The following is a 229,690-nucleotide window of genomic DNA, read 5'->3' as shown; positions in this document are numbered from 1 at the left end:
GTCTCATAACTCCAGGGAGTCGTTCGCCCTGAAAATACAAAATCCTGGTTACTGTTGATTTTAGGAGGATCATCATGGACGACCAGCTCGCACTGCGGATCCAGCTCTTTCGCGAAGGCGGTCAGGTCAAGCCCGAGGTGGCGGACTTCGTCACCACCGAGCTGGCCTCCCTGGAGGCCGAGGGCCGCACGGTCACCGAGGCGACGGCGGGCATGCTGACCAGCCATCTGATGATGGCGCTCGGCCGGCTGCTGGACGGCGAACCCATCGAACAGTTCCTCACCGACGAGCAGGTCGCCGCCGAGCTGGCGGGACATCCCGGCGCGGTCGCCCGCGCCCGCGCCGTCTCGGCCCGTGCCGAACGGGAGCTGGGGACCGCTCTTCCCGAGTCCGAGGTCAACTTTCTCGGCATGCACCTGGCCGTACTGGACCAGCAGTCCCCCGCCACGCCCACGTCCTGACCGGTCGCGGCGGGCGGCACAGCCCATCACGCCACCGAACTCGTACTCGTACCGACGAACCGACGAACCGAGACAGAGAGAAGAACAGCCATGACGAAGATCCTCACCGGTGGAGTCGGCAAGGCCGAGGTCACCGCGGCCATCGGAGGGCTCGGCATCGATTCGCTCGACGTCGTCGCCTCCAGCGACATGGACGCCGCGTTGAAGCTCCGCGCCGGCCAGGCCGACTACTACCTCGGCACCTGCCACACCGGCGCGGGCGCCTCGCTCGGCGTGCTCGTCGGTCTCATGGGCAGCGCCGTCTGCCACACCTTCGGGCGGAGCGTCCCGAGCGAGGAGACGGTCGCCCAGCTGCTCGCCGACGGCAAGAAGGTCTTCGGCTTCTCGATGGACCAGATCGATGTCATCGCCCCCCTCATGGCGCGCACCATCGCCGCCCGCGGCTGATCCCAGCCTCTTCTCATCATCCCGGGCACCAAGGAGTGACTCGTGAGCACCACACTCGCAGCCGGCGCCAACCTGGACTTCACGCTGGCCCAGCAACTCACCGTGATAGCCCTCTGTGCGCTGACGGCCTACATCTCGCACATGGCCCTGGCCGTCTTCAACGACGGGGTACGGCCCTTCATGCTGGACTTCATCCAGGGGCGCACCACCCGCAGCGCGACGACGGCTGTCTCCTTCGGTCTCTCCGCCGGATTCATCTTCGGACTCGGTGCCCCGATGGCCCTGTCCACCGGCGTCCTCAACCCGTGGCTGGTCTTCCTGCCCACGGACATCCTCGGGATGCTGGCGCCGAAGAAGTGGCTCGCACCGATTCTCGGCGGCGCCTGGGGGGCGGTGGTCGTCTTCGGTCTGAACGGGGCGAACAACGTCGCCCACGACCTGCCGGTCGACTTCCTGACCGCGATGCAGCAGATGTCGACGCCGATCCTCTTCCTCTTCTCGCTGTTCCCGGTGCTCGCCATCACCAAGCAGTTCGGGCGCAAGTGGGGCGGGATCGCGGGCGTTCTCGAACTGGCCCTCGTCGTCATGACCATGAAGCTGTGGCCGAACATGTTCGCCGGAGCGCTGGCCATGGCCGTCGGTGTGCTGATGCTCATCGGGCTCGCCGTCTCCAAGGACGTCCGGCAGCGCCGGGCCGACCGTGCGGCGGGCGTCGAGGAGATCGTCCTGGAGGACGATCCGATGGCGTCGCTGTTCAGCGCCAGCGCGGCCCGGCTGCGCAGGTATCTGCCGCTGTTCATGGTGCTCGGGGCCGGCGTCTGTGTGCTCGCCCAGATGCACATATTCGGCGGCGGTGAGGCGACCAGCTTCCTGATCGCGAAGGGACAGTACTCCGAGGCGGCCCAGGTCGACTTCTACCGGGTGTTCGGCTTCATCCCGCTGATCGCGACGACCGCGCTCGCCTCCGGCGCGTACGGCATCGCCGGATTCACGCTGGTGTACCCGATCGGCTACCTGATGCCGAACCCGTTCCTGGCGGCTGTCGTCGGTGCGCTCGTGTTCGCCGCCGAAGTGCTGGCCCTCTCCTGGATCGGCCGGGTCCTCGGCAAGCTGCCCAGCGTCCGGGACTCCTCCGAACATCTGCGCAGCGCCATCGGTGACACCCTCCAGCTGGCGATCCTCTTCGGTTCGCTGATGGCCGCCAACGCCATGGGCGGCGGACTCGGCATCCTCGTCGTCGGCGGGCTCTACCTGCTCAACGAGGCGATGGGCCGTCCTGTCGTGAAGATGGCCGCCGCGCCGGCGGCCGTGATCGTCGGCGGCATTCTGCTCAACATCCTGTACTGGCTCGACCTGTTCACCCCGATCAAGGGCTGACCGCCCAGTGACCGCACCGGGTCCGTACGCGAAGAAGGAACCCCCACGATGAACCACCCCGCCCCGCACACCCTGCGCACCGTCAGCGGCGATCTCGCGACCGCTTCGGTACGTGGCCCCGCTCTCGCCCACGAGCATCTGGTCCTCGACCTGGACCAGCGGGGCGACCGCGCGGCCGTACTCGACCCGCGACTCCACGCGGCGGCCGTGACCGCCGAGCTGGGGGCGCTGCGGGAGGAGTTCGGGCTCTCCCTCGTCGTCGAGCTGACCTGCCGGGGCATGGGGCGCGACGTCCCCGCCCTGGCCGCGATCGGCCGGGAGGCACAGGTCGCGGTGGTCGCAGCGACCGGCTGGTACTACGAACCGTTCCACACGCCGGAGATCGAGACCGCGGACGTGGAGCAGCTCACGGAGGTCCTCGTCCGCGAGAGCGAGGACGGCATCGGCGGTACGGGTGTCCGGCCGGGCGTCCTCGGTGAGATCGGCAGTCACGGGGATGTCCCGACGGCTGCCGAGGCCAAGGTCCTGCGGGCCGGCGCGCGGGCCGCGCGGGCCACCGGCCTCTCGCTCGCCACCCACGCGCAGTTGGGCCGGGGCGGCCTCGCCCAGCTGGAACTGCTCACCGGCGAGGGGCTGCCCGCCCACCGCGTCAGCATCGGCCACCAGGACCTGCTCGACGACCCGGGTGTCCACCGGGAGCTCGCGGCGAGCGGGGCGTACGTCGCGTTCGACACGGTGGGCAAGTCGTCCTACCAGAGCGACCGGACCAGGCTGCGGCTGCTGCTCGCCCTCGTGGAGGCCGGCCATGCCGACCGGGTACTGCTCAGCTGCGACATCTCACGCCACGGCTACCTCCGGGACGAGGGCGGCCAGGGCTACGGGCATCTCTTCCGGAGCTTCCTGCCCGAGCTCCGGGCGGCGGGCGCCGACGAGGAGCTGATCGACCTGCTGACCCGCCGCAATCCCCTGCGCTTCCTGACCGGCGCGAGTGCCGAGGAGAACTGACATGAGCCCCGTACCCCCCGTGCTTCCCGTCACCTTCCCGCTGGCGACCGTCGCTCTGGACGATGCCGTCACCAAGCAGTTCCGGCTGCTGGAGGCCACCGCGGCACACTTCGAGGGACAGCAGCTCTTCTCGTCCGACGCAGGGGTCGTCCCCGGCCTCGGCCGGCCCCGCACCACCGCCCGCGTCGAAGCCGTACTGGCCGACTTCTTCGGGGCCAGGGACGCCGCCTTCGTCCAGGGCGCTGGCACCGGTGCGATCCGGGCCGCCCTCAACGCGGCCGTCCGGGCGGGCGACCCGCTGCTCATCCACCGGGCCCCGGTCTACCGCACGACGGAGGTCACCCTGAGGGGCATCGGTGTGGAGAGTGAGGAGGCCGACTTCAACGACGCCGAGTCGCTCCACGCGGCGCTGGCGTCCGGGCGGTTCCGGTGGGCGTACATCCAGCACACCCGTCAACGGCTCGCCGACTCCTACGATCCGGCCGAGGTCATCGCCGCCTGCCGGGCTGCCGGGGTCCGCACGATCGTCGACGACAACTACGCCGTCATGCGCACGCCGGCCGCCGGTGTGGAACTGGGCGCCGACGCCTCCTGTTTCTCCCTCTTCAAGTTGCACGGCCCCGAGGGAGTCGGCCTCGTCGTCGGCGCCCGGGACCTCGTCGAACACATCCGCCGCGACAACTACTCCGGCGGCGGACAGGTCCAGGGCCATCAGGCACTCGACGCCCTGCGCGCCCTCACCCACGTTCCCGTCATGTGGTCCGTGCAGTCGCAGGTGGGCGCCGAGGTCGCGAAACGGCTGACGGCCGGTGAGGTGGAGGGCGTGGCCGAAGTCCGTATCGCCAACGCCCAGGACCGCTGCCTGCTCGTACGTCTGGACCGGCCCGTCGCCGCGGAACTGCCCGCCGTCGCCGCCCGTTTCGGAGCCGCCCCCTACCCCGTCGGCTCCAACTCCCGCTACGAGATCGCACCGCTCTTCTACCGGATGTCCAGCTCGGCTCTCGACGACTCCCCCGAACTCGCCGACTGGACCGTACGCATCAACCCGATGCGGGCGGGCGCGGATCTCGTCATCGACATCCTGCGCCGCGCGCTCGCCGCCCTGGACGACCCGAAGGACGACTGACCGTGTTTCTCGACACCGTGCTCACCCGCAACCCCGGGCTCGTCGACGCCGCGGCCGCGCTCCACCGGGACGGCGCCATCCCGCCCGACACCTACGTCGTGGACCTGGACGCCGTCGAGGCCAACGCCGCGCTGCTCGCGACCGAGGCCGAACGCCTCGGCATCAGCCTGTGGTTCGTCGTCAAGCAGCTCGGCCGCAACCCCGAACTGATCCGGGCCATCGCCCGGCACATCCCCCGCTCCGCCGCCATCGACCCGGCCGAGGCCCGCACCCTGCACGCGGCCGGCGCGCGGCCCGGCAACCTCGGCCACCTCGTGCAGATCCCCCGGCGCGCGCTGCCCGAGATGCTGGCCTGGCGTCCGGAGACCGTCACCGTCTTCGACCTGGCCAACGCCCGCGCCGTCTCCGACGCGGCACGCGAACTCGGCTTCGTCCAGGACGTCCTGATCCGGCTGGAAGGCGCCGGCGGAGCCGTCTACCCCGGCCAGGAGGGCGGCGTCCCGCTGGAGCGGCTGGACGCCTTCGCCAAGGACGCCGAAGCACTGGACGGGATCCGGATCGCGGGCGTCACCGCTTTCCCGTGTGTCCTGTGCGACCCCGCGACGGGGGTGCCGGCCGCCACTGCCAACTTCGGCCTGGCGCTCGAGGCCCGCGAACTCCTGTCCGCGCGCGGACACCGCGATCTCAAGCTCAGCGCCCCCAGCGCCACCTCGATGGCCTCCCTCCCGCTGCTCGCCGAGCTCGGGGCCACGCACGGCGAGCCGGGCCACGCCCTCACCGGGACGACCCCGTTGCACGCCATCGATCCGGCACAGCCGGAGAAACCCGCGTACGTGTACGTCAGCGAGGTCGCGCACACCCTGGACGACGGCCGCCCGGCGATATTCGGCGGCGGCTTCTACACCCGCTCGCACATCCGGAGCGCCCTGCTGCCGCGCACCGGAGCCCGCCTGGGCGTGCAGCCCGCACCCGCCGAGAACATCGACTACTACCGGCTGCTCGACGCGCCCTCCCGCGCGGCGGACGTCCGCGTCGGGGACACCGCGCTGCTGGCCTTCCGCACGCAGATCTTCGTCACCCGCTCGACCGTCGCCGTCGTCTCCGGACTGGACTCCGGCAGCCCTCGGCTGAATGGGCTGTACGACGCCCACGGCCGAGCCCTGTAAGGAGCACCTCATGGCCAAGACCGTCATCGTCGTCATCGACGGGTTCGGCGTCGGGGCGATGCCCGACGCGGGTGCCCTGCGCCCCGGCGACCTCGCCGCCGACACCTGCGGACACGTACTCGACCACTGCCGCGCCTCATTCGGGCGGCCCCTGCGCCTGCCGGTGCTCGGGGCGCTGGGGCTCGGGCTCGTCCACGCGCACCCGGACCTGGCACGCCGCACCCATCTGCCGGTGGCCGCGGGCCGGGCCGCGCTCGGCTATCCCGGCGCGGACACCTTCGCGGGCCACCAGACCATGATGGGCGCCGACTTCAGCCATGTGACGGTCGCCAGACTCGCCGACCACCTCGGCGAGGTGTCCGCTGCGCTCACGGCCGCCGGGCACCGGGTCGAACCGCTGGACGGAAAGCCACTGCTCGTCGTCGACGGGTCGGTCCTGGTCCACGACAACCTGGAGGCCGACCCCGGGATCAACTGGAACGCCTCCGGCCGCCTCGACGACCTCCCCTTCGAAGGGCCCGGTGGCATCCTCGCCATCGCCCGTACCGTGCGCGCCGTCGCTCCGGTCGCGCGCGTCATCGCGGTCGGCGGGCACGCGGACGGCCCGCTCCCCGGCTTCGTCCGCCCAGGAGACGGCGGGACGATCGGTCTGGACACCCCCGCCTCCGGTTTCTACCGCAACGGCGGCCTCCAGGTTCAGCACCTGGGCGCCCCGCTGGACCACACCCGCCAGCTTCCGGAGCTGGCGGCGCGGGCCGGCATCCCGGTCACCCTGGTGGGCAAGGCCGCCGACATCCTGGAGTGCGGGGCGGCGATCCGTCATCCGGCCGTCGACACCGCAGACGTCCTGTCGCACACCCTGGACGCGGTACGCGCGGAGGGCGACGCGCTCGTGGTCGCGAACGTCCAGGAGACGGATCTGGCGGGGCACCAGCAGGACACCGACCGGTACGGACACCTGCTGGAGCAGGTTGACGCGGGACTCGCGGGACTCGTGGCGCTTCTCGCGGATCCCGGCGACCGGCTGATCGTCACCGGCGACCACGGAAACGACCCCACCATCGGCCATGCGCTGCACACCCGGGAGTACGTGCCGGTGCTCATCCACCGGCCCGGCGCCGACGGGGTGGAACTCCTCCCCGACGCGCACAGCCTGGCGGACGTCGGTGCCACCGCCGCCCTGGCGCTGGCTCTGGACCCCGAGGACCTCGCGGGCGGGGCCCCGCTGCACACCGGTCGACGCGCGGCCTGACCGGCGACCGCCCCGCCGGTGGCCACCGCCGCCGGTGGAGGGAGAAAACTGCTTGTCCCGGCACCGGCCCGGCGCCTAGTGTCGCCTCCATCGGCGTGTAGCTCAGTAGCCAGAGCACCGGGCTCCGGACCCGGAGGGCGCAGGGGCGGAACCTGCCACGCCGGCTTATGAACGACGACGCTGAGCAGCAGCTTTCCGCACCGTCCGGTGATTCCGCGAACTATCCCCGCGCCATGCTGGCCCAGGCCTTCCTGACCTCGCTGACGCATGGCGAAGCCGATACGCGTGAGCGGGCGGCAGGCCGCGTCGACCGCTGGCGGGCCGTGCTCGCCAAAATGGCCGACGGCCGTCTGACCATCGGTTCACGCACCCCGGTGGCGGGGCTGCCCGCCTGGGTGACCCCCGAGGTCGTACGAGGAGGGTTCGCCACCTCCGAAGCGGCCGCCGAGGGCCCGCTCCAGCCGTACGAGTACGAGGCCGCCGCGTCGGCCGGGATACCCGCCGGGCGCCGTGCGCTGTTCGCGTACTGCCTCACCGAGCCGGGTCTCGACCGGCTCGGCAGGCTTCTCGACAGCGGCCGTTACGAGGTCCTGGTGCCCGAGGAAGCCGCGCTGCTGATGGTGGCGTGGCTGGTGCGGGCCGGTGATGTGCCCGCTGCGCTGGAACTCGTCGACATCCTGGAGCCGTGGGCCGACCGGCTGCGCTTCCTGCCTCGCCCTTCCGGCCTCCCCGCTCCGGACGTCGATGCGGTGCACCGGCGCACGGTCGGCGACGCCGGTGCGTCCCTCGCCGCCAGGCGGCCCAACTCCGCGGTGGAGACCCAGCGCGAGGCGCTCGCCGTCTGGCAGCCCTTCGGCGACGAACTGCTGGCCCATTGGCTGGAGACCGCCGGTGCCGGACGGGCCCTGGACCGCGTACCCGACGCCGACTGGCTGGAGCGCGGTGCCGTGCTCCTGCGCCGTTACCGGAAGCTCGCGGCCGTCCACACGCGCTGCACCAAGCACCGCAGGCCGAAGGAGAACCTGGGCATCCTGCGTGGCGCCCTGGAGGAGACCGTGGCCGGACGGCCGCTGGACGCGCGCCGGACGGGACTCCTGCGTCACGCGGTGGAATCCATGGTCCGCCGGCGTGGCCGTCCCGGCTCCGTGCGCCACGGTGAACTGCGCGCCGCGCAGGCGGCGCAGGCCGCCCGGCCCTCGCACCACGCAATCGCCCGACTGGTGTTCGACCGCCTGTCCGGACTTCCGCAGCAGACCGGCGCGGCTGATGTGGCACCGCTGGTCGCGGATGTCTCCGCCCGCGAGGCAGCGGAGAGCGGACTGCCCTCGGGAGCGGTGGTCCCGGCAGCTGTGCGGCGCGTGGTGGAGGCCGCGCTGAGCGCCCCGGTCACCACGCTCGTGGAGCGCGGTGTGGTGCCGTCGGCCGAGGTCCTGGCCGAACTGGTGCCGCAGCTGGTCGCCTCCACCCACGCGCAGGCATACCGGGACGAGGCGCTGCGCACCCTGATGGCCGCCGACTACCGGGCGTTCCGCAACCGGCGCTCGCTTCTGCTGCTCGACCTCGAACGGCAGGTGCGCGTCGAGGAACTGCCGTGGGTACGCGCGGCGGCCGGGCATCGCTGCGACAGCGACGGCCGCGGGCCCGCGCACACCGCGCTCCGGCAGCTCGGCGAACTGGCCGTGCAGGCGTTTCCCGGCACGATCCTTCCCAACCCGCTGGTCCGCGAACTCGGTGTGCTCGCCCGGCAGGCCGAGGCCGGGGCACCGCTGGTGGAGGAGTTGGCGTCGGACATCTTCATGGGCACCTTCACCCCGAAGTTCCTCGCCGCGGCGCGGGTCGCCGCCGAACTGCTCGGCGGCACACTGTACGAGCGCTACTACGGCATCGACTACGCGGCGGTCCGCAACCTCGCGATCAGCGAGGCGAGCGACTCGCTGAACCGTACGCACCGGGCGCGCACCTCTCCCGGTTTCGCGAAGCTGTGCGCCGAGCGAGCGGACGCCTCCGGCACCCGTGGCTGGTCGGTGGCGGCCAACGGCAAGGTCATCGAGCAGTCCCAGATCCTCACCACCCACAATCTGGCCACCCTGGTCAGCCGGGTCGGCATCAGACCGGAGCCGGGATGGGAGGTGCTGGCACTGCGCTGCTTCACCACCGTGTGCGCGATGACGGCCCGGATACACGGCAACCCGCGTCCGCTGTCCACCATCAAGGACGCGGCGTACGCGTGGCGGCAGATGGTGTTCCACCTGTCGCTCTGCGATCCCGCGGGCCGGGCCCGGGTGCTGAACCGGCTGGACGAGGAGGCGGCCCGCTTCCCCGGTCATGTCGCGGCCCGGCTCGCGCCGGCGCTGACCGGACTGCGACAGACCGCGTCGGGGGGCGTACCGGACGCCGGCGCGGGACGCCGCTTCCTCGGCTGGACGACCGAGGACCACTGGATGCGACCGGCCCCCGTGGCCTGACCATGGGTACGGGCCACCAGGCGGCTCCGCGTTCACCGGCTCCTGCCCGGGTTTGCCGTACGTGCTCGCCCGGTCTGTCCGTTCATCGGTTACCTCGGCCCCTGTGGGCTCGTCACAGGCATGACGGAACCCGCTCGAGGAAGGCAGCGACATGACCGCACCGGCTCCGGACGACCCAGCTCCGGCCGACGCCCTGGCGGAAGCCTTCGAGCAGCAGCGCGGCCGCCTCGTGGCGGTGGCCCACCGGATGCTCGGTTCGCGGGCGGACGCCGAGGACGCGGTGCAGGAGGCATGGCTGAGGCTGGCGCGCCAGGACGCGGCCTCGATAGGCAACCTCGCGGCCTGGCTGACCACCGTGGTCGGCCGGGTCTGCATCGACGTGCTGCGCTCGCGCAAGGCCAGGCCGGAGGCTTCGTTCGACGACAGGCTGCCCGAACTGCTGGTTGTCGAGGACTCTGACGGGGCACCCGAGGACGACGCACTGCTCGCCGAATCGGTCGGGACGGCACTGCTGGTGGTGCTCGATACGCTCCGCCCGGCGGAACGGCTGGCGTTCGTGCTGCACGACATGTTCGCGGTGCCGTTCGACGAGATCGGCCAGATCATCGGCAGGTCAGCGGACGCCGCCAAGATGCTCGCCAGCCGGGCCCGTCGGAAAGTACACGACACGCCCCGTCCGGCCGCTGAGCGGCAGCGGCAACGCGCGGTGGTCGACGCCTTCCTGGCGGCAGCACGGAGCGGAGACTTCGAAGGGCTGCTGCGCGTGCTGGACCCGGACGTGACGTGGCGTTCTCACTCCGCGCGTGGCGTGGTCGTCAGGACCGGGGCGGCCGAGGTGGCAACCCGGGCCCAGCGCGGTGCTCGCGCCGCGGTGACCGCGCGCCCCGCCCTGGTCGACGGTGAACCCGGGATCGTGGTGTGGAGTGCGAACGGCAGGCTGCTGGGCGTGATGGCGTGCTCGGTGGCCGACGGCCGGATCGTCGAGATCCTGTCGATCAGTGACCCGGAACGCCTTGCGGCCATTGTCCCGGGTCATCCGGCATGACGTTTTCACCGAATCATCAGGTGCGATGTCCGGAGGGACGTCATCCCTCACGTACGGTGTTCGCGGCGAGCCGCGTGCGCTGTCGAACGCGCCGCACACGTACCGCCCTTGGTCGAGATCGGAGCGAAGAATGAAGGCAGCCCGCTACAGCCGTTTCGGGGGCCCGGAGGTCCTCGAGATCGTGGAGCTCCCCGATCCCCACCCGGGTCCCGGGCAGGTCCGGATCGCGGTACGCGCGGCCGGGGTCAACCCGAGCGACTGGAAGAAGCGCCAGGGCCTCATGGACGAGGAACTCCCGCAGACGATGGGCCATGAGGCGTCGGGCGTCGTCGACGAGCTCGGCGAGGGCGTTACCGATGTGAGCGTCGGCGACCGCGTCTTCGGCTTCTCCACCGAGGGCGCCGCCCAGGCAGAGCTGGTGGTGCTGTCCCACTACGCGCCGGTCCCGCCGTCGCTCGACTTCGCGGGCGCCGCGGCGCTGCCCGCCGCCGTCGAGACGGCCACCCGGGCGCTCGACGGGCTCGGCGTCGTGAGCGGCGGCACGCTGGTGGTCAACGGTGCCTCCGGAAGTGTCGGGAGCGCCGCTGTGCAGCTCGCCGTGGTGCGCGGCGCGCGCGTGATCGGTATCGCGAGTCCGGCGAATCACGGCTACCTGCGCTCGCTGGGGGCCGAACCGGTCGCCTACGGCGAGGGCCTCACCGAGCGGGTCCGCGCGCTCGCTCCCGACGGCGTCGACCTCGCGCTCGACGTGGCAGGCAGTGGAGTGCTTCCCGAGCTCATCGCGCTCGCGGGCGGCGCCGAACACGTCATCACGGTCGCCGACTTCGCCGGCGCCCGGGAGCACGGGGTGGTGTTCAGCCGCGGCGACGCCGGTCGCGCGGTCCACGCGCTCGGGGAGATCGGCGAGCTCATCGGGTCCGGTCGCTTCTCGCTCCCGGTCGCGCGGACGTTCCCGCTCGCCGAGGTCGCGGAGGCGCACCGGGTGGGCGAGCAGGGCCATGTGCGCGGAAAGCTCGTACTGCTGGTCGGCTGACGCGGCATCGGCACGTGGAGGGGGCCATAGCTCAAGGCCCTCTGGTGTTCCCCGGCGGGGCCGGGGAACAGTTGGCCGGCGCGCCCTGCCCGCGGACACGCGCTCCCGCCGAGCACCGTCAGGCCCTCGCCGCCACCCACCGCAGGCCCCCATGCCGATGTGGGAACGGTTCTGCCGTGCCGGCGTGGCCGGATCGCGTCCTACCGCATGTGGCGGCCTGTCCGGACCCTGGGACAGATGGGGGACACCGAGAACAACACGCCCTGCCCGGACCGCCCCGACCCCGCGCTACTGGCCGCCCTCGAAGGCGCCACCGCGCCACCACCGCCCGCGCGGCCCGAGTGCCCGCACTGCGGCCTCCCGCAGGACCGCTACCCCACTTACTACACCGGGCACTGGGTGCTCCTCGAACCCCGCATCGTCGTGGCCGCGCACACCGTCCCCCCGCGCCGGCGGTGGATCCTCACCCAGGACGGCAGGGCGATGAACCTGTGGGACGCCGAACCCCTGCCCGGGGCTCGGTGCCGGATCGCGCACCGGACCGTCTGCCCGTACCTGCACCGCGAGGACGAGCCCCTGTGGGTCACTGCCGTCCGGCAGGAGAACGAACGCCGGGCGCAGCGCCTGTTCGAACTCCCCGGCACATGGGCGTTCCCGGACGCCGGCTGAGCGGTCCGGCCTCCGCCGAGGACCGCGGGCACGGGTACGGCTCGGTGGCGTGCTCAGTGTCGGAGCAGGCCACCGAGCTGTACGGGAGCAACGTGGCCCGTCGCCGGAGCGGTCTGCGCCAGGGCGAGGCCGATGTCGACCAGCGAGGACCGGCCGAGGCGAGCGACGTCGGGGACCGGTGTCCAGACCGACTCGGCAGTTTCGCCGTTCGGCTCGGGCCTGAGCCGGCCGCCCGTGATGCGGACCTCGTAGAAGATACCGATGTTCTGCAGTTCGGGACTGCCGGGCAGGCGGCGTTCCGCAGCGGGGATCACCCGTGAGTCCACGCCCAGCAGACGTTCGACCACGGCGTCCGATCCGGTCTCCTCGGCAACCTCCCGGATCACCGCGTCGAACGGATCCTCGGCATGCTCGACCCTGCCGCCCGGAAGCGTCCACGTCTTCCTGCCGCCCGGCTCCACCGCGTGCGCGAGCAGCACGCGCCCGTTCTCGATGCACACGGCGTACGCCGCCAGTCGCAAATCCATCTGCCGAGGCTACCGACGCGGACGGCGGCCGACGCTCTCGTACAGATCGTAGGACCGGTGCGGGTTCTCCGTGCCCGTGAAGAGCCGGACGGTGGTCGCGCCGGAGGCACCTGGCGGTGCGCCCTTCAGTCCTGCGGGTCTCCGAGCACGTACAACCGGGGGAGGTTGACGACGATCGCCTCCTGCGTGCTGCGCGCGATGACGACCACGGCCTCCTCCGCCGGGTCCGGGTTCTCCTCCCGGTGCGGGACGAAGGGCGGAACGAAGATGTAGTCGCCGGGTGAGGTGCGCAGCCGTACCTCCTCCGGTCGGCCGCCCGAGTCGTCCAGGAACACGAACTCGGGGTGTCCGCTGACCACATGGATGGCGGTCTCGGACTCGCCGTGGTGATGGTCGGAGGAGGAGGTCGCGGGGGCCACGTGGGTCTGACCCATCCACAACCTCTCCGCGCCGACGGTCTTTCCGCTGACGGCGGCGAACCTGCGCATGCCTCCGGTCTGGGCGGTGTCGCCGTCCAGAGCGTCCGCACGGATGTGGTGCACCCGGCTGCGCAACGGCGCGGCCGACCGGTCCGGGGCGTGGTGGAGGTGAGGATGGAAGCCTTCACCGGGGGTCGTCAGCGGCTCGCTCATGGCAGGGACGCTAGAGCGGCGGAGAAAAGGATGTCAAGAGGTGTCCATTGCCCTTCACCTGCGGCAATGTTCCCGCAATGTGGGGGCGGAGCTCCGCGAAGCCCTTGTCGCGCAACGGTCGTCGGGCATGATGTGAGCATGCATATCTCCGCGAAGGCGGACTACGCCACGCGGGCCCTCCTGGAGCTCGCCCGTGAGCCTGGCCGTCCTCTGACCTGTGAGGCCATCGCCTCCTCGCAGGAAATCCCGTTCCGGTTCCTGAAGTCCGTCGTGGGTGAGTTGCGCAGAGCCGGCCTGGTGCGCAGCCAGCGCGGCTGCGAGGGCGGTTACTGGCTGGGCAGACCGGCCGGCGAGATCGCCCTTCTGGACATCGTGCGTGCCGTCGACGGCGAAGTGATCACCCTGCGCGGCGAGCCCCTGGCCGCGCTCGACTACCCCGGCCCGGCCGTGGGCCTGCCCGGTGTGTGGCGGCAGGTCGAGGCGGAGGCGACGGCGGTCCTGGGCGGACGCACCCTGGCTTCACTGCTGCCCGCGGGCGTGCTGGAGCGGCCGTCGGGGGTCGGCGTCTCGTGACGGGCGCACCGCAACCGCCGCCCGTGGTGGAGGTGGTGGAGTACACCGATCCGATGTGCCCCTGGGCCTGGGGTTCGGAGCCCGTCTTCCGCCACCTGCGGGCGGCCCTGGCAGGCCGGGTCCGCTGGCGGCGGTCGTACGCCATCCTCTTCGACGCCGACGACGATCCACCGCCTGACCCGGCGGCCGAGACGGCCTGGTACGCGAGCTACGTGGAGGAGATCGGCTCGCACACCCGGGCACCCCGCGCGGTCCGGCTGAGCCGGGTCGCCGCAAGCTCCTGGCCCTCATCGCTCGTGGCCAAGGCCGCGGAGCTCCAAGGTCCCGGCGTGGCCGAACGGGTGCTGCGGCGGCTGCGGGAGACCGTGTTCGTGCTCGGGGAGCCGGCGGACACCATCGCACTCGCCCTGGCCGCGACGCGGGGCGTGCCGGGTCTGGACGCGGGCCGGCTGATGTCCGACGCGGCCTCGGCCGACGTACTCGAACGGGTACGGGCCGACCGGGCGGAAGCGCGCCGCCCCGTGCCCGAAGTGCTGTCCGTGCGCGACGGATCGCCACACCCCGGTGCGGCCAAGCCGACCCCCGACGACGGGTTCCGGTACGCGCTGCCGACCCTCCTGTTCCGCTCCCCCGCCGGGTACCGGGTGGTGCCCGGTTGGCGGCCCCTGGAGGCGTACGCCGGGGCCGTCGAGGAGCTCTGCCCCGGACTGCTGGAGACCCCCGCACCTCTCCCCCCGGCGCAGGCACTGGAACGTCACCGGAGCCTGAGCGGACCGGAGGCGGAGCTGCTCGCCGAAGGGGGCCGGCCGCCGTCGGACGCGGTCCGGGTGGATACCGGGAACGGGCCGTTGTGGCTCCACCCCGAGGAGGCCGCGGTGCACCCGGCTACCGGTCCCAGGCCCTCGGCAGGGCTCTGATCTGCGGTCAGAGACCGTTCCACCGAATGAGACACCAATTGGTGTCCATTGACAGACGCCGACGGCTGCCAGCAGGATGTGCACCATGTTCACGACGCACCCCGGTGTGGTGTGCCGATACGTGGATCTTCGGCGCACCTCCAGCGCACTCTGTCGCTGATCGGCCACCGCTCCGATCCACAGGCCCCGCCTGACGCCCGCCGGCAGCACTGACTGCCCGTTGCCGCGCCGAGCCGCGCCTGTCCCCCGCACTTCCGCCTTCGCGCTCCGCCGCGCACCGTCGCGCGCCGGAACCCGCACCCCGGCCCACCCCTGAGCCCAGGCGCTCCTTCCGGAGCGCCGTCCCACGCACGGCCGGGTCTCCACCCTCCTCCCCGCCCACCCCTGGCCGAGGGCCGGCCCGCCCGCGTGCCCGAAGGCCTGCCCCGCCTCCCCTGTCCGCACGCCCGTGTGCCGGCCAGCGGTCCGGCGCGGGGGCCGAGCCGCCTCCCCTCCCCCGACCTCCCGCGCCCCGATCCGGGCCGGAACAGAGCGGGGCTGTCACAGAGAGAATGAGATGTCCCCTCGACTCACGACGCTCCGCCCCGGACACCACGTCCGGCCGGCCCGACGGGCCGGTGGCCTCCGGTCCGCGGCCCTGGGAACAGCCTTCGTCGCTCTTCTCACGCCTGCCCTGAGCGCCTGCGGCGGCGACGTCTCGGCCTCGGCCGGCAGCGCCACACTGAAGTGGGCCTCCTCCTACTTCCCCGCCCACTGGGATCCGGTGGTCTCCGGGAGCGGAGCCCAGTTCCGCGAACTCTCCCTGGTGTACGCCTCGTTGACACGGACCGACGAGACCGGCAAGGCCGTTCCCGACCTCGCCGAGAGCTGGAAGTACAACGCCGCCGGCGACCGGATCACCTTTCACGTGCGCCCCGGTCTGAAGTTCAGTGACGGTGAACCGGTCGACGCCCGCGCGGTCAAGGCCGCCGTCGAACGGGCCAAGAAGCAGAAGAACTCCGCTCTCTTCGGCGACCTGACGTCGATCAAGTCCGTGGACGCCGACGGACTGGACGCGGTTCTCCACCTCAGCCAGGTCGACTACCAGATACCGCAGCTGCTCGGCGAGCGCGTCCTGCAGATCGCCAGCCCCAAGGCGGCGAAGAACCCGGCCGCGCTGGACCAGAACCCGGTCGGAGCGGGGCCGTTCGTCGTCAAGCAGCTGGTCCCCGGCACCAAGGCGGTCCTGACGAAGAACCCCGACTACTGGGACGCGAAGAACATCCACATCGATGACGTCGAGCTGAACTCCGCCCCCGATGCCTCGACGGTCGTCTCCGGCCTGCAGACCGGTGTCTACAACTTCGCGGACCTCGATCCGAGCCAGGCGGACGCCGCCAAGAAGGCCGGGCTGGACGTCTTCTCGCAGCCGGGCTTCAACGCCTCCAACATCAGCCTCAACGTCAACAAGGCGCCGTTCGACGACGACCGGGTCGTCGACGCCGTCCGCTACGCGGTCAACCGCAAGGAGTTCGTCGACAAGCTGACCTTCGGCTACGGCGAGGTGACCAACCAGCCCTTCCCGAAGGGATACGTCGCCTACGACCCGAAGTCGGAGAACGCCTACCCCTTCGACCCGGACAAGGCCAGGCAACTGCTGGCCGAAGCGGGGCACAAGGCCGGCGACATCAAGCTCAGCCTGGTCGTACCGGCGGAGGACCCGCAGGCAGAGATCGTGCAGTCGCAGCTGGCCGCGGTGGGCATCAAGGTGACCATCAAGATCGACAAGAACTGGGCCACCCCGTTCTTCGCGAAGAACCTGACGTTCTCGCTGTACTCGACCACGGGCCGCGATTCCGCCGTCCAGACCCTCACGGCCCACTTCGGCCCCAACGGCCCGCTCAACCTCAGCACTCCGTACGAGCCGGCCGGTTTCGAGGAGGCCGTGGCCAAGGTCCGCCGGACGCCGCTCGACTCGCCGAAGTACACCGAAACCCTTCAGAAGGCGACCCGGGCCGGCCTCGGGAGCAGGGCGCTCGTCTTCACGTACTCCGCGCCGAACCTCTTCGCCAAGAGCAAGCAGATCTCCGGGCTGCCGAAGAACCCGGCGCACATCGACTGGACCGGCGTGACCGTCAACGGCACCGACTGAGCCGTCGCACTAGGCAACTGACATGCATTCGATGAAGAGAGAGGGGCAAGCCCCATGACGACGAGCGCTCCACCGGTGGCTCCTGCCCGCCGTCGCGGGCTCGCCGCGGCCCGGGCCCGGCACGCTGCGGGCCGGGTCCTGGCCGCCCTCGGCCGGTCGGTCGCGATCTTCGTACCCGTCTTCCTGGTCGCGACGTTCGTGACGTTCGCCCTGCGCTCGCTGAGCGGACTCAGCCCGGCGCGTATCCAGCTGGGCGAGGAGGCGACCCCCGAGGCGATCCACCGGATCGAGGCACAGTGGGGCCTCGACAAGCCCTTCCTGTCCCAGTACTGGGACTGGTTCACCGGTGTTCTGCACGGACAGCTCGGCACCAGCTGGGTCAACGGGGCCGACATCTCCACCCTGATCGGCCTCGGTCTGGGGGTGAGCCTGTCGGTCGCCACGTTCGCACTCATCATCGGGGTGGTCGCCGGGTTCGGCCTCGGCACCCTGGCGGCCCTCCGGCGCACCACCGTCGTCGACCGCGCGATCACGGGGTTCGTCACCGTGATCTCGGTGATGCCGGCCTTCGTCGTCGGCATCGTGCTGGTCGCGGTCCTCGCGGTCGGACTCCATCTGTTCCCGTCGGCCGGCTACATCCCGGCGGAGCAGGGCTTCGGCCGCTGGCTCGCCCACATCACCCTCCCCGCGCTCGCGCTGAGCTTCGACGTCATCGCCGACGTCGCCCGCCAGCTCCGTACGAGCCTCATCTCGGCCTACGACGAGAACTACGTGACCGGAGCGGTGGTACGGGGGCTGAGCCCCCGGCGGATCTTCTTCGGGCATGTGCTGCGCAACGGTCTGGGGCCCGCGCTCGCCACGCTCGGCCAGAAGTTCCCCGCACTGGTCGGCGCTTCCGTCGTCACGGAGTGGATCTTCGGCCTCCAGGGCTTCGGCAGATTCGCCAACGACTCCGCCCAGGCCGGTGACGTGCCAGCGGTGCAGGGGGTCCTCGTGGTGTCGATCGTGCTGGTCGTCTCCTTCAACCTGATCATCAATCTGGTGCTGGCACGCGTGATGCCGGCATCGCAGCGGGGGGTGTGACCATGGTGCGCCGCGTGCTCGCCCTCGTGTCCGGCCGGATCGCCGTCGTCATCCTCGTGGTGATCGCACTGCTTGCGGTGCTCGGACCGTGGCTCGCTCCGCAGAATCCCCTGACCACCAGCGACAACCCGCTCGCCGATGTCTCGGGCGCCCACTGGCTGGGCACGGACTACCTCGGCCGTGACGTGCTCAGCCGTCTGCTGGACGGCTCGCGCGTCAGCGTGCTCGGCTCACTGGAGGTCGCTCTCACGGCCCTGGCCGTCGGCGCCGTGCCTGGCATCCTGTCGGTCTACCTCGGCCGGGCCTTCGAGTGGTTCACCCTCCGCCTGGCCGACACGCTCGTAGCCCTGCCCTTCCTGCTGTTCGCCATCGCCGTGATCGCCCTGCTGGGCAACGGCCTCACCCAGGCGATGCTCGTCACCGGAGCACTGGTCTCACCTCTCTTCTACCGGGTGTCCCGCGCGGCGACGCTGGCCGTCGCCCGCTCCCCGTATGTGGAGGCCGCGATCATCTCCGGTGCCTCGGTCGGCTGGGTCGTAAGGCGTCACGTCTGGGTCAAGGTGCTTCCGCCGATCGCGATCGCACTCGCGCAGACCATCGGTGTCGGATTCGTCATCGTGTCGAGCCTGACGTTCCTCGGGATCGGCGTGCAGCCTCCGGCGCCCACCTGGGGCGGACTGCTCGCCTCCGACCTCGGCTACCTCAGTCACCAGCCGTGGGCGCCGCTGGCGCCCGCCCTGCTGATCATGATCACCGTCTGGGCCTGCAACCTCCTCGCCGACGCCATCCGCGACGTCTCCGGCGAGGCCGGACGGGCCCTGGTCAACAACCGCAAGGCCCGTGCCAACCGCCTCGACCGGAGCAGCCCCGTCCCCACCGGAGGTTCCCTGTGACGACCGTGTCCCAGAACATCGCTCCCGGGCAGGCCGAGCCCGCCGTCACCGCGGGCCCGCCCGGTCCGACGGCCGCGCCGGTGCTCTCGCTCCGCGACGTGCGCATCAGTGACCGCGTCGCCGACCGGGAGATCGTCCACGGAGTCACCTTCGACCTCACTCCCGGCAAGGCGGTCGGCATCGTCGGCGAGTCCGGCAGCGGCAAGACGCTCACCTGCCGGGCCGCGCTCGGCATCCTGCCCACGCACTTCGAGGTCTCCGGCGGCTCGATCGAGATCGACGGTACCGACATCGCGAACCTCACGTCCCGGCAGTGGACGGAACTGCGCGGCGCCACGATCGGCGCGGTCTTCCAGGACCCTGCCTCCTACCTCAACCCGTCGATCCGCGTGGGCGCCCAGATCGCCGAGGTGCTGCGCGCCAAGCTGGGGCTGAAGCGGCGCGAGGCACGGCACCGTGCCGTCGAACTGCTCCGGGCCGTGCGCCTGCGCGACCCGGAGCTGGTGTACGGCCAGTACACCTACGAACTGTCGGGGGGCATGCTCCAGCGCGTGCTGATCGCGGCGGCCATCGCCGTCGAACCGCGCACCCTCATCGCCGACGAGGCCACCACGGCCCTCGACGTCACCGTCCAGGCCGAGATCCTCGATCTGCTCGCCGAGCTGCGGGAGCGGACCGGACTGGCGCTCGTGGTCGTCTCCCACGACCTGGCCGTCGTCGCCCAGCTGTGCGACGAGGTCCTCGTGATGAAGCAGGGCGACGTGGTGGAGCACGGCCCGACACGGGCGGTGCTCCACGATCCGCAGCACGAGTACACCCGGCTGCTCATCGCCGAGCACGACCAGTACGGCCTGGAGAAGTTCCTCGCCCCGAAGGAGGCGTCGTGACCACCGAGTTCACGGAAGCGGAAGCGGAAGCAGAAGCGGAGACGGCGTCGGCGTCGGCGTCGGCGGGTCGTGCTGGAGACGCCGGGCCGGTGCTCGACGTCAGCGGGCTGGAGGTGCGCTACGGGCGGGGCCGCCGGCGCCGCCGCGCCCTGCACGGAGTCTCGCTGAGCGTCGCACCCGGCGAGACCGTGGGTCTCATCGGCGAGACGGGATCGGGCAAGTCCACCCTCGCCCGCGCCGTTCTGGGCCTGGTGCCGGCCTCGGCCGGATCGGTGCTCATCGACGGCGAGGACGTGAGCGCCTTCGGCCGCCGTCAGTGGCGCACCCTGCGTCGCCGCGGTGTCGTCCAGTACGTCTTCCAGGATCCGCTGCGCAGCCTCGACCCGGATCTCACCGTCGAGGACTCCCTGACCGAACCCCTGCTCGTGCAGGGCGTCACGCGCAAGGAGGCGACCGCGCGGGCCCGGTCGTTCCTGGACCGCGTCCACCTCTCCGGAGAACTGTTCGAGCGGCTGCCCGGCGAGCTCTCCGGTGGTCAGCGCCAACGTGTCGCCGTGGCCAGGGCGTTGGTCACCGAGCCCCGGCTGGTCATCCTCGACGAACCGGTCAGCGCGCTGGACTCCGCCAACCGCGTCAAGGTCCTGGAGATCCTCAAGGAGCTACGAGCCACCGGTGTGGCCCTCGTCCTCATCTCCCACGACCTCGGGTCCGTGGCGGGGACCGCCGATCGCATCGCGGTGCTCTACCGGGGCGAACTCGTCGAGGTCGGTGCCTCCCCGGACGTCATCAACCACCCCCGGCACGCCTACACCCGGCTGCTCGTCAGCTCGGCGCCGACCCTGCGCACGGGCGCGGCAGACCGGTCCGAGCGCGAGGCCCTGCGCGCCCTGCTCAACGCCTGAGCACGGCGGTATCAGCTACGCCCCGGCCCCGAACAACTCCGCAAACCTCCCGAGAGGAACAGCCATGTCCCGAACCATCCATCTCGCACTGCACCCCTACGGCGTCGGAGGCCCCGGACAGCACGGTCTGTGGAAGGACCCGCGCGTCGCCAAGAACGCCAGCATCGACATCAACTACTACATCCAGCAGGCCCAGGCGGCCGAACACGCGCTCTTCGACGCGCTCTTCATCGTCGACAGCCAGTTCATCAACAGCACCTACCCGTCGCACTACCTCAACCGGCTGGAGCCCCTCACGCTCCTGTCCGCGGTGGCCACCCACACCAAGCACATAGGCCTGGTCGGCACGGCGAGCTCGACGTACAACTCGCCCTTCAACCTCGCCCGCCGCTTCGCCTCCCTGGACCACATCAGCGGCGGGCGCGCCGGATGGAACGTGGTGACCAGCTTCGACACCGGCACCTCCAAGAACTACGGGCTGGACGAGCACCTGGACTACGCGACGCGGTACGGCCGGGCGCTGGAGTTCGTCGAGGTCGCCCGGGGCCTGTGGGACTCCTACGAGGACGACGCCTTCCCGGCCGACGTGGAGCGCGACGTCTTCCTCGACCCGGCCCGGCTGCACGCGCTCGACCACGCCGGGGAGCACTTCAAGGTCGCCGGCCCCCTCAACCTCTCCCGTTCGCCGCAGGGCCAGCCGGTCATCTTCCAGGCCGGTGTCTCGCCCGAGGGGCGCGATCTCGCCGCGCGGGTGGCCGAGGGCATCTACGCCCCGGGCGGTTCCCTGGAACAGGCCCAGGAGTACTACGCCGACATCAAGCGGCGCACAGCGGCCTACGGCCGCGACCCCGAGCACATCAAGGTGTTCATCCACGGCGGCCCGATCGTCGGCGCGACCGACAAGGATGCCAGGGACCGCGAGCGGGAGATCTTCGAGGAGGACAACGACTTCGACAGCAACCTCGCGCTCCTGGGGCGCTCCTTCGGGGCGTACGACTTCGCGGGCCATGACCTGGACGCGCCCTTCCCGGACGTCTCCCACCTCGCGGAGAAGGGCGGCCGAACGGGCGCCGCGAAGATCATCGAGCGCGCCCGCGCGGAGAACCTGACGCTTCGCCAGGTCGCGGAGTCGGTCAACGCGTTCCGCCGCTCGCCGTTCGTCGGCGCCCCGGAGACGGTCGCCGACACCATCGAGCAGTGGTTCGACGCGGGCACCTTCGACGGCATCAACCTCGCCTTCCGGAACAACGACGACCTCGGTCTCTTCGTCGACGGCGTGGTTCCGCTCCTGCAGAAGCGCGGTCTGTTCCGCACGGAGTACGAGGCCGACACCCTGCGCGGCAATCTCGGCCTGCCCTTCGCCGCCAACCGGCACACGCTCCGGCGCGAGCTCGTACGCGACTGAGTCCGCCGAGCCCTGAGCTCCGGGCCGCCCCACGGCACTGCTGCGGACGGCTGTTGATCACCGCCCGATCGCTGAAAGGCATTCACCTCATGACCGACGGGACACCGCGCTTCAGACTCGGCTTCCTCACCCACGTCCAGGGCAGGGGCGACGACCTGGCCCGGACGTACCGCAACGCCCAGGAACTCTTCGTCGCCGCCGACGAACTCGGCTTCGACGTCGGCTGGGTCGCCCAGCACCACGTCACCCGGGGCGGAGGCGGCCTGTCCTCGCCGTGGCCCTTCCTGGCACACGCCGCTGCACGGACCAGCCGGATCCGGCTCGGCACCGCCATCACGATCCTCCCGCTGGAGGACCCGGTGCGTCTCGCCGAGGACGTCGCCACCGTCGATCTGCTCAGCGGCGGACGCGTCGAGATCGGTGTCGGCAGTGGAGCGGCCGCCCCCGAGTACGCCGCCCTCGGCAAGGACTTCGCCCGCAGGCGTGAGCTGACCACCGAGAACCTCCAGGTGCTGCGGGCGGCCCTGGCCAACGAGGAAGTGGGTGCGCCCGGCTTCCGTATCCAGCCGGCCGCCGACGACTTCGGCGACCGGATCTGGCAGGGCGTCTTCAGCGAAAGCGGTGCGGCGTACGCGGCGGCCGGGGGCTCGAACCTGCTCCTCAACCGGGCGGCCTACGGTTTCGAGGCGCCCACGGACGAGGTACAGCGCCCCTGGGCCGACGCCTTCCTCGCCGCCTGGGACCAGCCTCGCCGGCCTCGGATCGGCCTTTCCCGGTTCGTCTTCCCCGCCAAGGACAAGCGCACGGCACTCCGCCTGATCGGTGACGACGTCCACCGGGCCGCCCTGCGCATGGCCGAGAGTGGGTCCTTTCCCAAGGGGCTGGGCGTGGACGAGGCGCTGCGGCGCTTCCACGCCTTCCACGGCGCCCCCGAGGAGATCGTCGCCGCCCTCCGGCAGGAGAAGGTCCTGCCGGTCGCGACGGATCTGATCACCCAGTTCAACCCCGCGGTCCCCGACCACGACGCCGCCGTCCGGGCCCTCGAACTCATCGCCACCGAGGTGGCACCGGCCCTCGGCTGGAAGCCCGCGACCACCGTCACCCGGTCCGCGGCCGAACCAGCCACCGAACCCGCAGGAGTCTGAAATGCCCGAGTACAGCGACCACTTCGGCCCGGAGGGCCTCCGTGTCCGCGGCACCGTCCTCGTGGTGCCCGGCCGGGGCGAGACCCGGGCGGCCTATGCCCGGTTCGGTCGGCGTCTGGCCGCCGACGCCTACCGGGTCCGGGTCATCGAACCGCCGGAGATCGACGCCGACGACGTGAGCGGCTCGCTGACCGGATTCGGTGCCCGGCTCGTCGAGGCGCTCGAAGGGACGGCGGCACAGGACGGTGTCGTCCAGCCCGTCGTGTTCGTCGGCGCCGACACCGGCGCGGCCGCGGTGGCCGCGCTCCTCGGCCGGGAGGAGACTCCTGCCGCCCGGCGGCCGGACGCCGTCGTTCTCGCCGGGCTCCCGGGGCACACGGCCGGCGGGGCCGGCACCTGGGACGAGGAACTCGACGTACGCACCTTCTGTCCCGCGCACCGGGTCGCACTCACCGAGGATGCCGGGGTGCGGCGGGGCTCCCTCCAGGACGTGGTGCCCGACGCCCTGCTCACGGCCGCGTACGGCGGCGACGTGGGTGTCCCGGCGCTGGTCCTCGTGGGCGACGCCGATCCGCTCGCCGACCGGGATGCCGTGTCCCGTACCGCGAAGTCCCTTTCCCGGGCCCGCCTCTCGGTGGTCCGGGATGCCCATCACGATGTGCTCAACGACCTCCAGCACCGCTCGGTGGCGGCCGAGGTCATCACCTTCCTGGAGACACTGCGCAACGAGCTGACCCCCGTGATCGCGGTGGAGTCCAGTGCGTGGTGAGCGCCGCCGTCCGGCCGCACCGTCCCGAGCCGCGTCCCGCCAAAACCGTCGTCCGGCCCGTCCGAACCACCGACCCGAAAGGTGCCCGCATGGCCACCGTCCTGTCCGTCTCCGGAAGTCCCTCCTCGACCTCCCGTACCGCGCGGCTCCTGCGTGACCTGGACCAGCGGCTGAGGGACCAGGGGCACGAGGTGACCTCGCTGGAGGTCCGCACCCTGCCCGCGGACGCCCTCCTGGGCGCGCAGTTCGGCCATCCGGCGATCGTCGCGGCCACCGAACTGTTCGAGCGGGCGGACGGGGTGGTGATCGGCACCCCGGTCTACAAGGCCGCCTACTCCGGGCTCCTGAAGTCGCTGCTCGACCTGCTCCCCCAGTACGCGCTGACCGGCAAGACCGTGCTGCCGCTGGCCACCGGCGGCAGCCTGGCCCACGTCCTGGCGATCGACTACGCGCTGCGCCCGGTGCTGAGCTCCATGGGCGCCGCGCACATAGTGCCCGGGTGGTTCACGCTCGACAAGGACATCACCGTCGGCCATGACGGTGCGCTGACCGTCGCCCCGGGCTCCGCCGAGGCGCTGGCCGAGGTCACCGACCGCTTCTCCGCCGCGCTGGAAGCCCGTACGGCGCTCCTGGCAGCGGCGGAGTGAGCGGACGCGCGCCGCGATCAGCGGGCGGCAGGGACCGTGGCGGTCCCGACCGTCTCGCCCGCAGCGGCGGGCGGTGACCCGTCGCGGCGGGCCCGGAGGCCGAATGAGCCGATGACCGCCGCGGCGACGGCCGTCGCGAACGGGACGAGCAGGGCGGCCCGGTATCCGTCCAGCACGGCGGCGGGTGTGTCCCCCCGGGTGGCGGCGACGCAGGCGGCGGTGACGGCCGACAGCCCAACGGCCGCACCGAACTGGAAGGCGGTGTAGAGGAGACCGCCCGCGAGCCCCTGTTCCTCGTCGGCGACCCCGTCCGTGGCCACGATGGTGAGCGGGCCGTACGACAGGGCGAAGCAGAGCCCGAGGATGAGGAAGCTCGGGACCATCGCCGCGTAACTCCAGTCCGCTCCCAGCGGGAGGAACAGTCCGTAGGACAGCACACCGAGTACGAGACCGCCGAGGATCACCCTCGCGTTGCCGAAGCGGGCGACGAGCCGTGGGGTGAGGATCGGGGAGAGAACGGCGTCGATCCCCATGACCAGCATCGCGAAGCTCGTCCGGAGCGTTGTCCAGCCGCGCAGTTCCTGGAGGTAGAGCACCACCAGGAACTGGAATCCGAAGAATCCGGCCGCGAACAGGATCGCCACGAGATTGGCCCGCAGCAGGACGCCGCTGCGGAAGATGCCCAGGCGCACCAGGGGTTCGGCCGCACGGCGTTCGACGAGGAGGAAGATGCCGAGGAGTCCCAGGCCGGCGAGGATCGTGGCCAGGCTGAGGACGATCCCGGTGTGCGCCGCGCGTTCGACTCCCAGCACGATCAGTACGAGGGCGGCGGTGACGGTGAGCGCCCCGGCCGCGTCGAGGCGTTTGCCCGACCGGTCGGGACGCCCCGACCGGGGAACGAGGACGACAGCGGCGACCAGGATGGCGAAGGACAGCACCACCGGGGCGAAGAAGACCCACCGCCAGCCGATCCCGGTGAGGAGCCCGCCCGCCACCAGCCCGATCGTGAACCCACCGGCAGCAGTGCCCGAGTAGATCAGCAGCGCCTTGTTCCGCTGCGGTCCCTCGGCGAATCCGGTGGTGATGACGGACAGACCGGCCGGTGTCATGAAGGCGGCGGCGACGCCCGTGACGAACCTGGCCAGGATCAGCATCCACCCTTCGGTGGCGAGGCCGCCCAGCCCGGAGAAGAGCAGGAACACTGCGAGCCAGCCGAGGAACATCCGACGGCGGCCGAACAGGTCGGCCGCCCGTCCGCCCAGCAGCATGAAGCCGCCGTAGCCGAGGACGTAGGCGCTCATGACCCACTGCAACTCGCCTGTGGACAGGCCGAGATCGGCACGGATCGACGGCAGTGCCACATTGAGCATGGCCACGTCCACGCCTTCGAGGAAGATGGCGCCGCACAGGACGAGCAGGATGCCCCACTTTCGCGCGTCCATATCCTCTGCGGCGCTCAGGGAACTCATGACGATGGACTCCTTCCGGAGTACGAGGCGGTTTCGGTGCCTCCAGCCTTCGCCACGCCGTATCGGGGAACAACAGCGATGATCGCAACGGTTGTTCAGCCAGGCTTACCGATCCCCGGTCCCTCCCCACACCCTGGAGACGCACGTGGACCAGAACGAACTCCGTTCCTTTCTCGTCCTCGCCGAGGAGCTGCACTTCGGCCGTACGGCGGACCGAATGCACCTGTCCCGTGCCCGGGTGAGCCAGCTCATCCAGCGGCTGGAACGGCGGGTCGGAGCACCGCTGTTCACGCGTACCAGCCGTCGGGTGGCCCTCACCGAACTGGGCGTACGCCTCCGCGACGACCTCGAACCGCACTACGTGGGCCTTCAGGAGGCGCTGGCCCGGGCGGTCTCCGCGGGGCGCGCCATCGGGGGGACGCTGTTCGTCGGCTTCTCCACGCCCCTGGCGGGAGAGATGGTGATGCGGACGGCCGAGCGGCTGCGCGCCGGACATCCCGAACTCGCCGTGGAGGTGTGCGAGGTGCCGCTCTGCGACCCGTACGGGATGCTGCGCAGAGGGGAGTACGACCTCCAGCTGGCGGACTTCCCCGCACGCGAGGCCGATCTGACGCGGGGTCCCACGCTGCTCACCGAAAGCAGGGTGCTGGCCGTCGCGTCCGGGCATCCGCTGGCCGGGCGGGGGCCGGTGACGCTGGAGGAGCTGGCCGGTGTGCCGTTGCTGGCCGTCGAGGGAAGCGTTCCGGAGTACTGGAAGGAGCACCAGCGGCCGACGCACACGCCCGGCGGCCTTCCGATCGAGCGGGGGCCGGCCGTGACCAACATCCAGGAGGCGCTGGCGCTGGTCGCCGGTGGCCAGGGGGCGCTGTTGGCGGGAGCCCATATGCCGCTGTACCACGGTCGTCCTGGCGTCGCGTACGTACCGGTCGAGGGTGACGAACCCCTCGGATACGGCCTGATGTGGCGGTCCGGCGGCAGCAGCCGGGCGATCGAGTTGTTCGCGCGCCACGCGCACGAGGTGGCGCGGGCCATGGCACCGGCCGGGAGGGACTCCCAGCCGCTCGGAGCCGGCCTGCTCCCTTGACGGGAACTGCGCGTCGCTGTCACCGGTCCGTGGGCACGGTTCCCGGCCGCCGCCACCGCTTCGCACCGGTCGGCGGCCGGACCCGGACCATCGGCGGTCGGCCTCAGGCCGAGAGCGGCATCGCGACCGTCACAGCGGCCAGCAGTCCGATGTAGGCCCAGGCGTGGGTGCGGTCGGGGATGCGTGGCGGGCGCCGCCGCAGTACCGCGATCATCGGGAGCGCGCCGAGGAGCAGGGCCGACGCGGTACGCAGGTCGACGAGACCGACCAGGTGCACGTGCGTGTCCGCGGCGGCGGGCACCGAGCCGCCTGCCAGGGACACGGCGGTGGCCGGAAGGGCGATGGCGAGGGTGAGGGGGTTGGCCAGCGCGGTCGCCACCCGCATCGAGTGCCCGGCCCGCCGCATGGCGGGGACGGTCATGACGCTGCCACCCACGCCGAGGAAGGCGGCGACCGCCCCGACCGGTGCGCCGAGGAGGGCGGGCAGCGGACGCGGAGCGTCGGAGGCGGCATCGACCCGGGTGGGCGGCCGCAGGAATCCGGGGCGCAGGAGCAGGTCGGCGATGGTGAGTGCCACGTACGCGATGAAGGCCCAGCGGGCCGGTCCGGCCGGGGCCAGCCGGGTAGCGAGGGCTCCGGCCGAGGCGCCCGCCGCCAACAGGACGAGCAGGGTGCCGCTGCCGCGGAGCTCGTGCAGGACCCGCCTCGGTGTGACGGCGGTGGCGAAGCCCGCGTTCACCACCATCACCAGGGCCGAGGTGGCCGTCGCCACCCGCATCGCGTCCCCGCCGAGTGCGGCATCCGCCCACACCACGACCGGCACCGCCACGAATCCGCCGCCGAACCCGAACAACACCGTCGTCAGCCCGGTGAGGAGACCGATCCCGACCAATGCCACCACATCCATGGGCTCCACTCCACCAGCCCGGACGGCGTGCTCGCATGCGATGCCCGGCAGCATTCCTTCGCGTCTCGGCCAGTACGGTGGAGGGGTGAAGAACGTGCCCCTCGCCGATGTCGACCACGTCGACATCGCCGTCCTGCCGATCGGCACCGACTACCCTCCCGGCCACGTACTGGACTGGCACGAGCACCGGCGGGCGCAGTTCCTCTACGGCGCCACCGGCGTCATGATCGTCGACACCGCCGAGGGCAGCTGGACCGTGCCGCCGGAGCGGGCCGTGCTGATTCCGGCCGCCACCCGGCATCGGGTGCGCATGCTGGGGGTGAGCACCAGGAGTCTGTACATCGAGCCGGAGGCCGTCCCCTGGTGGCCCGTGGCCTGCACGGTCGTCGACGTCTCCGGGCTGCTGCGCGAGTTGCTCCTGACCGCTGTCGAGTTCGGGGCCGACTACAGCCTTTCCGGGCGGGAGGGAGCTGTGGCCGCGCTCCTGCTGTACGAGATCGCCGAGCGCGCCCCGCTCCCGTTCCACGTCGGGATTCCCGCCTCCGCCGAGCTCGCGAGCCTCTGCCGCGCGTATCTGGCCGCCCCGGACGCCCGTGTCACCAACGCCGAGTGGGCGGCCGGAACAGCCATGAGCGAACGGGCCTTCACTCGTCTCTTCCGCGCCGAGACCGGCGACAGCCCAGCCGTCTGGCGCGCCCGCGCCCGCCTGCTCGCGGCCGTCCCGATGCTGCGGACGGCGTCGGTGAGCGAGGTCGGCGGCCGTCTCGGGTACGCATCCCCCGCCTCGTTCACCGCCGCCTTCACGCGCACCTTCGGACTGCCCCCGTCCCGCTTCGCCGCGAACCGACGGGGTGCCGGCCGCGGCCACTGACAGGACCGGGTCACGCCCCGGTCAGCCGCCGGACGGCCGCGAGTACGTGCGCGGCTCCGTCCTCGGCCGCCATGTGCCGGGCCGCTCCCGCCGCGGCACGCGCGTACATCCGCTGCTCGACGACGCGACCGAGTGAGTCGGCGAGCCGCTCGGCGGTGAGGGAACGGAAGGGGATCGGTTCGGATGCCGCCCCCAGCGCGGCGAGCCGGGCCGCCCAGAACGGCTGGTCGGCGGTCACCGGCACGGTGACCGCGGGCACCCCCGCGCGCAGGGCGGCGGCCGACGTCCCGGCCCCGGCATGGTGGACCACCGCGGCCAGCCGGGGGAAGAGCAGGGCGTGCGGGACGTCCCCCACCGTGAGCACGTCGTCGTCATCGGCCACCAGCCCCGCGCTCCCGGCCTGGAGGATGCCGCGCAGCCCCGCGCGGCGCAGGGCGCGCACGGCGATCGCGCTCAGCCGCTCCCCGTCACCGCCCGCCATGCTTCCGAAACCGACGAGCACCGGCCTGGGGCCGGCTCGCAGGAAGTCCTCCAGGTCCTGGGGCAGCCGTTGGGCGGCATCGGAATGGGGCCACCAGTTACCCACGACCTCCAGGCCGGTACGCCAGTCGGCGGGGCGGGGCACCAGCGCCGTACTGAAGCCGTGCAGGACGGGCCAGCCGGCCCCGTCGCGCCGCCGGCGCGTCGCGGAGGCGGTGGCCGGGGGCAGTTGGAGGCGCTGTCGCAGATCCAGGACCGCCTGCGCGTAGACGCGGTCGGCCATCCGGAGGGCGAAGCGTCCGCCTGCCCGGTTGGCGAGGCGGCCCAGCGAGCGGGAGCCCGTGACGACGGCCGGGAAGTCGCCGGTCGGTGCGGTGGGCTGAAGGTACACCCCGAGGCTCGGTGTTCCCGTGGCCTCGGCAAGGTGCCAGCCGAGTGGGGCGGTGGTGGTCGACAGGAGGAGCAGATCCGTCCCACCGGCCACCGCGTCGGCGAAGCCCCGGCCCAGTTCGGTGACGAAGGCGGCGGCGGTGCGCATCAGTTCACGCCTGTCCGTGACACCGCCGCTCGTCCGTGTGCCCGCTGGGAGGCTACGGAACTCCAGCCCGGCCGCGCGCACGAGGGGAGCGAAGGTCTCGTTGGTGGCGAGGGCCACGTCGTACCCCGCCCGGCGCAGTTCGGCGCCCAGGCCCGTGTACGGGGCGACGTCTCCGCGCGATCCGGCCGCGGCGATCAGGATTCGCATCGCTCCTCCTCGGAGCCGGTGCGGCCGCCGGGGTGGCGGGCCGCGTTGGCGTGAACCGCCTTGCACACGTACGCGGCAAGTCCCTGACGCTGCTGCGAGGGCGGTACCACCAGGGCGAAGGCGCGGGGGTCGGCGACGAAGTCGTCGGCGATGCGCCGGTGCATGTCGGGCGGGCAGGAGGTGAACCAACGCGAGATGTGCAGACGGTGTTCCTCCGCGAGGTCCATGGCCCGCTCGCCGTCGCTCGGTTCCCCCTCGTCGAAGGCCTCGAACAGCTCCGCGCGCCACGCGCCGGCCTCGCCCATGAGCTGCCGCCAGTCCTCCTTGGTGTGGGCGGCGGCGCTCGACATCGCCTCGCGGCTCCCCCGCGAGTGCGTCCACTTCAGCTCGGCCTCGGTGGCGTAGCTGAGGTCGAAGGCGATCTCACCGAAGACCTCGAACCGCTCCTCGGGGGTCAGGGACACTCCGGTCTGCTGGACCTCGATGGCCCGCTCCGCCACCTCGGCGAGCTGCTGCAGCCTGGCGATCTCGGCGCCCAGCTGCCTTTGTCTGGACCTCAATTGCTCCAGGGCGTTCGCCTGGGGATCTGCGAGTATCGCGGCGATCTCTTCGAGGGAGAAGCCGAGCTCGCGGTAGAAGAGGATCTGCTGGAGGCGCGCCAGATCGGCATCGCTGTAGAACCTGTAGCCGGCGGGGCTGCGGCCGCTCGGCGAGAGCAGCCCCGCCTTGTCGTAGTGGTGCAGCGTTCGCACCGTCACCCCCGCGAGTGCCGCGACCTGTCCCACTGAGTAACTCATCCACCAGCCCTTTCGTCAGCACACAGCCTCGGGCCTGACGTAAGGGGAGGGTCAAGCCGGCTCCCGCCGGCGTGGGACCGTCAGCCCGGGGTGAACCGGTAGACCATCGATTCCCTTCGCCGGAATCCCGCTCGTTCGTAGAGCCGGTTGGCCGCCTCGCGCGAGGGACGCGACGTCAGGTCGACGGTGCGCGCTCCGGCGTCGGCCGCCAGACGCAGGGCCCTGTCGATCAGCACTCCGCCGACACCGTGCCCGCGGGCCCCGGCATCGACCACCACGTCCTCGATGTGGGCCCGTGAGCCGGAGGGCAGGGGCGACACGACCAACGTCAGTGTCCCGACGATCGTCCCTTCGATCCGGGCCACCAGCAGGGTGTTGGTGGCGCAGCCCGTCAGCCTTCCCACGGCCGCGCGGTCCAGGGGCTCGGCAGTGGACGACAGCTGCGGAAGGAGGCGGGCGAACGCCTCCACCAGCTCATCGGTCGCCTCGCGAACGATCTCGGTCTCCACGCTCATGCTCCGGAATCTATCGAACTCCACGAGCTGTCGGCCAAGGAACCGCTGACCGGGGCCGGAGGATCGATCCGGTGCCGCTCGACGCTGCCCGGGGCCTGTTCTCGATGTCGTCCGCCCGGCCGGGCGGACGACACCACTTTCAGGACGGGCCCCGGCTGTCGTGCGACAGCTCGGCGATGGTCCGCTCCAGCCAGTCGCGGTCGGCCTTGCTGGCCGCGTGGGCGAGTTGCAGCATGCCGCGGCGGAAGGGGTCCGTCACGTCGCGGACGCGCAGCGGGCGGCCGTCCTCGTAGAAGTAGCTGCCCGGCTCGTCCATGAAGGCGAGGCGGCGACGCAGTACGCGGGCCTGGTCGGCGGGGTCCGGCAGCCGGCCGAGGAAGGCGAGCAGGACGAAGAAGGAGTTGCGGTCGGTGATCTCGGTCTCGGCCGGCTCGCGCAGACGGCGCATGAGTTCGGCACGGCCCGATTCGGTGAGGGTGAGGACCTGGCGGGGCGTGGCCCGTTCGCCGGGCTCCGTGTGGCGGGTGAGGTGCCCGGCGGCTTCCAGTCGCTTGATGGCCGGGTAGAGGGCGCCGTCACTCACCGGGCGCACATGGCCGCTGAGTCCGGAGATGCGGGCACGCAGGTCGTACGCATGCAGAGGTTCCTCGTTGAGGAATCCGAGGATGCAGAGGGTGAGCACCGAGCCTCCGGGGTGCGTACTTCACGGTCGTCCTACCCGCCCAGGGTAGCCGCCCCATCGAGTTTTGACTCTAATAGAGATACCTCTGTTAGAGTCAAATATATGAAGACCGTGACCACGCAGCACTTCCGCACCCCGGACGGCATACGGCTCGCCTATCTCGACACGGGCGGCCCGGGCCGTCCCGTCCTGGCACTGCACGGCTCCTACGGGCGTGGCCGTTCCATGCTCGGGCTCGCCGGCCACCTCGGCCCCGAGTACCGGCTCATCGCGCTCGACCAGCGCGGACACGGCCTCTCCGACCATCCCGACGACTACGGGCGCGACGGCTTCGTCGCCGACGCGGCGGCGCTCGTCGGACACCTGGGACTGGGCCCCGTCGCGGTCGTCGGACACTCGCTGGGCGGCATCAACGCCTACCAACTGGCCGCGAGACGACCGGAACTGGTCTCGGCCGTGGTCGTGGTGGACTTTCCGGCGGAGTACCGGGTACCGACCGGCGAGGACCGGCTGGCCGCGTTGCCGACCCACTTCCCGAGCATGCGCGCGATGCTGGACGCGCTCGCGTTCGTGGACGAGCCCCGGCACTTCACGGAGAGCGCCGTGGAGGAGCCGGAGGGCTGGCGCTTCCTGTGGCGGGCGGACGAGGTCCACGCCGCCAAGGCCGCTCTCCGCGGCGACTGGTGGGGCGATTTCACGGCCGCCGAACAGCCACTGATGGTGGTACGGGGCGGGCGCAGCACGGTCGTCCCGCCCCGGCACGCGGAGGAGATGGTCCGGCTCCGGCCCGGCACGCGGGTCGTGACGATCGACGGCCACCACGACTTCTACATCACGCACCAGGCGGAACTGGGCGTGACGGTGAGGGCCTTCCTGGACCGTCCGTCCCCGTAGACGGCGCCACGGCTTTCCCCCGCCGCCGAGTGGCCGGGCGTGCGGGGCACAGGTCCGGTCAGCCGGGATCGCGCACGCGGGAGAGCCCGGCGCCCGTGTCGTCTCCGGCGTGCCGCGCCACCGCCGCGGGCTTCGGTGCGGTGGGTTCGGGCAGGGCGCGGAACAACAGCCAGCTCAGCGCGGGCATCACGATCAGGGGTGACAGGGCGGTGCGCAGGGAGGTCGCGTCGGCGACGCTGCCGATGAGGGGGCTGACCAGGCCGCCGATGCTGACGGTCAGCCCCAGGGTGATCCCGCTCGCCGTGCCGACGCGTGTGGGCAGGTAGTCCTGGCCGAGCGTGACCTGGAGCGAGAAGGGGATGTACAGGCCGACGGAGGTCAGCATCACGCATACGTAGATCGCCGGGCCGGGCACGAACACGATTCCCGCGACGGCGGCGACGGTGACGAGGTACGACCGGCGGGCGACCACGACCCGGTCCCAGCGGTTGGCCAGGCCGCCGCCCAGCACGGAGCCGACCGCGCCACCGAGATAGAGCACGAACAGCGCCGCCGTGCCCTCCGCCGTACCGCCTCCCAGCCGCTGCTGGACGTAGAGCGAGATGAAGGTGCTCAGGCCGACGAAGGCGACGGACCGGCAGACCACTGCCAGCGACAGCTTCACGAACGAGGCCCTGTCGTCGGCGCCCGCGCCGGCCGCCGCGCCCGGTCCGCCTAGTACGGTCTTCCGCATCGCACGCAGCACCGGCAGGCACAGCACACTGCCGACGAGAGCCGGCACGACGAACAGCGGGGCCAGGCGCAGCCCTCCGGACGCGACGACCGTGGTGACCATGAGAGGCGCCGCCGCGAAGCCGAGGTTGCCCCCGAGCGAGAACCAGCCCATCGCCGTGTGGCTTCCCCCGCTGACCAGCCGCGCTACACGGGCGGACTCGGGATGGTAGGCGGCGACACCGACGCCCGACACCGCCACGAACGTCAGCGTCAGGGCGTAGGAACCGCTCATGCAGCTCAGGGCGATGCCCACACCCCCGAGGATCGTGCTCACGGGCAGGAGCCAGGGCATCGCCCAGCGGTCGGTGAGCACGCCGAACAGTGGCTGGGCGACCGAGGAGAGCAGGGAGGCGGCGAGTACGACGCCCGATACCGCGGCATAGCCGTAGGCACGCTCGGCGACGAAGAACGGAACGAGGGAGGCGACGGCGCCCTGGTAGATGTCCACGCAGGCATGACCGACCGACAACATGATGATGGTCTTGTTCCTTGGCACATCGCCATGTTCATCGCCGGCCCCCGTGTCGTGCTTCCGATATGCTGCCAACCAATGACGGAAATCCGCCACGAGCCGGTAGCGCCGACCCGCACCCAGTGGATGGCGCCCGGAGCGGCCATCGACGCCCACCGTCACGACGACCACCAGATCGTCTACGCGGGCCGTGGAGTGCTGGCCGTGACGACGAGCACGGGTTCGTGGATCGCGCCGGGCACTCGTGCCATCTGGGTACCGGCCGGCACCGTCCACGCCCATCAGGCGCACGGCGAAATCGATCTGCACCTGGTCGGTCTCCCGGCGAGCGACAACCCACTCGGCCTGGACGGGCCGACCGTGCTGACGGTCGGCCCCCTCCTGCGTGAACTGATCCTCGCCCACACGCGCACCCCGTACGACGGGAGCCCCGAACGCGGGCGGCTGCGGGCCGTGTTGCTCGATCAGCTGCGGTCGTCGGACCAGGAGCCCCTGCACCTGCCCGCCCCGGTCGCCCCTCAGCTGAAGGCCGTCTGCGCGATCCTGCGTCAGGATCCCGCCGACGGGCGCACCCTGGCCGCCCTGGGCAGGGAGGTCGGGGCGAGCGCCCGCACCCTGTCCCGGCTCTTCAAGGCCGATCTCGGCATGACCTTTCCGCAGTGGCGCACCCAACTGCGCCTGCACCACGCCCTGGTGCTGCTGGCCGAGAACAACCAGGTGACCACCGTGGCCCATAGGTGCGGCTGGTCGTCCGCCAGTGCGTTCATCGATGTCTTCCGTCGCGCCTTCGGGCACACTCCGGGATCGCACCAGCCGCGCTGAGTACCGGCCCAACGGCCTCCGGGTTCGCCTACGAGGGCGACGGCGCGCGGCGGACGACGAGGGACAGCAGGGCGGCCACGGCGCAAAGGGCTCCGAGCGCCACCCAGACCGTGTCGTAGCTGCCGAGGGCGTCCCTGGCGACGCCGCCGAGGAAGGCGACGAGGGCCGCCCCGATCTGGTGGGCTGCGTTGAGCCAGCCGAAGACGATGGCGCTCTCGTCACCGTAGAACTCCCGGCACAGGGCGAGCACGGGAGGGATCGTCGCCAGGTCCAGCAGGCCGAAGAGCACGACGAAGGCGATCATCGACGGCCGGACGGTGGCGGCCATCGTCATCGGGAGGAGCAGCAGGAGCACACCCCGCAGGGCGAAGCAGCCCGCGAGGAGTCGGCGCGCGTCCCGGCGGTCGGTCAGCCACCCCGAGAGGACGGTGCCCGCGACGTTGCAGACGCCGATGGCCGCGAGCAGACCGGACGCGGTGGTGGCGGGCATGCCGTGGTCGTGCGCGGCGGGGGTGAAGTGCGTCCACATGATGCCGTTGGTGGAGGCTCCGCAGACGGCGAAGGCGGAAGCGAGCAGCCAGAACGGCCCGGTCGCGGCGCTGTCGCGCAGTACGCGCAGGGTTCGGCCCGCAGCACCCCGGGCCGGCGGCGGCTTGGGGACGAAGGTGTCGCAGCCGTAGGGTCTGCGGCCGATGTCCGCCGGGTGATCACGCAGGACGAACCGGACGAGGGGCACCGTCGCGAGGGCGGCGAGCGCCAGGGTGACCAGCGAGGGACGCCATTGGTAGCGCTCGATGATCCGCGAGAGTACGGGGAGGAACACCATCTGCCCGAAGACGCTGCCCGCGGCGAGGACGCCGGTGACCAGGCCCTTCCTGCTGGTGAACCAGCGGTTGGTGACGGTCGCCCCGAAGGCCATGGCTGTCGAGCCCGTACCGAGACCGACGAGCAGGCCCCAGTACAGGGTGAGTTGCCACGCGGCGGTCATGACCGTGGTGAGCAGGGCGCCGCCCGCGACGGTCGCGAGGGCGGCCAAGACGATCCGGCGGACACCGAAGCGGTCCATGAGCGCTGCGGCGAAGGGCGCGGTCAGGCCGTAGAGGACCATGTTCACCGAGGTCGCGAAGCCGATGGAGCCGCGCGACCAGTGGTATTCCTCGTGCAGGGGCGTGACCAGCAGCCCCGGCACGGTGGAGAAGGCACCGGTCACGACGATGGCGAGGCAGGCGACAGCCGCGACGTACCAGGCCCGACGGCCGGCCGGGGTACCGGTTGTCCGGGAGACGGTGTCGGTTGGGCTCATACGGAAGACCCTCCGCCCGGAGGCAGGGCCGAAACCACTGGCCATCCGGCCCCTCTGTGCAAGGATCTGGCCATGGACAAACGTGGCGGTGTTCGGGGACGACTCCATCGGGTGGCTGTCCTGGTGCGCCCCGGGCTGCTGCCGATGGAACTCGGCATCGTGCACCGCCTGTTCGGTCAGGCCTGCTCCAGCACGGGTGAACAGCTGTACGAGGTGGTGACGTGCACACCCGTCCCGGGCGAGGTGGTCACCGACACGGACTTCAGCATCAACGTGTCCCACGGCCCGGACGCGCTGGATTCGGCGGACACCGTCGTCGTGCCCGCGGCGCAGGAGGACTACGGTCCCCGGACGCGCGGCGAGCTGGATCCGCTGCTGAGACAGGCGCTGGACCGCATTCCGCCGCACTGCCGGATTGCGTCCATCTGCACCGGGTCCTTCGTCCTCGCGGCGGCAGGACTGCTCGCGGGCCGGCGGGCGACCACGCACTGGAAGTCCTGCGACGACTTCCGCGCGCTGTATCCGGACGTGGACCTGGATCCGGACGTCCTCTACACGGATGACGACGGGGTGCTCACATCGGCCGGAGTGGCCAGCGGCATCGACCTGTGCCTGCACATGATCCGTACGGATCACGGCGCGTCCGTGGCCAACGCGGTGGCCCGTTCCACCGTCGTGCCCCCGCATCGCGAGGGCGGCCAGGCCCAGTACATCCTGGGACCTGTAGCCGGCCCCACCGGTTCGTCCACCGCCGCCGCCCGGGCATACGCCCTTGAGCACCTCGGGCGCCCCCTGTCCTTGCGGGAACTGGCCGGCACCGCGTCGATGAGCGTGCGGTCCTTCAACCGCCGGTTCCGTCAGGAGTCCGGGACCACACCCGGCCGGTGGCTCGCCCAGCAACGCCTGCAACGGGCGATGCAGTTGCTGGAGGAGACGGACCTCGCGGTCGACCGGATCGCCGTGGAGGCAGGCTTCGGGACCGGCGCTTCCCTGCGCCAGCACTTCCAGAGCGCGCTGGGCGTCCCGCCGAGGGCCTACCGCAACACCTTCCGCGGTCCGCGGGTCCGCCGGCCTGCGGACCCGCGGACGAGTAACAGCCGTGACTCCTGCGCCCCTCACGGGCGCTCCAGCGCGGGGTAGTCGTTGTATCCCTCCGCACCGTGGACGTGCATCAGGAACTCCGGGCGGATGTCGTTGAGCGGCGCACCCGTTCGTATCCTCTCCACGAAGTCGGGGTTGGCCAGGAATCCCCTGCCGAGCGCGATCAGATCGGCGCCCTCGGCCAGCAGGCGTTCGCCCTGCCGTACGCCGCCGTCGGCCGCCACCTCCTCGCGCGAGAGCGCCGGGTTCGCGATCAGTGTGCCGGGCCAGGCCTTGCGGATCCGGGCGAAGAGGGGACTGTCCGGGTCGGCGTAGACCAGGTGCAGATAGACCGGATCGACGCGGGCGAGGGCCGGCAGGAGCGCCCGGTAGATGTCCTCGGTCTCACCCTCCTCGACACTGTTGACGCCCAGTCCGGGCGAGATGCGTACGCCGACCCGGTCCGGGCCGATGGCTTCGGCGACGGCACGGACGACCTCGGTGGTGAACCGGATCCGCCCCTGGACCGTTCCGCCCCACTCGTCGGTCCGGCGGTTGGTGTTCCGCGCCAGGAACTGGTGGAGCAGATGGCCGTTGGCGGAGTGCACCTCCACCCCGGCGAATCCGGCCTCGACGGCGTTGCGGGCGGCGGTGGCGAAGTCGGCGATGGTCGACCTGATGTCCTGGGCGGTCATCTCCCGGGGTGGCACGGTGTTCTGCGGCCCGGTCGGCGTGTGCAGCGTCTCGGGGAACGGCACGACGGACGGCGCGAGCGGGATGTGCCCACTGGTGTCGGGATGGCCGACCCGGCCGCCGTGCTGCAGCTGGAGGAACATCCGGCGGCCGGAAGCCGCGTGCACCGCGTCGGTGACCCGGCGCCAGCCGGCGATCTGCGCGGCGCTGTGGATGCCGGGGATGTGGGGGTAGGTCTGGCCGACGGCGTTCGGCGTCGTGGCCTCGGCGATGATCAGCCCCGCCGAGGCGCGCTGGGCGTAGTGGGTTGCCATCAGCTCGCCCGGAACTCCGTCGGCTCCGGCGCGGTTGCGGGTGAGCGGCGCCATCACCAGTCGGCTGGCCAGTTCGAGGCGGCCGAGACGGACGGGGTCGAAGAGCCCGGACGCGGCCGGTGCCTGCTGGGTGTTCGTCATGCCGATAACGTAGAACTTGACATTGATGTCAGATTCAAGTCACGAGGTGGGACATGCGCATCGGGGAACTGGCGTCACGCACGGGGGTCAGCGAGCGTTCGCTGCGCTACTACGAGGAGCAGGGGCTGCTGGTCTCCGACCGGACGCCCGGCGGTCACCGGGACTTCGCCGAGACCGCCGTCGACCGCGTCATCCGCATCCAGGAGCTGTACGCGGCCGGACTGCACAGCACGAGGATCGCGCGGATCCTGCCCTGCATGCGGGACGAGGACGGTGGCCCCTCGGCGCGCGCCACCCCGGAGCTGGTCGCGGAACTCACCACCGAGCGGGAACGGATCGACCGCACGGTCAACGACCTGCTCCGCTCCCGCGAGGTGCTGGAAGAGGTCATCGACACGGCGGCGGGCCACACCACCGCGCCCCCTGCGGACCAGCGGCGCCGGACGCGCTGAACCGGTCGGCGCAGAACCGGCGAGTACACCGTCGCGGCGGGGGCGGCGTGCGAGAGGGGGATCGGTTGTCCCTGGATGACTTGTGCCTTCATCCCAGGACCGGGCGGACCGATCGTTGGTGAAGGCGGGCCTCCCGTTCGTGCGCACCGCACGGCGGCCCTCCGCACAGCAAGGAGTCCGGCATGAGCTCGAACACGATCGCACTGATCACCGGCGGAAACCGCGGACTGGGCCGGGCCACCGCCCTCGCGCTCGCCGGGGCGGACACCGACGTCATCGTGACCTACCGGTCCAACAAGGACGAGGCCGCCGACGTCGTCGACGCGGTGACGGCCCTGGGACGCAAGGCCGTCGCCCTGGAGCTGGACACCACCGCGTTCGACACGTTCCCCGCCTTCGAGGCCGAGGTCCGGGCGGCGCTCGACACCACATGGGGGCGCGACAGCTTCGACTTCCTCGTGAACAACGCCGGCGTGGCCGCGTTCACCCCGCTCGGCGGGACCACGGTCGAGGCCTTCGACCTGCTGGTGAACGTGCACTTCAAGGGCGTGCTCTTCCTCACCCAGACGCTGCTGCCGCTGCTGGCCGACGGCGGCCGCATCGTGAACCTGTCGACCGGGCTGACCCGCTTCGTCGGGGACGGCTGGTCGGTGTACGCATCGGTCAAGAGCGCGATCGAGACCTGGAGCAAGTACCTGGCCAAGGAGCTGGGCGGGCGCGGCATCAGCGTGAACGCCATCGCGCCCGGTCCCGTCGCCACCGACTTCGGCGGCGGCGCGATCCGCGACGACGAGCAGATCCGCGAGCTCTTCGCCGGTCGGACCGCGCTGGGCCGGGTCGGCGATGCCGAGGACATCGGCGGCGCGATCGCGGCACTCCTGGCCCCGGGCACCCACTGGATCACCGGCCAGCGCATCGAGGCGTCTGGCGGGACCCTGCTCTGATCCCTTCGCTTCCCGACCGTCCGGCCCGGACACGGCCCGAGAGGCGGCCCCGTGCCACCGGCTCGCCCGGCTCCCGCCGCCGAGGAGACAATCACCGTCATGGACCGAACACAGCTGGCCGACTTCCTCCGTACCCGTCGCGAGGCCCTGCAGCCCGAGGACGTCGGCCTGCCGCGCGGCCCCCGCCGCCGCACCCGTGGCCTGCGCCGCGAGGAGGTCGCCGCCCTGTGCGGGATGTCCACCGACTACTACGCCCGCGTCGAGCAGCAGCGTGGTCCGATCCCCTCCGAGCCGATGCTCGCCGCCCTCGCCCGGGGCCTGCACCTGTCCCTGGACGAACGCGACCACCTGTTCCGCATGGCCGGACACAACACCCCCAGCCGCCACCCCCGTATCGACCACGTATCCCCCGGCATGATGCGCGTCCTGGACCGGCTGGCCGACACTCCCGCACAGGTCATCAACGCCATCGCCGAGACCTTGGTGCAGACGCGGCTCGCGGTGGCCCTGCTCGGGGACGAGACCGGGTTCACCGGTCTCGACCGCAGTCTGATCTACCGCTGGTTCACCCGCCCCGACGCCCGCCGGATCTACCCCGAGGCGGACCACGCGGCCCACAGCCGGATCTTCACCTCCGAACTGCGCACCGCGTACTCCCGCCACGGCGCCGACGCCCGCGTCGGCGAGGTCGTGGACGCCCTGCTCGACGAGAGCGAGGAGTTCGCCGCCCTGTGGAGCGCCCACGAGATCGGCGTGCGCCGGGAAGGGGACCACAAGCGCATTCACCACCCCGACCTGGGAATCCTGGAACTCCAGTGTCAGGTCCTCTACGACGCCAACCAGGCACAGGCCCTGCTCGTCTACACCGCCACCCCCGGCAGCGAGAGCCACGACAAGCTCCAGCTCCTGTCCGTCGTGGGGGACCGTTCGCCCGAGCGATGACCGGGCGGCGGGGACCGGTCGGCCAGATCCCCGATCGCGGAACCGCTGCCCAACAACGCACGGAAACCAGCAAGGCCCGGAACCGTATGGTTCCGGGCCCTGCTGTTGAAGTAGCGGGGACAGGATTTGAACCTGCGACCTCTGGGTTATGAGCCCAGCGAGCTACCGAGCTGCTCCACCCCGCGTCGTTGTGATCCCCACCGTACGCCATCGCGGCGGGCGCCCCGACCACGTTCCGCCCGCCCCGCCTCCAGGAACACCGCGGCACCGATTCCAGCAGGCTTCCCACGAAAGCGACGGGGTGACGGAGGCGGTCGTCGCAGTCGGTCACCGTTCGAGATGCAGGTGGGCCGGAGCGCTGATTCGCTGGTGGCGTCGGCTCTCCCCGAGATCCAGGAGTGATCATGAGCGTTGCGGATGAATCCGGAGGCCGCGCCGAGCGTATTCGCGCCAAGGCGCAGGAAATGCAGGAGGCCGCCGACCGGGCCTCCGATCCAGGAGAGCGGGAGCGCCTCCAGGACAAGGCGCGCCGCCTCCGCGAGCGGAGTGATCAGGTGAGCACCAAGGGCGACGGAGGCATGAACCCGCTCTGAGCGCGCCTCGCGAGGTCTGACCGGCGGTCCTCGACGCACGGCGGCCGGGGCGGGCGGCGGCCGGGGGCGGGCGGCGGGCGGGCCCGGCCGAGCTCCTCGGCCGGGGGCGGCCGCCCCGGCTCGCGGACGGCGGTGCTACTGCGTGAACCGCGGGAGCCACTTGACCTGGTAGTCGGGGTGCCCCGCGTGTTCCGCGGCCATCTGCCGGACCACGAAACCCAGCCCGAAGGCGCGCCCCGACGCGAAGTCCCGGTCCGGGCGGTCGGTGTCCAACTGGGCGACCTCCGCGTACTCGTCGAGGAGGACCCGGTTCGTCTCGATGCGCTGAAGAGTCCGTGCGGGGTCCTGCCGCGCGATGTGGTGGTCGTAGCCGTGCGTCCTCAGACTGAACGCGATCGCGCCGCCGCGGTCGTGGATCTCGCCCGGCACCTCGGCCGGGCACCGCCAGCCCTCGCCGCCGGCGGCTCGTGCGATGTCTTCTTCCTCGTCGAGACGCGCCCGGACGAACGCGACCAGGACGGAATTGTCTGCCATCAGGTTCTGGATCCTTCCCACTCGGCCCCACACTCAAGGGGCCGTGCAGGACAATATCCCGCCGCGCCCCCGCCCCCGGGCAGTTCGCTGCCCGCCGTGTGTCCGCCGTCGCGGGCGGGGCCGGTGGATGCGCGGGAAGGACGCCGCCGGCGGAACAGACGAGCCGCGTCTCCCACGTCGTGCCGATCGGTCCCGGACCCGTGCCCGGCCCCCGACCGGCTCCCGATCAGTAGTCGGTCTCCGCCGGTTCCAGGACGAGGACCGGGATCTGCCGGTCGGTCTTCTTCTGGTAGTCGGCGTAGTCGGGGAACGCCTCGACCGCCCGCTCCCACCAGAGCGCCTTCTCGTCCCCGGTCACCTCGCGGACGGTCATGTCCTGACGGACCGGTCCGTCCTGCAGTTCGGCGCGAGGGTCGGCGGTGAGGTTGTGGTACCAGACCGGGTGCTTCGGGGCGCCGCCCTGCGAGGCGACGACCGCGTAGGCGCCGTTGTGCTCCACGCGCATGAGCGGCGTCTTACGGATCTTCCCGCTCTTGGCTCCCCGGGTGGTCAGAATGATGACGGGCATGTCCCGCATCGTCGTACCTTCCGTCCCGCCCGAACCCTCGTACTGCTCGACCTGGTCCCGAACCCACTGGGCGGGGCTCGGCGCGTACTCACCCTGGAGAGGCATGACTTCTGTCCTATCGTCGACGATCCGTCCGTGACACATCTTCGGCCACGGCCCCTCATCATGGCTTCAACGACTCCGGCCGCCCGGAAATCCCGCCACGGCCGACGTGTCGTGGGCGAGGGAAGGTTCCCGAAGCGCCACTCCACGGCAGGAGCCCCCGCCCGGTACAGGACGGAGGCTCCCGGAGCACGCGCGTGCCGGTGAGGTCAGCTGACGTTCACGTCGATGCACGCGTAGAAGGCGTTGGCCGTGTCGGCGATGTTCCACACCGCGAGGACCTTCTGCTGACCCTTGAGGCTGCCGAAATCGACCTGGTGCGTGACGGTCGCACCCGGCTGGGCGCCGTTGTCGTTGAACTCGGCGATCTTCTGGCCACCTGCGAAGTACTGCCAGGTGCTGGTGGAGTGACGAGCAGTCAACTCCCACTGGAAGGAGGTGCTGGAGCTCACCGGAGTGACCGTCCAGCCCTTGGAGTCGTCGTCGAGTTCGGCGAACTGGCTGTTGCCGCCACTGCAACTGGTGAGGCCCTTGGGGCCCTCCACGCTCTGGGGCTCGTACGTGATGTCACCGCAGCTGACCGTCCCGGCGGCACACTGCGCCTGCCGGCTCGGGGGTGACGAGATATAGCCGTGGGCGCTGGCCGAGCCCGCCGGAAGGGTCAGGGCCAGTACCGGTGCGAGTACGGCGCCGACGGCTACGGCGGTCTTCCTTTTCGCGTGCATGCTTCTCCTTCACATGAGGCATCGCTGCACGCGGGCGGACTGTGGGGAGCCCGATAGCGGCAGTCCAGCCTCTCGAGTGTGGGGCCAAGAGGCGCGAAGGGATCGGCAGGATCCATGACCGGACAACCCCGAGAACGCGGGTGTCCGGCGCCGTCCCTGCACTTGGACTAGACCATACCTATCGAGGCGTAGCCGTCAAGGGTGTGGCACCGAAGGGGAGTTGCACGGGCTCGGCAGCCGCGCCGGCCTGCCGCCGCTACCTGCCGGCGTCACCGTAGTCGACCGTGACCTCGCGGAAGCCGAGTGAACCGAGGAGCCCCTGGAGCATGGCGGTGGTGTTCTTCTCGGCGCGCCGCGTCAACCCGCTCTCCTTGGCCGCCTCGCCGATGCGCTGGGCCGCCAGCTTGTTCACCGCCTGCTCACTGCCGGGGTTGTCGGAGAAGAAGTCCCCGATCCGGTCGAAGAGGCCGCGCTGTTTGGACACCGCGTAGGAGCGGTCCGGGTCGAGTGCGGGCTTCCCGAGCGTGGCGTGCGGCAGCCGCAACTCGGCCGTGGTCCGGTCCTTGTTGACGACGACCCCGTTGGTGGCCACGTCGCCGAGGTCGACGGACGCGCCGACCGTTCCCGCGCCGACGTACAGGGTGCGGGAGCCGCGGATGGCGTCCGGGACGAATTTCGTGTCCTTCTCCAGGTCGACGACGACCTGGAAGTTCCCGGCCGCCGCCTCGTACGTGCTCATGTCGCGGATCGACTTGAGCACCGCGGGGCCGGAACGGTCGTGGGTCTCCTCGCCGAAGATGTCGCCCAGCCCCGGGAGCAGGCTGAGGCGGGTGCCGAGGAGCAGCAGCGCGAGGGCGGCCGCGCACATCGCGGCCACCATTCCCCATCGGCGCGGGCGGCGGGGGCGGTGGGGGCCGTCTCCGCGACCGCTGGATTCTCCGGGCCTGTCCGGTACGTCTGCCGGTAAGTCGGTGGAAGTCATGTTCTCCGTGTGACCCGGCCGCCCGGATTCACTCCGTCGTCCACCCGGTTCCGCTCGACGGCCCGGCCGCGCGGGCCTGTTGCGCCGGCATCGACATGTCGGTGTCGTCGGACGAGGACCTGGTCACCGACGTCGTGACGGCGCTCAGCAGCCCGAGGACCAGGAAGAGGACCAGCAGCGCCTTGCCCGTGCTGCTCATGACCAGGGGCCGGGTGGCGGAGCGCCCCTGCCGTTCCGGGACGGAGAGCGCGTCCTCACCGAAGAGACCCTTGGGGTAGGCCGGGGTCAGCATCGACACGTAGGCGGACACCCGCATCTCGTAGCGCAGCGCGGCCGCCGTGGCCTCGAAGAGGGGGCGGGGCATACGGCCCAGAATCAGCGTGATCAGCCACCACAGGACGGCCAGTACGGACCAGCCGGACACGACGAGGCTCTGCACGATCGCGGCGGGGATCACCAGGATCAGCCGGAAGAAGACCGCCAGCCGGTTCAGCCTCGTCGGGCGGACGTCGATGTGGACCGGATAGTCCGGCGGCGGATTCAGTGCGAAGGGCGGATAGCGGTCGACGAGCAGCATGCCGCTCGCGCCGACCCGCGTCCGGTAGCCGAGCACCCCGGCAAGGAAGCGGAAGACGGGTTCGGGCAGCCGGCCCAGGACGAGGGCGGCGAACCAGCCGAACACGACCGTGAAGAAGGCGGCGATCTCCAGGAAGAACAGCACGATGTAGTGCGGAATCAGCAGAAGGAGCCGGAGAAGTACGGTGAGCCTGCGCTGGCGGAAGGGCTCGACGATGTCCAGCACGGGGAGGAATTCGTCCGCGTCCCCGGCCCTGCGCCCCGGGCTCCACTGGGCGTCGGCCATGTCTCTCCCTTTCGGAGGGTGATCCGTACGCCCTGTGCGCACTCGGCGTCCCCTCACGCTCGGGCCGGACGAGTCGGCCCGCAATCGGCCGCGGGCCGAACGGGTGCCCGCCGGTCCGGGCCCGGCGGGCAGACCTCGTGCGGACATGCCGCGGCAGGCGCAGGCTCTCGCCTCGCGAGTCGACGACATGGCTACATTGCGACACGGCGACAACCGTCCGGCGCGCTGCCCGACGCCCGGGTCTCCGGTCAGTGGTTCTCCGCGCCGTTCCAGGGGGTCATGCGGAACACCCACCGGGCGCTCCGACACCGCCGCTGCCCGGCCTCTCCCTGCTGTCCGGGCACGCCCGGGGAGAGGCTCGGGGGCACTCCCATCGGCCCGGAGGCCGTCATCGGCTGCGGAACCGGTCCAGCAACGTACGGAAGGAACCCGCGCGGGCCCCCTCACCGCGGGCGGTCCCACCGGTCGCGGCAGCGGACTTCGTCTTCGACGCGGCCCGGGGCTTCGGCACCGCCCCGGACTTGGGCACCGCCCGGGACTTCGCGCCGGCCGCGGCCGGTTTCGGCGTCTGCTTCGGTTTCTGCGTCTGCTTCGGTTTCGACGCCTGCTTCGGCGCCTGCTTCGGCGTCCGCTTGGGCCTCGTACCGGTCTTGGTCCCGGGCTCCTTCCTGGTGCCGGCCTTCGGCTCGGCCGCCGTCGCGGGTGTGCCCCGTGCCGCGAGCCTCGTCCACGCGCCCCGCCACGGCCGCCGCGCCGGCGCCCGCCCATCACGTACGGGCGGCTTCGCGGCGCTGGTCGGTTCGGGAGCCGGTTCGGGCTGCTCCCGGCCCGCCGCGAGCACGTGGTACCGGTGACTCAGACGCCGGCCGAGCAGCAGGTAGCCGAGGAGCGCTCCCGTCGTGTTGAGGATGACGTCATCGACGTCGAAGGCTCGGCCCGCGACCAGGGCTCCCTGCACGAGTTCGACCAGCGCTATGACCACGACGGTCAGCAGGATCATCCGGATCATCCGCATGCGGCGCGGCACGAGGATGGGCACGAGTACGCCGAACGGCATGCCCAGCACCAGGTTTCCGCCCGCCTGCTTGCAGGCCGCGAGGAATGTGTAGTCCTCCGCGTACTGACGCAGCGAGCGGCCCGGCCGCAGATTCGACTTCACCAGTTCCTCCGACGCGGGCGATGGCGTGAGCGTCACCTTCGCCAGCACAACCGAGAAACCGACCATGGCCAGCAAGGCCAGCACCAGAAAGACCACCTGTAGGAGAACGCTCGCCCATGTTCTGCGCCGCGTTTCCTGCTGTGTCCCACTCCCAACCTCTGCGTTCATGGGCGACGGGTGCCCCCGTCCGGTCGGACCACACCTCACGGGCCGGGGCGCGTCTCAGAGTTCGTGGAGCGTGGTGACCATCCTGATCGCCTCGCCGAGTCCCTGGGGGCGGTGGGTTCCGGGCAGCGGGGAGCCCGCCCAGCCCGGCCCCGCGATGAGCACGGCCGGACGGGAACGGGCACCCCGCACCCCCCATTCGATGGCGGCCACGTGCTGCGCCAGCGAACGCCCCGCCGTGTTCCGGGACTGGGACCACAGCACCACCGCGGACGGGCCGATCCGGCGAACGGCCTCGGTCAGCGCCTCCCCCGGTACCGACGCGCCGAACATCCTCACCCCCAGGCCCCGTTCGGCGAGACCCGCGGCGAGCGCCTCCAGGGGAAGCGTGTGTGTCTCCCCCGGCGTGCAGGCCAGCAGGGTGACCCCGGCACCGTCATGGACGACGGGCTGTGCGGCCACCCGCCGCAGGGCGCTGGAAACGTGCCAGGACAACAGGTGCTCGACCTCGACGTAGCGCTCGCCCGACGTCTGCCACTTGCGTCCCACCGCGTGCAGCGTCGGCATGATCACCTCGTCCCACGCGGCCAGCAGTCCGTGCCGGTCGATCGCCGCGGCCAGCCGCTCGTCGATGGTCCGTGCGTCCAGCCGTAGGGCCGCGCGGGCCAGCCCCCGGGCCTCCTGGCGCGCGACGTCCGGGGTGAGCGCCTCCGGTTCCGTGCCGGAAGGTGGTGGGAACGAACGGGCGGGAGCGCGAGCGACAGGAGGGTCCGGGGCCGCGTTCAGCGCCGTACGCGCGGCCTCGGCCGGGGGCACACCGGAGCTTGTCAGCCCGCACATGCGTTCCAGTACGGCGATGTCGTCGGGGGTCCACCGCCGGTGTCCGCCCCCGGGCCTTGCGGCCGGGCCGATGCCGTAGCGGCGGTCCCAGGTCCGGAGTGTCGTCGGTGCCACACCGAGGTGACGTGCCACTGTGCCGGTGGTCAGGCCGTGGCCGGTGGTCTCGGCCCGGCCCCGTTCCGCGGGGGACGGCATGCCTTGATCATACGACGCAGAACCGACGCATGTTGTCGCCCCATGTCCGCGATGGCAAAGCTGCCGGTGAGGGGTTGCCCATCGGAGGGCCCCCGGAGGCACACCGGACGACTCCGGCCGGACACCTCGGGGGCCACTCGGCTCCCGGGCCGGACCCGCCCGGAGGAAGGACAGCCATGACCGCGCTCGCCCCGCAGGACACACTGCCCGGCGGACCCGGCCGGCCGGGCGTTCCGTTCGCGCGACCGTGCGCCGCGCAGGACCTTCCCGACGAGGAGCTCGCCGCCGGACTGGTGCGCGGCAGCGAGGAGTGCTTCGCCGCCGTCTACCGGAGGTGGGGGTCACTCGTACAGTCCCTGGCGGCCCGGTCCCTGGGTGACAGCCGTGAGGCCGAGGACGTCACTCAGCAGGTCTTCATGGCCGTCTGGCGCGGCCGGCTCGGATACCGGCCGGAGCGCGGCCCGCTGCCCGGCTGGCTGGTCGGGATCACCCGTCGCAAGATCGCGGACGCGCTCGCCGCCCGCACCCGTCGCCGTGACCTGGCAGCGGCCACCGCCGCGCGGCTGCAGGTCAGCGAGACCGGGATGGCCGACTGTCCGGAATCGGCGCTGGACCGGGTCCTGGTGGGGACTGAGCTGGGGAAACTGCCCCAGGTGCAGCGCCGGATCCTGCACATGGCCTACTACGACGGTCTCCCCCAGACTCGCATCGCCGAGCTGACGGGGCTGCCGCTGGGGACGGTCAAGAGTCATGTGCGCCGCGCGCTGCGCCGTATCCGCAGTTCGGTCTCCGGCGGGCCGGGAGACGCCGAGCGGTGACCATCCGGACACTTCGAGGAGCGTGATGCGCGACGTCGAGGCACGGTGAACCGAGCAGTACCCCAGCCGATGTGGAGGTCCCATGAGGAGCAACAGCGCGGAGAAGCCCTTGCACTGCCTGGTGACCGGGGCCACCGGATACATCGGGGGCCGGCTGGTGCCCGAACTCCTTGAGGCCGGCCACCGGGTCCGCTGCATGGCCCGCAGCCCGGAGAAGCTGCGGGACTACCCGTGGGCCGGGGATGTGGAGGTCGTCCGCGGCGATGTCACCGACGCGGAGTCGGTCGCGTCGGCGATGGCGGACATCGACGTGGCCTACTACCTGGTGCACGCGCTGACGACCGGTGCGGACTTCGAGGACACCGACCGGAAGTCGGCCACGGTCTTCGCCGCTTCGGCCGCCCGGCGAGGTGTCGGCCGGATCGTGTACCTCGGTGGGCTCACACCGCCGGGCGTACCCGAGAAGGAACTCTCCCCGCATCTGCGCTCACGTGCCGAGGTCGGCAGGATTCTGCTGGATTCCGGGGTCCCGGCCACGGTCCTGCGGGCGGCGGTCATCATCGGATCGGGTTCGGCCTCCTTCGAGATGCTGCGCTACCTCACGGAACGGCTGCCGGTCATGGTGACGCCGAGCTGGGTGTCGACCCGGATCCAGCCGATCGCGGTCCGGGACGTGCTGCGCTACCTGGTGGGCAGTGCCCGGATGGCCCCGGAGGTCAGCCGCGCCTTCGACATCGGAGGGCCCGACGTCATCACGTACCGCGAGATGATGCAGCGGTACGCGGAGGTCGCGGCCCTGCCGCACCGGCTGATCGTGCCGGTGCCGATGCTGACACCGAGGCTGTCCAGCCACTGGATCGGGCTGGTCACACCGGTTCCCAGGTCGATCGCCAGGCCGCTCGCCGAATCGCTGCGCTACGAGGTCGTGTGCCAGGAACACGACATCGCCCGCCACGTGCCGGACGGGCCCGGGCAGCCGTTCACGTTCGCGAAGGCCCTGCGGCTGGCTCTCCAGCGGGTGCGCGAGGCCCGGGTCACCACGCGGTGGTCCTCCGCGTCGGTGCCCGGGGTGCCTTCCGACCCGCTGCCCACCGACCCCGACTGGGCCGGCGGCAGCCTGTACACGGATGTGCGGGAACTGGACGCCGACGCCTCTCCCGAGGCGCTCTGGAAGGTCATCGAGGGGATCGGCGGCGATCACGGCTGGTATTCGTTCCCGCTGGCCTGGGCCGTGCGCGGCTGGCTCGACCGGCTGGTGGGAGGGGTGGGCCTGCGCCGGGGCCGGCGGGACACCGACCGGCTGCGGGTGGGTGACTCCCTGGACTTCTGGCGGGTCGAGGCGATCGAACCGGGTCGCCTGCTGCGGCTCCGGGCGGAGATGCGGCTGCCCGGACTGGCGTGGCTGGAGATGTACGCCGAGCCGGACGGCCGGGGCGGGGCGCACTACCGGCAGCGGGCCCTGTTCCATCCGCGCGGGCTCCTCGGCCACGCGTACTGGTGGAGCGTCTCGCCGTTCCACGCGATCGTGTTCGGCGGGATGGCCCGCAATATCGCACGGGTCGCCGCCGGGCTGCCGTCCACCCCGGCGGAGCAGCGCGCATCCGCCAGGTGAGCACTGCATCCGTCGAGGCCCTCCGGACGGAACAGGGACACGTCCACGGCCCCGACCAGGAGTTGCGCCATGACCGTAGCGGTCGTCCTCTTCACCTCCGATCTCCGTCTGCACGACCATCCGCCGTTGCACGCCGCGCTCGCGTCCTCGGACGAGGTCGTACCCCTGTTCGTACGCGACACGGGGATCGGAGCGGCGGGGTTCGGTGCGCCGAACCGCCTCGCCTTCCTCGCGGACTGTCTGCGGGATCTCGACGCGGGACTGCGTGAGCGGGGCGGCAGGCTGGTGGTGCGCTCGGGCGACGTGGTCGCCGAGGTGTGCCGGATCGTCTCCGAGACCGGGGCGGGCGACGTCCACCTGTCCGCGGGGGTCAGCGCGTACGCCCGTCAGCGCGAGGAGCGTCTGCGTGCGGCGCTGGAGTCCGCCGGAGCGCGGCTGCACGTCCACGACGGGGTGATCACCGCCGTCGCGCCCGGGGCCGTGACCCCGGCCGGTTCGGATCACTTCGCCGTGTTCACCCCGTACTTCAGGCGCTGGTCCGTGGAGCGGGTGCGTGATGCCTTCGGCGCGCCGCGCACGGTGCCGGTGCCGGACGGTCCGGGATCCGAGGAGGTGCCGGTCCGCTCCGCCGTGGCGGGGGTCTCGGCGGGACTCGCCGAGGGCGGCGAGCAGGCGGGCCGCAAACGGATCGCCGCCTGGCGGCGCCACGGGCTCGCGGCGTACGAGGACCGTCACGACGACCTGCCGGGGGACGCCACCTCCCGGCTCTCGCCGCATCTGCATTTCGGCACCCTGTCCCCGGTCGAACTGATCCACCGGGCCCGCTCCGCCGGCGGTGAGGGGGCCGACGCGTTCGTCCGGCAGCTGTGCTGGCGCGAATTCCACCACCAGGTCCTCGCGGCCAGGCCCACCGCGGCCCGGCTGGACTACCGGACCCGGCACGACCACTGGCGCTCCGAGGAGGACGCGGCCGACGAGACCGAGGCGTGGCGGCAGGGACTGACCGGCTATCCTGTGGTCGATGCCGCGATGCGCCAGCTGCGTCATGAGGGCTGGATGCACAACCGCGGGCGGCTGCTCACGGCGGGCTTCCTGACCAAGACCCTCTACGTGGACTGGCGCGTCGGTGCCCGGCACTTCCTGGATCTGCTGGTGGACGGCGACCTCGCCAACAACCAGCTCAACTGGCAGTGGATGGCCGGGACGGGGACGGACAGCCGCCCGAACCGGGTGCTCAACCCGGTGCTGCAGGCGAAGCGCTACGACCCGGACGGCGACTACGTACGGCGGTGGGTTCCGGAGCTGGCGGCGCTCGCCGGGGCCGCCGTGCACGAGCCGTGGAAGCTGCGCGGCGCGGAGCGCGAGCGTCTCGGGTATCCGGATCCGGTGGTGGAACTGGCCGACGGGCTGGCGCGGTTCAAGCGGGCGCGCGGTCTGGAGTGAGTTCCGCGGGCGCGGCACGCCGCTCCGCCGCCAAGGCGCTCCGTCGCACCTGATCCCGGCGAGGATGCGGGAATGCCGACTTCCACCGCAGCCATCGAACCGGCCGGCCGGGACACAGCGGGCGAACGGCGCGGCCATGCGGCCCTGCTGCTCCTGTCGGCTGCCTCCGGCGCCGCGGACGCGTTCGTCTTCCTCTGTGTCGGCCAGGTCTTCGCCGGGGTGATGACGGGGAACCTGGTTCTGCTGGGTGCGTCGGCCGCCGGGGCCGGCGAGGACGGAGTGGCCCTGCGCGTGGTCACGGCGCTCGTCTCGTACGGCTGCGGGGTCGCCTGGGGCGCGGTGACGGGCGAGCGCGTGTGGTGGCGGCTGCCGGTCATGCTGACGATCGAGGTGGTGCTGCTCGCCGCCGGTGCCGTGCTGTGGGGGCTGAACGTGGTCACATCGGGCCACGACCGGCTGGGCCTGCTGGCTCTTCTCGGGCTCGCCATGGGGATCCAGGGGCGCGTCCGGGCCACGCCGACGAACTATTTCACCGGGACCCTGACGTCACTCGTCGGCCGGCTGGCCGCGGGCTCCTGGAATCGCGGCGACGGCTGGGTCCTCGGCAGGCTGGCCTCTCTGGTGACGGGCGCGGCGGTGGCCGCACTGGTGGTGCGCAACTGGCCGTCCGCGGGAGCCGTGGTTGCGGTCGCGCTCGCGGTGGCCGCGCTGCTGGTCGAGGTCACGTCGCGGCGGCGGTGAGACGGTGCGGTCCGGCGCCGGGCAGGTGTCGCGTCCCGGGCAAGGGGAAGCCCCGACCGGATCGGGGGAATCCAGCCGGGGCGGCTCTGGGGTGGGCGCTCAGCGCGTCATCCACATATAGGTGAACGATAAACCACAGGCCCGTGTTCCCGGGAATCCGTGCCCCGGACTGTGATCCAGGGCACGGGGCGCGGGCCCCTGAGAACGGCGGACCGTCAGCGCTCCTCGCGGAAGAGGACGTGCTGCCCGGCCTCGGGGTCGTACTTGCGCAGGACCAGTCGGTCGGGGTTGTTCCGACGACTCTTGCGCGTCACATAGCTCTGCCCCGTACCGGCGGTCGAGCGGAGCGTGACGACAGGACGGGTTTCACTTCGGGCCATGTGGACCTCCGGTCTAGAGAACCGAACCCGATTTTCAATGGAAACGGGATTCGTTTTCGTTCTGTCGTAGCAACGCCGGCACGTCCGGCCGCATTCCCGCCGGCGGAGGAACACCCCCGCACGGGCCCCGCCGTCAGCCTCGGGCCCACCGGCCCGCATATGCCCCGGCGCGTTCGGAGCGCACCCGCCGTGACCGGCGTGAGCCGGCGCACGAAGACTCTTCACACCCCGCATGACTTGCTTCAACACCCTTCAAAAGCAAGCCTGTTCGAAAATCCACGGCTACACTCAGCCGCTGACATATGCCAGAAGCAAGAACGCATCGAGTGTTGCCAAACCGGTTACGGGCCCCAGCCGGCTGTGCGACAGTCGTATTCGGTCCACCCTCAGACCTGGTTGTACCGCGCCTGTATCGGAGTACGTCATGCCGTCCCATCTGTCCGCGGACCGCCCCGCCCCACAGCCGCCCGAGCGCGATGTCGTCGACGCGCTGATCAACCGGACGCGTCGGCTGCGCGGGGATGTGGACGCGGTGCGGCGCGATGCCGTTCCGGTCGACGAGGACGACCCGCAGTCGCGCTGGCAGCGCGCGCTCTGCGACCTGGCGGTCCATCACCTGGACGATCTCGGTGCACACCTGGGGCAGCTCAAGGACGGACTGCCACCCGAGGCGGCGGAACAACTCGCGGCCGGGCTGTCGCTGGACCCGCTGACGGGCGGCACCGGCGCGGAGCCGACGGGTTCGCTGATGGGCCGGGTGGGCAGCGCCGAATGGAATCTGCTGACGGACGAGGTCAGCTGGTCCGACGAGCTGCTGGAGATCTTCGGCCGGACGGCCGAGGCGGGACCGCTCGCCCTCGACGACCTCCCGTCGGTGCTCTTCCCCGAGGACCAGCCCCTGCTCACCGCACTGGTGACGGACTGCCTCATCGACGGGAAGCCGATAGACGGCGAGTTCAGGATCACGCGTAGCGACGGGCACACGCGCACCTTGCACATGATGGGCGAGCCCGTCCTCGACGCGGACGGCTGCACCGCCTCCATGTGGGCGGTCCTGCGCGACGTCAGCGAACTGCGGCACAGCCAGCAGATGGTGCGCCGCACCCAGGACTCGCTCCGCCGCCAGCAGCACATCGACCGGACCGAACACCGGATCGCGGTCGAACTGCAGGAAGCGGTCCTGCCGCCCTGGCGTGGTTCGCTGAGCCTGCCCGACCGGGGCCCCGGAGCTCTGGACATCGCGGCCCACTATCTGCCCTCCGAGTCGAGCGCCCTGATCGGCGGCGGCTGGTACGACGCCATGGAACTGCCCGACGGCCGGACGCTGCTCACGGTCGGCGACCTGACCGGTCACGGCATCCAGGCCACCTCGGCCATGGCGATGATCCTCGGCGCGCTGCGCGGGATGGCGATGGCCGGCATCGATCCCGGCGCCCTGATGGGGCACCTGAACCAACTGCTCGAGACATCGGTCCAGCCCGCGCTGGGCAGCGCGGTGTGCTGCCGCTTCGACCCCGCGGCCCGCACCCTGCACTGGGCCCAGGCCGGGCACCCCGCACCGCTGCTGTTCCGCGACGGAACCGGGCGCCCGCTCCCCCGGCCCGACGGGGTGCTGCTCGGAGCGGCCTCCGGGGTCGCCTACGAGCAGGACGAAGCGCACCTGCTCCCCGGTGACGTGCTGGTACTGCACACCGAAGGGCTGGCCCGCGCCGACGACGGCCTGGGCGGTCTGCGCCCGGGCACGGAGAGACTGCTCGGACTTGCGCCGCGCTTCACCGAGGCACGTACGGCGCAGGACTGTGTGCGGGCCGTCGCCGAGGAGTTCGGCGGCACCCGTCGGCTGGACGACGCGTGTGTGCTGATCGCCCGCATCGGGGCATAGCGCACCGGCACATCGCGCGTCGGGGAACGGCGCCTCCTCCTTGCGGCGCCCCGGGTCAGATCTCGGAACTCCTGGTCCGCTGCTTGATGAGGGAACTCTGCGGCAGTGAGCGCTGGATCTCCTCGCGCAGGTCCTCGATCTTCGCGTAGCCCGCGAACTGGCCCGTCAGCCGGTACATCTCGCGCAGTCGGTCCCAGGTGCGGTGCGAGGAGGTCTCCCCCATCGTCACCAGGGCGAGCCGGGCGTAGCGGTCGGCCTGCTCGGGGTCGTCGGCGATGAAGCACGCCGAGGCGAGCGAGATGTAGTCGAAGATCTTGGACCGCTGGCGGCCGTTGACCCTCAGTTCCAGCGCCTGCTTCGCATGACGCTGGGCCATGGCGGCCGCCGCGGGCTCGTGCTCGGCCAGGGTGCGGAACGCCAGCGCCTGCATTCCGTGCAGGTCCGCCTCGTCGAACATCTGCATCCAGCTGGGCGGCGGCACATCGCTCTTGTCCGAGACGAAGAGTTCCTCCGCCCTGCCGAGGGTGCGCCGCATCGCCTGGCCCCGTCCCATGGAGGCCTGTGCCCAGGCCTCGATGGTGTGCAGCATCGCCTGGGTGCGTGGCAGGACCATGTCGCCCGAGCCGGACTTGGCGAGCTTCATCAGGTCGAGCGCGTCGTCCGGGCGGCCCAGGTGGACCATCTGGCGGGCGGCGCGGGACAGTGCCTCGCCGGCGCGCGGCCGGTCGCCGCCCTCCCGCGCCGCGTGCGCGGCGATGACGAAGTACTTCTGGGCGGTGGGTTCGAGGCCGATGTCGTGGGACATCCATCCCGCGAGTACGGCGAGGTTGGCGGCGACGCCCCAGAGGCGGCGCTGCAGATGGTCGGGGTGGCGGTAGGCGAGCATGCCGCCCACCTCGTTGAGCTGGCCCACCACGGCCTTGCGCTGGAGGCCGCCGCCACGGGAGGCGTCCCAGGCGCGGAACACCTCCACGGAGCGCTCCAGCGCCTCGATCTCCTCCGAACCGATGGGTGCGGCCTCGTACCGGTCGAATCCGGCTGGGTCCGCGTGCACGGGGTCGTCGATGCGTGGGGCGTCGGCCGCCAGAACGGGGTCGGTGTGCAGCCAGTCGTGCATGGGGCCGGCGATGGTGGAGCCGGCGGCGAGCGCGGCGCCCGCGCTCACCAAGCCGCGTCGGTTGAGCATGAGGTCCATTCCCGTGAATTCGGTGAGGACCGCTGCCGTCCGCTCGGGCGCCCAGGGGAGTTGGTCGGGATTCTCTTCCGTCCCGGTCTCTCGCCGTTTCCCCACACGCCCGCGCCGGCCGAACCCGAGGTCCTCGATGGTCACGACACGGCCGAGCCGCTCGGTGAACAGGGCTGCCAGCACTTTGGGCACGGGATCACGGGGGGACTCCCCCATGTCGATCCAGCGCCTCACCCGCGAGGTGTCGGTGGCGAGCTGGGGGTGGCCCATGGCCGCCGCCTGCCTGTTCACCATTCTCGCGAGTTCGCCCTTGGTCCAGCCGGCAAGGCCGAACAGGTCCGACAGGCGGGTGTTGGGTTCTCCGGTCACGTCAAGCCCCCAGGTTCTCGGCTGTGTTGACAGTAACCCCCTGTCAGATGCCCTGCGACTATTCGCCAGGGTTCGCCAGGGTCCGCCAGATGGTCTGCCACCCGCGCGCCGGTGTCAGGTAGGAAAGCGCCACCCCGCCCGGCAGCCCTAGGTACTCCCCAGGGTGCCGAACGGCCGTCGGCCGGGGCGGCGCACGCAAATTGTCGGCGCACGAAGGGATCTGTCTCGCCCATGTACACAGCATCGTCCTCCGTGTCCGCCCCGCCCCGGCCGCTCCGTCCCCTCGGGGCGGGCGGCGGGCCGTATCTCGACCCCCGCGCCGCCGTACCGGCGCCCGGCATGGGTCGGGCCCGGCGCGTGGCAGGGCCGGGCGCCCCATCGCTCAGCGGGAGGCTGGACCTCTCCGGCCCCCAGGGCGCGCAGCTGAGAATGGCGATCGCCTCGGTGCACCGGATCTGTCCGGAGTTCAATCCGGTCCAGGTGCTCCGGCGCAGCGGCCGTTCGGTACTGCTCGTCGGTTCCACCGGGCGCACGACCGCGGTCGCCAAGTGCTTACTGGACCACTCGCCCGCGTGGTCGGAGCGGTTCCGCCACGAAATAGCGGCATACCGGGCGTTCGTCCGCCACCGCCCGCCGGTACGGGCGCCCCGGCTGATCGCTGCGGACCCGGAGAACTGCACCCTGGTCATCGAACGGATGCCCGGCCGGGTGGCCGCGCTGACCCGGCATCCGTCGGAGGCTCCGCCGCGGGCCGATCTGCGCGCGGTGCTCGGAGCGGTCAGCCGGGTCAACGCCTGGCGTCCCCCGTCCGGTCTCTTCGAGGCTCCGCTCGACTACGCGGCGCGCATCAACCGCTATCACGAGCTGGGGCTGTTCACCGACCGTGATCTGGGTGACCTGCAGAAGTTGCTGCACGGTCTGGCCCATGCCGGCGGCCGCCAGGGGATGGGGCAGTTCTGTCACGGTGACGCACTGCTCTCCAACATCCTTCTGTCGCCCACCGGTCCGGTGCTGGTGGACTGGGAGCACGCGGGCTGGTACCTGCCGGGATACGACCTGGCGACCCTGTGGACGGTGCTGGGCGACGCACCGGTGGCCCGGCGTCAGATCAGCCAGCTCGCCCAGGTCAACGGCCCGGCGGCCAGGGACGCGTTCCTGGTCAACCTGATGCTCGTACTGACGCGGGAGATCCGTACGTACGAGACGGCCGTGCAGCGGGCCATGCGGGAGACCGCCTCCCCCAGGGCCGGCCAGGACCGGCCGGGCGCGCTCTCGTCGGGCGAGGAGCAGCGTCTGCTGCTGCGCCGGCTGCACGACGACTGCGCGATGGCGCGGCGGGCCGTACGAGCCGCGGTCGGCACTCGCTGACCGTTCCACGGGGATGCGCGCTGCGGGTCCGGTGCCGACACACCGGTCCCGCAGCGCGCTGTTATGCGTTCACCGTCGGCCGGGTGCGGCCTCAGTGCGCGCGGACGATGTCCACGTCGGCGGCCTTCACGAAGGCGATGCGGTGGCCGATCTGGACCGTCACGTACTTCTCCTTGCCCCGGAAGAACGAGTGGTCCAGCGGGTAGGAGGCATCGATCGTCGGGGCGTAGAAGAAGCCGGTGGGAGCCTCGCCGCCGCCGGGGTAGGACTGGCCCGCCTTGATCGTGTACTGGAGCGGTGTGCCGACCCGCTGGTCGGCGAATCCATCGGGGTACTCGGACTTCTCCGGGTAGGCCACGCCGTACACCGGCACCTCGGTCCGGCCCGCCTTGGGCTTCACGACGTAGCCCGCCGTGGGGGTGGTGGTGCCGGTGCGGGCCGGGGTTTCGAACCAGGCCTTCTGGCCGTACCACCAGATCGCCGTCCAGCCGGGCGCGTGGCCGGCGACGACCGCCTGCTGGGTGGCGCTGATCTTGCTGCCCCAGTCGGCGACGCAGTTGGTGCCGGGAGAACCGTCCGTGTGCAGTCCCGGGTCGGAGAAGAGGGGTGCTTCGGTGGAGGGTTCCGTGTGGAGCGGGACGGCGCTGGAGCCCTGGACGGGCAGGTCGACTCCCTTCTCGCAGTCCCGGAACGCCTGCTTGTTGTCCTTGAACCGCGGGCTGACGGTGATGAGTTCGCTGTCCTTGCGGGCCGTCGGCACGGTGGGCTTACCGAGCAGCGCCATGAATCGGTTCCAGTCCCAGTAGGTGCCCGGGTCCCAGTGCATGCCGGCCGTTCCGGCGGCGCTGGTGGGCGGCACCCCGTCGTGGCCGATGATGTGCTGGCGGTCGAGCGGGATGTCGTACTTGGCGGCGAGGTAGCGCACCAGCGCGGCCGTCGAGCGGTACATCTCGGGGGTGTACCAGGTGGCTCCGTCGACGGCGAAGCCCTCCTGCTCGATGCCGATGGAGTTGGAGTTGACGTACCAGTTCCCGGCCTGCCAGGCGACGTCCTTGTTCTTCACCATCTGGGTCACGTGGCCATCGCCGGAGCGCACCACGTAGTGGGCGGAGGTCTGCTTCAGCGGGTTCTTGAAGATGTCCAGGGTGGTGTCGAAGTCCTCCTCGGTGTCGTGGAGGACGATGAATTTGATCTTGTTGCTGTGCGGCCGGTCCGCGGTGTCGTAGTTGCCGTACGTCTCCTTGTCGGCCGGGTCGCCGGTCTGCTGGTAGGCGGCCGGGACCCAGTCGCACGCGAGAGAGCGCGGGCACTCCGGCCGTACCCCGCCCGCGCCCGCCTGCGCCGCGGGGCTGAGCAGCGCGAGACTCAGCGCGCCGACGGTGGTGAACGCGACCGCGAGTCCGGTCCTCTGCTTGGACGTCATGACGACCCTTCTTGGAGCTGTGCGTTTCCTGAGCTGCTCGTGCCGAGAGGTGTTCGTGTTCCGATCTCTGTGTTGCGTGGTGCGCGGTCACTCTGTGACCTGAGATGAGAGCCAGTCAAGAGCAGGACAGGGGCCATGAGTCGAGCCAGTGGACCAGACCACTGACAGGGCCGCTGACCTGCGAAGGTAAACGGGCAGCGGCAGTCTGGCGGTGCCGGGTTCTTATGTGACTAATTGCTGTTGTGCGTGCCCCGAACGGCCGAGGGGTAGTGCTCGCGCGGACACGACCGAACCGCGTGACACTCACGCGGAGGCTCTCGGAAAGGCCGGACGCACATGGCTCAGCCCTTCACCCTGCCGGATTTCTATGTTCCGTATCCGGCGCGGCTCAATCCTCATGTCGAGGAGGCCCGACAGCACACCAAGGTGTGGGCACGGGCCATAGGGATGCTGGAGGGGTCAGGTATCTGGGAGGAGAAGGACCTCGACTCCCACGACTACGCACTGCTGTGCGCGTACACCCACCCCGACTGCTCGGCCGAGGCGTTGTCGCTGGTGACCGACTGGTACGTGTGGGTCTTCTTCTTCGACGACCACTTCCTGGAACTGTTCAAGCGCACCCCGGACCGCGACGGCGGGAAGCGCTATCTGGACCGGCTGCCCGCGTTCATGCCGATGGAGCGTGACGCGCCGACGCCCGAGCCGACGAACCCGGTGGAGGCGGGGCTGGCCGATCTGTGGGCGCGGACGGTGCCGGCCATGTCCGACGCCTGGCGGGTGCGGTTCGCCGAAGCGACGAAGAACCTGCTCAACGAGTCCCTGTGGGAGCTCGCGAACATCAACGAGGGCCGCATCGCGAACCCCGTCGAGTACATCGAGATGCGCCGGAAGGTGGGCGGTGCCCCCTGGTCGGCCGGGCTGGTGGAGTACGCGGCGAACGCCGAGGTGCCCGACGCGGTGGCCGGCGAACGGGCGCTGCGGGTACTGCGTGACGCCTTCTCCGACGGTGTCCATCTGCGCAACGACCTCTTCTCCTACCAGCGGGAGGTGGAGGACGAGGGCGAGAACAGCAACGGCGTGCTGGTCCTCGAGCACTTCCTGGGCTGCTCGACGCAGGAGGCCGCCGACGCGGTGAACGATCTCCTGACGTCCCGGCTCCAGCAGTTCGAGAACACCGCGCTCACCGAACTCGGCCCGCTCTGCGCGGAGACGGGGCTGGACCCCGCGCAGACGGCGGCCGTCCTGGCCTACGTCAAGGGCCTCCAGGACTGGCAGTCCGGCGGCCATGAGTGGCACATGCGCTCCAGCCGCTACATGAACGACGGCGGTGCCGTGCAGGCGGCGCCCGGGTTCGGCATGGCGGCGGCCTCGATCCGGTTCACCCCCCGCTCGGAGTCGGCGAGGCTGCGCAGCCACACCCACGTGCCCTACCAGCACGTCGGCCCGTCGCTGCTGCCGGACTTCGACCTGCCGTTCGGCACGACGCTCAGTCCGCATCTGGAGGGCGCCCGGGAGCGGCTGGTCGGATGGGCGGACGGGGTGGGCATTCTGGAGGCGCAGCCGGGCGTCCCCGGCTCACACATCTGGGACGAGGAGCGGCTGCGGGCGATCGACCTGCCGCTCTGCGCGGCCGGTATCCATCCGGACGCCACCCCGGAAGGGCTCGATCTTTCCTCGCAGTGGCTGGCTTGGGGGACCTACGGCGACGACTGGTTCCCGGTGGTGCACGGGCGGGCGCGCGACCTCACGGGGGCGAAGGCGGCCAACGCGCGTCTGTCGCAGTTCATGCCACTGGACGGGGAGGCCGTGCCCGAGCCCGTCAACGCGCTGGAGCGCGGGCTGGCGGATCTCTGGGCGCGCACCTCGGCCCCGATGGACGACAGCGGCCGGCGTGCCTTCCGCACCTGCATCGAGGACATGACGGCGAGCTGGGTGTGGGAGCTGGCCAACCAGGCGCAGAACCGGATTCCCGACCCGGTGGACTACGTCGAGATGCGGCGCATGACCTTCGGTTCGGACCTGACGATGAGTCTGTGCCGGCTCGGGCACGGGAAGAAGGTCCCCGCCGAGATCTACGACAGCGGGCCGCTGCGCTCCCTGGAGAACGCGGCGGCGGACTACGCCGCGCTGCTCAACGACCTGTTCTCGTACCAGAAGGAGATCGAGTACGAGGGTGAGGTGCACAACGGTGTCCTGGTGGTGCAGAACTTCTTCGGGGTGGACTATCCCACCGGGATGAGGCTCGTGTACGACCTGATGAAGTCGCGGCTGCGTCAGTTCCTGCATGTGGCCGAGTACGAACTCCCGGTGCTGTACGACGACTTCGGGCTGGATGACGAGGCGCGGGAGATCCTCGCGGGCTATGTGCTGGAGCTGAAGCACTGGATCGCGGGCATCCTGATCTGGCACCGGGGGTGCCGGCGCTACCGCGAGGAGGATCTGCGGCGGGGCACGGCGGCCCCGTGGCACCTGAGTGGTCCCACGGGGCCGGGCACCTCGGCGGCCCGGGTGACCGCCCTGTTCGCTCAGCTCTCGGAGGTGAGTGTGTAGCTCCGTCCGGCACTCGCCCGGAACGTCTTCCCGCCGTCGGCGAAGAGGGTGCTGCGCACGGTCACCTCGCGGGTGCGGCTCGCCGTGATCACCACACGGCGGGCCTGCCCCGAGGCCCATTCGATGTCGACGGTGAATCCGCCCCGGGCACGCAGGCCGCGTACCGATCCGTCCGGCCAGCCCGCGGGGAGTGCGGGGAGGATCTCGACGGTGTCCTGCTGGCTCTGCAGCAGCATCTCCGCGACGCCCGAGGCCGCGCCGAAGTTCCCGTCGATCTGGAAGGGCGGGTGGGTGTCCCAGAGGTTGGGCAGGGTGGAGCTCTTCAGCTGCTCCGAGAGCATCTTGTGGGCGTGGTCGCCGTCGCGCAGCCGGGCCCAGAAGTTGATCTTCCAGGCCTTGGACCAGCCGGTGCCGCCGTCGCCCCGGGCGCCGAGGGAGACCTTGGCCGCCTCCGCCCAGTCGCTGCCGGCCTCGATCTGCCGGCCCGGGTGGAGGCCGAAGAGGTGGGAGACGTGGCGGTGGTCGTCGGCCGGATCGTCCCGGTCGGCCTTCCACTCCTGGAGCTGGCCCCAGGAACCGATCCGCAGGCCGGGGTCGAGCCCGTCCAGTGCCGTCTCCAGCCTGCCGCGGAATTCGGGGGCGTCACCGAGGGTGCGGGCGGCCTCCAGTGTGCTGGTCAGGAGGTCGTGGACGATCTGCTGGGACATGGCGGCGCCGGCGGTGAAGTCCCCGTGCTCGGGCGAGTAGCTCGGGGTGACGACGAGGAGGCCGTCGCGCGGGTCGGTCCGCAGATTCGCCAGCCAGAACTCGGCGGCCTCCTTCATGGCCGGGTAGGCGGTCGAGCGCAGGTAGTCGGTGGAACCGCTGAACCGGTAGTGCTCGTACATCTGCTGAGTGAGCCAGGCGGCGGCCTCGGGGAACCAGAACGCGGTGGAGTAGTCGTGGACACCGGTGAACCCGTACGGGTTGGTCTCGTTGTGCACGACCCAGCCGGCGGTGCCGAACATCTCCTCGGCCGTCCTGCGCCCCGGTTCGCGCATGGCTTCGATGTAGCGGTCGTAGGGGGCGGTGGTCTCGGCGAGGTTGGTGACCTCGGCGAGCCAGTAGTTCATCTGGAGGTTGATGTTGCTGTGGTAGTCGGCGGACCAGGGCGGGGTGGTGGAGTTGTTCCAGACGCCCTGGAGGTTGGCGGGCAGCGAACCCGCGCGGGAGGAGGCGATGAGCAGGTAGCGGCCGTACTGGAAGAAGAGCGCCTCCAGGGCCCGGTCGGCGGGGCTGCCGCCGCCCGTGTATTGGCTGAGCAGCTGGTCGGTGGGCAGATCGGGCAGTTGCTGGCCGATGTCGAGCGCCACTCGGTCGAAGAGGGCGCGGTGGTCGCTCACATGGGTGTCGCGGACCTCTTCGTACGTGGCGCCGGCCGCGGCGTCGACGGCTGCGGTGACCGCGTCGTGCGGGTCGTCGCCGCGGTAGCCCGGGTAGGTGCCCGCGGCGAGGAAGAACCAGGCGCTGTCGGCGCCGGTGACGGTGAGGCTGCCGTCGCCCCCGGCGGCGACCGTGCCGCCGCTGGTACGGACCCGGATCTGGGCCTCGAAGCGGAGCCCGTTGTCCTTCAGCGCTCCGCGTACGGTGAGCCGGTCGCCGTCGGCCGCCGCGGTGAAGTCGCTGCGCGGTGAAGCGTGGCGGAGGGTGAACGTCACCCGGCCCGGCCGGTCCGCGGTGAGCCTTCCGCCGATGACCCCGCCCGGGTGGGAGACGAAGAACTCCCTGCCGTGCACGGCCCCTTCCTGGGTGTACGTGACGGTAGCAAGCGCGGTGCGCAGGTCCAGGGCGCGTCGGTAGGAGGCGTCGGGGGCGGCCGGGGCCCCCGGTACGTCGAGCAGCAGGTCCCCGAAGACCTGGTAGGCGCCGTAGCCGCGGCGCGCCTGTCCGAGTTCGGCCGCCACCGCGTCGGGACCGAGGGCGTCCTCGCTGTCGAGGCGGTGCCGGACGTCGGCGAGCGCGTCGGGTCTCGGTGTGGTCCAGTTCCCGAAGTCGTATCCCTCGGCCGAGCCGGGGCCGCCGGACCAGAGGGTCTTCTCGTTGAAGGTGAGACGCTCGGTGGCGAGCGTTCCGTGAACGCTCGCGCCGAGGGCACCGCCCCCGATGGGCAGGGTCTCGCTCTCCCAGTCTGCGGCGGGGGCGAGGTAGTGGAGCACCGGGTTCGGTATCTCCTTCACCCCTTTCCCTCGGCTCTCCCGCCCCGATTCATCGGAGGTACCGGCGGCGGTCGCCGTGCCGGCGAGTTGCGGAACTCCCAGTGCCAGAGCACCAGTTGTTCCGATCGCTGTCTTCACTGTGGTGCGTCGCGTCATCCCGGATGTCATGCCGAACGACGGTAGAGGTCCGACGACTCACCCGACAAGACGCATGACAAAACGGCCCCTTGGACAGAGGCCGTGTGTACTTGGACGGAAGTGGTGGGCCGGACCGCCGGCGCCGGGCCGGGCTCAGCCCTGCTGGAAGAGCTCCGCGGGCAGTGGCTTCAGCAGGGTGTACAGATCGTCGGTGATCGGACGGTCCCAGCTGGCGATGGTGACGAGCACGCCGTCGCTGCGGTCGAACTGCACGCACGCGATCCGGCTCTCGGAGAGCTTGACGCGGCGGACGATCAGCAGGTTGTCGCCCTGCATCACGGGCATGTCATCGGTACCGGTGACCTCGACGGGCTCGTCGTTCTCCAGCGCCAGCAGCAGCTGGGCCACCTCGAAGGGCACCTGGCCCTCCTCGGTCTCGCGGGCGGGCGAGCCCTCCGGGAGATTACCGATGATCATCGCGGGGCCGCGCCCGCCGAAGAGGTCGTAGCGGAGGAAGACGCCCTGGCAGCTGCCGTCGGGGGCGGGCAGCAGACCGGCACCGAGGTTTCCGGGCCAGTCCCCCGGGTCCATGGCCAGGACGTCGAAGTCGGGGCCCGCGGGTGTGGCGGCGCTACGGCGGCGGAGGAAGGACATGCGGACATGTTACGTGGCCGGGCTCACCCCGCGGAGCCGGGCCCACGGCGGCACCGGCGGCCGCACGGCCGCGTCCCGGGGCGCGGCGCCCTCCCGGGAGCCTCTCACCCCGCGTCCGACTCCGCGGCCAGTGCCTCCAGTACGGCGACGGCCTCCGCGGCCCGCCCGTGCGGGACGAAGAGGTGGTCATGGTGGAATCCGGCCACGACGTTGCAGCTGATTCCGGCGTCGGTGAGGGCGAGGGAGACGGCGGCGGTCAGCCCGACGGCCTCCAGCGCGGAGTGGACACGGAGCGTGATCCAGCCCGCCGGGTAGGAGTGGCTCAGCCCTGCCGCCAGGGCCTCCGGTTCCGGGAGCACCAGCGTGAGCCCCTCGGCCTCACCGACCGTGACGACCGGTGTGGCCCCGGCGGGCACCACACCGTCGGGCACGGTCACGAAGACGTAGCGGCCGGGGTGCAGCTCCGGGCGCAGGTCGCTGAGCAGGGTTCGAAGATCACGTTCGGCGGTCACGCCCACCACGCTACCTAGGAGGTGCGGTGCCGCTCGTGATGGCGTGCGACGCGGGCACGGTTGCCGCAGGACGGTTTGCACCACTCCTGACGTGGGTGCTCCTTGACGAAATAGCGCACACAGCGGGGGGCGTGGCAGGCGCGCAGGGCCGTACGGTCGGGCCCGGCCAGGAATCCGATGACGGCGCGGGCCAGCACGGCGGGCAGCACGTCCGCCGCCGTGCCTCCGGCCGGGTGGTCGTGGGCGACGGGCTCCCCGTCCGGCGGCCATTCCAGGCGCGGTACGGCCGGCACGGCGGCGGCCACCTCGTTCAGCCGGGCGAGCGCCACCTCGACGGGGATCAGCCGTCCGGCGTCGGCGGGGCTCGGCTCACCCGGGCGTACGGCGTGGGCGAGGAGCGCCCGCGCGGCGGCTCGCAGGGACCGGACGGCGGCGAGGTCGGCGCCGTCGGCCGCCCAGGCGCCGTCCGTCGGGACCGGGCTCAGCAGGGCCGGCCGTTCCCGGACCCAGCGGGTGAGGCCGGCCGGGGAGTCGAGGTCGTCGGCGACGCCGCCGCGCCCGTCGTGGCGGACCGTGAGAGCGAGGTCGAGCGCGAGGCGGGTGTCGGGCGGGCGGCCGTCGGGCGCGGGGCTGGTGGACATACCTCTAATGCTAGATGTGCCCACTACCATTAGCCCATGAGTCTAGGTCCGCCCTTGCCGGCGCGGACAGGACGGCACCCACCGGGAGGACGGCATGACCGGATTGCGGAAGCTGCTGCGCGATATCGAGGTGTTCCAGGGGCAGTTGCCCGAATTCGACCCGCGGACGGCGCCGGAGGACCCGGCCGAGCTGTTCACCCAGTGGCTGCTGCACGCGCTGGAGGCCGGGGTGCGGGAGCCGCACGCGATGACGCTGTCCACCGCGGGCGCGGACGGGAATCCGAGCGCCCGCACGCTCATCCTGAAGGACGTCACCGCGCAGGGCTGGCAGTTCGCCTCGGACTCGGGCGGCGTCAAGGGCCGCGATCTCGCGGCGCGGCCCTATGCCGCGCTCACCTTCTACTGGTCGCCGCTGGCGCGGCAGGTCAGGGTGCGCGGACCCGTCGTCGCGGAGAGCGTCGAGCTGAGCGCCGCCGACTTCCGCGCCCGTGGGGCGGAAGCGAGGGCGGAGTCGCTGCTCGGCCTGCAGAGCAGCCCGCTGGGCGATCCGGCCGAACGCGACGCGGCGGTGCGGCGGTCGCTGGAACGACTGGAGCGGGAGCCGGATCTCGTACCGCCGGGCTGGACGCTGCACACCGTACGCCCACAGAACGTGGAGTTCTGGCAGGGCGATCCGCAGCGCAAGCACACCCGGCTCAACTACCGTTTCGAGCAGGATGGTTGGGTGCGCGAGCTGCTGTGGCCCTGACCGGCACCGCCGGCCGGGTCCGTCAGGTGAGGTCGAACTCCCCCGCCCGGGCCTTCACCACGAAGGCACGCCACTCGGCAGGGGTGAAGACCAGTGACGGGTTGCCGGGGCGGCCCGCGTTGCGCATCGCGATGAACCCTTAGACGAAGGCGATCTGCACATCACTGATGCCCTGACCGGCGGACTGCCGGCGGGCGTTGCTCAGGTCGAGTTCGGGTCTGTCCCAGCCGGCGGAGGTCTGCCGGCCGGTCGGGCTTTGCGCCACTTCGGCGCCTCCCACTCGTCAGTGCGGCCGGCACCGAGCCCAAGGGCTGTCCCGGACAGACCTCGGGCCGCGCCGGTGCGGCCTGTCCGGGAGGGCACGGTCAGCCGGTGGGCGGCTGGGACCCGACGAGCCACATCGAGAAGAACTGCGCCCCGCCACCGTAGGCGTGACCGAGCGCCCGGCGCGCGCCGTCCACCTGGTGCTCCCCCGCCCTCCCCCGCACCTGGAGGGCGGCCTCGGCGAAGCGGATCATTCCGGAGGCGCCGATGGGATTGGTGGAGAGCACCCCGCCCGAGGGGTTCACCGGCAGGTCCCCGTCGAGTTCGGTGACTCCGGCCTCGGTGAGCTTCCAGCCCTCGCCCTCGTCGGCGAAGCCGAGGTTCTCCAGCCACATGGGCTCGTACCAGGAGAACGGGACGTACATCTCGACGGCGTCGATCTCCCGGCGCGGGTCGCTGATCCCGGCCTGCCGGTAGACGTCGGCGGCGCAGTCCTTGCCGGCCTGCGGTGAGACGAAGTCCTTTCCGGCGAAGAGGGTCGGTTCGCTGCGCATCGCGCCCCCGTGCACCCAGGCGGGCGGGTGCGGTGAACGGTCCGCGCCGGTGCGGTCGGTGAGGATCATCGCGCAGGCACCGTCCGATGAGGGGCAGGTCTCGGAGTAGCGGATGGGGTCCCAGAGCATCGGGGCGGACTGGACCTTCTCCAGGGTGATGTCCGGGTCGTGGATGTGCGCGTACGGGTTCTTCAGCGCGTTGCGCCGGTCCTTGTAGGCGACCAGGGAGCCGACGGTGTCGGGCGCGCCGGTCCGGCGCATGTAGGCGCGCACATGCGGGGCGAAGAAGCCGCCCGCGCCGGCCAGCAGCGGCTGCTGGAACGGGATGGGCAGCGAGAGTCCCCACATCGCGTTGGACTCCGACTGCTTCTCGAAGGCGAGGGTGAGAACGGTGCGGTGCACGCGTGCCGCCACGAGGTTGGCGGCGACGAGCGCCGTCGAGCCGCCGACGGACCCGGCCGTGTGGACCCGCAGCATGGGTTTGCCGACCGCGCCGAGCGCGTCGGCGAGGTAGAGCTCCGGCATCATCACGCCCTCGAAGAAGTCGGGGGCCTTGCCGATGACGACGGCGTCGATGTCCGCCCAGGTCAGCCCGGCGTCCTGGAGGGCGGCCACGGCGGCTTCTCGGACGAGACCGGCGAGGGAGACGTCGCGGCGGGCGGAGACGTGTTTGGTCTGGCCGACGCCGACGACGGCCACGGGCTCCTTAGGCATGGGCACTCTCCCCTTCGAGAACGGCGACCAGGTTCTGCTGGAGGCACGGTCCGGACGTGGCGTGGGCGAGCGCCCGGTCGGACTCGCCGCGGTGGATGCGGGCGGCTGCCTCACCGAGACGGATCAGCCCGGCCGCCATCACCGGATTGGCGGCCAGCGCGCCGCCGGACGGGTTGACCCGGACGTCGTCGCCGAGGCCGAGCGCCTTGCGCAGTACCACCTCCTGCGAGGTGAACGGGGCGTGCAGTTCGGCGGTGTCGACGGGTCGTTCGAAGACCCCGGCCCGTTCGGCGGCGAGGCGGGTCGACGGTGACTCGGTGAGCTCGCGCACCCCGAGGCCGTGGGCCTCGATGCGGTGGTCGATGCCGCGGATCCAGGCGGGCCGTTCGCATAGGGTCCTCGCGGTGTCCCCGGCTGCCAGGATCACGGCTGCGGCGCCGTCGCCGACGGGCGGGCAGTCGCCGGTGCGCAGCGGCCGTACGAGGTAGTCGCCGCCCGGGACCGTGCCGCTGAGCTGGGCGTGCGGGTTGTCGGCCGCGTCCTGGCGGCTGCGGGTCGCGATGCCCGCGAGCGCGGTCTCGTCGGTGTCACCCGCGTCGATGAGCGCCTGGGCCTGGAGTGCGGCGAGCGCGACGGAGTCGGGCCACAGCGGGGCGGTGTAGTACGGGTCGAGCTGCCGGGTGAGGACGTCGCGCACCTGGCCCGGCGAGGACTTGCCGTACGCGTAGACCAGCGCGGTGTCGGCCTCGCCGGTCTGGATCTTCACCCACGCCTCGTAGAGGGCCCAGGCCCCGTCCATCTCCACATGGGACTCGGAGATCGGCGGGTGCGCGCCCACCCCGTCGAGCGCCATGGTGAAGGAGAAGGCGCGACCCGCGAGGTAGTCGCTGGAGCCGGAGCAGGTGAAGCCGATGTCGCTGGTCCTGAGGCCGGTCGCGTCGAGGACCTGGTGCAGGACGGGCATCAGGATCTCGACTTCGGAGAGTTCGTCGGTGCGCCGCAGATGGTCGGTCTGGGCGAAGGCGACGATCGCCACGTCCCGCATCTAGACCAGCTCCTTGTACTCGTCGTAGTCGGCGTCCGGTTCGCCCGTGGGCCGGTAGTGATCGGGGTGGCGGCTGCCATCGGCCCACACGGGTTCGACGCGCAGGCCCATCCGCACCTGGTCGTAGGGGATGCCGCCGATGCGGGCGTGCAGGGCGAGGTCGGCGCCGTCCAGGGCGATGTGCGCGTAGACGTAGGGGACCTCGATGTCGAGGTTCCTGGCCTTGATGTTGACGACGCAGAAGGTGGTGACCGTGCCGCGCGGTCCGACCTCGACCCGTTCGTCGGTGGCGACGCCGCACGTGGGGCAGGCGCCGCGGGGCGGTACGTACACCTTGCGGCAGGACGGGCAGCGCTCACCGACGACCCGTCGGTCCGCCAGCGCTTCCAGGTAGGCGCTCTGGGCGCGGCCGGGGGTGTAGGTGTAGTCGAGGCGGGCGGGCGTGACGATTCCGGTGACGGGGTCGGCGAACTCGCCGTCGTGCGGGGCGGACCGGCCGGGTTCGCTCTCGTAAGGCTCGAAGCAGGCGATGTCCGTGATGGCGCCGGTGCGAGCACCGGCCCAGCGGATCCGTACGCGCATGCCGGTGCGGACGGCTTCGGGTCCGGGTGCGTCCAGGACGTGCAGGAGTGCGGTGTCGGCGCCGTCGAGCCGTACGAGTACCCAGGCGAAGGGGGTGTCGAGCGGCTGGTAGCGGCGGGGCCGGGGGTTCCAGGCCCAGGTGGTGACCGTGCCGGTGGCGGCGACCTCGACCAGGTCGTGGATCTCCTCCGCGGTGACGGGATCGTACTCGACGGGCGGTACCAGGACCTTTCCGCCGGAGGTCCGTACGCCGAGCACGGTGCGTTCGCGCAGTCCGGTGAGGAAGGCGCTCTGGACCGGGCCGAGGGAGCGGGTGAAGGGGAACTCGACCACCAGCGGTGCGCTGAGGACGTCGGGCACGGGTGCCTCCAGTGGTTGGGGGTTTCTCGTCGGTCAGGGCCGGATCAGGACGCGGCGTCCGGTGCGGTGCGTCGCGAGGCGGGGCGTTGTGGCGCAGGAGCTGTCGGGGCGGTCCGGCAACGCGCCGAGAAAGGGGCCCTGCGTACCGGTGCGAAGCCGCGGGCGTGGGGAGGTGTCAGGCGCCACGGACCCGGCCCTGACCGGCGTGACACCTCCTAGGCCCGCCGGTAGACGGGCGGGCGTTTCTCGGCGAAGGCGCGGGCGCCCTCCTTGGCGTCGTCGGTGGCGAATACGGGCCAGCCGCGTTTCAGTTCGGCGGCGAGGCCGTCGGTCTCGGTCATCTCCGCGCACTCGTAGACCGATGCCTTGACCTCTTCGACGGCGAGCGGGCCGCAGGCGTTGATCCGCTCGGCGACGGCGAGGGCCGCCTCCAGCGCGGTGCCGTCCGGGACTACCCGGCCGATCAGCCCGATCCGCGCCGCCTCGTCGGCGGTGTAGGGGCGTCCGGTGAGCAGCATTTCGAGTGCGTGGGTCCGGGCGATCTGCCGGGGCAGCCGTACGGTCGAGCCGCCGATGGGGAAGAGACCGCGTCTGACCTCGAAGAGGCCGAAGGTGGCGCTCTGTCCTGCGACGCGGATGTCGGTGCCCTGCAGGATCTCGGTGCCGCCGGCCACGCAGTGGCCCTCTACGGCGGCGATGACCGGTTTGCGGGGGCGGTGGTGGCGCAGCATCGCCTTCCAGTGCAGATCGGGGTCGGCCGTCATCCGGTCCCGGTACTGCCCGTCCTCCATCCCGCCGCCCGCGAGGGCCTTGAGGTCCATTCCGGCGCAGAAGCAGCCGCCCGCGCCGGTGAGGATCACGGAGCGGATCTCCTCGTCCGCGTCCGCGGCCAGCCAGCCGTCGTACAGGCCGACCAGCATCGGCAGCGAGAGCGCGTTCCTGGCTTCCGGCCTGTTCAGGGTGAGCACCAGTGTGGCGCCTTCGCGCTGCACGGTGAGGTGTTCCGTACCGCCCATGGTCTGTCTCCCGTCATCAAGGCTAGAACAGGTTGCAGTAAGCGCGGAAGCAGTTCAATAGTTTCCTGACACTGAGTCAGATTTATTCGCCGGACCCTCTTCCCACTTGTGCCGGTCGGCGCTCTAATGACCGCCGGGCCACTCAGCAACCGGGGTCAGGAGGAACGGTGGAGTACAACCTTGCCGACCTGTTCGAATCGGTCGTCGACGCTGTCCCGGAACGCGAGGCGCTCGTCTACCTCGACCATCCCGGCACGGGTGCCGAGCGCAGGCTCACCTACGCGGAGCTCGACGCCGCCGCGAACCGCGTGGCCCACCACCTGATCGAGGCGGGGATCGGCCCCGGCGAACACCTCGGCCTGCACCTGTACAACGGCGTCGAGTACCTCCAGACGGTCCTGGCCTGCCTCAAGGCGCGCATCGTGCCCGTCAACGTCAACTACCGGTACGTGGAGGAGGAGCTGGTCTACCTCTACCGGGACGCGGACCTGGTGGCGCTCGTCTTCGACGCCGAGTTCGACGAGCGCGTCGGGGCGGCCGCGCCGCAGGCGCCGAAACTCCGCCATCTCGTCCGGGTGGGTGCCTCCGCAGAGGGGGCTTCCGGTCCGGACGCCGTCGCGTTCGCGGCGGCGGAGGCGGCCGGGGACCCGGGGCGCGGCTTCGCACCCCGCTCGCCCGACGACCAGTTCATCATCTACACGGGCGGCACCACCGGCATGCCCAAGGGTGTGATGTGGCGCCAGGAGGACCTCTTCTTCTCCGGCCTCGGCGGCGGGGCCCCGACAGGCGATCCGGTGAAGACCCCGCAGGAGCTGGCCGAACGGGTGGCCGCGGGCGGCGAGGGCATCAGCTTCTTCCCCACTCCCCCGCTGATGCACGGCACCTCCACGCTCACCGCGTTCATCGGCTTCAACTTCGGCCAACGGGTCGTCCTGCACCGAAAGTTCGTGCCGCACGAGGTGCTGCGCACCATAGCGAAGGAGAAGGTCACCAGCGTCTCGCTGGTCGGCGACGCGATGCTGCGGCCGCTGATCGACGCGTTGAGGGGCCCACTTAAAGGCACCGACTGTTCGTCGATGTTCTCCGTCTCCAGCTCGGGCGCGGTCATGTCCGACTCGGTGCGGGCCGAGTTCCAGGAGCTGGTGCCCACCGTGATGCTGCTGAACAACTTCGGCTCCTCCGAATCCGGCTTCAACGGCACCGCGACCGCCGACTCCGGGCCGAGGAACGGCTTCCGCCTGCGGGTCAACTCCCGTACGGCGGTGGTGGATCCGGCGACGTACGAACCGGTCGTTCCGGGCGAGCCGGGGCGGATCGCGCAGCGCGGCCACGTGCCGCTCGGCTACTACAACGACCCGCGAAAGACGGCGGAGACGTTCTTCCGCAAGGGCGAGGAGCGGTGGGTGCTGCTCGGCGACATGGCGACGGTCGACGCCGACGGCATCGTCACGGTGCTCGGCCGGGGTTCGCAGTGCATCAACACCGGGGGCGAGAAGGTGTATCCGGAGGAGGTCGAGCAGGCGCTCAAGGCCCACCCGGACGTGTACGACGCGCTGGTCGCGGGCGCGCCCGACGAGCGCTGGGGCAGCCAGGTCGCCGCGGTGGTGCAGCTGCGGGAGGGAGCCGACGCACCCTCGCTCGACGAGATCCAGGCCCACTGCAGGACCCGGCTGGCCGGCTACAAGATCCCCCGGCACCTGGTCATCGCTCCGCAGATCCGGCGCTCCCCCAGCGGGAAGGCGGACTACCGCTGGGCCCGCTCGGTCGTCGCGCCCGTCCGGCCGGCCGAGGCCTGAGAGGGCGCGGATCCCGGTACCGAATCACCCGAGTGCGCGGCCCCGCGTCCATGGCGGACGCGGGGCACGGGCAGCCGCGTAAGCCATTCGGGCACGTCCGGTACCCAACCGCTCACCGTGCGTGGCATCGGGGGGTGATCGCCCATAGCTTCGGCTCATGAGGAAACGACACTCCACCTGCCTCGTGAGCATCGCGGCCATCTCGGCGACCGGACTGGGCGCGGCCGTGCCGTCCGCCTCGGCCGCCGCGGCCGCCGGCCATGTGGTGCATCCGGGCCAGTCGATCCAGGCAGCGGTGGACGCCGCGCGCCCCGGTGACACCATCGTCGTCGAGCCCGGCACCTACCGCGAGAGCGTGCTGATCAGCACGCCTGGACTGACCCTGCGCGGCTACGGGGACCGTACGGTCATCGTGCCGGGCGCCGGGCGCACGCAGCCGGACAACGCGTGCGCGACGGCCGGCAACGGGATCTGCGTCCTGGGCACCGCCCGGCAGACCGTGGACCACGTGTCCGTCCGGTCCCTGACCGTCACCGGCTTCGCGGAGAACGGGGTCTGGGCCTCCTGGACGGACCGGCTGGACGTCCAGGACGTCACCGCCGAGTCCAACGGCACCTGGGGCATCGCGCAGCAGCGCTCCACCCGGTCCGACATCCGTGACAACACCGCCCGCGCCAACGGCGACGCGGGCATCTTCGTCGCCAACAGCGTCGACGAGGAGGGCGGGGCCACCGACACCGGGGGCACCCGGGTCCGGGGCAACACCCTGACCGACAACCGGATCGGGTTCACCGCACGGCGCGTACGGAACCTGTCGGTGCGGGACAACACCTTCACCGCCAACTGCAGCGGTGTGTTCGTCGTAGGCGACGAGGGAACGCCGAAGGCCGGTGCCATGACCATCCGGTCCAACCGGATCAACGGGAACAACAAGTTCTGCGCGGCCACCGACCGGCTGCCGGCGATCCAGGGCTCCGGGATCGTCCTCACCGGCACCGAGACCACCGAGGTGCGGTCCAACGAGATCCGGGACAACGTGGGTGCTACGCCGCTCTCGGGCGGCGTCGTGCTGTTCAAGAGCTTCGTCGGAGCGAAGAACACCGACAACACCATCAGCGGCAACGTGGTCACCGGCAACCAGCCGGCCGACCTGGCCAACGAGGACACCGGCACGGGCAACGACTTCACCGGCAACGTCTGCACGACGTCAGTACCGGCCGGAATGTGCTGACCGGTGCACCCCCGTACGAGGAGAAGCGAGACGGTATGACGACCGTGAGCACCAACCCGACCCCCGCCACCACTCCCGTCCAGCCCGTTCCCACCCCTCAGCCGGCCATGCGGCTGCGCGAGATCGTGTTCGGCGCGGCGTGCGCGGCGGCCATCCGTGCCGCCGCCCGGCTCGGTGTCGCCGACGCGCTGGGCGAGACACCCGCCACCGCCGCCGAGCTGGCCGCCGCGGTGAAGACCGAACCGCTGCCGCTGCAAAGGCTGCTGCGCGCCCTGTCCTGCTACGGCATCTTCACCGAGAGCCCGGACGGCGCGTTCTCCCACACCGACATGTCACGGCTGCTGCGCGAGGACGACCCGAACAGCCTCCGGTACATCTCGCTGTGGTGCACCGAGCCCTGGACGTGGGACGTCTGGCCGCGCCTCGACGACGCGGTCCGCACCGGCCGCAACGTCTTCGAGGACGTGCACGGCAAGGAGTTCTTCGACTACCTCCACCAGGACGCGCACGAGTCGGCCCAGGTGTTCAACCGGGCCATGACCACCTCCAGCGTGCAGTCGGCGCTGGACGTCGCCGCCCTCCTCGACCTCACCGGGGTGTCCGTGGTCGCCGACATCGGCGGCGGTCAGGGGCACGTGCTGGCGAGCCTGCTGGAGAAGCACCCGTCGGTGAGCGGCACCCTGATGGATCTGCCGGGTGTGGTGGCACGGGCCGACGAGCGGCTGCGGGACGGCGGCGCGCTCGCCGGCCGGGCGGCGATCGTGGCCGGGGACTGCCGCGAGGGCATCCCGGTGTCGGCCGACCTCTACATCATCAAGAACATCCTGGAGTGGGACGACGACAGCACCCGCCGGGCGCTGCGCAGCGTCGTCGCGGCCGCACGTCCGGGGGCCCGGGTCGTCGTCATCGAGAACCTCGTCGACGACTCGCCCTCGATGCGGTTCACCACGGCCATGGACCTGCTGCTGCTCCTGAACGTCGGCGGCGCCAAGCACACCCGGCAGAGTCTGGTGGAGCGGCTGTCGGAGGCCGGGCTGCTCATCGGCGAGGTCCGGCCGGTCAACCCGTACCTCCACGCGTTCGAATGCGTGGTCCCGGACTGACTCCCCGGCCCGGACAGCACGCGGATCGCCCCGGGTCCGGCCTTGCGGCCGGGCCCGGGGCGATCGTCGTCGTCAGGCGCTCGTGTCGCGCTCCCAGCGGTAGAACTCGTGGGCCATCGCGTCCTTCGGTCCCCGCCAGGTCTGCGGGTCGTACGGGCTGATGAAGGCGGTGAGCCGGTCGCTGAGGCCCCTGAACTCCGGGTGTTCGGTGACCTTGGCGATCTCCGGTCCCGGCGGGCGCTCGGACTCGATCATGTGCAGGTAGACGTCACCGAACTGGAAGAGCTTGCGCCGGGTGACGCCGACCAGGTGCGGCAGCTCGCTGCTGTCGGATGCGGCGAACAGTTCGGCGATGTCCGGCGCCGACTCCGGCGCCATCCGGGCGACGATCAGGGCGTGGTGCATCGGGTGGTGCCTTTCTGTACGCGGTCCGGGGCCCGGCCTGTCGGCCGGGCCCCGGACCGTCGGCGGAAGGTACGTCAGCCGGCCGTGACGGACGCCGAACGGCGCTCGCGGTCGCGCTGCTCGATCTTGTCCCGGATCAGCTCCATCTGGACCCGCGAGTTGCGGTTGATGTTCTCGGTCATCCAGGCGTCGTCGACCGGGGCGTCCGGACGCATCGCGAAGTCCTGCGCCCAGTGCATCCGCGTGCCGCCGGGGACCTCGGAGTACTCCCAGTGGATGTCCATGTGCTGGAAGGGACCGGGCTCGACCCGGCGGGCCCGGACCTTGCGCGCGCGCCGGTCCGTGGTCCGCTCGGAGACCCAGCTCCACACCTTGTCGTTCTCGTCCGGGTGCATCGTCAGGCGGAACGTGGTGCGCTCGCCGTCGCGCTCGATGACCTCGACCGCGGCGTACTCGCTGAACAGCGCGGGCCAGTTCTCCAGGTCGTTCGTCATGTCCCAGACGAGGTCCAGGGGTGCGGCGATGACGATCTCGTTCTCGGTGTGTCCGGACACGTCAGGCTCCTGTCATGAGGCTGTTGTTGACGAGGTCGAGGAACTCGCGGGGGGTCTTGCACCGGTCGGCGTCGGCAGGCAGGGGCCGGCCGTGCCGGTTCTCCAGCACGCCGACGATGCCGAGCAGGCCCAGCGAGTCGAGGCCGAACTCGTCGAAGGCGGTGGCGGACCGGTTCTCCATCTCCCGGGGGTCGACGGTGAGTCCGGCGCCCTTCTTCATCAGGGCGGCCAGTTCTTCGTACGTCAGTCGGTCGGTCATGAGGGACTTCTCCTTCTCACGAGGGGGTGTCGGTGGGACGGCGCAGCACCATCGCCGCGTTCGAGCCCATGAGGCCGCGGCTGAGCACCAGGGCCGTGCGCAGTTCGGCGGGGCGGGCCCGGCCGGTGACGACATCGAGGTCGTGGCACACCTCGAACACGTTGGGCGTGGGCGGGACCAGACCGTTCTCCATGGCGAGGACGGCGGCGGCCGCGTCGAGGACGGGGGCTCCGCAGTACGCCCGCCCGATCCCGGTCTTGGGCGCCGTCACCGGCACCCGCCGGCCGTGTGCGCCGAGCGCGTCGGCCAGGGCGAGCGCCTCGGCCCGGTCCGCAGCGGGCACGCCGAGTGCGTCCGCGAAGACCACGTCGATCTCCTCGGGCGCGCAGTCGGCCTCCCGCAGGGCGCCCTCGATGGCGTGGGCGAGCCCCTCGCGGGACTCCTCCCAGCGCATCGCGGTGGTGAAGGTCGCCGCGTGACCGGCGACTTCGGCCCTGATCCGGGCGCCGCGCTCCCGGGCGGGGCCCTCCGCCTCGACCACGAACATCGCGCCGCCCTCGGCGGGCACGAATCCGCAGGCGTCCGAGGTGAACGGGCGGTAGGCCCGGGTCGGCTCCTCGGTGGCGCTCAGGTCGCGGTAGCCGAGCTGGCAGACGACGGAGTAGGGCGCGAGCGGGGCCTCGGCCGCGCCGACGACCACCGCGTCGGTCCCGCGCCGGATGGACCGGGCGGCATGCGCCAGTGCGTCGAGGCCGCCGGCCTCGTCGCTGGCCACCACCGCGCACGGCCCCTTGAAACCGCCGCGGATGGAGATCTGGCCGGTGCTCGCGGCGTAGAACCAGGCGATCGACTGGTAGGGGCCGACGTACTTGGAGCCCTGTCCCCAGAGCCGTTGCAGCTCGCGCTGGCCGAACTCGCCGCCGCCGGAACCCGCGGCCGTCACCACTCCGACGCTGAACGGCTCGTCCTCGTAGTCGGCACGGCCCAGCCGGGCGTCGTCCAGGGCCATGTCGGCCGCGGCCATCGCGAAGTGGGTGAACCGGTCGGTCTGCACGAGGTAGCGTTCCTCGATCAGGCTGACCGGGTCGAAGCCCCTGACCTCGCCCGCCACGTGCAGCGGAAGCCGCTCGCACCCTTCCCGGGTGACGCGGTCCAGGACGCTCATGCCTTCCTGCGTCCGCTTCCAGAAGGCCTCGGTGGTCGTGCCGTTGGGGGCGACGACGCCGATGCCGGTGACGACCGTGCGCCGGTCCTCTCGGGTGCTCATGGTGTCCTCCCACCGGTTCTGGTCAGGGCCACCGCGGACTGGAAGCCGCCGAAGCCGCTGCCGACCGAGAGGACGCTGCGCAGCTTCAGCGGACGTGCGGTGCGCGGCACGTAGTCGAGGTCGCACTCGGGGTCGGGCGACTCGTAGTTCGCGGTCGGCGGGACCGTCTGGTGGACCAGAGCGAGCACGCAGGCCGCGATCTCTATCGCCCCGATCGCGCCGAGCGAGTGCCCGACCATCGACTTGATGGAGCTCATCGGTACGTCGTGGGCGTGCGCGCCGAGCGCCCGCTTCACGGCGGCGGTCTCGTGCCGGTCGTTCTGTTTGGTGCCCGAGCCGTGCGCGTTGACGTAGTCGATGTCCGTCGCGTCGATCCTGGCGTGTCCGAGTGCCCGGTTGATGGCCTCGGCCATCTCCAGGCCCTCCGGGGTCAGACCGGTCATGTGGTACGCGTTGCCGAAGGTCGCGTAGCCCGCGATCTCGCAGTACACCGTCGCACCGCGGGCCCGGGCGTGCTCCAGCTCCTCCAGGACGAGCACCGCGCCGCCCTCCCCCATCACGAAGCCGTCGCGGCGGGAGTCGAAGGGCCGGGAGGCGTGTTCCGGGTCCTCGTTGTTGGCCGAGGTCGCCTTGATCGCGTCGAAGCACGCCACCGTGATCGGGGTGATCGGGGAGTCGGACGCCCCCGCGATGCAGACGTCGACGCGGCCCTCCTCGATGGAGTGGAAGGCGTAGCCGATCGCGTCGAGTCCGGAGGTGCAGCCGGTCGACACGGTCTGCACCGGGCCGTGCGCGCCGACCTGCTCGGCGACGGCGGAGGCCAGCGAACTGGGCGAGAAGGCCCGTTCCAGATGGGGTCCGGCCGGGCGGTGGTCGACGTCCCAGCGCGCACCGCTGCCGCTGACCGCGACGTAGTCGTGCTCCAGCCGGGTGGTACCGCCGACCGCGGTGCCCAGCGAGACGCCCATGCGCCAGGGGTCGGTGCGCTCCTGGTCGAGGCCCGCGTCGGCGAGCGCCTCGCGGGCGGCCACCATGGCGAACTGGACGTAGCGGTCCGCGCGGGCGACCTCGTCCTCGTCCAGTCCGTACGCCGCCGGGTCGAAGTCGCACTCGGCCGCGATCCGGGACCGGAAGCCGGCCGGGTCGAAGAGCGTGATGCCGCGTGTCGCCGTGCGGCCGTTGGCGAGGAGGTCCCAGAAGGCCGGTGTGCCGATCCCGCCCGGGGCGACGACACCGACGCCCGTGACCGCCACCCGCCGGGTCATGAAGCCGCCTCGGTTCGTTCTGGCGGCGCGCTCCGCTCGGCCGTGTCCGTGTGCTCGGTGTCGACGTGTCCGAGCTCCGGACGTGGGGCGAGCGGCCCGAGGTGGAAGACCATGCGCGCCTCGGTGTCGCCGACGTTGCGGAAGCGGTGCCGGACGTGCGGGGGGATGAGCAGCCCCTGGTCGGGCCGCATCGCATGCGGCTCGCCGTCCAGGTCGACCTCCAGGAGCCCGTTCACGACGTACACGAACTCCTCCGAGTACGGGTGGTAGTGCTCGCCGATGCGGTCGCCGGGCTGGACAATGGCCAGCCCCATGAAGCCGCTGGTGGCTCCTACCGCCGTCGGGGTGAGAAGGGCGCGCAGGTCACCTCCGCGCCTGCGGTTGGGCTGGGTCTCGCTGAGGTCCACGATGCGTGGCCGGTGCATGGTCATGACTGCTTTCCTCCTGGCGCGTTGCGCGTTGTGTCGACGGGTTGAGCGAGAACCCCCCAGGGTGCTGGGGCGCGGCTCAGGACTCCGCAGCCCGCCGGTCGGTGATCAGGTGCATCTCGGACCGGGCGAGGAAGCGGGCGGCGTCCTGGTCGCTGGTGGGTACGGCGTTCGCCTCCCCGTCGAGGAGGCGTGCGAGCCTGGCCGCCTTGCCGGGGCCGTGGATGCCGAGCGCCTGTGCGGGGTGTGCGTCGAGCGGGCCGCTCACCTCCAGGAGGCGGACGACGACGTCGTCGCGCTGGAAGATCGTGCTGCTGTCGACGGGGCTGCCGGCTTCGTCGGCCTCCTCCTCGTCGTGCTCGGCCAGGAGCCGGGCCAGGGCCATGCCGCAGCCCTCCTTGGCCTGGTAGAACAGCGCGTGGCGCTTGAGCTCCCCTTCGGGGTGCCGGCCCGTCGTCACGTGGTGGACGGTGGGCAGCGCCGCCCGGGTGAAGAACATCCGCGCCGAGTCGGGGTCGGCCAGGTCGCGGTCCTGCTCCAGATACGGGTTGATCGCCTCTTCGACGGCCCGGATCTCCGGCTGCCGGGAGACGTGGCGCAGGGCCGCGAGGAGGTCTCCCTCGACCTCGACCGCCCGCACCACGCGGTTCCCGTGCATGAACAGCGAGGTGCGGCGCAGCCGGGTGTGCTCGTCGACCCGTGCCTTCGGGGAGTCGTAGTCGGCGAGGATCTTCGCGACGATCTCCTCGGTGCCAGGCTTGACGGTGAAGGTCAGCGCGTGGCGCACCACCCCGTCGCCGAGGCGGGGCGCGGCCTGGAGCCCGCCCTTGACGGGCTCGAAGCTCTCCTCGAACGCGGCGCCGGTCTCCCGCAGGACGCTGAAGCGCAGCGAGCGGGTGTCGCGTACGCAGCTGTGCAGGGGCTGGACCGTGGCGACGTGGTCCTCGCTGTTGACCCAGGCGAGGAAGGGCGGCGCGCTCTCCCACTCGCTGGTGATGAGCCACTGGGAGGGGTTCTCGATGGACTGGCACAGCTGGTCGCTGATGTGGCCGGGGATGGAGGCCACCTGGTTGCGCATGTGCTCGTAGGCCTCCAGGAACTGCTTCTGGGCGCCGTCGTGCAGGTCAAGCAGCAGGATGACCCGCAGCCTGGATCCGTCGAAGGCGGACTGGGAGGTCCGTTCCGAGAGGGTGGTGGTCATCTGTCGAACTCCTTCGAGACGGTTGGGCGGCCCGGCCTGCCGGTTCGCTGGGTAACCGGCGGCTGTCGAGTGGAAAGCGGAGCGGGGAGTCTCCCGGCGGATGCGCACGGTCCGCCCCGGACCGCGGGCGTCGTCTCCGTCACCGATCGTGAAACGCTGGTCCGCCTGACGCGAGATTTATGAACCGTTCAGGTGAGCGGGCGTCCGAACCGCTCCGACCAGGCTCCGACAAGGGCATGGACACTGCATCTGTACGGCGTCCGAGCTGGAGCAACTGATGAACGAGAACGTCGACCTCCACGTACCGGTCCTCATCGTGGGCGGCTCCCTGGTGGGCCTGTCCGCGTCCCTTTTCCTCGGCCGGCTCGGCGTCGAGCATCTGCTGGTCGAGAAGCACGCGGCCACCTCGACGCATCCGCGTGGCCGCGGCAACAACGTGCGGACGATGGAGGTCTTCCGCAGGGCCGGGGTGGAGCCGCAGATCCGGGCGGCCGCGTCGGTGCTGGCGGAGAACCACGGGATTCTGCAGGCCGGGTCGTTGACCGGTGACGATCAGGAGTGGCTGTTCAAGGAGATCGACCCGGGTGGCGCACTCGCCCGGTTCAGCCCGACCGGCTGGTGCCTGTGCAGCCAGAACGACCTGGAGCCGGTGCTGCTGGACCGGGCCCGGGAGCAGGGCGGCGATCTGCGGTTCTCCACCGAACTGCTGTCGTTCGACCAGGACGGGTCAGGGGTCGGGGCGGTCCTGAAGAACCGGGAGACCGGCGAGCACACCACCGTGCGGGCGGACTATCTCATCGCGGCCGACGGTCCGCGCAGCCCGGTGCGTGAGCAGTTGCGCATCGGCCGGTCGGGCGCCGGAGACCTGTTCCACAACGTGAGTATCACCTTCCGTTCCCGCGGGCTCGCCGATGTGCTCGGCGACCGGCGCTTCATCGTGTGCTACCTGACCGCCCCGGAGGCGGACGGAGCGCTGCTGCCGGTGGACAACGAGGAGCGCTGGGTCTTCCACGCACCGTGGAAGCCCGACGCGGGCGAGACGCTGGAGGACTTCACGGACGAGCGGTGCGCCGAGCACATCCGGCGGGCGGTCGGCGCTCCCGGCATCGACGTGGAGATCACCGGAAAGGCGCCGTGGCACGCGGCGGAGCGGGTGGCGGACCGCTACTCCCGGGGCCGGGTGTTCCTCGCCGGTGACTCGGCGCACGAGATGTCGCCGACGGGGGCGTTCGGCTCCAACACGGGTATCCAGGACGCGCACAACCTGGCGTGGAAGCTCGCCGCCGTGCTGCGCGGTGAGGCGGGGCCGGGGCTGCTGGAGACCTACGGTGCGGAGCGGGCGCCGGTGGCGCGGGCGACGAGCGAGCGTGCCTCGGCGCGTTCCGGCGAACACAGCCACCCGGGGTACGCCCCGCCGCCCACCGTGGGCGGCGGGAAGCGCGGCGGAATGCTGAACGTGGCACTGGGCTACCGCTATGTGGAGGGTGCGGTGCTGGGCGTCTCCCCGGATCAGCCGGTGGTGCCCCAGGGGATGCAGCTGACGGGTGAACCGGGCAGCCGGGCGCCGCACTTGTGGGTCCTGCGGGCGGGGACACGGATCTCCACCCTGGACCTCTACGAGCGGTCTTTCGTGCTGCTCGCCGATGGCGCGGACGTGGCGTGGCGGCGGGCGGCGGCGCGGGTCGGCGAACAACTCGCGGTACGGCTGGACGCGTTCGGCATCGGCTCCGGTCCCGGCGGCGATCTGGAGCCGGAGGCCGGTGCCGACTGGGCCGAGGCGCACGGGACGAGCAGCGAGGGCGCCGTGCTGGTACGCCCCGACGGCTTCGTCGCCTGGCGCTCGGAGACGGGGGTTCCGGACGCGGAGGCGACGCTGCGGGACGTCATGGTGTCGCTGCTGAGCCGGGGCTGACCGTTCGGGCGGCCGGGTGCCGCCCGTGATGTCCCGTCAGGCCACGCCGAACGACCGGAGTGCCGCGAGGAATTCCTCCGGTCGCTCGGTGTGGACGAGATGGCCGGCGTCGATGGTGACGAGCCGGCAGCCGGGGATCCGGTGGGCCATCCAGACGAGGTCGTCCTGGTCGATCTGGCTCGTCGGGCCGCCGCCGATGATGAGGGTGGGTGCGGTGATCTCGCCCAGGCGTTCCCGGATGGCCGGGTCCGGTTCATTGAGCTGGGCGTTGATGGAGGGCACGACGGGCCAGTCGAAGTCCAGCTCCCCGTCGGGGCGTTCGACGGGCCCGCGGGGCGGGTCGAGGGGGAAGGGCGGTGGGGCCTCCTCGATGACGAGCCGGCCGACGAGTCCCGGCTGCCGCTCGGCGAGCAGCAGGGCCGCGACGCCGCCCATGGAGTGTCCGACGACCGTCGCGCCGGAGAGGTTGCGGGCCTCCAGGAAGGCGTGCAGATCGTCGCGGAACAGCTCGAAGGAGTAGCGGCCGGTCCAGTCGCTGAGGCCGTGGCCGCGGAAGTCGAGTGCGTACACACGGTGTGCGGAGGCCAGGCCCTCGGCGATGCCGGTCCAGGTCCGGCTGTCGCCGCAGCGTCCGTGGACCAGCACGACCGGCGGTGCGAACGCGTCTCCCCACACCCGGTAGGCCAGCCGTATCCCGCCCGCCTGCACGCTCCGCACGTCCGGGTCCAGGAAGGCGGTGACGGTCCGCACGAAGGCCCCCTCGTCGTCGAGCCAGGGGAAGTGTCCGGCGCCGCGTTGCACGGCGAACTCGGCGTGCGGGAAGAGCGCGGCCAGTTCGGCGGCCCGGTCGGGGGTGGTCACTCCGTCGTACTCTCCGGCGAGGACGAGCACCGGCGCAGGCAGTTCGCGCAGAGCGGCCACCGTGGCGGGCGGGTCGAACGCTCCTTGCCCGTAGTAGGCCCCGGCCGCATCGGCGTTGATCTGCGCCGCGGACGAGGCGGCGTGCGCCCGCGCCGCCGCGTCCCAGCGGCCGTAGAGGAACGGGCGTGCGGTGGCGCGGAGTTCGTCGGTGAGGTGTCCGGCCCAGATCTGTTCCAGGGCCCCGAGCGCATCCTCGTACCAGGGTTCCGCGCGACGCAGCGCGGCGGCCTCGCGCGCCTCGCGTTCGGCGAAGCCGAGGCCGGTGGCCCGTGTTCCGGGGGCGATGAGAAGGAGGTTGCGCAACGCCTCCGGATACCGGGCGGCATAGAGCGCGGCGAGCTCTCCCGCGGCCGAGTGGGCGAGCAGATCGATGTGTTCCAGACCCAGGTGTTCGCGCAGTGCCTCGATGTCGTCGACCATCCGGTCGCAGCGGTAGGTGGCGGTGTCCTCCGGCACGGCGGAGTCCCCGGTACCGCGCAGGTCCAGCAGCACCAGTTGCCGGCCGGCGTCCAGCCCGCCCAGGTCTCCGAGGTAGGCGCTGGCCCGCATGGCCCCGCCCGGCAGGCAGATCAGGGGCTCGCCCTGCCCGGCGAGGTGATACGCGAGCTCGGTTCCGTCGTACGCGTGGAAAGTCGGCATGGAACCATCCAAACAGGGCCGACCGGGTGACGCAGCCCTGTTCGGTACGAGCGTATCCGTGGCACTGCCCGGCTCCTGTCGTGGGGCACGCGCGGTGTCGCGCCTCTTGCCATGGGGCGCAAGATCCTGAATTACTGCTCCCGGGAGGAACGACCGAATGATCGGTCGCCTGCACGGCGCACGGAAGAGGGAGATCCGCATGACGGCTCTGCTGGACGCGGCGGAACGGATGGACCGCGAGGAGCTACGGGCCCTCCAGCTCGAACGGCTGCGGGCGACACTGCACCACGCGTACAACCACGTCGCCCACTACAGGGAGGCGTTCGACCGGGCGGGACTGCGTCCGGACGACTGCCGCTCGCTCGCCGACCTCGCCCGCTTTCCCTTCACCACCAAGGCCGATCTGCGGGACAACTACCCGTTCGGGATGTTCGCGGTGCCCGAGGACCAGGTGCGCAGGATCCACGCCTCCAGCGGCACGACGGGCCGGCCCACCGTCGTCGGCTACACCCAGGGCGATCTGGACACCTGGGCCGATGTGGTGGCCCGCTCCATCCGGGCGGCCGGCGGCCGGCCCGGGCAGAAGGTCCACATCGCTTACGGGTACGGGCTGTTCACCGGCGGGCTCGGTGCGCACTACGGCGCGGAGCGGCTCGGCTGCACGGTCGTTCCCGCATCCGGCGGGATGACCGCCCGCCAGGTCCAGCTGATCCAGGACTTCCGGCCCGACATCATCATGGTGACGCCGTCGTACATGCTCACGCTCCTGGACGAGTTCGAGCGGCAGGGCGTCGACCCGCGGGCGACCTCGCTGAAGGTGGGCATCTTCGGCGCCGAGCCGTGGACGCAGGAGATGCGGCGCGAGATCGAGGAGCGGTTCGCGATCGACGCGGTCGACATCTACGGACTCTCCGAGGTGATGGGCCCGGGTGTCGCCCAGGAGTGCGTGGAGACGAAGGACGGGCTGCACATCTGGGAGGACCACTTCTATCCGGAGGTGGTCGACCCGTTCACCGGTGAGGTGCTGCCCGAGGGCGCGGAGGGTGAGCTGGTGTTCACCTCGCTCACCAAGGAGGCCATGCCGGTGATCCGTTACCGGACCCGGGATCTGACCCGGCTGCTGCCGGGGACCGCACGGGTCTTCCGGCGGATGGAGAAGGTGACCGGCCGCAGTGACGACCTGGTGATCCTTCGCGGGGTGAACCTCTTCCCGACCCAGATCGAGGAGATCGTGCTCCGTACGCCGGCTGTGTCGCCGCACTTCCAGCTGCGGCTGACGCGTGAGGGCCGGCTGGACGTACTGACGGTGCGCGCGGAGGCCCGTGCGGGGGCGACGCCGGAGCAGCGGGCGGCCGCCGCCGCGTCGGTCGCGGCCGCCGTCAAGGACGGGATCGGGGTCTCGGTCGGGGTGGAGATCCTCGACCCCGAGACGCTGGAGAGGTCGGTCGGCAAGTTCAGGAGGATCGTCGACGAGCGCGACCGGCCGGGCGGCTGAGGTCCACCGGCCCGGCCGATGCGGATCAACTCACCATGGGTCCGGCGTGGTTGCTGTGGCAGTATGCGTCGATGTGGTGAAGGCGCGCAGGGGAGACGTGCCGGAACCGCCACCCGTCCCGACTGTTCCGCGCACTTCGCACCAGCCGCGCGCCGAAGAACCCTGGAGCTCTCCATGACGTCAGGCACGGCCAACTCTCCGATCGACACCAGCAGGCCGCACCCGGCACGTGTCTACGACTATCTGCTGGGCGGCAAGGACAACTACCCGGTGGACCAGGAGCTCGGGGAGCAGATGCCGCCCGTAGCGAAGGCCGCGGTGGCGCAGAACCGTGCGTTCATGCACCGGGCGGTCGGCTGGGCCGCGCGCACGGGCATCGACCAGTTCCTCGACATCGGAACGGGCATTCCGACCCGGCCGAACCTCCACCAGATAGCGCAGGAGATCAACCCCGCGGCCAGGGTGGTCTACACGGACAACGATCCGATCGTCCTGCGCCATGCCGAGGCGCTGCTCGTCAGCACCCCCGAGGGCGCCACCGAGTACCTCGACGCCGATGTGCGCGAGCCGGGGAAGATCCTGGACCACGCCCGGAACCTGCTGGACTTCGAGCGGCCCGTCGCGCTGTCCCTCGTAGCGCTCATGCACTTCGTTCCCGACGAGGACGATCCCTACGGCATCACGCGCACCCTCCTGGACGCGCTGCCCGCCGGGAGTTGTCTGGTGCTCTCGCACTTCACCAGCGATTTCCTCTCCGCCGAGCAGGACAAGACCGAGGAGTACCGGTCGAGCGGCATCAGCCTGCGCCCCCGGACGCGCCCGGAGGTCGCCCGGTTCTTCGACGGACTCGACCTCGTCGAGCCGGGGCTGGTCACGGCTCCCCGGTGGCACCGGGACGCGCCGGTTCCGGAGGAGAGCACCGGCGCCACGGACAGCTTCTACGTCGGGGTCGCCCACGTACGGTGACGGCCGGCCCGCGCCGCCGCCGGTCGCGGGCGGGATCGTGGCCCCGCGTCGTGGCCCCTATCCGGTGAAACGGTCGCGCAGCTCGCGCTTGAGGATCTTTCCGCTGGCGTTGCGCGGGAGCCCGTCCACGAAGAGCACCCTCTTGGGGGCCTTGAAGTGGGCGAGCCTCTCGCGGGCGTGGGCGATCAGCTCGGTCTGTGTCGCGCTCGCCCCGTCGCGCAGTACGACGACGGCGGTGACGGCCTCGATCCAGCGTTCGTCGGGCAGTCCGACGACTGCGGCCTCGGCGACCGCGGGATGGGTGTAGAGGGCGTCCTCGACCTGGCGGGAGGCGACGAGGACACCACCGGAGTTGATGACGTCCTTCACCCGGTCGACGACGGTGAAGTAGCCCTCCGGGTCGCGCACGGCGAGGTCGCCGGAGTGGAACCAGCCGTCGCGGAACGCCTCGGCGCTCTCCTGCGGCTTGTCCCAGTAGCCGTTGCACAGCTGGGGCGAGCGGTACACCACTTCGCCGGCCGTCCCGTCGGGCACGTCCTTGCCGTTCTCGTCGACGACCCTGGCCTCGACGAAGAGGACCGGCCTGCCGCAGGAGTCCATCCGGCCCTCGTGCTCGTCGGGTCCAAGGACCGTGGCCAGCGGGCCGATCTCGCTCTGTCCGAAACAGTTGTAGAAGGCCAGTCCGGGCAGCCGGTCGCGGAGTCGTTCGAGCACCGGCACGGGCATGATCGACGCGCCGTAGTACGCCTTGCGCAGCCCGCCGAGGTCACGCCGTTCGAAGTCAGGGTGGTTGGCGAGGCCGATCCAGACGGTGGGCGGGGCGAAGAGGCTGTCGGCCTGTCCGGACTCGACGAGGTCGAAGATCCGGCCCGCGTCCGGGGCGTCCAGGACGGTGTTCTCGGCGCCGACCGCGAGGTAGGGCAGCAGGAACACGTGCATCTGCGCGGAATGATAGAGCGGCAGGGCGTGGACGGGCCGGTCGGCGGCGCGCAGGTCGAGGGCGGTGACGGCGCTGACGTACTCGTGCACGAGGGCGCCGTGCGTCATCATCGCTCCCTTGGGGAGCGCGGTGGTGCCCGAGGTGTAGAGCAGCTGGGCGAGATCGTCCGCGCCCGGTTCGTGGCCGGAGGCGAAGGCGCGCGGTGTGGCCAGTTCGGCCAGCAGGGAGTCCGGGGCGTCGCGCAGCGGCCGTACCGCGTAACGGTCCGGGACGCGGTCGACGAGATCCGGGTCGGTGAGGACCAGGGAGCTTCCTGACTGGCTCAGGATGTACGCGAGGTCCTCGCCCGTGAGGTTCTGGTTGACGGGGACGTGGACGAGCCCGGCCCGGGCGCAGGCGAGGAAGCCGATCAGGTACGCGTCGGAGTTGTGGGCGTAGGAGGCCACCCGGTCCCCCGGGCGCAGCCCGTGGCCGTCCATGAGGACGGCGGCGGCGGTGCCGACCGCCTCGTCGAGGCCTCGGTAGGTCCAGGTCCGGTCGGCGTACCGCAGAGCGGTGCGCTCGGGGGTGCGCCCCGCGCTGCGGGTCAGGACACCGTCGACTGTGCTGCTGCGTACACCTGTCATGGCGTGATCCTGTGCGGGCGGGGCCCGGCGGTCAAGGGCTGATCGCGAGGAAGACGAACGCGGCGGGGACCGAGGGCCGGACTCCGCCCCTCAGCAGGGTGGCGCGTCCCGCACGGCGACCGGCGCGCCCACCACACCATCAGCGCGAGCGGCACCAACGGGTGGCGCTCGGTCCGAGGTGGGCCGGTCAGGCGCGTCCCTCCCAGTAGGGCTCGCGCAGCCGGCGTTTGTAGAGCTTGCCGTTGGGGTCCCGGGGCATCGTCGTGATGAAGCCGAGGGTCTTGGGGCGTTTGTACCCGGCGAGCAGTTCCGCGCAGTGGCCGAGGATCGCCGCGGCGAGCGCGTCGCCCGCCTCGTGCCCCTCGGCCGGTTCGACGACCGCTCTGACCTCCTCGCCCCAGTCGGCGTGCGGAATGCCGAAGACGGCGGCGTCGGCGACGGCTGGGTGGGTGAGGAGGGCGCTCTCGATCTCGGCGGGGTAGATGTTGACCCCGCCGGAGATGATCATGTCGATCTTGCGGTCGCGGAGGAAGAGATAGCCGTCCTCGTCGAGGATGCCGAGATCGCCGACGGTGAAGAAGTCCCCGATGCGGTTCTTCCGCGTCTTGCCCTCGTCCTTGTGGTAGCTGAATCCGCCGGTGCTCATCTTCATGTAGACGGTGCCGAGTTCACCGGGTGCGAGGCGGTTTCCCTCGTCGTCGTGGACCGCGAGTTCGCTGATCGGCCAGGCCCGGCCGACGGTGCCCGGTTTGCGCAGCCAGTCCTCGGCGGTGGCGAAGGCGCCGCCGCCCTCGCTGGCCGCGTAGTACTCCTCGACGCACTGCCCCCACCAGTCGATCATGGCGCGTTTGACGTGGTCGGGGCAGGGCGCGGCCCCGTGGATGGCGTGGCGCATCGCCGTGACGTCGTACCTCCGCTTCACCTCGTCGGGCAGCGCGAGAAGGCGGTGGAACTGGGTCGGGACCATGTGCGTGTGCGTACAGCGGTGGGTGTCCATCGCCCGCAGCATCTCCTCGGGCGACCACTTGTCCATCAGGACCAGGGGGTGGCCGATGTGCAGGGCCGCTCCCGCGAACTGAAGGACCGCGGTGTGGTAGAGCGGTGAGCAGACGAGATGGACGTTGCCGTCGAAGGGTTTGATGCCGAAGATGCCGAGGAAGCCGCCGAGGTAGGTCTCCTCGGGCAGCTTTCCGGGCAGCGGGCGCCGGATGCCGCGCGGCCGGCCTGTGGTGCCGGAGGTGTAGTTCATGACCCAGCCGAGGGTGCGTCCCTCCGGGGGCGATACCGGCCGGTTCCGGAGCAGTTCGCCGTACGGGCGGAAGCCCTCGGCCGCGCCGACGCCGTAACGGTGGCTCGCCGGCAGCTTCGCCTCGTCGGCGGCGGCGGTCGCGGCGGCCGCGAAGCGTTCGTGGGCGATGAGCACCTTGGCGCCGGAGTCGGAGACGATCCAGGCGATCTCCGGGCCGACGAGGTGGTGGTTGACCGGGACGAGATAGAACCCGGCCTGCGAGGCGGCCAGGTAGGCGGTGAGGAACTCGACGCCGTTGGGCAGGACGACGGCGAAGGCGTCGCCCTCCTCCAGACCTGCTGCGCGCAGTCCGTGGACCATCCGGTTGGCGTCCGCGTGCAGCCGTCCGGCTGTCCAGCTCTCGCCGTCGGGTGCGATCAGGATCGTACGGTCGGGGTCGGCGGCGGCCTGGGCCCAGAAGCCGTTGGGCGGCTGGTTCATGCGGTGCTCCGTCCGGCGATGCGGTTGATCCGGTCCACTGCACGTTCGAACCCCCGGGTGAGGTCGTCGAAGACGGCCTGCACGCTGCGCTCGGTGTTCATCCGGCCGACGATCTGGCCGACGGGGGTGCCGAGCAGGGCGCCCGTCTCGTACTTCTGGATCCGCGAGACGGCCTCGGCGACCAGCAGCCCCTGGAGTGGCATGGGCAGGGTTCCGGGCCCCGACGGGTCGTCCCAGGCGTCGGTCCATTCGGTACGGAGCTGGCGTGCGGGTTTCCCGGTGAGGGCGCGGGATCGGACGGTGTCGCCGGATCCCGCGGCGAGGAGTTTGGCGGTGAGGGCGCGGGAGTGCATGTCGGCCTCCTCCGTGGTGAGCCAGAGGGAGCCGAGCCAGACGCCCTGGGCGCCGAGGGCGAGTCCGGCGGCGATCTGTTCGCCGCTGCCGATGCCGCCGGCGGCGAGGACGGGGAGCGGGCCCACGGCGTCCACGACGTCCGGGACCAGCACCATGGAGGCGATCTCCCCGGTGTGGCCTCCCGCTTCATAGCCCTGGGCGACGACGACGTCGATGCCCGCGTCCGCGTGGTGTCCCGCGTGCCGGGCGCTGCCGGCCAGAGCGGCGACGAGGACGTCGTGCTCGTGGGCGCGGGCGATGACGTCGGCGGGCGGTGAGCCCAGCGCGTTGGCGAGGAGCTTGATGGGGTAGTCGAACGCCACGTCGAGCTGGTTGCGTGCGACCTCCTCCATCCAGCCGGTGATGCGCCAGCCCGATGCCTCGCCCTCGGCGAGTTCGGGAACGCCGTGCTCGGCGAGGGTCTCCCGGACGAACTGCCGGTGTCCGGCCGGGATCATCGCCTCGACATCGGCCTCGCTCACGCCCTCCACCTTCTTCGCGGGCATGACGACATCGAGGCCGTACGGTTTCCGGTCGGTGTGCTCCTGCATCCAGTCGAGGTCGCGTGCGAGGTCGTCGGGGGCGGTGTAGCGGACCGCTCCGAGCACGCCGAATCCGCCGGCCCTGGTGATGGCCGCGGCCACCGCGGGGAACGGCGTGAAGCCGAAGATGGCGTGCTCGATCCCCAGTCTCTTGCTCAGCTCCGTCTCCATGGGCGGCAGGATGCCGCAGTCGTGCGGCCGAGGGAAGAGATTTTCTGATGCTGTGTCAGATTCTTTGTGGCTCCGGGGACTCCGGGACGACGGAGGGGGCCAGTACCCTCTGCCTCGGCAGGAAGTTTCACAGTCGGACGAGATTTCGAAAGTTACTTTCACGCAGTGGGAAGGGGTTCCGGATGACCGAGGACACGGCGGGCGGGGGCATCAGCCGGCGGAGGCTGGGCAGTGGGATGCTGGCCCTGGGCGGAGCACTCGCCCTGGCGCCGGTTCCGTTCGCGGAGCGGGCGTCTGCCACGGAGTCGGGGGCGGGGTCGTCGGGTATGCGCGCAGGAACCGCGGCGGGATCACCGTCCGGGCAGAGCAGGCCGACACTGCGGCGCGGATCCGCCGCCCGCGCCGGCCTGCTCCAGGAACCGCTCGACCAGCTCGTCGCCGAGGCGGAGAAGTACCTCGCCGACTCCCCCGCGCACCCCTGGTACGCGGGCGCGGTGCTGCTCGCCGGGCGGGGCGGGACGGTCGCGCTGCACCGCCCGATCGGCAAGGCGCTGCGCTACGCGGCGTACGACGAGAAGACCGACACCGGTGTGGAGTTCCCGCCTGAGCAGCAGATCCCCATGGCCCAGGACACGGTCTTCGACCTGGCGTCGGTGTCGAAGCTGTTCACCTCGATCCTGGCCGTGCAGCAGATCGAACGCGGCAGGCTGGAGCTGGAGGCGACCGTCGCCTCGTACCTGCCCGACTTCGCCGGCGGCGGCAAACAGGACGTCACGATCCGTCAGCTGCTCACGCACACCTCCGGCTTCCGCGCCTGGATCCCGCTCTACTCGGCGCCGACCCGGGAGGGGAAGCTGGAGCTGATCTGGAACGAGGTACCGGCGAGCCCGCCCGGCACGGCCTACCTCTACTCCGACCTCAATCTGATCTCGCTCCAACTGGTGCTGGAGAAGATCACCGGTCACACCGAGGACGTACTGCTCCGTGAGCAGATCACCGCTCCGCTCGGGATGCAGCGCACCCGCTACAACCCGCCGGCCTCCTGGAAGCCGAAGATCGCCGCGACCGAGGACGCCCGGCCGCCGTGGTCCGGGCTGGACCGCGGGCTGGTCTGGGGCGAGGTGCACGACGAGAACGCCTACAGTCTCGACGGCGTCGCCGGCCACGCGGGGGTCTTCTCGTGCGCCTGGGACCTGGCGATCCTCGCCCGCACGCTCCTGAACGGCGGGGTCTACGGGCGCGCGAGGATCCTCTCCGCCCACTCGGTGGACCTGCTGTTCACCGACTTCAACACGGCGTTCCCCGGTGATGCGCACGGCCTCGGCTTCGAGCTCTACCAGCACTGGTACATGGGGGCGATGGCCACCCCGCGCACGGCCGGCCACACCGGTTTCACCGGCACCAGCCTGGTACTGGACCCGACGACGGACTCGTTCCTGATCGTGCTGGGCAATTCGGTGCACCCGGTGCGCGACTGGCGCTCCGGCAGCGCGCCGCGCGTGGCGACCGCCAACCAGCTGGCTCGCGCCGTCGCCGTCCCGCCCGCCCGCGGCCGCACGGCCTGGTTCTCCGGTATGACCAGCGCCTCCTCGGCCACACTGGCCCTCCCGCCGCTGACCCTCGCCTCCTCGCGCGCCCGGCTGAGCTGTGCCCTGTGGTGGGACACCGAACCGGACTCCGACTTCCTGTTCCTGGAGGCCTCATCGGATGCGGGATCCACCTGGCGGCCGGTCCCGTTCACGACCGTCCCGACGCCACAGGAACAGCGACCGCGGCCCGAGGACCATCCGGCCGGTTCCGTCTCGGGCTGGTCGGGGCGCGTCTGGCACCGGCTGGACGCCGACCTGTCGACCTGGCGCGGCAGCGAGGCACGGCTGCGGTGGCGGTACGCCACGGACCAGTTGTACGTGGGCCGCGGGGTCTACGTCGACGCCATCCGGGTCGAGGACGGCGGCCGTACCGTCTTCGACGAGGGCAGGCCGGGCGATGCCCGTCGCATCGAGGCCGACGGCTGGTCCCCCTCGACGGACTGAGACGGACCCGCACTTACCGCGCGGGCGGACCGGCGGGGGTACGGGCCGGCCGGATCCGACGGCGGATGCCCGTCCGGCACGCGACAACGCAGTACGGCCTGCCCGCCGTCGGGCAGGCCGTACGCCGTGAGGCGCCGCACGGGCCTTGCTCGCGCACACCGGGCGGTGAGGACGGAGAGTGCCTCTCCACACCGGGGTCCGCGGCGGGCCGGTGGGCCTGGGACAGGCCTGCGTCTGCGTCTGCGTGGTCGGCCCCGAGCCTGCGCGGCGAGTCCGCCGTCACACGGACCGGCCAACGCCGTGGACTCCCCCGCTGATCGGGTCTTCCCCACCCGCAGGTGGACTCGGCGGCCGGTCACAACCGTGCCCCGGCGGCCTTGAGCGCCTTGTGGATGATCCGGACGGAGCCGTCGTGGTCACGCCGCCGGCCGCCGTATCCCACCGAATTTTTCCAGCTTCGAAATATTTCGATAGCCAACCCCTCCACTTTCGGGCAGCAAATCACCCAAAGCGACGCACCACTTGACGAACACCCAGGTCGGAAGTGCGACCGATGAACGCATTCTGCAATTGCGACGGGCCACGACCACCTGAACCAAGCACTCTTTCGGCGAGCTTTCGCAACTCTCGGATGCGAATGTCCCTATCCGTCCCATGATTCACCCCTGCCTTGAGCCCACGGCCGTACATATACGCAGGTCAAACCAATTGATCGAGATATCCGAGCGGTTCACGTTCTCGAAATATTTCGGAAATGTGGCGTTGACGAGCCTTTGTGGCGCGCGCATACTCTCCCTCGCTCCCCGCACCACCCGATCAACCGGAAGAAGGTGTTGGAAAGTGATCGTCCGTTCCCCGTCCGGCCCGGAGCCCGCCCGTCCACCGCTCCGCTCCCGGGCACGAAGAGCATTCACCCTCGTTACGGCGGGAGTCCTCACCGCTGCCGGTGTGCTGTCGCTGGCGGGGACCGCCGACGCGGCGACCACGCTCGGCGCCTCGGCCGCCGCCAAGGGCCGCTACTTCGGCGCCGCCGTCGCCGCCGGCCACCTCGGCGAGTCGGCGTACGCCTCCACGCTGGACACCGAGTTCAACATGGTGACGCCCGAGAACGAGATGAAGTGGGACGCCGTCGAAGGCACCCGCAACACGTTCAGCTTCGGGTCCGCGGACCAGATCGTCAGTCACGCGCAGGGACGGGGCATGAAGGTCCGCGGCCACACCCTGGTCTGGTACTCACAGCTGCCCGGCTGGGTCGGCGGGCTCGGCGCCGACGATCTGCGCTCGGCGATGAACAACCACATCACCAAGGTGATGGACCACTACAAGGGCAAGATCTACGCCTGGGACGTGGTCAACGAGGCGTTCCAGGACGGCGGCAGCGGAGCACGGCGCAGCTCACCCTTCGAGGACAAGCTCGGCAGCGGCTACATCGAGGAGGCGTTCCGCACCGCCCGCGCGGCCGATCCCGGCGCCAAGCTCTGCTACAACGACTACAACACCGACGGCCAGAACGCCAAGAGCAACGCGGTCTACGCCATGGTGAAGGACTTCAAGCAACGCGGTGTGCCCATCGACTGTGTCGGCTTCCAGTCGCACTTCAACAGCAACTCGCCCGTCCCCGGCGACTACCGGGCCAACCTCCAGCGCTTCGCCGATCTGGGTGTCGATGTCCAGATCACCGAACTGGACATCGAGGGCTCGGGCTCGGCGCAGGCCGCCGGTTACACCGAGGTCGTGAACGCCTGCCTGGCCGTGTCCCGCTGCGCGGGCATGACCGTCTGGGGTGTGACCGACAAGTACTCGTGGCGCAGCGGCGGCACACCGCTGCTGTTCGACGGCGACTACGCCAAGAAGCCGGCGTACACCGCGGTACTGACGGCGCTGGGCGGCTCCGGCGGGGGCGGGGGTGGTGACGGCGGCACCGGTGGCGCCACCTGCACCGCGACCTACGCCAGGACGGACACCTGGGGCGACCGGTTCAACGGCCAGGTGACGGTGACGGCGGGGAGTTCCGCGATCGGCGGCTGGACGGTCCCTGTCACCGTGACGTCCCCGCAGAAGGTCTCCACCACCTGGAACGGCACCCCGTCCTGGGACAGCAGTGGCAACGTGATGACCATGAGGCCCAACGGCAACGGGAATCTCGCCGCCGGGGCCTCGGTGTCCTTCGGGTTCACCGTGATGACGAACGGCAACACAGCGGCGCCCTCCGTCGGCGCCTGCACCGCCTCCTGACCCGCCCGGGGCCCGGGGCCCGGTCGGCCACCCGGCCGCCCCGCCCCGGGCTTCCGTCCGGGCACCGCGCGAGGGCAATCCCTCAGTGGCGATGCCTCAGCGGCGGTGCCCTCGCGCCTGCCGCACCCCGTTCACCGGAGCGCCGCCGTCGGGGCCGCCGGCTCGTCGGTGTGCGTACGGCCCGCCGGCACCTTGGCCCCGACCGGTGCGGGCGCGGTCGACTCCCGAACCACCAGCCGCGGCCTGATCAGGAGCGACCGTCCCGCCACCGGCGCCGAGTCGATCCGGGCCCGCAGTTGCTGGAAGGTCTCGGCCGCCATCTCCGGCAGTGGCTGGCGGACCGTGGTGAGCGGCGGCTCGAAGAGGTCGGCCAGCAGGATGTCGTCGAACCCGACGACCGAGATGTCCTGTCCCGCCGTGCGTCCGGCGTCCTTCGCACCCCGGCAGATCCCGATCGCGCACATGTCGTTGATGGCGACGAACGCGGTGGGCGGGCGCGGGCCACCGAGCAGTTCGCGGGCGGCGTTGCGCCCCAGCTCGGCGGCGTCCTTGTCGCCGAACTCGGCGGTGTCGGCGCCGGGCCAGACGATCGCGTCGGCCGGATCGAGACCGGCCGACTCCAGGGCCGCCCGGAAGCCGCGCAGCCGCTCACGGCGGTTGACACTGTTGACCGACCCCGAGACGAACGCCAGCCGCCGGTGGCCCAGCTCCAGCAGATGGCGGGTGGCGAGCTCGGCGCCCATCGCGTTGTCGACGCTGATGGATGCCAGCGACGCCGGGTCGCCGGCCTGGGCGGTGCGGTCGAAGGCGACCATCTTCAGCCCGCGGCCGAGCAGCGGCGCCACATGTTCGAGGGACGGCAGCGAGGAGCAGAGCACCACCCCGCTCACCCCGTCGGCCAGCAGTTCCTCGCCGTACTTGAGCTCGCGGGCCGGATCACGCTCGCTGTTGCACAGCAGTACGTGGTAGCCCTCGGCCAGCGCGATGGCCTCCAGCTCCCGGGCGAGCGCCCCCCAGAAGGGGTTGGCGACGGACGGCACGATCAGGCCGATGACCTTGATCCGGCCGGTGCGCAGCATCCTCGCCGCACGGTTGGGCCGGTAGCTGAGCTGCTCGATCACCCGCTCCACGCGGGCCAGGGTGGCCGCCTGCATACGGTCCGTACGACCGTTGAGGACGTTCGACACGGTGCTCGCGGATACTCCCGCGGCCTCCGCGACCTGATGGATCGTTACCCCGCTCATGCCACCTCCGGTTCGGAACGTGTTCAGCCAGACTAGTGTACCGATTTACTGAACTCTCTTCACCGGTACACCGGTTAACTTCCCCGAAAATTGTTGTGCATCAGCTGTTGACGCACCTCTTGGCGCGTTCTTAGTCTCAGTGCATCGATTTACCAGCGCTTCCCAGCCATACACGGGTTGCCATCGCTGGATCGATCCACTGCCTCCACCTCAAAAGGGGTGCCCATGGAACTCAAACGACGGTCGCTGCTCGCTGCCATCGGTGCCGGTACGGCCGCGGCCGCACTCTCCGGCTGCGGCACCGGCTCCTCGGCGGCCGGCTCCGCCGACGGTCCCGCCGAGGGCGAGATCACGCTGCTCACCCCGATCTACGAAGGCGCCGACGGCAAGACACTGTTGGAGAAGGAGATCCTCGGCGGCTTCCGGAAGAAGTATCCGGACGTCAAGGTGAACGTGGACTACACCACGTACGCCCAGCTCAACGAGAAGATCACCACTGGTCTCGCGGGCGGCCTGCTGCCCGATGTGCTGATGATGGGCGTCGGCTGGATCCCCCCGTTCGCGGCCAAGAAGGCGATCGCCCCACTGCCCGAGAAGTTCGCCACGGCGCACGACTACGAGAAGCGGGTGCTGGAGCCGTCCCGTTACGACGGCAAGCTGTACGCGCTGCCGGTGGTCCTGGACACCCGCATCGTCGTCTACCGCAAGGACCACTTCGCCGAGGCCGGGATCAAGAAGACTCCGGCCAACTGGGCGGAGCTGCGGGCCGTGGCCAAGCAGCTGACGACAGGTGGTCGGGTAGGTTTCGACCCGTTCTCCATTGATTTGCGACAGTGTTGGGAGACCTTCCTCTTCGCCAACGGCGGTCAGCTGTTCAGCGCGGACGGCAAGAAGGTGTTGTTCACCGACAAGCGGGGCGTCGAGGCGCTGCAGTTCTTCAAGGACCTCATGAAGGACGGCTCGGCCGACTACACGAAGAAGACGGACGCCGGTGCGCCCTCGAACGTCCAGACCGGCAAGGCGTCGATGATGATGACGACCAGCGCCCTGTGGGAGCAGGTCCGTGACCAGTCGCCCGACCTGATGAAGGACGACACGCTCGGCTGCTTCGTCCTGGCCAACCGCCGGCCGGCGATGCTCCAGGGCGGCACCCTGGTCACCCAGTCGGCGAGTTCCAAGCACCCGGCGGCGGCCCGTGCGCTGGTCGAGTACCTCGCTACCCCCGAGTCGATCCTGGGCGCGGCGAAGCAGCGCGGTTCGGTACCGGGGCTCAAGGACCTCAACGACACCGGGTACGTGAAGGAGAACAAGTTCGTCGACCTCTCGCTCCAGAACATGAGCGCCGCCCGCTCGGAGGGCGGAACCGCCGCCTGGATGGAGATCCGCGAGAAGATCAAGCCGACGCTCGAGCCCGCGATCGTGGGCGGTCAGTCCGCGAAGGACGCCATCGCGGAACTCGGCCGGCTCGCCGAGGCCGCCATCGGCCGGATGTGAGGCGTCACTGTGGGAGCGACATCCGTACTGAAGGCACGGCCCGCGCGGCCGCCTTCCCCGCCCGATAACAACGTGTCCGTCAAGCGGCGCACCGGCAGGGCCCCGACCGGCCCGGGACGCCGCAGGCAGCGGGCCGGCATGCTGCTGGTGGCGCCCGCCCTGCTGCACGCCACCCTCTGGATCGGTCTGCCGGTCGTGGCCTCGGTGGTGCTGGCCTTCACCAAGTACGACGTGCTGACGGCACCGCAGTTCGTGGGACTCGACAACTTCCGGGACATGCTGGACGACGCGGTGTTCCGCAAGTCCATCGTGAACACCGTCATCTACACCTTCTTCACCGTGCCGTTCGGCATGGCACTGGGGCTGCTGATGGCCCTGGCCCTGCACACGGGCCTCAAGGCGCGGGGCATCTTCCGCACCGCGATCTTCCTGCCGCAGGTCACCGCCACGGTCGCCATCGCACTGGTCTGGCTGTGGATCTACAACCCGGGCAACGGGCTGTTCAACACCCTGCTGTCGCTCGTCGGCATCAACGGGCCGGCCTGGCTCGCCTCGACCTCGTGGGCCATGCCCTCGGTGATCCTGGTCGGCATCTGGCAGGGCATCGGCATGAAGATGCTCATCTACTTGGCCGCGCTGCAGTCCCTGCCGAAGGAGCTGTACGAAGCGGCGTCGGTGGACGGCGCATCCAAGGTGCGGCAGTTCTTCTCGATCACGCTGCCGCTGCTGAAGCCCGCGACGTTCTTCGTGCTCATCACCTCGATGATCAGCGCGTTCCAGTCCTTCGACCAGATCTACATCCTCACCGACGGCGGCCCCGCCAACAGCACCACGATGATGACGTATGAGATCTACAAGTCCGCCTTCCGGGAGTTCCGCGTCGGCTACGCCTGCGCCCAGTCGCTGGTGCTGTTCGTCCTGCTGATGGGCTTCACCCTGGTCAACCGGCGGATCATGGGAGGCACCCGTGGCCACAGCTGAGCTGCACAAGCCGAAGGCCGGACGCGGGCCCCGCCCCTCGGCGCACGGCAAGCCGGTCACCGCCGGCCGGGTCGCGCTCTACGTGACGCTGTCCGTCATCTCGCTGCTGATGATGGTGCCGTTCATCTGGATGCTGCTGACCTCGCTCAAGACCCCGGTGGAGATCGCGTCGCAGGACGCCGGGCTCCTGCCGGAGCACTGGGAGTTCGGCAACTACGTCGACGCGCTCAAGGCCGCGCCCTTCGCCACGTACGCCCGGAACAGCTTCATCATCGCGTTCAGTCACACCCTCATCAACGTCCTGGTGGCGTCGATGGCGGGGTACGCACTGGCCCGGATCAGGTTCCGTGGCAGCGATGTCATCTTCTACCTGTTCATCGCGGCACTGATGATCCCGACGTACACGAAGGTGCTGCCGGAGTTCCTGATCGTCCGCTTCATGCCCCTGGCCGGCGGGAACGACCTCTTCGGCCAGGGCGGCAGCGGCTGGCTGGACTCCTGGTGGGCGCTCATCGTGCCCGGCGCGGTGACCCCGTTCGCCGTCTTCCTCTTCCGGCAGTTCTACCTGGATCTTCCGGTGGAGCTGGAGGAGGCTGCCCGCCTCGACGGGCTCGGGGAGTTCCGGATCTACTCCAGGATCATGTCACCGCAGGTCAAGCCGGCGTTCATCACGGTGGCGCTGCTGACCTTCGAGTCCTCGTGGAACAACTTCCTCTGGCCGCTGCTGGTGACCCATTCGGACAACCTCCGGGTGATCCAGGTGGGGCTCTCCGTCTTCAAGACGGAGAACGGCACGCAGTGGCACTTCCTGATGGCCGGCACCACGCTCGCCACCCTCCCCATGGTCGTTCTCTTCCTCATCGGCCAGCGCTATTTCGTGCAGGGCTTCGCAACCGCCGGTCTCAAGTGACCGGTCCCGGTCCCCAGAGACCGGCTATCGAAAGGGTTACCCCCCATGTCTGCTGATCTCCAAGGTTCCCGCGCGCTGGTGACCGGAGCGGGCCACGGCATCGGCCGGGCCATCGCCGTCGCCCTTGCCGAGGCCGGCGCCGACGTCGCCGTCCACTACCACTCCTCCGCCGACGAGGCCGCGAAGACGGTCTCGGAGATCGAGGCGCTGGGCCGGCGGGCCAAGGCGTTCCAGGCCGATGTGACGGTGACGGCCGAGGTGGACCGCTTCGTCGAGGAGGCGACGGGCTTCCTCGGCGGCCTGGACGTCCTGGTCTGCAACGCGGGGCACCTCATCGGCCGGGCGACGATCGCCGAGATGTCCGACGACCACTTCGACCAGGTCATCTCCACCAACCTGACCTCGACGTTCCGTACCGTGCGGGCCGCTCTTCCGCATCTGACGAAGTCGTCGGCAGGGCGCGTCATCACCATGGCCTCGCTGGCCGCGCACAACGGCGGCGGCCCCGGCTCGGTCGCCTACGCGGCGGCCAAGTCCGGAGTCGTGGGATTCACCAAGGGCCTGGCCAAGGAGCTCGGCGGCAGCGGCATCACGGTGAACGCCGTGGCACCGGGCTTCATCAAGGGCACCGCCTTCCACGACACCTTCACCGCGCCCCAGGCGCAGCAGGCCATGGAGGCGGGCATCCCGGTGGGCCGGGCCGGTACCCCGCAGGACGTCGCCTCGGCCGTCGTCCACCTGGCCTCACCCGCGTCCGGCTTCCTGACCGCCACCACGCTGGACATCGACGGTGGCGTGTGGCCGCGTTGAGGCGCATCGCCCGGGAGCGGGGCGGCTGGTGGCACGCCTACGTGTGCCCGGCGCACGGTGTCGAACTGGACCACGGCGATGTCCTCGCCGGGGTCTTCCCCGAGGGCGGAGCGCGCTGTGCGTACGGCTGCCGGGTGGACAACGAGGCGGTGCGCGGTGCCTGGCTGGTGCTGTCGCACCAGGCGTGGGCGCGGCATCTGCGGGTGCTCGCCCACCGCGGCGAGCGGGCCGAGGCGGTGGCGCGGCTCGTCGAGTACGCCGGTCTGTACGAGGAGTTGGCCACCGCGCAGCACGGCGAGGCGCAGGGCTGGATGCTTCGCGGCCGGCTCTTCCACCAGGCTCTGACCGACGCGATCTGGGCGGTGAACATAGGCCACGCCGTCAGCACGCTCGCCGGGAACGGCACGGATGACCTGGCCGGGGTGGTACCGCTCCTGGACGCGCTGGAGCGGGCGGCCCTGGACGCCCGCTCCGTGCTGACCGGCAAGGGGCAGCTCGCGTCCAACTACACCGCGTGGCTCAACGCCGCCGGGGTGGCCGCCGGTCGCGGCGCCGCCGCGGCTCGCGGGCAGGAGTGGGACGGCGGAAAGGAATGGCTGGAGGGCGAGCACGGCCTGTACGCCCATCTGCGGGTCGCGGTCGCCGAGGACGGCTGGGAGTGGGAGGGCAGCACCTACTACCACGGGTTCGTGCTGCGGGCGGCGCTGCTGGCGCTGCGGTCCACCGATCCGGCGGCCGTTCCGGCCGATGTGGTGGGTGTGCTGGCCGGGATGACGGACGTGCTGGCCACGATCGCGACGCCCGGCGGCATCCTGCCCGCGCTGCACGACGGCCCGTACCTGCGCGCCCCACTGGCTCTCGAGTGGCTCGAACTGATCGCGCTCGCACAACAGTTGGTGCCCTCCACCGCGCTGGAAGCGGTGGCGGCACGGGCCCGTGCCGAGCTCGGTGACGCGGACGACGGTCTCGACCGGGAGCTGGACGGCTGGTTCGCCGGCCCGCCGCTGCCGGAGCGCCCCGCACCCGGTGCGCTCACCGTGTTCGGCGCGGCGGGCTACGGAGTGCTGCGGGTCGCGGGCATCCACGCTGTGTTGGACTTCGGCCCGCACGGCGGTTCGCACGGCCACCGGGACAAACTGTCGCTCTATCTCTACGGCGACACAACCCCTTGGCAGCCCGACCCGGGCCAGGTCCCGTACGCGCACGCCGAGTTCCGTGATCTGTACGCATCGACCGAGGCGCATCCGGCGTTCCGGGTCGACGGCGGCGAACAGGCCGAGTGCACGGGACAGCTGCTGGGCTCGGACGACCGCTCGGTGACCGCCGAGGTCACCACCGCGTACGAGGGGGTGCGCGCGGTCCGCCGGATCGTGGCGGGCGACGGCTTCCTGGTGGACCTGCTGACCGTGACCGCCGACAGGGACCGGCGCATCACCTCGCAGCTGCGTCCGGGCACCGCGCTGGACGTCCAGGTGCAGGCCGCCGGCCCGGTGCGAACCACCTGGTACGGCGACGAGACCCTGCACGGCTGGCACACGCACAGCGCCGGGCCGCCGGTGCGCCCGGTGGCCGTACCGGGGCCCGGACCGGCCGACGACCCCCAGCGGATGCGGACCCGGGTCGACTTCACCGCCGTCACCGACCGGGTCACCTTCGCCTCGGTGTACCAGGCCGCCTCGGCCGGTCCCGCGGTGAGCGACGTACGGCTTGAGGGTGACGGGCTGACGGTCCGGCTCGCCGACGGCAGCACCACACGGTTCCGATCGGAGGACTGACCCTTGTTGCTCTCGGCGACACCGCCGCCAGGACCGCGCCCCGCGCAGGAGGCCCGGCTGTACGAGGAGGCCGCCCGGCACCGCGGGACGACCCCGCCCCGCACGCACCCGCTGGCCAGCATCACCTGGCTGGGCCCCGCGGCCTCCAACCCGGCACTGGCCTACCGGGCCGGCGGCGATCCGGCACATCTGGCGGAGAGCCGGCGTTGGATCGAGGCCGCGGTGCGGCTGCCCCACTGGGGCAAGGCCCATATGCCGGACCACGACCTGGACGCCGGCTGGCTGCTGCACCATCTGTCCCTCACGTACAAGTGGATCGGCGACGAACTGCCGGACGGGGTGCGTGCGCTGCTGCGGTACAAACTGCTGCTCCAGGGGCGGCGGATGTACGAGTTCGCGGTGGCGAGCGAGGGCCGCTGGTGGTCCTCGTCGTACTGGCAGAACCACAACTGGATCTGCTACGCGGGTCTGGCGACGGCCGGGTACGTGCTGGGCAAGGAGGAGTGGACCGAACGCGCCAAGGAGAATCTCGGGACCGTCCTCGACCTGATGCCCGAGGACGGATCGCACGCCGAGGGCGTCGTGTACTGGCGCTACGGTGTGCCCTTCCTCGCCGCCCACCTGGACCTCCTGAAGGAGGCGGAGGGCATCGACTGGTGGGGCCGCGGCGGTTTCATGTCCCGCACGTTCGGTTACCGGCTGCACCAGACGGCGCCCGGTTTCGCGTTCAACGTCGACCACGGCGACTGTCACGACCGGCGCAGCGGGCACAGCGCGGGTCTCTACTACCGCCTCGCCGCGCAGTACGGCATCCCGGAGGCCCAGTGGATGGGTGATCTCGCATCGGGCGAACTGCTGTGGCAGGAAGCGGCCGAGAGCGGGGTGCGGCCGGGCATCCTGCCGGAGGCCTACCTCGAGTACCTCTGGTACGACCCGGCCGTGAAGGCGGCCCGGCCCACCGAGACCCGGGCGTTCTTCCCGGATCTCGGGCTGCTGGCCGCGCGTACGGGGTGGGACGAGGACGCCACTCTGATCTCGTTCAAGGCCAGCCCCGGTGGTGGCCACCGCGCCTGGGAGACGGCCGAGAAGCACCGGGTGGAGAAGGGCTGGGACACCCTCAATCAGGGCCACCACCACCCCGATTCGGGCTCCTTCGTGCTGATCTCGCAGGGCGGGTTCCTCGCGGTGGACGAGGGGTACAGCAACCGCAAGCGGGCCGCCCACCACAATCTGCTGCTGGTGGACGGGCAGGGGTACGCGGACGAGGACCGTTACCACGTGTACCGGGACATCCCGTTCGAGCGGCAGGCCCGGCAGCGCGATGTGCTCCTCTCCCCCGACTGCGGATGGGCGCACGCCACTGCGGAGATCGCCGCGATGTACGACCCGGCGCTCGGCGTGCGGCGGCTGGACCGGACGCTGGTGTTCACCCCGTCGGGGCGGCTGGTGCTGCTGGACCTCGCAGAGGCGGACGCGGCACGTGAGTGGACGTTCCTGCTCCAGACCGACCGGCCCACGGAGGCACTGTCCGACGGCGGCCGGCTGATCCGGTCCGGGTCGGCGTCGGCACGGGTGCGGCAGTTCGCGCCCACCGACGGCCGCACCGTCTGCGAGATCACCGAGGTGGTGGCCAACCCCACGTCCAGTACACCGGAACTGAGCCTCACCCGGACCCTGCACACCCTGCGTTCGACGACCGCCAAGTCCACCGAGGGGCTGTTCCTCACGGCGATCGACCCGGGGACGGAAACGGACGCCGCGGCGATCCGCTGCACGCAGGGGCACGGGGTGACCTTCGGTGCGGAGACCGTGCTGCTCTCCCCCGTCGACCGCCGGATCCGCACCCAGGGCGTGCGGGCCGACGCCGCGGCCGTACTGCTCACCTCCGGCGGCAGCCCCTACGTGGTGGCCGCCACCCGGCTCGAACTGGACGGCGCGGTCCTGCTCGACGTGCCGGAACCGTACACAGGAAAGGTCGGCTGACCCATGCAGGCAACTCTCTCGTCCAGCTGGCCGACGCTGCTGCGCCGGCTGGAGTTCGTGGCCTATCCGGCGGCTGCCGGGGCCGCGTTCGTCGTGCTCTCGCTGGGGGTGGTGACCTGGCTGCCCGCGCTCGCCGCCATGGCGCACGGTATCCAGCGGTGGCGGGCCGAGGGAGACAGCCACTGCTTCACCCACACCTTCGAGGCCTTCCCCCGGTACTGGCGGGCCCTGTGGCGGCACGGGCTCGCCTCCACGGTGGCGGCGGCCGTCCTGACCGCCAACATCGTGTATCTGCTCGGCCGTTCGGAGCCGTGGACGTTTGTGCTGCTCGCCGCCCAGGCGGGTATCGCGGCCGCCTTGGTCATCCACCATGTGGCGCTCGCGGCCGAGGCCGGCCGGGCGCCCGGCGGCACCGTCCGGAGCTGGACCCGTGGCGCGCTGGCGCTCGGCTTCGGCTCGGCCGCCCGGGGCACCGCGCTGCTCGGTGCGGTGGTCTCCGCCGTACTGCTCTCTCTCGTCGTACCGCTGGGGCCCCTGCTCCTCGGCCCCAGCATCCCCGTACTGCTCGCTCTGTCCTTCGCTGATCCCAGGAGGCACACCCCATGAGCCACGTACTGCGCACCGTCCTCGTCGCCGCGCTCGCCGCCGGCACCCCGCTCGCCCTCGCCCCGCCGTCGGCAGCCGCTCCGGCCGCCACCGCCTACTACGTGTCGCCGTCCGGCAGCGACACCAACTCCGGTACGTCGGCCGGATCCCCGTTCGCCACGATCCAGAAGGCGCTCGATCTGGCTCCGGCGGGCTCGGTGGTGAACCTCGCCGCCGGTACCTACCAGCAGGACGTCGTGACCGAGCGCGCCGGGGTCACCCTCACCGGCCCGTCGAACGCCGTGGTGAAGGGGGCGGGCGACGCCCGGATCATCCAGGTGCGGCACGACTCGACGACGCTGAGCGGATTCACCGTGGACGGGCTGCACGGCTCGTCCACCGATGTGTCGGGGTACCGCCTCAAGCTCATTTATGTCATGAGCACGACTCCCGGCGACGGTGTGGGCGATCTGCACATCACCGGTATGACCCTGAAGAACGCGGCCGACGAATGTCTGCGGGTGCGCTACCTGGTGACCGGCGCCGACATCTCCGACAACACCATCACCGACTGCGGCGTCGCGGACTTCAAGTTCGGTGGCGGCGGCAAGAACGGCGAGGGCATCTACCTCGGCACGGCCCCCGAGCAGCAGGGCGCGAACGGCGCCCCGGACGCGGCCCCCGACGTCAGCCGGAACAACCGCATCCACCACAACACCATCGCCACCCGTGGCAACGAGTGCGTCGACGTGAAGGAGAACTCGACGAACAACTACGTCGAGTACAACGACTGCAGCCAGCAGAAGGACTCCAGCTCCGGCGGGCTCGACGCACGCGGCAGCGGCAACATCTTCCGCTACAACACCATTCACGACAACGTCGGCGCCGGCATCAGGCTCGGCGGTGACACGGCGACCGACGGCACCGCCACCAGCATCTACGGCAACACGATCACCGGGAACGCGGGCGGCGGCATCAAGTTCATGCGCACCCCGCAGGGGCCCGTCTGCACCAACACCATGAGCGGGAACACCGGCGGCGACGCGGTGGGCACCTACGGCAGCGAGTACGCGCCGACCGGCGCGTGCCCGCAGTGACCGGGCGGGGGCCCGCCAGACGCGGGGTACTGACGGCGGCGGCCGGAGCGGCCGCCGTCATGGTGGCGGCGCCGGGTGCGCATGCCGCCGATGGAACGGGCGGCACAGCGCGCCACTCACGCTGGACGACCTCCTGGGCGACGGCTCAGACCGCGCCGACCGACACCGACCCGGTGGCGAGCGCCGGACTGACCGATGCCGTGTGCACCGCGAACGTCCGGCTGTCGGCCGGCGGACAGGTCCGGCTGTGCTACGGGCACGCCTTCGGCACGGCGCCCGTGCTGATCGGCCCGGTGACCGCGGGCGGCAGGCCCGTGACGTTCGGCGGGCAGCGGCAGGCCTGGCTCGCCTCGGGCGCCTCACTGACCAGTGACGCGGTCGCGGGCCTACGGGCAGCGGAGGCCTCCCTGCTGACCGTACGGACCGAACTTCCTGGCCCCACGGGGCCGTTGTCCTTCCACCGCAACACCCACGCCTCGCACGACGTGAACGGGGAGCGCACCACATCGGTGTACCTGCTGACGGGCGTCGAGGTGACGGGCGCGCACGGGCCGGTGATCGCGGTACTCGGCGACTCCATCGCGGAGGGCGTCGGCACCCCGGACGACTCCGATCTGCGCTGGCCCGACCGGCTGGCGAGGCGGCTGCCCGGTGCGGCGGTCGCCGATCTCGGGATCAGCGGCAACCGGGTGCTGCTGGACGACGCCCGGTTCGGTCCCGGCGGACAGGCCCGCTTCGACCGCGACGTGCTGTCTCTTCCCGGGCTGCGGACCGTCCTGATCCATCTCGGGGTCAACGACCTCCAGCAGCCGCCGGGCCAGACCGACCCCGCACTCGTCCTGGCCGGCTACCGGCAACTGGTGCTGCGCTCGCGGGACGCCGGACTGCGGGCGGTCGGCGCGACCATCGCCCCGTTCGGCGGCTGGACCCGCTGGACGCCCGAACTGGAGAGGGCGCGGCTGCGGATCAACGCGTCGGTGCGGGCCGGGCGGGTCTTCGACGCCGTGGCCGACTTCGACACGGCCCTGCGCGACCCGGACCGTCCGGAGCGGATGCTGCCCGCGTTCGACAGCGGCGACGGGCTCCACCCCAACCCTTCCGGCCATGCGGCCCTCGCCGCGGCCGTCGACCGCCGACACCTTCTGTGAGGGCAGCCCCCATGAACCCAGGCACCACCCGAGGCACCACCGGCGGCGCCACCCGCCGCACCGTCCTCGCCGGTGCGGCGGCGCTCGGCGCGGCCGCCGCACTGCCGCTCGCACACGCGGGCACCGCACGGGCCGCCGCCGCGGACCCCGTCGCCGACGCCACCGCGCTCCGCGTCCGGTGGCACACCCTGCTGACCGGCGGCCCTGACCTCGACCTGACGGACGCGCAGATCGCGGCTGCCGTGGCCAGGATCGGCAAGGCCGCGACGACCTCCGCCAACGGCCTGGACCCGACCCGTGCCGACGGGCTGTTCCCGGACCTGACCAGCACCACGCTCTCCAACCACGTCACGACGTCGTTCAAGCGCCTCGCCACGGTCGCCACCGCGTGGGCCGTGCCCGGCACCCCGCAGTTCGGCGACACCGCACTGCGCGACCTGCTGCTGGCGGGCGTCGACTGGATGCTGACCAACCGCTACGGCCCCGGCCACACCCGCTTCGACAACGACTGGGACTGGGAGATCGGGTCCGCGCTCGCGCTCAACGACACGACCGTGCTGCTGTACGACGCGCTCGGCGCCGAGCGGCTCGACCGGATCGACGCGGCCGTCCGGCACTACACGCCCGACCCGAACCTGTGGCGGGCCGACCGGCAGATCGCGACGGGCGCCAACCGGGTGTGGATCTCCACCGTCGTCGCCGTGAACGCCGTGCTCCGAGGCAGCGGCGACGACCTCGCCCGGGTCCGTGACGCTCTTTCGGACGTCGAGGGTTCGGGCGCCAACAGCGTCCTCGCCTTCAACGACGTGAGCGCGGCGGCGGAGGGAACGGGCGAGGGCTTCTACTCCGACGGCTCCTTCCTCCAGCACTACAAGCACCCGTACAACGGCGGCTACGGCAAGGAGCTCCTCAACAACCTCTCCCGGCTGCTGAACCTCCTCGCGGGCACGGCGTGGACGGTCACCGACCCGGACCTGGACAACGTCCGCGGCTGGGTCGACGAGGGCTTCGACCCACTGCTCGCGCGGGGTGACGTGATGGCGTCGGTGTGCGGGCGCGAGATCGCCCGTCCCAGCAAGCAGGGCCACGTCTCGGCGCAGACGGTCATCGAAGCGGTGGTGCGGCTGATCCCGAGCTTCCCCGGGGAAACGGCCGAGCGGTTCACGGCCCTGGTCAAGCAGTGGATCGCCGAGGACACCTACCGGGACTTCCTGACCGTCACCGATCTCGCCTCGCTCGTCGCCGCCCGGCAGGTCATCGCGTCGTCCGTGCCGGCGCGCGGTCCACTGGTCGTCCACAAGCAGCACCCGCGGATGGACAAGGCGGCCCACCACCGGCCCTCCTTCGCGCTCGGCATCTCCGCGTACTCGTCCAGGATCTACAACTACGAGTCGATCCAGAACGAGAACCTGCACGCCTGGCACCTCTCCGACGGCATGGTGCTGCTCTACACGGACGACCTCGGCCACTACAGCGAGGACTACTGGCCGACGGTCGACCCGACACGGCTGCCCGGCACCACCGTCATCGCGGGCCGCCCCGCCGACGCCGCGGGGCAGCGCACCACCAGCACCTCCGACTGGGCGGGCGGCGCCGCGCTGCCGGGGACGACGCTCGGCGCGTACGGCATGGAACTGCGGGCGTTCGGCAGTTCGCTGGAGGGCCTGAAGAGCTGGTTCTGCCTGGACGACGTCATCGCCTGTGTCGGTTCGGGCATCACCGCCGACGCAGGTACGGCGGAGACGGTCGTGGAGAACCGGAAACTGCGGGACCCGGAGGCGGCGCTGCTCGTCAACGGTGAGGCCGCCCCGGCCGGCACCGGCTGGTCGGCGACGCTGGACGACGTGCGGTGGCTGCACGTCGCGGGGACCGGCGGCTACGTCTTCCCGGAGCCCGTCACGCTGCACGGGCTGCGCGAGGACCGGACCGCGACCTGGCGCGAGATCAACCTCAAGTACGGCACGGACACCTCCGTCACCCGCCCCTACCTGACGCTGTGGCAGGACCACGGCGCGGCACCGAGCGGCGCGGGCTACTTCTGGCTCCAGGCCCCGGCGGCTTCCCCCGAGCGCACGAAGCAATGGTCCTCCGCACCCCCGGTGAGGCTGATCGCGGACTCCACCGCCGTCCACGCGGTGCGCCGCGACGCCGACGGGCTGCTCGCCGCGAACTTCTGGAGTGCGGGAACCGCGCAGGAGCTCAGCGCCGACGGGCCGGCCTCGGTCCTCGTACGCCCGCAGGACGACACCGTGACCGTCGCCGTCTCCGACCCCACCCAGCTGAGGTCCGCCGTCGTCCTCGACCTGGCGCTGCGGGGACTGAGCGTCGTCTCCGCGGACCCGGGTGTCGGCGCCGCACCGGTGAGCGGCGGCATCCGGATCACCGCCGACACCGCCGACCGCCACGGCGCAACCCTCAACCTCACCCTGAAGAGGAGCTAGAGCCTTGCTGTTCGACATGCCACTGGACCGGCTGCGCGACTACCGGCCGGAGCCGGAGGAACCGGCCGACTTCGACGCCTTCTGGGAGAAGACGCTCGCCGAGACGGCCCGGCACGGCCTGGCCGCCGAGTTCGTCCCGTACGACGCCGGATTCGCCACCGTCGACGTCTACGACGTGACGTTCGCCGGCTGGGGCGGGCAGCCCGTGAAGGCCTGGCTCATGCTGCCGCGGGTCCGCTCGGGTCCGCTGCCCGCCGTCGTGCAGTACATCGGCTACAACGGCGGCCGGGGAATCCCGTACTCCTGGCTGACCTGGAGCGCCCTGGGTTACGCGCATCTGGTCATGGACAACCGCGGCCAGGGCGGCGGCGGCAAGAACACGGCGGACACCGTGGACATCGGCCCGGACGGGAACGGCTCCTCCTCCCCCGGCTTCCTGACCCGGGGCATCGAGGACCCGTACCGGCACTACTACCGCCGGCTGATCACGGATGCGGTGCGGGCCGTAGACGCGGTGAAGGAGTTCGACGGGGTGGACGCCTCACGCGTCGCGGTGCTCGGCGGCAGCCAGGGCGGCGGCCTCGCGCTCGCCGTCGCGGGGCTGCGCGACGACGTCGTGGCGGCCGTCGCCGATGTGCCGTTCCTCTGCCACTACCGGCGGGCCTCGCAGATCACCGACGCGGGCCCGTACGCGGAGATCGCCCGGTGGCTGTCCGGGCACCGGTTCCGGATCGACGAGGCGATGGAGACCCTGTCGTACTTCGACGGGGTCAACTTCGCGGCGCGGGCCACCGCTCCGGCGTGGTTCTCGGTGGGGCTGATGGACAAGATCTGCCCGTCCTCCACGGTGTTCGCCGCCTACCACCGCTACGCGGGTCCGGCGCAGATGGAGGTGTTCACGTACAACGGCCACGAGGGCGGCGCCGAGTACGACCTGCCGCGCAAGACAGCGGCCCTGCGCGGCGCGTTCGGACAGTAGCGGATTCCGGTGTTCCCGGTCACCGGCCCAGCGCCGCCATCGCGGCGTTGTGGCCGGGCACCCCGCTGACGCCACCGCCGCGCACCGCGCCGGCCCCGCACAGCAGGACGTTGGGGTGCGCGGTCTCCACGCCCCAGCGGCCGGTCGTCGCCGTGGCGTGCGGGAAGGCGAGGTCCCGGTGGAAGATGTGACCGCCGGGCAGCCGCAGGTCCCGCTCCAGGTCCAGGGGTGTCTTCGCCTCGATGCAGGGCTCGCCGTTCGCGTCGATGGCCAGGCAGTCGGCGAGCGGCTCCTCCAGGTGGGAGTCGAGTTCGGCGAGCGTGGCCTTGAGCAGGGCGGCGCGCGTCGCCCCGTTGTCCTCGGTGAAGAGCCGGGCGGGGGTGTGCAGGCCGAAGAGGGTGAGGGTCTGGTAGCCCCGGGCCGCGAGATCGGCGCCGAGGATCGAGGGATCCGTCAGCGAGTGGCAGTAGATCTCTGACGGTGGCGCGGTGGGCAGCCGGCCCGCCGCCGCGTCTCGGTAGGCGTCGGCCAGTTGTCCGTATCCCTCGGCGATGTGGAAGGTCCCGGCGAACGCCTCGCGCGGGTCCACCGACCGGTCGCGCAGCCGGGGCAACCGGGTGAGCAGCATGTTCACCTTCAGCTGGGCCCCCTCGGCGGGCTCCGGCGGTTGCTCTCCGAGGAGGGCGGCGAGCGCCTGGGGCGAGGCGTTGACCAGGACGCGGCGTGCGCCGACGGTCCGCTCGACGCCGTCCGCGCGTACGGTCACCTCGGCGTGCGTCCCGTCGGTGTCGATGCGGACCGCCTCGTGTCCGGTGCGGATCCGTGCGCCGGCCGCGCGGGCGGCTGCGGCGAGGGCGTCGGTGAGCGCGCCCATGCCGCCGACCGGCACGTCCCAGTCTCCGGTGCCGCCGCCGATGACGTGGTAGAGGAAGCAGCGGTTCTGGAGCAGTGCGGGGTCGTGCGCGTCGGCGAAGGTGCCGATCAGCGCGTCGGTGAGCACGACGCCGCGTACGAGGTCGTCCTCGAAGTTCCGCTCGACGGCGACGCCGATGGGCTCCTCGAACAGCATCCGCCAGGTCTCCGCGTCGCCGATCCGCTCACGCAGCGCGTCCCGGGTGGGCAGCGGTTCGGTGAGGGTGGGGAAGATCCGCTCGGCGGCCTGCCCGGTGAGTCCGTAGAAGCGCTGCCATGCCTCGTACTCCCGGTCCGATCCGGTGAGGGCGGCGAACGAGTCGCGGGTGCCGTCGCCTCCGACGAGCAGCCCGGTGGCGCGCCCGTCGCGGACGGCGGGGGTGTACGAGGAGACGGTCCGTTTGCGGACCGCGAAGTCGAGGCCGAGTTCCCGGACGATCTTCGACGGCAGCAGGGACACCAGGTACGAGTAGCGCGACAGCCGGGCTTCGACACCCGCGAAGGGCCGCGTCGAGACTGCCGCTCCCCCGGTGGTGTCCAGGCGTTCCAGGACCAGGACGGACCGGCCGGCGCGGGCGAGGTAGGCGGCGGCGACGAGACCGTTGTGGCCGCCGCCCACGATGACGGCGTCATAGCTGTCGGGTTCGGGCATGCCTCTTGGTAACACGGACGACGGGCCCTGGCCAGAGCGTCGGCAGGGGTGCGCGGGTCAGGAAGCCGGGATGCCCCGCTGCTGCCGCAGGGCCGCGACCTGCCGGTACAGCTCCACCGCTTCCCTCCCCCGGCCCAGCTGTTCGAGGCAGTGCGCCTCGTCGTTGCGGCTCGCGAGTGCGTCGGGGTGGTCGGCGCCCAGCAGCCGGGTCCGCACCTCGGCGACCCGCCGGTAGACGGTGAGCGCCTCGGCCCAGCGGCCGAGCCAGCCGAGGCCGACGGCGACCTCGCGGCGGCTGACGAGGGTGTCAACGTGGTCGGGGCCCAGGACGCGTTCGCGGGTCGCGCACACCTCGCGCGACTCGGCCAGCGCCTCCTCCCAGCGGGCCAGCCGGCCCAGGTTGACGCCCAGTCCGTGGCGGGCCCGGAGGGTCTCGGGGTCGTCGGGGCCGCTGACCCTGGTCCGGTCGCCCACGAGAACGCGGTACAGCTCGAGCGCCTCGGCGCTGCGGCCGAGCCGCCCGAGGCTGATACCTACCTCGTAGCGGGCGGCGAGGGTGTCGGGGTGGTCGGCGCCCAGCACCTGCGAGCGGAGCTGGACGACCTCCCGGTAGGTCTGCAGTGCCTCGCTCCACCGGCCGAGCCGGCCCAGCGTGTAGCCGACCTCGTAGCGGGTGACCAGGGTGTCGGGGTGGGTGGCGCCGAGCAGCCGGGCACGGGACCGGGCTACGTCGCTCGCCATGCGGTAGGAGTCCTCCAGGCGCCCGAGCCTGCTGAGGTTGAACGCGAGGTTGTGGCGGCAGCGCAGGGTGTCGGGGTGGTCGGGGCCCATCGAGCGCTCCCGGGAGGCGAGGACCTCTGCGTAGATCCGGTGGGCGTCGAGGTGGCGGCCGAGCTGGCCCAGTACGTACGCCATCTCCTGACGGGCCGCGAGGGTCTCGGCGTGGTCGGGGCCGAGCGTCCTCTCCCGGCCCTGGGCGACACGGTCGAACTCCCGCAGCGCGTCCGCGGCGCGCCCGGTGCGGCTGAGGGTGAACCCCACCTCGTAGCGGCTGAGGAGCGTGTCGGGGTGGTCGGGGCCGAGCGCGTGCTCCCGTTCGGCGGCGACCGCCCTGTGCACCTCGCCCGCCTCGTCCCAGTGGCCCAGACGGCCGAGGTTGAGACCGGCGCTGTGGCGGCTGGCGAGTATGGCGAGCAGTTCGGGCGAGGGCGTGGGCCGCTCGGTCCGGGCCGGTGGGGCCGATCCGGTGCGCGGGTCGGTACCCGTGGTCCACGCACCGGTCAGACCCGCCGAGTGGTCGGGCGGTGCGAGCCCCGGCGCCAGGGCGCCCGTCGCCTTGTGTCCGCCCGTCATGCCCAGGCTCCAGGCGGGCAGCCTCGGTGCCGCCCGTCCGCCGGGGTGTTCGACCGGGGCGGGCGGCGCGAGGAGTACCTGTCCGGTGGGCTCCAGATACGGCTGGCCGCCGGTGCGGCCGACGGCGATGCGGCGGCGCAGGTCGCCCGCGTCGGCGGGTCGCTGCTCAGGGGTCTTGGCGAGCAGTTCCAGGACGACACGGTCGAAGAAGCCGGGGAGTTCGGCCCGGTGGGAACGCAGTGGCTCCGGCTGGGTGTCGCGGTGTCCGACGAGGACACCCCAGGCGTCGTCGAGGTCGAACGGCGGCGCCCCGGTGGCGATCTCGTACAGCACGCACCCCAGCGAGTAGAGGTCGCTGCGGTGGTCGATCTGGCCGCCGCTGATCTGTTCCGGCGACATGTAGTGCGGGGTGCCCATGGCGATGCCGACCCCGGTGAGACGTGAGGTGACGCCGATGTCGTGGCCGAGCCTGGCGATGCCGAAGTCGCAGATCTTCACCGTGCCGTCGGCCAGCCGCATGATGTTGGCGGGCTTGAGGTCGCGGTGCACGATGCCCTGCTGGTGGGTGTAGCCGAGGGCGTCGGCGACCTGTTCGGCGATGTCGACGACGTCGTCGACCGGCAGCGGGTGCTGCTCGTTGTCCTCCAGGAGCTGGCTGAGGTTGCGGCCGTCCAGGAGCTCCATCACGAGATAGAGCACGCCCTCGTGCTCGCCGAAGTCATGGACGACGGTGACGCCCCGGTGCTGGAGCGCGGCCGCGACCCGGGCCTCCCTGCGGAAGCGCTCGCGCAGGATGCGGGTGAAGTCCTGGTCGTGCTGAGGGCCCATCGGTTTGAGGCATTTGACGGCGACCTGACGGCCCAGGGATTCGTCGCGGGCGCGCCACACCTCGCCCATACCGCCCCGCCCGATCAGATCGAGCAGCCGGTACCGGCTCTGGATCAGCCTGGTTTCCGCCATCCCTGCTGTCGCCCCCGTCGTTCCGCCTACTGTCGCTGCGCCCTCCCCGGCCCGTCCAGTATGGCTGCCTGCCTCTTCAGTGTGTACGGGGTGGGGCGGCTGCCGGGGCCGAGTCGTGCCACCGCCTTCAGAATATGACCCGGCGGCAGCTGCCAACGCAGCCGCGACGGGATGGCCCGAAGGAGCCTTCCGGCGGTGCGCAGGTGCCGGTCGGCGATGGCCGCCCGCGGCGCGGGTCTGCCGTACAGCTCATGGGCGTACGGGGGCAGCGACTGGTAGGCGAGGGTGGCGACCCGCCGCCACAGCAGGGCGCGCACGGGCACCAGCAGGGGGTGGACGGGCGGCTTCTGCAGGAAGTCGTCGACCTCCGACGCGTCGGGCGAGAAGGCCAGTCGGTGCCGCACCCGCTCGAAGTACGCGGCCAGCTGCTCGGTGTTCGCGGGGACACCGTCCGGGTCGAGTCCGACCAGCCGGGCACTGTGGCGGTGTTCGTCGATGTACCGGTCGGCCTGCGCATCGGTGAGCGGGAAGCCGGAGCGGCGTTCGACCTGGAGGTAGGAGTCGACCTCGGCGCAGTGGACCCACAGCAGCAGTTCGGGATCGTCGACACCGTACGTCTCGCCGGTGCGCGGGTCGGTGGCCTTGAGCAGCCGGTGGATCCTGCGGACCCGGGCGCCCGCCTTCTCGGCGGCCTCGGTGGTCCCGTAGGTGATGGTGCCTACGAAGCCTGCCGTACGCATCAGCCGGCCCCAGGCGTCCTTGCGGAAATCGGAGTTCTGCATGACGCCGCGCACCGCGCGCGGGTGCAGCGCCTGGAGGTACAGGGCGCGCACCCCGGCCACCCACATCATCGGGTCGCCGTGCATCTGCCAGGTGACCGATTCGGGCCCGAAGAGGCCGGGGTCGGGTTCCGTCATGTGCTGGTACCTCCCGTAGCTCCCGCTCGGCGGCGTCATCCCCTCGTCGGGAATGAGGACCACCGCGCGTCCGTGGCGGTCTTCACAGCTTCGCGCCGAAGTCCTGCGTCCACCACGGTCCGCCGGGCCCTTGGTGGATGCCGATGCCGATGTCCTTGAAGGCGCAGTTGAGGATGTTGGCGCGGTGGCCGGGGCTGTTCATCCAGGACTCCATCACCGATGCGGGCGTCTGCTGGCCACGGGCTATGTTCTCGCCGTACGTCGACCAGCGGTATCCGGCGTCGGTGACGCGCTGTCCGGGGTCGGCGCCGTCGGGGTTGGTGTGCTCGAAGAAGTCCCGGGCGGACATGTCGTCGGAGTGGCGTTGTGCCGCGTCCGTGAGCTGTGGGTCCTCCTTGAGCGGCTCGCATCCGGCGGCCCCCCGCTCCTTGTTGACCAGGGCGACGACCTGGGCCGCGGTACTCAAGGGGGCCGGCTGCGCCGCGGGGGTGCTCGGGACCCGCGGCGTGGCGGCCGTTGTCCTCGGCGCCGGGGAGTGGCTCTTCGCCGGCTTCCGGCCCGGGGTGGCCGGGGCACTCTTCCTCGCCGTCGGCGAGGGCGACGCGGACGGTGACACGGACGGCGACGGTGACGTGGTGGCCGAGGTCTCGGGTGCGGTGAGATCGGTGACGGGCTCGGCCGACGTACGCGACGCGGCGTCGTCCTCGCTTCCGGTGCCGGGCCCGAGGGACACGTACCACAGCCCCCCGCCGGCCATGCACGCCGCCAGTACGGCGGCGCCGGCCGCCCGCCGCCGTACGGTCCGCCGGCGCCGGCGCGCATCGGCGCGTGAGGCGCCCTGCCGGCCCGCGTGTCTGCCGCCACCGGAGCGGTGCCGCCCGGCTCCGGCGGGTACCGCTCCGTCGCCCGTCGTCGCGTCGAGGGCGTACGAGGCGGCGACGGGCGCCGTCGAATCCTTCGCGGGCCACCGCGCGAGCAGTGCCACGGGCACCGCGACCAGCGCCAGCCCCGCCAGCAGGCCCTCGGCGGGCATCAGGCCGCTCCGGAGCCCGGCGCACCGCAGGCAGTCACCGGCGTGCCGGGCTATCCGCTTGCGCCAGAGTGCCGAGGGCCGGCCGTCCCACGCTGCGAGGACCCCGCGCAGTTCCTCGCACGGCGGCTGCGCGTCGAGTGCCCGCACGACGATGCGGGCCGTGTCCAGCTGCGCCTTCATCCGCTGCACCCGGACCGCCGCGTACGACGGCGAGAGTTCCAGCGCCTCGGCGACCTCGGCGCGGGTCAGCTGCCCGGCGCACTCCAGCCACCACAGCGACAGCAGTCCCCGGTCCTCCGGCTCCAGCCACCGCGTCGCACGCGCCGTCTCCTGACGCTGCCCCGACAGTTGCAGACGCATCATCGTCAGATCGACGAAGTCGGCCCTGGGGTCGGCGACCTGCCCGGCCTCCTCCAGCGTGCCCGGCGCGCCGTTGCGGCCCTGCCAGTACGCGCGGATCTGGTTCATCGCGATCGCCACCAGCCAGGAGCGGAAACTCTCCGGCGCCCGCAGACCGCCGAGCCCGTCCAGCGCTCGGAGCATGGTGTCCTGCACCACGTCGTCCACGTCCGCCGAACCGTTCAACGCCCGGCCCACGATGTTGTAGACGAGCGGGAGGTACGCGCCGGCCAGCACGTCCCTGGCCTCCGCGTCCCCCTCGCGAGCGGCGGTAACCAGCGCCACCGGGTCCACCGTGTGCTGATGGCTCATGAAGAAGTTCCCTGTCCTGTAGACCGCTGATGATGCCCGATGGCTGGGAGACCGCCGAGGGCGGCTCGGATATCAGTTATCCACGAACGGGATTTCCGGCATCCCGTGCGGACGAACGCGGCCCGCGCCCAAAGTGGGGAGGCGCCGTCACTGGCTTGTTCCCTGCTCGCCGGCCTCCCGGCGCAGGGCGGTGCGCCGCCGGGCCCGTACGACTGCCGGGCGCGCGGGAGGCACCGCGCGAACCGCTCGCGAGCACGAGTTGCCGTTCCGGCGCGCCGGCGTAGCGGAAGTGTCCCCGCCGAGGGTGAGGTCACCGACGACGGAGTGGGGGACGCCTTCGCTGCCGGCGTCCTGATGGGGGACGCGGTGTCCGGCCCAACACGGAAAGCCCGGGCTCGCCGATGAGTTCTCCGATCGTGAACGGTCCAATCAGTGACGCGACCGTTCACGACAGGAGTGCAATGTCCACCATCCAGCCCGTGATCCTTACCGCCGATCAGGACGCCCTGCGCCGGTTCTATACGGACCTGTTCGGCGCCGAGGAGACCTTCCGGGTGCCGGCGGAAGGTCCGGCCTTCTATCTCGGCCTGCGCATCGGTGACACCGACCTCGGTCTGGTGACCGAGCCGGACCCGGGGGACGGGGCAGCGCCGCGGATCCTGCTCAGCATCGGTGTCGACGACGTCGACGAGACCCTCGGCCGGGTGGAGGCGCTGGGCGGCGCGGTCAGCGGCGGCCCCAAGGACATGCCGTGGGGGCAGAGGGTCGCCCACATCCGGGACCCCGACGGCAACGCGGTGAACGTCACGCAGGCGATCCCGGCGGGGTGACGCCACCTGCGACGCGCGTCCGGAGGTCGACCCCACGGCCCCCGCCATGACGCCCCGCCCTCACCACCCCGGCAGCCCCAGTTCCCCCGCCCGCAGCCCCGCCTGGAAGCGCGACGCGGCCTGCAGCGTCACCATCAGCTCGGCCACGCGGCGGCGGTACGTCCGCAGGGAGACGCCCAACCGGCGGGCGGCCGACGCGTCGGTGAGGCCCGTGCTCAGGGCCTCCAGGATGGCGCGGGACTCCGGGTTCAGGCGCGGGGTGTCCGTCGCCAGGTACGTCGTGTAGTCCGCCGACCGGTTCCACATCGCGTCGAACAGCGAGTGGACGCCGTCGATCATGTTCTTCGAGGTCGTCACGGAGTACTCGCGGCCGGCAGGCGCCTCGCGGCCGGCGAGGATCATGACGCGGCGGTCGATGATGATCGTCTCGTGCGGGAGCTCCGCGTCGGTGATGCGCACCTGGGCACCCGCGCCCAGCACCAGCCGCAGGTGGTCCCTGGTCGCCTCGTCCGTGAGGGCCGCCGGGGTGAGCAGCTTCCGGGTCGTGAAGTCGGGGCCCGGGGTCGTCCACGTCGCCGGCCGGGGCCACGTCGTCAGGGTGCGGGCGGCGCACAGGAACTCGGTGCGGGCCGATTCGAGGAGGTGTCCGGCGCGCGCCAGCAGCTCCGCGTCGCCGTGGACCGAGAAGATCTGTTCGTTCCGCATGCCGCCAGTCTCGCAGGATTCCGCATCCCGCATCCCGCAGGTCTGGCAGCAAGCTGCCACGCGCTGGGCCGCCCCAGCCTCCACGGAGAGCATGAAGCCATGACCACCACCACTTTCGCCCTCGGCGGCGACCTCCCCGTCAACCGCCTCGGTTTCGGCGCCATGCGGTTGCCCATGAGCACGTTCGACGGCCCCGCCCGCACCCCCGAGAACGGCATCGCGGTCCTCCGGCGGGCCGTCGAGCTGGGCGTGAACCACATCGACACCGCCGCCTTCTACGCCCGGGGCGACGTCCGCGCCAACGAACTGATCCGCGAGGCGCTCACCCCCTACCCCGAGGACCTGGTCATCGCGACCAAGGTCGGCCCGCTCCGCGGCGCCGACGGCATGCCCAGCGGCCAGGCCACCCCCGACCAGCTGCGCGGCCTCGTCGAGGCGGACCTGCACGCCCTCGGCGTCGACCGGCTCGACGTCGTCAACCTCCGCGTCGGCGGAATGAGCGGCCCCGGCGACGAGTCCGTCGCCGAGCGGTTCGCCGTGCTCGCCGGGCTCCAGCAGGAGGGCCTCATCCGGCACCTGGGCGTCAGCAACATCGACGCCGCGCAGCTCGCGGAGGCGCGGTCCGTCGCGCCCGTCGCCTGCGTGCAGAATCCGTACGCCGACGACCTGGCGCTCCTCGCGGAGTGCGAGGCGGCGGGCATCGCGTACGTGCCGTTCTTCCTGCTCGGCGGCGGACGCGAGCCGCTGGACACACGGCGCCTGGAGAAGGTCGCGGCCCGGCTGGAGGCGACCGTCGCGCAGGTACAGCTCGCCCTGCTGCTCGCCTCGTCGCCGGTCATGCTCGCGATCCCCGGCACCGGGAACCTCGCGCACCTGGAAGAGAACATGGCCGCCCGCGACCTCACACTCACGGACGACGACCTGGCCGAGCTACGCGGCTGACGCGGCCCGGTCGACCCACGACGGGTCCGCCATCAGGGCCTCCGGCTCGTCGACCGGGCGCGCCGTGTGGAAGCCGTCCGCCGCCGCGTGGTGGATCTGTACGGCGAGCGGGAGCAGGGCCCGGCCTTCGCGTTCCACGTAGCGCCCCAGCGTGAAGACCGGCGCCAAGTGGTCGTGGCGCACACCGGGAGCCGCAGTCCGGTCCGGCGGGTCGTCGCCGCGACCGCTCCGGACGCCCGTGCCGACCAGCAGCCCGCATGGGCGTCCGGGTACCGCGGCTATGCCCGCCGTTCCGCCTCCCACGAGGTATCCACGGGGACGTTCCAGCCCCGCAGCATGGCCAGGATCTCCGCACGTGTCCTGGGACCGGCGAACCGGAAGGCGCGATCGAGCACTTCCCTGCTCTCCAGGAGGGGTTCCACGAAGGTGAAGTACGCCGTCTCCACCAGTTCGCCCCCCGGACTCTCCTCCAGGCCCTCGATGAAATCGAAGCAGCGCGCGAGGAATTCCTCGTCCGCCACGTCCATCTCGGCGGACTCCATCCTGGGCTGGAACAGCGGATGGGCGAGGACTTCGGAAAGCAGCGTCCCGGGGTGGGTGTTGACCTGGTCCCAGTGGGTCACCTGGGATGCCCGCCTGCCGTGCCGCCGGGCCGCCGTCTCAAGGTACGGCTCCACTTCCGGCAGCAGCCGGACGAGCTGCCCGACCAGATCCCGGGAAGAAATTCCCTGCATGTGTCCGTACTCCTTCGTCTCGCGCAAAATACCGCACGGCCGGCCGGGAGGGATTCCCGGCCGGCCGTGCACGTTCCTCCGGTGTTCTTCGCGGGATCGGCCCGGTGTCAGATCACCGGCACGACCACGTAGCAGTCGCCGAAGAGCGCGCATCCCGCGCCCTGCCCGTCGGGGATCATGTCGAGCGGGTCCGTGAGCGATTCCGTGAGCTTCTTCGTGGCTTCCTCGAACCCGTAGTTGTAGACGTCCGTCGGATACTGCGCGGCGCTGGCGGCGCCGCCCACCACCCCGAACGCCTTGGCGAAGCCACGCCCCTGCACCCGTTCACCGGTGGGCGCGGCCCGCTGCGGGGCCTTCGGGTGCAGGTTCTCGGGGATCGCGAACTTCTGGCCGGTGACCTCGCTCATCGACTCCGACGAGATGACGGTCTTGATGAGTTTGGAAAGCGTCTTCGCGAAGGCCGGTGTCGCCTTCACGTTCTTCGTCACCTGACCGGCCACGTCGTTCGCGTTGATGGCCGTCCACAGTTCCTTCGACTCGTTGAGCGCGACCTTGCGGTCGGAATCGGAGAGAATCCCCTTCCCGGTGCTCTCCTTCGCCTTCCGGTCGTCCTCCAGCAGATCCCGCAGACCGCCCAGTTTCGCCGTGGCCTTCTCGATGTGCCACTTCGTCCCGTCGCCGCCGAACGCCTTTCCCTCGTTCAGCTCCTCGATCAGGGCGGTGGCCGTCTTGCCGTCGCCCACCACGTCCGAGTCCGCGACCTGCGGCCGGATGTACAGCTCCTTGATGATCCTTTCGAGGCGCTCGTTCTGGACGGCCGGCACGTGCGCGCGCTTCTTGTCCATCCCCGGGTTGGGGTTCTTCTTCGGCTTGGAAGGCTTGGGCTTGCTCCGGATGAGCTTTCCGCCCGAGCACTTCTCGGGGTTCTTGTTGCAGTAGTCCCTTTCGTCCGGGTCGTACTTCCCCGAGGGGTCGCTGCGCCGCAGCGGATTGCTGTGCGCGTACGCGTAGCCGTTCAGCTGTTGCGGGTCCGACGGGTCGACCACCGGGTCGGCGCTGATGAAGCGGCCCGTGCCCGGTTCGTACTCCCGGGCTCCGAGGTGGGTGAGGCCGGTGGAGTCCTGCGTGCCGCCGACGAAGCCCTTGGTCCCCGGCCAGCTCCCGGTGGGAGGCGTGGTGCCACGTGGTTCACCGAAGGGCATGTTCCGGCGCTGGACCATGGTCTGGGTGGTCGCGTCGACGGCGAGTTCACCGGTGCCGTGGTGGTCCGCGACGACGAAGGAGAGCGAGCCGTTGTCCTGCCGTACGGCGCTCGCCCCGCCGAGGTCGTAGTACCGCCGGGCCGTCGTTCTGCCGGTGGCCTTGGTCCAGGTGATCTCCGTGGCGCCCAGGTACAGCGTCGAGGTGTTGCCGGGGCCGTGGCTGATCAGCCGCTTGCCGTCGGCGTCGTACAGGTAGGAGGTGACCGACGAACCCTCGGTGACCGAGGCGAGGTTGCCCTCGGAGTCCCAGGCGAACGACTGCTTCGCCGCACCGCTCGGGGTACGGGACTCGGTGCCGCCGCCGGGCTCGTAGGTGTACGTGTCCTTGCCGGTGACGGCGCCGGCGGAGGTGACCGACGTCAGGGTGTTCGGCTGGCCCTTTCCGTTCTCGTCGTAGCGGTAGGTGCGCTTGGTGTCCCGGGAGGAGTTCAGGGCGGTGTCGTGCGCGGTGTCGGTGTCGCGGTTCCCGGCCGCCGTGTAGGTGTACGACTGCCAGTACGGCGCGGGTCCGCCGAGCGCGGTCGCGCCGGGCGCGGGCGCGCAGTCACCGGCCGGTGTCCACGCCTCGGTCAGCCGCTGGAGGTAGTCGTAGTGGAAGCACTGCCTGTCCGTGCCCTGCCGTGAGGCGTCGGTGACGGACGTGACGTTGCCCGAGTCGTCGTATGCGTAGGTGGCCGCCCGGTCGACACCCTCGACGCCTTCGCGTTCGGTGCGGCTGGTGGAGAGCCGCTGGGTGCCCGGCTCGTAGGTGTTGTTGATCCAGATCCGCTTGCCCGCGCTGCCCAGCTCCAGCTCCTCCAGCTTCCCGGTGAGGCTGTAGCGGGCGCCGCCGATGTAGGTGCTGAGCCCTTCGGACTTCACCACGCGCTGGAGCGCGTCGTAGGTCGGCGCCACCACCTCGGCGGGCAGGCTCCCGGCCGCCGGGTAGCTGGCGGACTTGACGGTCCCGTCCAGGTTGTAGCCGGTGGTGGTCTGGTAGCTGACGCCCGAGGTGCCGCCGAGGCCGGGCTCCGAGGCCGGGACCGACACGGTGGTGCGCAGCGGCCGGTACAGGTTGTCGTACGCGTCGATCGTCTGCGTGTACTTCGCGCCGTCGGCGCCGCCCACGTAGCGGGTGGAGCTGCTGAGGTAGCCCTTGCGCACGGTGTCGAAGGTCCAGGACGCGAGCAGCGGGCCCGTGGTGGAGTTCTCCCGGGTCTCGGTGTGCCGGCCGAGCCGGTCGTAGACGAAGGCGATCTTCTTCTGACGGCCGTCGGTCGCGGTGGTGACCCGGTCAGCGTCGTCGTACGTCGTCCGGATGGTGCCGGAATCCGGGTCGGTAGACGTGAGCTGGTGCCCGAGCAGGTCGTAGGTGTACGAGCGGACCGTCTTGTCCGGGGCGGTGACCTTCGTGAGGCGGCCGGCGCTGTCGTACTCGTACAGCGTCCTGTCGAAGGCGCCGGTCGGCGCCGATCCGTGGAACTCGTGCAGCTCCTTGACCCGTCCCGCCGCGTCGAGCACCGTCTCGGTCGCGGTGGTGCCGGTCGGCGGGTTGACGGTGACCAGGTCGGCGCTGTGGGTGGTCGTGGTGCGTGACAGTTCGGCACCCACCCCGTTGCCCTGGAGCGTCTTGGTCACGGTCGGGCGGCCCAGGCCGTCGTACTCGTTGACGGTCTGGGTGTCCACGGCACCCTGCGCGGTCACGCCGAAGAGCTTGGCCTCCGGTGCGCCGGTGGTGTAGTACGGCGCGTAGGTCCGCTCGACCAGGCCGCGCTCGTCGTAGAACGTGTCGTCGACCAGCCGGCCGCCGTCCGGGCCGACTGACTGCGACTGCCGGGGCCGCAGCCAGCCGTCGTAGAGGATGTACGACGCCGTCTGGCTGCCGTCGTTCTTCAGCTTCTTGGCGACGACCGCGGCGATGGACCCCTCCGCGATCAGGTAGCTGTACTCCAGACTGGGCGTCGGGCTGGACGCCTTGGGCCGGTTGGCGAGCCAGGCCTTGGTGAGCCGGCCCAGCGCGTCGAACTGCGCTTCGCTGCGCTTGCCGTTGGCGTCCACCGTGGTGGTGGGCTGCGAGCGGACGCCGTCGAACTCGGTCACCACGGACTGCGCGCTGGAGGCGGTGCCCGCGACCAGTTCGGTACCGGTCACGGTGAAGCTGCCGGGCTTGGTGGCCGTCGCCGGTGTGAAGACGGTCGTGCTGCTGGAACCGGTCGAGTCGGAGGTCGACTTCACCCGCCCGTAGCTGTCGTACGCCGTGTTCTTGGAACGGTAGGCGGGTGTCGTGCCGGTGTAGCCGGTCAGCTCCTCCTGCTTGGTGAGCAGGCCCCGGGTCGGAGTCGCGCCGAAGGCCAGATTGTCGTAGGTGTTGCGCTTGCGGGAGAGCAGGTGCGCGGGGTAGGTGACGCCGGTACCGCATGCCACGTCGAGGACCTCGACCTGCTTGGGCAGGGCCCGCAGCCAGGTGGTGGCGTTGTCGGCGTACGAGGTGATCGTGCACTCCTCGTCGCCTGTGGCCGCCTCACCGAGGTCGCTGTCCTCGACGACACGTCCCAGGTCGTCGTACTTCGTGGCGGTGGAGGTCTCCTGCCAACTGCCGTCGTGCTTGCGGTCCCAGGTGCGGGTGGCGGCGGTGCCGGTCAGGTTCGCGGTGACGGTGCCCCAGTCCCGTACCCTCTTGGCGGTCTCCTTGCGCCACGGGGTGCTCACGGTCCTGCTCTCCACCGTGCCGCCCGGCGCGGTGTAGTCGATCGTCTTGAACTCGGTGCCCTGAAAGGCCTCGTGGTCCTGGATGCTGCCGCCCTCGCCGTCGGACACGGTCACCGGCCTGGTCCCGCCCGCTGAGTTCTTGCGGTCGCCGTCCATGCCCCGCAGGAACCAGTGCTCGGACAGCGAGCGCATGCCGTCCCAGCCTCCGGACTGCACCTGGACCCGGCCGTAGCCGTTCCACTGGGACCAGGTCTTGTACTTCTCCTTGGTCAGCCCGTCGTCGTCCGCGTAGTGCCAGGCGGCGCCGCCGAGATAGGCGTACTTGGTGACCATGTCGTCACTGCCGCCGGTGCGGTCGGTCGCGGTGACCTGGGTGACGACGTACTTGTTGAACCACTCCTGAACGGGGTCGGGCGCACCGGCGGGCTGCCAGTACTGCGGGAAGCAGCGCGTGGTGTTGGTCTCCGGCACCGGCAGCGCGGTGAAGTCGCAGTCGGGTTCCGAGTAGGCGACGTCGATCGAACCGCCCGACTCGTCCGAGACGTTGGCGAGCCGGTACTTGATGAAGGGTGCTATGCCGTCACCGAGCCGGTCGAGGCGGTTGGGCCCCTGTTTGTAGCCGAAGGTCACCTTGGGCAGGGTGATCGAGGGGGTGGCGGCCAGGCCGGTGTGCTGAATCGACTCCAGGAGCAGGGAGCGGTCGATGTCGGCGTCGCCCCACTTCTGGGTGAACGCCCAGGCATCGGCGTCCGCGTAGCCGCCCGAGGGCTGGAGCACCTGGGTGGTGACCTTGGTGAGCCGCTTGCGGGACCAGAAGGACGGGGCGAAACGCCCCTTGTCGCAGTCGGTGCCCGCCTTGCAGTTCAGATACCAGGGTGTGTCCTCCCAGCGCGTGGCGTTCTTCTCGATCTCCGCGGGGGCGCAGGCGGCGGCGGTGGGCTGGATGCACCGTTCGGTGTTGGTGAAGACGACCTTGCCCGCGGCCTTGGCGGTGAAGAGCGTGTCGCTGCGCTGGCCGTACTCGATGTGATCGAGGACGCCGCCGCGCTCGTACGAGGTGTCGTCGGCGGCCACCCGGTTGCGGCCGTAGGAGTTGGTCTCCGGGGTGTACCAGTACGACATGGCGTTGCCGTTGGGGTCGACGACGTAGTCGAGGTTCCAGCGCCAGGCCTGCTGGCACCACGACGCGGCGAACGTGGCCTGGTGGCAGGGCTCGTCGGCGTTGTTTCCGAAGACCGGCACGTTCCAGGTGGACTTCGTCTCCGGCTTGCCGGTGTTCCAGCTCGGGAGGCGGTTGTAGCCGAAGAAGTACTGGAGGCCGTCGGTGGTCGTCACCTTCCAGTACTCACCGTCGTTGTCGCCGTTGGCCCGCTCGGTGGCGTTCCTGAGCTTCTCGACGCGGGTGCCGTCGTCGTTGCGGATGCGCCAGACGTCCTTGCCCGCCGGGATCAGCTCGCCCGCACGGCCGTTGAAGCTGATGGTGGCGTTGTCGTACCCCCAGCACTGGTCGCCGGGGGCGTCGTCCCTGCTCCAGTCTCCGTCCTCGCCGCACGGCTTGAAGTGCCGCTCGATGAAGCCGGTGTTCATGTCGAAGCCCGAACCGAGCCAGGAGGACTGGTTGTTGCTGTTGGAGGTCTGGCCGTCGATGGAGCCCGAGGAGTAGCCGATGGACAGCTTGGGCAGCAGCCCGCCCGGCACGGTCGGCGCCGTCAGGGGGTACGACCAGGAGAAGTCGCCCGTCTGCAGGCTGGTCTGCCAGGCCGCCGATGACGACAGCGGTGTCGCCGTGTAGTCACCGGCGCCCGCGGTGCCGCCGGCGGGGTCCGCCACGGCGGCGAGCAGGACCGCGGACGCGGCGGGGCGCAGCGCTACTGAGTCGGCGGAGACCGTGTGCTTCTCGCCGTCGTTGCGGCCCGCGACGGGGGTGGTCGTACGACAGCGGGTCAGCTCCGGGGTGGTCAGCGCGCACGCCGGGAGGGTGGCCAGGCGCAGCCGGGCGCCGTAGTCACCGCCGTACGCCTCGTCGAACGCGGAGTAGTCCAGGCTGACGCCGACACGGCGGCCATCGACGGAGGCGTCTGCCGGGCCGGTGCCGGAGACGGAGAGCAGGACACCGTCGAGGCCGAGGCCGCGGGCGGTGTCCTGGGAGAGGACGCGTACCCGGGCCCGCACGGCATCGGCGGACACGGGTGCGTTCGCGGCGGAACCGGTGGGCTCCGCCGGGACGGCCAGCAGCCGGACGGGCAGGCCCGGTACCGGTGTTGGCGCGGGGGCCGCGGCCCTGGCCTTCGTACCGGAACCGTGGCCCGGCTCGGGCACGGCGGGCAGGGTGACCTGAGCCGTGCCGGCCTTCGGCCAGGTGGCGTGAGGTGCGCGGCGGGGGCCGGCGGCCAGCCCGTCCCTCTTGCGCGGCGCGGCCTTGAGGGCCTTGCCGGGGACGGGGTGGTCGGCCTCGACGGTGTGTGGGCGCGTGGCGCCGATACCGGTTCCTGGGGCGGCGAGCGCGGGCGCGGCCTGGAACAGCGAGCCGGCCATCAGGACGGCCACCATGAGGGCGGCACTGCGATAGATGCCGGCCGCGCGACGCGGCGGTATGGGTCTGGACAACCCGGTGATTCCTTTCGGTGCGGGGTGTGCGGGGCGGGAGGCGAGGAGCGGGGTGCGGGGTGCGGGAGGGAAAGGCCCGGTCCGACCCGGACGGTTCGGGCCGTCGGGACCCGTCCCGCGGCGACCGGATGCGCGCCGCGAGCGGCTGATGCCCCTGCGGGGGCCGAGACCTGCGGACCGGCGGGCCCGCGGACCGGTGGCCGTGAAGCGGGCGCGGGGCCGTGTTCAGGCTCTCTCCGTTGCCGAGTTTGATGATCTGGGCGTCACTTGCGACGCCGGAGAACATCCACACGTCGTCGATCACGCCAGGCCAGTACTCGCCGGTCGTCCCGTTCTCCTTGTTGCGGCCGAACTGGAGCTGCTTGGTCGCCTGGAAGGGCAGCACGTTGGCCCGCCACGACATGGCGTCCATGACCTGCTCCAGATGGCCGTTGACGTACAGCCTCGCCTCGTCGGAGAAGGCGTCGTACACGACCGCTATGTGGTCCCACTCGAAGTCCGTCTGGAAGCTCGAATGGTGGACCGCGGGCCGGGCAGCGCCCGACGTGTCCGTGGTGGGCAGCTCCAGCTCGTAGCCCCCCTGGTTCGCCGGGTCCGCGGGGTCCGGGGCGTAGCGCACGGTGAAGGCGCTGTTGACCGCACCTTCCGCCGACAGGACGGTGACTTTCTTCTGCGGGCGGCTCGCGGTGCTCACCCAGGCGGTCGCGGTGAAGCTCTCCTTGGTGTTCACCGGGACGGACGCGGCGGCGGCGTAGTCGTCCACCCCGTCCAAGACCAGGCCTCCGGCGCCGACCCAGCCCGCGCCCGGAATGACGGCCGCCTGGCCGCCCAGGACCGCGGGCCGCTCGCCGGCGCTGTCGTCGGGGCTGGAGGCCGGGGTAGCGGCCGTCGTGGCGTCGAACTTCCAGCGCCCCTTCACCTGCGGGTGCTGTTTGAACAGGTCACCGACCTCGTCCTTGGAGACCACCCGGTCGTACAGGTGCACATCGTCGATCTGCCCCTTGAAGAACGAGCCCGGCAGCGCTCCGTAGGAACCCGCGCCGATCTGCACCGGGCCCGTGGCGTCCCAGGGAGCGGGCTCGAACGGCACGGCCGACACGAGTCCGCCGTCCACGAAGAGCCGGAGCTCCTTCACCGTGCTGTCGTAGACACCGACGAGATGGTGCCAGCTGTCCCCGGGGTAGACCTGGTCCGCGGCGGGCTTGCCGAGGTTGGCCATGGCCCGGGTCGGCTGGACGCCCGCGGTGTCGGAGACGTAGCGGTTGAAGATCCAGCGGCGGTACGAGCCCGAGTAGTACAGCTCGAAACCGCTCTGCTGCGCACCGGCCTGGGTCGCGATGATCTGCGCCGTGGAAGGCTCCGCCTTGGGGAGCTTGGCCCACGCGGAGACCGAGAAGCTGCGCAGGGTGTTGAGCTGCGGGCCCGCACTGCTCGCGTAGCCGTTCGCCGTGGAGCTGAGGTCCAGGGCACCGGCCACGTTGCCCACGGCGCCGAAGGTGCCGCCGCCCTTGAGTACCAGGGGCCTGACCTCGCTCGCGCCCTGCGCCACCTGGGAGGTGGCGGCGTCGTCGAAGTCCCAGGCCGCCTTGGCGGGACGGCCGGTGGTCACGGCCTCGTGCCGGGCCAGTCGGCCGATGTCCGCCGCGCCCAGCGGGCGGTCGTAGACGGCGGTCTCGTCGATCGCACCCTTCCACGGATCGACGTAGGCGCCGTTGTACTTGCTGCGGCCGAACTGGAGGTTGGCCGCAGCGTGCCAGGGAGTGGTGAAGGCGGTCGTGCCGACCGGCACACCGTCGACGTAGAAGGTGTACTTGCCGGCCGCGGCGTCACGGACCGCCCCGAGATGTGTCCATCTGCCGACCTCCGGCGGGGACGGCGACATCACGCCGCCGAATACGGCGCCCGCACCGTCCTTGGTGGGCACGCGGAAGGCCCAGCGCTTGTTCGCTCCCTCGTAGCCGAGGTAGAGGCCCGCGTGCAGGGTGCCGTCGACACTGACCGCGGTGGCGGTGCCGGCATCCGAGTCCAGGCGCACCCAGGTGGAGACGGTGTAGTCGCCGTCGGTGTCGAGCAGGTGGGGTCCGCCGGCCGCGTAACCGTCGGTGGCGCCCGCGCCGTTCAGGGCGAGAGCCGTATTGCGGACGCCCGGTTCACCGAGCGTCGCGGTGCCGCCGAGCACGGCGGGCCGGGCGCCGCCGGAGCCCGGGTCCTGGGTGGCGCCGGCCGGGGCGTCGAGGGTCCAGTTGGCGCGATCGGGCTGGCCGGTGGCCACCCGGAACTGGTAATTGGCGATGGTGCTGGCGTTGTTGTTGGCGTCCCAGGCTTGGACGTAAAGGTTGTTCAGCCCTGGCCGGGTGGGCATCACGTCGACCGAGACGGCCCCGCCGGGGGTCGCTGGTTTGCGTTCGTTTGCCGCGGTCGGGTCCGCGTTCAGGCCGAACCAGTACTTGGTCACGTCCGTCGCGGCCGAGTCGATGGTGAAGCGGCCGTAGCGTCCGACTCCGTCCAGCCAGGGGTCGAGCGGGTCGGTGGTGTCCGAGACGGGGTACTGCTGGGAGACCACGGTCGGCGCCGCCGGGCTCTTGGAGTCGAAGGTCAGGTAGCAGCCGGTCTGGGTGTCACCGGCGTAGCTCCAGGGCCCCCACAGCTTGCCGTCCGAGGCGCGCACGCTCCAACTGGTCTTGAGGTTCTGCGGGATGCTCGACGGGAGCGAGATCGTGTACGGCTGTCCGGACGCCTTGGGACCGATCCGGCCGGAGTTCCAGTGCTCCTTCCAGCCGTCGCCCGAATCCCACTCGGCCTTGAACTCCGCGTACACCTGGTCCTTGTCGGGGTCCGACAGGACGGCCGTCGCCTTGGGGATGACGTTGACCGCCTTGGGCGCCAGCGTGCAGGTGCCGCCCGGGCTCATCGTCAGCTGCGACTGCTTGGGCTGGTTCGGCGCGTTGTTGTACTCGACACGCAGGAAGCCGTTGCCGGCGAAGCGCTTCCACTGGGACTCGGCGTTCTCGTTCGGCGCCTTCAGCCCGAAGGTGAGCTTGGTCTGCTTGTTGGCGGCGGCCCAGGTGACCGCGTCCTTCGCGTTGAACTCCAGGTCGCCGTCCGGGCAGGAGGCGGTGGCGCCCTTGGCGGCCGTCACGGTCGGCATCTGGTCGATCCAGTAGCCCGAAGCCTTCTGGCTGTTCCAGGTCGTCGTGGTGGTGAGCGGCTTGGTGCGCCAGAACTCCACCGGCTGCTTGGTGCAGTTGTACGCAAACGTCTCGCGGACGACGAACTCGGCGCTGGTGATGCTCTTGCCCGCGAAGCTGGTCACCGGCAGCTGGTAGAAGAGCCGCTTGGCGTCGTTGGTCGCGCACTTGAGGCCGGAGAAGTTCGGCGGGCAGAAGCCCATGCCCGAGTCGGCGGCGCCGTCGAACTTGTAGAAGTGGGAGCTGGGGTAGGCGCGGGAGACCATCGCGTAGGCGGAGGCGCGGGGCGAGGACCAGGCCGGGTCGATGAAGACCGGGTAGCGGGTGTTCTCGCCGGAGAGGAGCTGCGGGTCCGGGGTGAGGAGGAGCGAGTCAGGGGTCACCGAGGCGCGAACGGCCGCCCGCGTCGAGGTCTCGCCGGGACCTTCGTACAGGTCGGGGGAAGGCGCGCTGCGCGGGGCGCCGGCCGGTGGGACGGACCCGGCGGCCTCCGCGGCCGTGGTGGGGGGCACGGCTGCCGTCCTGGACCGGGCGCCGGTGCCGGTGTGGGCTTCGGCGTCTGTGCCGGCGTCGGCTTCGCCGGAGTCCCACATCACCGGCTGCGCCGCCTCGAAGGCCACGCCTCCCGCCTGGGTGTCGACCGCCTCAAGACCGCCGGCGTCGGTGCCGCGGACGGTGAGTCCCTTGCCCTCCAAGGGCAGTTTCAGCTCGGCGAGCGCGGGGTTGGCCGCGGCCTCGGCGCTCTTGACCACCAAGACCTGGGAGAAGCCGTCGGGGTCCGCGGTCATCCGCAGATCCACGTCCGGCAGGACCTCCGGATACGTCACGGAGGAGCCGGAGAGGACCGGGGCGGGCAGGGTGCCCGGCCACGACAGGGACAACTCCCGCCCAGCCTTGGTCATCCGGACCAACGGGGCCTGGCCGCCCCCGGCCGAGAACACGACATCGGCGGCGGAGGCGACCGGCGCGACTCCCCCGTCCAGCCGTCGCAGGCTGGTGTCGATCGTGACCCACTTGCCGTCCCGGCGGGTGCGTACCGGCTCCATGTGCGTGATCTCGGTGAGGCTGCCGCTCGGGTTGACGAACACCTCGCGGCTCGCCCCGCGTTCGGAGACGACCTCGACCTGCTTCCCGTCCCGCCGGGCCTGCTCCCGCGCCCGGTCGACGTCGGGTGAGAGGGTGTCAGGTGCGGGGTCGTCGGCGACTCGGGTGTCCGCCCCGCCCGTTCCCGGGGTCTGCGCGCTCGCGTCGGGCAGAGATGTTCCTGGTAGCTGTCCGGTGAGCAATGCCCCGACCAGCAGGGAGACCGCGCCCACAGCGACGCTCCCCCGCGTTCTTTCAGCCACGCCGATCCCCTCATGCAATTTTCATACTCTGGCGGTGACTATCCGGCCTACTGGATCAAGCCGTCAACGAGGTATGTGTGGATGCTGTGTGGTAGCAAAAGTCACCCTTCAGCCCGGATACGGACAATTATTGAGTGACACTTCGGGCATATCGCTCGTATCCGGAGGGCAGGATTTATCCAACCTGCGACTTGCTGACCGGATGCGGCCCCGGTGAATTTGCGGGCATAAGAAATTTCTGGGTCCGGATGGCCTGTCTTGGTGTTTATCAGCGCATAGCGCGTTCTTCCCGGCCTTCACCGCGCCAGGGACAGAAGTGGTCGAACTTCCGGACGGGTCGGATTCCGCGGAGCTCGCGCGGCCGTCGCCGCCGTGTGCGCCGGAGCGGGCGGAAGGCGCGGCGCACGGGAGCTGTTCGCCAGCCGGGTCAACGTCAGGGCTCTGCTGTTCCTCTTCGGCATTTACGGTTTCTGGGGCGTGGCCGCCGGCCAGATGGGAATCTTCATGCCCCGGGTGTACGCAACCGCGAGCGTGGAGAGCGCTTCCGGGCAGAATCTGCTCCAAGTGCTGGCGTGGTCCCGCACCGTGCTGTCCACCTATTTCGGCTTCATGCAGCTCGGCGACCGGATCAGCCGACGGCTGCTCTACACGGTGGGCGCAGTGCCGGGCATCGTCGCCTGGATGCTGCCGGTGGACCGATGCATGGAGTACTTCGGGCATCGGCCACCACTGGGCCCTCTGCGTCGAGCACCGGGCCAAGGGCCTCCAGGCCGTTGCGGACCTACTCGGACTGCCATTCCAAGGTCGTCGCCAGAATCACGGACCCGGGGGGCAGCCGACTCAGCGCCGTACGCGCGGCATCCCGAGGCCGATCCACGAGATGATCTCCCGCTGGATCTCGTTGTTGCCGCCGCCGAACGTGAAGATGACGGCGGACCGGTAGCCACGTTCGAGTTCGCCGTGCAGCACCGCGCCGGCCGAACCCTCCTTGAGCGGGCCGGCCGAGCCGACGACCTCCATGAGCCAGGCGTAGGCGTCGCGGCGCGCCTCGGAGCCGTAGACCTTGACGGCGGAGGCGTCCTGCGGGGTGAGGGCGTGGTGCTGGACGGCGGACACCATCTGCCAGTTGAGGAGCTTCATGGCGTCGAGCCGGGTGTGGGTGCGGGCGAGCCGGGCGCGGACCCAGCCGAGGTCGATGACGCGGCGGCCGTCGGCGAGGTGGGTCTCGGCGGCCCAGCGACGGACGTTGTGCAGGGCGCGGATGGCCATGGTGCCGTGGGCGGCGAGGGTGACGCGTTCGTGGTTGAGTTGGTTGGTGATGAGTCGCCAGCCCTTGTTCTCGTCGCCGACCCGGCGGGAGACGGGGACACGGATGTTCTCGTAGTAGCTGGCGGTGGTGTCGTGCGAGGCGAGGGTGTTGATCAGGGTGCAGGAGTAGCCGGGGTCGGAGGTCGGGACCAGGAGCATGGTGATGCCCTTGTGGGGCGGGGCGTCCGGGTCGGTGCGGGCGGCGAGCCAGACCCAGTCCGCGGTGTCGCCGTTGGTCGTCCAGATCTTCTGCCCGTTGACGACGTAGCTGTCGCCGTCGCGCACTGCCCGGGTCTTCAGGGCGGCGAGGTCGGTGCCCGCGTCCGGCTCGCTGTAGCCGATCGCGAAGTCGATCTCCCCGGCGAGGACCTTCGGCAGGAAGTAGGCCTTCTGCTCGTCGGTGCCGAACTGCATGATCGTCGGGCCGACGGTGTTGAGGGCCATCAGCGGCAGCGGTACGCCGGCCTGCGCCGCCTCGTCGAAGAAGATGAACTGTTCCATCGGGGACAGGCCGCGCCCGCCGTACTCGGTGGGCCAGCCGACGCCGAGCCAGCCGTCGGAGCCGAGGCGCCGGATGGTCTCCCGGTAGAAGCGCTTCTGGGCGTCCGGGTCGGCATAGCGCGCATAGGCGTTGTCAGGGACCAGGGCGGCGAAGTACGTGCGCAGCTCGGCGCGCAACTGCTGCTGCTCAGGCGTGTATTCGAGGTGCACGGCCCCTCCAGGAGTCTCGCGGTCGCGTCGCCCGTGTGCGGCGGCGCACACAGTAGAACGTGTTGCAAGAATCCGGAAGGGGCGCGGCGCCCGGGGCGGCGGGCCTCAGCGTTTGACGGCGCGCAGCACCACGAACTTGGGGTCGCCCGCCACCGTGGCGCAGTTGCCGAACGTCCGGCGCAACTGGGTGTGGTAGCCGAGATGACGGTTGCCCACGACCCACAGCTCGCCGCCCTGGCGAAGCGCGGCGCGCGCCCCGTGGAACATGTTCCGGGCGGTCGCGTCCGTGGTGGCCTGGTGCGAGTGGAACGGCGGGTTGTTGAGGACGAGGTCGACGCTCGCGGGCGCGGTGCCGGCCAGGCCGTCCCCGACCACGAATCGGGCCTCGGCGCCGTCACCGGCGTTGGCGCGAAACGTCTCCTCGGCCGAGGCGACGGCCTGGTACGACTCGTCGATGAAGGTGATCTCGGCCTCGGGGTTGGCGAGTGCGGCGGACAGGCCGAGTACCCCGTTCCCGCAGCCGAGGTCGACAACCCGCTCGGGACTGCTGCGACGCGGCAGGTGCTTCAGGAAGAAGCGGGTGCCGATGTCGAGCCGTTCCGCGCAGAAGATTCCGGCGTGGTTGATGACGGTCCGCCCCGCGACGGCGCCGACATCGTCGGGCAGCTCGTACCGGTGCGGCCAGGGGCTGGGCGTGCGTGCCGGGGCCGGCTCGGGTGCGCAGTGGATGAGCCGGGCCTTCTTGACCGCGAGCGAGGTGCGGGTGGGGCCGATGATCCGCTCGAACAGCTTGAGGGTGGAGGTGTGGATCTCCTTCACCATGCCGGTGCCGATGATCACGGTGTCCGCGTGGACGGCGGGCGCCAGCCGGTGCAGTTGGTCCTCGAGGAGCGCGAGGCTCTTGGGTACCCGTACGAGCAGGACGTCGATCCGTTCCGGCGGGGTGTCCCGTGCGGACAGCAGGCGCACGGCGTCCGCGTCCGCCCCGTTGCGCTCCAGGTTCGCCTCGGTCGCCCGCTGGGCGAGGTAGGAGTCGGTGATCTGTACGGGCCGGTGGCCGGCCAGCACCGTGCTCAGCGCGCCCCAGCGGTCGCCGACCACGACGACGCTGCCGGAGAGGTCGACCGGCTCGGCGCCGTCGATCCCCTCCAGGTGCCGCAGCAGGTACTCGTCGGCAGCGTCCCAGGCACGGAAGGGGTCGCGGGGGTCCTCGGGGAATCGGGCAAGGTCGTAACCGGCCCCTGACGTCGTCAAACGGTTCATATGGCGTTCAGGCTAACCGAGCAGCGGGAGACACCCGCACACTTCCGGCCGCCGCGACGGCGCGGAGCGGCCGCGCCCACCCCGGAGCGGCGCCCGACGGCGGCTACGGCAGTTGCTTGTCGATGGCCGCTCGGCCCTCCCTGGCCAGCCTGCGCCGCGCCCACTCGAGGGTCTGCGGCGTCAGGTCCCGCCCGGAGGCGAGTACCAGGTCCTCGGCCGATGGATCGTCGCTCGCACCGGTGTGCAAGAGGCTGTCGGGGGTCACACCCCGCAGTGCGGATACGGATTCGGGCTCGTCGCTCATGCCGCCTCCTCGTCCTTGCGGCAATTCTCGCCCCGTGCCGACGGGGGCGCATCCGATGCCCGGCCGCGCCGTCCACCCCGGCCGGAACCGACCCTCACTTGACCTGCACATGATAGGTACGCTGCGTTCACACCTCGGTCACGGTGCGTGTGGAAGGCTCCCGCTGACCACGTACCACACGACCACCGCGGAGCCGCCCCCCACCCTGTGCCGGCGCCGCGGTGGCCGCTTTTCCGGAGAGGACACCCCACATGTCCCGTCGTCACCTTCCCTACCGGCGCCCGTTGCTGGCCACTCTCGCCGCCTTCGCGGTACTCACCGGTACCGCGGCCGCCGCACCGGCCGACACCCCGAGGGCACCGGCGGCCGCCACCACCCCGCTCGGCGCGCTGGACGACACGTACTACCAGGACGCGCTCGGCAAGACCGGCACCGCGCTCAAGGGTGCCCTGCACACGATCATCAGCGACCAGTCCACCCTCACCTACGCCCAGGTCTGGGACGCGCTCAAGGACACGGACGAGGACCCGTCGAACTCCTCCAACGTCATCCTTCTCTACTCCGGTCTCTCCGAGCCCAAGAGCGACAGCGGCGGCGGCAGCGGCCAGTGGAACCGGGAGCACGTCTGGGCCAAGTCGCACGGCGACTTCGGCACGGCCACCGGCCCGGGCACCGATATCCACCACCTGCGCCCGGAAGACGTGTCGGTCAACTCGGTGCGCGGCAACAAGGACTTCGACAACGGCGGCAGCGCGGTGAGCGGGGCGCCCGGCAACTACAGCGACAGCGACTCCTTCGAACCGCGCGACGCGGTCAAGGGCGACGTCGCCCGCATGATCCTCTACATGGCCGTGCGGTACGAGGGCGACGACTCCTTCGCCGATCTCGAACCCAACGACAAGGTGTCGAACGGCTCCGCGCCGAACATCGGCCGGCTCTCCGTCCTGAAGACATGGAGCCAGGAGGACCCGCCGGACAGCTTCGAAAAGCGGCGCAACGACGTCATATTCGACCAGTACCAGCACAACCGGAACCCGTTCATCGACCACCCGGAATGGGTGGCCGCCATCTGGTAGTCCGCAGGTCCGCGTGGCGGCCGGCCGGGGCGGTCCACTCAGTCCGTCCGGCCCGCCGCACACCAGGCCACTGCCTCCTCGCGGGAGACGAAGGAGCGCGGGGCCCCGGTTTCGGGGCCGGCTCCCGCGAGGCGGCCCGCCGGGTCGGCCACGACGGCACGCCTGCCGCCGCCCGTGAGCCGGGCCAGTCCGGTGCGCAGCATCGCCCTGGCCACCGTGTCGATGTCCGTCACCCGGCGCAGATCCAGCACCACCGCCGCCGTATCCCGCGGGTCCGACTCGTCCAGGGCGTACAGCACCCGCTCGGCCGCGGTGAAGTCCAGCGCCCCCTGGGCCGCGACCACCGCCACCCGCTCACGGCCGGCGCGCTCCCGCTCCCCCGCCGGTGCCGCGGGCAGATCGTCGGCCGTGGTGACGAGTGTGACGGTGGAGCCGGCCAGGGCGGGGTTGTGCATGAGGTGCAGCCCGAACCGCTCCGACAGCGCGTCGATCGCCAGGTGCCCGCGGACCGAGGTCCCGGCCGGGTCCAGGAGCGGGCTGTACGTGGCGAGTCCGAAGCGGGCCGGTCCTGCGGCGATCAGACCTCCGGAGACGCCGCTCTTGGCGGGCAGCCCCACTCTGAGCAGCCAGTCGCCCGACACGTCGTACATCCCGCACGTCGCCATCACCGCCAGGACATGGGCGGCCACGGGCTCCGGGACGACGGCGTCCCCGGTGAGAGGGTTGACCCCGCCATTGGCCAGGGTCGCCGCCATCGCGGCGAGGTCCAGGGCCGTGACCCGCACCGCGCACTGGCGGAAGTACGTCTCCACGGCCGCCACCGGGTCGACCGGCAGCGGGCCGGCGCTGCGGATCAGATAGGCGAGGGCGCGGTTGCGGTCGCCGGTGAGCACCTCGGAGGCGTAGACCTGCTCGTCGACGTCGAGGCTCCGGCCGGCGAACCGGCTCAGGAAGTGGAGGATGCGGTCGAACCTCGGGGCGTCGCGGGTGTCCGGGACCAGCGCGGTGGTGACGATGGCACCCGCGTTGACCATGGCGTTCGCCGGACGCCCGGTGTCCGGTTCCAGACTGATCGCGTTGAAGGCCTCGCCGCTGGGCTCGGCGCCGACCCAGCGGCACACCTCGTCCAGGCCGAGCGCGGACAGCGCCAGCGCGTAGACGAAGGGCTTCGACACGGACTGGACGGTGAACGGCACCTCCGCGTCTCCCGTGCTGTAGCGGTGGCCGTCCATGCTGATCAGGGCCAGCCCGAAGGCGCCCGGGTCGGCCAGGGCCAGTTGCGGGATGTAGTCGGCGAGGCGGCCGTCCCGCAGACCGGCGAACCGGGTGTGCAGTTCGCGCAGGGCGTCCGTGACCGCGTCGGCGGCGTTCACCGACCGGCCGTCAGCCGCGCTCGGCCTGGGCGATCCGCGGGAACGACTTGACGCCCGCGGCCTTGCGGCTGTTGGCGTGCTGGCTGACCGTACGGGCGGACCGGACATCGGGGAAGCCGAGCACCACGGAGTCCAGGACCTTGCCGGAGGAGTCGGTGAACTCCACCCGGACCGCGTAGAAGGCCGCCTTGTCGGTCGGGTTGGTCACCCGGACCAGGGCGCTGCGGAACTGCTCGGAGGGGTCGACCGGGAGGCCGTTGACGGAGACGTCCTTGACCGCGTCGCCCTTGCCCTGCACACCCTTGAGCGTCGCGACGGCCTTCTGCCGGTTGCGCTCCGTCTCGGCGGAGACGGAGGCAGCGAAGTCCTGCTGGGTGCGCCCGCTCTCCGAGGACTCCGGGGACGCGGACGGCTCCGCCGACACCGTGCGGGTGCTTCTGGCCGTGCCGTGCGAGGAGGTGTCGGAGCTGCCGCAGGCCGCGGCGCCGGCGACGATCACCACGGCCAGGAAGGCGGGGGCGAGGCTGCGGACCGCGCGGCCGCCGAGGGCGCGCCGCACGGCACTGGTCTGGTTCACGGACGCTCCGTCTGCTCGGAAGTACGAGGGAAGGGGTGCGCGCGGGAAGAGAGAGGACGCACACCAATTCGCCCATATTAGGATCAAAAGGTATGAATTGACTCGTCGAATCACCCGTTCCACACGGCAGTACGCACAACTCCCGGGAGGGAACAGATGGACACGGACGCCCTGACCGCCGGCCTCCTGCAGGAACTCCGGGCGGCCAAGCCCTATCCCGCCCTGTCCCTGACGATGCCCACCCACCGCCGCGCACCCGACAACGCCCAGGACGCCGTCAGGCTCCGCAACCTGGTGGCAGCGGCGGGCAGCCGGCTCGACGCCGATCCCCTCGTCGACCGTGAGTCGGGCGCCGCCGTCAAACAGCAGCTCGACCGGGCGGTCGCCGAGATCGATCCCCGCCGGGCACTGGACTCACTGGTGGTCCTCGCGACGGCGGACGAGTACCAGATCTGGCAGCTTCCCCGCACCGCACCCGAACGAGTGGTGCTGAGCGACACCTACCTCACCCGCAACCTGGTCGCCGCGAAGGCCCAGGCACAGCCGTTCTGGACGCTCACCGTCTCCGCCGACCACGCCGGCCTCTTCAGCGGCACCGTCGAATCCGCGCACGAGGAGCACATCGGCGGCTTCCCGCTGACCGCGTCGCACGAAGCGCCCAACCCGCAGCGTGAGGAGCGGATCGGCGACACGCCGAGCACCTTCACCGACGAGGACACCCGTCACTTCCTGCGCACGGTGGACGAGAAGCTGCGCGCGGTCCTGGCCACCGATCCGCGCCCGCTGTACCTGGTCGGTCTCGCCCCGGCGCTCGCGCTGCTGGACGAGGTCGGCGAGAGCAACGGCGTAGCGGTCGGGCGGGTCACCAAGGGCGCCCCCGCCGACACGACACCCAGTGATCTGCTCACCGAGCTGCGACCGGCTCTGGAGGCCCGGCAGAAGCGGTTCGCCGCGGAGATCGACGGCAAGCTGGACGAGGCGCGCGGCCGCCACGCGTTCGCCGGGGGGCTCGACGAGGTGTGGGCCGCCGTGCGGGAGGCGCGGGCCGGGCTGGTCGCGGTGGAGGAGCACTACCAGCAGACGGTCCGGCTCACCCAGGAGCACCTGGAGCCGGTGAGCGGGGACGCCGCCGACCCGGCGGACGGGAACGTCCGCGAGGACATCGTCGACGAACTGGTCGAGGCGGCCCTGGACAGCGGCGCCGACGTGGTGTTCGTGGCGGACGACTCGCTCAAGGAGCACGGCCGGATCGCGGCGGCGCTGCGCTACTGAGCGGCACGGCACCGAACGGGCCCGGACGGGTGAACCGTCCGGGCCCGTTCCGTGCGCCGCCGTCCTCAGCCCGCCCAGGTCCAGTCGGCCACCTCGGGCAGGTCCGTACCGTGCTCACGGATCCAGGCGTGGTGGCGGGTGCGGGTGTCGGACATCTCCTGACGCACCGCCACGGCACGGACGCCGAGGCCCGGGACCCGGTCGATGACGTCCATCACCAGCCGGTAGCGGTCCAGGTCGTTGCGGACCACCATGTCGAAGGGCGTGGTCGTCGTGCCCTCCTCCTTGTAGCCCCGCACGTGCAGGTTGGCGTGTCCGGCCCTGCGGTAGGCGAGCCGGTGGATCAGCCAGGGATAGCCGTGATAGGCGAAGATCACCGGCTTGTCGCGGGTGAAGAGGGCGTCGTACTCCGAGTCCGGCATCCCGTGCGGATGCTCGCCGTTCGGCATCAGCCTGGCCATGTCGACGACGTTCACCACCCGCACGGCGAGTTCCGGCAGATGGCGCCGGAGCAGACCGGCCGCCGCCAGGACCTCCAGGGTGGGTACGTCCCCGGCGCAGCCGAGCACCACATCGGGTTCACGGCTGCCGTCCTCCGTGCCCGCCCACGCCCAGACTCCCGCCCCCCGCGCGCAGTGCGCGCGCGCCTGGTCGAGGGTCAGCCAGTCGAAGCTCGGCTGCTTGCCCGCCACGATCACGTTGACGTAGTCGCGGCTGCGCAGCGCGTGGTCGGCCACCGACAGCAGGGTGTTGGCGTCCGGGGGCAGGTAGACGCGGACGACCTCGGGGCTCTTGTTGAGGATGTGGTCGACGAAACCCGGGTCCTGGTGCGAGAAGCCGTTGTGGTCCTGACGCCAGACGTGCGAGGTGAGCAGGTAGTTGAGGGAGGCGATGGGGCGGCGCCACGGCAGCCGGCGCGAGGTCCGCAGCCACTTGATGTGCTGGTTGACCATCGAGTCGACGATGTGGGCGAACGCCTCGTAGGAGGAGAAGAGTCCGTGCCTGCCGGTGAGCAGATAGCCCTCCAGCCAGCCCTGGCAGAGGTGCTCGGAGAGGACCTCCATCACGCGGCCGTCGCGGGCGAGGTGCTCGTCGGTGGGCAGCGTCCCGGCCTGCCAGGCCTTTCCGGTGGCCTCGTAGAGGGAATCGAGCCGGTTCGAGGCCGTCTCGTCGGGGCCGACGACCCGGAAGTCCCTGCGGTCCGCGGTGGCCGCCATCACGGCCTCCAGCAGACCGCCCAGGATCCTGGTCGGTTCGTGCAGGACGGTACCCGGCCGGTCCACCTGGACCCCGTGCTCGTCGAGGGGCGGCACGGGCAGATCGCGCAGGAGCAGCCCGCCGTTGGCGTACGGGGTGGAGCCGAGCCGGTCCGTGCCCCCCGGTACGCAGGCCAGGACCTGGTCCGATGGGCGCCCCTGGGCGTCGAAGAGCTCCTCGGGCCGGTAGGAGCGCAGCCACTCCTCCAGCTGCCGCAAATGGTCGGGGTTGTCGCGGACCCCGGGCAACGGGACCTGGTGGGCGCGCCAGGTGCCTTCGACGGGCAGCCCGTCCACCTCGACGGGGCCGGTCCAGCCCTTCGGGGTGCGCAGCACGATCATGGGCCAGCGCGGGCGGTCGGTGTCGCCACCGGTCCTGGCCGCCCGCTGGATCTCGCCGACGCGGTCGACGGCCCGGTCCATCGCGGCGGCCATCGAACGGTGCACGGTGAACGGGTCGTGGCCCTCCACGTAAAGCGGTTCGTGTCCGTAGCCGCGCAGCAGCGCGTCGAGCTCGGCCTCCGGCAGCCGTGCCAGGACCGTCGGGTTGGCGATCTTGTAGCCGTTGAGGTGGAGCACCGGCAGGACGGCTCCGTCGTGGACCGGGTCGAGGAACTTGTTGGCGTGCCAGGAGCCGGCCAGCGGCCCGGTCTCCGCCTCGCCGTCCCCGATGACGCAGGTGACGAGCAGGTCCGGGTGGTCGAGAGCGGCTCCGTAGGCGTGGGCGAGGGAGTAGCCCAGTTCGCCGCCCTCGTGGATGGAGCCTGGGGTCTCCGGCGCGACGTGGCTGGGCACGCCGCCGGGGAAGGAGAACTGTTTGAACAGGCGTCCCATGCCCGCCGCGTCCCTGCTGACGTCGGGGTACGTCTCCGAGTAGCTGCCCTCCAGCCAGGAGTTGGCGAGCACCGCGGGGCCGCCGTGGCCGGGGCCCCAGACGCAGAGCGCCCGGGTGCCGCGGGCCGCGATGACACGGTTGAGGTGCGTGTACACGAGGTTCAGCCCGGGCGACGTGCCCCAGTGGCCGAGCAGCCTGGGCTTGATGTCCCCGGGTTCGAGCGGCCGGGTCAGCAGGGGGTTGGCCATCAGGTAGATCTGGCCGACGGCGAGGTAGTTGGCCGCCCGCCAGTGCGCGTCGAGCGCGGCGATCTCCTCGTCGGACGGGCCGGCCGTCGGCGAGGTCGGTGGTGCGTCGCTCATGGTCACCTCTCAGCGGGCGGGGCGGGGCGGGGTGCCGGGGATGCGGTCACTGCGGTTCGGAGCCGTACCAGACGGTGGTGGCGTTGCAGAACTCGCGGATGCCGTGTCCGGCCAGCTCGCGCCCGTAGCCGGAGCGCTTCACGCCACCGAACGGCAGGGCGGGGTGCGAGGCGGTCATCCCGTTGAAGAAGACCCCGCCCGCCTGCAGGTCCCGGACGCAGCGCCGGCTCTCCTCGGCGTCGCGGGTCCATACGTTGGAGCTGAGCCCGAAGGGGGTGTCGTTGGCGAGCTCCACGGCCTCGTCGAGGCTGTTGACCCGGTAGAGCGTGGCGACGGGACCGAAGGTCTCCTCGCGGTGGATGCGCATGGTGGGCGTGATGCCGGTGAGCACCGTCGGGGCGTAGAACCAGCCTTTCTCCAGGCCGCCGCTCAGCCCCTCGGGCCGGCCGCCGCCGCACAGGGTGCCGGCGCCCCGCCGTACGGCGTCGTCGACGAGTTCCTCCAGGTCGGTGCGGCCCTGTTCGCTGGCGAGCGGGCCCACGTCGGTGGTCTCCTCCAGCGGGTCGCCGACGGTCAGGTCGCGCATGCCGACGGTGAAGCGTTCGGCGAACTCCTCGTACACCTCGGTGTGCACGATGAAGCGCTTGGCCGCGATGCAGGACTGTCCGTTGTTCTGGACCCGGGCGGTGACGGCGGTGCGGGCCGCCCTGGCCACGTCGGCCGAGGGCAGGACCAGGTAGGGGTCGCTGCCGCCGAGTTCCAGGACGGTGTGTTTGACCTCGTCGCCCGCGACGGACGCGACGGCGCGGCCGGCCGGTTCACTGCCGGTCAGGGTGGCGGCGGCGACCCGGCGGTCGCGCAGGATCGCCTCGATCGCGCCGGAGCCCACCAGCAGCGTCTGGAAGGCGCCGGCCGGGAATCCGGCGCGGCGGAACAGGTCACCCAGGTAGAGCGCGGTCTGCGGCACGTTCGACGCGTGCTTCAGCAGCCCCGTGTTGCCCGCCATGAGCGCGGGCGCCGCGAACCGTACGACCTGCCAGAGCGGGAAGTTCCACGGCATCACGGCGAGGACGGTGCCCAGCGGGCGGTAGTGCACGTAGGCGCGCGCGGCCCCGGAGTCCTCGACGTCGGCGGGCGCGGGGTGTTCGTCGGCGAGGAGTTCCTCGGCGTGGGCCGCGTACCAGCGCATCGCCTTGGCGCATTTCGCGGCTTCCGCGCGGGCTGCCTTGACCGGCTTGCCCATCTCCAGGGTCATGGTGCGGGCGATGTCCTGCTGGTCCTCGTCGAGGAGGTCCGCGGCCCGGTTCAGCAGCCGGGCTCGTTCGCCGAAGCCGGTGGTGCGGTAATCCCGGAAGGCGGCGTCCGCCGCGGCGAGCCGCTGCTCGATCTCGTCCGCCTCCAGGGCGTCGAACGTCCTGAGGGTCTCGCCGTTCGCGGGGTTGACCGTCGCGATGGGCATGACTGTGGCCTCCTTGCCTCGGTACTTCGACCGTGCCGCGCCGGGCGCTGTGGCGCAACGCGGGTCCTCCGGGCACACGCGTACCCTCCCGGCGCGGACCATGCGTGCGATCCGCATGTGATCCGCGCCGGAAGGGGGGTACGGGGGTGGCGTCGGGTCGGGGTGCGGCGGAAGGCCGCCCGGCCCCGGCTCCTGCCACGCGTCTCAGACGAGGGCGGGGGCGCCGGTCCTGACGGGGGTGGCCTCGGGGAGTTCCGCGACCACGGCCGGCGGACGGCGGGACTCGCGGACGCCGGGCAGCGGCGGGAGCGGCACCAGTTCGATGTGCTGGGGCTCCTGCGCGTAACGGGTGAACCAGACGACCTTGCCCTCGGTGGTCCGGCAGGTACCCCAGCTGTCGCTGAGGGCCATCACCCGGCTGAGGCCGCCGCCCTCGTGGAGCAGCCGCGGCATTTCGGCACCGCTGTCGGCGACGGAGACCGTGAGGTGCCGTCCGGACCAACGGAGTTCGAGGACACAGGTGTTGTCGTCGCCGACGTGCCGCTGGACGTTGGTCAGCAGCTCCTCCACCGCACGGCACACGGGCCGTACGTGGAGTTCGAGACTCCAGTGGCGCAGGTGCGCGGCGACTATCCGCCGCAGCTGGGACACGCGCTCTGCCGAAACCTGGAGTTCGACCAGATAGTGCCGGTCGAGTGGAACGGTCATCGTCGAGGCTCCTCACATCGAGGCCCACGTGCTTCGCCCCGTTGAACGAACGACCCCCGAATGCAAAGAGTGAGCAGATGTCACTTCTGGGTCACTCCATAGAGTGACCCGGTAGAGCCGGTTGCGCAACATATCCGGGCTCGCACCGCCATTGAGCTGGACTTTTACCCTTGTGGGGGTGGTGCGGGGCGTCCTGCGGTCAGGGCAGGTGCGGCAGCAGCCTGTCGGGGGTGAGCGGGAGGGTGCGCAGCCGGGCTCCGGTGGCGTGCCGGACGGCGTTGCCGATCGCCGCGGCAGCGCCGACGATGCCGATCTCGCCGATGCCCTTGCTGCCCATCGGGTTGAGGTGGGGGTCCTCCTCGTCGATCCAGTGCGCCTCGATGCCGGTCGCGTCCGCACAGGCCGGCACGTGGTAGGAGGCGAGGTCACTCTCGGTGAAGTCCCCGAAGACCGGGTCCATGGTGCTGCCCTCGGTCAGTGCCATGCCGAGGCCCATGGTCATTCCGCCGATGAACTGGGAGCGTGCGGTACGGGAGTTGAGGATGCGCCCGGCGGCGAAGACTCCGAGCATCCGACGCACCCGGACCTCACCGGTCCGGCTGTCGACCGCCACCTGGGCGAAGTGGGCCCCGAAGGCGTGCCGGGCGTAGGGGGATTCGGTGGCCGTCTCGCTCTCGGTGTCGGCGCCGACCGTCACTCCGGCGTCGGGCAGTGGCCGGGTGTGCTCACCGAGTGCCCGCAGGAGGCCGGTTGCGGCCTTGTGCACCGCCCATCCCCAGGAGGCCGTCCCGGAGGAACCGCCGGCCAGCGGGGCGTCCGGCAGCTCGCTGTTGCCGATGTCGATGTGCACGTTCTCCACCGGCGTCCCCAGCACGTCCGCGGCGATCTGCGCGAGGACGGTGCGGGCGCCGGTGCCGATGTCGGTGGCGTTGACGGCGATGCGGTACGAGCCGTCCGCCGCGGCGTGCGCCGTGGCGTGGGAGGCGCTCATGTAGACGGGGTACGTGGCGGAGGCGACGCCCGTACCGAGCAGCAGGGCACCCTCGCGGCGGATCGCGGGGCGGGGGTCGCGGTCGTGCCAGCCGAAGCGGGCGGCGCCCTCCCGCAGACAGGCGGCGAGACCGCGGCTGCTGAAGGGTTTCGCGGAGTCGGGTTCGTCGGCCGGGTCGTTGCGCAGGCGCAGTTCGACCGGGTCGATGCCCAGTTCCACGGCGAGTTCGTCGAGGGCCGATTCAAGCGCGTACATGCCGGGGGCCTCGCCCGGGGCCCGCATCCACGAAGGGCTCGGGACGTCGAGGGCGGTGACCCGGTGCACGGTGCGGCTGTGTGCGGAGCCGTACATCACCCGGGCCGGTACGGCGGCCTGCTCCACGAACTCCTTGACGGTGGAGGTATGGGAGATGATCTCGTGGGCGACCGCGGTGAGCGTGCCGTCGGCCTCGGCGCCGAGCCGGACGCGCTGGACGGTGGGGGCGCGGTGGCCGACGACCGCGGCCATGTGGCGCCGGGGCATGGCCAGTTCGACGGGCCGGCCGGTGTGCAGCGCGGCCATGGCGGCGAGTACGGCCTGGGGGCGCGGGGTGCCCTTGCTGCCGAAGCCGCCGCCCACGTGTTCCGAGACGACGGTGACCTGGCCGGGCCGGAGCCCGAACACGGTGGCGAGGCTGTCGCGGACCTTGGTGGCGCCCTGGCTGGAGTCGTGGACGGTGAGGTGCCCCTCCGGCGACCAGTGGGCGGTGGAGGCGTGCGGCTCCATGGGGTGGTTGTGCAGGGCGCCGAGCGTGTACGTGGCGTCGATCCGTACGGGTGCGGCGGCGAAGCCCCGGTCGAAGTCGCCGCGTTCACGCACGGCCGGGTAGCCGCCGTTGGCGTTCTCGGGGGTGTACAGACCGGGATGGTCCTCGGTCAGGACGACGTCGTGCGGGGCGCTCTCGTAGGTGATGTGCAGGGCCTCGGCCCCTTCCCTCGCGCTCTCGAGGGTGTCGGCGACGACCAGGGCGATCTGCCAGCCCCGGTGCGGCACGTGGTCGTTCTGGAGGACGGCGAGGATCGGGTCGTCCGGTTCCTCGGTCCGTGGCGCGTTCTCGTGGGTGAGGACGGCGCGGACACCGGGGAGTGCGAGCGCGTCGGTGGTGCGGATCGAGGTGACCCGGCCGCGCGGGACGGTGGCGGGCACGGGCCAGGCGTACAGACAGCCGGGCAGGTCGCGCTCGGCGGAGTAGCGCGCGGCGCCGGTCACCTTGTCCCGGCCCTCGCGGCGGACGACGGGGGCGCCCAGGCTCTGGGTGGTGTGGCTCATGGCGGAGTCCTCGGCTCTTCAGTGGCGGGCGGCGAGTTCGGCCAGGGCGTCGACGGCCAGCCGGCGCGCGAGCACGACCTTGAACGCGTTGTCGCGCAGCGGGCGGGCCGCGGCGAGTTCGGCGTCCACCGCCGTCGCGTACGTCGCGTCGGTGGCGGGAGCGCCGCGGAGGATCTCCTCGGCTGCGGCGGCCCGCCAGGGGCGGTGGGCGAGGCCGCCGAACGCGAGGGCCGCGTGCTCGATCCGGCCGTCGCGGACGCGCAGGACCGCGGCGACGGAGGCCAGGGCGAAGGCGAACGAGGCGCGGTCGCGGGCCTTTCGGTAGAGGGAGACCGTGCCGTCGGGGAGCGGCGGCAGCAGGACCCCGGTGATGAGCTCGCCCGGCCGGATGACGGTGTCGGCGGCGGGGCTGTTCCCGGGCAGCCGGTGGAAGCCGGTGGCGGGCACGTCCCGTTCGCCGTCCGGTCCGTGCAGCAGGACCGTCGCGTCGAGGGCGGCCAGCGCGACCGCCATGTCGGAGGGGTGGGTGGCGACGCATTCGGCGGAGTGCCCGAGGACGGCGAGGTCGCGGTGGGCGCCCTCACGGGCCGGGCAGCCACTGCCGGGCTCGCGCTTGTTGCACGGCTTCGAGGTGTCCTGGAAGTACGGGCAGCGGGTGCGCTGGAGGAGGTTCCCGCCGGTGGTGGCGGTGTTGCGCAGTTGTCCCGAGGCCCCGGCCAGCAGCGCCTGGGAGAGGGCGGGGTAGCGGGTGCGCACCGCGTGGTGGGCGGCCAGGTCGCTGTTGCGTACGGTGGCGCCGATCCGCAGTCCGCCGTCGGCGGTGTCCGCCACCCGGTCCAGCGGCAGGCCGCTGACGTCGATGAGCAGACCGGGCGTCTCGACCCCGAGCTTCATCAGGTCGACGAGGTTGGTGCCGCCGCCGAGGAAGCGCGCCCCGGGGTCGGCCGCGCCCTCCCGGACCGCTTCGGCGACGGATCCGGCGCGAAGGTAGCCGAAGGGTTTCACGGCGCCACGTCCCCGATGGCCTCGACGATGCGGGGGTAGGCGCCGCAGCGGCACAGATTGCCGCTCATCCGCTCACGGATCTCGGCGGCGTCCAGGCGTGCCGGGACGGTGACGGGAGCGGTGCGGCCGGTGGCGTGGGAGGGGAAGCCGACGGCCGCCTCGTCCAGCACTCCGACGGCGGAACAGATCTGGCCGGGCGTGCAGTAGCCGCACTGGAGGGCGTCACGGTCCAGGAAGGCCTCCTGGAGAGGGTGCAGCCGGTCGCCTTCGGCCAGGCCCTCGACCGTGGTGACGCGGGCCCCGTCGTGGGCGACGGCCAGGAGCAGGCAGCTGTTCGCCCGCCGGCCGTCCACCAGGACGGTGCAGGCGCCGCACTGGCCGTGGTCGCAGCCCTTCTTGGCGCCCGTCAGGCCCAGGTGCTGGCGCAGGGCGTCCAGGACGGTTGTGCGGTGGTCGAGCGTCAGGGTCCGCTCGATGCCGTTGACGTGCAGGGTCAGGGTGGAGTGGTCGGCGGTCGCCCGTGGGTCTCCCCCGCCGTCCTCCCGCTGGGTGGTGGGATCCACGTGCAGGGCCTCTCACTCGGCGGCGCTTTGTCTGTTTTCTACCAGATTCACGCCGATGGTTCCGCGCCCTCGCCGGAAACCGCCACCCCCTGGGCGTACGGCCCGGCTATTTGTCAGCGCTGTTTGTCAGCCGCAGCCGCACTTCCTCCTCCTGGTCTCCGGAGACGGTGCCCACGACCTGGACGGCGAAGGCGCCCGTCAGGCTCTTCCTGAGCCGGTCCACCGCCCAGTAGCCGCCCTGCACGTCGACCGTGACGGGTCCGCCGAGCCGCACGTCCCCCGACACCGTTCGCTCCTCGGCCACGTTCACGGTCGCGACCCAGGCGGTGGGCCGCTTGCCCGTGACGTCCTGCGGTTCGTCCACCGAGGCCCGGTCGGTGGTGAACGCGGCCCGGAGCACGTCGAACAGCGTGCCCGCGTCGTCCTTCTCGCACCCGCTGACGACGACCGACACCTCCCCGCCCTGCCGGCTGTCATCGGTCTGCGCTTGCTGTGTGCTGTTCACCGCGGTTCCTTCCAAGAGGGGTCGCCTCCAGGCTCTCCCCGCGACCGCACGTCTGCGACACGAGGGGCCCGCCCCCGCGCACGCGGGGGGCCGGGAGCTCCAGTGCCCATCGAAACGCTTTTTACTCTCATATCCACTTAAAACATGAATTCGACGTCGGCGTCGAGTGATCCCCTGGTCCCGGGGTATGCGGCATGCATGGACGTATCGCATGGAGCCCTGAATTCCCTGGCCCTCACCCTCGCGGACGGACGGGGCGCGACCGGGGCGGTGCTGGGCGTGGTCGGAGTGGTCCTGGTGGCCATGCTCATCGGAGCCGTGTGGCTGGGCAGGCGACGGCGCGCCCAGGAGCCGCCCCCTCCCCGGCCCGATGAGCAGCCGGTGGCGCCGGAGCACCGCACCCATGTCGAGGAGCGAGACGTCCACGGTGACGACAGCTTCCCGGCGGACGGCCGGGGCCTCTCCCCGTACGAGCTCGGTGAGCACGGGAACGAGACCCTGCGCCCCGAGAACGACGAGAAGCGAGACTGACGGCGCCGGACCCGCCCCCGGCGTTTGTCGGTACGACCACGCCCCCGACGGCCTGCCCCACGGGCCGTCGGGGGCGTGTGCGCGGCGGGCGGCGCCGCCGCGTGTTGCGGGAGCGGCGGCCCACGGTGAGGCTGGTGAGGGCCCACAGCCCACCGGCACACATCTGCCGCACACTCCATGAAGGCAGTAGGACCATGACCGCAAGCACCTCTGGTTCGGCATCCGCGCCGGCGCCTCTGACCGGGCCCGCGGCACCCTGCTGGGTCAATCTCATGACCAGGGACCTGGAGTCGGCCCAGAAGTTCTACGGCCCCGTGATGGGCTGGACGTTCCGCCCGGGCAAGCTCGGACAGGAGTTCTCGGTCGCCCGCCGCGGCGGGGTTCCGGTCGCCGGGATCGGCGCGGTGGCGACCACGTACCACGTCGCGGTGGCGTGGACGCCCTACTTCGCCGTCCGGGACGCCGACGTGGCCGCCTCCCGGATCCGCGAGCGCAGCGGCACGGTGGCGGTGGGGCCGCTGGGCCTCGGCAAGGGGCGCGGCGCGCTGGCCGCCGACCGCGACGGGGCGGGGTTCGGCATCTGGGAGCGGACCGCCCCGGCGACCTCGCCGCCCGCGCCCGACGGTCATTCGCACGCCTGGCTGCGGTTGCGCACCCGTAACGCCTTCGACGCCGCGATCTTCTACGGCGGGGTGCTGGACTGGGCGACCGGCAGTCCCGGCTCCTGCGAGGTGTCGTACGAGAAGGACGAGGTGATCGTCCAGTGCGGTGGTCGCCAGTTGGCCCGGATCAGCTCGGGCGCGGTCGAGGCGGCGCCCGATCCGCTGGTCCGGCCGCACTGGCAGGTCAACTTCCCGGTCCTCGACGTCGCCGCGGCCATCGCGACGGCACGGGAGCACGGCGGCTCACTCGTCGAGGAGCTGTCCCGGCCCGAGGCGCGGGAGGCGACGCTGCTCGATCCGGACGGCGGCCTCTTCACGCTCACCGACGTCCACGACCCCACCACGACCGCCACCGCCTGACGGCGGAGCACGAGCGGGCGGCGGTCATGGACCGGGGATCCGGCCGAGCCGTTCCCGCTGCCCGTCGCCCCCCTCAGACGATCGTGAGCAGCATTTCGGGCCGGTCCCACATCACCGCGGGCGGAGCGGCCCGTTCGGTGCCGGTCCGTATGGCGCCCACACTCCGGTAGAAGCCCTCGGCCGGCGGGTGCGAGACGATGCGCACGTCCGTGAGACCGGCTTCCCGCGCCTCGTCCCGCAGATGGCCGACCAGCAGACGCCCGATGCCGGACCCCTGTGCGTCGTCGGCGACGAACATCAGGTCGAGCTCGGGCGGATCCAGGATCAGGGAGTAGAAGCCGAGCAGCCGCCCGGTGGCCTCCTCCACGGCCGCGAAGACCCTGTGCGTCTCGATGTAGTCGGGCCCCACCCGGTATCCGGCGACCATCGGGGCGTACGGACCCTCATAGGCCCGCGAGGACCGGACCAGACGGGTCAGCCGTTTCGCGTCCCGGGCGTTCGCCCGTCTGATCCCCACGCCGTCGCCCGGCGCCCGGCGCCCCGACCGCGTAACGCTTGATCTCATGCACCGAGTATTACGCACAGGCGTACGGGGTCGTGGGCGCCCGCGGCGGCCTCAGGCGGATTCGCGTGCGGCGCGCCACTCCGCGGCCAGGGCGTCGACGTCGAAGGGCCCGAGATTCAGGAGGGGCCCCGGCGGCGGCCGCCTGACGGCCTCGGCGATCTTCTCGTTCAACTCGGTCAGCCTGCGCCGCACCTCGGCCTCCGTGCGAACCTCGGGCAGGGCGGCGAGCGTGTCCTCCGCCTCCTTGCGCAGGGCCAGCGTCGGCGGCAGCACCGAGATTCCCTCGCGCTGCATCTTCCCCTTGATCCACCACGTCTCGTCGTACGGGCGGTCGAGACCGTCGAGCGGCTTGCCGAACCCCGGCAGCCGGGAGAAGTCACCACGCTGTTCGGACTCCCGGATCTGCCTGTCCACCCAGGACTCGAAGCTGACACCCGCGGGCTTGCGTTCGGTCACCGTGACGCCCCTCTCGGAGTACTCGTGATGCGGCCCTTCCACGATACCGAGGCGCGGTCGGCCGGTCCGCTGCGGATGGCGCCTGTGGGACGGGCCCGAACCCCCGGCCGGCAGGCAACTCACCACGGCGGCGCATGAATCCCTTCGGCTGGGTACACGAACGGCACGCCCGCCCGGGCTCTCGTCCCGGGCAACGGACCGAAAGGGATGGTGAGCGTGGAACACAACAAGGCGCGGACCGAGAACCGACGGGAGTGCTGAACATGACCACTGTCGTGATCATCGTCGCGGTCGTTCTGGTGGTGGCCGCCGGACTGTTCTTCGCCTTCGGCCGGCAGCCGGGCGGACGCGGTCTCAGGAGCCGGTTCGGACCCGAGTACGACCGGACCGTCGCCCGCCACGACGGCGACACCAAGGCCGCCGAACACGAGCTGAGCGAGCGGTTGAAGCGTCACCGCTCCCTTGATGAGCGTCCGCTCTCGCCCGAGGCCCGTACGCGGTACACCGAGCGCTGGACGCAGATCCAGGGCGATTTCGTCGACGCGCCGCAGCAGGCCGTCACCGAGGCCGACGCGCTCCTCGCGGAGCTGGCCCGGGAGATGGGCTTCCCCGACGGCAGTGACTTCGAGGAGCAGACCGCGGCCCTCTCCGTGCACCACGCCGAACACATCAACGGCTACCGCCGGGTGCACGCGGTGCAGCGGGGCGAGGGCGGCACGGAGGAGATGCGCGAGGCCATGATCGAGGCCCGCGGCCTCTTCGACGTCCTGGTATCCAACGGCAGCCGGAGCCCGGTCCGCCCGGACCGGCACCACGCGGAAGGAAGTAACACGTCATGACGTACGACACCGAACGCACCCCCCGTATCCCTGCGGAATCCCCCGAGGCCGCCCAGCAGCCCGGACGGCCCCCGATGCCCCCCGGCAGGACGGCGGCCGGCCGCACGGGCACGGCGCCGGGTACCGACCGCCCCGAAAGCACACCGCCCGCGACCGCCCCCGCCGGCACCACCGCGGAAGGGACCGACCTGACCGGAACCCACGTGTCGGACGGCCGACGGGCCGGCGCCCCCGCGAACGCGCCCACCACCCCCCGCAGCGCGCCCGGCGCACACCGGCCGCTCATTCCGGAGGGCGACCAGGAGAAGCTCTCCCTTCGGCTCCAGCACGCGGTGACCGAGTTCGTCGAGAGCCCCGTCCGGGCGGTCGGGGAGGCCGAGAGCGCCTTCGACGCCGCCGTCGAAGGCCTGGCCAGCGCCCTCAAGGAACACCGGCGCGGGCTGAGCACCGAGCGGCAGGGCGAAGAGTCCGAGTCTCGGACCGAGGAGCTGCGGGTCACTCTGCAGCACTATCGGGACCTCACCGAACGCCTGCTGAACGTCTGAGGCGAGCGGTCACCGCCCGATGCCCGCAGCGGGTTCCGCTGCACCGGGCAGGCCCCTCACGGAATGTCACCCGCCCCGTGCGGCAGGGGCCTCCGTGCGGCAGGGGCCTCACGACCCGCCTTCATCCCCCGCATCCCCTGCCCCCGGCCCCTACCGGCGCCGGGGGCAGCCGCGCGCCCGGCACCCGGCCCAGGCGCGCGTCGTCGTGGGGCCGGGGTCAGACAGGGGCCGCGAGTTCCGTGCGCAGACGCCGCAGGGTGGTCACGGGGATCCGCAGTCCGTCGCGGGCGTAGCCGTCGAGCCCTCCCCAGCGCTCGTCCATGGCGTCCAGCGCCGTGTCGAGGTAGCGGGGGCGGACCTCGATGATCGCGGAGGCGATCTCCGGGTCCCCGCCGGCGTCCAGGAAGCTCTGCACGTAAGGCCGGAAGGCGATCCGCACCACCTGGTTGACGGCCAGGTACTCGGCCCGCACCACCTCCCGGGAGGCACCGAGCAGGAGCAGCAGCAGGGCGGCGGCCCAGCCCGTGCGGTCCTTGCCGGCGGTGCAGTGGAAGAGGACGGGGCGCGCGGCGCCGTCGGCGACCGTGTCCACGAAGGCCCGGTACGCGGATGCCGCTCGCGGCGAGAGCACCATCTGCCGGTACGTCTCGGCGAACATCTCCTCGGCCTTTCCGCCGCCGAGCAGCCGCTCCGCCTCGACGGGGTCGGCGAGCAGCGCGCGGAGCCTGGCGGGTGCCACTCCGGGGTTGTCCCCGAGGACATCGGCGACGAACAGCCGGGCCCCGGCCGGCAGCCGGTCGGGGGCCGACGCACGTTCGTCCGCGGTCCGCAGATCGACCACCGTGCGGATGCCGAGTGCCGCCACGGCGGCGTCGTCCGCCGGATCCAGCCCGCTGAGCTGACCGGACCTCAGCACCAGGCCCGGCCGGACCTGACGGCCGTATTCCAGGGTGATGCCGCCCAGGTCACGCAGGTTGAGAACGGAGACTGCCGGGACGGCCCTGACGGTTTGCACGATGAACTTCCTCTTTTCCCGACACGTATCCGAATTGATTTCGGCTTGGCCGGATCAAAAGTCGCATGAGGTCGGGAAATCGACAAAGTAAAACGCCGGGGATCATCGATCGGCACGCCGGGGCGCACGGGAGAAATACTGAAGCGTCACCACCACCTCTGGCCTGCGGCGCTTCCTGGATGTACGGCTTCGGAAATGGGCGCGGCGCACCCTTGCGGTAGAGCGGCCCGGACGTCGTGAGCGGTGCTTCGGGGCTGTGGGTACACATCCGTCAGCCGGCGGACGGATACCGGGCGCACCGCCCCGCCGGGCCGGCCGTGCTCAGTCCGCCAGAATTCTCTTCTTCTGCGCGGCGAACTCGGCGTCGTCGAGGATGCCCTGTTTCCTCAGCTCGGCGAGCCGCTCCAGCTGGGTGATCACATCGTCCGGTGCGGCTTCGGCGTCCTGCTCGTGCGCCTGGGGCTGTCCGGGCTCCGCGTCCTGTCCGGCGGACCCGGCCTGCTGCTGGTGCCGCTGGACACGGCCGCTGACGGCGGAAGCGGTGCCGGCGACGACGGCCGTACGTGCCACCGCGCCGAGCAGGCCCGGCCCGCGGCGGTTCATTCCGGGTCCTCGAAAAATCGGCATGTCGTACGCCCTTCCGGTGCGGGTGCGGTGTCAGCGGACGGAGCCGGCGGCGGACACGGCCGCCTCCGCGACCTCGGCGGGGACCCGCTCGTGCGCGATCACCTGTCCTCCGGACGCGCGGACGGCCTCGGTGAGCGGGACCGCCCAGAGGTCCTCCCAGACGATCAGCGCCGCGGAGCTGCCCGGCGGCACCCTCTCACCCAGCTCCCGGATGTCGTCGTTGTTGAGCATCCCGCTGACCTCGCCCTCGACCCGCTCGTACGAGACGAGGTCGTCCGGATCGAGTTCGTCCAGCTCGACGGCCTCGACCGTGCCGTCGTCGGCCCGGTACACGAAGGCCAGGTCGAGGATGCGTACCGCCTTCGACGCGACCGCGTCGGCCAGCGCCGGGGCGATCGCGCCGGTGAACCGGCTGCCGGGGAAGGCGACGACGAGGTACTCCACAGGTCCCACAGCCACGGGGTGTCCTCTCCGGAGGGATGGATTGCCAGCAGCATAACTTCGGTCATTTGGTGTCGCACTGCGGCAAATCACCCACCTCCATGCGCGGAGGAGGGCCCGGCGGGCGGCCGCGTCATTTGTTACTCGACAGTACGTAAAGGATCAAGCGCGATCGGAGAGGGCAAGGTCACAGGTCGCGCCTCTGCTGCCGGTCTGAGGCCTGCCCTAGCATCTGGGCATGACGGTCCTGCCTGCTGACGGGCTTTCGTTGGCCGCCGAATTCCCTGACCCCGCCCATGAGCAGTGGCAGGCCCTCGTAGAGGGTGTGCTGCGCAAGTCGGGCAAGGACGTTTCGGGTTCGGCCGCCGAGGAAGCACTGTCCACCACGGTGGAGGACGGGCTCATCACCCGCCCCCTCTACACCTCGCGCGACGACGCGCCCGACACCGGTCTCCCGGGCTTCGCCCCCTTCACTCGTGGCAGCAGGCCCGAGGGAAGCACGGCGGGCGGCTGGGGCGTACGGCAGTGGCACTGTACGCCGGATCCCGCCCGCCTCAACGAGGCCGTGCTCGCGGATCTGGAGAACGGTGTCACCTCCTTGTGGCTGACCGTGGGGGACGCCGGCGGTGTGCCGGTCTCCGGCCTCGCACGGGCTCTGGAGGGTGTCCACCTCGATCTGGCTCCCGTCGCACTGGACGCCGGGTCCCAACTCGACGCCGCGGCCACGGAGCTGATGCGTCTGTGCGCCGAACGCGGGGTGTCCGCGCAGTCCGTACGGGGCAGCCTCGGCGCGGACCCCCTGGGGCAGTCGGCCCGCAGCGGCTCCGCACCGGACCTGACGGCGGCGGTCCGCTGGGCCGGGCGCTGTGCCCGTGAGTACCCCGGGCTGCGGGCGCTCACCGTGGACGCGATGCCGTACCACGAGGCCGGCGGCTCGGCCGCCCAGGAGCTGGGCAGTTCGCTGGCCACCGGGGTCGCCTACCTGCGGGCGCTCACCGAGGCCGGGCTCGGCGTCGAGGAGGCCTGCGCGCAGCTGGAGTTCCGGTACGCGGCCACCGCCGACCAGTTCCTGACGATCGCCAAGCTGCGGGCCGCTCGCCGGCTGTGGGCACGGGTCGCGGAGGTCTGCGGCGCCGCGGAGGCCGGCGCGCAGCGTCAGCACGCCGTGACGTCGCCGGTGATGATGACCCGGCGCGATCCGTGGGTGAACATGCTCCGGACCACACTGGCCTGTCTGGGCGCGGGGGTCGGCGGGGCCGACGCGGTGACCGTGCTGCCGTTCGATCACGCGCTGGGCCTGCCGGACGCGTTCGCGCGGCGCATCGCCCGCAACACGTCGACGATCCTGGTGGAGGAGTCGCATCTGGCCCGGGTCATCGACCCGGCGGGCGGCTCCTGGTACGTGGAGCGGCTCACCGACGAACTGGCCGACGCGGCTTGGTCGTTCTTCCAGGAGATCGAGCGGGCGGGCGGCCAGGCGGCCGCGCTGGAGTCCGGAACGGTCGCGGAGCGGCTCGCGGCGACCTGGGCGGCGCGCAAGAAGAACCTGGCGCGGCGCAAGGAACCCATCACCGGCGTCAGCGAGTTCCCGCAGCTCGCCGAGCGCACGGTCGAGCGCGAGGCCGCGCCGTCGGCCGCCGCACCGGGCGGTCTGCCGGTGGTCCGCCGTGACGAGGCGTTCGAGGAGCTGCGGGCCCGCTCGGACGCCCATCTGGCGGCGACCGGCAGCCGGCCGCGGGTGTTCGTCGCCGCGCTCGGCCCCGCCGCGGTGCACACCGCACGGGCCTCGTTCGCCGCGAACCTCTTCCAGGCGGGCGGCATCGAGCCGGTCCACGAGCCGGTGCGGGTGGACGCCTCGTCGGCCGCCGCGGCGTTCACGGCAGCCGGTACGGACGTGGCGTGCCTGTGCTCCAGTGACGCGCTCTACGCCGAACAGGCCGGCGAGGTCGCGGCGGCGCTCGTGTCGGCGGGCGCACGGCGGGTCTACCTGGCGGGACGGCCGGGCGATTACGCCGGCGTCGACGAGTACGTCTTCGCCGGCTGCGATGTGGTGGCCGTGCTCTCTTCCCTTCTCGACCGTATGGGTGTGGCGTAATGCGGATCCCCGACTTCTCCGACATCGAGCTCGGTTCCGGCGGCGGCGCCGATGTGACCGATGACCAGTGGCGTGCGGCGGTCAAGGAGTCCTCCGGGAGCTCCGACGACGATCTCCTGTGGGAGACCCCGGAAGGCATCGCGGTCAAGCCGCTGTACACCGGCCAGGACCTCGAGGGACTCGACTTCCTGGGTACGTATCCGGGCGTCGCGCCGTATCTGCGTGGTCCGTATCCGACGATGTACGTGAATCAGCCCTGGACGATTCGGCAGTACGCGGGTTTCTCGACCGCCGAGGAGTCCAACGCGTTCTACCGCCGTAATCTGGCGGCCGGGCAGAAGGGGCTCTCCGTCGCCTTCGACCTGCCGACCCACCGCGGTTACGACAGTGACCATCCGCGGGTGACCGGGGACGTCGGCATGGCCGGTGTGGCGATCGACTCGATCTACGACATGCGCCAGCTCTTCGAGGGCATCCCGCTGGACAGGATGTCCGTGTCGATGACGATGAACGGGGCCGTGCTCCCCGTGCTCGCGCTGTACATCGTGGCCGCCGAGGAACAGGGTGTGCCGCCCGAGAAGCTGGCCGGGACCATCCAGAACGACATCCTCAAGGAGTTCATGGTCCGCAACACCTACATCTACCCGCCGAAACCGTCGATGCGGATCATCTCCGACATCTTCGCGTTCACCTCGCAGAAGATGCCGCGCTACAACTCGATCTCCATCTCCGGCTACCACATCCAGGAGGCCGGCGCCACGGCCGACCTGGAGCTGGCCTACACCCTCGCCGACGGAGTCGAATACCTGCGGGCCGGACGCGACACCGGGCTCGACGTGGACGCGTTCGCGCCGCGGCTGTCGTTCTTCTGGGCGATCGGCATGAACTTCTTCATGGAGATCGCCAAGCTGCGGGCGGCCAGGCTGCTCTGGGCGAAGCTCGTGAAGCAGTTCGATCCGCAGAACCCCAAGTCGCTCTCCCTGCGCACCCATTCGCAGACCTCGGGCTGGTCACTGACCGCGCAGGACGTCTTCAACAACGTCACCAGGACCTGCGTGGAAGCGATGGCGGCCACCCAGGGACACACCCAGTCCTTGCACACCAACGCCCTCGACGAGGCACTCGCCCTGCCGACCGACTTCTCCGCGCGCATCGCCCGCAACACCCAACTGCTGCTCCAGCAGGAGTCCGGCACCGGCCGGGTCATCGACCCGTGGGGCGGCAGCGCGTACGTGGAGAAGCTGACGTACGACCTGGCACGCCGCGCCTGGCAGCACATCGAGGAGGTCGAGGCGGCGGGCGGCATGGCCAAGGCCATCGACGCCGGCATCCCCAAGCTCCGCATCGAGGAGGCAGCGGCCCGCACCCAGGCCCGCATCGACTCCGGCCGCCAGCCGGTCATCGGCGTCAACAAGTACCGCGTCGAGACCGACGAGAAGATCGACGTCCTCAAGGTCGACAACTCCTCGGTCCGCACCCAGCAGATCGAGAAACTGCGACGACTGCGCGAAGAGCGCGACGAGCAGGCCACCCAGGACGCGCTGCGCGCGCTGACGGACGCGGCCGGCCGGGAGCCGGGCCCCGGACTCGAAGGCAATCTGCTGGCGCTGGCGGTCGACGCGGCGCGGGCGATGGCGACCGTGGGCGAGATCTCGGACGCGCTGGAGAAGGTGTACGGCCGGCATGCGGGCCAGATCCGTACGATCTCCGGTGTGTACCGCAACGAGGCAGGGGAGTCGCCGTCCGTGGACCGCACCCGCGCACTGGTCGACGCGTTCGAGGAGGCGGAGGGGCGGCGGCCGCGCATCCTGGTCGCCAAGATGGGCCAGGACGGGCACGACCGGGGCCAGAAGGTGATCGCGACCGCCTTCGCCGACCTGGGCTTCGACGTGGACGTCGGCCCGCTCTTCCAGACGCCGGGCGAGGTCGCCCGCCAGGCCGTCGAAGCCGACGTGCACATCGTCGGGGTGTCCTCACTGGCCGCCGGCCACCTCACCCTCGTACCGGCGCTGCGGGAGGAACTGGAGGCCGAGGGCCGCGAGGACATCATGATCGTGGTGGGCGGGGTGATCCCGCCGCAGGACATCGAGGCGCTGCACGAGGCCGGCGCGGCGGCCGTGTTCCCACCGGGAACGGTCATCCCGGACGCCGCCCACGATCTGGTGACGCGGCTCGGCGCCTCACTCGGTCACGAGCTGTGAGCCGCTGAACCATGGCCCCGAAGATCGATCTCGACAGCTATGTGAAGGGGGTGCTCGACGGGAAGCGGGCGCACATCGCGCGCGCCATCACCCTCGTCGAGTCCACCCGCCCCGACCACCGGGCGCTGGCCCAGCAGCTGCTGCGCGAGCTCCTGCCGCACTCCGGAAACGCCCGGCGCATCGGCATCAGCGGTGTGCCCGGAGTCGGCAAGTCCACGTTCATCGACGCACTGGGCACGATGCTCACCGGGCTCGGGCACCGGGTAGCGGTGCTGGCCGTCGATCCTTCCTCCAGCCGTACGGGCGGCTCCATCCTGGGCGACAAGACCAGGATGGAACGGCTGGCGGTGGACCCGGCCGCCTTCGTGCGCCCCTCCCCCACCGCCGGCACGCTGGGCGGGGTGGCCAGGGCCACCCGGGAGTCCGTCGTGGTGATGGAGGCCGCGGGCTACGACGTCGTGCTGGTGGAGACGGTCGGGGTCGGCCAGTCGGAGACCGCGGTCGCCAATATGGTCGACACGTTCCTGCTGCTGACACTGGCCCGCACCGGCGATCAGTTGCAGGGCATCAAGAAGGGCGTGCTCGAACTGGCCGACGCCATCGCGGTCAACAAGGCCGACGGCCCGCACGAGCGTGATGCCCGGGCCGCGGCCCGCGAACTGGCGGGCGCACTGCGGCTGATGCACCCGGCGGACGCGGCCTGGACGCCACCGGTACTCACGTGCAGCGCCCGCGAGTCGAGTGGCCTCGACACCCTGTGGGAGCGGCTGGAACAGCACCGGACACTGCTCGAATCCAGCGGGCGGCTCGCGGCCAAGCGGCGGGAGCAGCAGGTCGACTGGACCTGGACGATGGTGCGTGACGAGCTGCTGGAGAGTCTGCGCAGCCATCCCGGCGTGCGTGCGCTCGCGCCGGAGCTCGAACTGCGTGTACGGGAAGGGACTCTGCCCGCCTCACTGGCCGCCGAGCAGATCCTCGAGGCGTTGCGGGGCCCCGGAACGACCGCCTGACCCGCCTGAAACGGGGATCCGGCTCCGGGTGCCGCTCACAAGGCCCCGCAGCCGGGTCCCACAGCGCGGGACGCGTCTCCCGCCCGGGTGATCCACGTCATGGCGCCCCTCCCCGTCCGGCAGCCGTGGTACATTGCCATTGGTACTTGTGTACGCCTTGAGATTCAGGCGCCGGTGCCGGTTCATTTCTCATCGCTGATGCGCCCGTCGTTCCGACCGGCGATCCAGCTTTCACCGCAGTAATTTCCTCAGTCCGGTACGGGCTCTCCCACCGGGCTTTCCTGCCCGTCGTCCGGGGCGTGAGATCTCCGCCCCCGTTTCTGCCGGGCCCCTTCATTCGCATGTTCGCGAAAGGACCACCCCGCATGACCACCACACTCGAACACCCCGTGACCAACCGGCCCGCGGCCCCCACGGCCGCCGCCGGAATCCTCGACATCACGCACCAGGGGCACGGCTTCCTGCGTTCCGCGGACGGCCACGCCACTCCCCGCGACGTCCAGGTGCCCGCCACGCTCATCCGGCGGCACGGCCTGCGCAAGGGCGACGCCGTCGAGGGAAGCTGCGATCGGCCCCGCGCCCTGAGCGCCGTCGCACGCGTCAACGGCCTCAGCCCGCAAGCGCTCCGGGCCCGGCCGCACTTCCGTGACCTCACCCCGCTCCACCCCCGGCAGCGGCTGCGCCTGGAGACGCCCTCGGGCAGCGCCTCGACGCGCGTCGTCGACCTCGTCGCCCCGATCGGCAAGGGACAGCGCGGGCTCGTCGTGGCCCCGCCCAGGACCGGCAAGACGGTCCTCCTGCAACAGATCGCGGCCTCGGTCGCCGAGAACCACCCCGAGTGCCACCTGATGGTGGTGCTGCTCGACGAGCGCCCCGAGGAGGTCACCGACATGCGCCGCTCGGTGCGGGGCGAGGTCTACGCCTCGACCTTCGACCGGCCGGCGAAGGAACACATCGCCCTCGCCGAGCTCGCGCTCGACCGTGCCAAGCGGCTGGTCGAGCAGGGCCGGGACGTCGTCATCCTGCTCGACTCGCTCACCCGGCTCTGCCGGGCCCACAACAACGCGGCCGCGGCCGGCGGACGCACCCTCAGCGGCGGTGTCGACGCGGCGGCCCTGCTCGGCCCCAAGCGCCTCTTCGGCGCCGCACGGCTCACCGAGGAGGGCGGCTCCCTCACCATCCTGGCCACGGCCCTGGTGGAGACCGGTTCCCGCGCCGACGAGTACTTCTTCGAGGAGCTGAAGGGGACCGGCAACATGGAGCTGCGACTCGACCGCGGCCTCGCCGAGAAGCGGATCCACCCGGCCGTGAACATCGCGGGCTCCGGCACCCGCCGCGACGAACTCCTCGTACCGGCGGAGGAACTGGCCGCCGTCCGTGGACTGCGTCGGGCCCTGCACTCCAGGGACACCCAGACCTCGCTGGAAACACTGCTCGACCGGATCCGGCACACCCCGGACAACGCCGCCTTCCTCCAGCTGATCCGCAACACCGTTCCGGCCGCCTGAATGCCTGTCATGCGTCATACCATGTAGCGGCACTTACCAGCAGAGGGAGAGCAGGCACATGGAATTCCGCCGACTCGGCCGCAGCGGTCTGACGATCAGCGAGATCGCGTACGGAAACTGGCTCACCCACGGCTCCCAGGTGGAGGAGGACGCGGCGCTCGCCTGCATCCGGGCCGCTCTGGACGCAGGCATCACCACCTTCGACACCGCGGACGTCTACGCGCAGACGCGTGCCGAAGCCGTCCTCGGGCGGGCGCTGAAGGACGAGCGCCGGGAGGGACTGGAGATCTTCACCAAGGTCTACTTCCCGACCGGTCCCGGACAGAACGACCGGGGGCTCGGCCGCAAGCACATCATGGAATCGATCGACAACTCGCTGCGCCGGCTGCAGACCGACCACGTCGACCTGTACCAGGCCCATCGCTACGACCACAGCACGCCGCTCGAGGAGACGATGGAGGCCTTCGCCGACGTCGTGCGCTCCGGCAAGGCCCACTACATCGGTGTCTCGGAGTGGACGGCCGGTCAGCTGCGCGCGGGACATGCGCTGGCCCGTGAACTGCGGGTGCCGTTCATCTCCAACCAGCCGCAGTACTCGGCCCTGTGGCGGGTCATCGAGAACGAGGTGGTCCCCGCGTCCGAGGAGCTGGGCATCGGGCAGATCGTCTGGTCACCCATCGCCCAGGGCGCTCTCACCGGCAAGTACAAGCCCGGTGCGCCGCTGCCGGCGGGCTCGCGTGCCACGGACGACAAGGGCGGGGCCGACATGGTCGCCGACTGGCTGCGCGAGGAGGTGCTGGTGCAGGTGCAGCAACTGCGTCCGCTGGCCGACCAGGCCGGTCTGAGCATGGCGCAGCTCGCGGTCGCCTGGGTGCTGCAGAACTCCAACGTCTCCGCCGCGATCATCGGCGCCTCCCGTCCCGAGCAGGTGACGGAGAACGTCGGTGCCTCCGGTGTGCGGCTGGACGCGGACCTCCTGAAGGCCGTCGACCGGATCCTGGACCCGGTGTCCCAGCGGGACCCCGAGCTCACCGCCGGCTACGAGGGCGACAGCTGATGTGAGCAGCGAGGGGCCCGGCCGGAGTTCCGGCCGGGCCCCTCGCTTCTCGTGCGTCACATCCGGGTGTTGAGCGAGGCGGTGTGCTCGCGGACCTGCTCGGGGGTGAGATAGGTGTCCGTGTATTCGAAGTCGCGCAGTGTGGTGGGCTTGCGGGACTGGAATCCGGTACGGACGAAGTCGTCGCCCGCGGCGGCGTTGATCAGCCAGTTCGTCATGACCCGCGCCTTGGCCACGTTGGTCCGCAGCGCCGACCAGTGGTAGCCGCGGGCCACGGCCTGGGCACTGATGCCGTGCATCTCGATGCCGAGCGGCTTGGACACGGCGTCCTTGCCGCCGAGGTCCACGACGAGCCCGAGGTCCTTGTGCACGTACGGCTGGAGGGGCTGGTTGCGCAGCGTCGCCAGGAGGTTGTCGGCGACCTTGCGGCCCTGGCGCATGGCGTGCTGCGCGGTGGGCGGGCAGACCGCGCCGTCGCCCTTGGCCAGGTCGGGTACGGCGGCGGCGTCACCCAGGGCGAAGATCCCGTCGTGGCCGGGCAGGGACATTTCGGGGGCCACCGCCAGCCGGCCGCGTACCGTCTCGGCGTCGAAGGTGGAAACCAGTGGGCTGGCTGTGACGCCCGCGGTCCAGATCAGGGTGCGGCAGGGCAGCACCCTGCCGTCCGTGAAGGTCACCTTGTCGACGCCCGCCTCGGCGACCGAGACGCCGAGCGACACCTCGATGCCTCGTTCGCGGAGCACCTTCAGCGCGCTCTCGCCGAGCTTGTCACCCAGTTCGGGCATGAGCTTCGGGGCGATGTCGATGAGATGCCACTTGATCAGCTTCGGGTCGAGCCGCGGATAGTGCCGCACCGCGTTGGTGGTGAGGCGCTGGAGGCAGGCCGCGGTCTCGGTGCCCGCGTACCCGCCGCCGACCACCACGAACTGCAGCCGCGAGGCGCGTTCCTCCTCGTCGTGGCTGGCGTCCGCGAGATCGAGCTGGGCGATCACGTGGTCGCGTACGAAGGCGGCCTCGGCCAGCGTCTTCATGCCCAGGGCGCTGTCGAGCAGCCCGGGGATGTCGAAGGTGCGGGTGACGCTGCCCGGGCTGAGCACGATGTAGTCGTACGGCTCGTTGACCACCTCGTCGGTGATCTTGCGGACGACACAGACCTTGGCCTTCGGGTCCACTCCGATGGCTCCGCCGGGGATGATCCGGGTGCGGTGCCGGCTGCTGCGGCGCAGTGACACCGCCACGGACTGCGGGGTGAGTACTCCCGAGGCCACTTGGGGCAGCAGGGGCAGGTAGAGCTGGTACGAGAACGGCGCCACGAGTGCGATGTCGGCTTCACCGGGACGGAGCCGTCGTTCCAGACGGCGTACGCACTCGACCCCGGCGAAACCGGCTCCTACAACGAGAATCCTGGGTCGTGCCACAGTGTTCGTCCCTTCTCGGGGTCTGCACGGTCGTCCGTTCGCCTGCCCCGTCACACGCGCCCGTCACCTCTTATCTTTACGAGACGGCTGCGACTTCGCCTGCTGGGGCGGCGATCGGACGACCGGGACCTCATCTGACCAGGTACGTCACCACGGTGCAGGCCCCACCGGCCGTGCTCAGACAGACCACCACGGCCGCCACGCAGCGCGCCCGGAGCCGGCTGTAACGCCGGCTGTACTCACCACGCAGTTCGGTGGCGCGGGCCGAGATGCGCATCAGCATCACCCGTGAGGCGTAGGCGCGGTCGGCGGCGTAGACCCGTTCCACGTCCTCGCGCTGGGCGGTGGTGAGCCAGGGCAGTTCGTCGGTGAAGCGCCGGGCGAGCCGACGGGCCTCCTCGACCTCGGCGTTCCACAGCAGATAGCCCTCCATCTGGGCCAGTCCTCGGGCGCTGTCCTTGTCGGGTTCGGTGCCCATCAGGTCCTCGTCTCCGCCGGCCGCCCCGCTCACGCCTGCCGGTCCCCCGGCGCCACGGTGACGGACTGGTCGCCGCGGTTGGCCTCCTCGTCGAGTTCGCGTACGTACGGGTGGTGCAGGTCGAACGCCGGGGATTCGGAACGGATCCGCGGCAGGGTGACGAAGTTGTGCCGCGGTGGCGGGCAGGAGGTCGCCCACTCCAGCGAACGGCCGTAGCCCCAGGGATCGTCGACGCCGACGTTCCTGCCGTACTTGGCCGTCTTCCAGACGTTGTAGAGGAACGGCAGCATCGACAGGCCGAGCAGGAACGAGGAGATCGACGAGATGGTGTTCAGCGCGGTGAAGCCGTCCGCGGCGAGGTAGTCCGCGTAGCGGCGCGGCATGCCCTCGGCACCCAGCCAGTGCTGCACCAGGAAGGTGCCGTGGAAGCCCACGAACAGCGTCCAGAAGGTGATCTTGCCGAGCCGCTCGTCCAGCATCTTGCCGGTGAACTTCGGCCACCAGAAGTGGAATCCCGCGAACATCGCGAAGACCACGGTCCCGAAGACCACGTAGTGGAAGTGCGCGACGACGAAGTACGAGTCCGAGACGTGGAAGTCCAGCGGGGGCGACGCGAGGATGACACCGGTCAGCCCGCCGAAGAGGAACGTCACGAGGAAGCCGATGGACCACAGCATCGGTGTCTCGAAGGACAGCGACCCCTTCCACATCGTGCCGATCCAGTTGAAGAACTTCACCCCGGTCGGCACCGCGATGAGGAACGTCATGAACGAGAAGAACGGCAACAGCACACCGCCGGTCACGTACATGTGGTGGGCCCACACGGTCACGGACAGACCCGCGATGGCGATCGTCGCACCGACCAGGCCGATGTAGCCGAAGATCGGTTTGCGGCTGAAGACCGGAAGGATCTCGGTGACGATCCCGAAGAACGGGAGCGCGATGATGTAGACCTCCGGATGACCGAAGAACCAGAAGAGGTGCTGCCAGAGCAGCGCGCCGCCGTTGGCGGCGTCGAAGACGTGCGCGCCGAACTTGCGGTCCGCCTCCAGCGCCAGGAGCGAGGCGGCGAGGACCGGGAAGGCCAGCAGCACCAGGACCGCGGTCAGCAGGGCGTTCCAGACGAAGATCGGCATGCGGAACATCGTCATGCCGGGAGCGCGCATGCAGACGATCGTGGTGATGAAGTTGACCGACCCGAGGATCGTGCCGAAACCGGAGAACCCCAGACCCATGATCCACATGTCCGGGCCGATGCCCGGCGAGCGGACCGCGTCCGTCAGCGGGGAGTAGGCGAACCAGCCGAAGTCGGCCGCTCCGTCGGGCGTGAGGAAGCCGGCCACCGCGATGATCGAGCCGAAGAGGTACAGCCAGTACGCGAACATGTTCAGCCGGGGAAAAGCCACATCGGGTGCGCCGATCTGCAGCGGCATGATCCAGTTGGTGAATCCGATGAACAGCGGTGTCGCGAACATCAGCAGCATGATCGTGCCGTGCATCGTGAACGCCTGGTTGAACTGTTCGTTCGACATGATCTGCGTGCCCGGACGGGCCAGCTCGGCGCGCATGAAGAGCGCGAGCAGACCGCCGATGAGGAAGAACGCGAACGAGGTGACCAGGTACATCGTGCCGATCGTCTTGTGGTCGGTGGTGGTCAGCCACTTGATGACGACGTTTCCCGGCTCCCTGCTGTGTACCGGAAGCTCGTTGGCGTACGCCTCGTCGTCCTCCGCTGTCCCTGTCGTGCCCGTCGTCGTCACTGGGACGCTCCTTCATCTGTCTGCCGCGGGTGGACTGCGCACCCCGCGTGGCGCCGCCTCCATCGGGGTGGGCCGAACGGCCCTCCCCACGCGTCGCGCGAGTTTCCGGTTGCAGCAAACCAGCCGGGTGGCCGCAGGGGGTGGCCCTGCGGCCCCCGTGGCGCGACATTCACCCGTCAGGGCGTCCCCGGACACAGACAGCTCCGCCCCGGCGCGACGGTGTGCCGGCCGGGGCGGAGCGGTGCGAGGCGGTGCGGGCGAGGAGGAGGCGCTGCCCCTCCCCCGCCCACCGGCTCAGATCAGGCGAGGCTCGCGATCGCCTTGTTGAACGTCGCCGACGGACGCATGACGGCCTCGGCCTTGGCCGGGTCGGGCTGGTAGTAGCCGCCGATGTCGGCCGGCTTGCCCTGGACGGCGACGAGCTCGTCGACGATGGTCTGCTCCTGCTCGGCCAGCGTCTTGGCGAGCGGTGCGAACACCTCGGCGAGCTTGGCGTCGGTGGTCTGCTGCGCCAGCTCCTGGGCCCAGTAGAGAGCCAGGTAGAAGTGGCTGCCGCGGTTGTCGATCCCGCCGAGCCTGCGGCTGGGCGACTTGTCCTCGTTGAGGAACGTGGCCGTCGCGCGGTCCAGCGTGTCGGCCAGGGCCTGGGCGCCGGCGTTGTCCGTGGTCTGCGCGAGGTGCTCGAAGCTGACGGCGAGGGCGAGGAACTCACCCAGGCTGTCCCAGCGCAGGTAGTTCTCCTTCACCAGCTGCTGCACGTGCTTCGGCGCGGAGCCGCCGGCGCCCGTCTCGAACAGTCCGCCGCCGTTCATCAGCGGGACGACGGAGAGCATCTTGGCGCTGGTGCCGAGCTCCAGGATCGGGAACAGGTCGGTGAGGTAGTCACGCAGCACGTTGCCGGTGACCGAGATGGTGTCCTCACCGCGGCGGATGCGCTCCAGGGAGAACGCGGTGGCCTCGACCGGGGACAGGATCTCGATCTGGAGACCGTCGGTGTCGTGGTCGGCCAGGTACGTCCTGACCTTCTCGATGAGCTTGGCGTCGTGCGCGCGGTCCTCGTCGAGCCAGAACACGGCCGGGTTGCCGGTCGCGCGGGCGCGGGTGACGGCGAGCTTGACCCAGTCCTGGATCGGCAGGTCCTTGGCCTGGCACACGCGGAAGATGTCTCCGGCGCCGACGACCTGCTCCAGGACGGCGTTGCCGTTGCCGTCCACGACCCGCACGGTGCCCGTGGTGGGGACCTCGAAGGTCTTGTCGTGGCTGCCGTACTCCTCGGCCTTCTGCGCCATGAGACCGACGTTGGACACGGAGCCCATCGTGGCGGGGTCGTAGGCGCCGTTGGCGCGGCAGTCGTCGATGACGACCTGGTAGACGCCCGCGTAGCTGCTGTCGGGCAGCACGGCGAGGGTGTCGGCCTCCTGGCCGTCCGGTCCCCACATGTGGCCGGAGGTGCGGATCATGGCCGGCATGGAGGCGTCGACGATGACGTCACTGGGGACGTGCAGGTTGGTGATGCCCTTGTCGGAGTCGACCATCGCCAGGGCGGGGCCCTCGGCGAGCTCGGCCTCGAAGGAGGCCTTGATCTCGGCACCGATGTGCGGCACCGAGTCCAGGCCCTTGAGGATGCCGCCGAGGCCGTCGTTCGGTGTCAGGCCGGCGGCGATGAGCACCTCGCCGTACTTGGCGAACGTGTTCGGGAAGAAGGCGCGGACCACGTGGCCGAAGATGATCGGGTCGGAGACCTTCATCATGGTGGCCTTGAGGTGCACCGAGAAGAGGATGTCCTCGGCCTTGGCGCGGGCGACCTGCGCGGTGAAGAACTCGCGCAGCGCGGCGACGCGCATGACGGCGGCGTCCACGACCTCGCCGGCCAGCACCGGTACGGAGTCACGCAGGACGGTGACGGTGCCGTCGTCGCCCACGAGCTCGATGCGCAGGCTGCCGGCCTCGGCGATCACTACGGACTTCTCGGTGGAGCGGAAGTCGTCGACGCCCATGGTCGCGACGTTCGTCTTCGAGTCGGCCGTCCAGGCGCCCATGCGGTGGGGGTGCGCCTTGGCGTAGTTCTTGACCGACGCGGGGGCGCGGCGGTCGGAGTTGCCCTCGCGCAGGACGGGGTTGACCGCGCTGCCCTTGATCTTGTCGTAGCGCGCGCGGGCGTCCTTCTCCTCGTCGGACTTCGGGTCGTCCGGGTAGTCCGGAAGCGCGTAGCCCTGCCCCTGGAGCTCGGCGATCGCGGCCTTCAGCTGCGGGATCGAGGCAGAGACGTTCGGCAGCTTGATGATGTTGGCCCCGGGAGTGGTGGCCAGCTCGCCGAGCTCGGCGAGCGCGTCGTCGATGCGCTGGTTCTCCTGGAGGCGGTCGGGGAAGCTGGCGATGATCCGGCCCGCCAGGGAGATGTCACGGCTCTCCACGGTGACCCCGGCCTTCGAGGCGTAGGCCTCGATCACCGGCAGGAACGAATACGTCGCCAGGGCCGGGGCCTCGTCGGTGTGTGTATAGATGATGGTCGAGTCAGTCACCCTGTGCTCCGCTCCACGTCTGCAACATTGCTTGACATCAAGATATCTCGTGATCGGCGCCGCCTCGACAGGGCCCTGCCCCGCACGAACCGGAACCGGCCGTACCGCGATTCCCGCGGATTTGCCGTGTCGCGGCAGTCCTGGCAGCGTGCGGCGGCATGAGCACGGAGAGCGAACACGACGAGGCACTGACACGGGACGAGGCGCTGGCACGGGCGGTACGGCTGCGCGAACGGAAGGACCCGAGGGCGCACGAGCGGCTGCTGAGCCTGGCGGCGCGGTATCCGCAGGACTCCGTCATCGCCTACCAGACCGCCTGGTCGCACGATTCCCTCGGCCTGGAGGAGGAGGCAGTGCCGTTCTACGAGCGGGCACTGGCGGGTCCGGGGCTCTGCGCCGAGGACCGCCACGGAGCCTTCCTCGGCCTCGGCAGCACGCTGCGGGTGCTGGGCCGTTACGAGGAGGCGCGCGCGGTCCTCGGCCGGGGTCTGGAGGAGTACGCGGACGACGCCTCGCTGCTGACCTTCCTGGCGATGACGCTGTACAACGTCGGCGAGTCGCGCGAAGCCGTGCGGACGCTTCTCCTGGTCACCGCGGCAACCGGCGCGGATCCGCGGCTCCAGGCGTACCGCCCCGCGATCGAGCACTACGCGGGACGGCTGGACGAGACGGAGTAGCGCGCCGTCCCCCGCGAGCCCGGCAGACGGTACGGGACGGCCCTCAGGGACGTCCCTGCTCCGGGACCTCCTCGCCGGCCGGCACCGGGCCGGGCGGGGTGCCGTCGCCGAAGGGGCGGCCGCCGAGCTCCTCCCGGTGGTGCGGGGTCAGCCAGCCCGACAGATCGGGGCCGACGGGCACGATGCCGGTGGGGTTGATGCCGGTGTGGACCCGGTAGTAGTGCTGCTTGATGTGGTGGAAGTCCACCGTGTCACCGAAGCCGGGGGTCTGGTAGAGGTCCCTGCTGTAGCCCCACAGGACCGGGTCCTCGGCCAGTTTCGAACGGTTGCACTTGAAGTGCCCGTGGTAGACGGCGTCGAAGCGGACGAGGGTGGTGAAGAGCCGGATGTCGGCCTCGGTGATCGTGTCACCGACGAGGTAGCGCCGGTCGGCGAGGCGCCGCGACACGAGGTCCAGGCGGCGGAACACATCCTCGTACGCGGCCTCGTACTCCTCCTGTGTGGACGCGAACCCGGCCCGGTACACGCCGTTGTTGACGTCCCGGTAGATGCCCTCCATCACCTCGTCGATCTCCTCGCGCAGCGGCTCGGGATAGAGGTCGGGGGCTCCGGCGCGGTGCAGCGCGGTCCATTCGGTGGCGAGGTCCAGGGTGATCCGCTGGTAGTCGTTGGTGACGAGCCTGCCGCTGGGGATGTCGACGATCGCGGGGACGCTGACCCCGCCGGGGTATCCGCGCTCACGTGCGTCGTAGGCCTCGCCGAGGTATTCGATGCCGAGCACCGGGTCCCGGCCGCCCGCGTCGAGCGTGAAGCGCCAGCTGCGGTCGTCCTGCAGCGGATCGGCGACGGCGAGGGACAGCGCGTCCTCCAGGCCGAGCAGCCGGCGGGAGACCAGTGCGCGGCTCGCCCAGGGGCAGGCGCGGCTGACGACCAGGCGGTAGCGTCCCGCTTCGACGGGCCAGCCGTCCCGCCCGTCGGCCGTGATCCGGTCGGCGAAGTGGCTCTTGGACCGCTTGAAGGGTTTGTGGCCGTACTCCGTGTTGCCGTCCGGTTCGGTGCGGGCCGGGTCGTTCATCGCGTCTCTCCCTACGACAGTGCCTGGGGGCGGGTGGACTGGTGTGTACGGCTTCTGCCCCGCCGGGCGCCGCCCACGTCGGCCAGGGCCACGATGAGTCCGGCGACCACGAAGGCGACGGAGACGACGAGACCGTGGTCGTAGGCGGTGGACCAGCCGGTGGAACCGACCTGGGCGAAGAAGACGGAGCCGACGGCGGCGATCCCGATCGCGGAGCCGACGCGCTGGCCGGTCTGGAGGGTGCCGCCCGCGCTGCCCGCGGAGGCCACCGGCACCTGGGACAGGGTCAGCGTCTGGTTGGGCGCGATGACCAGGCCGCTGCCGAGGCCGGCCAGCAGCAGCGGAGCGGCCATCGCCCATCCGGCGCCCCGGCCGGGCACGAGATGAACGGCGAGCGCGGTGGCCCCCAGCCCCACGGCGACGGTCGTCATGCCGACGACGACGAGCGGGCGCCCGTACCGGCCGACCATCCGGCCGCCGGGGCCCGCCGCGGCGGCCGACCCCAGGGCGAAGGGCGTGATCGCGAGACCTGCCATCAGGGCCGTGTAGTGCAGGCCGCTCTGCAGGTAGAGCGTGGTGATGAAGAAGATCGAGGTGAATCCGGCGAAGTACAGCAGGATCAGCAGACAGCCGAGCCAGTAGGAGCGGACCCGGAAGAGCGAGAGCTTCACCACGGGCTGGGTGCCGCGGCGGCCGCACCGGGACTCCCAGGCGACGAAGGCGGCGAGCAGCGCCACGGCCACCAGCAGGAGCAGCCATTTCCCGTTGCCCGCCCACTGGTGTGCCTGGACGAAGGGCAGCAGTAGCGCCAGCACCCCCGCGCCCAGCAGCAGGACGCCGACGGGGTCCAGGTCCCGCAGCCGCACCGGGCCCGCGGACGGGGTGTCCGGCAGCAGCCGGTGGGCGAGCAGGAGGCAGACGGCCCCGAGCGGCAGGTTGACGTAGAAGACCCAGCGCCAGCCCTCCTCGGCGCCGGCCGCCTGGATCAGGAGCCCGCCCAGCAACGGTCCGACGGCGGTGGAGATGCCGACCACCGTGCCGAACATGCCGAACGCCCGGCCCCTTTCGCGTCCCGAGAACATCTGCTGGATGAGGGCGGAGATCTGGGGCGACACGAGGCCGCCGGCCAGGCCCTGGACCAGCCGGGCGATGACCAGCCAGATGCTGGACTGGGCGGCCCCGCACGCGGCGGAGGACAGCGTGAAGAGCGCGAGACCGGCCATGAAGACCTCGCGGCGCCCACGGGCGTCGCCCAGCCGCCCGGCCGGGATCAGGAACAGCCCGAAGGCCAGGGCGTAACCGGACAGCACCCACTGCAGATCGGACTCCGGGGTGTGCAGCCCCTCCCGGATGGACGGCAGCGCGACGTTGACGATCGATACGTCCAGGAGGGTCATGAAGCCCGCGACCAGGCACACCGCGAGTGCCCGCCACCGCCGGGGGTCGGGCTCGTCATCCCCGTCGGCGGCCGGATCCCGCCCCGCAGAGCCCCGGTGAGCCGCGCTGTCTGCCATGGCTCGCACCCTAGGTCGCGAGCTCCGATTCCTCATCCCGGCACGGCCACCGGGCCCGCTCAGGACCCATAAGATGCGGCATATGCAGTCCTACACCATCGGACAGGCCGCCCGTCTGCTGGGCGTCAGCCCCGACACCGCACGCCGCTGGGCGGATGCCGGACGCGTCGCGACGCACCGCGAGGACGGCGGCCGCCGCCTCATCGACGGCCGCGACCTGGCCGCGTTCTCCGTGGAGGTCGCGCAGGCCGGCGCCGGCGACGACGACGCCTCCTACACCTCCGCGCGCAACGCGTTCCCCGGCATCGTGACCGCCGTCAAGCTCGGCGACGTGGCGGCGCAGGTCGAGATCCAGGCCGGTCCGCACCGGCTCGTTTCGCTGCTGACCCGGGAGGCGGTCGAGGAGCTCGGTCTCGAGGTCGGTATGCAGGCCACCGCCCGGGTGAAGTCGACCAGCGTGCACATCGACCGCACCTGACCGGGATCCGCCGGCGGTCCGGCGTAGACCTCGCCCGCGGTAACAGCACGTACGTAGACTCGGTTACGAGTGGACACCGCTCCCGCCGGGCCGGCCTCGTGGGCCGCCCGCCGTCGGCGCCGTCGGCTCACGCACTAGCCCCTGAGCTGCGAGAACCTTGATCAGGGCGCTATCCGATGGCTCTACTGGGAGGTCACCGTGAAGATGCTGATCAACGTCCCCGAAACCGTGGTCGCGGACGCGCTGCGCGGCATCGCCGCCGCCCACCCGGAACTGACCGTGGACGTCGAGAACCGGGTCGTCGTACGGCGTGACGCACCCGTGGCCGGGAAGGTCGCGCTGGTCTCCGGCGGCGGGTCCGGGCACGAGCCGCTGCACGCCGGATTCGTCGGGCCCGGGATGCTGTCGGCGGCCTGCGCCGGAGAGGTGTTCACGTCCCCGGTGCCGGATCAGATGGTGCGGGCCGCGGCGGCCGTCGACAGCGGTGCGGGCGTGCTCTTCGTCGTGAAGAACTACACCGGTGACGTACTCAACTTCGAGATGGCCGCCGAGCTGGCCGAGGAGGAGGGGGTGCAGGTCACCCAGGTGCTCGTCAACGACGATGTCGCGGTGACCGACAGCCTCTTCACCGCGGGGCGGCGGGGCACGGGCGCGACGCTGTTCGTCGAGAAGATAGCCGGGGCCGCGGCCGAGGAGGGTGCGCCGTTGGACCGGGTCGCGGCGATAGCGCGGCAGGTGAACGAGTCCTCGCGCAGTTTCGGGGTGGCGCTGAGCTCCGTCGTCACGCCCGCCAAGGGCTCCCCCACCTTCGACCTCCCCGCGGGCGAACTCGAACTCGGGGTGGGGATCCACGGCGAGCCGGGACGGGAGCGGCGTCCGATGATGACGTCGCGGGAGATCGCGGACTTCGCGGTGGACGCGGTGCTGGAGGACCTGCCACCGAAGGGGCCGGTCATCGCACTGGTCAACGGGATGGGTGCCACCCCGCTGCTGGAGCTGTACGGGTTCAACGCCGAGGTGCATCGGGTGCTGTCCGAGCGCGGTGTCGTCGTGGCCCGTACTCTCGTGGGCAACTATGTGACCTCACTCGACATGGCGGGCTGTTCGGTGACGCTCTGCCAGGTGGACGAGGAACTGGCGCGGCTCTGGGACGCCCCGGTGGAGACGCCCGCGCTGCGCTGGGGCCGCTGACCGTCCGCGTTGCCCCCTTCAGTGCACGCCGTCACATTCGATGGACCCAAGGAGATCATGTGCTCGACGCCGACTTCTTCCGCCGCTGGATGACCGTTGCAGCGAACGCCATGGAACGGCAGGCGGACTTCCTGACCGACCTCGACTCGGCGATCGGGGACGCGGACCACGGCACCAACATGCGGCGCGGGTTCGCCGCGGTGACCGCCGCCCTGGCCAAGGAGGAACCGCAGACCCCCGGGGCCGTACTCGCGCTCGCCGGGAAGCAGTTGATCTCGACTGTCGGCGGAGCGTCCGGTCCGCTCTACGGGACGCTGCTGCGGCGTACCGGCAAGGAGCTGGGCGATGCCCCCACCGTGAGTGCCGAGGAACTGACCAGGGCGTTCGGCGCGGGAGTGGAGGCGGTGGCTCGGCTCGGCGGGGCCGCGGCCGGGGACAAGACGATGCTCGACGCCCTGCTGCCGGCGGCCGAGGCGCTGGAGATGTCGTTCGACGCGGCCGAGTACGCGGCGCGGTCGGGGGCGCTGGCGACGGTGCCCCTCCAGGCGCGCAAGGGCCGCGCGAGTTATCTGGGCGAGCGGAGCATCGGGCATCCGGATCCGGGGGCCATGTCCGCGCTGTTCCTGATCGCCGCCCTCGCGGCGGTCGCCGCCGCGGACGGGGAGGACGCGTGAGCGCGGACGAGCAGGTCGGGATCGTGCTGGTCTCGCACAGCGGGCCGGTGGCCGAGACCGTGGCCGAACTGGCCAGGGGGCTCGCGGCCGGTGGTGCGACGGCGCCGGTGGCCGCCGCCGGTGGCACCGCCGCGGGCGGGCTCGGGACGAGCACGGACCTCATCGCGGAGGCGGCCAGGTCGGTGGACCGCGGCGCGGGCGTCGCCCTGCTGGTCGATCTGGGCAGCGCGGTGCTCACGGTCAAGGCCATGCTGGCCGAGGGCGACGAACTCCCGGACGGGGCAAGGCTGGTGGATGCCCCATTCGTCGAGGGCGCAGTAGCGGCCGTCGTCACCGCGTCGGCGGGCGGCGACCTGGCCGCCGTCGCCTCCGCCGCGGCGGAGGCGTACGACTACCGCAAGGCATAGGTCCGCCCGCCGTGTCGGCGGTGGCGGGTGACCAGCCGTTCGCCCACACTTGACGGCATGTCACCCACCTCACCCCACGCGCGGCGCAGCGCCGGTCTCCTGCTGTTCCGTACCACCGCGGAATCCGGTTTCGAAGTCCTCATCGGGCACATGGGCGGGCCCTTCTGGGCGGGCCGGGAGAGTGCGGGGTGGTCGGTCCCGAAGGGTGAGTACGGCCCGGAGGAGGAGGCCGCGGCCGCTGCCCGGCGGGAGTTCGGGGAGGAGTTCGGCCGTCCGGCGCCGGAAGGCCGCTGGCTGGCTCTGGGCGAGGCCCGCCAGTCGAGCGGAAAGATCGTGACGGTGTGGGCGGTGGAGGGCGACCTCGATCCGGCGACGGCGGTCCCGGGGACCTTCACGATGGAGTGGCCGCGCAGGTCCGGTGTGCAGCGGGAGTTCCCGGAGATCGACCGGTTCGCCTGGTGCACGCCGGAGGTCGCCGCCGATCGTCTCGTCAAGGGCCAGCGGGTCTTCGTGGACCGGTTGCGCGACCTACTGACGGGCGGGCTTCAGGGGCCGTCAGGCGCGACCGGCCCCTGAGGTCCGTCCGACGGGTCAGGAGTCGGTGACGGGTCCGCCCTCGTGGAGCCCGAGCCGGTCGCCGGTGAAACGGGCGCGGAAACTGCGGTCGTGCGAGACGACCACGACGGCTCCCCCGTACGCCGCCAGGGCCGTCTCCAGTTCTTCCACCAGGCCGAGCGCGATGTGGTTGGTCGGCTCGTCCAGCACCAGCAGATCGGCCGGGCGGGTGACCAGCCGGGCCAGCGCCAGCCTTCGCTGCTGACCGATCGAGAGGTCGGCGACCGGCACGGTCAGGTCCTCCGGGCGGAAGAGCCCGAGTGCGAGAAGCATGTCGGTGTACTCGTCGGCGTGGCCGGGCCGTCCGGCCGCGAAGGTCGCCAGGAGTGTGCGACGGGTGGGCCGGGCGGGGAGTTCCTGCGGGAGATATCCGATCCGGGCCCTGCGGCGCACCGTGCCGGAATCGGGTGTCAGGTCTCCGGCCAGGATCCGGAGCAGGGTCGATTTCCCGGCGCCGTTGGGTCCGGTGACCAGCAGGCGCTGTCCGGCCGCCACGCGCAGGCGCGGCATGTGCAGCCGGTCGCCGACCGTCACGGATTCGAGCTCCACGAGCGGGCCCCGGGCATGCTCGCCGTCGGCGGAGAGCGCCAGGTCGGCGGAGAACCGCAGTGGCCGGGGCGGGGCGGCGACCGGAGCCCTGCGCAGGTCCTCCAGCCGGGTCCTGGCGGCTCTGACCCGCCCGGACAGCTTGGCCTCGTGCGAGCGGCGGTGCTTGCCGAAGCCCTCTCCGGGGTCCTTGCCGCTGCCCGTGAGCCGTCGGCCCGCCGCGTCCACGAGCTCTTCGGTACGGGCCAATTCGTCAAGCCACTGCTGATGTTCCTGTGCCCAGCGCCGGCGGGCGGCCGCCTTCGCAGCGCGGTAGCCGTCCCAGCCGTCCCCGTAGGTGACGACGGTACGCAGATCGCGGTCGACCTCGGCGATGACGTTGGTGGTGCGCTCCAGGAACGCCCGGTCGTGGGTGACCACGACGGCGGTGCCGCGGTGGGCGCGCAGGTGGTCCTCCAGCCAGGTGGTGGCCCTGAGGTCGAGGTGGTTGGTCGGCTCGTCGAGCAGCAGCAGTTCGGGGCCTGACGCCAGTACGCAGGCGAGCGCCAGCCGGGACTGTTCACCGCCGGAGAGGGTGCCGAGCGGGCGCTCCCCCGTGAGGTGTCCGAGCCCGAGGCCGTGCAGCGCGGCCTCGACGCGGGCATCGGCCAGATAGCCGCCGCGTTCCTCGTACTCCGTCAGCAGATCGCCGTAGGCGGCGAGCCCGGCGTCGTCCGGGCCCGCGGGCACGGCGAGTGCGGTTTCGGCGTCCCGGATGCGCCGCTCCAGCGCTCGGAGTTCGGCCAGGGCGGTGTCGACGGCGTCCTGGACCGTGTGGGCGGGGGCGAGGGCGAGGGTCTGGGAGAGGTAGCCGGTGCCGCCGGGGAAGCGGACGGTGATCTCTCCTTCGTCCGGTTTCTCGGCGCCGGCCAGCAGCCGCAGGAGAGTGGATTTCCCGGAGCCGTTCTCGCCGATCACTCCGACGCGGTCGCCGGGGCGGACGGTGAACGACACCTGGTCGATGACGGTGCGGTCTCCGTACGTCCTGGAGACGTCCTTCAGGGCCAGTTGGGCGCGGTCGTGCTTGGAGGACATGGGTCGCTCTCCCTCGGGTGACATGCCTCGCCGACCCCTGGCGGGGCGCGGCGGGCGGGGATGCCGAACAGGCGGAGGGGACTGCGCAGAGCGGGGTGACCCGGTGGTCACGCGGCTGTGCCCGGTGTCGGGCGGTGGCGTCCCTGTCCGGAATCAGCGGAAGAAGTAGTACGAACCCATGGGGCCAGTCTAAGCACGGGGGCGCGGCGGCTGTCAGGTGGTTTTCGTCCGTGTCCCGGACTGTGCGGCCAGCCGTCCGGGGGCGCGACGGTGCGGGCCGGCGCGCGGCGCGACGGCCCGCGGGGTTGTGCGCGGGTAGATCCGGTGGTCAGCCGTTGGGGAGGATGACGGCCCGGCCGTTGATCCTGCCGTCGTGCAGCCGCTCGTACGCCAGCGGCGCCTCGTCCAGCGAGTACGTCTCGACGTGCACCTCGACCGAACCGGTGCGGGCCAGCTCGAGCACCTCGGCCAGCTCGGAGCGGGATCCCCAGTAGGGGGCGGTCACCGTCGTGTTGAACGGCAGGGAGCCGAAGCCCACGGGAAGCGACCCTCCGCCGATGCCGACGATCGTCACGTCCGAGTCGATGGCGGCCGCGGCGCCCGCCGTGGCGACGGTGGGAGGCGCCCCGACGAAGTCGAGGACGACCTGCGCGCCGATGCCACCGGTCAGCTCACGGATCGTCGTTGCCGCGTGCTCGTCGGACAGGACGGTCTCGTGCGCCCCGACCGTACGGGCGAGGGCGAGCTTGTCCTCGGTCACGTCCAGGGCGATGACCCGCACGGCCGTCATGGCCCGCAGCAGCTGGATGGCGACGTGGCCGAGTCCGCCGGTGCCGATGACGACGGCGGTCGCGCCGGGCACCAGCTTCGGCAGGGAGCGCTTGATCGCGTGGTACGGGGTGAGGCCCGCGTCGGTGAGCGGGACGGCCCGGACCGGATCGAGGCCGCCGAGCGGCACCAGGTGACGCGGGTCGTCGACGATCATGTACTCCGCCATGGCGCCGGGCGCCCCCAGGCCGGGCGGGTTGATGCCGAGCGCCTGGGCTCGCAGGCAGTAGTTCTCCTTGCCCTCGGCGCACTTGACGCACGTACCGCAGCCCCAGGGGCCGTAGACGGCGACCGGGTCGCCCACCGTGAGTCCGCCGACGCCGTCGCCGAGCGCCTCGACGGTACCGACGCCCTCGTGCCCGAGGGTGAGCGGCAGCGGGTAGGGGAACTGGTCGGCGGGCCGGCTCATCACCGCGATGTCGGAGTGACAGACACCTGCGGCGGTGACCTTCAACAGCACCTGGCCGGGGCCGGGTTCCGGGTCGGGCACGGTGACGACCTCGGGTGCGGCGCCGACGGTGCGGTACTGGACGGCTTTCATGGGGTCCTCCTCGGCCTCTGCTGTTCTCTTTCTCGCCCCCTGCCCCCGGTCGTCCCCCGTCCTCCGTTCAGGAGGCGGAGTAGCCGCCGTCCACCAGGTGGTAGCTGCCGTGGATGAACGAGGCGCGGTCGGAGAGCAGGAAGGCGGCGAGTTCGGCCACCTCCTCCGCGGTGCCGAGGCGTCCGGCCGGGTGCAACGAGATGAGGTGGTCGCGGGCCGGGCCGTCCGTGTTGCGCAGCAGCGGGGTGTCGATGAAGCCGGGGCCGACCGCGTTGACGCGGACGTTCTGTGCCGCGTACTCGAGTGCGGCCGTCTTGGTGAGGCCGACGACTCCGTGCTTGGCGGCGACGTACGCGGGCGATCCGGCGAAGCCGTTGGTACCGAGGATCGACGACATGTTGACGACGGCGCCGCCGCCCGCCGCGACGATCGCGGGGAGTTCGTAGCGCATCGAGTAGAAGACACCGCTGAGGTTGGTGGCGACGACCCGGTCCCAGTCCTCGACGGCGTACTCGCCGGTCGGGCTGCTCGGGCCGCCGATGCCCGCGTTGTTCACCGCGAGGTGGAGGGCGCCGAAGGTGTCGACGGCGAACCGGACGCCTGCCTCGACGGAGGCGGGGTCGGTGACGTCCATGGCGACGGCCGCGGCCTCGGCCCCGGTGCTCCGCAGTGCGGCGACCGCCTCGCGGGCGCTCGCCTCGTCGTAGTCGGCCACGACCACGGACGCGCCCGAGGCGGCCAGCCGGTGGGCGAGGGCCAGTCCGATGCCGGACGCCCCTCCGGTGACGAGGGCCGTGCGGCCGGCGAACTCCTGGTCCGTGGTGGTGGGGGTGGTGCTCATGATGTTCCGTTTCCTTCCGTGGTGCTGTGCGACGCCGGTCCGGCGGGGAGCTGCGTGAACAACTCCCCGGAGAGGGCGTCGAATGCCTGCTCGACGAGCCGGGGAAGCTCCTCGGGGCAGCCTCCGCGCACCCAGGCGGCCTGGGCGGCAAGGAGGGCTCCCGCTCCGGCGGCGACCGTGACGGCGGGACGGATGTCCTGCCGCGGGTCGGTCCCCAGCCGGTGCGCGACGATGGCGACCGAGTCCTCCTGGGCGTCCACCCGGATGTGGTGGAACGCGGCGTAGAGAGTCGGTTCGCGCTCGGCGAGGACCAGCAGCTCGAAGATCCTCGGGCGGCGGTGCCACGCCTCGGCGTCCGGGTCCGCCAGCCAGTCCAGGACGGCCCGGCGGTACGCGGTGAGCGGCGGCTCGGCTGCGGGACGGGCCCGCAGGGCGTCGTTGATCCGGTCCCCGTCGCCCCGGACCGAGTCCAGGACGGCGGCCTCCTTGCTGGGGAAGTACCTGCTGAACGTGCGGCGGTCGACGTCAGCGCGGTCCGCGATCTCCTCGACCGTCACATCCCGCAGCCCGCGGTCGAGCACGAGCTCGATAGCCGCCTGGGCCAGCGTGTCGCGGGTCCGGCGGGCCTTGCGGCTGCGCCTCTCCGGAGTCTTCCGTTCCCGGTTCATAAATGCACCGTACACCTAAAAATGTCCCCGTGCGACACATGTCGCACGGGGACATCCAGTCTGGTCGTGCGGGCCCGCGGCGGGCCGTGCTACCAGCCGCTGAACGCCTGCGCGGCCCGGTGCGCGCCGGTGTCGGTGGGCACGGGACGGGGCCGGCTGCCGGAGGCCGACGGGCGCAGCGTGAGCATCGCGACGTCGTCGCGCCGCACACCGCCGGAGAAGTCCTCCAGGTCCGCGTGGAGCGTGTCCAGCAGTTCGCGGGGGCCCAGCCCCGCCCAGCGGCCGAGCCGGGCGTCCAGCGGATAGAAGGCTCCGGTGGCGTCACGGGCCTCGGTCACTCCGTCGGTGAACATCAGGAGGGTCGCCCCGGGCGGAAAGTCCAGCCGTTCCGCGACCCGCGCCTCGTTGCTGAGTTCCGCCATGCCCAGCGGCACGGACGTGCGGCGCAGCGGTACGGCGGATGCCACGCCGTCGTGCAGCAGCCTGGGCACGAGATGGCCGCAGTTGACGGCCCGTACCTGGCCGTCGCCGTCGAGGCCGAGCACCAGCGCGGTGACGAAGCGCTCGATCTCGCCGGTCTGGGCGGAGAACGCGTTGTGCCGGGCGACCGCGTCCTCGACCGCGTCCACCACACCGGTCAGGGCGGGCTCCCGGATCGCCGCCTCCCGGAAGGCGCCGAGCGCGGCGAAGCCCGCTCCGATGGCGGCCAGGCCCTTGCCCTGCACGTCGCCGATGATGACGCGGGTGCCGTAGGGCGACTGGACGACCTCGTAGATGTCGCCGCCGACCAGGCGGTCCTCCTCGATCGGCGCGTAGATGCCGTCCACCAGGACCTGGTCGGTCAGTACGGGCAGCGGGCGCAGGATCTGCCGCTGGAGGGCGACGGCCGCCGACCGCAGCCTGGCGATCTCGGTGACGTGCCGGATTCTCATCGAACAGGCGCCGACGCCCAGTGCACAGGCCAGCAGGCTGAAGAGGAGACCGCTCGCGATGTCCCAGAAGCCGCCTCCCGACACCAGCCGGGAGGCGACGAGGATGGGCATCGTCCAGGCAGCCGCGACGACGGTCTGCCGGACGGTGCAGAAGACCGATACGAGTGCGGGCACGACGACCAGCAGAGGGATGAGTCGCAGGTCCTCGCCGGTGAGGACGTCGAGCCCCACCACGATCAGGGACAGCAGGGCAAGGCCGCCGAGCAGGGCCGGGGTACCGATCCGGGAGGCCGCGGCCGCCCGCTCCCCCGCGTCGGTCATCGACGGCTCGGCGCCGCGTGTCGTCGACGGACGCAGTACCCCGATCGTCACGGCCGTCTCCTCCCGCAGTCGCCGGGCACGTCCCGGCACTCTCTTCCAGTCCACTCGGATCGGGTCGGCCGCACACGGGGCTTTCGGCCCCATGCGTCACGCCGAAGGTCCCCGGGCAGGGTTGGAGCGGGGCTCGGCGGGCCGGAAGTCCTGGACGGAAGTCCCGCCGGTGACGTCCGCAGGGGCGTGCGCGTGCCCCGGCGGACGTCGCCCCTCAGGCCCCGACCGCCGCGCCGGCCGCCTCCCCGGCAGACGGGCGCGCAGGCGTGCCGACCGGTACCAGGGCCGACAGGAAGGACGTCCGGCGACGGAGCGTGAATCCGAGGGCTTCGTAGAGCCGCACGGCGTTGGTGTTGGAGGCCGCGGCATGCAGGAACGGCGTATCGCCGCGTTCCCTGATCTCGTGGGAGACGGCGAGCAGCAGCCGGCTGGCGAGCCCCTGCCCCCGTACGGACTCGTCGGTACAGACGGCGCTGATCTCGCTCCAGCCCGGCGGGCGCAGCCGTTCGCCGGCCATCGCGACGAGCGCCCCCTCGCGCCGGATCCCGAGATAGGTGCCGAGTTCGACCGTGCGCGGCAGGAACGGTCCCGGGCGGGTGCGGGCGACCAGGTCGAGCATCTCGGGCACGTCGGCGGGGCCGAGCCGGACGGCCTCCGGGTCCGGTGCCGCGGCGACGCCGCTGTCGACCAGCTGGACGCCCTCGGCGTGGAAGGTCACCTCCCAGTCGTCCGGCGGCGGCTCGCGGAAGGCGGTGAGCGTGACGGATCCTCCGGGTCCGGCGAGCGCGGCGGCAGCGGCCCAGTCCCCCGGCTCGGGCGGGTCCGGGACGGCGACCCAGGGGGTGACGTCGGCCGGGTAGCGCAGGACGCGGCCCCGGCGTTCGGCGAAGTGTGCGTGCGGGCCGGTGAGTGCGGTGCCGACCGGGTCGTCCAGCGGATGGGCGACTCCGGCAGGGGGGTGCGGCACGCTCATGCGCTCACCTCGATCACGGTCTTCCCGCGGGCGTGGCCGTTCTCCACGGCGCGCAGCGCTTCGCCCGCCCCGGTCAGCGGATAGGTCCCGGTGACATACGTCCGCAGGACTCCGGAGACGACGAGCTCCGCCACCGCATCGAGCACCGCGGCGGTCCGTGCGCGGGCGACGGCCGCCCCGCCGAGTTCCACGGCGAGGGGTTTGCCCGCGGCGCTGACCAGTGCGGAGGGGTCACCGAGCAGCCGGGCCGCCTCCCGAAGGGTGTCACCGCCGACGAGGTCGAAGATCGCGTCGATGCCGTCGGGGGCCGCCGCCCGTACCCGGCCGTCGAGTCCGGGTCCTGATTCGACGTGCACCGCGCCGAGCGATTCGACGAACTCCTTCTTGGCCGCGCTCGCGGCGCCGATGACCCGGACGCCCGCGTGGTGGGCGAGCTGGACCACCGCGTTACCGACGCCGCCTCCGGCCCCGGTGACCAGCAGCGTCGAGCCCGGAGCCGGGTTCAGCTGGCGCACGCCGTCGTAGGCGGTGGCCGCCGCGACCGGCAGCGCCGCCGCGTCGGTGAACGACAGGCCGGCCGGCTTGTGCGCGGTCACGGCCACGGGCAGCAGCGTGTATTCGGCGTAGCCGCCGGTCACCGGGTTGCCGAAGACCTCGTCGCCGACCGCGAATCCTTCGACGCCCGGGCCGATCGCCTCGACGACGCCGGCGGCCTCGCTGCCGAGCACGGTGGGAAACGGCTGCGGCTCGCTGCCGGGCCTGGTGTAACCCGTGCGCAGCTTCCAGTCGACCGGGTTGACCCCCGCCGCCCGTACGGCGACGAGCAGTTCACCGGGACCGGGTACCGGGGCGTCCTGCTCGACGAGGGCTTCCACCTCCGGTCCGCCGTTGCGGGTGAACACGTACGCCTTCGGCATGAGCTCCCTCTCTCCTGTCCCACGCACTGCCGCCCGGGGTCGGGTGGCAGTGCCTACAGCAGCAGGAAGGCCCCTCCGCGTGCGCGTATTCCCGGAACGGCACCCGATTCACGAGGCCGCAACGGGAGCCGGGCGCTTCCCGGGCGTCCTCAACCGCCGACTTCTGCACGATGGGCGCTGGGCGCCGCGGCCGGGCGGCAGCGGGGCGATCAGGCCAACGGGCCGATCCAGCCAACGGGGCGGCCGACGTGCACACGTCATTGGCCGGTAATCTCAACCGCCGGCGGCCGAACCGGGGCCGGAGCCTGCGTGAACTGTCCGCCGCGAAGGGCGTCAGCAAGGGACTCGCTGTCCCGGACAGAGCGGACCGACGCCAAATCCGACAGTCGATGTGCTGGTCCGGATCGCCGACGCGCCGGGACGAACCGTACGGATCTGCCGCGTCAGCCGCTGCTCCGGCCGGAGATCATCCGCGCCGCCCCGCTGGACGCACCCGAGGACGGAACGTCCGTCAACCTGCTGCATTCCGGCCATGAGCAGGGCCGCAAGGAGATCTGCCGGAGCCGCCCGCATCCGCACGCGCGGAGCCAAGTCAGCTCGCCGGGCGCCGACTCGGTGGAGTACGTCCCGGTGATGTCCGGCCAGGTGACGCCGGTGGTGAACGATGTCTCCCACCTCCTGACGGCAGGGGACACCGCGCGTTTCCCGGGACTCAGCAGTCACTACCGCACCACCGAGGACTCCCCCGCGCTCACCCATACGATCGTCGGCTACCCGCGCGACCGAAACCGTCCCGGGCTCGGAGCGCCGGCCGGGCCACCGTCGATTTCGACTCAACTACCGCTGGATATGCGCCGGTCGGTGCCCAATGCACCCGAGCCTGTGGCACTCTGGTGACGACCGCCCCACCGGGCTCCCCCGTACCGGTGGGGCGGTTCTGCTGCCGAGTCCGTGACCTTGCACAGAAACAACCAGGGATCACGTCGATTTTCGGCCATTGCCACCTTGTGACCTGATCAACTCTCACTTGCCTGCATGGGCGCACTCCCTGCGGGCATACGCCTACACCTCATGGCCTACGACCAGGGGAGCGTGACGAGATGACGGCGCACACTGCGCGGACCGCCGGTGCGGAACGAGCGGAGGGTGCACGGTCGACGGCGACGGCAATGCCTGTCGCAGCCGGCACAGCTGACACTGCATTCATGGTGGACACCACGGAAATGCGGGGTGTGACCGGCGGCAGGACGGCCGGGGACACCTCGGGAACCACGGACGAACTGCCGTGGATCGAGGACGCCGGAAAGATCGCGCCCAAGGACGCACGGGCCCTGTCGAAGCTGTTCTTCGACCGGCTCCAGGTGCTGGAGGAGGGCACCGCGGCCCACCAGTACGCACGCAACACGCTCATCGAGATGAACCTGTCGCTGGTCCGGTTCGCCGCGGGCCGGTTCCGCAACCGCGGCAGCGGCGACATGGAGGACATCGTCCAGGTCGGCACGATCGGGCTCATCAAGGCGATCGACCGGTTCGACCTGTCCCGCGAGGTCGAGTTCACCTCCTTCGCGGTTCCGTACATCGTCGGGGAGATCAAGCGGTTCTTCCGTGACACCACCTGGGCCGTCCATGTGCCGCGGCGGCTCCAGGAGCTGCGCGTCGACATCGCCAAGGCGAAGGAGTCGCTGGCCACCGAACTCGACCGCGACCCCACGGTCCAGGAGCTGGCGGAGCATCTCGAGATCACCGAGGAAGAGGTGGCCGAGGGGATCGTCGCGGCCAACGGATATACGGCAGGGTCCCTGGACATGCCGGCCGATGCGACGGACACCGGCCGGAACGGCACGCCGGGACGCACCTTCGCCGACGCGCTGGGTGCGGCCGATCCCGCCATGGAGACCGTGGAGAACCTGCAGACGCTGGCACCGCTGCTCGGCGATCTGGACGCACGCGAGCAGCGCATCCTCGAGATGCGTTTCGGCCAGGAGCTGACCCAGGCGCAGATCGGCGCCGAGCTCGGCATCTCGCAGATGCATGTGTCCCGTCTGATCAGCCGGATCCTCGGAAAGCTGAGGAATGGGATGCTCGTCGACGAATGAACTGACTGATGCGTCAGTCGGCACCTCAATACTTAGCTCATCACTCAGGTTATTACTTAAGTCATCGCCGTTTCACCCGTACCCATGTGTTGAGATCCTCTCAACACATGGGTACGGTGGCTGACCATGCAGCACGACGAGGTGGCGGAGCGGGTCCGGCAGGTGATCCGGGATGCCGGAGTGAGCCAGCGAGAGTTCGCGCGGCGGATGGTCATCGATCCGTCGAAGCTCTCGCGCTCGCTCGGCGGCACCCGCCGCTTCACCACGGCCGAGCTGGCCCGGGTCGCCGACATCGCGGATGTGGACGCCGGCTGGCTGCTCGGGGCAAACGCCGGGCACGGCGCCGGTCCCTCGGGCCCGGCCGAACCCTCACCCCAGGACGTCCCCCGCCCGCGCCCCCGCGGCTCCGGAGCGGGGCGGCCCGCGGGGGACAGCGGCAGACCGCTCCAGATCGTCCGGGAGACCGTCAGGCTGATCGCCGAGCACGGATTCCATTCCGTACGGGTCTCGGACATCGCCGAGGCATGCGGTACCAGCACCGCCGCCATCCACTACCACTTCCCCGGCCGGGACGAGTTGCTGGAGGCGGCGGCCCGCTGGTGCATGGACGAGGACACCGCAAGACGCGCGGCCGGAACCGCCGACACGGACCACGCCGGGGACGAACTGCGTCTGCTGATCGAGCTCCAGACCCCGTACACCGAGCAGCAGCGCCGCCAGTGGAGCGTCTGGCTCGATCTGTGGGCCGAGGCGGCGCGCTCCACCGCGGTCGGTGAACTCCATGTGGAGTACTACCGGCAGTGGCGGGCCACGGTCGCCGAGGTGATACGCCGCGGCGTCGCCCAGCAGGTGTTCCGGCCGGTCGATCCGGAGGTGGCCGCGCTGAGTCTCACCGCCCTCATCGACGGGCTGGCCTCCCAGGTGCTCGCCACGACACCGGGGGAACCGGGCACCAGCGCCGAGGACATGCACGGTGCGCTGCTGCGCTACGTGGACGCGACCCTCACCGTCGGCTGACCGCTCCTCCCCCTCTTCCTTCTCTTACTTCAGATCCATCCCGCCGAGCCATACCTCCGACCAACACCTCCGATCCCTCTCGATTCAGGAGTAGCTTCCGCATGCCCGTGAACCAGGACGTCATCATCACGTGTGCCCTCACCGGGGCCGGGGACACCGTCCGCAAGAGTCCTCATGTGCCCGTCACCCCCGAGCAGATCGCCCGCTCCGCCGTCGAGGCGGCCGGGGCCGGGGCGGCTGTGGTGCACATCCATGTCCGTGAGCCGGAGACCGGCGCCCCGTCCCGCGACCCCCGCCTGTACCGCGAGGTCGTCGAGCGGATCAAGGAGACCGGCACCGATGTCGTCATCAACCTGACCGCGGGGATGGGCGGCGATCTGGTGATCGACCCCGACGCACCCCTGCGGCAGCTGCCGGGCACCGACCTGGTCGGCGGTCTCGAACGGCTGCCGCACGTCGAGGACCTGCTGCCGGACATCTGCACCCTCGACTGCGGCTCCCTGAACTTCGGCGACGGCAGCAATCTCTACGTCTCCACCCCCGACATGCTCCGGGCCGGCGCCCGCCGCATCCAGGAGCTGGGCGTCCGGCCCGAGCTGGAGATCTTCGACACCGGGCAGCTGTGGTTCGCCAAGCAGCTCCTGGCCGAGGGGCTGCTCGACGCCCCGACCGTCTTCCAGCTCTGCATGGGGGTCCCGTGGGGTGCGCCCGCCGACCCCGGCGTCCTCCAGTCCATGGTGAACATGCTTCCCGACGGCGCCCAGTGGGCGAGCTTCGCCCTGGGCCGGATGCAGATGCCGTGGGTGGCTCAGTCGATCCTGCTCGGCGGCCACGTCCGGGTGGGACTCGAGGACAACCTGTATCTCGGCAAGGGCGTCAAGGCCACCAACGCCCAGCTGGTGGAGCGCGCCGTGCGGATCACCGAGTCGCTCGGCTCCCGGGTCGCCACCCCGGACGAGGCCCGTCAGCGGCTCGGGCTCAAGCCCCGCGGCTGACGTCCCCCCGCCCCACCCCGCTCCCCCCACTCGCTCTGGAGAACCCCACGATGAACCCCGCGCAGCCCGCCCCGCCCGTACGAGACGCCGCGCCCACGCCCGCTGTCCAGCCCGAACCCTCCGCACCGGCCCCCTGTGCCCCCGAGGACGTACGCCGTGTGGCGTGCGTGGGCGCCGGGGTGATCGGCGGCGGCTGGGTCGCGCACTTCCTCGCCCGTGGCTACGACGTCACCGCCTGGGACCCGGCCCCCGACGCCGAATCCGGACTGCGCAGGCTGGTGGCGGCCGCCTGGCCGGCGCTGGAGCAGCTGGGCCTGGCCGAAGGCGCGTCCCAGGACCGGCTCACGGTCGCCGCGACACTCGAAGAGGCGGTGTCCGACGCCCAGTTCGTCCAGGAGAGCGCTCCGGAGAAGCTGGAGCTCAAGCGGGATCTGCTGGCCCGTCTCGACGCTGCCGCGCCCGAGGGCGTGGTGATCGCGTCCTCGACGTCCGGCTATCCGATGAGCGATATGCAGACCCGGGCCGAGGGAGCCGGACGGCTGGTCGTGGGGCACCCGTTCAACCCGCCGTATCTGATCCCGCTGGTCGAGGTCGTGGGCGGCGAGCGGACGGCGCCGTCCGCGGTCGGCTGGGCCGCGCGCTTCTACGAGGTGGCCGGCAAGTCCGTCATCACCATGGAACGCGAGGTCCCCGGTTTCATCGCGAACCGCCTCCAGGAGGCGCTGTGGCGCGAGGCCCTGCACATGGTGGCCAACGGTGAGGCGACGGTGGCGGAGATCGACGCCTCCATCACCGAGGGCCCGGGGCTGCGCTGGGCGTGCATGGGCCCGATGCTCACCTTCGCGCTCGCCGGCGGCGAAGGCGGTATGGCACACATGCTGGACCACTTCGGCCCGTCCCTGAAGGCCCCCTGGACGCGGCTCGAGGCGCCCGAACTGGACCGGGAGCTGTACGACGCGGTGGTGCGCGGCTGCGACGAGGCGGCGAACGGCCGCAGCATCGCCGACCTCGTCGCCGAACGCGACCGCGGTGTCATCGACGTACTGCGCGCGACCGGCCGGCTCGACGGGCGCCGCACCGAGGGAGCCGCCAAGTGAGTGCGCTGCCGCTGCACCGGGAGACGGTGCGCCCCGAGTGGATCGACTACAACGGCCATATGAGCGAGGCGTTCTACGTGCTCGTCTTCGGTTTCGCGACGGACCGGATGATGATCGAGACCGGTCTGAACTCCGAGTACCGGGAGCGCACGGGCTGTTCGCTGTACACGGTCGAGTCGCACATCCGGTATCTGCGGGATGTCGCGGAGGGCGACCGGCTCGCCGTCCGTACCCGGGTGCTGGGCGCCGACGCGAAGAAGACCCGGTTCGCCCACGAGCTGTACGTGCTCGGCCCCGACGCGCAGGACGAGGACGAGCCGGGCCCGGACGCCGAGCCCGTCGCGACGACCGAACTGCTCGCCCTCCACGTGGACCAGCAGGCCGGCCGTACCGCTCCCTTCCCCGACCGGGTACGCGAACACCTCGTCGCGCTCACCGAGGCGGCACCGTCCTGGGCGGGCCGCTCGATCGCCGAGGTCCCCTCCGCACGCTGAACGAACGGCGCCGGCAGCCGTTGTTGCGGCCGGATGAAATCGCGCCCCGCGCCCTGCCCGGACCACCGGTTCCCCCGGCGGTCCGGGCAGTGTGCTGTCCCCAGGGTGCCCGCTCACATCCGCGCAGGTCCGGGCCGTACGGGGGCGGCACGATGCGACCCGGGCCCCTGTGCCGGTACCTCTCGAAGGAGCTCCGCGGACGGCTCGCCCGCGGTCCGGGGCGGTTGACGCGTGCCGGGCCCCGCTGCCACGCTCGCCGCATGCCCGCGACCGTGACACTCGTCTCGCGGCGCCACGTCGATCTGGGTCGCCTCGCATCCTCGGCGTGTAGCCGCCGCTTCCGCTGCGCCCGGCTCCGCTGAGCCGCTGAGCCGCACGGACAACACCCGCAGCGTCGACTCCCACCTCAGGCACCGCCGTGCCTTCGGCGTGCCCGCGCGGCCTGCCTCGCCGCAGCCAGGCCCGACCGGGCCCGGCGAGGTCGCGGCACCGGTGCCTGACCACCGCCCGCACCGAGAACCACAGAGGAACACCATGAGCCAGCCCCTCGACTCCGTCACCGCCGGGCACACCCCCGAGGACCAGGACCACCAGGAACCCGGTGCCGCCTGGTCGTTCGAGACCAAGCAGATCCACTCCGGGGCCGTCCCGGACCCGACGACCGGCGCCCGGGCGGTGCCGATCTACCAGACGACGTCGTTCGTCTTCCGGGACACCCAGCACGCCGCGGACCTGTTCTCGCTCGCCGAGCCAGGCAACATCTACACCCGCATCCACAACCCCACCCAGGACGTCCTGGAGCAGCGGATCGCCGCGCTGGAGGGCGGCGTCGCCGCGGTGGCCCTCGCGTCCGGACAGGCGGCCGAGACCCTCGCGCTGCTGACGGTGGCCGGTGCCGGGGACCACATCGTGTCGTCCACCTCGCTGTACGGCGGCACGTACAACCTGCTGCGGCACACACTCCCCCGGTTCGGCATCGAGGTGTCGTTCGTCGACGATCCGGACGACATCGAGGCGTGGTCGGCGGCGATCCGGCCGAACACCAAGGCCCTGTTCGCGGAGACACTGGGCAATCCGCGCGGTGACGTCCTCGACGTCCGGGCGGTCGCCGACGCCGCGCACGCGGCCGGGGTACCGCTGATCGTCGACAACACGGTGCCCACGCCGTTCCTGCTGCGTCCGATCGAGCACGGCGCGGACGTCGTCGTCCACTCGGCGACGAAGTTCCTCGGCGGGCACGGCACCACCATCGGCGGGGTGGTGGTGGACGGCGGTACGTTCGACTTCGGGGCGCACGCCGAACGCTTCCCCGACTTCAACTCGCCCGACCCGAGCTACCACGGCCTGCGCTACTGGCCGGACCTCGGCCCGAGCGCCTTCGCCGTCAAGCTGCGGGTGCAGTTGCTGCGCGACCTCGGCCCCGCGCTCTCCCCGCACTCCGCCTTCCTGCTGCTGCAGGGCGTGGAGACGCTGAGCCTGCGGCTCGAGCGGCACACGGCCAACGCCCTGGCCCTGGCCGAATGGCTGGAGCGCCGCGACGAGGTGTCGGCCGTTCACTACGCCGGTCTGGAGTCGAGCAAGTGGTACGAGGCGGGGCGCCGTTACCTGCCCCGGGGCGCGGGTGCGGTGCTGGCCTTCGAGCTGCGGGACGGGGTGGAGGCGGGCAAGCGGTTCGTGGACGCGGTCGAACTCTTCAGCCACCTCGCCAACATCGGTGACGTGCGGAGCCTGATCATCCACCCGGCTTCGACCACGCACAGCCAGCTGACCGAGGAGCAGCTGGCCTCCACCGGAGCGACCGCCGGACTGGTCCGCCTCTCCGTCGGGCTGGAGAACGTGGACGACCTCAAGGCGGACCTGGAGTCCGGATTCCGGGCCGCGAAGGCGGCGTCCTGAACCGGACGGCTCCCTCACCCGCACTCCCCCTTCCGCCGGCCGCCGGAGGCCGGCGGGAGGGGGATCCGCCGGGCCACCGCTCCTGGCTGCGTCTGGACCGGCCGCTGCCGCTGGAGTCGGGCGGCACGCTGCCCGGTGTCCGGCTGGCGTACGAGACCTGGGGGCGGCCGGCGGCCGACGGCTCCAACGCGGTACTGGTGCTGCACGCACTGACCGGGGACAGCCATGTGGCGGGGCCCGCGGGGCCCGGACATCCCACGGACGGCTGGTGGGACGCGCTGGTCGGCCCCGGCCGGGCGCTGGACACCGACCGCTGGTTCGTCGTCGCACCCAATGTGCTCGGCGGCTGCCAGGGCAGCACCGGTCCCTCCTCCCCACGCCCGGACGGGGTGCGCTGGGGCGGCGGCTTTCCCTACCTGACCATCCGTGACCAGGTGGCGGCCGAAGCCGCCCTGGCCGATGCGCTGGGCATCGGCCGGTGGGCCGCGGTGATCGGCGGGTCGATGGGGGGTATGCGGGCGCTCGAGTGGGCCGTCGGTCTGCCGGAGCGCACCGGATCGCTGCTGGTCCTGGCGGCGCCCGCGGCGGCCTCGGCGGAGCAGATCGCCTGGGGCTCCGTACAGATCTCCGCGATCCGCTCCGACCCGGGCTGGCAGGGCGGCGACTACCACGACGCGGCCGCCGGCGAGGGCCCGCACCGGGGGCTCGGCCTGGCCCGCAGGATCGCCCACGTCACCTACCGCAGCGAGCCGGAGCTCTCCGCCCGGTTCGGCGGGGAGGCACAGCCGGGCGAACACCCCCGGCAGGGGGGCCGGTACCGGGTGGAGTCGTACCTCGACCATCACGCGGCCAAGCTGGTGCACCGCTTCGACGCGGGCAGTTACGTCACGCTGACCGAGGCGATGAACGGGCACGACGTCGGGCGCGGGCGGGGCGGCACCGCGCAGGCCCTGCGCCGTGCGCGGATGCCCGCGCTGATCGCGGGCATCGACTCCGACCGGCTGTATCCGCCGTCCCAGCAGGCGCAGTTGGCCACGCTGCTGCCCGGCGCCGACCGGGCCCGAATACTCGGCTCTCCGCACGGTCACGACGGATTCCTGATCGAGACGGGCCAGGTGGGCGCTCTGGTGAGGGAGTTGCTGCCGGGCAGACCAGGTCCGGGCCCCTGACCCGGAGCGCGGGCCGCTCCGCCCCCGCGGCCGCTGCCGGGGCTCAGCCGCCGTCCTGCTGCTCCGTGGCCCGGCCCGCGTAGTAGGTGGCGATCATGTCCTCGTCGCCGTGCCCGGCCGCTTCGGCGCGCTGGAAGCGGGTGGCCGAGGCGGCGGTGAGGTCCAGTCGTACGCCGGACCGCTCGGCGGCGTCCAGGATGAGGCGGGTGTCCTTGAGCGCCGTGGTCAGGGCGAAGCTGGGGGTGAGGTCGCCCGACAGCACCGCGGCGGACTTGGCGTGCAGATAGCCGGAGTCGAGCGGTCCGCCCTGCACCGCGTCGAGGAAGGCCTGCGGGTTCACACCCAGCCCTTCGGCGAGGTTCAGGCACTCCGCGACGCCGCCCACCATGTTGATCACCCAGGTGTTGACCACGAGCTTCAGCCCGGAGGCCGCGCCCGGCTCCTCCCCGACCCAGACCGTGCGCTGCCCGATCGCGTCGAGGACGGGCCCGACCGCCCCGCGGGCGGCGGACGGTCCGGCGACGAAGACGGTCAGCGCGCCCTGCTCGGCGGGCTGCTTCGTGCCGGACACGGGGGCGTCGAGGTAGACGAGGCCCAGGTCGGCGGCGCGCTGCGCCAGCTCGACGGTGGCGTCCGGTCCGACGGTGGAGCTCTGCAGCAGGACCTGGCCGCGGCGCACCCCGTCCGAAGCGGCGGTGAGCGCGGCGGCGACGGAGGTCCGGTCGTTGAGCATGGTGAGGATGACGTCGGCGCCGCGTACGGCCTCGGCCGCGGTGTCCGTGACGGTGGCCCCGGCCGCGGCGAGCGGCACCGCCTTCTCGTGCGTCCGGTTCCAGGCGCGTACCTCCAGCCCGGCCCGCAACAGGCTCCTGGCCATTCCCGAACCCATGATTCCGGTGCCGAGGACGGCTACGACGGGCGGGCCGGGGTTGATGTGGACTGTCGCTGGGGTCATGAGGGCGATTCCCTTCGTCGGCCGCGCGCGGATCGGCTCGCGGCGCTTCGGATGGTCAGGATTGCCGCAGCGCGCCTTCGAGTACCGCAGCGTGCACGGCCCTGGCGAGTCGCGCGCCCCAGCGCGAGCGCGGCCCGGCGAACGGTTCGCCGGGACCGGCGCCGGGTTCGGGCGCGGCGATGCAGACGCAGTCGGTGGGGGTGCCGGAGCAGTCGAGTCCGGCGTCCAGGAGCGCCTGGACCTTGGCCTCGGTGGCGGTGGCGACGGCGTTGACGAGTGCGGCGTCGGAGAGCGGGACGGGGAGGGTGACGACGATGTTGACCGTGCCGGGACGGGGCGGTGCGCTGTCCTCGGCCGGGGCTGCCGCGGCCCAGCCGCGCACTCCGAGGCCGCAGGTGACCGTCGCGGTCACACCCTCCTGCGCCGCGACGGTGTGGGCGGTGACATCGGCGGCCGTCATCAGACCGGCGCCCGGCCCGGTGAGGTGTTCGGCAGCGGCGATCTCGGCGAGGTGCCGGTCGGGGTCCGTACGCGGATAGCCGCCGGGCACCTGAGCGTTGAGGATCCAGTCGCGCGGGCCGATGCCGCCGCCGAGCACGGCGCTGCTGCACACCCGCCACCCCGGCCCGAGCCGCCACACCAGGTGGTGCAGGTCCGCGCCGTCCTCCTGCCGCGCCAGCAGTTCGCCGCGCTGCGGGGGGAGCCGGATGCGTACGGAACGGATGGGGCACCCCCGGTGAAGCGGCGGGACGACGGTCGGTCCCCTGGCCACTTGATCATATGCGCCGGGGCGGGGCGCCCTAGCGGTGCCCCGTCCCGCGCGCCGGGAGCTCATCGGGAGCGGACCACGAGCACTCGGCCGGGGCCCGCCCAGCGGGGGCGTTCACTCGATTGGCCTAATTCGGATAGCGGGCCCACAACGGGATCGCACGGGGCCTGGGCCCACGCGTCGGGGGTCCGGCACCCCGCCTCCACCGGCCGGGAAGTTGCAGCGTCCATCTGGGTGAGGCGCGATGGAATCCGGACGCGCCACCCCTGGTGGAACCACCCACAGGACGCGCCCGGGCTAGGAGGAATCGGTCATGGGAGCCGCTGACGGTTTCACGGATTCCGGAGAGCTCGACGGCCTGACGGTGTACGACACCGCGGGCGAGAAGATCGGCAACGTGGGGCGGGTGTATGTCGACGACAACACCGGCCGACCGGACTGGATCACGGTGAAGACCGGCCTGTTCGGTATGAAGGAGAGTTTCGTGCCTCTCGCCGGAGCCCGTCGCGTGGGCTCCGACCTGCACATCTCTCATCCGAAGGACCGCGTCAAGGAAGCCCCCCGGGTGGACGCGGACGCTCATCTCTCCGTCTCCGAGGAGGAGGAGCTCTACCGCCACTACGGGCTGACCCGGAACACGGGCGGCAATCTCGGCGAACGTTCCGGGGCCGCGGGCAACACGGGCACCGGTACACCGACCACATCCGGGACCGGCACCATGGGCGCGGCCGGAGCCGGCGCGGCCGCAGGAGCCGGGGCCGCGGGTGCGGCGGGCGCAGCACGCAACACCTCCGCCGACCGCAGGGCGACGACCGGCGCCGCAGGCACGGGCAAGCACCGGGACGCCGACGTCTCGGGTACGGCCCGTCCGATGGCCGGAGCCGGAGCGGAGCGGTCCGCCGACCTGGGCGGCAAGGAAGGACTCGTCCGCTCCGAGGAACAGCTGCGCATAGGCACCGAGGAGTACGAGAGCGGCAAGGCCCGCCTGCACAAGTACGTCGTCACCGAGAACGTCACCAGGACGGTTCCCGTGTCGCACGAAGAGGTGCGTGTGGTCCGCGAACCGCTCCAGCCCGGCGACAAGACGGCCCGCGCGGACATCACCGAGCAGGACGTGGAGGTGACCCTGCACGCCGAACGCGCCACGATGCGGAAGGAGACGGTGCCGGTCGAGCGGGTCCGGATGGAAACGGAGAAGGTGACCGAGCAGAAGGAAGTCTCCGCGGAACTGCGCAAGGAGCAGATCGACTACGCGGACGGCATGACCAAGGACGGCAAGGACATGGGCGGCAAGGACACCGGCGGCGAGTTCGGTCGGGGACGGCGCCGCTGACCCCCGCCCACCGCGACGTCGGACCGGCCTTACCGGACAAGAGCGAGGGGCGGACCCGCACCACTGGGTCCGCCCTCTCGTTTGTCCGTGTGTCCGGGCCGGTGCCGCCCCGGCCCGGACGCGGGGTGCCCGGGGGCGGGCTCGTCCCTACGGACGCCGGAGTGCGACCACGGCGTTGTGCCCGCCGAATCCGAAGGAGTGGCTGATGGCACTCCGGACGGGCAGCACGAGCGGCTGCTTGGTGACGCAGTCGATGTCGAACCCGGGCGCGGGCGCGTCCAGGTTGGCGACCGGCGGAATGACTCCGCGCTGGAGTGTCAGGATCGTCAGCCCCGCCTCGATCGCCCCTGCCGCGCCCATGCAGTGCCCCAGTACGCCTTTGGGCGCGGTGACGGGCGGCCGGTGCGGGAAGACCCGTCCGATGAGGGCGGCCTCGGCCGCGTCGTTCTGCGGTGTGGCCGTGCCGTGCGCGTTGATGTGTTCGACGTCCGCGGCCTGCCAGCCCGCGTCGCGCAGCGCGGCCTCGACGGCGGCCTGGGCGACCCGGCCGTCCGGATGCGGGCTGGTGGGGTGGTGGGCGTCGGTGGTGGCGCCGGTCCCCGCGAGCAGGGCGCGCGGTTCCGCGCCCCGGGCCTCGGCGTCGGCCGCGCGTTCCAGCACCATGACGGCGGCTCCCTCACCCATGACGAGTCCGGCCCGGTCGGCCGCGAAGGGCCGACTGAGCCGGGACAGGTCCCCGTCCGCCCGGGCGGCCGCGCCGGATCTGGCGAATCCGGTCATGGCCACCGGGAAGAGCGTCGATTCGGTGGCACCCGCGATCGCCAGGTCGCACTGGCCGGTGGCCAGGAGGTCCCGGGCTACGGACAGTGCGGTGACCCCGGACGAACAGGCGGTACAGGGCGCCAGGCTGGGGCCCGTGGCCCCCATCTCGATCGCGATCTCGGCGGCGGGCATGTTGGGGATGGTGAGCAGGATCCCGGACGGCGAGGTCGCCTCCGGTCCGCGCCGTTCCAGGACCAGCGCCTGATCGGTGAGACCCGCGGACCCGCCGCTGCTGGTGCCGACGACGACCGCGACCCTGCTGCCGTCCCAGCCGCCCGGGTCGAGTCCCGCGTCGGCGACCGCCTCCCGCGCGGCGAGTACGGCGAACTTGACGTACCTGCCCATGCGGAAGGCCGTACGGCGGCCGATCTCGGCGTCCAGGTCGATGCCGTCGACCACGCAGGCGAAGTCGATCGCGCACCCCGCGAGCGCGGGGACGGTACGGGCCGGGCTGACCCCGGCGCAGACACCGTCCCAGGTGGACTCGGTGTCGTTGCCGACCGGGGTGATCATTCCCAGGCCGGTGACGGCGATGGCCGGCGTGTTCATCGGGCGGTGCTCACCGGCGATCCGCTGCCGGCCGGGGCGGCGTTCCCCGCGGCGCCCCGGAGGAACTCGGTGAGTTCGGCGAGGCTGGTGTGCCGGTGCAGGGTGCCCGGGTCCAGCTCGACGCCGACCCGCTCCCTGATGACGACGGCGAACTCGGCGACCGCCAGTGAGTCCATCTCCAGGCCGTCCATCGTGGATTCCGGGAGAATCTCGGCCACGGGCACCCTGAAGGTACGGCTGAGTACCTCGGTGATCGTGGGGTGAATCGCGCTCATGGGCTTCCTCTCCATCATGCCCGTCCAACGGGGTCCGGGACGGTGTCCCTCACCGTCCCGACGCCGGAGTAACTGGGCAGCGACCGCCCGGTTACGCCTTGCGGCGAACCGATTCGCCTCCTTCGCTCCGCGGACCCGTGCGGCAACGCGACAACACGGCCGCGGTGCCCCAGAAAGCCAGCAGTACGACACCGACGCCGAGCCCCTGCGCCGCCTCCGCCGCACCGCGCAGCCGCATGGCCGCTCCCTTACCCGGACCGCCCCTCATCGCGGGCCCCCGGCCGGTGCCCGGTCCCCGTCCGCGTGCCAGGGCGCGCCCGGGTCGTCGTAAGCGTCGGCGTAACCGGCCCCCGCGATCGGCCAGTCGGCGAGCAGCTCGTCCGGCAGCGCGAAGGAGTCGGCGAGTTCGGGCAGATGTACCGCGACGGCGGTGACGAGCTGTTCGGTGGTCTCCGCAAGCTCGTCGACCTGGCCGGCGGTCAGGTGGCCGGCGGCGAGCAGGTCTCCGCTGTTGCGTTCGAGCCAGCGCAGCGCGAACAGCCGGGCCAGTTCGGTCAGTCGCTCGCGGGCCGGCCCCTCGGGCAGGCCTTCGACGGCGTCGGCGTACGCCTCGGCCGCCCGCCGGTACGCATGCGCCTCGATTCCCCGCAGCGCGGGCCCCGACGCGGCGTTCCACCGCTCCAGCGGTCCGTCGAACGGGGCCCGTGCCATGCGTGCGGCGGCCCGTGCGAACTGGATCCGCTCCACCTGGTCCAGCAGCCGGCCGAGGAAGCCCAGATCGTCCAGGGAGCCGGCCAACGGGCCCCGCACTTCCGGTGTTTCCGGCCCGTCCAACAGCTCTCGCGGCGCGTCCGCCGCCTCCGCTCCCTCCGGCTTCGCGGAGAGAAGCATCTCGGCCGCCGCCTTGACGTGGATGGCCAGGTTGTCCCCCTCGGCTGTGATGGCTCCCTCCACCCCGGTGACGAGTTCGGTCATCCCGTTGTTCTCCAGCAGGCCCTGGGCGCCGCAGCGTTCCCGGCACTCGACGATCACGGACCGGGCCTGCCAGGTGATCCACCCCTTGGCGATGTCGACCAGCCGGCCGGCCGCCTCGCGCGCCGCGGCCGGGCCCTGCGCCGCCGCCTCCCAGCGGTCGAGGACGCTGCGGTGCAGCAGGCTCATCGCGAAGACGGTGGCCATGGCACCGGCGAGCGGGCCGTGATGGCTGCGGTGGGCGATCACCGCCACCGGGGGCATGGAGCGGCCTCCCGAGACGTAGCGGTGGCCGCCGTAGCGGACCGCGATCGCGAGGGTCGCGCGGGCGGAGCCGACCGCGCTCGCGCTCATGCAGATGCGGCCCGCGGTGACCCGGCCGATCGAGGCGAGGAAGCGGCGCCTGCGGCCGACCGTACCGCTGCGGAACACCCCGTCGTCGCCGACCCTTCCCTGTTCGCCGCCGAGCAGCGCCTCCCGCCCGACGAAGACCTGGTCGAACGAGGTCAGACAGTGGTCCACCGGGCTGCCCATCCTTGCCGGAAGCCTGCGGACCCGTACCCCGGGCAGGGCCCGGAAGGCGTCGGTGAGCGGAACCAGCAGCAGGAAGACCCCGTGGTCTGCTCCCCCGACGATCAGCCGGGCGGCGACGAGCCCCGTCTTCGGACCGCCGGCCGGGCTGGTGTTGGGCATGAATTTCTGTGCTCCCGCATGCGGGGTGTGCAGGACGAACCCGTCCCGGTCGTGGTCGTAGGTGGCCGTCGTCTCGACCGCCGCCGCGTCGTTGCCGTGCGCCACCTCCGTACAGAGGAAGGTCCCGATCCGCCGCAGCGCGAGGAAGTCCGACAGATCTCGGGGCCGGTCGGCGTCGTGGTCCAGCAGGCTGCCGAGGAAGAGGTTGTAGTGGATTCCCGCGACGGTGGCGAGCGCCGGGTCCACCGGCGCGAGCCACTCGTGCAGTGCGGCGAGGGCGCGTGGGTCGGCGGCCGGCCTGGCGCCGCTGTCCAGAGCGTCGTTGAGCACGCGCAGCCGCCTGTGGGCGAGCGCGAGCCGCTCGTCGGGGGTCGGGCCGGGCGGCGGTCCGGCCGGCCGGCGGAACGGTTCGGTCGCGATGAGCCGTCGCCAGAATCCGTGCTCCCTGCGGGCGTCCGCGCCGAGGAGCACCTCGGTGAGCCGGTCCGCCACCCGCGCCGGGCCGGCTCCGCCGACGGCACTGTCGTCAATCGTTGTGGTCATACGACAGGAACGAGCAAGAATCAGCCAGGACACCCGAAATCAGGCATTCGCGGCCATTGCCTTCCTGTTCAGCCGAGTGTCCGGTTCAGCCGAGTGTCCGGTTCAGTTGGGTGTCCGGTTCAGCCGGGTGTCCGGGCCCGCTCGAAGGCGAGGGCGACATTGTGTCCGCCGAATCCGAACGAGTGGCTGAGGGCCCGCTCGACGCGCTGTCTGCGGGGCGCCTTTGTCACGCAGTCGAGCCCGTACTCCGCCGGTGGCGCGTCGAGGTTGGCGATCGGCGGCACGAGGCCGTGCTCCAGGGTCAGCACGGTGGCCGCGGCCTCGATCGCGCCACCCGCCGCGAGGGTGTGGCCGATGACGCCCTTCGGAGCGGTCACCGAGGGCCGGTGCGGGAAGAGCCGCGCGATCAGCTCGCCCTCCATCGCGTCGTTCAGCCGGGTGGAGGTGCCGTGCGCGTTGACGTGGTCCACATCGCGTGGGGCCCAGCCCGCCCCGTCCAGGGCCTCCTCCACCGCCATCCGGGCGCCTCGGCCGGCGGGGTCGGGCGCGGTGGGGTGGTGGGCGTCCGTGGCGGCGCCCGCACCGGCCAGTACCGCGCGGGCCCGCCCGCCACGGGCCCGGACGTCACCGGCCCGCTCCAGCACGAGCACGGCGGCGCCCTCCCCCAGGACGAATCCGTCGCGGTCGGCGGCGAACGGCCGTGAAGCCGCCGCCGGTTCACCGGTACGCGCCGACAGCGCCCCCATCCCCGCGAACGCGCTCACCACAAGCGGTGTGAGCACGGACTCCGCACCGCCCGCCACCACCACGTCGCACCGCCCGCTCGCCAGCAGGTCGTGGGCGAGCGCGATCGCGGTGGCACCCGAGGCGCAGGCGGTGGCCGGCGCCAGACTCGGCCCGTGGGCACGCAGGTCGATGGCGACCTCCCCGGCGGCCGCGTTCGGCATCATCATCGGCACGAGGAGCGGGGAGACCGCGGAGGGACCGGCCGCGTCCAGGCTGCGGACGTTGTCGACGAGCACGGACACACCGCCCACTCCGACGCCGAGCACGACGCCGACCCGCCCGCCGTCCCAGCGGTCCGGACGGAGCCCGGCGTCCGCGACGGCCCGGCGCGCGGCGACGAGGGCCATCTTCACGAACCGCGCCATCCGCCACACGGCGCGCCCGCCCACCACCTCGTCCAGGTCGATGGCGTCGGCACGGCAGGCGAAGTCGACCGGGAGACCCGCCAGTTCACCGCAGCGCCGGGCAACGCCCGCACCGGCGCAGAGACCTGCCCAGAAGGTGTGCTCGTCAGCGCCCACCGGTGTCACAAGCCCCAGGCCCGTCACCACAGTTGCCGCCCCGTCCCCCACCATGCCGCAGTCCTCCCGCTCTCGTTCACGCCCGCCGCCCCGAAGGGGGTGTCAGGGGTGAGGATGCGCCCACTGGGCCGAACGGGTCGCCCACCCGGCGGCGCGCCCCACCTCCCGTCACCCGTATGCAGTAACCGGGCGGGGTGTTCACACCCGGGCGAGTGCCGCGTCCAGCTCCGCACCGTCCGGCGGGCGGGCCCCGGCGCGGGCCACGGTCACGGCCGCCGATGCCGCCGCGTGGCGCAGGACGTCGGTGACGGTGGCCCGGTCCAGTGAGCGCAGCCGTTCCCGGCCGTCCACGCCGAGCAGTCCGTGTGCGGCGAGCGCGTGCAGGGTGCCGGACATGAAGGCGTCCCCCGCTCCCACCGTGTCGACGACCTCCGTGGGAGGCGCGTCGACCGTGACCTGTCCGCCGGGCAGGGCGGCGAACGCCCCGTCGCCACCACGGGTGACCAGGACGACGGCCGGGCCGGTGGTGAGCCAGCGCTCGGCGACCCGCTCCGGTTCCTGCCCCGGGTAGAGCCACTCCAGGTCCTCGTCGCTGGCCTTGACCACATCGCTGAGCGCCACACAGTGCTCGGCCTTGCGGACGGCCGCCCCATGGTCGCCCATCAGCTCCGGCCGCACGTTGGGGTCGTAGCTGACGGTCGCCGCTTCCCGCAGCGATTCGACGGCGGCGAGAACGGCCGGCGCCCCGGGTTCCATCACGGCCGCGACCGACCCGGTGTGGACGTGCAGGGGCTGCCGCTCCGGGGAGACCGGGCCGAGCGTCCAGGTGATGTCGAAGGTGTACGTGGCCCTGCCGCTGCCGTCCAGCGTCACGGCGGCGGACGGCGTGGGCTCCGTCGCCCCGTCCGTGCGGACCTCGACCCCGGCGCCGGCCAGATGGTCCCGGATCAGCCGCCCGTTGCCGTCCGGACCGAGCTGGGTGAGCAGCGTCGTGCCGTGCCCGAGTCTGGCCAGGCCGTACGCCACATTGGCCGGGCTGCCTCCCGGGTGCACCCGGTCGACCGCGCCCGGCAGCCGGACGATGTCCGCGACGCATTCACCGATGACCAGCAGGCCGAGTCCTTCGCGCATGTGCGTCTCCTGGAGTGCCGTGACCGCGTGCCCCGGCGGGCGCGGCGGCTCGCGGGCACAATCGGGCCCGATCCTGCCGCACCGGCGCCTGCTGTGTCGCCGCGCACGACGGACGGAGCCCCCGGGCCCGTGGGAGGGCCGGGGGCTCCGGTTCCCGTACGGGTCAGGAGGCGTCCGTGTCCCCGCCCTCGCCGTACCTGCGCTCGAATTTGGCGACCTGCCCCTCGGAGTCGACCACCCGGGCCTTCCCGGTGAAGAAGGGGTGGCTCTCGGCCGAGATCTCGACGTCGATGACGGGGTAGTTGTTGCCGTCGTCCCAGTCGATGGTCTGGTCGCTCGAAGCGGTGGACCTGGTCAGAAAGGCGTAGCCCGCCGACCGGTCGCGGAAGACGACGGGACGGTAGGACGGGTGCTTGTCCTGCTGCATTGCCTGCTCCTGGGGACGTACGGGTACCGGCACGGGACACTCCCGGCCAGCCTGGCGAACCGGAGCGGGCCGCGCGATCGCACACGTCCGTACGGGGCATCGGCAACCGGGGCGGCGCCGGGGTCCCTACCCCTCCAGCGCGTCGGCCACCGATTCCAGGAACCGCGCGTGGGCCCGCGCGCTGCACACCGGCTCGGGGTTCCAGGCGACCACCCGGGCGGTGCGCTCGATCGCCGCCCACGCCTCGTTCGTCCGGAGCTCCGCCAGCGGGGTGGCGTTGACGCGGATGTCGGCGAGCACGACGGCGGGGTTCAGCGCCCCGGCCTCGGACCAGCCGACCGTGGACCAGTTGGCGCCCGGCCCCTCGGCCGGTTCCACGAGGTCGACGCCCAGTTCGGCCAGCACCCGCAGTTCGGGCCACATGCGGGGGCGGGCCAGATGGGCCTGTTCCTGGCCGGCCGGGGAGAGAGCCAGGACCCTGGGCCGGTCCGGTCCGGCGGAAAGGGCGCTCAGCCGGCCCCGGGCGGCCGCCAGCTCCCCGGCGGCCGTCGAGGGCTCCTCGGCACCCAGCGAACGGGCGAGCAGCGCGAACCGGTCGCCGATCTCCGCCAGGGTGCGGGCCTGGCCCACGTCGATGACGACGACCGGGACGTGCTCCTCAAGGTGCTTGGCCGTCTCCGGGGCGATGCCGTAGACCTGGCCGCCGCCGTAACTGACGGCCACGACGAGGTCCGGCTCGCCGCGCAGCAGCGTCTGGACGTCCAGCGTCGTGCCCGCGCCTATGTAGGCGACGTCGGCCAGGGGGAGCGACCCCGTCTTCGCGGTGTCGGGGACGGCGGGGTCGTCATGGCCGGAGCCGAATACGGCGCTCGGCCGTATCCCCTGGTCCCATAAGGTCGCTCCGGCCTGGACATAGGCGAGCACCCTCGTCGGGCGTCGCTCCGCGGACGACAACTGCCCGCGGTCGTCGGAGAATTGCCACACGGTCTGCTCCCTCACGTCATACGCCTCTCGCCACCGGCCGCTTCGTCCCGTTCCGGTCTCGTACACCAGTACTACCCAGGGATCCGGCGCGGCACCCCCGGCACGGCGTCGTTCTACAGGTCCCCCTCGGTGGAGCACACCAGATAGGTGACGGGCCCGGGGTCCGGCACCGGGATCTCGGTGAAGCCGAGCCGGTCGTAGAAGGCTCTCGCCGGGGTGTTGGCGGTGAGCATGGACAGGTGCACCCCCTCGACCCCCTTGGTGCGCAGGGCGGCCAGGAACGTGCGCATCAGCTCTCTCCCGTACCCCCTGCGCTGCTGGTCGGGAAGGAGGTCGATGTGCAAGTGGGCCGGGTGGCGGGCCAGTTCGGGCCGGACCATCCGTTCCGGGTTGTGCAGGAGCGCGATCATCTCGTCGACGGGCCCGCGCGGCGCGCCGTCCGGTCGCGGGTAGCGGTCCTCGACGAGGGGCAGCCAGCGCTTGCGGAACTCCGTCACGAACCGCGGGGTGTCCGCCGTCCCGAGGATGTATCCGACCGCCCGGCCCGTTCCGTCGTCGACCACGAAGGCCAGATCGGGTTCGAGGTACGCGTACGGTGCGGCGAAGATGGACGGCATCAGCTCCGGGTCCGGGTACAGATGCCGGGAGTCGCCGCCGTTGTCGGCCGTCCTGACGCAGATGTCCGCAAGGGCGTCACGGTCGTCCGGGTGGTAGGCACGGAGGCCGGCGAGGGAGGTCATCCCCTCATCCTGCCGCGATGGGAGCGCTCCCAAAAGGGTTGCGCGGAAATACCTTCCGAACCGGGGTGCGTTCCGTGTCGGGCCGCCTCAGGCCGCGTTGCCGCTCCGGCGGCGTGCGGCACCGGCCGACGTCCGGCCGGGTCCGTCAGTCGTTGACGGCCGTCAGCAGCACCACCGCGTCCTCCAGCGCCGCCAGCCCGTGCCGCTCCTGCGGGATCGGGTGCAGCCGTCCGGGTACCAGCTCCACATCGCCCGATGCGGCCGTGAGCCGGACCCGGCCGCGCAGCACCTGGAGGGAGGCGGCGGGCGGGGCGTTGTGCTCGTCGAGCGCGGAACCCGAGGCCAGGGCGATGACGGTCTGCCGCAGCGGGCCCTCGTGCAGCAGGAGGTGGGCGCTACGGCCGTGCGGGGAGGTGCGGGCCGCGGCCAGGTGCTCGGCGGCGAGGGCATTCAGATCGTTCTGGGCGTCCATACGCCCTACTGTGCCGCAGCCCCCGTCCCCCCGCGATCCTGCCCATGGACCCGGCCGGATCCATGGGCAGGCACGTCGGCCACCCGGAGGTCAGGCCCGCAGCCAGACCGCGGTGTCCTGCGGAAGTCGCCCTGCCGCGTCGAGCGGGCCGCTGGCCAGCAGCACCTCGGTGTGGTGGGGCAGCCCGGCCGCGTCGGCGGCCAGATTGACCACACAGACGAGCCCGTCGGCCCGGGTGAAGGAAAGCACTCCGGGCGCCGCGTCCAGCCAGGTCAGGCGGTGTATCCCGGGCTCCCCCGCCGTTCCGAAGCCCGGCTCCGCGCGGCGCAGCCGCAGGGCCTCGCGGTACAGGGTGAGCATCGAGTCCGGATCCTCGCCCTGCAGGTCGGCGGCGTACGAGGACCAGTCGTCCGGCTGCGGGAGCCAGGGTTCGGCGGTCGAGCCGAATCCGGCGTACGGTGCCTGCGCCGACCAGGGCAACGGCACCCGGCAGCCGTCGCGGCCGGGGTCGGTGCCGTTCTTGCGGAAGTGCATGGGGTCCTGGATCCGGTCCAGCGGGATGTCCGCCTCCGGCAGGCCCAGTTCCTCGCCCTGGTAGAGGTAGGCCGCTCCGGGCAGCGCCAGCGAGAGCAGGGCGGCGGCGCGGGCGCGGCGGGTACCCAGGGCCAGGTCGGTCGGTGTGCCGAAGGTCTTCGCGGCGAAGTCGAAGCCGGTCTCGGCGCGGCCGTAGCGGGTGACGGTGCGGGTGACGTCGTGGTTGCACAGGACCCAGGTGGCGGGGGCGCCGACGGAGGCGTGCTCGGCGAGTGTGTCGTCGATCGCGGTCCTGAGCAGTCCGGCGTCCCAGGGGCAGGCCAGGAAGTTGAAGTTGAAGGCGGTGTGCAGCTCGTCGGGGCGCAGGTAGCGGGCGAACCGTTCGGTGTCGGGGAGCCAGACCTCGCCGACGAAGACGCCGCCGTACTCGTCGGCTATGGCGCGCCAGGAACGGTAGATGTCGTGCAGTTCGTCGCGGTCGACGAAGGGGTGCGGGTCGCTGCCCACGACGAAGTCGGGCAGCGCGGGGTCCTTGGCGAGCAGGGCGGCGGAGTCGATCCGTACGCCGGAGACGCCGCGTTCGAACCAGAAGCGCAGCACCTCCTCGTGCTCCTGACGGACCGCCGGGTGCGCCCAGTTGAGGTCGGGCTGCTGGGTGGCGAAGAGGTGGAGGTACCACTCCCCGTCCTCCAGCCTGGTCCAGGGTGTGCCGCCGAATTCGGAGACCCAGTCGTTGGGCGGGATCTCACCGTCGGCGCCTCGTCCCTTGCGGAAGTGGAAGAGGTCGCGCTCGGGGCTGCCGGAGCCGGCTTCGAGCGCGGCACGGAACCAGGCGTGCTGGTCGGAGACGTGGTTGGGCACGATGTCGATGATGGTGCGGATGCCGAGTTCGCGGGCCTCGGCGATCAGCTTCTCCGCCTCGGCCAGGGTCCCGAACGCGGGGTCGATGGTGCGGTAGTCGGCCACGTCGTAGCCGCCGTCGGCGAGCGGCGAGAGGTACCAGGGGGTGAACCAGAGTGCGTCCACGCCGAGTTCGACGAGGTAGGGCAGCCTGGCCCGTACCCCCGCGAGGTCGCCGGTGCCGTCACCGTCGCCATCGGCGAAGCTGCGTACGTAGATCTGGTAGATGGCGGCGTCGCGCCACCAGTTCGCGGTGGCCTCGGACGGACGGTTGGCTGCCACGTGGCGTTCCTTTCGGGCAGGTGGTACTCCACCGCCGGCCCGCAAGCGGGGCAGGACGGTCGGGCCGGCGGCGGAGTGCTGAGGGGAGGGCGGTCGTACGGGTTTCCCCGGGGCGGGGCGGTTCGGGGTCCTGGGGACCTTCTAGCCCTTGAGACCGCCCGCGGTCAGACCGCTCATGATGTTGCGCTGGAAGATCAGGAAGATGAGCAGCGTCGGGATGGACGCGATGGTGAGCGCGGCGATGAGGACGTTCTCCGGTACGCCGTTGGACAGGGAGTAGATGCCGACGTTCAGGGTCTGCTTGCTCGGGTCGGGCAGGGTGAGCATGGGCCAGAGGAAGTCCTTCCACACCCCGACGACGGCGAAGATGGAGACGACACCGAGGATCGGCCGGGAGATCGGCAGGACCACCGAGCGCAGGGTGCGCAGGGGTGACGCGCCGTCTATGGCGGCGGCGTCGAGGAGTTCTCTCGGGATGGAGTCGAAGAACCGCTTCAGCAGGAAGATGTTGAAGGCGTTGGTGACGGACGGCAGCCAGATCGCCCACGGCGAGTTGAGCAGGTTGCGCTGGAAGATCGGCACGTCCAGGACGGTCAGGTACTGCGGTACGACCAGGACGGTGGCCGGAATCATCAGGGTGGCCAGCATCATGCCGAGGATGATCTTTCCGAACACCGGCCGCAGCTTGGAGAGCGAGTAGGCGGCGGCGACGTCGAAGACCAGTTGGAAGGCGAGCGCGCCGAAGGCGTAGTACAGGGTGTTGAAGAGCAGCTTGGACAGGTCCATCACGGTCCAGGCCCGGCTGTAGTTCTCCGTGTGGATCGAGCTGGGGAAGGCGGTGGGCGGGCTCTGCACCACTTCCTGGGTGGTCTTGAGTCCACCGGTGATCATCCAGTACAGGGGGCCGAGGAAGGCCACCGTGAACAGGAGGATCACCAGGGCGAAGACGATCCAGTAGACGGTCCTGCCGCGGCTCCGGCCGAGCTGGGCCGGCGAGATCAGGGTCCGCTGGCGCCCGATGTCGGCGGGGCGTGCCGCCCTGCGCCGCCCGGCCTTGCGCGCGTCGCTCCCGGGCCGGGAGGCAATCGTGTTCGATGCCATGGTCGTATCTCCCGTCCTAGTCTTCGCTGCTGCGGCTCAGTCGTACGTACACCGCGGAGACTGCCGCGAGGACGACGAGCAGGACGAGGCCGAGTGCCGCCGCGCTGCCGTAGTTGTTGAAGTTGAAGGCGTACTGGTAGATGAGGTAGACGACGGTGGTGGTGGAGCCCTCGGGCCCGGCGCCGTTGGTGAGCAGGAACGGCTCGGTGAAGACCTGCATCGTCGCGATGATCTGCATCAGCAGGAGCAGCGAGAGGATGAGCCGGGTCTGCGGGATGGTGACGTGCCAGACCTTGCGCAGCAGCCCCGCGCCGTCCAGTTCGGCCGCCTCGTACAGCTCGCCCGGGATGCCCTGGAGTGCGGCCAGGTAGATCAGGGTCGCGCCGCCCATGTTCATCCAGGTGGCCGCGATGACGACCGAGAGCATGGCGGTGTCGGTGTCCTGGAGCCATTGCTGGCCGGGCAGGTGGAAGATCTCCAGGATGCGGTTGAAGAGTCCGTAGCCGGGGTCGTAGAAGTACTTGAAGAGCAGTACGGAGGCGACCGGCGGCAGCATCACGGGCAGATAGACGAGCAGTCTCAGGTACCCCTGTCCGTGCCGGAACTCGTTGAGCACGACGGCGACGACGAACGGGACGGCGAAGCCGAAGACCAGTGCGAGCACCGTGAACAGCAGGGTGTTGCGCCAGGCCTGCCAGAACGCCGGGTCGTTCACGACGTAGGACAGGTTGGACCAGCCGGCCCAGGTGGTCTTGCCGTTCTCGGTCTTCTGGAAGGCCAGGATGAATTCCCGGACCATCGGATACCAGGAGAAGAACGAGAAGCAGAGCACCGCTCCGATGAGGAAGCCGTGCGCTGAGATGTTGCGGCGCACTGCGCGCAGGAACTCCTCGCGGGCGGAGGTCGGGCGTGCGGGGCGTGCGTGTCCGGTGCCAGGCCTGGTCGCCTTGCGGGGGGACAGAGTAGGGGCCGACATGGTGTCTCCTCGGTGCCGGTGAGCTGGAACGCAGTGGGACGGCCGGGGTGCGGGGCCGGGTCCGCGGGTCCCGGCCCCGCGCGTCCGTTACTGGTTCGCCAGGACCTGGTTGACCTGCTGCTCGGCGGTGGAGAGCAGCTTGTCGACGTCGGCGTCCTTGTTGGTCAGGACGCCCGACATGGCGTTGTCGAGGATCTTGTAGATCTCCTGCGCCTTCGGCGGCTCGGCCTTGCCCTTGACGGGGTTGTCCATGAAGGCCTTGAAGTTCTCGATGGGCATCGAGGCGTTGTCGGTGCGCGCCTTGTCGTCCTTGGCCTTGCTGTCGCCCAGGAAGAAGTTCGGCTGCGGAAGTCCGACGGGGAGCTTGTCGGCCTTGGTGCGGGCCCATTCGAACTGCCCCTTGCCGGGGCTGAGGTTCTTGAAGTTCAGCCAGGCGACGGCGGCCTTGATCTGGTCGGGCGAGCTGCCCTTCTTGATCATGTAGTTGTTGCCGCCGAAGAGGGTGCCCTTCGCGCCGGGGATCGGGCCGAGACCGAAGGTCTCGTACTTGGCGCCGAGCTGCTGCACCATGTACGCGATGTCGTCGGGGGCGGCGAGGAACATGCCGAGCTTGTCGGTGGATATCTGCTTCTGCAGATCGCCCCACTTCAGCAGCTGGGTCTTGCCCATGCTGTCGTCCTCCCAGCGCATGTCGTGCAGCTGCTGGAGGACCTGCTTGCCGGTGGCGTTGTTGAAGGCCGCCTTCTTGCCCGAGGCGTCGACGACGTCCCCGCCGAGGCCGTACTGGGTGGCGGCGAAGTGCCAGCCGCCGTTGTTGCCGGCGCTGTACTCGCCGAAGCCCGCGATGCCCTTGCCGAGAGCCGCGATCTTCTTGGCCGCCGTGCGGACCTCGTCCCAGGTGGCGGGCGGCGTGTTCGGGTCGAGACCGGCCTGCTCGAACAGGGTCCGGTTGATCATCAGACCCATGGTGTAGTTGCTGGTCGGCAGGGCGTAGAGCTTGCCGTCCTTGCGTGCCACATCGATGACCTGGGGCTGGATGTCCTTGAGTGCGGGCACCGACTTGTCGTTGACGTAGGCGGAGATGTCCTCGGCCCCGTCGTTGTCCAGTACCTGCTGAAGGTCGGTGAAGTACGCGTAGAAGACGTCCGGCTGCGACTTGCCCTTCAGCATCGCCGTGAAGCGGGGCGGCTCCAGGCACTGCCCGGGGGTGGACTTTCCGTTGATCGTGACGTTCGGGTAGGTCTTGTTGAACGTCTTGATGTCCTCGTTCCACTCACGCAGCTCCGCGGCCTTGGCCGCCGGCGGCATACAGTCGATCGAGATCGTCACCTTGGCCTTCGGGTCGAGCGGGGCCGACGGGTCGGACGAACCCTTGGATCCGCTGTCCTTGTCACCGTTGTCGCTGCTGCTGCTCGTGCCGCAGGAGGCGAGAGCGGTCAGGGCGAGTGCGGTGACGAGGGCGGCCGCTGAGGCACGGCTTGTACGGCGTGTGCGGCGGAACCCAGCACTTCTCATCGATGGTCCCCTTCGGGCATGAGCATGGAAGGCCCTCGGCCGGCTCTCTGCCGGGGCGAGGCACACTCAACCAGCGCCGACATGTGAACGCAATATCTCGCGCAGTTTTCGTAAAAGTTTGACAGCCGGTCGTACGCCTCGTGCGATGCACGAAAGAGGCGTACCGCCGGGCTCCATCGAGCCCGGACAGCACGCCAGGGGTGGTTCTGTACGGTTCACGACCGGCCGACAGCGCCGTTCCTGCAAACTTCGCACGTTGGTGCGCAAGGAATTTGCGCACCACGGGACGCCGCCCGGCGGGCCGGACGGCGTCCCTGCGTGCGGGGCCGCTACGGGTTGATGTTGATCTTCATGGTGGAGGTCGTGTTCTTCACGTCCTGTGCGTTGCCGCTGAGCTTCAGGCCGTTGAAGGTGACCTCACCGACGGCCGGCCCCTGGCCGGCCTCCGGCATCTCGTTGGCCCACAGTCCGAAGCCGGACTTGGCGTCGAAGGCGTCCCCGCTCTTGCGGGCGCCGGTGATCGAGATGTCGCTCAGCACGGTGTCCTTGATCGGGAACTGCGGCTGTCCTCCCACGTAGTTGGTCTGGAACATGATGCCGCTGTACGTCGGGTCGACGATGTCGACGTTGTTGATCCTGATGCCCTGGAACACCTTGGAGGCCGAGAACAGCCAGATGCCCGGGAAGGTCTGCGTCCCCCAGAAGTGGCCGCCGGAGCGGACGACCGACACGTTCTCGATCGTCGTCGGTTCGGCCCCGAACCCGTTCATCGGATAGCCGAAGTCCAGCGAGCTCACCGTGACGCCCGCGTAGACCAGGGTGTCCGCGATGTGGATGTTGCGGAAGGTGTTGTCGAAGCCGCCGTAGACGGCGACGCCCGCCGCGCGCCAGGTCAGGATCGAGGTGAGGTTCTCGTAGACGTTGTTCTTCATGTCCGAGCCGCCGGAGTCGATGGCCGAGAACAGCGCGAAGCTGTCGTCGCCCGTGGACCGCGACTCGTTGTTGACGACGTGGTTGTCCGTCGAGCCGTTGGTCATGTTGACGCCGTCGGCGAACGTGTCCCGGATACGGGAGTTCTTGATGGTGATGCTGTCGGTGTTGGCGCCCCAGTAGAGGCACACCGTGTGCTCGTTCCAGACGTTGTCGATGGTGATGTCGGAGACGTTGGAGAAGTCGAACACCTTGCCGGGGCCGTCGATGCGCGAGGTGTAGTTCCCGAAGTACGCGAAGTTCGCGAACGACGATCCCTTCGCACTGGCCTCGGCCCGGAAGCCGTTGTCGGTGTTCTCCTGGGAATCGGGCGCGTGGAACCTGGTGTACCAGGGACCGGCGCCGACGACCTTGACGGCCTTCCCGTAGACCTGGAACTTGCTCGCGGTCTGGTAGTCACCGGCCGGCAGATAGACGCCGACCAGCTTGCCCGTGGTGTCCATCCGGACCTTGTCCAGGGCGTTCTGGACGTCCTGGTGGGTGAATCCGGCGGGTACGGCATAGGCGGCCGGGTCCGGGTTGGCGATCTGCGACGCCTGCTCCAGGCTGACGAAGTCGATCGCGTAGGTGGAGGTGTTCGCGGCGTCCTTCTGGAGCCGGATCCTGCTGCCGGCCGGGACGGTCTTGCCCAGCATCACGTTGGCCTCGTCGTAGATGTGCCGCGGCGCACCCGAGCCCGGGGAGTTCCCGGGTCCGGTCTCGTCGCCGTACAGCCAGGCGTACTTCGACGTGAGGTCGATCGCCTTGAGGAAGGTGCCGTCCACGTAGAGGTTCAGCGTGGAGTCGATGCCTCCGCCGCCCGCGGAGTCGGGGATGGAGAACCTGGTCACCAGGGTGTTGGTGCTCGCCCGGGTGGTGAACTCCACGTAGTTGCCGTTGTTGTTGAGGGTCACGGCCTTGCGGCCGGAGGCCTCGCCGGCGATGTCCCCGACGGTCCGGTTCGGGCCGACGACCTGGGCGCCACCACCGGTGACACCGTCCTCCGCCTCGTACATGTCGTACGGCATGTCGGCGCCGCGGCCGACGAAGAGCGAGCTGGTGGAGGTGTTGTTCCCGCGCTTCACCGGGAGCTCGTTGGCGTCGTCCGCGATCACCGTCTTCACGGTGTACGAGCCGTTGGCGGCCGTCCAGCTGCCGAGCCCGACCGGGGCGCTGGTCGCGCCGGCGGCGATCGCACCGCTGTACGCGCCGGTGAGGGTCTTCACCGTGGCGCCCTTGGAGTCGGTCAGGGTCAGCGTGACGGCGTGACTGCCACCGGCGGACGCCACCGAGCCCTGGTTCTTGACCGCAACCGAGAAGGTGACGCTGTCGCCCTCGGACGGGGAGGACGGGGAGGTGCTGACAGCGGTCGCGACCAGGTCCGAGCTGGCTACCGGTTTGACGACCAGAGCGGTCGTGCTCGTGTAGGTGTTGTCGGTCTCGTTCTGCTCGATGACCTCGTTCGCCGGGTCGGCGACGGCACCGATTTCGTAGGTGCCCGCGTCACGCGCCCCGATCTCGGCGCTGACCTGGGCAGAGGCTCCGCCCGCCAGTGCGCCGACGGAGGCGGTGGCGACCTTGGAACCGCCGAGCCGGAATTCCAGCTTGCTCGCCGGCGCCGCCACCGAACCGCTGTTGCGCACGGTCGCGGTGAGCGTGACGGGGTCCGACTCGACCGGTGCGGCCGGTGCCGCCGTCACCGAGGTGACCTGGAGGTTCGGGTTGGGTGCCGGTGCGCCCAGCACCTGGAACTCGGCGACCTGACCGGCTGCGGAACCGGTGTTGGAGGTGAACTTCAGCTGGACGTCGGCGACCCTGCCGCTGACCGGTATGGTCACCGCGTTGCCGCTGCCGGGGTTGAACGCGTAGTCCTTGGCCGCGACCAGGCTGGTGAAGGCCGAGGCGCTCTGCTCACGGCCGAGCACCTGGATGTTCTGCGTCCTGGCACCCCAGCTGCTGTCCGGGTTGAGCTTGACGACGACGCTGTCGGTGTCGGCGTTGGCACCCAGCTTCACGGTCAGCGTGTTCGGGTAACTGCCCCCGGCGCCCTCCCAGTAGGTGCTCAGGCTGTTGTCGTTGGCGTTCTCCGCGACGAACGTGTGGACCACCGACGAGGCGGTGATGGGTTTGCCGATCGCGAGGTTGGAGGCCGCGCTCGTGCTGCCGTTGCGGGTGACGGTGTTGCTGTCGCCGGACACGTTGCCGGCCGCGTCCTTGGCGCGGACGGTGTAGGAGACCGTGGTGGCGGCGGACTGGGTGTCGGTGTACGTGGTGACGTCGCCCGCCACGCTCTTGCGGAGCACGTTGTTGGCGTAGATGTCGTACCCGGTGACGGCCTTGTTGTCGGTGGATGCCTGCCAGGCCAGCTTGATCTGCCCGGCGGACGGTTCGGTGAAGCTCAGGTTCGCCGGCGCGGTCGGGGCCTGGGTGTCCCCCGAGTCACCGCCGCGGGTCACGGTGTTGCTGTTCCCCGAGACGTTGCCCGCCGCGTCCCTGGCGCGGACGTAGTACGACACGGTGGCGCCGGCCGGGCGGGTGTCGGTGTAGGTGGTGACGTTGCCGGCCACGCTGGTCAGCAGCGTGTTGTCGGCGTAGATGTCGTATCCGGTGACTGCGGTGTCGTCCGTCGAGGCCTTCCAGGTCAGCTTGATCTGCCCGGTGGCCGGTTCCGTGTACGCCAGCTGTGTCGGCGCGGCCGGTGCCTGGGTGTCGCCGGACTCCGGGCCGTAGATCTCCAGCTCGGAGACCTGGGCGCCCGGCTGGACCGAGTTGGCGCTGACCAGGACGCGCACATAACGGGTGGTCGTGGCGTCGAAGGTGATCGTCGCCGACTCGCCGGCCGTCGGGCTGAAGGTGTACGCCTTGGACTGCGTCAGGTCGGTGAAGTCCGAGCCGTTGCCGCTGCCCTGGATCTTCAGCGTCTGACTGCGGCTCTCCCAGCCGTCCGGCAGCCGCAGCACGACGCGGTCGACCCGCACCGACGAGCCGAGGTCGGCCTGGATCCACTGCGGGAGGTCGCCGTTGCGGCTCTCCCAGTAGCTGGCCGTGTTGCCGTCGTTGGCCTGTGCCGCGATGTAGGTCTGGGTGTAACTGCTGGCCGTGAGCGTGCGGCCCGAGGCGAGGTTGACCGACGACTCCGCCGCCGCGCGGACCTCCAGCTCGGCGAGCTGGCCGTTCTTCGACCCGGTGTTCGCGGTGATGTTCGCCCTGACGAACCGGGCGCGGGTGGCCGGGAACCCGATGGTCACCTTGTTGGAGCTGCCCGGTGCGAAGGTGTAGACGGCCGAGGTCTTCAGCGTCGAGAAGCTCGTGCCGTCGGCGCTGCCCTGCAGGGAGAGCGTCTGGCGACGGCTCTCCCAGCCGGCGGGAAGCTTCAGCGTGACCTGGTCGATACGGGTGGTTCTGCCCAGGTCGCTCTGCACCCACTGGGGCAGGGCGCTGCCCGACCCCTCCCAGTACGTCGACTGCTCGCCGTCGGTGATGTTGTCCGCGGCTTTCCCGCTGCCCGCGCTGCTCGCGACCGCCGTACGGCCGGCCGCGATGTTCGGGCCGCCGGCCGCGGACGCGTGGAGCGCCGGCCAGCCGACCATCAACAGGCTGGTGGTGACAGCGGCGGAGAGGGCCCGCCATCTCCAGCGTTGCGTTCTCATATGTCCCCGATCTTCGGCCTCGGCGCAGGGCGCGACCAAGGCGCGGCTCTGTCTGCGTACCTGCGAGGGCATACTTTCCTGCACCCACAGGATGGACTTTTGCGTATTGCGGTCAGAGAGTTGCAGAGAAATGACGACGAGTCCACCATTGCGGCAGAAGATGAAGCACAAGCGGATTCCGTCGCACCGGCTCAACTGGGCTGACACGCAAGGCGAAAGCGCGCCACATCCAGGTACCGCAAATCAGTCGCAAATTGCGCAAGGAATTTGCGGGAAACTGAAAGACACTGAAAGGCGCCAGCTCGGACGAGGGAAGCGGTGACCGGAAATCCGGGGCGCACAGGCCGGGCCGGGCACACCGGAGAACGGGGCGGGCCAGTTATACAGTCGAAACTGTACAACTCAAGCTGTAGGTTCTAGTGTGGCGTGCATGAACGAGAGCCCGCGCCTGTCACCCTCGGCGGTCCAGGCTTCGCGAGAGGTCCGTACGGTCATCGGCCGACTGCGGCGCCGCATCCTGAACGCCGCCGAGGCCGAGGACATCACCTTCGGTCAGGAGTCGGTCCTGACCCGCCTGTCGGGCGAGGAAGGGGTCACGGCCAGTGAGCTCGCCTCCGCCGAGGGGGTGCGCCATCAGTCGATGACGGCAACGGTCGCGTCGCTGACCGACCTGGGTCTGGTGGAACGGCGCCCCGACCCGGCCGACGGGCGCCGGCTGCTGATCGCGCTGACCCCGGAGGGCGTGCGGCGGGTGGCGGAGGGGCGGCAGGTCCGGCAGGAGTGGCTGGCCGGTGAGTTGCAGGACCGGTGCACGGAGGAGGAGCGCCGGGCAGTGATCGCCGCCATGGCCGTACTGGAGCGCCTCACCCATGACTGACCGGACCACCGCGCAGAAGACGGGAACGGCCGGACCCACGGGTTTCGACCGGCGGCTGCTGCCGCCGATGATGCTGGGCTCGGTCCTGAACCCGGTCAACTCCACGATCATCGCGGTCACGCTCATCCCCATCGGCGACGCGCTGGGCGCTCCGCCCTCCCGGACCGCGTGGCTTGTCTCGGCGCTCTATCTCGCCACGGCTCTCGGGCAGCCCGTCGTGGGCCGGCTCATCGACATCTTCGGGCCGCGCAGGCTCTTCCTCGTCAGCACGAGCCTGGTCGGGGTCGCCGGTGTCATCGGCACCCTGGCGCCGAACCTGGGGGTGCTGATCGCCTCGCGCGTCCTGCTCGGGTTCGGCACCTGCGCCGGGTATCCCGCCGCGATGGCGCTGGTGCGCAGCGAGGCGCGGCGCACCGGCCGGGACAGTCCCGGCGGTGTGCTGACCGCCCTGGCCGTGGCCAACCAGACCATCGCCGTGATCGGCCCTCTGCTGGGCGGTCTGCTGATCGGTCTCGGCGGCTGGCGGGCCACCTTCGCGGTGAATGTGCCTCTGGCCGTCGTGGCCGTGGCGCTGGGCCGGCTGCGACTGCCCAGGGAGGCGGGCACCGGCGAGTCACCGCAGCGCGGGCGCATCGCCGCCCAGCTCGACCTGCCGGGGATGGCGCTGTTCGCCGCGATGCTCGTATCCCTGCTGCTGTTCCTGATGAACCTGCACCTGCGCGACTGGTACCTGCTGGCCATCGCCGCCGCCGCGAGCGCCGCGTTCGCGGTGCGGGAGCTGCGGGCCGCCACCCCGTTCATCGATCTGCGGGTACTGGGCGGCAACACGCCGCTGCTCGTCACCTACGGGCGCGCGCTGGTCGCCTATGTCGTCTCCTACTCCTTCCTCTACGGGTTCACCCAGTGGACGGAGGAGGGGTTCGGCCTGTCGCCCTTCCACGCGGGGCTGGTGCAGATCCCCATGTTCCTGGTCGCCATCGGCGTCTCGGTCCTCAGCGGACGGCGCAGGGGCGTACGCGGCAAACTGCTCGTCGGCGGGCTCGGACAGATCGTCGCCTGCGTCGTGATGCTGATGACCGGCGCGGACAGCCCCGTGTGGACGCTGGTTCTCGTCGCCCTGATCTTCGGTGTCCCGCAGGGACTGAACAGCCTGGCCCTGCAGAACTCCGTGTACTACCAGGCCGACCCCGAGCGCACCGCGTCCTCGGCGGGTCTGCTGCGCACCTTCGCGTACGTCGGCTCGATGGTCGCCTCCGCCACGGCGGCCGCCTCCTTCGGAGAACGCGCGGACACCGGCGGCATGCACCACCTCGCCTGGGTCATGCTCGGCGCCGGCGCGCTCTACCTCCTGCTGACCGTCTTCGACCGGACGCTCGGCCGTGCGAAGGACGGCCGGAGCCCGGCGGACGCGTCCTGAGGGAGCGCCGTCCGCCCGCGGGGCAGGCCCGGCCTCCGCAACACGCCCTGGGCGCCCGGAACGGCCGCCTGCCCCGCCACCTCAGCTCTCCCCCGTACCCGCCCCCGAACGGAAGGCGCCTGCCATGGCCCGCACCGCACTCCTCGCTATGGACCTCCAGCTCAACCACATCGCCCACTGCCCCGACGACTACCTGCCGCGCGCCGCGCACGCGCTCGGCACCGCGCGCGCCGCGGGTGTCCCCGTCATCCATGTGGCGCTCCGGCTGCGCCCCGGCCACGTAGACGCCCACCCGCGCAACAAGATCTTCGGCTCGCTGCCGTCCCATCTCTTCACCGCGGACGACCCCGGCGCCGCGATCCATCCCGATGTCGCCCCCGCCAAGGGGGAGATCGTCGTCCACAAGAACCGTGTCAGCGCCTTCGCCGGGAACAACCTGCACCAGATCCTGACCGCTCAGGACATCGGTCATCTCGTCCTGGCAGGCGTCTCCACCGGCGGCATCGTCCTGTCCACGGCCCTTCAGGCGGCCGACCTCGACTACGGGGTCACAGTCCTGTCCGACGCCTGCGCCGATCCCAGCCCCGCCCTGCACGACATGCTCCTGAGCGAACTCCTCGCCCGGCGCGGCGAGGTCACCACCGTCGAGGAGTGGGCCAGGGCCCTCGACGCGGCCGGGTAGCCGTCCGCCGCCGGGTCGAGCGCTCCCGCGGTACCGCGCCGTCCGGGAAGTGCCCGCCCCCTTCGGAGCGGTGTGACCTGTCCGGCTGTGATCGAACGTACGTCTGCCCCGGGCCGGATCTCCATAGAATGTGAGCGACCGCTCCGCCGTTGACGCCCGCTCACGGCACCCGCCCCGGCCGAGGGATGACGTAACGGTGTACCAGCCCCACGAGTTCGCACTCACCGATACCGGCTACCCGGGCCCGGCGCCCTCCTGGGCCGCCGGTGCTCCGGCGCTCTGGGTCGTGGACGCGCGGGAGCAGGGCGAGCGGGCACAGCGGCTCGCCCCGGACATCCTCGACGCGCAGGAGCTCGGGCGGGCCGGGAGTCTGATCTCCGAGGCCGACCGCCACTGCTACGTCGCCTCGCACGTGGCGTTGCGGTTGCTGCTCGGGGCCCGGCTGGGCGTCGCTCCCGACGCCGTGCGGCTGACCAGGGAACCCTGCCCGTCCTGCGGCGGGCCGCACGGCCGTCCCGCGACCGACGGCGATGTGCACTTCTCCCTGTCGCACACCAGGGGCGTGGCCCTGCTGGCCTTCGCGGACACGCCGGTGGGAGTGGACGTGGAGGGCGCACCGCGGGCCCGGACGGTGTCGGAGATCGGCGACCAGCTGCATCCCGCGGAGCGCCGCGAGCTGGCGGAGCTGCCTCAGGAGCACCGGCCGGCCGCCTTCGTCCGGGCGTGGACCCGCAAGGAGGCCTACCTGAAGGGCAAGGGGATCGGGCTGGCGGGTGGTCTCGCGCACGACTACGTGGGGACCGGCCCCCGCCCGCAGCCGGGCCCGGCGGGCTGGACCGTCACGGATGTCGCGGTGCCCGCCGGATACGCGGCGGCGGTCGCCGTCCGCACGGCGGGGCGGGCGCCCGCCGCCGGGGACGAACGGCGAGACTGATCCGGCGGGCAGATCGTACCGACCGACCGATACGGAGGAATGGCAGATGCCGCACGCACGAGCCGGACAGCAGGCACGACCCGAGGACCTGACCGACGTGGCCCGGCTGGTGACGGCGTACTACACGCTGCACCCCGATCCGGACGAGGCCGGTCAGCGGGTCGCCTTCGGTACCTCGGGGCACCGGGGGTCGTCGACGGCCACCGCGTTCAACGAGGACCACATCGCCGCGACGAGCCAGGCCATCAGCGAGTACCGGGCCCGACAGGGCACGGACGGGCCGCTGTTCCTCGGCGCCGACACCCACGCGCTGTCCGAGCCCGCCCGCGTCACCGCCCTCGAGGTGTTCGCGGCGAACGACGTGACCGTGCTCATCGACTCCGCCGACGGCTACACGCCGACGCCCGCGGTCTCGCACGCCATCCTCACGTACAACCGCGGCCGGAAGGCCCAGCTCGCCGACGGTGTGGTGGTCACCCCGTCGCACAACCCGCCCGGTGACGGCGGCTTCAAGTACAACCCGCCGAACGGCGGCCCGGCCGGGTCCGCGGCGACCGGCTGGATCCAGGAGCGGGCCAACGAGATCATCAAGAACGGCCTGAAGGACGTGCGCCGGGTGACCCGCACCCGCGCGCTGGCGGCCCCGTCCACCGGGACGTACGACTTCCTCGGCAGCTATGTGGCGGACCTCCCGTCCGTCCTCGACCTGGACGCGGTCCGCACGGCCGGGGTGCGGATCGGCGCCGATCCGCTGGGCGGGGCATCCGTCGCGTACTGGGGCCGGATCGCCGAGCAGCACCGGCTCGACCTGACCGTGGTCAATCCGCTCACCGATCCCACCTGGCGGTTCATGACGCTGGACTGGGACGGCAGGATCCGGATGGACTGCTCCTCGCCGTACGCGATGGCCTCGCTGATCGGACAGCGCGAGCGGTACCAGATCGCCACCGGCAACGACGCCGACGCGGACCGGCACGGCATCGTCACCCCGGACGCGGGTCTGATGAACCCGAACCACTACCTCGCCGTCGCCATCGACTACCTGTACACCCACCGGGACCGGTGGCCGACGGGGGCGGGCGTCGGGAAGACCCTGGTGTCGTCCGGAATGATCGACCGGGTCGCCGCCGACATCGGCCGGGAACTGGTCGAGGTGCCGGTCGGGTTCAAGTGGTTCGTGGACGGTCTGTCCGACGGCTCGCTCGGGTTCGGCGGCGAGGAGTCGGCGGGCGCGTCCTTCCTGCGCCGGGACGGGTCGGTCTGGACGACCGACAAGGACGGCATCCTGCTGGCGCTGCTCGCCTCCGAGATCCTCGCGGTGACGGGCGATTCGCCGTCCGAGCGCTATGCCGCGCTGACCTCCCGGTTCGGCGAACCGGCGTACGCCAGGATCGACGCCCCGGCGGACCGTGAGCAAAAGGCCGTGCTCGCGCGGCTCTCCCCCGAGCAGGTCACCGCCGACACCCTCGCCGGAGAGCCGGTCACGGCCGTGCTCACCTCGGCGCCGGGCAACGGCGCGGCGATCGGCGGTATCAAGGTGACGACGGAGAACGCCTGGTTCGCGGCGCGGCCGTCCGGCACCGAGGATGTCTACAAGATCTATGCCGAGTCCTTCCTCGGCACCGAGCACCTCGGGCGCGTCCAGGAGGAGGCCAGAGCCGTGGTCTCCGCGGCCCTGGACGCCTGATCGGGCGGGAGCCGCGTCCCCGGAGCGCCGGGGACGCGGCTCCCGCGTGTCAGGGGGTCGACACCGTCGGCCGCGGCGCGGTCGCCATCCCGGCGCCGATGAAGAAGCCCGGGTGCGGTGGCTCGTTGTAGGCGGTGTTCTGCCAGGCCAGGGCCGTGCGGTAAGTGATGTCGTGGAGCAGTGTCGTGATCCTCGTGCTGCTCTGTGACGGCGTGGAGTAGATCCTCAGCGCGGTGTTGTCGGCCGTCGGCCAGACCACCTCCTCGCGCCAGTCGCCGAACAGGTCGCCGGAGATCGCGGGGGTGGCCTTGGTGCCGTTGTTCGCGTGCACCGAGGCGCCGGTCAGCAGCCGGGTGTCGGACGAGGTGCCGTACTTGTCGATGTGGGTGCCGTCGAGGAGCTCCCGGGTGGTGTCGCCGTCCCACCAGGCCAGGAAGTTGGAGCTGGAGGGCTTGCGGTTCGCGACGACGGTGCCCTTCGGGTCGCGTATCCCGTCGGCCGCGGCCGACCAGGACTCGGCGCCGGAGGAGCCGGACCAGATGTCGTCGCTGACCCCGCGTCCGTTGTCGCCGTCGGCGGGCGTCGACCAGATGATCCGGCCCGTCTTCGCCTCCGCCATCCACGACGAGGGCTTCGAGCTGTCCTCGTCGACCTTGAACTCCTCCAGCCCCGGGCGTGACGGGTCCAGGTCACCGACGTGCATGGCGTCGCCGTGGCCGTTCTTCGTGGTCCACAGGGCGTTGCCGTTGTCGTCCACGGCCATCGCGCCGTAGACGATCTCGTCCTTGCCGTCCGCGTCGACATCGGCCACCGAGAGCTGGTGGTTGCCCTGGCCGTCGTAGCCCTTGCCCGAGTTGGTCGAGCTGTTGGTGTCGAAGGTCCAGCGCCGGGTGAACGCCCCGTCCCGCCAGTCCCAGGCGGCGATGACGCTCCGCGTGTAGTAGCCGCGGGCCATGATCAACGACGGGCGCGCACCGTCCAGATAGGCCGTGCCCGCGAGGAAGCGGTCGACGCGGTTGCCGTAGCTGTCGCCCCATGAGGACACCGTGCCGCGTGCGGGGACGTAGTCGACCGTGCCCATGGCCGCGCCCGACCGCCCGTTGAACATGGTCAGGTACTCGGGGCCGGCAAGGACGTAGCCCGCGGAGTTGCGGTAGTCGGCGGACGAGCTGCCGATCGTCCTGCCCTGGCCGTCGACGGTGGCGTCGGCGGTCTTCATCGCGACCTCGGCCTTGCCGTCGCCGTCGTAGTCGTAGACCTGGAACTGGGTGTAGTGCGCGCCCGAGCGGATGTTGCGGCCCAGGTCGATGCGCCACAGCCGGGTCCCGTCGAGCCTGATCCCGTCGATGACGGTGTTGCCCGTGTAGCCGGACTGGGAGTTGTCCTTGGCGTTGGTGGGCTGCCACTTCAGTACGAAGTCGAGTGCGCCGTCACCGTCGAGGTCGCCCACGGAGGCGTCGTTGGCCTCGTAGGTGTAGGCCACACCGTCGGGCGTCGTGCCTCCGGCGGGCGGACTGATCGGTACGTCCTTGTAGCCGGTGCGGAACTGGATCGCGTGCACGGAGTCGCCCTGCTCGGCCCCGTCGACGACCGCGCGCACGGTGTAGTCCGCGGAGCCGGGCGCGCCCGCGTGGAAGTAGTTCGTCGAGCCGGTGACGGGTGAGGCGTTGACCTTGGTACCGGCCCGGTAGACGTTGAAGGAGATGTCGTCGGCGTCGGTGGCGAGCCAGCGCCAGCTGATCAGGTTGCCCGCATCGGTGTGGACGCTGACGACGCCCCGGTCGAGCGCCTCCGCCTGGCGTGCGGTCGCGGCCTGCGAGGTCTGGCCGGAGGCGACCAGTCCGGCGGCGGCCAGCAGACCCGCCGTCAGTGCGCCGAGCAGTGTGCGGGTCCGGGTGGTGCGACGTCTGCGGGAGGGCCGGGGATGCTCAGGAGCCACGGTGGGTTCCTTCCGGGTGGGGGTGGGTTTCGTAACGTCAGTGGCCGCCGGGCGCGGAAAGGTTGCCGCTCCCGCGGGCCTCGGCGCCCACGGCCCCGTTCACCCGTACGGGTCCGCGCGGTGGCGGGCGGCACGGGACGTGCGCAGGCTGTCCCGGAGAGCTGCCGATTCGCTGGGGTGGCGGAGCCCGTTGGGGGTGCGACGTGTCGGACGGCGGTGGACCTGCCTCTGGGACGAACACGGGCGACGCCATGGCGGTGGCGCTCCTGAACACCCTGTTCAGCCAGTCCACGGTGGGGCTCCACGTCCTGGACACGCAGTTGCGGGTGGAGCGCGTCAACACCCTGTCCGACGCGGTCGGGACCGAGAAGCTCGTGGGCCTGCACTTCACCGAGGCGTACCGGCTCGACGACCCGGACGATGCGGAACTGCTCCTGCACAGGGTGCTGGAGACCGGCGAGCCGGTGCTCGACCGGGTGATCCGCGGACGGCTGATGGGGGCGCCCGGACCCAGCCGCAGCCTGATGGTCACCCTCCACCGCCTGGACGCCCCGGACGGACGGACGCTGGGGGTGCTGGCGGCCGTCGTCGACGTCCACGAACGCGAGAAGGCGCGGTCCCGGGCGGACTGTCTGACGGCCGTGCGCAAGGAGGTGGGCCGCTCCCTCGACGTGGCGGCGACCTGCGAGGGCCTGGTCGCGGCCCTGGTGCCGCGGTTCGCGGGCTTCGCCGTGGTGGAAGTGGTGGACGAGGTCCTGCGCGGATCGACCCTCGTGTCCGGTCCGCTGGCACGCGATGCCCTGCTGCGGCGCGCCTCTCAGCGCGGGCTCGGCAGCGACGCCATGGCCGGGGACATGCGGCGGCTGCCCGACCGTACGCCCTTCGCACTCGCCGTCAGCGATCTGCGGCCCCGGCTCTCCACCCTCGGCCCGGACACGCCGTGGCTGGCCTCGGACCCCGAGAGCGCGCGGCTGTCCGAGGTGTCCGGGGCGCACTCCCTGATCGTGGTCCCGCTGAAACTGCACGGAACCGTCCTCGGACTGGTGAGCCTCTACCGGTTCCGCGGCACCGAACCGTACGACGAGGACGATCTCGCGCTCGCGCTGACGGCAGCCGCCCACGCGGCCCTGAGCATCGAGAACGCACGGCGCTACGAGCGCGACCATGTGATCGCGTCCACCGTCCAGCACAGGCTGCTCCCCCAGCACGACGGCGCCCGGGTCGCCATCGAGACCGCGCACGCCCTGCTTCCGGGGCGCAACAGCGGCTGCTGGTTCGACACCGTCGGGCTGTCCGGTGCGCGTACCGCGCTGATCATCGGCAATGTGGAGGGGCACGGCCTGCAGACGGCCATCACGATGGGGCAGTTGCGCACGGTCATCCAGGCGCTGGCCGGTCTCGACCTGGAGCCCGACGAGGTGCTGGCCCGGCTGAACGACACGGCCGACCGGCTGGCGGAGGAGCGCAGGTCGCTGCCGCCCGGCGACTCGCTGCACAACCAGGCCCTGACGGCGACCTGCATGTACGCGGTCTACGACCCGTTCGCCCGGACGTGCACCGTGGCGCGGGCGGGGCATCCGGCTCCGGTGGTCATCGCTCCCGACGGCCGCCCCATCGCGCTGGACGTACCGGAGGGCCCGTCGCTCTTCTCCGACGACAGCGCCCCGTTCGCGACCGCGACGATCGAGCTCGCCGAGGGCAGCGTGCTGGCCTTCCTCACCTGTTCGCTGCTGCCGGACGCCCGGTCGGTGGCCCAGGTGCAGGACGCGCTCTCCTTTCCGGACCGCCCGCTGCGGCAGCTCTGCGACTCCATCGTCTACAACCTGCCCGCCGACGCCTGTCCGGACGGTGCCGCCCTGCTCCTCGCCAGGACCGGGGTCGTTCCGCCCGACCGGGTCGCGACCTGGGAACTCGCCCACGAGCGGACCACCCCGGCGGTCGCCCGCACCCTGGTCAGGGACCGGCTCGAAGGGTGGAATCTCGACGAGGAGACGATCGAGGCGACCGAACTGATCGTGAGCGAACTGATCACCAACGCGGTCCGTTACGGAACCCCGCCGCTGCACCTTCGGCTCCTGCTGGACCGCACCCTCACCTGCGAGGTCCACGACACCAGTCCGGTGGCGCCCAACCTGCGCCACGCGCGCACGGTCGACGAGGGCGGGCGCGGCCTGTTCATCGTGTCGCAGCTCGCCACGCACTGGGGCACCCGGTACGGCGTCGACGGCAAGGCGCTGTGGACCGAGCAGGAGATCCCGGAACCCGAGGACGGCAGCTGACGGGTCCGGGCACCCCGGTCCCCGGCGACACGGTTGCGGCGCACCACGGCCGACCGCACGGATGTTCTCGCGGACCGCGGCCGTGCCCCGCCCTTCACGGTCCGACGGCCCCGCGCTCGGTCACGGCGTCGGGGCGCCTCCCGGACCAGCCGAGGAGGACCACCGAGCACACGGCGGCGAACGCGCACCAGGTCGAGATGAACTCCAGTCGCCACAGGGCGGCGCAGATGACGGCACCGGCCCCGGCCAGCGCCCCGAGCCACCGCAGCCACCGGTCGCCGGACAGCAGCAGCGCACCGACGGTGGCCAGGAGGTAACCGGCGACGAGCAGCCCCGGGCGCGGCAGATCGACCACGTAGCCCAGGGTGTGCCCGCGGATCCGGGCGGCGACGGGGCGCGCCGCCAGCGCATGCCCGAGGGCGGCTGCAGTCGCGGCCCCCGCCACCAGCGGTACCACCAGTCGTCGGCGGGCGTGCGGCGGCGCCGCGCACCACACCCCCAGCGGCACCCACAGCGCGAGAACGGGCAGCGCGATGACGGCCCAGGCGACGGTGGCCGGGCCGCTGCCGCCGTCCGCGCGCCAGACGGCGGACTCGATGATCTGATGGGCGCCCAGCAGCAGCGGGAGCGCGGCGAGCGGCAGGTCCCGCGCCCGTCGCGTCCGCACGACGCAGGCCACGCCGATCGCCGCGACGGCGGAGCCCGCGAACAGGTCGGCGGTCTCGCTCCAGCACATGGCGTCACCCGCGGGTTTCTCGTTCGCGTGAACCGGTCTCCTGCACGGTCACGCTACGGCCCCTGCGGCGGGCGCGGGCCGTGACACGGCATCCGCCCGGCAGGCCGGGGCCCGCTGTCCGGCCGCCGTCCGGGCCGGAACAGGCGCTACGGCGTCGCGTCCGACCAGGCGTACGGCGGCGGCACCGGACCGTCCGACGGCCCCGCTCCGGCCTCGCCGAGTTCGCGGTCGGCCACGCTCATCAGCTGGGCCGCGACGTCGCGCATCGCGCGGCTCGCAGCGAGTTCGTCGCCGATCGTGGGAACGTCGGGGTCCTGCGGACTGCAGCGGGCCACCCCGTGGCCGGTGAGTTTCGCGGTGCCCGTGTCCAGCACCGCCTCCGCCTTCGTCGCGCCGTCCTCCTCGGACAGGTCGACGCGCACCGTCCACTCCAGCATCCGGTTCATCGCACACCTCCCGGCCCGCGCCGGCCGCCGTCCGACGCCGCCCGCGGGGTTCACTCCCAGCATCCACCCAACCGGCACGATCCGCGCAGGCCGAGCCCTCCCGGCCGCCGCGGACGGCTCGCCCTGCGCGGATCCGCACACCGAAATAGGATGCAATGAGCCACGTCCGGGGGCAGCCGGGTCGCGGACGGGGCCCGTACGGATCGAGACGTTGACCTCCCGGATCGTCCCGCCACGACAGACCCTGTGGTGCGGCTCGCCACCACGCCCTGCGGAGCGGCCCATGAACCGGCGTCGTCCTCCCCGCTCGGCCAGTGCCGAGGAGCTGCTGACCACACTCCAGCAGCTGACCTCCCGCGCGCGCCGCGAGGTGGAACTGCACCAGGCGCGGGTGGAACTGGCCGAGGCACTCCAGCGCGAGATGCTGCCCTCCTCGCTGCCCTCCCTGCCGGGGCTGCAGACCGCCGCCCGCTACACACCCGCGCGCAACGGTCTGGACATCGGGGGCGACTGGTACGACGGTTTCCGGCTCCCGGACGGCTCGCTCGCGTTCGCCATCGGGGACGTGCAGGGGCACGACGTCGAGGCCGCGGCCTTCATGGGGCAGATCCGGATCGCGATGCGGGCGCTGGCGGCCACCGCGGCCGATCCGGGCGAAGTGGTGGGCCGGACCAACGACCTGCTGCTCTCCGTGGACTCCGGCCTGCTCGCCACCTGCACCTTCGTCCGGATCGATCCGGTCGCCCAGGAGCTCCAGAGCGCCCGTGCGGGTCACGTCGCCGCGGTGTGGGCCACGGCGGACGGCCGGTCGGGCACCACCGAGGACGAGGGCGGTCTGCCGCTCGGCATCCAGAGCGGCGAGGAGTACCCGGTCACCACGCGGCGGCTCACCACCTCCGGGGCCTTCGTGCTGCTCACCGACGGAGTGATCGAAGGGCCTTCCTACACGATCGACGAGGGGCTGGACTCCGTGGTCCGGCTGGTGAGCTCCGGCGTGGGCGACGACGCGGACGAGCTGGCCGACGCGATCCTGCGGACCGCGGAGCACACCGGGCACGAGGACGACGCAGCCGTGCTCGTCCTGCGGCACGACGCGTTTCCCCTCGCCCCGGGATGACGCACCGATCCAGACCTGCGCGTGTCACACAGCCGCCTCCCACTGGGGCCGGTGTCTGATGAGAACCGTGATCCGCAGCGAGAAATACCGGCGCCGGGCGGTGGCACTGCTGCGCATCCTGGCAGTGGCCGCCGCCTACTACGGGGCCGGCTGGCTGGGGCTTCTCCAGCAGGTGACCCTGAACGGCGCGACGGCCACACCGCTCTATCCACCGACCGGGATCGCCCTGGGCTGCCTGCTCTGTCTGGGCCCGCGCATCTGGCCCGGGATCGCTCTGGGCTCGCTGCTCATCATCGCCACGCTCAGCGGTTACGTGTCGTGGTCCACGATCGGCGTCGTGGCCGGCAACACGCTGGCACCCCTGTGCGCCTATCTGCTGATGCGCCGGTTCGGCTTCCGCAATGACCTGGACCGGCTGCGCGACGGTGTCCTGCTGGTCTTTCCGGGCGCGATGGTCGGGATGGTCATCGGCGCGTTCATGGGTACCGCCATGCTCCTGGTGGACGGCAAACTCGCGCTGAGCGACTTCTGGATGGTCTGGGCGCCGTGGTGGGCCGGGGACGCCATGGGAGTACTGGTGGTCACCCCGGTGCTGCTCGTCTGCCGCCGGTTGCGGATGCCCCGGATGAGCGACCGGTGGATGGAGGCCGGTGCGCTGGTGATCGTCGCGGTCGCGGGTTCGCTGCTGGCCACCCGCGGCCCGCTGTCGATGCTCTACCTGGCGTTCCCGATCCTCATCTGGGCCGCGCTCCGTTTCCGGCTGGCGGGCAGCGCCCCGTGCGCTCTCCTGGTGTCCGTGCTGGCGGTGGTGGCCGCGACGGACCGGGTGGGCCCGTTCGCCGACGACAGCATCGTCGAGGTGATGATCAACCTCACGGTCCTCAACGGATCCGTGGCGCTGACCGCTCTGCTGCTGGCCGCCGTCGTCGCGGAGCAGCAGAACGTCCGCCGCAGGATCGAGCGTGTCTGCGAGGAACTGGCCGATGTGGTGGACCACCTCGCGCCGGGCATGTCGGCGGCCGCCTGGCCGTCCCGGGCGAGGGACGAGCGCGAGAGCCGCTGAGGCCCCCGGCACGGCGTCAGCGCGGGAAGTGCCGGTCCAGGAAGTCGTTGCGGAAGGTTCCGGCCGGGTCGTACCGGGCCATCAGCTTCTCGAAGTCCTGGTACCGCCCGTACAGCGTGCGCAGGACGTCGGGGGTGGTGGTGAACACCTTGCCCCAGTGCGGACGCGCGCCGTACGGCGCCAGCGCCTCCTCGATCTCCCCCAGCACAGGTGCCACTGCCGCGGTGTCCGGTACCCAGGTGAAGTGGAAGGCCACCGAGTCCCTGCCGTGCGCGGGGCTCAGCCACAGGTCGTCGGCCGCGACCGTGCGTATCTCGGAGATCTGCAGCAGCGGGGCGATCCGGTCCCGGAGCCGGCCCAGTGCCTCGTAGGCGGCCGCTCCGTCCTGACGGGCCACGAAGTACTCCGACTGCAGTTCGTCCCCGTTGCTCGGGGTGAACTCCAGCCGGAAGTGCGGCAGCCTCCGGTGCCAGGCGCCGACGGCGCCCAGCTGCCGGGTGCAGTTGCCTGCGGGCACACCGGGGATCGGATGGCGGGGTCCGTCGGCGAGCCGGGCCCCGAGCCACTCGCCGGGCGCCTGCCGGACCTCACCGCCGCGCACCCGCTCCTTGAGCCACACCTGGCCGACCGGTCCGGGACGCCAGTCGGTGAAGACACTGACGCTGTACGCGGCCGACATCACCTCGTCGAAGGCGCCGGTCAGCCGGGGCTCGGGCAGCTCCTCGTAGACCCACTGGCATACGTCGAAGGCCGGGACCACGTCCAGTGTCAGCCGGGTCACCACGCCCAGTGCCCCCATGGACACCACCGCTCCGGGGAAGTCGGCGTCCCCTCGGCGCAGCGATACGGTCCCGCCGTCCGCGGTGACCATCTCCAGGGCCCGCACGGCGCCGGCGAGGGAGCGGTTGCCCACGCCCGAACCGTGGGTTCCGGTCGCGCAGGCGCCGGCCACCGAGATGTGCGGGAGCGACCCCAGGTTGTGCAGGGCGAAGCCGCTCTCGTGCAGTTGCCCGGCGAACTCGCCGAAGCGCAGCCCCGCGCTGATCGTCACCGCACCCGCCTCGGGGTCGATCTCGACCACGCGCGGCAGACCGGCCACCGAGACCAGGTCCCCGGTGGTGTCGGCGACGGCGTTGAAGGAGTGCCGGGTGCCCAGGGGCCGCACCGCGGTGGAGGCGGCCACCGTCTCCCGCAGCTCGGCCAGGGAACGGGGGACGCACAGTCGCCTCGCCCCGAACGTGACGTTGCCGGCCCAGTTCTTCTCCGCGGGAGTCACCGTGCGTCCTCTTTCACTCGTGGCCGGGGCAGTCTCCCGACGGTGCATTCTCCCAGACGGCCCCCGCCGCCCCTCGGCCGAGCCGTGGGCCGGGAAGACGCAGACGCACGCAGGCCAACCAGCCGACCACGTACAGTAGTTGGCGGAGCGGCGGTACATATCCGCACACCGTCCGATTCCGGCGTGTCGCAAATACCAACACATCCGCACAGAACCTGTGATCCAGCACGGAACGGGACGAGTTCCGGATCGCACCGCAAGTCTGAACTTCGCTGGAACTCCAGCGAAATGACACGTGTGTGGATATCGTGCACCGAGCGAGGGCGCATCCGTCAGTCCACAGGATCGGCGGATGCGCCCCGTTTGTGGAGATGCAACTGTGACTGGGGGGTTCATGGGGCATGTCGAGCTACCCGAAACCGGAATATCAAGGCCCGTGGGACTGGCGGGGGCGCCTCGTCCACGGACCGCTTCGAACCGGCTCCGCGGCCAGGAGTTCGACCGGCTGCCGCAGGGCCCGACCGTACAGCGCGAACGTTCCGCCCGGCCCGGGCCGAGAAGGGGACCCGGCCGGTACCTGCCACTTGTCATCTGCTTCGACCTGCTCGGTCTCGGGCTTCCCGGCTGGCTGGTGCTCCGCGCCGACCAGGAGCCCCGGGCGCTGGGCTGCGCGGTCGCGGCAGCGCTGGTGTGGTCCGGTGTACGGGCGGCGCGCGGCCGGTACTCGCTCCGGGCGCCGGGCCGCCCCGCGGGGGCGCTGACCGCGTCCGGGGACTGGCTGCTGCTCATCGGCGTGCTGGCGGTGCTCCGGACCGTGGCCGGCGGATCCGTCGATCCGGCGGCGGCGGTGGTGGCACTGATCCCCGGCCTGCTGACGGCCGTGGCCGTCACCGGAGTCCGCCGGCTGCCCGGGTGGGGGAAGCACCGGGCGGCACGCCGGGTGCTGGTGGTGGGCGATGCCGTGGGAGTGGACCGGGCGGTGCGGATGCTCGGTGCCCGCAGGGACCACGAGTACCTCGTGGTCGCGGCCGTGCCCGTGGGAACGGCCGCGCCGAGCTGCGACACCCCGACCCCGGGGCGGCTCGCGCCCGTGCCCGCCGACGACGACGCCTCGACGGTGCTGGGCGCGGCCTTCGCGTACGAGGCGGACCTGGCCCTGGTGATACCGGGGCCCGAGCTGACCGAGGACCGATTACGGCGGCTGTCCTGGGGGCTCCACGACGGCGGACTCGACCTGTCCGTGCTGTCGCACCTTTCGGAGATCGCCGCGGACCGGGTCCGCCCGGCGTCCGCGGCCGGACTGACCCTGCTGCACGTCGTGCCGCCGCTGCGTCGGGGCCCGCAGCCCGCGCTCAAGGCCGCGGTGGACCGTACCGGCGCCGCGCTGGGTCTGCTGGTACTAGCCCCGTTGCTGCTGGTGGTCGCCGCTGCGGTCCGGCTCACGTCCAGGGGGCCGGTCTTCCACCGGCAGATCCGTCACGGGCAGCACAACCGGCCGTTCACCATGTGGAAGTTCCGCACGATGGTGGCCGACGCCGAACAGCGCCGGGCACGGCTCGCCACGTCCAACGAGCACGACGGCCCGATGTTCAAGATGCGCCGCGATCCCCGCGTCACACGCATCGGCCGGCTGCTGCGCCGCTCGTCCCTCGACGAGTTGCCCCAGCTCCTCAACGTCCTGCGGGGTGACATGTCCCTGGTGGGTCCGCGTCCGCCGCTGCCGGACGAGGTGTCCCGATACGACGAGCGCGAGCTGAGGCGCCTCACGGTCAAACCCGGACTGACCGGGTTGTGGCAGGTCAGCGGGCGCTCCGACCTCTCCTGGCAGGAGACCGTGTCGCTCGACCTCTGGTACGTGGACAACTGGTCGGTGGCCACAGACATGGGACTCATGGCCCGTACGCTGCGCGCCGTCACCGACGGCCGCGGGGCGTACTGAGTGCGGCGGCTGCACATGTCAGAAGCGGGAAGAGGCCGGGTGGCCGGGCACCCCGGGGGTCCCGGCCACCCCGCCTGCCGGTCCGGCCCC

193 protein-coding genes, 2 tRNA genes and 2 pseudogenes are annotated in these 229,690 nt (G+C 71.4%); 95 read left to right on the top strand and 102 right to left on the bottom strand.

Translation table 11 applies throughout. The annotated features are described in order from the left end of the window. Positions 1-74: 74 nt before the first annotated feature. The 12 genes from ACFVJX_RS00985 (at position 75) to ACFVJX_RS00930 (ending at position 12,046) form a co-directional block, all read left to right on the top strand. Positions 75-461 carry a transcriptional antiterminator gene (locus ACFVJX_RS00985; protein WP_384123524.1) on the top strand — a complete coding sequence of 129 codons (387 nt, stop codon included), beginning with the start codon at positions 75-77 and terminating at the stop codon, positions 459-461. 90 nt (positions 462-551) lie between these two features. Beyond that, a complete protein-coding gene (locus ACFVJX_RS00980; protein WP_384123526.1) occupies positions 552-908 on the top strand; it encodes a DUF2620 domain-containing protein in 357 nt (118 codons plus the stop codon). 42 nt (positions 909-950) lie between these two features. Continuing rightward, complete coding sequence (locus tag ACFVJX_RS00975; protein WP_384123528.1) at positions 951-2,285, top strand: YhfT family protein; 1,335 nt, start codon at positions 951-953, stop codon at positions 2,283-2,285. 48 nt (positions 2,286-2,333) lie between these two features. Next, the gene (locus ACFVJX_RS00970) at positions 2,334-3,290 is read left to right on the top strand and encodes a phosphotriesterase (protein ID WP_384123530.1); all 957 of its coding nucleotides are present in this window, start codon (positions 2,334-2,336) and stop codon (positions 3,288-3,290) included. A gap of 1 nt (position 3,291) precedes the next feature. Beyond that, a complete protein-coding gene (locus ACFVJX_RS00965; protein ID WP_384123532.1) occupies positions 3,292-4,416 on the top strand; it encodes an aminotransferase class V-fold PLP-dependent enzyme in 1,125 nt (374 codons plus the stop codon). Positions 4,417-4,418: 2 nt separating this feature from the next. Beyond that, positions 4,419-5,582: a YhfX family PLP-dependent enzyme gene (locus ACFVJX_RS00960; RefSeq protein WP_384123533.1), complete on the top strand. Its 1,164-nt coding sequence runs from the start codon at positions 4,419-4,421 to the stop codon at positions 5,580-5,582. A gap of 10 nt (positions 5,583-5,592) precedes the next feature. Then, on the top strand, positions 5,593-6,834 hold the full coding sequence (locus tag ACFVJX_RS00955; RefSeq protein WP_384123535.1) for a phosphopentomutase: 1,242 nt from the start codon (positions 5,593-5,595) through the stop codon (positions 6,832-6,834). Between the two features lie 91 nt (positions 6,835-6,925). Beyond that, positions 6,926-6,998: transfer RNA gene (locus tag ACFVJX_RS00950), tRNA-Arg, on the top strand. 3 nt (positions 6,999-7,001) lie between these two features. Beyond that, a complete protein-coding gene (locus ACFVJX_RS00945; protein WP_384123537.1) occupies positions 7,002-9,299 on the top strand; it encodes a hypothetical protein in 2,298 nt (765 codons plus the stop codon). Between the two features lie 151 nt (positions 9,300-9,450). Further along, positions 9,451-10,344, top strand: coding sequence for a sigma-70 family RNA polymerase sigma factor (locus ACFVJX_RS00940; RefSeq protein ID WP_384123539.1), 894 nt, complete (start codon positions 9,451-9,453; stop codon positions 10,342-10,344). A 130-nt stretch (positions 10,345-10,474) separates the two neighbouring features. Further along, positions 10,475-11,377 carry an NADP-dependent oxidoreductase gene (locus ACFVJX_RS00935; RefSeq protein ID WP_384123541.1) on the top strand — a complete coding sequence of 301 codons (903 nt, stop codon included), beginning with the start codon at positions 10,475-10,477 and terminating at the stop codon, positions 11,375-11,377. Positions 11,378-11,614: 237 nt separating this feature from the next. Next, positions 11,615-12,046 (top strand): DUF6083 domain-containing protein, encoded by a 432-nt coding sequence (locus tag ACFVJX_RS00930; RefSeq protein WP_384123543.1) that lies wholly within the window; start codon positions 11,615-11,617, stop codon positions 12,044-12,046. A 53-nt stretch (positions 12,047-12,099) separates the two neighbouring features. On the opposite strand, the gene ACFVJX_RS00925 is transcribed toward ACFVJX_RS00930, so the two are convergent. Then, positions 12,100-12,573, bottom strand: a complete 474-nt coding sequence (locus ACFVJX_RS00925; RefSeq protein ID WP_384123545.1) for an NUDIX hydrolase — start codon at positions 12,571-12,573, stop codon at positions 12,100-12,102. 125 nt (positions 12,574-12,698) lie between these two features. Next, the gene (locus ACFVJX_RS00920; protein WP_384123547.1) at positions 12,699-13,205 is read right to left on the bottom strand and encodes a cupin domain-containing protein; all 507 of its coding nucleotides are present in this window, start codon (positions 13,203-13,205) and stop codon (positions 12,699-12,701) included. A gap of 138 nt (positions 13,206-13,343) precedes the next feature. Between ACFVJX_RS00920 and ACFVJX_RS00915 the strand changes: the two genes are divergently transcribed. The 11 genes from ACFVJX_RS00915 (at position 13,344) to ssuE (ending at position 24,557) form a co-directional block, all read left to right on the top strand. Beyond that, positions 13,344-13,778 (top strand): RrF2 family transcriptional regulator, encoded by a 435-nt coding sequence (locus ACFVJX_RS00915; protein ID WP_384123549.1) that lies wholly within the window; start codon positions 13,344-13,346, stop codon positions 13,776-13,778. Beyond that, a complete protein-coding gene (locus ACFVJX_RS00910; RefSeq protein ID WP_384123551.1) occupies positions 13,775-14,695 on the top strand; it encodes a DsbA family protein in 921 nt (306 codons plus the stop codon). The genes ACFVJX_RS00915 and ACFVJX_RS00910 overlap by 4 nt, the downstream gene beginning before the upstream one ends. Before the next feature lie 556 nt (positions 14,696-15,251). Further along, positions 15,252-16,826 (top strand): ABC transporter substrate-binding protein, encoded by a 1,575-nt coding sequence (locus ACFVJX_RS00905; protein WP_384123553.1) that lies wholly within the window; start codon positions 15,252-15,254, stop codon positions 16,824-16,826. 54 nt (positions 16,827-16,880) lie between these two features. After that, on the top strand, positions 16,881-17,909 hold the full coding sequence (locus ACFVJX_RS00900) for an ABC transporter permease (RefSeq protein WP_384123554.1): 1,029 nt from the start codon (positions 16,881-16,883) through the stop codon (positions 17,907-17,909). A gap of 2 nt (positions 17,910-17,911) precedes the next feature. Next, positions 17,912-18,802 (top strand): ABC transporter permease, encoded by an 891-nt coding sequence (locus ACFVJX_RS00895; protein WP_384123556.1) that lies wholly within the window; start codon positions 17,912-17,914, stop codon positions 18,800-18,802. Further along, positions 18,799-19,689, top strand: coding sequence for an ABC transporter ATP-binding protein (locus tag ACFVJX_RS00890; RefSeq protein ID WP_384123558.1), 891 nt, complete (start codon positions 18,799-18,801; stop codon positions 19,687-19,689). Before ACFVJX_RS00895 ends, ACFVJX_RS00890 begins: the two co-directional genes overlap by 4 nt. Before the next feature lie 89 nt (positions 19,690-19,778). After that, a complete protein-coding gene (locus ACFVJX_RS00885; protein WP_384123737.1) occupies positions 19,779-20,591 on the top strand; it encodes an ABC transporter ATP-binding protein in 813 nt (270 codons plus the stop codon). Between the two features lie 64 nt (positions 20,592-20,655). Further along, positions 20,656-21,996: an LLM class flavin-dependent oxidoreductase gene (locus ACFVJX_RS00880; protein ID WP_384123560.1), complete on the top strand. Its 1,341-nt coding sequence runs from the start codon at positions 20,656-20,658 to the stop codon at positions 21,994-21,996. 89 nt (positions 21,997-22,085) lie between these two features. Beyond that, positions 22,086-23,141: an LLM class flavin-dependent oxidoreductase gene (locus ACFVJX_RS00875; protein ID WP_384123562.1), complete on the top strand. Its 1,056-nt coding sequence runs from the start codon at positions 22,086-22,088 to the stop codon at positions 23,139-23,141. A gap of 1 nt (position 23,142) precedes the next feature. Beyond that, positions 23,143-23,910, top strand: coding sequence for an alpha/beta hydrolase (locus ACFVJX_RS00870; protein ID WP_384123563.1), 768 nt, complete (start codon positions 23,143-23,145; stop codon positions 23,908-23,910). A gap of 89 nt (positions 23,911-23,999) precedes the next feature. Further along, on the top strand, positions 24,000-24,557 hold the full coding sequence (gene ssuE / locus ACFVJX_RS00865; RefSeq protein WP_384123565.1) for an NADPH-dependent FMN reductase: 558 nt from the start codon (positions 24,000-24,002) through the stop codon (positions 24,555-24,557). Positions 24,558-24,574: 17 nt separating this feature from the next. Here ssuE and ACFVJX_RS00860 read toward each other — a convergent pair whose 3' ends face one another. Next, a complete protein-coding gene (locus tag ACFVJX_RS00860; RefSeq protein WP_384123739.1) occupies positions 24,575-25,999 on the bottom strand; it encodes an MFS transporter in 1,425 nt (474 codons plus the stop codon). A gap of 172 nt (positions 26,000-26,171) precedes the next feature. Between ACFVJX_RS00860 and ACFVJX_RS00855 the strand changes: the two genes are divergently transcribed. After that, positions 26,172-27,110, top strand: a complete 939-nt coding sequence (locus ACFVJX_RS00855; RefSeq protein ID WP_384123567.1) for a LysR family transcriptional regulator — start codon at positions 26,172-26,174, stop codon at positions 27,108-27,110. A 103-nt stretch (positions 27,111-27,213) separates the two neighbouring features. Here the strand turns inward: ACFVJX_RS00855 and ACFVJX_RS00850 are convergent, their stop codons facing one another. Further along, positions 27,214-28,017, bottom strand: coding sequence for a sulfite exporter TauE/SafE family protein (locus ACFVJX_RS00850; RefSeq protein ID WP_384123569.1), 804 nt, complete (start codon positions 28,015-28,017; stop codon positions 27,214-27,216). A gap of 85 nt (positions 28,018-28,102) precedes the next feature. Here ACFVJX_RS00850 and ACFVJX_RS00845 point away from each other — a divergent pair, with 85 nt between their 5' ends. Further along, entirely contained in the window at positions 28,103-28,888 is a 786-nt protein-coding gene (locus tag ACFVJX_RS00845; RefSeq protein WP_384123571.1) for an AraC family transcriptional regulator, read from the top strand. 10 nt (positions 28,889-28,898) lie between these two features. Here ACFVJX_RS00845 and ACFVJX_RS00840 read toward each other — a convergent pair whose 3' ends face one another. The 4 genes from ACFVJX_RS00840 to ACFVJX_RS00825 form a co-directional block, all read right to left on the bottom strand. Further along, positions 28,899-30,113, bottom strand: a complete 1,215-nt coding sequence (locus ACFVJX_RS00840) for a glycosyltransferase (RefSeq protein ID WP_384123573.1) — start codon at positions 30,111-30,113, stop codon at positions 28,899-28,901. Next, a complete protein-coding gene (locus ACFVJX_RS00835; protein ID WP_384123575.1) occupies positions 30,101-30,910 on the bottom strand; it encodes a MerR family transcriptional regulator in 810 nt (269 codons plus the stop codon). Before ACFVJX_RS00835 ends, ACFVJX_RS00840 begins: the two co-directional genes overlap by 13 nt. A gap of 80 nt (positions 30,911-30,990) precedes the next feature. Further along, positions 30,991-31,449: a GNAT family N-acetyltransferase gene (locus tag ACFVJX_RS00830; RefSeq protein ID WP_384123577.1), complete on the bottom strand. Its 459-nt coding sequence runs from the start codon at positions 31,447-31,449 to the stop codon at positions 30,991-30,993. A gap of 115 nt (positions 31,450-31,564) precedes the next feature. Further along, on the bottom strand, positions 31,565-32,107 hold the full coding sequence (locus ACFVJX_RS00825) for a PadR family transcriptional regulator (protein ID WP_384123579.1): 543 nt from the start codon (positions 32,105-32,107) through the stop codon (positions 31,565-31,567). Positions 32,108-32,209: 102 nt separating this feature from the next. Between ACFVJX_RS00825 and ACFVJX_RS00820 the strand changes: the two genes are divergently transcribed. Further along, positions 32,210-33,001, top strand: a complete 792-nt coding sequence (locus tag ACFVJX_RS00820; RefSeq protein WP_384123581.1) for an alpha/beta fold hydrolase — start codon at positions 32,210-32,212, stop codon at positions 32,999-33,001. A gap of 58 nt (positions 33,002-33,059) precedes the next feature. Here ACFVJX_RS00820 and ACFVJX_RS00815 read toward each other — a convergent pair whose 3' ends face one another. After that, positions 33,060-34,271: an MFS transporter gene (locus ACFVJX_RS00815; RefSeq protein WP_384123583.1), complete on the bottom strand. Its 1,212-nt coding sequence runs from the start codon at positions 34,269-34,271 to the stop codon at positions 33,060-33,062. Positions 34,272-34,325: 54 nt separating this feature from the next. Here ACFVJX_RS00815 and ACFVJX_RS00810 point away from each other — a divergent pair, with 54 nt between their 5' ends. After that, complete coding sequence (locus ACFVJX_RS00810) at positions 34,326-35,069, top strand: AraC family transcriptional regulator (protein ID WP_384123585.1); 744 nt, start codon at positions 34,326-34,328, stop codon at positions 35,067-35,069. 28 nt (positions 35,070-35,097) lie between these two features. Here ACFVJX_RS00810 and ACFVJX_RS00805 read toward each other — a convergent pair whose 3' ends face one another. Then, a complete protein-coding gene (locus ACFVJX_RS00805) occupies positions 35,098-36,372 on the bottom strand; it encodes an MFS transporter (protein ID WP_384123587.1) in 1,275 nt (424 codons plus the stop codon). Positions 36,373-36,444: 72 nt separating this feature from the next. Here ACFVJX_RS00805 and ACFVJX_RS00800 point away from each other — a divergent pair, with 72 nt between their 5' ends. After that, positions 36,445-37,512 (top strand): GlxA family transcriptional regulator, encoded by a 1,068-nt coding sequence (locus ACFVJX_RS00800; RefSeq protein ID WP_384123589.1) that lies wholly within the window; start codon positions 36,445-36,447, stop codon positions 37,510-37,512. On the opposite strand, the gene ACFVJX_RS00795 is transcribed toward ACFVJX_RS00800, so the two are convergent. After that, the gene (locus ACFVJX_RS00795) at positions 37,488-38,600 is read right to left on the bottom strand and encodes an alkene reductase (protein ID WP_384123591.1); all 1,113 of its coding nucleotides are present in this window, start codon (positions 38,598-38,600) and stop codon (positions 37,488-37,490) included. The two genes, ACFVJX_RS00800 and ACFVJX_RS00795, sit on opposite strands and share 25 nt — an antisense overlap. A gap of 53 nt (positions 38,601-38,653) precedes the next feature. Here ACFVJX_RS00795 and ACFVJX_RS00790 point away from each other — a divergent pair, with 53 nt between their 5' ends. From ACFVJX_RS00790 to ACFVJX_RS00780, 3 genes are all read left to right on the top strand, one after another. Continuing rightward, the gene (locus tag ACFVJX_RS00790; RefSeq protein ID WP_384123593.1) at positions 38,654-39,052 is read left to right on the top strand and encodes a MerR family transcriptional regulator; all 399 of its coding nucleotides are present in this window, start codon (positions 38,654-38,656) and stop codon (positions 39,050-39,052) included. Positions 39,053-39,234: 182 nt separating this feature from the next. Then, on the top strand, positions 39,235-39,996 hold the full coding sequence (locus tag ACFVJX_RS00785) for an SDR family NAD(P)-dependent oxidoreductase (protein ID WP_384123595.1): 762 nt from the start codon (positions 39,235-39,237) through the stop codon (positions 39,994-39,996). A 99-nt stretch (positions 39,997-40,095) separates the two neighbouring features. Continuing rightward, the gene (locus ACFVJX_RS00780; RefSeq protein WP_384123597.1) at positions 40,096-40,938 is read left to right on the top strand and encodes a helix-turn-helix transcriptional regulator; all 843 of its coding nucleotides are present in this window, start codon (positions 40,096-40,098) and stop codon (positions 40,936-40,938) included. Between the two features lie 111 nt (positions 40,939-41,049). On the opposite strand, the gene ACFVJX_RS00775 is transcribed toward ACFVJX_RS00780, so the two are convergent. Next, positions 41,050-41,123: transfer RNA gene (locus tag ACFVJX_RS00775), tRNA-Met, on the bottom strand. A gap of 219 nt (positions 41,124-41,342) precedes the next feature. Here ACFVJX_RS00775 and ACFVJX_RS00770 point away from each other — a divergent pair. Beyond that, positions 41,343-41,531, top strand: a complete 189-nt coding sequence (locus ACFVJX_RS00770; protein ID WP_384123599.1) for a DUF6381 family protein — start codon at positions 41,343-41,345, stop codon at positions 41,529-41,531. Between the two features lie 135 nt (positions 41,532-41,666). On the opposite strand, the gene ACFVJX_RS00765 is transcribed toward ACFVJX_RS00770, so the two are convergent. The 7 genes from ACFVJX_RS00765 to ACFVJX_RS00735 form a co-directional block, all read right to left on the bottom strand. After that, positions 41,667-42,065, bottom strand: a complete 399-nt coding sequence (locus tag ACFVJX_RS00765; RefSeq protein WP_384123601.1) for a DUF6221 family protein — start codon at positions 42,063-42,065, stop codon at positions 41,667-41,669. A gap of 226 nt (positions 42,066-42,291) precedes the next feature. Beyond that, positions 42,292-42,738, bottom strand: coding sequence for a nitroreductase family deazaflavin-dependent oxidoreductase (locus ACFVJX_RS00760; RefSeq protein WP_384123603.1), 447 nt, complete (start codon positions 42,736-42,738; stop codon positions 42,292-42,294). A gap of 206 nt (positions 42,739-42,944) precedes the next feature. Further along, on the bottom strand, positions 42,945-43,460 hold the full coding sequence (locus ACFVJX_RS00755; RefSeq protein WP_384123605.1) for a lytic polysaccharide monooxygenase auxiliary activity family 9 protein: 516 nt from the start codon (positions 43,458-43,460) through the stop codon (positions 42,945-42,947). Positions 43,461-43,716: 256 nt separating this feature from the next. Further along, positions 43,717-44,442: a DUF4230 domain-containing protein gene (locus ACFVJX_RS00750; protein WP_384123607.1), complete on the bottom strand. Its 726-nt coding sequence runs from the start codon at positions 44,440-44,442 to the stop codon at positions 43,717-43,719. 28 nt (positions 44,443-44,470) lie between these two features. Next, positions 44,471-45,304, bottom strand: coding sequence for a DUF4389 domain-containing protein (locus ACFVJX_RS00745; RefSeq protein ID WP_384123609.1), 834 nt, complete (start codon positions 45,302-45,304; stop codon positions 44,471-44,473). A 388-nt stretch (positions 45,305-45,692) separates the two neighbouring features. Continuing rightward, entirely contained in the window at positions 45,693-46,547 is an 855-nt protein-coding gene (locus ACFVJX_RS00740; protein WP_384123611.1) for a VanZ family protein, read from the bottom strand. A gap of 138 nt (positions 46,548-46,685) precedes the next feature. Beyond that, positions 46,686-47,663 (bottom strand): MerR family transcriptional regulator, encoded by a 978-nt coding sequence (locus ACFVJX_RS00735; protein WP_384123613.1) that lies wholly within the window; start codon positions 47,661-47,663, stop codon positions 46,686-46,688. Between the two features lie 176 nt (positions 47,664-47,839). Between ACFVJX_RS00735 and ACFVJX_RS00730 the strand changes: the two genes are divergently transcribed. The 4 genes and pseudogenes from ACFVJX_RS00730 to ACFVJX_RS00715 all read left to right on the top strand — a co-directional run bounded on the left by ACFVJX_RS00730 (position 47,840) and on the right by ACFVJX_RS00715 (position 52,402). Further along, positions 47,840-48,481: a sigma-70 family RNA polymerase sigma factor gene (locus ACFVJX_RS00730; protein WP_384123616.1), complete on the top strand. Its 642-nt coding sequence runs from the start codon at positions 47,840-47,842 to the stop codon at positions 48,479-48,481. An 82-nt stretch (positions 48,482-48,563) separates the two neighbouring features. Then, the gene (locus tag ACFVJX_RS00725; protein WP_384123618.1) at positions 48,564-50,093 is read left to right on the top strand and encodes an SDR family oxidoreductase; all 1,530 of its coding nucleotides are present in this window, start codon (positions 48,564-48,566) and stop codon (positions 50,091-50,093) included. Between the two features lie 69 nt (positions 50,094-50,162). Further along, the gene (locus ACFVJX_RS00720; protein ID WP_384123620.1) at positions 50,163-51,536 is read left to right on the top strand and encodes a cryptochrome/photolyase family protein; all 1,374 of its coding nucleotides are present in this window, start codon (positions 50,163-50,165) and stop codon (positions 51,534-51,536) included. 147 nt (positions 51,537-51,683) lie between these two features. Further along, a pseudogene (locus tag ACFVJX_RS00715) lies at positions 51,684-52,402 on the top strand (YoaK family protein). A 90-nt stretch (positions 52,403-52,492) separates the two neighbouring features. On the opposite strand, the gene rpmG reads toward ACFVJX_RS00715, so the two are convergent. After that, positions 52,493-52,657 (bottom strand): 50S ribosomal protein L33, encoded by a 165-nt coding sequence (gene rpmG, locus ACFVJX_RS00710; RefSeq protein ID WP_384123622.1) that lies wholly within the window; start codon positions 52,655-52,657, stop codon positions 52,493-52,495. A gap of 424 nt (positions 52,658-53,081) precedes the next feature. Here rpmG and ACFVJX_RS00705 point away from each other — a divergent pair, with 424 nt between their 5' ends. Further along, on the top strand, positions 53,082-54,539 hold the full coding sequence (locus ACFVJX_RS00705) for a PP2C family protein-serine/threonine phosphatase (protein WP_384123624.1): 1,458 nt from the start codon (positions 53,082-53,084) through the stop codon (positions 54,537-54,539). A gap of 55 nt (positions 54,540-54,594) precedes the next feature. Here the strand turns inward: ACFVJX_RS00705 and ACFVJX_RS00700 are convergent, their stop codons facing one another. After that, positions 54,595-56,094, bottom strand: coding sequence for a hypothetical protein (locus tag ACFVJX_RS00700; RefSeq protein WP_384123626.1), 1,500 nt, complete (start codon positions 56,092-56,094; stop codon positions 54,595-54,597). A gap of 231 nt (positions 56,095-56,325) precedes the next feature. Here ACFVJX_RS00700 and ACFVJX_RS00695 point away from each other — a divergent pair, with 231 nt between their 5' ends. Next, complete coding sequence (locus ACFVJX_RS00695) at positions 56,326-57,462, top strand: phosphotransferase (RefSeq protein WP_384123627.1); 1,137 nt, start codon at positions 56,326-56,328, stop codon at positions 57,460-57,462. 91 nt (positions 57,463-57,553) lie between these two features. On the opposite strand, the gene ACFVJX_RS00690 is transcribed toward ACFVJX_RS00695, so the two are convergent. Continuing rightward, entirely contained in the window at positions 57,554-58,885 is a 1,332-nt protein-coding gene (locus ACFVJX_RS00690) for an N-acetylmuramoyl-L-alanine amidase (RefSeq protein WP_384123629.1), read from the bottom strand. A gap of 336 nt (positions 58,886-59,221) precedes the next feature. Here ACFVJX_RS00690 and ACFVJX_RS00685 point away from each other — a divergent pair, with 336 nt between their 5' ends. Next, the gene (locus ACFVJX_RS00685) at positions 59,222-61,435 is read left to right on the top strand and encodes a germacradienol/geosmin synthase (RefSeq protein ID WP_384123631.1); all 2,214 of its coding nucleotides are present in this window, start codon (positions 59,222-59,224) and stop codon (positions 61,433-61,435) included. Here the strand turns inward: ACFVJX_RS00685 and ACFVJX_RS00680 are convergent. The 4 genes from ACFVJX_RS00680 to ACFVJX_RS00665 form a co-directional block, all read right to left on the bottom strand. Then, positions 61,411-63,630, bottom strand: a complete 2,220-nt coding sequence (locus tag ACFVJX_RS00680) for a glycoside hydrolase N-terminal domain-containing protein (protein ID WP_384123741.1) — start codon at positions 63,628-63,630, stop codon at positions 61,411-61,413. The genes ACFVJX_RS00685 and ACFVJX_RS00680 overlap by 25 nt on opposite strands. A 291-nt stretch (positions 63,631-63,921) precedes the next feature. After that, positions 63,922-64,422, bottom strand: a complete 501-nt coding sequence (locus ACFVJX_RS00675; RefSeq protein ID WP_384123633.1) for a hypothetical protein — start codon at positions 64,420-64,422, stop codon at positions 63,922-63,924. A 104-nt stretch (positions 64,423-64,526) separates the two neighbouring features. Continuing rightward, complete coding sequence (locus tag ACFVJX_RS00670; RefSeq protein ID WP_384123635.1) at positions 64,527-64,934, bottom strand: ACT domain-containing protein; 408 nt, start codon at positions 64,932-64,934, stop codon at positions 64,527-64,529. A gap of 14 nt (positions 64,935-64,948) precedes the next feature. Continuing rightward, a complete protein-coding gene (locus ACFVJX_RS00665; RefSeq protein WP_384123636.1) occupies positions 64,949-65,575 on the bottom strand; it encodes a CGNR zinc finger domain-containing protein in 627 nt (208 codons plus the stop codon). Between the two features lie 94 nt (positions 65,576-65,669). Between ACFVJX_RS00665 and ACFVJX_RS00660 the strand changes: the two genes are divergently transcribed. Further along, complete coding sequence (locus tag ACFVJX_RS00660) at positions 65,670-66,323, top strand: pyridoxal 5'-phosphate synthase (RefSeq protein WP_384123638.1); 654 nt, start codon at positions 65,670-65,672, stop codon at positions 66,321-66,323. Between the two features lie 22 nt (positions 66,324-66,345). On the opposite strand, the pseudogene ACFVJX_RS00655 reads toward ACFVJX_RS00660, so the two are convergent. The 5 genes and pseudogenes from ACFVJX_RS00655 to ACFVJX_RS00635 all read right to left on the bottom strand — a co-directional run bounded on the left by ACFVJX_RS00655 (position 66,346) and on the right by ACFVJX_RS00635 (position 70,858). Next, positions 66,346-66,588, bottom strand: a pseudogene (locus tag ACFVJX_RS00655) (DUF397 domain-containing protein). A gap of 100 nt (positions 66,589-66,688) precedes the next feature. Beyond that, a complete protein-coding gene (locus tag ACFVJX_RS00650; protein ID WP_384123640.1) occupies positions 66,689-67,855 on the bottom strand; it encodes a thiolase domain-containing protein in 1,167 nt (388 codons plus the stop codon). Beyond that, entirely contained in the window at positions 67,848-68,900 is a 1,053-nt protein-coding gene (locus tag ACFVJX_RS00645; protein WP_384123642.1) for a thiolase domain-containing protein, read from the bottom strand. Before ACFVJX_RS00645 ends, ACFVJX_RS00650 begins: the two co-directional genes overlap by 8 nt. Further along, positions 68,901-69,842, bottom strand: coding sequence for a Zn-ribbon domain-containing OB-fold protein (locus tag ACFVJX_RS00640; protein ID WP_384123644.1), 942 nt, complete (start codon positions 69,840-69,842; stop codon positions 68,901-68,903). A 215-nt stretch (positions 69,843-70,057) separates the two neighbouring features. Beyond that, positions 70,058-70,858 carry a crotonase/enoyl-CoA hydratase family protein gene (locus ACFVJX_RS00635; protein WP_384123646.1) on the bottom strand — a complete coding sequence of 267 codons (801 nt, stop codon included), beginning with the start codon at positions 70,856-70,858 and terminating at the stop codon, positions 70,058-70,060. Positions 70,859-71,025: 167 nt separating this feature from the next. On the opposite strand from ACFVJX_RS00635, the gene ACFVJX_RS00630 reads away from it, so the two are divergent. The 3 genes from ACFVJX_RS00630 to ACFVJX_RS00620 all read left to right on the top strand — a co-directional run bounded on the left by ACFVJX_RS00630 (position 71,026) and on the right by ACFVJX_RS00620 (position 74,988). Next, positions 71,026-72,654 (top strand): acyl-CoA synthetase, encoded by a 1,629-nt coding sequence (locus ACFVJX_RS00630; protein ID WP_384123648.1) that lies wholly within the window; start codon positions 71,026-71,028, stop codon positions 72,652-72,654. A 157-nt stretch (positions 72,655-72,811) separates the two neighbouring features. Further along, positions 72,812-73,885: a nitrous oxide reductase family maturation protein NosD gene (locus tag ACFVJX_RS00625; protein WP_384123650.1), complete on the top strand. Its 1,074-nt coding sequence runs from the start codon at positions 72,812-72,814 to the stop codon at positions 73,883-73,885. A gap of 35 nt (positions 73,886-73,920) precedes the next feature. Continuing rightward, positions 73,921-74,988, top strand: a complete 1,068-nt coding sequence (locus ACFVJX_RS00620) for a methyltransferase (protein ID WP_384123652.1) — start codon at positions 73,921-73,923, stop codon at positions 74,986-74,988. 72 nt (positions 74,989-75,060) lie between these two features. On the opposite strand, the gene ACFVJX_RS00615 is transcribed toward ACFVJX_RS00620, so the two are convergent. The 7 genes from ACFVJX_RS00615 to ACFVJX_RS00585 all read right to left on the bottom strand — a co-directional run bounded on the left by ACFVJX_RS00615 (position 75,061) and on the right by ACFVJX_RS00585 (position 80,367). Further along, positions 75,061-75,393, bottom strand: a complete 333-nt coding sequence (locus ACFVJX_RS00615) for a TcmI family type II polyketide cyclase (RefSeq protein WP_384123654.1) — start codon at positions 75,391-75,393, stop codon at positions 75,061-75,063. A 74-nt stretch (positions 75,394-75,467) separates the two neighbouring features. Beyond that, positions 75,468-75,947, bottom strand: a complete 480-nt coding sequence (locus ACFVJX_RS00610; RefSeq protein ID WP_384123656.1) for an SRPBCC family protein — start codon at positions 75,945-75,947, stop codon at positions 75,468-75,470. Position 75,948: 1 nt separating this feature from the next. Further along, complete coding sequence (locus ACFVJX_RS00605; protein ID WP_384123658.1) at positions 75,949-76,206, bottom strand: acyl carrier protein; 258 nt, start codon at positions 76,204-76,206, stop codon at positions 75,949-75,951. A gap of 16 nt (positions 76,207-76,222) precedes the next feature. Next, complete coding sequence (locus ACFVJX_RS00600) at positions 76,223-77,473, bottom strand: beta-ketoacyl synthase N-terminal-like domain-containing protein (RefSeq protein ID WP_384123660.1); 1,251 nt, start codon at positions 77,471-77,473, stop codon at positions 76,223-76,225. Next, positions 77,470-78,738, bottom strand: a complete 1,269-nt coding sequence (locus ACFVJX_RS00595) for a beta-ketoacyl-[acyl-carrier-protein] synthase family protein (protein WP_384123662.1) — start codon at positions 78,736-78,738, stop codon at positions 77,470-77,472. The genes ACFVJX_RS00600 and ACFVJX_RS00595 overlap by 4 nt, the downstream gene beginning before the upstream one ends. Continuing rightward, on the bottom strand, positions 78,735-79,169 hold the full coding sequence (locus ACFVJX_RS00590; protein WP_384123663.1) for a cupin domain-containing protein: 435 nt from the start codon (positions 79,167-79,169) through the stop codon (positions 78,735-78,737). Before ACFVJX_RS00590 ends, ACFVJX_RS00595 begins: the two co-directional genes overlap by 4 nt. A 76-nt stretch (positions 79,170-79,245) precedes the next feature. After that, positions 79,246-80,367, bottom strand: coding sequence for a SchA/CurD-like domain-containing protein (locus ACFVJX_RS00585; protein ID WP_384123665.1), 1,122 nt, complete (start codon positions 80,365-80,367; stop codon positions 79,246-79,248). A gap of 277 nt (positions 80,368-80,644) precedes the next feature. Here ACFVJX_RS00585 and ACFVJX_RS00580 point away from each other — a divergent pair, with 277 nt between their 5' ends. Further along, positions 80,645-82,279, top strand: a complete 1,635-nt coding sequence (locus ACFVJX_RS00580; RefSeq protein ID WP_384123667.1) for an FAD-dependent oxidoreductase — start codon at positions 80,645-80,647, stop codon at positions 82,277-82,279. 36 nt (positions 82,280-82,315) lie between these two features. On the opposite strand, the gene ACFVJX_RS00575 is transcribed toward ACFVJX_RS00580, so the two are convergent. Next, complete coding sequence (locus ACFVJX_RS00575; RefSeq protein ID WP_384123670.1) at positions 82,316-83,839, bottom strand: alpha/beta fold hydrolase; 1,524 nt, start codon at positions 83,837-83,839, stop codon at positions 82,316-82,318. A 199-nt stretch (positions 83,840-84,038) separates the two neighbouring features. Here ACFVJX_RS00575 and paaK point away from each other — a divergent pair, with 199 nt between their 5' ends. Both paaK and ACFVJX_RS00565 read left to right on the top strand, forming a co-directional pair. After that, positions 84,039-85,334 (top strand): phenylacetate--CoA ligase PaaK, encoded by a 1,296-nt coding sequence (paaK, locus tag ACFVJX_RS00570; RefSeq protein WP_384123672.1) that lies wholly within the window; start codon positions 84,039-84,041, stop codon positions 85,332-85,334. Between the two features lie 174 nt (positions 85,335-85,508). Beyond that, a complete protein-coding gene (locus ACFVJX_RS00565; RefSeq protein WP_384123674.1) occupies positions 85,509-86,300 on the top strand; it encodes an SAM-dependent methyltransferase in 792 nt (263 codons plus the stop codon). A 57-nt stretch (positions 86,301-86,357) separates the two neighbouring features. Here the strand turns inward: ACFVJX_RS00565 and ACFVJX_RS00560 are convergent, their stop codons facing one another. From ACFVJX_RS00560 to ACFVJX_RS00550, 3 genes are all read right to left on the bottom strand, one after another. Further along, on the bottom strand, positions 86,358-87,866 hold the full coding sequence (locus tag ACFVJX_RS00560; protein WP_384123676.1) for an acyl-CoA synthetase: 1,509 nt from the start codon (positions 87,864-87,866) through the stop codon (positions 86,358-86,360). 187 nt (positions 87,867-88,053) lie between these two features. Continuing rightward, the gene (locus ACFVJX_RS00555; protein WP_384123678.1) at positions 88,054-89,595 is read right to left on the bottom strand and encodes an acyl-CoA synthetase; all 1,542 of its coding nucleotides are present in this window, start codon (positions 89,593-89,595) and stop codon (positions 88,054-88,056) included. Then, on the bottom strand, positions 89,592-90,701 hold the full coding sequence (locus ACFVJX_RS00550; RefSeq protein ID WP_384123680.1) for an NAD(P)H-dependent flavin oxidoreductase: 1,110 nt from the start codon (positions 90,699-90,701) through the stop codon (positions 89,592-89,594). The genes ACFVJX_RS00555 and ACFVJX_RS00550 overlap by 4 nt, the downstream gene beginning before the upstream one ends. Positions 90,702-90,883: 182 nt before the next feature. Between ACFVJX_RS00550 and ACFVJX_RS00545 the strand changes: the two genes are divergently transcribed. Both ACFVJX_RS00545 and ACFVJX_RS00540 read left to right on the top strand, forming a co-directional pair. Further along, positions 90,884-92,734 (top strand): serine hydrolase, encoded by a 1,851-nt coding sequence (locus ACFVJX_RS00545; RefSeq protein ID WP_384123682.1) that lies wholly within the window; start codon positions 90,884-90,886, stop codon positions 92,732-92,734. Between the two features lie 840 nt (positions 92,735-93,574). Then, on the top strand, positions 93,575-94,969 hold the full coding sequence (locus ACFVJX_RS00540) for an endo-1,4-beta-xylanase (protein ID WP_384123684.1): 1,395 nt from the start codon (positions 93,575-93,577) through the stop codon (positions 94,967-94,969). Between the two features lie 131 nt (positions 94,970-95,100). On the opposite strand, the gene ACFVJX_RS00535 is transcribed toward ACFVJX_RS00540, so the two are convergent. Next, positions 95,101-96,213 (bottom strand): LacI family DNA-binding transcriptional regulator, encoded by a 1,113-nt coding sequence (locus tag ACFVJX_RS00535; protein ID WP_384123686.1) that lies wholly within the window; start codon positions 96,211-96,213, stop codon positions 95,101-95,103. Between the two features lie 225 nt (positions 96,214-96,438). Here ACFVJX_RS00535 and ACFVJX_RS00530 point away from each other — a divergent pair, with 225 nt between their 5' ends. The 11 genes from ACFVJX_RS00530 (at position 96,439) to ACFVJX_RS00480 (ending at position 110,416) form a co-directional block, all read left to right on the top strand. After that, on the top strand, positions 96,439-97,707 hold the full coding sequence (locus ACFVJX_RS00530; RefSeq protein WP_384123688.1) for an ABC transporter substrate-binding protein: 1,269 nt from the start codon (positions 96,439-96,441) through the stop codon (positions 97,705-97,707). 72 nt (positions 97,708-97,779) lie between these two features. Next, the gene (locus ACFVJX_RS00525; RefSeq protein WP_384123690.1) at positions 97,780-98,688 is read left to right on the top strand and encodes a carbohydrate ABC transporter permease; all 909 of its coding nucleotides are present in this window, start codon (positions 97,780-97,782) and stop codon (positions 98,686-98,688) included. Continuing rightward, on the top strand, positions 98,675-99,598 hold the full coding sequence (locus ACFVJX_RS00520) for a carbohydrate ABC transporter permease (RefSeq protein ID WP_384123692.1): 924 nt from the start codon (positions 98,675-98,677) through the stop codon (positions 99,596-99,598). The genes ACFVJX_RS00525 and ACFVJX_RS00520 overlap by 14 nt, the downstream gene beginning before the upstream one ends. Before the next feature lie 45 nt (positions 99,599-99,643). Beyond that, positions 99,644-100,408 carry an SDR family NAD(P)-dependent oxidoreductase gene (locus ACFVJX_RS00515; protein WP_384123694.1) on the top strand — a complete coding sequence of 255 codons (765 nt, stop codon included), beginning with the start codon at positions 99,644-99,646 and terminating at the stop codon, positions 100,406-100,408. Then, a complete protein-coding gene (locus ACFVJX_RS00510) occupies positions 100,396-102,183 on the top strand; it encodes a heparinase II/III family protein (protein ID WP_384123696.1) in 1,788 nt (595 codons plus the stop codon). Before ACFVJX_RS00515 ends, ACFVJX_RS00510 begins: the two co-directional genes overlap by 13 nt. A gap of 3 nt (positions 102,184-102,186) precedes the next feature. Then, the gene (locus tag ACFVJX_RS00505) at positions 102,187-104,166 is read left to right on the top strand and encodes a hypothetical protein (RefSeq protein WP_384123698.1); all 1,980 of its coding nucleotides are present in this window, start codon (positions 102,187-102,189) and stop codon (positions 104,164-104,166) included. 3 nt (positions 104,167-104,169) lie between these two features. Then, complete coding sequence (locus ACFVJX_RS00500) at positions 104,170-104,772, top strand: DUF624 domain-containing protein (protein WP_384123700.1); 603 nt, start codon at positions 104,170-104,172, stop codon at positions 104,770-104,772. Continuing rightward, positions 104,769-105,848: a DUF1565 domain-containing protein gene (locus ACFVJX_RS00495; RefSeq protein ID WP_384123702.1), complete on the top strand. Its 1,080-nt coding sequence runs from the start codon at positions 104,769-104,771 to the stop codon at positions 105,846-105,848. The genes ACFVJX_RS00500 and ACFVJX_RS00495 overlap by 4 nt, the downstream gene beginning before the upstream one ends. Then, complete coding sequence (locus ACFVJX_RS00490) at positions 105,836-106,996, top strand: GDSL-type esterase/lipase family protein (protein WP_384123704.1); 1,161 nt, start codon at positions 105,836-105,838, stop codon at positions 106,994-106,996. The genes ACFVJX_RS00495 and ACFVJX_RS00490 overlap by 13 nt, the downstream gene beginning before the upstream one ends. 11 nt (positions 106,997-107,007) lie before the next feature. Next, positions 107,008-109,437, top strand: coding sequence for a polysaccharide lyase 8 family protein (locus ACFVJX_RS00485; RefSeq protein WP_384123706.1), 2,430 nt, complete (start codon positions 107,008-107,010; stop codon positions 109,435-109,437). Positions 109,438-109,441: 4 nt separating this feature from the next. After that, entirely contained in the window at positions 109,442-110,416 is a 975-nt protein-coding gene (locus ACFVJX_RS00480) for an acetylxylan esterase (RefSeq protein ID WP_384123708.1), read from the top strand. A 19-nt stretch (positions 110,417-110,435) separates the two neighbouring features. Here ACFVJX_RS00480 and ACFVJX_RS00475 read toward each other — a convergent pair whose 3' ends face one another. The 4 genes from ACFVJX_RS00475 to ACFVJX_RS00460 form a co-directional block, all read right to left on the bottom strand. Then, complete coding sequence (locus ACFVJX_RS00475; RefSeq protein ID WP_384123710.1) at positions 110,436-111,980, bottom strand: phytoene desaturase family protein; 1,545 nt, start codon at positions 111,978-111,980, stop codon at positions 110,436-110,438. A 57-nt stretch (positions 111,981-112,037) separates the two neighbouring features. Continuing rightward, positions 112,038-114,293 carry a tetratricopeptide repeat protein gene (locus ACFVJX_RS00470; RefSeq protein ID WP_384123712.1) on the bottom strand — a complete coding sequence of 752 codons (2,256 nt, stop codon included), beginning with the start codon at positions 114,291-114,293 and terminating at the stop codon, positions 112,038-112,040. Positions 114,294-114,319: 26 nt separating this feature from the next. Further along, positions 114,320-115,210 carry an oxygenase MpaB family protein gene (locus ACFVJX_RS00465; RefSeq protein WP_384123714.1) on the bottom strand — a complete coding sequence of 297 codons (891 nt, stop codon included), beginning with the start codon at positions 115,208-115,210 and terminating at the stop codon, positions 114,320-114,322. An 82-nt stretch (positions 115,211-115,292) separates the two neighbouring features. Continuing rightward, complete coding sequence (locus ACFVJX_RS00460) at positions 115,293-116,954, bottom strand: sigma-70 family RNA polymerase sigma factor (RefSeq protein WP_384123716.1); 1,662 nt, start codon at positions 116,952-116,954, stop codon at positions 115,293-115,295. A 461-nt stretch (positions 116,955-117,415) separates the two neighbouring features. Between ACFVJX_RS00460 and ACFVJX_RS00455 the strand changes: the two genes are divergently transcribed. Further along, a complete protein-coding gene (locus ACFVJX_RS00455; RefSeq protein WP_384123718.1) occupies positions 117,416-117,784 on the top strand; it encodes a VOC family protein in 369 nt (122 codons plus the stop codon). Between the two features lie 60 nt (positions 117,785-117,844). On the opposite strand, the gene ACFVJX_RS00450 is transcribed toward ACFVJX_RS00455, so the two are convergent. After that, a complete protein-coding gene (locus ACFVJX_RS00450; protein ID WP_384123720.1) occupies positions 117,845-118,489 on the bottom strand; it encodes a DNA-binding response regulator in 645 nt (214 codons plus the stop codon). A gap of 99 nt (positions 118,490-118,588) precedes the next feature. Between ACFVJX_RS00450 and ACFVJX_RS00445 the strand changes: the two genes are divergently transcribed. After that, positions 118,589-119,431: an oxidoreductase gene (locus tag ACFVJX_RS00445; protein WP_384123722.1), complete on the top strand. Its 843-nt coding sequence runs from the start codon at positions 118,589-118,591 to the stop codon at positions 119,429-119,431. On the opposite strand, the gene ACFVJX_RS00440 is transcribed toward ACFVJX_RS00445, so the two are convergent. From ACFVJX_RS00440 to ACFVJX_RS00410, 7 genes are all read right to left on the bottom strand, one after another. Then, on the bottom strand, positions 119,420-119,734 hold the full coding sequence (locus ACFVJX_RS00440; RefSeq protein ID WP_384123724.1) for a CatA-like O-acetyltransferase: 315 nt from the start codon (positions 119,732-119,734) through the stop codon (positions 119,420-119,422). The genes ACFVJX_RS00445 and ACFVJX_RS00440 overlap by 12 nt on opposite strands. After that, entirely contained in the window at positions 119,710-120,165 is a 456-nt protein-coding gene (locus ACFVJX_RS00435) for a hypothetical protein (protein ID WP_384123726.1), read from the bottom strand. Before ACFVJX_RS00435 ends, ACFVJX_RS00440 begins: the two co-directional genes overlap by 25 nt. Positions 120,166-120,272: 107 nt before the next feature. Beyond that, entirely contained in the window at positions 120,273-124,271 is a 3,999-nt protein-coding gene (locus ACFVJX_RS00430) for an RHS repeat domain-containing protein (protein ID WP_385743506.1), read from the bottom strand. A 1,849-nt stretch (positions 124,272-126,120) separates the two neighbouring features. Further along, entirely contained in the window at positions 126,121-131,256 is a 5,136-nt protein-coding gene (locus tag ACFVJX_RS00425; protein ID WP_385743306.1) for a LamG-like jellyroll fold domain-containing protein, read from the bottom strand. A gap of 840 nt (positions 131,257-132,096) precedes the next feature. Beyond that, a complete protein-coding gene (locus ACFVJX_RS00420; protein WP_384127830.1) occupies positions 132,097-133,275 on the bottom strand; it encodes an acyl-CoA dehydrogenase family protein in 1,179 nt (392 codons plus the stop codon). A gap of 105 nt (positions 133,276-133,380) precedes the next feature. Beyond that, entirely contained in the window at positions 133,381-134,538 is a 1,158-nt protein-coding gene (locus ACFVJX_RS00415; protein ID WP_384127828.1) for a methyltransferase, read from the bottom strand. 103 nt (positions 134,539-134,641) lie between these two features. After that, positions 134,642-134,842 (bottom strand): hypothetical protein, encoded by a 201-nt coding sequence (locus ACFVJX_RS00410; protein WP_384127826.1) that lies wholly within the window; start codon positions 134,840-134,842, stop codon positions 134,642-134,644. Positions 134,843-135,093: 251 nt separating this feature from the next. On the opposite strand from ACFVJX_RS00410, the gene ACFVJX_RS00405 reads away from it, so the two are divergent. Then, positions 135,094-135,918 (top strand): endonuclease I family protein, encoded by an 825-nt coding sequence (locus ACFVJX_RS00405; RefSeq protein ID WP_384127824.1) that lies wholly within the window; start codon positions 135,094-135,096, stop codon positions 135,916-135,918. Between the two features lie 38 nt (positions 135,919-135,956). Here the strand turns inward: ACFVJX_RS00405 and glsA are convergent, their stop codons facing one another. Further along, positions 135,957-137,291, bottom strand: a complete 1,335-nt coding sequence (glsA, locus tag ACFVJX_RS00400) for a glutaminase A (RefSeq protein ID WP_384127822.1) — start codon at positions 137,289-137,291, stop codon at positions 135,957-135,959. Positions 137,292-137,301: 10 nt separating this feature from the next. Beyond that, the gene (locus ACFVJX_RS00395) at positions 137,302-137,868 is read right to left on the bottom strand and encodes a hypothetical protein (protein ID WP_384127820.1); all 567 of its coding nucleotides are present in this window, start codon (positions 137,866-137,868) and stop codon (positions 137,302-137,304) included. A gap of 156 nt (positions 137,869-138,024) precedes the next feature. Between ACFVJX_RS00395 and ACFVJX_RS00390 the strand changes: the two genes are divergently transcribed. Beyond that, complete coding sequence (locus ACFVJX_RS00390) at positions 138,025-139,140, top strand: chemotaxis protein (RefSeq protein ID WP_384127818.1); 1,116 nt, start codon at positions 138,025-138,027, stop codon at positions 139,138-139,140. Positions 139,141-139,205: 65 nt separating this feature from the next. Here ACFVJX_RS00390 and ACFVJX_RS00385 read toward each other — a convergent pair whose 3' ends face one another. The 7 genes from ACFVJX_RS00385 to ACFVJX_RS00355 form a co-directional block, all read right to left on the bottom strand. Continuing rightward, positions 139,206-141,593, bottom strand: a complete 2,388-nt coding sequence (locus tag ACFVJX_RS00385) for a phosphoketolase (protein ID WP_384127816.1) — start codon at positions 141,591-141,593, stop codon at positions 139,206-139,208. Positions 141,594-141,639: 46 nt separating this feature from the next. Continuing rightward, positions 141,640-143,052 (bottom strand): NADP-dependent succinic semialdehyde dehydrogenase, encoded by a 1,413-nt coding sequence (locus ACFVJX_RS00380; RefSeq protein ID WP_384127814.1) that lies wholly within the window; start codon positions 143,050-143,052, stop codon positions 141,640-141,642. Positions 143,053-143,256: 204 nt separating this feature from the next. Then, positions 143,257-143,760: an ATP-binding protein gene (locus ACFVJX_RS00375; RefSeq protein WP_384127813.1), complete on the bottom strand. Its 504-nt coding sequence runs from the start codon at positions 143,758-143,760 to the stop codon at positions 143,257-143,259. Between the two features lie 199 nt (positions 143,761-143,959). After that, complete coding sequence (locus ACFVJX_RS00370) at positions 143,960-146,059, bottom strand: xanthine dehydrogenase family protein molybdopterin-binding subunit (RefSeq protein ID WP_384127811.1); 2,100 nt, start codon at positions 146,057-146,059, stop codon at positions 143,960-143,962. An 18-nt stretch (positions 146,060-146,077) separates the two neighbouring features. Next, positions 146,078-147,064 (bottom strand): FAD binding domain-containing protein, encoded by a 987-nt coding sequence (locus ACFVJX_RS00365; RefSeq protein WP_384127809.1) that lies wholly within the window; start codon positions 147,062-147,064, stop codon positions 146,078-146,080. After that, a complete protein-coding gene (locus ACFVJX_RS00360) occupies positions 147,061-147,627 on the bottom strand; it encodes a 2Fe-2S iron-sulfur cluster-binding protein (protein WP_384127807.1) in 567 nt (188 codons plus the stop codon). The genes ACFVJX_RS00365 and ACFVJX_RS00360 overlap by 4 nt, the downstream gene beginning before the upstream one ends. A 106-nt stretch (positions 147,628-147,733) precedes the next feature. Continuing rightward, positions 147,734-148,132 (bottom strand): hypothetical protein, encoded by a 399-nt coding sequence (locus tag ACFVJX_RS00355; protein ID WP_384127805.1) that lies wholly within the window; start codon positions 148,130-148,132, stop codon positions 147,734-147,736. A 198-nt stretch (positions 148,133-148,330) separates the two neighbouring features. Here ACFVJX_RS00355 and ACFVJX_RS00350 point away from each other — a divergent pair, with 198 nt between their 5' ends. Both ACFVJX_RS00350 and ACFVJX_RS00345 read left to right on the top strand, forming a co-directional pair. Beyond that, a complete protein-coding gene (locus tag ACFVJX_RS00350) occupies positions 148,331-148,663 on the top strand; it encodes a DUF6479 family protein (protein WP_384127803.1) in 333 nt (110 codons plus the stop codon). Positions 148,664-148,857: 194 nt separating this feature from the next. Beyond that, positions 148,858-149,685, top strand: a complete 828-nt coding sequence (locus ACFVJX_RS00345) for a VOC family protein (protein WP_384127801.1) — start codon at positions 148,858-148,860, stop codon at positions 149,683-149,685. Between the two features lie 73 nt (positions 149,686-149,758). Here ACFVJX_RS00345 and ACFVJX_RS00340 read toward each other — a convergent pair whose 3' ends face one another. Both ACFVJX_RS00340 and ACFVJX_RS00335 read right to left on the bottom strand, forming a co-directional pair. After that, the gene (locus tag ACFVJX_RS00340) at positions 149,759-150,250 is read right to left on the bottom strand and encodes a GNAT family N-acetyltransferase (protein WP_384127799.1); all 492 of its coding nucleotides are present in this window, start codon (positions 150,248-150,250) and stop codon (positions 149,759-149,761) included. Positions 150,251-150,301: 51 nt separating this feature from the next. Further along, positions 150,302-150,706, bottom strand: a complete 405-nt coding sequence (locus ACFVJX_RS00335; protein WP_384127797.1) for a DUF1992 domain-containing protein — start codon at positions 150,704-150,706, stop codon at positions 150,302-150,304. Positions 150,707-150,969: 263 nt separating this feature from the next. Here ACFVJX_RS00335 and ACFVJX_RS00330 point away from each other — a divergent pair, with 263 nt between their 5' ends. Next, positions 150,970-151,545 carry a hypothetical protein gene (locus ACFVJX_RS00330; RefSeq protein WP_384127796.1) on the top strand — a complete coding sequence of 192 codons (576 nt, stop codon included), beginning with the start codon at positions 150,970-150,972 and terminating at the stop codon, positions 151,543-151,545. Then, the gene (locus tag ACFVJX_RS00325) at positions 151,542-152,090 is read left to right on the top strand and encodes a hypothetical protein (protein ID WP_384127794.1); all 549 of its coding nucleotides are present in this window, start codon (positions 151,542-151,544) and stop codon (positions 152,088-152,090) included. Before ACFVJX_RS00330 ends, ACFVJX_RS00325 begins: the two co-directional genes overlap by 4 nt. A 217-nt stretch (positions 152,091-152,307) precedes the next feature. Here ACFVJX_RS00325 and ACFVJX_RS00320 read toward each other — a convergent pair whose 3' ends face one another. From ACFVJX_RS00320 to ACFVJX_RS00310, 3 genes are all read right to left on the bottom strand, one after another. After that, positions 152,308-153,105: a tyrosine-protein phosphatase gene (locus tag ACFVJX_RS00320; RefSeq protein WP_384127792.1), complete on the bottom strand. Its 798-nt coding sequence runs from the start codon at positions 153,103-153,105 to the stop codon at positions 152,308-152,310. A 321-nt stretch (positions 153,106-153,426) separates the two neighbouring features. Next, positions 153,427-153,708 carry an SHOCT domain-containing protein gene (locus tag ACFVJX_RS00315; protein WP_384127790.1) on the bottom strand — a complete coding sequence of 94 codons (282 nt, stop codon included), beginning with the start codon at positions 153,706-153,708 and terminating at the stop codon, positions 153,427-153,429. Positions 153,709-153,762: 54 nt separating this feature from the next. Continuing rightward, a complete protein-coding gene (locus ACFVJX_RS00310; RefSeq protein ID WP_384127789.1) occupies positions 153,763-154,191 on the bottom strand; it encodes a DUF6325 family protein in 429 nt (142 codons plus the stop codon). A 220-nt stretch (positions 154,192-154,411) separates the two neighbouring features. Between ACFVJX_RS00310 and mutA the strand changes: the two genes are divergently transcribed. The 5 genes from mutA (at position 154,412) to ACFVJX_RS00285 (ending at position 162,044) form a co-directional block, all read left to right on the top strand. Next, a complete protein-coding gene (gene mutA / locus ACFVJX_RS00305) occupies positions 154,412-156,268 on the top strand; it encodes a methylmalonyl-CoA mutase small subunit (protein WP_384127787.1) in 1,857 nt (618 codons plus the stop codon). Next, positions 156,268-158,469 carry a methylmalonyl-CoA mutase gene (scpA, locus tag ACFVJX_RS00300; protein WP_384127785.1) on the top strand — a complete coding sequence of 734 codons (2,202 nt, stop codon included), beginning with the start codon at positions 156,268-156,270 and terminating at the stop codon, positions 158,467-158,469. The genes mutA and scpA overlap by 1 nt, the downstream gene beginning before the upstream one ends. Before the next feature lie 11 nt (positions 158,470-158,480). Beyond that, complete coding sequence (gene meaB, locus ACFVJX_RS00295) at positions 158,481-159,479, top strand: methylmalonyl Co-A mutase-associated GTPase MeaB (RefSeq protein WP_385743291.1); 999 nt, start codon at positions 158,481-158,483, stop codon at positions 159,477-159,479. Positions 159,480-159,844: 365 nt separating this feature from the next. Continuing rightward, entirely contained in the window at positions 159,845-160,987 is a 1,143-nt protein-coding gene (gene rho / locus ACFVJX_RS00290) for a transcription termination factor Rho (RefSeq protein WP_384127781.1), read from the top strand. Between the two features lie 58 nt (positions 160,988-161,045). Then, on the top strand, positions 161,046-162,044 hold the full coding sequence (locus ACFVJX_RS00285) for an aldo/keto reductase family protein (protein WP_384127779.1): 999 nt from the start codon (positions 161,046-161,048) through the stop codon (positions 162,042-162,044). Positions 162,045-162,100: 56 nt separating this feature from the next. Here ACFVJX_RS00285 and ACFVJX_RS00280 read toward each other — a convergent pair whose 3' ends face one another. From ACFVJX_RS00280 to ACFVJX_RS00265, 4 genes are all read right to left on the bottom strand, one after another. Then, positions 162,101-163,462 (bottom strand): NAD(P)/FAD-dependent oxidoreductase, encoded by a 1,362-nt coding sequence (locus ACFVJX_RS00280; RefSeq protein ID WP_384127777.1) that lies wholly within the window; start codon positions 163,460-163,462, stop codon positions 162,101-162,103. A gap of 130 nt (positions 163,463-163,592) precedes the next feature. Further along, on the bottom strand, positions 163,593-163,940 hold the full coding sequence (locus tag ACFVJX_RS00275) for a hypothetical protein (protein WP_384127840.1): 348 nt from the start codon (positions 163,938-163,940) through the stop codon (positions 163,593-163,595). Between the two features lie 29 nt (positions 163,941-163,969). Then, entirely contained in the window at positions 163,970-165,700 is a 1,731-nt protein-coding gene (ctaD, locus tag ACFVJX_RS00270) for a cytochrome c oxidase subunit I (RefSeq protein ID WP_384127775.1), read from the bottom strand. Positions 165,701-165,999: 299 nt separating this feature from the next. Further along, entirely contained in the window at positions 166,000-168,222 is a 2,223-nt protein-coding gene (locus ACFVJX_RS00265; RefSeq protein WP_384127773.1) for an NADP-dependent isocitrate dehydrogenase, read from the bottom strand. A 158-nt stretch (positions 168,223-168,380) separates the two neighbouring features. Between ACFVJX_RS00265 and ACFVJX_RS00260 the strand changes: the two genes are divergently transcribed. Further along, a complete protein-coding gene (locus ACFVJX_RS00260; RefSeq protein WP_384127772.1) occupies positions 168,381-168,899 on the top strand; it encodes a tetratricopeptide repeat protein in 519 nt (172 codons plus the stop codon). A 43-nt stretch (positions 168,900-168,942) separates the two neighbouring features. Here ACFVJX_RS00260 and ACFVJX_RS00255 read toward each other — a convergent pair whose 3' ends face one another. After that, positions 168,943-169,974: a glutathione S-transferase family protein gene (locus tag ACFVJX_RS00255; protein WP_384127771.1), complete on the bottom strand. Its 1,032-nt coding sequence runs from the start codon at positions 169,972-169,974 to the stop codon at positions 168,943-168,945. Between the two features lie 11 nt (positions 169,975-169,985). Then, the gene (locus ACFVJX_RS00250; protein ID WP_384127769.1) at positions 169,986-171,488 is read right to left on the bottom strand and encodes an MFS transporter; all 1,503 of its coding nucleotides are present in this window, start codon (positions 171,486-171,488) and stop codon (positions 169,986-169,988) included. Between the two features lie 82 nt (positions 171,489-171,570). Between ACFVJX_RS00250 and ACFVJX_RS00245 the strand changes: the two genes are divergently transcribed. The 5 genes from ACFVJX_RS00245 (at position 171,571) to ACFVJX_RS00225 (ending at position 174,814) form a co-directional block, all read left to right on the top strand. Next, the gene (locus ACFVJX_RS00245; RefSeq protein WP_384127767.1) at positions 171,571-171,966 is read left to right on the top strand and encodes a molybdopterin-binding protein; all 396 of its coding nucleotides are present in this window, start codon (positions 171,571-171,573) and stop codon (positions 171,964-171,966) included. A 204-nt stretch (positions 171,967-172,170) separates the two neighbouring features. Further along, the gene (dhaK, locus tag ACFVJX_RS00240) at positions 172,171-173,157 is read left to right on the top strand and encodes a dihydroxyacetone kinase subunit DhaK (protein ID WP_384127839.1); all 987 of its coding nucleotides are present in this window, start codon (positions 172,171-172,173) and stop codon (positions 173,155-173,157) included. 59 nt (positions 173,158-173,216) lie between these two features. After that, entirely contained in the window at positions 173,217-173,831 is a 615-nt protein-coding gene (gene dhaL, locus ACFVJX_RS00235) for a dihydroxyacetone kinase subunit DhaL (RefSeq protein WP_384127766.1), read from the top strand. Continuing rightward, entirely contained in the window at positions 173,828-174,238 is a 411-nt protein-coding gene (locus tag ACFVJX_RS00230; protein ID WP_384127764.1) for a PTS-dependent dihydroxyacetone kinase phosphotransferase subunit DhaM, read from the top strand. The genes dhaL and ACFVJX_RS00230 overlap by 4 nt, the downstream gene beginning before the upstream one ends. A gap of 57 nt (positions 174,239-174,295) precedes the next feature. Further along, a complete protein-coding gene (locus ACFVJX_RS00225) occupies positions 174,296-174,814 on the top strand; it encodes an NUDIX domain-containing protein (protein ID WP_384127763.1) in 519 nt (172 codons plus the stop codon). 15 nt (positions 174,815-174,829) lie between these two features. On the opposite strand, the gene abc-f is transcribed toward ACFVJX_RS00225, so the two are convergent. The 7 genes from abc-f to ACFVJX_RS00190 all read right to left on the bottom strand — a co-directional run bounded on the left by abc-f (position 174,830) and on the right by ACFVJX_RS00190 (position 182,545). After that, positions 174,830-176,473, bottom strand: a complete 1,644-nt coding sequence (abc-f, locus tag ACFVJX_RS00220; protein WP_384127761.1) for a ribosomal protection-like ABC-F family protein — start codon at positions 176,471-176,473, stop codon at positions 174,830-174,832. 328 nt (positions 176,474-176,801) lie between these two features. Then, positions 176,802-177,842, bottom strand: a complete 1,041-nt coding sequence (locus ACFVJX_RS00215; RefSeq protein WP_384127759.1) for an NAD(P)-dependent alcohol dehydrogenase — start codon at positions 177,840-177,842, stop codon at positions 176,802-176,804. A 67-nt stretch (positions 177,843-177,909) separates the two neighbouring features. Next, complete coding sequence (locus ACFVJX_RS00210; protein WP_384127758.1) at positions 177,910-178,683, bottom strand: SDR family NAD(P)-dependent oxidoreductase; 774 nt, start codon at positions 178,681-178,683, stop codon at positions 177,910-177,912. Beyond that, a complete protein-coding gene (locus tag ACFVJX_RS00205) occupies positions 178,680-179,351 on the bottom strand; it encodes a TetR family transcriptional regulator (RefSeq protein ID WP_384127756.1) in 672 nt (223 codons plus the stop codon). Before ACFVJX_RS00205 ends, ACFVJX_RS00210 begins: the two co-directional genes overlap by 4 nt. 89 nt (positions 179,352-179,440) lie before the next feature. After that, positions 179,441-180,655 (bottom strand): PP2C family protein-serine/threonine phosphatase, encoded by a 1,215-nt coding sequence (locus ACFVJX_RS00200; protein WP_384127754.1) that lies wholly within the window; start codon positions 180,653-180,655, stop codon positions 179,441-179,443. Between the two features lie 214 nt (positions 180,656-180,869). Next, positions 180,870-181,628 carry a GNAT family N-acetyltransferase gene (locus tag ACFVJX_RS00195; RefSeq protein WP_384127753.1) on the bottom strand — a complete coding sequence of 253 codons (759 nt, stop codon included), beginning with the start codon at positions 181,626-181,628 and terminating at the stop codon, positions 180,870-180,872. Then, entirely contained in the window at positions 181,625-182,545 is a 921-nt protein-coding gene (locus ACFVJX_RS00190) for an NADP-dependent oxidoreductase (RefSeq protein ID WP_384127752.1), read from the bottom strand. The genes ACFVJX_RS00195 and ACFVJX_RS00190 overlap by 4 nt, the downstream gene beginning before the upstream one ends. 1,223 nt (positions 182,546-183,768) lie before the next feature. On the opposite strand from ACFVJX_RS00190, the gene ACFVJX_RS00185 reads away from it, so the two are divergent. From ACFVJX_RS00185 to ACFVJX_RS00155, 7 genes are all read left to right on the top strand, one after another. Then, positions 183,769-184,641, top strand: coding sequence for an RNA polymerase sigma factor SigF (locus ACFVJX_RS00185; RefSeq protein ID WP_384127837.1), 873 nt, complete (start codon positions 183,769-183,771; stop codon positions 184,639-184,641). Between the two features lie 126 nt (positions 184,642-184,767). Beyond that, positions 184,768-185,658 carry a TetR family transcriptional regulator C-terminal domain-containing protein gene (locus ACFVJX_RS00180; RefSeq protein ID WP_384127750.1) on the top strand — a complete coding sequence of 297 codons (891 nt, stop codon included), beginning with the start codon at positions 184,768-184,770 and terminating at the stop codon, positions 185,656-185,658. A 101-nt stretch (positions 185,659-185,759) separates the two neighbouring features. After that, complete coding sequence (locus ACFVJX_RS00175) at positions 185,760-186,653, top strand: 3-keto-5-aminohexanoate cleavage protein (RefSeq protein ID WP_384127749.1); 894 nt, start codon at positions 185,760-185,762, stop codon at positions 186,651-186,653. Between the two features lie 50 nt (positions 186,654-186,703). Beyond that, the gene (locus ACFVJX_RS00170; protein WP_384127748.1) at positions 186,704-187,750 is read left to right on the top strand and encodes a 3-hydroxyacyl-CoA dehydrogenase NAD-binding domain-containing protein; all 1,047 of its coding nucleotides are present in this window, start codon (positions 186,704-186,706) and stop codon (positions 187,748-187,750) included. Beyond that, entirely contained in the window at positions 187,747-188,244 is a 498-nt protein-coding gene (locus ACFVJX_RS00165; protein ID WP_384127747.1) for a thioesterase family protein, read from the top strand. The genes ACFVJX_RS00170 and ACFVJX_RS00165 overlap by 4 nt, the downstream gene beginning before the upstream one ends. Positions 188,245-188,778: 534 nt before the next feature. Beyond that, positions 188,779-190,140, top strand: a complete 1,362-nt coding sequence (locus tag ACFVJX_RS00160; protein WP_384127746.1) for a bifunctional o-acetylhomoserine/o-acetylserine sulfhydrylase — start codon at positions 188,779-188,781, stop codon at positions 190,138-190,140. Beyond that, the gene (locus ACFVJX_RS00155) at positions 190,137-191,309 is read left to right on the top strand and encodes a homoserine O-acetyltransferase (protein WP_384127835.1); all 1,173 of its coding nucleotides are present in this window, start codon (positions 190,137-190,139) and stop codon (positions 191,307-191,309) included. The genes ACFVJX_RS00160 and ACFVJX_RS00155 overlap by 4 nt, the downstream gene beginning before the upstream one ends. A 43-nt stretch (positions 191,310-191,352) precedes the next feature. On the opposite strand, the gene ACFVJX_RS00150 is transcribed toward ACFVJX_RS00155, so the two are convergent. Together ACFVJX_RS00150 and ACFVJX_RS00145 are read right to left on the bottom strand one after the other, a co-directional pair. Beyond that, a complete protein-coding gene (locus ACFVJX_RS00150; protein WP_384127744.1) occupies positions 191,353-192,264 on the bottom strand; it encodes an NAD(P)-dependent oxidoreductase in 912 nt (303 codons plus the stop codon). Positions 192,265-192,319: 55 nt separating this feature from the next. Beyond that, positions 192,320-192,904, bottom strand: coding sequence for an adenosylcobinamide amidohydrolase (locus ACFVJX_RS00145; protein WP_384127833.1), 585 nt, complete (start codon positions 192,902-192,904; stop codon positions 192,320-192,322). Positions 192,905-193,346: 442 nt separating this feature from the next. Between ACFVJX_RS00145 and ACFVJX_RS00140 the strand changes: the two genes are divergently transcribed. Then, positions 193,347-194,366: a PRC and DUF2382 domain-containing protein gene (locus ACFVJX_RS00140; protein ID WP_384127742.1), complete on the top strand. Its 1,020-nt coding sequence runs from the start codon at positions 193,347-193,349 to the stop codon at positions 194,364-194,366. A gap of 147 nt (positions 194,367-194,513) precedes the next feature. Here the strand turns inward: ACFVJX_RS00140 and ACFVJX_RS00135 are convergent, their stop codons facing one another. From ACFVJX_RS00135 to ACFVJX_RS00070, 14 genes are all read right to left on the bottom strand, one after another. Further along, on the bottom strand, positions 194,514-195,737 hold the full coding sequence (locus ACFVJX_RS00135) for a beta-ketoacyl-[acyl-carrier-protein] synthase family protein (RefSeq protein ID WP_384127740.1): 1,224 nt from the start codon (positions 195,735-195,737) through the stop codon (positions 194,514-194,516). Continuing rightward, on the bottom strand, positions 195,734-196,012 hold the full coding sequence (locus ACFVJX_RS00130; RefSeq protein WP_384127738.1) for an acyl carrier protein: 279 nt from the start codon (positions 196,010-196,012) through the stop codon (positions 195,734-195,736). The genes ACFVJX_RS00135 and ACFVJX_RS00130 overlap by 4 nt, the downstream gene beginning before the upstream one ends. Positions 196,013-196,276: 264 nt before the next feature. After that, entirely contained in the window at positions 196,277-198,220 is a 1,944-nt protein-coding gene (locus tag ACFVJX_RS00125) for an acyl-CoA dehydrogenase (protein ID WP_384127736.1), read from the bottom strand. A gap of 119 nt (positions 198,221-198,339) precedes the next feature. Beyond that, positions 198,340-199,581 (bottom strand): beta-ketoacyl-[acyl-carrier-protein] synthase family protein, encoded by a 1,242-nt coding sequence (locus ACFVJX_RS00120; protein ID WP_384127735.1) that lies wholly within the window; start codon positions 199,579-199,581, stop codon positions 198,340-198,342. A 144-nt stretch (positions 199,582-199,725) separates the two neighbouring features. Then, positions 199,726-200,658, bottom strand: coding sequence for a carbohydrate kinase (locus ACFVJX_RS00115; protein WP_384127733.1), 933 nt, complete (start codon positions 200,656-200,658; stop codon positions 199,726-199,728). A gap of 163 nt (positions 200,659-200,821) precedes the next feature. Next, positions 200,822-201,085 carry a type B 50S ribosomal protein L31 gene (locus ACFVJX_RS00110; RefSeq protein WP_384127732.1) on the bottom strand — a complete coding sequence of 88 codons (264 nt, stop codon included), beginning with the start codon at positions 201,083-201,085 and terminating at the stop codon, positions 200,822-200,824. 126 nt (positions 201,086-201,211) lie between these two features. Then, on the bottom strand, positions 201,212-202,084 hold the full coding sequence (locus ACFVJX_RS00105) for an ABC transporter substrate-binding protein (protein ID WP_384127730.1): 873 nt from the start codon (positions 202,082-202,084) through the stop codon (positions 201,212-201,214). A gap of 98 nt (positions 202,085-202,182) precedes the next feature. Continuing rightward, on the bottom strand, positions 202,183-202,809 hold the full coding sequence (locus ACFVJX_RS00100; RefSeq protein WP_384127729.1) for a GNAT family N-acetyltransferase: 627 nt from the start codon (positions 202,807-202,809) through the stop codon (positions 202,183-202,185). A 145-nt stretch (positions 202,810-202,954) separates the two neighbouring features. Then, the gene (locus tag ACFVJX_RS00095) at positions 202,955-203,281 is read right to left on the bottom strand and encodes a cupin (protein WP_384127728.1); all 327 of its coding nucleotides are present in this window, start codon (positions 203,279-203,281) and stop codon (positions 202,955-202,957) included. Between the two features lie 90 nt (positions 203,282-203,371). Beyond that, a complete protein-coding gene (locus ACFVJX_RS00090; protein ID WP_384127726.1) occupies positions 203,372-204,997 on the bottom strand; it encodes a glycoside hydrolase family 13 protein in 1,626 nt (541 codons plus the stop codon). 141 nt (positions 204,998-205,138) lie between these two features. Then, a complete protein-coding gene (locus ACFVJX_RS00085; RefSeq protein WP_384127725.1) occupies positions 205,139-206,098 on the bottom strand; it encodes a carbohydrate ABC transporter permease in 960 nt (319 codons plus the stop codon). A 16-nt stretch (positions 206,099-206,114) separates the two neighbouring features. Further along, positions 206,115-207,074 (bottom strand): carbohydrate ABC transporter permease, encoded by a 960-nt coding sequence (locus ACFVJX_RS00080; protein ID WP_384127723.1) that lies wholly within the window; start codon positions 207,072-207,074, stop codon positions 206,115-206,117. An 87-nt stretch (positions 207,075-207,161) separates the two neighbouring features. Further along, on the bottom strand, positions 207,162-208,589 hold the full coding sequence (locus tag ACFVJX_RS00075; RefSeq protein ID WP_384127722.1) for an extracellular solute-binding protein: 1,428 nt from the start codon (positions 208,587-208,589) through the stop codon (positions 207,162-207,164). Between the two features lie 329 nt (positions 208,590-208,918). After that, on the bottom strand, positions 208,919-213,208 hold the full coding sequence (locus ACFVJX_RS00070; RefSeq protein WP_384127721.1) for a discoidin domain-containing protein: 4,290 nt from the start codon (positions 213,206-213,208) through the stop codon (positions 208,919-208,921). 430 nt (positions 213,209-213,638) lie between these two features. Here ACFVJX_RS00070 and ACFVJX_RS00065 point away from each other — a divergent pair, with 430 nt between their 5' ends. From ACFVJX_RS00065 to pgm, 5 genes are all read left to right on the top strand, one after another. Further along, positions 213,639-214,085 carry a MarR family winged helix-turn-helix transcriptional regulator gene (locus ACFVJX_RS00065; protein WP_384127719.1) on the top strand — a complete coding sequence of 149 codons (447 nt, stop codon included), beginning with the start codon at positions 213,639-213,641 and terminating at the stop codon, positions 214,083-214,085. Continuing rightward, complete coding sequence (locus ACFVJX_RS00060; protein ID WP_384127718.1) at positions 214,078-215,502, top strand: MFS transporter; 1,425 nt, start codon at positions 214,078-214,080, stop codon at positions 215,500-215,502. The genes ACFVJX_RS00065 and ACFVJX_RS00060 overlap by 8 nt, the downstream gene beginning before the upstream one ends. A 124-nt stretch (positions 215,503-215,626) precedes the next feature. Next, complete coding sequence (locus ACFVJX_RS00055) at positions 215,627-216,184, top strand: cysteine hydrolase family protein (protein ID WP_384127717.1); 558 nt, start codon at positions 215,627-215,629, stop codon at positions 216,182-216,184. 196 nt (positions 216,185-216,380) lie between these two features. Further along, positions 216,381-217,118: a 4'-phosphopantetheinyl transferase family protein gene (locus ACFVJX_RS00050; RefSeq protein WP_384127715.1), complete on the top strand. Its 738-nt coding sequence runs from the start codon at positions 216,381-216,383 to the stop codon at positions 217,116-217,118. Between the two features lie 46 nt (positions 217,119-217,164). Then, positions 217,165-218,805 carry a phosphoglucomutase (alpha-D-glucose-1,6-bisphosphate-dependent) gene (gene pgm, locus ACFVJX_RS00045; protein ID WP_384127714.1) on the top strand — a complete coding sequence of 547 codons (1,641 nt, stop codon included), beginning with the start codon at positions 217,165-217,167 and terminating at the stop codon, positions 218,803-218,805. Positions 218,806-218,854: 49 nt separating this feature from the next. Here the strand turns inward: pgm and ACFVJX_RS00040 are convergent, their stop codons facing one another. Then, complete coding sequence (locus tag ACFVJX_RS00040; protein WP_384127713.1) at positions 218,855-220,744, bottom strand: rhamnogalacturonan lyase; 1,890 nt, start codon at positions 220,742-220,744, stop codon at positions 218,855-218,857. 203 nt (positions 220,745-220,947) lie between these two features. On the opposite strand from ACFVJX_RS00040, the gene ACFVJX_RS00035 reads away from it, so the two are divergent. Next, a complete protein-coding gene (locus ACFVJX_RS00035; RefSeq protein ID WP_384127711.1) occupies positions 220,948-223,023 on the top strand; it encodes a SpoIIE family protein phosphatase in 2,076 nt (691 codons plus the stop codon). A gap of 94 nt (positions 223,024-223,117) precedes the next feature. Here ACFVJX_RS00035 and ACFVJX_RS00030 read toward each other — a convergent pair whose 3' ends face one another. Together ACFVJX_RS00030 and ACFVJX_RS00025 are read right to left on the bottom strand one after the other, a co-directional pair. Beyond that, entirely contained in the window at positions 223,118-223,759 is a 642-nt protein-coding gene (locus ACFVJX_RS00030; RefSeq protein ID WP_384127710.1) for a DUF6629 family protein, read from the bottom strand. Between the two features lie 146 nt (positions 223,760-223,905). After that, complete coding sequence (locus tag ACFVJX_RS00025; RefSeq protein WP_384127708.1) at positions 223,906-224,205, bottom strand: DUF1876 domain-containing protein; 300 nt, start codon at positions 224,203-224,205, stop codon at positions 223,906-223,908. Between the two features lie 283 nt (positions 224,206-224,488). Here ACFVJX_RS00025 and ACFVJX_RS00020 point away from each other — a divergent pair, with 283 nt between their 5' ends. Beyond that, on the top strand, positions 224,489-225,322 hold the full coding sequence (locus ACFVJX_RS00020) for a PP2C family protein-serine/threonine phosphatase (protein WP_384127707.1): 834 nt from the start codon (positions 224,489-224,491) through the stop codon (positions 225,320-225,322). A 67-nt stretch (positions 225,323-225,389) separates the two neighbouring features. Next, complete coding sequence (locus ACFVJX_RS00015) at positions 225,390-226,385, top strand: MASE1 domain-containing protein (RefSeq protein ID WP_384127706.1); 996 nt, start codon at positions 225,390-225,392, stop codon at positions 226,383-226,385. Positions 226,386-226,401: 16 nt separating this feature from the next. On the opposite strand, the gene ACFVJX_RS00010 is transcribed toward ACFVJX_RS00015, so the two are convergent. Next, positions 226,402-227,661 (bottom strand): D-arabinono-1,4-lactone oxidase, encoded by a 1,260-nt coding sequence (locus ACFVJX_RS00010; protein WP_384127705.1) that lies wholly within the window; start codon positions 227,659-227,661, stop codon positions 226,402-226,404. A gap of 436 nt (positions 227,662-228,097) precedes the next feature. Here ACFVJX_RS00010 and ACFVJX_RS00005 point away from each other — a divergent pair, with 436 nt between their 5' ends. Next, positions 228,098-229,600, top strand: a complete 1,503-nt coding sequence (locus tag ACFVJX_RS00005; RefSeq protein WP_384127703.1) for an exopolysaccharide biosynthesis polyprenyl glycosylphosphotransferase — start codon at positions 228,098-228,100, stop codon at positions 229,598-229,600. Positions 229,601-229,690 lie beyond the last annotated feature (90 nt).

Origin of the sequence: Streptomyces sp. NPDC127177, assembly GCF_042672475.1 — a bacterium.
Taxonomy (GTDB): Bacteria; Actinomycetota; Actinomycetes; order Streptomycetales; family Streptomycetaceae; genus Streptomyces.
The sequence above is the reverse complement of the archived record's forward strand: the minus strand, read 5'-3'. Positions and strand labels throughout refer to the sequence as shown.

Bases quoted from the DNA above. Each gene is read 5' to 3' on its own strand.
- ACFVJX_RS00515 (WP_384123694.1), top strand. From the start codon at position 99,644: ATGTCTGCTGATCTCCAAGGTTCCCGCGCGCTGGTGACCGGAGCGGGC.
- ACFVJX_RS00115 (WP_384127733.1), bottom strand. From the start codon at position 200,658: ATGCGCGAAGGACTCGGCCTGCTGGTCATCGGTGAATGCGTCGCGGAC.
- ACFVJX_RS00780 (WP_384123597.1), top strand. From the start codon at position 40,096: ATGGACCGAACACAGCTGGCCGACTTCCTCCGTACCCGTCGCGAGGCC.
- ACFVJX_RS00875 (WP_384123562.1), top strand. From the start codon at position 22,086: ATGACCGACGGGACACCGCGCTTCAGACTCGGCTTCCTCACCCACGTC.
- pgm (WP_384127714.1), top strand. From the start codon at position 217,165: ATGCCGCACGCACGAGCCGGACAGCAGGCACGACCCGAGGACCTGACC.
- ACFVJX_RS00175 (WP_384127749.1), top strand. From the start codon at position 185,760: ATGCCCGTGAACCAGGACGTCATCATCACGTGTGCCCTCACCGGGGCC.
- ACFVJX_RS00645 (WP_384123642.1), bottom strand. From the start codon at position 68,900: ATGCGGGACGTGGCGATCGTCGCCTTCGCCCAGACCGACCATCTGCGG.
- ACFVJX_RS00835 (WP_384123575.1), bottom strand. From the start codon at position 30,910: ATGAGTTACTCAGTGGGACAGGTCGCGGCACTCGCGGGGGTGACGGTG.
- ACFVJX_RS00560 (WP_384123676.1), bottom strand. From the start codon at position 87,866: ATGACAGGTGTACGCAGCAGCACAGTCGACGGTGTCCTGACCCGCAGC.
- ACFVJX_RS00805 (WP_384123587.1), bottom strand. From the start codon at position 36,372: ATGAGCCCAACCGACACCGTCTCCCGGACAACCGGTACCCCGGCCGGC.
- ACFVJX_RS00575 (WP_384123670.1), bottom strand. From the start codon at position 83,839: ATGCCGACTTTCCACGCGTACGACGGAACCGAGCTCGCGTATCACCTC.
- ACFVJX_RS00760 (WP_384123603.1), bottom strand. From the start codon at position 42,738: ATGCCTCTCCAGGGTGAGTACGCGCCGAGCCCCGCCCAGTGGGTTCGG.
- ACFVJX_RS00080 (WP_384127723.1), bottom strand. From the start codon at position 207,074: ATGTCGGCCCCTACTCTGTCCCCCCGCAAGGCGACCAGGCCTGGCACC.
- ACFVJX_RS00800 (WP_384123589.1), top strand. From the start codon at position 36,445: ATGGACAAACGTGGCGGTGTTCGGGGACGACTCCATCGGGTGGCTGTC.
- ACFVJX_RS00465 (WP_384123714.1), bottom strand. From the start codon at position 115,210: ATGACGGAACCCGACCCCGGCCTCTTCGGGCCCGAATCGGTCACCTGG.
- ACFVJX_RS00135 (WP_384127740.1), bottom strand. From the start codon at position 195,737: ATGAACACGCCGGCCATCGCCGTCACCGGCCTGGGAATGATCACCCCG.
- ACFVJX_RS00580 (WP_384123667.1), top strand. From the start codon at position 80,645: ATGAACGAGAACGTCGACCTCCACGTACCGGTCCTCATCGTGGGCGGC.
- ACFVJX_RS00345 (WP_384127801.1), top strand. From the start codon at position 148,858: ATGACCGCAAGCACCTCTGGTTCGGCATCCGCGCCGGCGCCTCTGACC.
- ACFVJX_RS00180 (WP_384127750.1), top strand. From the start codon at position 184,768: ATGCAGCACGACGAGGTGGCGGAGCGGGTCCGGCAGGTGATCCGGGAT.
- ACFVJX_RS00055 (WP_384127717.1), top strand. From the start codon at position 215,627: ATGGCCCGCACCGCACTCCTCGCTATGGACCTCCAGCTCAACCACATC.
- dhaK (WP_384127839.1), top strand. From the start codon at position 172,171: ATGCTGATCAACGTCCCCGAAACCGTGGTCGCGGACGCGCTGCGCGGC.
- ACFVJX_RS00850 (WP_384123569.1), bottom strand. From the start codon at position 28,017: ATGGATGTGGTGGCATTGGTCGGGATCGGTCTCCTCACCGGGCTGACG.
- ACFVJX_RS00260 (WP_384127772.1), top strand. From the start codon at position 168,381: ATGAGCACGGAGAGCGAACACGACGAGGCACTGACACGGGACGAGGCG.
- ACFVJX_RS00695 (WP_384123627.1), top strand. From the start codon at position 56,326: ATGTACACAGCATCGTCCTCCGTGTCCGCCCCGCCCCGGCCGCTCCGT.
- ACFVJX_RS00380 (WP_384127814.1), bottom strand. From the start codon at position 143,052: ATGCCCATCGCGACGGTCAACCCCGCGAACGGCGAGACCCTCAGGACG.
- ACFVJX_RS00605 (WP_384123658.1), bottom strand. From the start codon at position 76,206: ATGACCGACCGACTGACGTACGAAGAACTGGCCGCCCTGATGAAGAAG.
- ACFVJX_RS00190 (WP_384127752.1), bottom strand. From the start codon at position 182,545: ATGCCGAAGGCGTACGTGTTCACCCGCAACGGCGGACCGGAGGTGGAA.
- ACFVJX_RS00385 (WP_384127816.1), bottom strand. From the start codon at position 141,593: ATGAGCGACGCACCACCGACCTCGCCGACGGCCGGCCCGTCCGACGAG.
- ACFVJX_RS00555 (WP_384123678.1), bottom strand. From the start codon at position 89,595: ATGAACCAGCCGCCCAACGGCTTCTGGGCCCAGGCCGCCGCCGACCCC.
- ACFVJX_RS00470 (WP_384123712.1), bottom strand. From the start codon at position 114,293: ATGGCGGAAACCAGGCTGATCCAGAGCCGGTACCGGCTGCTCGATCTG.
- ACFVJX_RS00935 (WP_384123541.1), top strand. From the start codon at position 10,475: ATGAAGGCAGCCCGCTACAGCCGTTTCGGGGGCCCGGAGGTCCTCGAG.
- ACFVJX_RS00750 (WP_384123607.1), bottom strand. From the start codon at position 44,442: ATGACTTCCACCGACTTACCGGCAGACGTACCGGACAGGCCCGGAGAA.
- ACFVJX_RS00350 (WP_384127803.1), top strand. From the start codon at position 148,331: ATGGACGTATCGCATGGAGCCCTGAATTCCCTGGCCCTCACCCTCGCG.
- ACFVJX_RS00860 (WP_384123739.1), bottom strand. From the start codon at position 25,999: ATGGACGCGCGAAAGTGGGGCATCCTGCTCGTCCTGTGCGGCGCCATC.
- ACFVJX_RS00185 (WP_384127837.1), top strand. From the start codon at position 183,769: ATGCGGGGTGTGACCGGCGGCAGGACGGCCGGGGACACCTCGGGAACC.
- ACFVJX_RS00530 (WP_384123688.1), top strand. From the start codon at position 96,439: ATGGAACTCAAACGACGGTCGCTGCTCGCTGCCATCGGTGCCGGTACG.
- ACFVJX_RS00615 (WP_384123654.1), bottom strand. From the start codon at position 75,393: ATGCACCACGCCCTGATCGTCGCCCGGATGGCGCCGGAGTCGGCGCCG.
- ACFVJX_RS00415 (WP_384127828.1), bottom strand. From the start codon at position 134,538: ATGAACCGTTTGACGACGTCAGGGGCCGGTTACGACCTTGCCCGATTC.
- ACFVJX_RS00665 (WP_384123636.1), bottom strand. From the start codon at position 65,575: ATGTCCACCAGCCCCGCGCCCGACGGCCGCCCGCCCGACACCCGCCTC.
- ACFVJX_RS00765 (WP_384123601.1), bottom strand. From the start codon at position 42,065: ATGGCAGACAATTCCGTCCTGGTCGCGTTCGTCCGGGCGCGTCTCGAC.
- ACFVJX_RS00215 (WP_384127759.1), bottom strand. From the start codon at position 177,842: ATGAAAGCCGTCCAGTACCGCACCGTCGGCGCCGCACCCGAGGTCGTC.
- ACFVJX_RS00720 (WP_384123620.1), top strand. From the start codon at position 50,163: ATGACCGTAGCGGTCGTCCTCTTCACCTCCGATCTCCGTCTGCACGAC.
- paaK (WP_384123672.1), top strand. From the start codon at position 84,039: ATGACGGCTCTGCTGGACGCGGCGGAACGGATGGACCGCGAGGAGCTA.
- ACFVJX_RS00325 (WP_384127794.1), top strand. From the start codon at position 151,542: ATGACGTACGACACCGAACGCACCCCCCGTATCCCTGCGGAATCCCCC.
- ACFVJX_RS00810 (WP_384123585.1), top strand. From the start codon at position 34,326: ATGACGGAAATCCGCCACGAGCCGGTAGCGCCGACCCGCACCCAGTGG.
- ACFVJX_RS00435 (WP_384123726.1), bottom strand. From the start codon at position 120,165: ATGCAGGGAATTTCTTCCCGGGATCTGGTCGGGCAGCTCGTCCGGCTG.
- ACFVJX_RS00565 (WP_384123674.1), top strand. From the start codon at position 85,509: ATGACGTCAGGCACGGCCAACTCTCCGATCGACACCAGCAGGCCGCAC.
- ACFVJX_RS00170 (WP_384127748.1), top strand. From the start codon at position 186,704: ATGAACCCCGCGCAGCCCGCCCCGCCCGTACGAGACGCCGCGCCCACG.
- ACFVJX_RS00475 (WP_384123710.1), bottom strand. From the start codon at position 111,980: ATGCCCGAACCCGACAGCTATGACGCCGTCATCGTGGGCGGCGGCCAC.
- ACFVJX_RS00120 (WP_384127735.1), bottom strand. From the start codon at position 199,581: ATGGTGGGGGACGGGGCGGCAACTGTGGTGACGGGCCTGGGGCTTGTG.
- ACFVJX_RS00020 (WP_384127707.1), top strand. From the start codon at position 224,489: ATGAACCGGCGTCGTCCTCCCCGCTCGGCCAGTGCCGAGGAGCTGCTG.
- ACFVJX_RS00955 (WP_384123535.1), top strand. From the start codon at position 5,593: ATGGCCAAGACCGTCATCGTCGTCATCGACGGGTTCGGCGTCGGGGCG.
- ACFVJX_RS00535 (WP_384123686.1), bottom strand. From the start codon at position 96,213: ATGAGCGGGGTAACGATCCATCAGGTCGCGGAGGCCGCGGGAGTATCC.
- ACFVJX_RS00925 (WP_384123545.1), bottom strand. From the start codon at position 12,573: ATGGATTTGCGACTGGCGGCGTACGCCGTGTGCATCGAGAACGGGCGC.
- ACFVJX_RS00060 (WP_384127718.1), top strand. From the start codon at position 214,078: ATGACTGACCGGACCACCGCGCAGAAGACGGGAACGGCCGGACCCACG.
- meaB (WP_385743291.1), top strand. From the start codon at position 158,481: ATGGCCCCGAAGATCGATCTCGACAGCTATGTGAAGGGGGTGCTCGAC.
- ACFVJX_RS00485 (WP_384123706.1), top strand. From the start codon at position 107,008: ATGAACCCAGGCACCACCCGAGGCACCACCGGCGGCGCCACCCGCCGC.
- ACFVJX_RS00030 (WP_384127710.1), bottom strand. From the start codon at position 223,759: ATGTGCTGGAGCGAGACCGCCGACCTGTTCGCGGGCTCCGCCGTCGCG.
- ACFVJX_RS00650 (WP_384123640.1), bottom strand. From the start codon at position 67,855: ATGCCTAAGGAGCCCGTGGCCGTCGTCGGCGTCGGCCAGACCAAACAC.
- ACFVJX_RS00430 (WP_385743506.1), bottom strand. From the start codon at position 124,271: ATGGACGGCGACCGCAAGAACTCAGCGGGCGGGACCAGGCCGGTGACC.
- ACFVJX_RS00450 (WP_384123720.1), bottom strand. From the start codon at position 118,489: ATGCGGAACGAACAGATCTTCTCGGTCCACGGCGACGCGGAGCTGCTG.
- ACFVJX_RS00315 (WP_384127790.1), bottom strand. From the start codon at position 153,708: ATGAACCGCCGCGGGCCGGGCCTGCTCGGCGCGGTGGCACGTACGGCC.
- ACFVJX_RS00660 (WP_384123638.1), top strand. From the start codon at position 65,670: ATGACCGGATTGCGGAAGCTGCTGCGCGATATCGAGGTGTTCCAGGGG.
- ACFVJX_RS00095 (WP_384127728.1), bottom strand. From the start codon at position 203,281: ATGGACGCCCAGAACGATCTGAATGCCCTCGCCGCCGAGCACCTGGCC.
- ACFVJX_RS00255 (WP_384127771.1), bottom strand. From the start codon at position 169,974: ATGAACGACCCGGCCCGCACCGAACCGGACGGCAACACGGAGTACGGC.
- ACFVJX_RS00635 (WP_384123646.1), bottom strand. From the start codon at position 70,858: ATGGGCGGTACGGAACACCTCACCGTGCAGCGCGAAGGCGCCACACTG.
- ACFVJX_RS00620 (WP_384123652.1), top strand. From the start codon at position 73,921: ATGACGACCGTGAGCACCAACCCGACCCCCGCCACCACTCCCGTCCAG.
- ACFVJX_RS00495 (WP_384123702.1), top strand. From the start codon at position 104,769: ATGAGCCACGTACTGCGCACCGTCCTCGTCGCCGCGCTCGCCGCCGGC.
- ACFVJX_RS00225 (WP_384127763.1), top strand. From the start codon at position 174,296: ATGTCACCCACCTCACCCCACGCGCGGCGCAGCGCCGGTCTCCTGCTG.
- ACFVJX_RS00790 (WP_384123593.1), top strand. From the start codon at position 38,654: ATGCGCATCGGGGAACTGGCGTCACGCACGGGGGTCAGCGAGCGTTCG.
- ACFVJX_RS00920 (WP_384123547.1), bottom strand. From the start codon at position 13,205: ATGAGCGAGCCGCTGACGACCCCCGGTGAAGGCTTCCATCCTCACCTC.
- ACFVJX_RS00965 (WP_384123532.1), top strand. From the start codon at position 3,292: ATGAGCCCCGTACCCCCCGTGCTTCCCGTCACCTTCCCGCTGGCGACC.
- ACFVJX_RS00340 (WP_384127799.1), bottom strand. From the start codon at position 150,250: ATGAGATCAAGCGTTACGCGGTCGGGGCGCCGGGCGCCGGGCGACGGC.
- ACFVJX_RS00445 (WP_384123722.1), top strand. From the start codon at position 118,589: ATGACCACCACCACTTTCGCCCTCGGCGGCGACCTCCCCGTCAACCGC.
- ACFVJX_RS00880 (WP_384123560.1), top strand. From the start codon at position 20,656: ATGTCCCGAACCATCCATCTCGCACTGCACCCCTACGGCGTCGGAGGC.
- ACFVJX_RS00770 (WP_384123599.1), top strand. From the start codon at position 41,343: ATGAGCGTTGCGGATGAATCCGGAGGCCGCGCCGAGCGTATTCGCGCC.
- ACFVJX_RS00705 (WP_384123624.1), top strand. From the start codon at position 53,082: ATGCCGTCCCATCTGTCCGCGGACCGCCCCGCCCCACAGCCGCCCGAG.
- ACFVJX_RS00070 (WP_384127721.1), bottom strand. From the start codon at position 213,208: ATGAGAACGCAACGCTGGAGATGGCGGGCCCTCTCCGCCGCTGTCACC.
- ACFVJX_RS00595 (WP_384123662.1), bottom strand. From the start codon at position 78,738: ATGACCCGGCGGGTGGCGGTCACGGGCGTCGGTGTCGTCGCCCCGGGC.
- ACFVJX_RS00585 (WP_384123665.1), bottom strand. From the start codon at position 80,367: ATGACCACCACCCTCTCGGAACGGACCTCCCAGTCCGCCTTCGACGGA.
- ACFVJX_RS00130 (WP_384127738.1), bottom strand. From the start codon at position 196,012: ATGAGCGCGATTCACCCCACGATCACCGAGGTACTCAGCCGTACCTTC.
- ACFVJX_RS00795 (WP_384123591.1), bottom strand. From the start codon at position 38,600: ATGACGAACACCCAGCAGGCACCGGCCGCGTCCGGGCTCTTCGACCCC.
- ACFVJX_RS00210 (WP_384127758.1), bottom strand. From the start codon at position 178,683: ATGAGCACCACCCCCACCACCACGGACCAGGAGTTCGCCGGCCGCACG.
- ACFVJX_RS00985 (WP_384123524.1), top strand. From the start codon at position 75: ATGGACGACCAGCTCGCACTGCGGATCCAGCTCTTTCGCGAAGGCGGT.
- ACFVJX_RS00735 (WP_384123613.1), bottom strand. From the start codon at position 47,663: ATGCCGTCCCCCGCGGAACGGGGCCGGGCCGAGACCACCGGCCACGGC.
- ACFVJX_RS00755 (WP_384123605.1), bottom strand. From the start codon at position 43,460: ATGCACGCGAAAAGGAAGACCGCCGTAGCCGTCGGCGCCGTACTCGCA.
- ACFVJX_RS00600 (WP_384123660.1), bottom strand. From the start codon at position 77,473: ATGAGCACCCGAGAGGACCGGCGCACGGTCGTCACCGGCATCGGCGTC.
- ACFVJX_RS00195 (WP_384127753.1), bottom strand. From the start codon at position 181,628: ATGAGCGTGCCGCACCCCCCTGCCGGAGTCGCCCATCCGCTGGACGAC.
- ACFVJX_RS00545 (WP_384123682.1), top strand. From the start codon at position 90,884: ATGACCGAGGACACGGCGGGCGGGGGCATCAGCCGGCGGAGGCTGGGC.
- ACFVJX_RS00110 (WP_384127732.1), bottom strand. From the start codon at position 201,085: ATGCAGCAGGACAAGCACCCGTCCTACCGTCCCGTCGTCTTCCGCGAC.
- mutA (WP_384127787.1), top strand. From the start codon at position 154,412: ATGACGGTCCTGCCTGCTGACGGGCTTTCGTTGGCCGCCGAATTCCCT.
- ACFVJX_RS00745 (WP_384123609.1), bottom strand. From the start codon at position 45,304: ATGGCCGACGCCCAGTGGAGCCCGGGGCGCAGGGCCGGGGACGCGGAC.
- ACFVJX_RS00685 (WP_384123631.1), top strand. From the start codon at position 59,222: ATGGCTCAGCCCTTCACCCTGCCGGATTTCTATGTTCCGTATCCGGCG.
- ACFVJX_RS00405 (WP_384127824.1), top strand. From the start codon at position 135,094: ATGTCCCGTCGTCACCTTCCCTACCGGCGCCCGTTGCTGGCCACTCTC.
- ACFVJX_RS00460 (WP_384123716.1), bottom strand. From the start codon at position 116,954: ATGAGCCATCAGCACACGGTGGACCCGGTGGCGCTGGTTACCGCCGCT.
- ACFVJX_RS00785 (WP_384123595.1), top strand. From the start codon at position 39,235: ATGAGCTCGAACACGATCGCACTGATCACCGGCGGAAACCGCGGACTG.
- ACFVJX_RS00100 (WP_384127729.1), bottom strand. From the start codon at position 202,809: ATGACCTCCCTCGCCGGCCTCCGTGCCTACCACCCGGACGACCGTGAC.
- ssuE (WP_384123565.1), top strand. From the start codon at position 24,000: ATGGCCACCGTCCTGTCCGTCTCCGGAAGTCCCTCCTCGACCTCCCGT.
- ACFVJX_RS00895 (WP_384123556.1), top strand. From the start codon at position 17,912: ATGGTGCGCCGCGTGCTCGCCCTCGTGTCCGGCCGGATCGCCGTCGTC.
- ACFVJX_RS00285 (WP_384127779.1), top strand. From the start codon at position 161,046: ATGGAATTCCGCCGACTCGGCCGCAGCGGTCTGACGATCAGCGAGATC.
- ACFVJX_RS00690 (WP_384123629.1), bottom strand. From the start codon at position 58,885: ATGACGTCCAAGCAGAGGACCGGACTCGCGGTCGCGTTCACCACCGTC.
- ACFVJX_RS00730 (WP_384123616.1), top strand. From the start codon at position 47,840: ATGACCGCGCTCGCCCCGCAGGACACACTGCCCGGCGGACCCGGCCGG.
- ACFVJX_RS00075 (WP_384127722.1), bottom strand. From the start codon at position 208,589: ATGAGAAGTGCTGGGTTCCGCCGCACACGCCGTACAAGCCGTGCCTCA.
- ACFVJX_RS00870 (WP_384123563.1), top strand. From the start codon at position 23,143: ATGCCCGAGTACAGCGACCACTTCGGCCCGGAGGGCCTCCGTGTCCGC.
- ACFVJX_RS00410 (WP_384127826.1), bottom strand. From the start codon at position 134,842: ATGAGCGACGAGCCCGAATCCGTATCCGCACTGCGGGGTGTGACCCCC.
- ACFVJX_RS00940 (WP_384123539.1), top strand. From the start codon at position 9,451: ATGACCGCACCGGCTCCGGACGACCCAGCTCCGGCCGACGCCCTGGCG.
- ACFVJX_RS00125 (WP_384127736.1), bottom strand. From the start codon at position 198,220: ATGACCACAACGATTGACGACAGTGCCGTCGGCGGAGCCGGCCCGGCG.
- ACFVJX_RS00820 (WP_384123581.1), top strand. From the start codon at position 32,210: ATGAAGACCGTGACCACGCAGCACTTCCGCACCCCGGACGGCATACGG.
- ACFVJX_RS00390 (WP_384127818.1), top strand. From the start codon at position 138,025: ATGGACACGGACGCCCTGACCGCCGGCCTCCTGCAGGAACTCCGGGCG.
- ACFVJX_RS00375 (WP_384127813.1), bottom strand. From the start codon at position 143,760: ATGACCGTTCCACTCGACCGGCACTATCTGGTCGAACTCCAGGTTTCG.
- ACFVJX_RS00500 (WP_384123700.1), top strand. From the start codon at position 104,170: ATGCAGGCAACTCTCTCGTCCAGCTGGCCGACGCTGCTGCGCCGGCTG.
- ACFVJX_RS00370 (WP_384127811.1), bottom strand. From the start codon at position 146,059: ATGAGCCACACCACCCAGAGCCTGGGCGCCCCCGTCGTCCGCCGCGAG.
- ACFVJX_RS00915 (WP_384123549.1), top strand. From the start codon at position 13,344: ATGCATATCTCCGCGAAGGCGGACTACGCCACGCGGGCCCTCCTGGAG.
- ACFVJX_RS00085 (WP_384127725.1), bottom strand. From the start codon at position 206,098: ATGGCATCGAACACGATTGCCTCCCGGCCCGGGAGCGACGCGCGCAAG.
- ACFVJX_RS00840 (WP_384123573.1), bottom strand. From the start codon at position 30,113: ATGCGAATCCTGATCGCCGCGGCCGGATCGCGCGGAGACGTCGCCCCG.
- ACFVJX_RS00675 (WP_384123633.1), bottom strand. From the start codon at position 64,422: ATGTCCTTCCTCCGCCGCCGTAGCGCCGCCACACCCGCGGGCCCCGAC.
- ACFVJX_RS00945 (WP_384123537.1), top strand. From the start codon at position 7,002: ATGAACGACGACGCTGAGCAGCAGCTTTCCGCACCGTCCGGTGATTCC.
- scpA (WP_384127785.1), top strand. From the start codon at position 156,268: ATGCGGATCCCCGACTTCTCCGACATCGAGCTCGGTTCCGGCGGCGGC.
- rho (WP_384127781.1), top strand. From the start codon at position 159,845: ATGACCACCACACTCGAACACCCCGTGACCAACCGGCCCGCGGCCCCC.
- ACFVJX_RS00970 (WP_384123530.1), top strand. From the start codon at position 2,334: ATGAACCACCCCGCCCCGCACACCCTGCGCACCGTCAGCGGCGATCTC.
- abc-f (WP_384127761.1), bottom strand. From the start codon at position 176,473: ATGTCCTCCAAGCACGACCGCGCCCAACTGGCCCTGAAGGACGTCTCC.
- ACFVJX_RS00245 (WP_384127767.1), top strand. From the start codon at position 171,571: ATGCAGTCCTACACCATCGGACAGGCCGCCCGTCTGCTGGGCGTCAGC.
- ACFVJX_RS00140 (WP_384127742.1), top strand. From the start codon at position 193,347: ATGGGAGCCGCTGACGGTTTCACGGATTCCGGAGAGCTCGACGGCCTG.
- ACFVJX_RS00725 (WP_384123618.1), top strand. From the start codon at position 48,564: ATGAGGAGCAACAGCGCGGAGAAGCCCTTGCACTGCCTGGTGACCGGG.
- ACFVJX_RS00330 (WP_384127796.1), top strand. From the start codon at position 150,970: ATGACCACTGTCGTGATCATCGTCGCGGTCGTTCTGGTGGTGGCCGCC.
- ACFVJX_RS00900 (WP_384123554.1), top strand. From the start codon at position 16,881: ATGACGACGAGCGCTCCACCGGTGGCTCCTGCCCGCCGTCGCGGGCTC.
- ACFVJX_RS00930 (WP_384123543.1), top strand. From the start codon at position 11,615: ATGGGGGACACCGAGAACAACACGCCCTGCCCGGACCGCCCCGACCCC.
- ACFVJX_RS00905 (WP_384123553.1), top strand. From the start codon at position 15,252: ATGTCCCCTCGACTCACGACGCTCCGCCCCGGACACCACGTCCGGCCG.
- ACFVJX_RS00025 (WP_384127708.1), bottom strand. From the start codon at position 224,205: ATGAACCGGATGCTGGAGTGGACGGTGCGCGTCGACCTGTCCGAGGAG.
- ACFVJX_RS00205 (WP_384127756.1), bottom strand. From the start codon at position 179,351: ATGAACCGGGAACGGAAGACTCCGGAGAGGCGCAGCCGCAAGGCCCGC.
- ACFVJX_RS00150 (WP_384127744.1), bottom strand. From the start codon at position 192,264: ATGACCCCAGCGACAGTCCACATCAACCCCGGCCCGCCCGTCGTAGCC.
- ACFVJX_RS00065 (WP_384127719.1), top strand. From the start codon at position 213,639: ATGAACGAGAGCCCGCGCCTGTCACCCTCGGCGGTCCAGGCTTCGCGA.
- ACFVJX_RS00250 (WP_384127769.1), bottom strand. From the start codon at position 171,488: ATGGCAGACAGCGCGGCTCACCGGGGCTCTGCGGGGCGGGATCCGGCC.
- ACFVJX_RS00625 (WP_384123650.1), top strand. From the start codon at position 72,812: ATGAGGAAACGACACTCCACCTGCCTCGTGAGCATCGCGGCCATCTCG.
- ACFVJX_RS00160 (WP_384127746.1), top strand. From the start codon at position 188,779: ATGAGCCAGCCCCTCGACTCCGTCACCGCCGGGCACACCCCCGAGGAC.
- ACFVJX_RS00590 (WP_384123663.1), bottom strand. From the start codon at position 79,169: ATGACCATGCACCGGCCACGCATCGTGGACCTCAGCGAGACCCAGCCC.
- ACFVJX_RS00980 (WP_384123526.1), top strand. From the start codon at position 552: ATGACGAAGATCCTCACCGGTGGAGTCGGCAAGGCCGAGGTCACCGCG.
- rpmG (WP_384123622.1), bottom strand. From the start codon at position 52,657: ATGGCCCGAAGTGAAACCCGTCCTGTCGTCACGCTCCGCTCGACCGCC.
- ACFVJX_RS00275 (WP_384127840.1), bottom strand. From the start codon at position 163,940: ATGGGCACCGAACCCGACAAGGACAGCGCCCGAGGACTGGCCCAGATG.
- ACFVJX_RS00550 (WP_384123680.1), bottom strand. From the start codon at position 90,701: ATGGAGACGGAGCTGAGCAAGAGACTGGGGATCGAGCACGCCATCTTC.
- ACFVJX_RS00455 (WP_384123718.1), top strand. From the start codon at position 117,416: ATGTCCACCATCCAGCCCGTGATCCTTACCGCCGATCAGGACGCCCTG.